The sequence below is a fragment of the Guyparkeria sp. TX1 genome (assembly GCF_046523965.1).
GTDB lineage: Bacteria > Pseudomonadota > Gammaproteobacteria > Halothiobacillales > Halothiobacillaceae > Guyparkeria.
Genome location: NZ_CP144142.1, coordinates 821809 through 1049302 on the forward strand (window position 1 = coordinate 821809; position 227494 = coordinate 1049302).

Here is a 227494-nt window from a genome sequence, read left to right on the forward strand (position 1 = left end):
CAAAGCAGGCGGGGCAGTTGTCGTTGATCACCGGCAGCTCGAAGCGGCGAGCGAAGTCGACCAGGGCGGATTCGCGCACGTCCACCAGCGGGCGGATGATGCGCACGTCGCCGGCATCGTTGAGGTAATGCGCCTTCATGGTGTTGAGCTTGCCGCCGTGAAACGCGCTCATCATGAAGCTCTCGGCCAGATCGTCGAGGTGCTGGGCCAGTGCAAGCACGTTGAAGCCTTCCTCGCGGGCGAGCCGATAGATCAGCCCGCGCTTGAGTCGTGAGCAGAACGAGCAGTAGGAATCTCCGCTCATGTGGTCGTCGGCCAGCGCGACGATGTCTTCCTGCACCCGGTAGTGGCGTATGCCGAGGGTTTCGAGATAACCGCTGAGCGGTCCGGGGTCGAAACCGGGCACCATCGGGTCGACGGTGATCGCGGCGATCTCGAAATCGATCGGCGCACGCCGCTGGATATGCCGCAGGATGTGCAACAGCGAGAGCGAGTCCTTGCCCCCGGACAGCCCCAGCAGGACCCGGTCGCCGTGATGCAGCATCTGATAGTGCATCACGGCGCGGGCCACCTGTTTCTGCAGACCGCGGCCGGGTGTTGCCCAGCGCGCCTTGGGCGTGTCGGCGATATCGACGGGATCGTTCTTCAGGGTGACGGGCATGCGACGGCTCGACGGAGTCGTTGGTGACGGACGGCCATCTTACCAGTCGTGATCCGGTCGCGACGTGGTCGGGTCGCGCGGGGTTAGTCGTCGTAGATAGGGCGGCCTCGGTAGTAGCCGCGGATACGAGGGCCGGCTTCGCCGTATTCGGCCGGTTCGGCGGCAGTCGGGGGGTGGTCGAGCGAGGCGACGAGGCCCTGAACCGCCGGATCTTCGCTCGGCCGGGAGAGGCGCAGCAGGCGTTGCTCGACGCCGTAGCGAGACATGTCGACGGTGATCCCCATGTCCTTTTCCAGGGCGCGCTTGAGTTCGACCAGGCGTTGCATTCGCTCGCGTTGTGACATGAGGCTCTCCGGTGACGCATTCGTCTCGAGATAGCAATATCCACACCATGGGGGCGGCAGCCCGCGCGGGCGCGTCCCATCACCGATTTCCCCGTCGGCACGCACCGGCTTGGGGCGACCCCCATCTTGGGTGCGCGTTGATGAGGCGTTGCCGATTTGAACCGAGGTTCTCTAGACTGAACTCTCGCCATGTGGTCTGTTCGTCCACCGCAGCCAATCGAGGTCCGCCTGCATGCGTGCGCTCTATCCCCCGATCGAACCCCTGGTCAATCACAGCCTGCCGGTCGGCGACGGGCACGTCCTGCATGTAGAGGAATGCGGTCGACTGACCGGCCTGCCGGTGCTGTTCCTGCATGGCGGGCCGGGGGCGGGTTGCACCCCGATGCACCGGCGGTTCTTCGACCCCGACCGCTACCGCATCATCCTGCCGGACCAGCGCGGTGCGGGCCGCTCGACGCCGCATGCCGGGCTGGAGGCCAACACGACCGCCCACCTGATCGCGGATCTGGAAGTTCTGCGCGAAACGCTGGGCATCGACCGCTGGCTGGTCTTCGGTGGTTCCTGGGGCTCGACCCTGGCGCTGGCCTATGCCCAGGCCTACCCCGAGCGGGTGAGCGGGTTGATCCTGCGGGGCGTGTTTCTCTGTCGCCGGCAGGACATCCGCTGGTTCTACCAGGATGGAGCCTCGCATGTGTTCCCCGATTACTGGCGCGATTACCTCGAGCCGATCCCCGTCGACGAGCGGGATGACCTGGTCGCTGCCTATCACCGTCGACTCAATGGCGATGACCAGATCGCCCAATACCACGCAGCAAAGGCCTGGTCGGTGTGGGAAGGACGCTGCGCCACGCTGCGGCCCGAATCCGAGGTGGTGGACTACTTCGCCGATGCCCATCACGCCCTGTCGATCGCCCGGATCGAGAACCACTATTTCATGAACGATTCGTTCCTCGAGACGCCGCTGCTCGATGGCATGGATCGCCTTGCCGATATTCCGGGGCACATCGTCCACGGGCGCTACGACATGGTCTGTCCCGTCGATCAGGCCTTCGCGCTGCACGAGCGCTGGCCGAACGCCACGTTCGAGGTGATCGATGACGCCGGTCATGCCGCAAGCGAGGCGGGGATCGTCGATTCGCTGGTGCGTGCCACCGACCGGTTCGCCGACGAGGCGCGTTCATGATCGGCCTGATCCAGCGCGCGCGGCGGGGTGCCGTACGGGTGGATGACGAGGTGGTCGGCGAAATCGGGGTCGGGCTGGTCTGCCTGGTGGGGGTCGAGCAGGGCGATGGGCCGGCCCAGGCCGAGCGACTGGCCGAGCGGGTGCTCAACTACCGCGTGTTTCCTGACGAGGCCGGCCGGATGAACCTGTCCGTGCAGCAGGCCGTGGGCGGGGTGCTGGCCGTGCCGCAATTCACGCTGGCGGCGGACACCCGTCGCGGCAATCGACCCAGTTTCACCCCGGCCGCCGACCCCGATGTGGCGGAAGGGCTGTTCGGCGTCTTCGTCGACTCGCTGAGCCGCCGGCACCCCGGGGCGGTGGCGACCGGGCGTTTTGGTGCCGACATGCAGGTGGAGCTGGTTAATGACGGACCGGTGACCTTCTGGCTACAAGTGCCGCCGTCCGCTTGAGCGTGCCGGAAGCGGGCGCTGCGTCCCGCCGAGATAAAAACGTCAGGCACAAAAAAGGCCCGCCAATTGGCGGGCCTTGTCCTTCGGGCGGTTCAGTCTGCCTTAGGCAGCCTGGGTAGCCTCGTCGGTGTCACCGGTGTTGGAGGACCAAGAGATCTTGACCTCGTCACCCTTCTTACCCGGAACCTTGATGTTCAGGTAGGGGTTCTTGGAAACGGCTTCCGACAGGTTACCGTCCATGACTTCTTCGCCGTTGACTTCAACAACCAGCTTCTGGATGTAGTCAGCCGGGATCTTCTCGCCGGTGGACTTGTCTTCGCGGTTGCCAGACTCCATCGGGTGACGGATCAGGGCCTTCACGTCCAGGACGTCGCCGGCCGGAGAAATGCGCATGCGGATAGTAGACATAATCTATACCTCTTGGGTGTTATCTGTCTTTAATCAATGACTTCGGGTTCAGAGGCTGATTAGCCGCCGCAGCCACCGATGGTTACCTTGACTTCCTTGGACGCCTTGTACAGCTTGCCGCCAGCGTGAACTACGCCGGTTACGTCGTCGGTTTCGCCCATACGGATACGGGTGGAAACGAACGGGTTGGCGCCGGACAGGTCGAAGGAAGCGACCAGCGGGGTCGGGTTCTTCGATACGAAGATGGCGACCTTGTCGGAGTCGGCGATGCTGGACTCGACGGTGACCGGAACAACGGCGCCGTTCTCGGCGATGTCCGGGGCCTTGACGGTGATGTCGCCGGAATCGGCAACGTCAGAGGAACCGAACAGCTCGTTCAGGCCGTTGTCCATGCTCTCGGAATCGAAAGCCGCTTCCGGCCACTCGGCGGCCAGTACGGCACGCGGGGAAAGCAGGCCGGCACCAACGGCCAGACCAGCAGCACTGGCAGCGAGGCTGCCCTTCAGAAATACGCGACGCTTGGTTTGCATATCTTAACTCCTCGTTAATGTGTGGGTGTCCACGCCCCTAGTGAAGCATGGCCTGTGCCAGGTTTGTAACTGGTTGATTGGAAAAGAAAAGGGTGGATATTGGTCGATCGTTGCAAGTTGCAATCTGCAATTTTGATGCGCCGGGGATTGCAATGATTCCGGCTGTGATCGGCCGAATCCGGCGTGTTGATCACTTCTTGTCGTAGTTCTGCAGCTTGCGCCAGAGAGTCGATTTGTTGATGCCGAGGATGTTGGCGGTTTTTTCGCGGTTGCCCTCGGTGTGCTCCAGCGTTTTTTCGATGTAGCGACGCTCGAGTTCCTCGAGGGTCGGGAGGTCGGCGTCGATGCTGCTCGCCCCGGTATTGGCCGACGCCGGGGCCGTGTCTTCGCCGACCAGTTCCAGGTCGATCTCCTCGCTGTCGGACAGGGCTACGGCTCGCTCGATGGCGTTCTTGAGTTCGCGGACGTTGCCGGGCCAGGGATAATCGAGGATCGCGCGCTCGGCACGCTCGGTCAGGCGCTTGGCCGGTCGGCGGAATCGGCTGGCGAACTCGTCGATGAAGTGCTGCGCCAGGGCCGGGATGTCATCGCGTCGTTCGCGCAGCGGCGGCATCAGCAGACGCACCACGTTCAATCGGTGGTAGAGGTCGTGGCGGAACGTGCCTTCGCGCACCATGTCGGCGAGGTTGCGATTGCTCGCGACGATGAAGCGCACGTCGATGGGAATGGTCTGCACCCCGCCGACCCGGGTGATTTCCTGTTCCTGCACCACGCGCAGTAGCTTTGTCTGCATGGCATCCGAGATGTTGCCGATCTCGTCGAGAAAGACCGTGCCGCCACTGGCGACTTCCAGCAGGCCCGGCTTGGCCGTGTTCGCGCCGGTGAAGGCGCCCTTCTCGTGGCCGAAGAGTTCGTTTTCCAGCAGGGTGTCGGTGAGCGCGCCGCAGTCGATCACGATGTACGGCGTGCCGGCGAAGTCCGAGCGCTCGTGCGTGGCGCGCGCGGCCAGCTCCTTGCCCGAGCCGGATTCGCCCTCGATCATCACGTTGATGCGCACGTCGCGGATCTTGTCGATGATGTGATAGACCGCCTCGATGGCCTTCGATTGACCCAGCATCGCGCGTTCACCCGGTTCGGCCGCGGAGGGTGGTTGGACCGGCCCTTCGTCGAGCAGCCGGCGCACCAGGTCGATCAACTCTTCCGGGTCATAGGGCTTCTTGACGAAATCGCTGGCGCCGAGCCGCAGCGCCTGGATCGCGTTGTCGATGGTGGAGTAGCCGGTGATCAGGATCACTGGCAGTTCCGGCCATTCACCGCGCAGCCATTCCAGGAACTCCAGGCCGTTCATGCCCGGCATCTTGAGATCCGAGATCACCAGGTCGACCGGGTTTTCGGTCAGCCACGACTGGGCGGCCTCGACCGACTGAAAGCCGTGAACCGTCAGTCCCTCCGTGTGCGCGTAGCGCGTGAACAGGTCCGAGGTGCGTTCGTCGTCGTCGACGAAGGCGATGACCGGCGGGTTGTCGTTTTGCCTGGCTGTCGTCATGGCGTCGGTGTCGGTGGCGTGGGTTTCGAGGGGGTGGATGTCTCGGGCGGACGAATGACGCGTGGCCGTGCCTTGTGGCGCGGCAGCACGACGCGGGCAAGTACGCCGGTGGCGTCCTCGCCCAAATCACGCCGGTTTTCCAGCGTCAGTTCGCCGCCGTGGTACTGCACGATGCCCAGGCTGATCGACAGCCCGAGCCCCGTGCCGCGGTCGACCGCCTTGGTGGTAAAGAACGGGTCGAAGATCTGCTCGATCACCTCGGTCGGCAGGCCGCTTCCCTCGTCGCGGATCTCGATCCGGACGATTTCGTCGAGGCATTCGGCCTGGATCAGTATATGTCCACCGGTGGGGCTGGCGTGGATGGCGTTGCGCACCAGGTTGGCGACCACCTGTTCCATCTGGCCCGGATCGAATTCCGCCTCGCAGCGCGCGGTGGCACTCAGCAGGGCCAGGTGGACGTCGGCTTCCATGGCCTCCGGCTCCATGCGGTCGATCACTTCTTCTAGCCACTCTGCCAGCGCGACGGTCTCGTGTTCGGGGGGCAGTTGGCGGGCGAAGTTCATCACGCCGCGCACGATCCGGCTGGCGCGAAGCGCCTCGGCGCGCAGATCGCTCATGTCCTCGCGGATCCCGGGCTGGTCGGGCGGGAGCTGGCGCTCGACCAGCCGGGTGAGCGTGAGGATGTTGTTGAGCGGGTTGTTGATCTCGTGGCCGATGCCGGCAGCCATCTCGCCGATCGAGGCAAGCTTGGCCTGTTGCAGGGCCTTTCTCTCCGCACGGTCACGTCGACGAGCCTCTTCGGCGAGTTGGGTGGTCAGGTAGCGGAACGAGGCCTGAAGTTCGTGGACCTCGGTGGTGCGCGAGTCCACCGGGATCGGGCCGCCGCGGTCGCCATCGGCGAATCGCTTGAGGCTCTCGGACAGCCGGATGATTGGCCGGGAGAAGAAGCGTGCCCCAAGCCCGGCGAACAGCAGGCTCATCACCAGGGCCAGGAGGCCGAAGCCGAACAGGCTCAACCGGATGTCGCGAAACGGGGCGGTGGTGATGTCGGCCGGCAGCTTGAATGCCACGAACCATGAAGCAAGGCTGTGCGGGTAGGGGTGGTACTCCTGGTAGTAATAGCGGGTATCGCCATCCTCGCTGAGGTAGGAGCCGTTCGATTGCGCCACGGCCGTATCCCAGAACCTGCCGTCGTCGATCTGTCGGGCACCGGGGTAGTCTGCGTTGCCGCCGTTTTCGAACGGGCTGATGAAGCTGATGTCGCGTTGGTCGTCAAACAGCAGCAAGCCGTCGCGCGCCGGCGCACCCGGATTGTGTTCGATGATCATCACTTTGCCGTCCCGGGGGCGGGGTGAGAACGACAGGATCTGGTCGAGTTGCTCGCCGAAGGTGTTGACCACCACGTAGCCCGCGGTGCGGTCGTCGACGTTGCGCAGCGGGCGCACGGCATACAGGGTGCTCGGTTCGCGGCCGGGCAGGGCATCGCCGAAGGCCAGCGGCAGGGTCATGTAACTGATCTGGTCGGAGGACAGGGACTCCAACCGCCGGAGAAAGCGATCGTTGTCGAATTCCTCCTCGACGTAGTTGACCTGGCCGAGGCTGTCGAAGGAGGGTGAGGCGACCCGCCCGAGGGTCACCTTGATTACCGTGTTGCCGGCCGCGTCGAGAATGCGGATACTCCCCAGCCCCGGCACGGTGCGCTGCAGTCCGGCCAGAAAGCGGTTGGCATTGATGCGCATCGAGGTCAGCTCGGGGTGACGAATGCCCATGGACGACGCCATCAGGGCATTGAGCATCGTCTGGATTTCCTGCGACTGACCGATGCCCTCGACCACTTCGCGCTCGTAGCGCATCCGGTTGCTCATTTCGCTGATCAACGAATCGATGTTCTCGTCGATTTCGCGGCTGAATTCCTTCTGGAAACGCTGTTCGCTGTAGCTGGTCACGCCCCATACCAGGAGCACGAGCGGTACCAGGGTGGCGGTAAAGGTCCACAGGAAGATGTTGACCGGCAGACGCATGCGGGCGAGCCTCGGGTGCGTCCGGCCCGCGGGCCGGCGCATGGATTACGGTGAAGGTGACGCTATCACAAAGCATGATTGGACACAGTGGCTGGGCGAGCGCGCCGCGGCGGGGCTGACCCGCCGGTTGAGGGTTGCCGGCTCCCCGCAGGGGCCGCGCATGCGGATCGACGGGCGCGAGTATCTGGCCTTCTGCAGCAACGACTACCTCGGGCTGGCCAACGATCCGCGGCTGGCCGAGGCCATGCGCGAGGGTATCGACCGTTATGGGGTGGGTGCCGGTTCGGCACACCTGATCAACGGGCACTTCGAGCCTCATCAGCGGCTTGAGGATGAGCTGGCGAGCTGGCTCGACGTGGATGCCGCACGGCTCTTTTCCACCGGCTACATGGCGAACCTCGGCGTGGTCGGGGCCCTGATGGGGCGTGGCGACACCGTGATCGCCGACCGGCTCAATCACGCCTCGCTGGTCGACGCCGTGCAGCTCTCCGGTGCCCGCCTGTCCCGCTATCGCCACAACGATCTCGACGATCTCGAGGCCCGCCTCGCACGCGCCCGTGGCGAACGCATGATCCTCACCGACGGCGTGTTCTCCATGGACGGTGACGTAGCGCCGCTGGCCGAACTGGTCGAGTTGGCCGAGCGTTTCGATGCCTGGCTGGTGGTCGACGAGGCGCATGCCTTTGGCGTGCTCGGCCCGATGGGGCGGGGCAGTTTCGAGGCAGCGGGCCTGGTCCCCGGCGAACGGGTGCTGCGCGTGGGCACACTGGGCAAGGCCTTCGGCACGTCCGGGGCCTTCGTCGCCGGTGCCGCCGAGCCGCTGGTGGTGCTGCTGCAACGGGCGCGCACCTACCTGTTCACCACGGCGCAACCACCGGCCGTGGCCGAGGCCTCGCGCGCCGCGCTGGCGATCGTGCGCAACGAGGGCTGGCGCCGTGATCACCTGGCCGAGCTGGTGTGTCGGTTTCGCGCGGGCGTGGCTGATATCCATGGTCTTGAGCCGATGCCCTCAACCACCCCGATCCAGCCGTTGACGGTGGGTGAGGCGGACCGGGCGCTGGCCATCGCCGATCGGCTCGAATCGGCGGGGCTGCTGGTGCCGGCAATCCGCCCCCCGACCGTCCCGGTGGGCGGATCGCGTCTGCGGGTCACCTTGAGTGCCGCACACGAGCGGGCCGATCTGGAAGAACTTCTGTCGGCCTTGCGTGCATGCACTACTATCCCGTGACGGACCAGGGCATTTCTGCCCGGAGGTCGGGTGGGAACCAACCGGGTTTGTAGAGGTCACAGCGGGCGCCTGAAGCCCGCCAAGCGGCCGTTGCTGGCCGTCTGGTAAATTCAACCGGATCGCGAGCGGATCGAAAGCCGCCCGATTCCGGCGACCATCCAAGGAGAGATGAAGATGAAACACATGACGTTGATCGCCGCTGCCGCGAGCGTGTTGCTCGTTGCCGGCTGTGCGCAAAACCCTTATACCAGTGAGCAGGACAAGACGGCCAAGGGTGCGACCGTTGGCGCTGGCGCCGGCGCTATTCTCGGTAACGTGATTGCCGGCTCGGGCAACAAGACCGGCGGCACCCTGATCGGTGCTGCGGTGGGTGCCACCGTCGGTGGCTTGGTCGGCCGCCAGATGGACCAGCAGGAGCGCGAGTTGCGCCAGGAGATGGAGGGCACTGGTATCGATGTCCAGCGCCAGGGTGACACCATCCGCCTGCAGGCACCCGAGTCGATCACCTTCGACACCAACAGTGCCGACATCAAGCCGCAGTTCCGCTCCACGCTCGATCAGCTGGCCAACTCGCTGCAGCAGTACCCGAACACCGTGGTGCGCGTCGAGGGCCACACCGACTCGACCGGTTCGGCGAGCTACAACCAGGACCTGTCGCTCAACCGTGCCCAGAGCGTGACGAGCTACCTCTCTCGCTCCGGTGTTTCTGCCAGCCGCCTGCAGCCGGTCGGTTACGGCTTTAGTCGCCCGATCGCGACCAACGACACCGCTGAGGGTCGTGCGCAGAACCGGCGGGTCGAGATCCTGATCCTCCCTGCAGAGCAGCAGTAACCCGCAACGCCGATTTCGATGACGAAGGCCCCGGTCAGTCCGGGGCCTTTTTCTTGGGCGCATCAACGGGGACGGGTGGGTCGATCTGCGTGCCCCGCTCCAGTGACAGTCGGCTTGCCGTGCCGGCGGACAGCTCCAGCACATAACGCGCCGCTGCGTCGCTCGGGTAACCGGGGCAGGGATCGCGTCGGCAGGGCGGCACGGACTCGTGACGTTGCACCAGGCGCCAGTCGGCATCGAGATAGAGGATGTCGATGGCAAACGAGACGTTCTTCATCCAGAACGAGCGCGGTGCCTCGTCGGGGTAGATGAACAGCATGCCCTGGTTATCTGCCAGCGGGGGGCGGTGCATCAGTCCCCGCCGGCGGCTCGTCGGGGTGGTCGCCAGTTCGACCTGGAATCGCTCGCCGCCCAGCCACATTACCCGCTGGGTGCCGTCGTCGGACGACGGGCTGCCCCATGCCAGCCACGCGACCAGCAGCAACGCACCCAGCAGCAGGGTGGTCGTAAACGGGCGAGAGGTCAGTGTGCGCAGTGGCGTGGGCATGCGCGCATCATAGCGCCGAAAGGAGAACTGATCGCCCTGACGCGCCCGGCGGGCGCTGATAAGATATGCGGCCCGTATCTACACTGCCCAGGCCCCCATGACCCAACGTCCCGATGCCGAACAACGGCGCGCCGAAGCGCTCGATTACCACGCCAAGCCGCAGCCGGGGAAGATTGCCACGGCGATCACCAAGCCCACCGAGACGGCGCGCGACCTGGCGCTGGCCTATTCGCCGGGCGTGGCCGAGCCGGTGCGCGCGATTGCCGCCGATCCGGATGCCGCCTGGCAGTACACCGCCCGCGGCAATCTGGTGGCCGTGATCTCCGATGGCTCGGCGATCCTGGGGCTGGGCGATCTCGGGCCACTGGCATCCAAGCCGGTGATGGAGGGCAAGGGCGTGCTGTTCAAGCGATTTGCCGACATCGACGTGGTCGACCTGGAGGTCGAGGCAGAGAACCCTCAGGCCTTCATCGACACGGTGCGCCGGCTCGAGCCCTCCTTCGGTGGCATCAACCTCGAGGATATCTGCGCGCCGCGCTGCTTCGAGATCGAGGCCGCGCTGAGCGAGACGATGGACATCCCGGTCTTCCACGACGACCAGCACGGCACGGCGATCATCATCGCCGCCGGGCTGACCAACGCCCTGCGTCTGCAGGGCAAGCGCCTCGAGGAGGCGAAGCTCGTGCTGGTCGGGGCGGGCGCGGCCGGCACGGCCACCCTCAACCTGCTGCTCGACATGGGCCTCAAGCGCGAGAACCTGCTGGTCGTCGATCGCGTCGGCGTGCTGCACGAGGGGCTCGATGACCTGCCCGAGCATCATCGCCGTTTTGCCGCCAAGACCGAGGCGCGCACGCTCGCCGAGGCGCTGGTGGGCGCCGATGCCTTCGTCGGCCTGTCGGCCCCCAACCTGCTCAGCGAGGAGATGCTCGCCAGCATGGCGGACAAGCCGGTGGTCTTCGCGCTGGCCAACCCCGACCCGGAGATCCTGCCCGAATTGGCCCACCAGGTGCGCGATGACCTGATCATGGCCACGGGGCGCAGCGATTACCCCAACCAGGTCAACAACGTGCTGGCCTTCCCGTTCATCTTCCGCGGTGCGCTCGATTGCCGTGCCCGCCGGATCACGCCCAACATGAAGATCGCTTGCGTCGAGGCGCTGGCGGCACTCGCCCGCGAGGCCGTGCCCGAGTCGGTGCTCAAGGCCTACGATCTCGACATGATGGCCTTCGGGCCGGAGTACATCCTGCCCAAGCCGTTCGACCCGCGCCTGATCGAGCGTCTGCCGGCGGCGGTTGCCAAGGCCGCCGAGGCCGACGGCGTGGCGCGAACCCCTTACCGCCCGCATCCGATGCCGGGGGCCTGATGACCCAATCCCGAGCCTGGTTGATCGATGCCCACGCCCAGATCTGGCGGGCGTGGCACGTCTACGACAAGGGACGCACCGATCAAGCCGGTCGCCCGGTCAATGCGGTGCTCGGTTTTGCCGATTACCTGCTGGCGCTGCTGGAATCGACCTGGCTGCCCAACCAGCCGGCGCCGATCATCGCCGCGATTTTCGATGCCCCCTGTGGTCGTGGCCATCGCCAGGCGATCTATCCCGACTACAAGGGGCACCGCCCGCCCACGCCGGTCGATCTCAAGGAGCAATTCCCGCGTTGCCGCGAGCTGGCGGAGGCGGCGGGTTTCGGCGCGCTCGATCACGCCGGCTTCGAGGCCGACGACGTCATCGGCACCCTGGTCGGGCGGCTGCGCAGCCGCGAACGGGCCGTGACCATCGTCACCGGCGACAAGGATCTCGCCCAGCTGCTCGGTCCGGACGATCGCTGGTACAACCCGATGCGCGGCTCGGTGATGGCCTACGGTGACGTCGAGCGGCGCTTCGGCGTGCGCCCGGCGCAGATCGCCGACTGGCTGGCGCTCTCCGGCGACGTGGCCGACAACATTCCGGGCGTGCCCGGCATCGGTCCGCGCACCGCCGCCCGCCTGCTCAGGAAGCACGGCTGCATCGATGGTATCTACGAGAACCTGTCCGCCGTCTACGGCATGAAATTCCGCGGTGCGCCGCGCGCCCAGCGGCTGCTCCAGGAGAACGAGGCGCAGGTGCGCCTGTCGCGGCGGTTGACCGAGATTGTCTGCGACCTGCCGTTGGCCGAGACCCCGTCGCCGTGGCAGGGCATTGATCGCTCCGCGCTGGTTAGCCTTCTCGAGCAGGCCGGCGCCGACCCCGCCCAGATCGAGCGCTGGGAGGCCTGGGACGCCCCGCTCGTGCGTTCCGCCTGAGGCTCACCGCTATGGCCCTGCTCGCCTTCAACAAGCCGTTCGATTGCCTGTCCCAGTTCACGGCCGAGGCCAACAGCCCGGCGGCGACCCTCGCCGACTGGATCGACTTTCCCGGCGTCTATCCGGCCGGTCGCCTCGACCGAGACAGCGAGGGGCTGTTGCTGCTCACCGACGACGGACGCCTGCAGAACTGGCTGGCCGACCCACGCCACAAGCTCGCCAAGGTGTATCTCGCCCAGGTCGAGGGCGAGATCGACGAGGCGGCATTAATCGCCCTGCGCGCAGGCGTGACCCTCAAGGACGGCCCCACGCGCCCGGCGGGTGCCGAGCGAGTCGCCGAGCCCGACTGGCTCTGGCCGCGCGATCCGCCGGTGCGTTACCGCAAGAGCGTGCCGACGAGCTGGGTGCAGATCACCCTGCGCGAAGGGCGCAACCGTCAGGTGCGGCGCATGACCGCCCACGTCGGCTTTCCCACCCTGCGCCTGATCCGGGTAGCGATTGGTCCTTATCGGCTCGATGGTCTCGCCCCGGGCGAATGGCGTGAGCTGACCGCCTGACAGGCCGTAGCCCGGCGGTTGTGTCGCGATTACCCCGCCCCGCGAGTTTCCGAGCCGATTTGTCGGGTAAAACCCGTGTTTCTGCAATGGCTTACCCCGAATTGGCGGTCGGTTTCCGGCCCCTGTTTTGCGCCCGGGTCGATTATCCGGTAGATTGCGCGCTCCGCTCGGCGCGGCGGAGTGTCCGGAGTCGCTGGTTTGGTGTTTCAGAACAGTGACTTGCGGGATGACAGGTGAGCAAGAATACGGGGCGTGCCATGAATATCATGAAGCAGTTTGTGCTGGGTCGTCGGCTGGTGGGCGGCTGGGCGTTGGATCAGGGCGTCACGCTCGACGATGCGGCTGCCATCCGTCTGGCCGAGGCCTTGGCCGAACGTGACTGGCAGGCCCCGCGGGGCGCCGACGACCTCGACCTGTCCCTGCTCTCCTTCCTGGTCCTGGAGACGGCTCACCGCTACTACGTCCAGGCCGACAAGGCACTCAAGACCTGTCAGTCCGAGGAAGGGCGCACGCTCTTTCCCGCCGCAATGCTCCCCGAGCGGCTGGCCGATCTCGCCGCCACGCTGCGCTTCTACAACGAGGCGCCGGTGTTGGCCGAGTCCTTGCCGGTCAACGGGCTGGCGAGCCTGCAGAGCCTGACCAACACCCTGTTCGCGGTGATCGCCGCGCAGTTCCCCGAGCACATGGCCGAGGTGCACCCGCAGGCGATGCGCGCCGAGGTGGCCGAGGTGGTTCGCGCGGGTTTTGCGCGCACGGCCGCTCACGTGCCGGTCTACTCGCCCACGCATCTCGAGTTCATGGGCGCGGTCGACAAGACCCGCTGTATCTTTGCCCCGTCGGGCAAGTACTGGGGGGCGCGTGATTACGACCCGGCACGTGGCTTCGACGCCAACGTGCGCCAGTTCGGCGAGGACCTGTTCCGGTTCATGACGGTCGCGCACAAGGAAAAGTTCAAGGGATTGGCCTTCCGTCTGCCCGCCTCGTTCAGCAGCTCGATCGAGCGACTGGCCGAGACCACCGCGACATTGCTCGAAGGGCTCAACCGCATCGACCCGGCCGGGTCGGACTGCCTGCGCCGCGTGGATGACAAGGCTGGTTGGAAATTCGTGTGGGCGGGCGAGAGCATGTTCCTCACCGCCTTCGGCGTCTGCTATCCCGACGATCACCCGCGCAACCCCTACGGTTTCGATTACACCTACTTCTTCTTCCAGCCGGACTTCGTGCTGCGCAATCACCCCGGGCTGATCGATGGCAAGGAAGAGATCTCGCGTCAGCGCATCCTCGCCTCGTTCCGCAAGGACGGCATGGACTACGACAATGCCGGCAAGGAAGCGGAGCACGCCCGCTATCTCCGCCCGATGGCACCTGACGACCCGGCCGTGGCCTGGTGGGAATACCTGCCTGCACGGCAGGTGATCGAGGAGCCGTTGCCGGCGGCGGTCTAACCCGCAAACGACTCCCCTCCTACGGTTGGGTTTCGCCTTAGTCCACTCGCGACAGCAGGGCGGCGCGCAGCTTGTCCGACAGCGGCGGTTCGGCCAGCCAGATACCAAAGTAGGCCCGTGCCAGTTCGCGGTCGTTCGATTCGAAGCGGGTCTCGTCGTTGAGGCTCAGGGTCAGGCGTTGTGCCTCGGGGTCCCAGTCGAGTCGGTAGCGATCGTCGTCGGTCACGTCGATCATCGCGTTCTGGATCGCGTCGATCTTCGGCCGCAGCCGCTCGCGTTCCCCGCCCGCGTACTGCTCGTCCAGCGCCACCCAGGTTGCCTTGCGGATATCCTCGACGCCCACGTCACGGTGGTACTCGAGGATCAGGCTCATGGGCACCTCGGCGTTGACGATGGCGTTCTCGTTGGCCTCGGCCGGTGCGTAGAGCGCCGCGTCGTAGACATCCCAGATCATGTAGCTCGCCGTGCCCGAGCCCTGCAGCACCAGCGCGGTGCCGGCGAGTTCGCTCTGTGGGGTGAAGGCGTCGGCCCATGCCGTTGCATTGCCCGTCGCTCCACCAAGCATTAATGCCAGGCCCGCACCCAGCAGGGCCGTGCGGCGGCTCACGATGCGCCTCCGTCCGGATCGCTCTTGGTGAAGAACAGCGTGACCTCGCCGACGCGGATGCCGAATTTCTTCACCGTCGCGCGGTTGATCACCACGTTCTCGCTGCGACGGATCATCCAGTCGTCGAAGGCCACGTCGATGCTCGAGTCGCCGTAGGGCAGGCGCAGCACGTAGCGCCAGTTGAGCGCCTGGCCCACCTCGTGGCCCTCGGCGGTACCGACGATGTCGCCGGCCCGCCCCACATAGCGGCCCTCGCCGGTGGGCGTGATGCGCCAGGTGCGCTGGTCGGTCTCGCCGTCGTCGTAGACGAAATCCTCGTCGAGCACGAATTCCTCGTCTTCCCAGTAGCCGTCGATCTCGACGCGGAACTGGCGCTTGATCTCGCCGCCGCGGCTCTCGAAGATGCCGTGCGCCCAGGTCTGGCCCTCGAAGTACTCGGTAAGGTCGAAGGCGGGCGTGGTGCCCTGGAATTGCTCGAGTTTCATGCTGCTGCATCCCGTGAGTAGCAGGGTGAGGGCGAGCGCGCTCGCCACGGTGAAGCGTCGGATCATGGGGTGGTTCCTCGCAGGGTGGTTTCCGGCAGATGCGATTCGGTGTCGGTCAGCTGGCGGAAGACCAGCCAGGCGGCAGCGAGCTTGAAGATGACCGGCAGCGCGCCGTAGGTGACGGCCAGGGCGGTGGTGTCGCTGTCGCCGGCCTCGAAGCCGGCTAGTGCCAGCACGCCGTAGCCCACGCCGACGGCCACCGCCAGCGCAAGCTTGGTGGCCAGCCCCAGCAGGCCGAAGAACAGCCCGGCGCGATCGCCGCCGCCATCGTCGCTGTCGATCCCGGCGATGTCGGCCTGGATCGAGGCCGGCAGCGCCATGTCGGCACCGAGGCTCAGGCCCGAGACCGCGCAGATCAGGGCAAACCAGACCACATCCCCGCTGCCCAGCCACGGGGCGAACGAGAAGCTGATCGCGGCGAGCAGGATCGAGGCACCCCAGGCGCGGCGCTTGCCGATCCGCCGGGCGACGGCAGTCCAGACCGGCAGCGCGGCGATGCCGGCACCGAAGTACAGCAACAGCAGCCAGCCGAGCCGGTCCTGGGCGCCGAGCCGGTCGGCGACGAACATGAGAAATAGCGCGGCGGGGATGCCATTGGCCAGGTTGTTGAGGAAATAGCCGCCCAACAGGCCGCGCAGGCGGCGGTTGTGTTTCAACAGCGGCCAGCCGTGACGCCAGTCGACCAGCGGGCGATGCACGGCTGGCTCGGGAGTGGTCGCCGCCATCAAGAGGAAGCCTGCCGGCAGCAGGATCGCCATCAGCCAGAACACGGCGGCGAGCACGTCCGCCGGGGCCTCGCTGCCCAGCAGGATCGGCAGGGCGGCGGCGAGCACGGTGCCCACCAGGGCCAGCCCCTCGCGGCCGGCTGCCAGGCGGGTGCGCCCGTGCGGGGTCGGGTCGGCCTCCGCGCCCAGGCTGGTGTAGGGCAGCTGGATCATCGTCCAGCCGAGAAACGCCGCCAGGCCCCACAGGTAGAGATACCAGAGCCCGACGTCGTCGCCCGGGCGCAGCAGGAACCACAGCGAGGCGATCAGCAGCGGCATCCCGGCGCCCATCAGCCACTTGCGCCGATGGCGGCCGGGGATGCGGTCGGACAGGTAGCCGACCACCGGGTCGGTGATCACGTCCCACAGTCGGGTGAGCATCAGCGCTGTGCCGACGGCGGCCAATCCCAGCCCCAGTTCGTTGGCGTAGAACGGCGGCAGGTAGACGTACAGCGGGATGCCCATCAACGCCAGCGGCAGGCCGGGCGTGCCGTAGGCGAGCACCTGCCACAGGGTCAGTCGTGGCGTTGTGCTCGCGGCCGGGTTCATGGGCGTTCCAGGATGACCTGGGCGACGTTGATCCGGCCGGCGAGAAAGCCCGCCTCGCAATAGGCGAGATAGTAGCGCCAGGTCTGGCGGAAACGGTGGTCGAAGCCCAGGGTTTCCAGTTCGTCCTCGACCGCGTCGAAGCGTTCGCGCCATCGGGCGAGCGTGCGGGCGTAATCGTGACCAAACAGGGCAGTCTCGCGCACGGTCAGCCCGGCGGCCGTCGCCCCGGCCTCGAAGCGCTCGACCGAGGGCAGCATCCCGCCGGGGAAGATGTAGAGCTGGATGAAGTCGGGCTCGCGGCGGTAGCCCTCGAACGCGTCCTCGTCGATGGTGATGACCTGGATGGCGGCGCGGCCGCCGGGCTTGAGCCGGTCATGCACGGTCTGGAAGAACGTCGGCCAGTAGCGCTCGCCGACAGCCTCGAACATCTCGATCGAGACGATGTGATCGAACTGGCCGCCCTGGTCGCGGTAATCGGTCAGGTGCAGGCGGGCGCGGTCATCGAGGTCGGCGGCGGCGAGCCGGTCGCGGCCGTAGGCGAGCTGTTCGGTGGACAGGGTCAGCCCGTCGAGGCGCAGCCCACGATGGGCAGCGGTCTCGGCCAGCCCGCCCCAGCCGCAACCGATCTCCAGCAGCCGGTCTCCCGGACGGGCGTCAAGCCGATCGATCAGCCGGTCGTACTTGCGTTGCTGGGCGGTGGCCAGCGACTCGTCGGGCTCGGCGAACAGGGCCGCGGAGTAGGTCATCGACTCGTCGAGCCATAGCCGATAGAAGTCGTTGCCCAGATCGTAGTGCGCGGCGATATTGCGCCGGCTGCCGCGGCGATGATTGGCCCGCAGCGCATGCTGGATGCGATGACCGAGCCGGGCCCAAAAGCCGGGGCGCAGCTCGTGGCCGATCGCCTCGAAGTTGCGCGCGCCGATCTCGAGCAGGCCGGTCAGGTCATCAGTGGTGAAGTCCCCCTCGATGAAGCCCTCGGCGATTCCGATGTCACCCAGGCGGGCGATCCGGGACAGCAGCCGCGTGGGGTGATGCAGATGCACGCTTGCCGACAGCTCGGGCTGCTCGGCACCGATGCACTCGGCAACTCCACCGTCGTCGGTGGTCACCCGGAGTCGGCCGATGCGGATATTGGAGAGGAAGTGACCGACCCAGCGGGCGCCCAGCGGCAGGGCGTGTTCGGCCGGCCGCTCGCGGGCGGTCGAGTCCGAGACCGGGCTCAGGTTTCGTGTCTGGACGATGGGCATGAGCTGACCTCCGATGCCGGTGGTGGTGGGCTCTTGTGGAAACGCCCACCCTTGAGCCAGATTTTCAGGGCCTGCCAGTGGATCAGGCCGATCACCTTGACGGTGAGAAACGGGATGCGCAGGGCCTCGAGCATCAGTCGACGATCGGTGAGCTCGCGACGTTGCGCGTTGTGGGTGGCGACCAGCGTCAGGGTTTCCTCGCCATCCGGGTCGAGTTCGGTCTCGCGGATCGAGACCCCCAGCCGCTTGCCGGGGCGCGAGAGCCGGAAGTGGTAGCGCATGTTCATGGGCAGGAACGGCGAGACGTGGAACACCTTGTCGGCCTGCGCGCGGAAGGGGCTTTCCAGCGGGCGGCCGTGATCGTGCAGAAAATAGTGGTGGTGCCCGCCGAAGGTGTTGCTGACCTCGCAGTCGATCGCGACCAGCTCGCCGGCCCGGTCGTGGCAATACCAGACGGTCAGCGGGTTGAACTGGTAGCCGAGCACCCGCGGGTAGGCCGAGACTAGGATCTTGCCGCCCTCGATATCGATGCCCTGGGCGCGGGCGGTGGCCGCGATCCAGTCGCGCAGCCGCATGTCGCGGCGCGGGCCGTGATCGCGGTCGTGGATCGAGAACAGGTTGAAACGGTTATGCGACAGCAGGCGCTGACCGGGGAAGCCGGCCTCGAGGTCATCGAGATCGACCAGCAGCGAGAACACGCGATAGCGGAAGCGATAGCGGGCCCGCGTGAACCGCTGGTGCATCACCCAACCCTGGTAGAGCGCCGAGGTCACGCCGCCTCCATTCCAAGGTCGTTGGGGGGAATGTCTTCCCAGGGAATCGCCGTGCCGAACTGCCGGGCGACGGCCACGGCCGAGGCCAGACCGTCTTCGTGGAACCCATACCCCGTCCAGGCGCCGGCATAGAAGGTGCGTCGATGGCCCTGCAGGGCAGGTAGTCCGGCCTGGGCGGCCACGGCCCGGGCGTCGAAGACCGGGTGGTGGTAGGTGATCTCGCGCTCGACGAGTGACTCGCGGGGCGGCTCGAAGGGGTTGAGGGTCACCAGCCAGTCGTGGGCCGCGTCCAGTTGCTGCAGGTGGTTCATCCAGTAGGTCACGGCCACGGCCCGTTCACCGTCGGCATCACGTCGGCCCAGGTAGTTCCAGCTCGACCAGACCTGGCGTCGGCGGGGCATCAGGCTCGTGTCGCGATGCAGGAAGGCGCGGTTTTCCTGAAAGCGGAACGCGCCAAGCACGCCGGCCTCTGCTGCATCCGGTCGGTCGAGCGTGGCGAGCGTCTCGTCGGCATGGCCTGCCATCACCACCGCATCGAAGCGTCGATCGTACTCGGGCAGCGTGACGCCGGTTTCGTCGCGCTCGATGCGATTGACCGGGTGCGAGGTCAGTGCCTCGAAGCGCCGTTCGGCCAGCATCCGGTCGACGTAGCGTCGCGAGCCGCCCGGTACCGTTTCCCATTGCGGGCGATCCTGCACGTTCATCAGGCCGTGGTTGTCGAAAAACTGCAGGAAACTTCGTGCCGGGAACGCACGCATCTGCCGGGTCGGGCAGGACCAGATTGCCGCGGCCATGGGTAGGAGGTAATCCTCGGCCAGTCGTGGCGAGAAGCGATGCTGCTCGAGGAACTGGCCCAGGGAGAGCGTACCGAGCGAATTGCCGGCAAGCGCGGCCTTGCCCAGCCGGTTGAAGCGCAGGATCTCGGCGACCATGCGCAGGAAGCTGGGTCGCAGCAGGTTGCGGCGTTGGGCAAACAGGGTATTGAGGTTGTCGCCGCTGTACTCCAGCCGGCCGCCGTCCATGCTCATGCCGAACGACATGTCGGTGGGCTGGGTTTCGATATCGAGTGACTCGAACAGGCCGAACAGGTGCGGGTAGTTGGGTCGATTGCAGACGATGAAGCCGCTGTCGACCGCGATGCCCCCACCTCGGCCGTCGTCGACCAGGTGGGTGTGGGTATGCCCGCCGATGTAGTCGTTCTTCTCGAGCAGCGTGACGCGATGCTGCTGGCCCAGCAGCCAGGCAGTACCCAACCCGGCGATGCCCGAGCCGATCACGGCGATCTCGAGCGGTCGGTCGGCTGGCTGTGAAAACGGCAGGGTCTGGGTCACTCGCGGCTCCGGGGTTCGGCAGAATACCCGTTGAGTGTATAACCGCTGTACAGGTTTTGCATAAAAATTTGCGCCGCCATGTTTCGACTCGTTTTCCGGTTTCAACACGAACGGTGTTCTGCCCCCGATCCCGGGTCGGATGCGGGTGTTCCCCGTCGTGATCGGAGCGCCTTGCGCGATCGTCTGCGGCAGGCGGCGGCATCGCCGTGCGAGGAAATTGCAGGACTGACTCCCCGCTCGTCCCCTGCTGGTCGTGCTCGGCGATCAGCGCAATACCGACAGCGCCCTGTTCGACGACGCTGATCCGGCACGTGATGTCATCGGGATGGCGGAGGTGCTCGGCGAGGTGACCGATGTCTGGTCACACCAGTCGCCCACGACCCCGAAAAATCCCTGCATTTTTCATGGACTTGTGCGCGTCGCCACGCCCGATTTAGGTAGCCTTTGTATCGGCTTTCTGGGATAATGGCGCGTTGGAACGCGACATAATTTGTGCGCTTTTCCCGCCGCCTAACCGAGCCGCCCCATTCCCGGAGCGGCTTGATCTCGACCGGAGCCCCCGGCCCATGCCCGAGCTCAACGCCATTCGACTGATTCGCCGCAAGGCGATGCTGCTTGCGGTGCTGGGTATCCTCGTCAGCGGTGTTCTCGTGGCGTTGGTCACCGCGGTGCCCATCTACCAGTCCGCGCGCGAGGGGCTGGAGCGCAGCACGTTGATGGGCATCCAGGCACAGGGCGCGGCACTCAACAACCTAGTGCAGCGTTACGAAGGCATTGCCCGCCAGGTCACCAGTCGCACCGAGATCCGCCATCGGCTCGAGTCCTACGTCCAGGGGGAGATGTCGATCGAGTCCCTGACGGCTTACACCGCGCCGCGACTGGCCGATGCGCTGGGGACGTCGCCGGCGCTGGTCGGCATCAAGCGGCTTGGCCCGTTCGGCGAGGTAATCGTCGACGAGGGCGTGACGGCCGAGGTGCCCGGGCACTCGATTTTCGATGAGCTGGATGGCGTGCAGAGCCGGCTGGTGCAGTTCGAGGATCGCATTATCTGGCGGACCGCGGCGCCCATCCTCGGAAATGCCGGTGAGCGACTGGGCACCGACGTGCTGTTCTTCGAGGTGGGCGGCCTGGTCGAGTTGCTCGAGCGGGCACGCACCCTGGAACCTTCGGCGCGGGGCTTTCTGCTCGATCACCGCGAGAAACGCCTGGTGGGCGTGAACGCCGACGCCACCGGGCTGGAGATGGAACAACCGCGCGAGACGATCGCCGGGGACCTGGCGCGTATCGACCCGACTGGTCCCGGTGTGGTCTGGCCCGAACTCGATGGCGAGACGCGGGTGCTGTTCTACACGCCGGTTGGCGGTGGGCGCTGCCTGCTGCTGATCGACGCGGGTTTCTGGAGCTTCTATCAGCCGGTAGTCACCCGATTGCTCTGGCCGTTGGGTCTGGTCTTCCTGTTGTTGCCGATCGTCGCCCTGCTGGCGGCGCGGGCGTTGCGCCCCGTGTTGCGGCGTTTGTCGAATCAGGCCGAGGAGTTGGAGCGCTCGGCCGGGGAATTGCGCCTGGCGGCCAGCGTGTTCGAAGGCACTGGCGAGGCGATCATGATCACCTCGCCCAATCACCGCATCCTGCGCGTCAATCCCGCGTTCACCCGCATCACCGGTTTTGCCGCCGACGAGGTGATGGGCCGTCCGATGTCGGACCTGTTTCAGTTGGATGAAAAGGAAAGAGAGCAGTTGGACCGGATCTGCCAGCGCTTGAATCTCGAGCATGGTTGGCAGGGCGAGCTCGACTATCGCAACCGCCGGGGCGAGCGCCTGACCGCGTTACAGACGATCAGCAAGGTCACCGACGAGCATGGCCGCGTCAGCCATTTCATCCATATCTTCAACGACATCACCGAGACCAAGGCGGCCGAGCTCCAGATTCGTCACCAGGCCCATCACGACTCGCTCACCGATCTTCCCAACCGCGCCTCGCTCAAGTACCGGATCGGCGAGGCGGTGGCCCGGGCACGGCAGGACGAGACGCGCCTGGCGGTGCTGTTCCTCGACCTCGACTACTTCAAGGAGGTCAACGACCGTCTGGGTCATGCGGTCGGTGACCAATTACTGCGCGAGGTATCCGAACGACTGCAGCGTCTGCTGCGCCACGAGGACACCGTGGGGCGCCTGGGCGGGGACGAGTTCCTGATCTTGCTGGAGGGGTTGCCCGCGCCACGGTTTGCCGGCCAGGTGGCGGCCAAGGTGATCGAGGTGCTGACCCAGCCGTTCGACCTCGATGGCGAGGAGGTCTCGATCGGGGTGTCGATCGGGATCGCGGTCTTTCCCGAGCTGGGTGGGGACGTCGAGGCGTTGGTCAACCACGCCGATGCGGCCATGTACGAGGCCAAGGCCGCCGGGCGGGACACATTCCGCTACTTCGACGGGGCGATGGGCGAGGTGGCGCCGCGGGAAGGAGGGCGCCGCCCGTCCTGATCTACCTTCCCCGGCGCGGTGCGATCCGGTCCAGCCCGGGGCGGCCAAGAAAAAGCCCCCGCGGCAACGTGCCGGCGGGGGCTTTTTTCGTTCGGGTGTCCGGGAACGCTTACGCGTCGCGTTCCTGGATCAGGCGATGGATGCGCGGGGTCAGGATCAGGTCCATCGCGTAGCTCATCTTGCCGCCCGGCACCACGATGGTGTTGTAGCGGGACATGAACGAGTTCGGGATCATCTGCAGCAGGTACGGGAAGTCGACACCGAACTCGTCCGGATCACGGAAGCGGATCACGACCACGCTCTCGTCCGGCGTCGGGATGTCGCGCGCGATGAACGGGTTGGAGGTGTCGACGGTCGGCACGCGCTGGAAGTTGACGTCGGTCTGCGAGAACTGCGGGGTGATGTAGTTCACGTAGTCCGGCATGCGGCGCAGGATGGTGTCGACGATCTTCTCGGCGGAATAGCCGCGCTCGGCGTTGTCGCGGAAGATCTTCTGGATCCACTCGAGGTTAACGATCGGCACGACGCCGACGCCCAGATCGACGTGCTGGGCGACGTCGACGTCATCGGTCTTCACCAGGCCGTGCAGGCCTTCGTAGAACAGCAGGTCGGAACCGGCCGGGATGTCTTCCCAGGGGGTGAACTCGCCCGGACCCAGGTTTGTGTTCAGGCGCGCATTGTGCTCGGCGGCTTCCTCGTCGCTGTGCAGGTAGTAGCGCTTCTTGCCGGAGCCAGACTCGCCGTAGCTCTTGAACAGCTCGCCCAGCTTGTCGAAGTGGTTGGCGTTCGGGCCGAAGTGCGAGAAGAAGTTATTGCCCTTCTCGGCCTCGGCGGCCATGCGCTCGCGCATGTCCTTGCGGTTGAGTGCGTGGAAGCTGTCGCCCTCGATCACGACCGGCGAGATGCTCTCGCGGCGAAAGATATGGTTGAAGGCACTCTTGACGGTGGACGTGCCGGCGCCGGACGAGCCGGTAACCGCGACAACGGGATGCTTCTTGGACATGGTCCCTCCTGTTGGAAAGCAATAAAAACGAAACGTGGAAAAGCGGCGGAATCGGGTCGTTTCGACCGGGGAGGAGCGCGTTTCTGGTGCGCGCGACTCGACTCACTCGGCAAACGAAAGCCCACGATAATAGGGGTTTAGCCGGTCGGGAACAAGTTGGCAGGCTACCGGGGCTGGCCTGCTGCGCCGGCGTGCCGGCCGGTTTCCAGCCCCGGTAAGGGGTTGTGTCTGCCGCGTTCAGCGGCGGCGATAGAGCAGATCGAAGACCTGGTGGCCACGTTCCTCGCCGCGTCGCTCGAACTTGGTGCGCGGGCGCCAGTCGGGCCGGGCATTCTCGCCGCTGCCCTCGTGTTCGGCCACGAACGCCGGGTGGGCATCGAGCACCTCGCGCATGTGCTCGGCGTATTCGGCCCAGTCGGTCGCCAGGTGCCACAGTCCATCGGGCTTGAGGCGAGTGGCGACCAGGTCGGCGAACGCCGTCTGCACGATGCGGCGCTTGTGGTGGCGCTTCTTGTGCCAGGGGTCCGGGAAGTAGAGCAGCAGCCGGTCGAGGCTTTCCTCGGGCACTCGCTGCTCGACGAACGGCACGGCATCGCCGCAGACGGCCTTGAGGTTGGTCAGGCCGAAGTGCTCGATGCCGTTGAGCAGGTGGCCCACGCCCGGGCGGTGGACCTCGATGCCGATGAAGTCGCCGTCGGGGTCCTTGGCGGCCATCTCGACCAGGCTGTCGCCGTTGCCGAAACCGATCTCCAGGGTCAACGGTGCCTGTCGGCCGAACAATTCGGCCGGGTCGATCCGCGGGCCTTCCGGCTCGATCAGGTATTTCGGTCCCAGCTCGTTGAGTGCCCGCTGCTGGCCCGGCGTGAGTCGGCCCTCGCGGCGGATGAACGAGCGGATGCGCCGCCGGATGCCGTCACTCTTTTCGGTCGTTTCACTCATGGGATCAGAAGAACAGGCCGTCGACGGGCGAGGAGGCGCTCGCAAAGCGCTTTCGGGGCATGCGCCCGGCGAGGAATGCCTCGCGTCCGGCCTCGATGGCCTTCTTCATCGCCGAGGCCATCAGCACCGGGTTCTTCGCGTGGGCGATGGCGCTGTTCATCAGCACGCCGTCGCAGCCGAGCTCCATCGCCACGGCCGCATCCGAGGCGGTGCCGACGCCGGCATCGACGATGATCGGTACCTCGGCGTTCTCGATGATGGTCATCAGGTTGTACTTGTTCTGGATGCCGAGCCCTGAGCCGATCGGGGCGGCCAGCGGCATGACCGCCACGCAGCCGATCTCCTCGAGCCGTTTGGCGACGATCGGGTCGTCGGAGGTGTAGACCATCACCTCGAAGCCGTCCTCGACCAGGGTCTCGGCGGCGAGCAGGGTATTGGTGATGTCCGGGTAGAGGGTCTTCTCGTCGCCGAGCACCTCGAGCTTGACCAGGTTGTGGCCGTCGAGGAGTTCGCGCGCCAGGCGGCAGGTGCGCACTGCCTCGGTGGCGGTGTAGCAGCCGGCGGTGTTGGGCAGGATGGTGAAGCGCTCCGGCGGCAGGACGTCGAGCAGGTTGGGCTCGTCCGGATTCTGGCCGATGTTGCTGCGACGGATCGCCACGGTGACGACTTCGGCCCCGGCGGCCTCGGTGGCCTCGCGGGTCTCGGTCATGTCCTTGTACTTGCCGGTACCAGTCAGCAGGCGCGAGGAGAAGCGGCGGCTGCCGACGATCAGCGGCTGGTCGGCCGTCAGGCTGGATTCGGGACGGTTGTCAGTCATGGGCTTGGTTTCGATTGCGTGTGATGTAGGGGTGGCGGTCAATGCCGGGCGCCGGCCCGGTGGCTGCCGCCCTCGATGGTGTCGTGCGGGTCGAGGCTCAAGGCCAGGCCGTCGATCGTCAGCGGATCGTGCAGGTGCTTGAGCTTGATTACGGTGAGCACCAGGCTGCCCGAGTCGTCCGGCAGCGGGGCGCTGCGCACCACTTCGCCGGCGGTCTCGTCCTTGTCGTTGTGGATCGGCGTGCCGGGTGCCGGCGGGGCGAGCCCGAGCACGTGGCCTGCAAACAGGCGCCGATTGGGCTTGCCCAGGTAATGCATCCGGGCAATGACTTCCTGACCCGGATAACAGCCCTTCTTCAGGCTGAATGCCTCGAGCTCGTCGAGGTTGATCCATTGCGGCACGAAGTGCTCGGCAGTCTCGCTGGTGACCTCGGGGAGGCGGTCCTCGATTTCGGCGCGCTCCCAGTGATCGGTCGAGACGATCGCCGTGGCGTCGGTCGCGGAGCGCACCATGGCTTCCAGATCGCTGGCCGGGCCATGGACGGCGATGCGCACGCCGTTGTTCGCGTGCTGCTCTTCGCGCAGGAACAGCCGGCCCTGTGCATCGACGACGGCGGGCCAGCGGCCGGGAGCCGGCTGGGTCTTGCTCAGGCGTTCGATCGCCTCGCAGGCAGCGGCATCATCGAACGGGCAACTCATCGACTTGGCGTCTCCTGGCCAGATCAGCCCGAGTGCGGTCTGGTCCTCGGCCAGCGACAACTGCACGTCGCGTCGCAGGACGTACATCTGCAGGCGCTTGAGCAGGCCAGGAGCGAGTTCGGCGCGCGTGACCAGACGGAATCCGTCCTCGTGCGCGGCGATGCGCATCAAGCCCAGAGCCCGGCCCTTCGCGCTGCAAAACGCGGAGAAGGAGGCCGCCTCGTCGCTCAGTGCGTTGATGTCCTGCGTGAGTATCGCGTGCAGGAACGCCTGTGCCTCCGAGCCGGCGACCTCGATCACTCGACGTTCGGGCAGGTCGGTCAGCAGGATCGCACCGGCGGCCGGGCTGTCGCTCGGCTGCATCAGGTCGTGCCAGGTTGTGTCGGTCGCGTCGGACATTGGCGAGTTCGGGGTCATAATGATCGGGGGGCAAGGATAGCATCACCCCCCGCGGCTTGGCTTGGATGGAAGGGCGCCCATGGAACGGGTATCGGAAGGATTGAGTGAATCGCTTGTTGCCGACCGCTGGTTGCTGGCGGCCTGGGTTGGGTTGGTGCTGGCCGCCTGGCTGGCGGCGAGCCTGGTCGTCTGGCAGGCACCCCGGCCGGTCGGGGTGCACACGCCGCCATTGGAATGGCTGTGGCGTTCGGCGGCCTGGCTGGTGGTCTCGGGCTGGTTGTGGCGTTGGCTTCGTCATCGCCCCCCGGGCTTTGCCATCGAGGGGCGACTGGCCTGGTCAGCCGGTCGTGCGGAGGTGCTGCTGCCCGACGGGGAGTCGATACGCGGGGAGACGCGCGTGCTGTGGCAAGGCCCGTTGTTGGTCGGGGTAACTCTCGATGATTCCGCTGCCGGGCGGTTCACCCTCTGGCTCACGCCGTGGCGGCTGGGGCGGCGCGGCTGGTGGCGGTTGCAGCGCTTTTTGACGTTGGGGTCGCCGTGATCAGTCGCTCGAGTCGGGTTGCCGCAGGCGGCCGTCCAGTTCGAGGATCTGCTCGCGCAGGGCCTCGGGCGAGCGATCGTTGACCAGCTCGAAATCGGCGATCGCCCGGCGGGCGCGGTCATCGACCTGGGCGGCGATCAGTTGCTCGGCTTGCCCGGCATCGATCCCCGGGCGGGCGGCCAGTCGCTCGCGCCGCAGCGCAGGCGGGGCGGTCAGGGTGATCACGGCGTCGAGCCAGTCGCGGTAGGCCGGCCAGACCGAGGCCTCGGCGAGCAGCGGCACGACCACCAGCACGTAGGGCGCGTGATGGGCCGCGGCCGTCGCGCGTTCGCGGGCCCTTACCCGGATGGCCGGATGCAGGATCGCCTCCAGCGCGGCGCGCTCCGCCGGCTGATCGAGGATCAGCCGGCGGAGCCGGTCGCGATCCAACCGGCCATCCTCGAGCAGGATCTCGTCGCCGAATCGAGCCTGGATTTCATCGAGGCAGGGGCTGCCCGGCTCGACCAGCTCGCGGCTGATCGCATCGGTGTCGACGATCGGGATGCCCAGCTCGGCAAAGATCGATGTCGCCAGGCTCTTGCCGCTGGCGATGCCGCCGGTCAGGCCGACGATGCGCCCGCAAGTCTCGGGCGGTTCCGACGGGTTTTCCGACGGGTTTGGGGCCTGAGTCCTCATGCCACGATCAGAACGGACCGCCCAGATAGGCCGTCATGATCGGCTCGCCCAGATACAGGGCGACCAGCCCTGCGATCGCCAGATAGGGGCCGAAGGGGATGGGGATGCGCCGGTCGTGGCGCAGCAGCAGGATCATGGCGATGCCGATCAAGCTGCCGGCCAGGGCCGAGAACAGGATTACCAGCGGCAGCATCTGCCAGCCCAGCCAGGCCCCCAGCGCGGCGAGCAACTTGAAGTCGCCGAAGCCCATGCCTTCCTTGCCGGTGAGCAGCCGGAACAACCAGTACACCGACCATAACGCGAGGTAGCCGAACACGGCGCCCAGCACTGCCTCGTCGAGCGTGAGATGGTAGTCCGGTAGCAGGATCGGCAGGAGCAGGCCCAGCCACAGCAGCGGCAGGGTGAACACGTCGGGCAGCAGCTGGGTCTTGAGGTCGATGACCGATGCGGCGAGCAGGGCCCAGCTCAACAGGAACACGGCCAGGGCGAGCGCGGTCGGGCCGAATTGCCAGGCGGCCAGGCCGACGAGGGCGGCACTGGCGAGTTCCACCAGCGGGTACTGCCAGGAGATGGGCTGACCGCAGTTGGCGCAGCGCCCGCGTAGCAGCAACCAGCTGAGCACCGGGATGTTCTGCCAGGCGCGAATGGAGCTGCCGCATCGGGGGCAGGTCGAGCGCGGGCGGACCAGGTTGAAGGGCTCGTCGTCGGCCGTGGCGGGCGCGTCCTCGCCGGCCAACAGGGCACGGCATTCGCGCTTCCATTCGCGTTCCATTATTACCGGCAGCCGGTTGATGACGACATTGAGAAAGCTGCCTACCAGCAGGCCGAACAGGCTGGCCACAGTGATCCAGATGGCCGGATGTTGCTGGAAGATGGCTTGGATTTCGGACATGGGTTGCTCGGACCTGGGACGGGGGCCTGACATGGAAACGGCCCGATGAATGACACGGGCCGTCGGAAGGGCGAGCCGGAAACCTGGTGATCAGACCACGGCGCCCAGCTTGAAGATCGGCAGGTACATGGCGATGACCAGGCCGCCGACCACGATGCCGAGGAAGGCCATGATCATCGGCTCGAGCAGGCTCGACATCGCATCGACCATGTTGTCGACCTCCTCCTCGTACATGTCGGCCACCTTGGCGAGCATGCTGTCGAGCGCACCGGTCTCCTCGCCGATGGCGACCATCTGGATCACCATCACCGGGAACAGGTTGGATTGCTGCATGCCGATGCGCAGTGGCGAGCCGGCGGAGACCAGATCGCGCATGCTCATGACCGCGTCGCGGAACACGGCATTGCCGGTCGCCCCGGCCGTCGGCGGCAGGGCCTCGACCAGTGGCACACCGGCGGAGAACATGGTGGCGAGCGTACGGGCGAATCGGGCGATCGCGGACTTTTCCATCAAGGGGCCGAAGATCGGCAGCTTGAGGACTATCCGGTCGAGGAAGTGGTTGAACCGGTCCGAACGGCGCTTGACGAACACGAACAGGAAGATCACCGCGGCGATGCCGCCGAAGATAAAGTGCCAGTAGGCTCGGAACAGGTCGGACAGGCCGATGACGAACTGGGTGAAGGCAGGCAGGTCGGCGCCGAATCCCTGGAACAGTGATTCGAACTGCGGGATGACGAAGATCAGCAGGATCGCGGTGACGATGAAAGCGACCACCAAAACCGCGGTCGGATAGAACAGCGCCTTCTTGATTTTGCCCTTGAGGCTCTCGGTCTTTTCCTTGTAGGTCGCGATGCGATCGAGCACTACTTCCAGCGCACCGGACTGCTCGCCGGCGCGGACCAAGTTGACGAACAGCTCGTCGAAGTACTTGCGGTGCCGGTCGAGGGCATCGGCCAGGTTGGTGCCACTCTCGACGTCGTTCTTCACCTCGTTGATGAGGTCCTTCATCGTCTTCTTTTCGGCGCTCTGGGCGATGATGTCCAGGGCCTGCACGATCGGCAGACCGGCGGTCATCATGGTCGCCAGCTGCCGGGCGAAGGTGGCGATGTCGCGCGGCTGGACCGGCTTGGAGCTGGAGAACAGCGGCTTGGCTTTGCGCTTGACCCGGATCAGGGTCATGCCCAGGCGGCGGATCTCGGCGCGCACGGCGGTGTCGTTGAACGCCGCCATCTCGCCCTTGATTACCCGGCCTTCCTTGGTGCGCGCCTCGTAGCTGAAGACGGGTTTTTCGGTTGTCTTGTTCTTGCGTGCCGCAATGGCCATCTTGTCTCTCCCTTGATCCCGGCCGCCTTCAGTCCTTGGTGACGCGGTTGATTTCCTCGAGGCTGGTCACGCCGGCAAGCACCTTTTTCAGACCCGAGCGCCGCAGGTCGGGGATGCCTTCCTTGTGTGCCTGATCGGCGATGTCGATCGCGTTGCCGCCTTCCATGATGATCCGCCCCATCGCCTCGGAGACCGGCATCACCTGGTAGATGCCGACCCGGCCCTTGTAGCCGTTGGTGCACTGGTCGCAGCCGACGGCCTTGAATATCTTCGGCGAGCCGGCGAGGTCCTCGGCGGTGAACCCCTCCCGGCGAAGTTCCTCGTCGGGGACGCTCTCCTTGGTGCGGCAATTATTGCACAGGCGCCGCGCCAGTCGCTGGGCGATGATCAGGCTCACCGACGAGGCGATGTTGTAGGCCGGCACCCCCATGTTCACCATCCGGGTGAGCGTCTGCGGTGCATCGTTCGTGTGCAGGGTCGAGAGCACCAGGTGGCCGGTCTGGGCGGCCTTGATTGCGATCTCGGCCGTTTCCAGGTCCCGGATCTCGCCCACCATGATGACGTCCGGATCCTGACGCAGGAAGGCGCGCAGGGCGTTGGCGAAGGTCAGCCCCACCTTGGGGTTGACGTTGACCTGGTTGATGCCCGGCACCACGATTTCCGCCGGGTCCTCGGCGGTCGAGATGTTGCGATCGCCGGTGTTGAGGATGTTCAGGCCGGTATACAGCGAGACCGTCTTGCCCGAGCCGGTGGGGCCGGTGACCAGGATCATGCCGTAGGGCTTGTCGAGCGCATCCATGTAGAGCGCTTTCTGCTCGGGCTCGTAGCCGAGCTGATCGATGCCCAGTTGCGCGCTGGTCGGGTCGAGGATACGCAGCACGACCTTCTCGCCGAACAGGGTCGGGCAGGTGTTCACACGGAAGTCGATCGAGCGGTTCTTGGACAGCTTGAGCTTGATGCGCCCGTCCTGCGGGATGCGCCGCTCGGAGATATCCATCCGGCTCATCACCTTGACGCGCGCGATGATGCGATCGGCCAGGTTGGCCGGCGGCTTGGCGCTCTCGGTGAGCATGCCGTCGACGCGGAACCGCACGCGGAACTGTTTCTCGTAGGGCTCGATGTGGATGTCGGAGGCGCCCTTGCGGATGGCGTCGGTCAGGAGCTTGGTGACGAACTTGACCACCACGTCGTCCTGGATAGAGGCATCCTCGACGTCGTGGGCGTCGTCGTCCTCGCGTTCGAACTCGACGTTCGACAGGTCGTCGTCGAGTTCGTCGCCCAGGGCGTCCATGCTGTCGCTTAGGGCCTCCTCGAGCAGGCGCGCGATCTTCGGCGCCTCGGCGACCACTGCCTCGATCGCCATGTTGGTCGAGAAACGAAAGCCGTCGATGGCACCGGTGTCGGACGGGTCGGCCACGGCCACCGTCAGGCGCCGACCGCGCTTGAACAGCGGCAGCGCCATGTTGGCCTGCAGGACCTTCTCGGGGACGAGTTTCAGTGGCAGGTCGCTGGTGTCGATGGCATCGAGGTCCACCAGCGGCAGGCCGAAGCGCTTGGAGGCGACGGCGGCAATGGTCGCCGCCGACACGCCCTCGGCGATTATGGTGTTGAGCAGCGAGTCCTCGCTGCTGTCAGCCTTGGTTTGAAGGGCCTTCGCCTGGTCGGAGGACAGGGCGTCCTCCCTGACCAGGGCGCTGAGCAGTCCATTGACGGGGGGTGCGCTCATCGATCCGCCTGTGCGTTGTCGCGTCCGTGTTCTCTGCCCCGGGAGCGGGGCGGCATGCGCAAAGCATGCCCGCTTGGCTGGTTTCTGACAAGGTTCCTTGAGGAAACTCTGCACGATTCGATGGCGCCGCTGGCTAACAGGTTTGTTCGCAATCAAGGCGCCGTGCCGAAGGCGGGCTCACTGCCCGGCGAGGGGCGGAAACGCCGAGTACGGGCAAATCTGTCAGCCCCATTCGGGCGGGCCGCCAAGGCCCCATTTGCCGCGTTGCAGTCCTTGTGAAGGACCCCGCCATTCACTTCGGACCGCGCCTTGCAACTGGGCCCTTTGCGGTCCCGCAGAGGCACTATCGAATCGTGCAGCGTTTCCTTAGACGCGCTGCGGTGTTCGGCTCAGTCGGCCGCGCCCGACTCCTGGCGGGATTCGAGCTCGGCGACCCGGGCGCGCAGGCGCTCGTTCTCCTCGCGCATGCGGACCAGTTCGGTCACGTCGCGCTGGATGCCGATGAAGTAGGTCAGGTGGTCGTCGTCGTTGAAGACCGGGGTGATCGACAGCTCGTTCCAGAACAGGCTGCCGTCCTTGCGGTAGTTGCGCAGCACCACGCGGGTGGCCTCGCCGCGACGGATGGCCTCGCGGATTTCCGCCAGAGGGCTCTGTTCACGATCACCGGCCTGCAGGAAGCGGCAGTCCTGATAGAGGATCTCCTCCTCGGAGTAGCCGGTTAGCTCCTCGAAGGCCTGGTTCGCATAGATCAGGATGTTGTCCGAGCCTTCCTGCTCAGCAATCACGATCCCGTCCGTGGAGGCGTTGACCGCCTTCTTCAGCAGATTCGCATCCAGCATCAAGGTCCTGGATCTCCTGTTGCGCGTTGAGCCACGCATTGTGACACAGACGAAACGATGTCCACAGGTAGGGTCAGTGACGGGTCAGGCGGACCGGGGCCGGCTCGGGGCGCCCGAGTGCCTCGGCCACCTGTTCGCGACAATGCTGGATGTCCTTTTCCACCAGTTCGCGCCAGCGTTGCATGAAATCGACCGCCTCGTTGCCGTTCTCGGGCTCGCGCAGGGGCAGCTCGCACCGGAAGACCCGCGCCCCGGCCGCGCTCCGGACCGGATGCTCGGGGCGGGTCGTGTCGAGGCGAATCCAGGCGCGTGCGCCCCAACGACGCGCCATTTGCGTGCGTTGGGCCTCGGTGAGGCCGGTCGGCAGCAGCCGGACATGGAACTGGTCGTCGTGCAGGGCGGTGAACAGTCGCAGGCCGCCGGCGGAGAACGGTCGGCCCGGCACCAGGTTGTCGATCACGACCACCGGGCCGGGGGGGCGACCCGGGGCATCGGCCACCCATTCCGCGCGCCCCTTGATGTACTCGGCCAGCCACACCAGGCCCAGATCCCGGTCCGGCCAAGCGGTGCGCGCCTCGAGTTGGGCGAGTGCCTCGATCAGCACCTCGCGCAGGTAGTCCTCGGGGGTGAGCCACATCAGGGCGGTGGCTTCGGCCGTGCGTAATTCGGATGGGTCGAGATCGATTGCCGCGCGCATCACCCGGTCGAGCAGCGAGCGGGGTGGCGAGACGTGGGGCTGGGTCGCTAAAGGCGGGGCCGACTCGCTCGCCGAGCCCCCGGTGTCGGGCCCTTCCTGCTCGAGCAACGAGGCGATCTGGGCGAAACCCATGCCGCTCTCGGCCAGTTCCTGGATGCGCTGGATGGTGCGGATGTCTGCCTGGCTGTAGAGCCGGTGTCCGGCCGGGGTGCGCGTTGGGCGTATGAGGTCGTAGCGACGCTCCCAGGCGCGCAGGGTGATCGGGTTGACCCCGGTGATCTGCGATACCGATCGGATCGGCAGCAAGGCCTGGCTTTCGGTTTCGGCTGGGCTGGATTCGGTCGTGGACAAGGCGCCACCTGCGACGTATCGAGTGATGTATAACTTCTGCATCGATATTGTAGCAGCCCTCGACTACGCTCGTGGCGTGATTTCCGACACGATCCTGGACGGGCGCCGGGTGGCGTCCGGTGCTCGATCAGAGGCAATGCGAGGCCCAAATGCATGACTGACTCAAAAGCGAAAGCGAATGCCCGTTCGGCGCGGATCTGCTGGTTGGTCGGCGCGAGCAGCGGCATCGGTGCGGCCCTCACCGATCGGCTGGTGGCGCGGGGATATCGGGTCGCGATCTCGGCGCGTCACCAGGAGCGCCTGGAAGAGCGTGCCGCGCGCGACCCCGATCGTGTCCTGCCGCTGGTCGCCGACGTGACCGATCCGCAGTCGATGGCGACTGCGTACCGGGAACTGGTCGAGCGATGGGGGATGCCGGACTCGGTGATCCTCAACGCCGGTGATTACGAGCCGATGGGGCTGGCGGACTTCGATCCGGCGTTGTTCGAGCGGCTGATCCGGGTCAATTTCCTCGGGGCGGTCAACGGCATCGACACCGTGCGCGAGGATTTCATCGCCCGGGGGGCGGGCGAGATCGTGCTAACGGCGAGTGTGGCCGGCTACCGCGGCTTGCCCTACGCCGCACCCTACGGCGCGAGCAAGGCGGCGATGATCAATCTCGCCGAGTCGTTGCGCCCCGAGTTCGAGCGGGCGGGGGTGGCGATCCGCGTGATCAATCCGGGCTTCGTGCGCACCCGCCTGACCGACAAGAACGACTTCGCCATGCCGGGGCGCATCGAGCCGGAGGATGCCGCCGATCTGATCGCCCGCGGCCTGGAGGGACGGGGCTTCGAGATCTTGGCGCCGCGCGGCTTTGGCTGGGTGATGAAGGGCCTGCGCTTGCTGCCCTACGCCCTGTATTTCCGGGTGACGCGGCGCATGCTCAGGGAGCCGGGGGCGTGACGGTGCCCGGGCGTGACCTGAATCGGGCAGCCGCCCTCGAGCGCTACGTGGCCGTGATGGAGGGGCTGCGGGTCGATCACCTCGAGACGCTGGCGACGGTGTACGCCGAACAGTCGCGCTTCGTCGACCCGTTCAACGATGTGCGCGGGATCGAGGCAATCGAAGCGGTGTTCGCCCACGGCTTTGCCCAGTGTCCGGGGATGCGCTTCGTGGTGCAGGCCCGGGCCGTGGATGGCGATCGTGCCCTGCTGCGCTGGCGGATGCACTGCGACGCCTCGGCGCACGGCCTGTCGATCGAGGGCATGTCCGAGCTCGTGCTGGGGCGCGACGGGCGGGTGGTCGAGCACGTCGACTACTGGGACCCGGCTGCCCAACTCTACGAGCGGGTGCCGGTGCTCGGCTGGTTGATGCGCTGCATCAGGCGTCGCCTGGCCGTCCCGGGCTCCGCAAGTCGCTGAGGCGACTCGTATTGTCGGGGTCGTCGATCGCTCCCGGAGGCCCTTCGTAGTCTTCCCAGGCCGGGTCGGTCTCGTAGATGGGCGGCGCGGCGTCGCTGACGTGCTCGTTGGTCGGCGGCGACTCGCTCTCCTCGTCGGTGGTGCGCGGATCGAGCTCCAGGCCCGCCGCCGAGGTGCGGTGGGTGAAGACGTAGTCGCCCCGCTCGTCGTCCGGTACCGGCGCGTCGATCAGGATGCGCCAGAAGACCAGCAGGATCATGGTGCCGAGCGCGGCGAGTACGAACAGCGGGAAACCGGCCGCGCCGAACCAGCCCATGGCGAGACCACTGACCATCGGCCCAACGGCCGAGCCGGCGCCGTTGACCATCAACAGCCCGCGCGTGCCCTCAAGCACCTGGTCGCTCGACAGCCGGTCGTTGGTCTGCGCGACACTGATCGCGTAGAGCGAGAAGGAGAACCCGCCGAAGACCAGCGCCAGGGCGAACAGGGTCCAGCCCGGGAACCAGTCCTGCAGGGCGAGCAGCACGGAAAACGCGCCGCCGATCGCCGAGATCACGATCAGCACGTAGCGGCGGTCGCGCCCGTCGGACAGGCGCCCGATCGGCCATTGCAGCAACCCGCCGCCGACGATGATCGCGGCGACGAAGGTGGCCACCTGGGTGTCGGGCAGGCCGATGCGGTTGGCGTAGACCGCCGCCATGCCGTAGACGGTGCCGGTGATCACCCCGGACATCGCCGCGCCGATCACGCCGGTGGGGGCCAGGCGGAACAGCTCGGTCAGCGGCAGCCGGGTGGTTTCCATCGGCGGCGGCTGGCTCACCCGCGTGAGCGCGATGGGCACCAGCCCCAGCGAGAACAGCAGGCCGACGATCGCGAAGGTCGAGACCTCCATGGGGCCGTAGATGCCGATCAGGAACTGGCCGGCGCCGTAGGCGAACAGGCTGACCATCATATAGATGCCGAACACCTGTCCGCGGTGCGTGGTCACCTTCTCGTTGATCCAGCTCTCGATCACCATGTAGAGACCCAGCAGGGTCACGCCGTTGATCAGTCGCAGGAGCATCCAGAACCAGGGCTCGACCCACAGGCCGTGCAGGATGGCGGCCGCCGAGGAAATCGCGGCCAGGGCGGCGAAGGTGCGGATGTGACCCACGCGCCGAATGATCGCCGGGATGGTGAGCGTGCCCAGCACGTAGCCGACGTAGAAGGCCGACATGACCAGGCCGATGGTGCCGTCGGAGAACCCCTCCTCGGCAGCGCGCAGGCCGAGCAGGGTGGCGAGCAGGCCGGAGCCGGCGAGCAGCACGCCCATGCCGGCGAGCAGCGACTGGACCGAGAACACCGTGCTAAGCATCGCGCGTCTCCGCGGCCTGTCCGGTGACAACCAAGATCATTTGCCGGCCTTGGGCTTCTGCGCACCCGGGCACTCGATAGCGAACAAGGCCTCGTCCTCCAGGCGCAGGGCGGTCAGTTGATGCCCCCAGAGGCAGCCCTGGTCGATGCCCCAGGCATTGGCACGCCCCTTTGCCGGGCCCAGGGTCGACCAGTGGCCGAAGACGATCCGTCGGTCGGCCATCGCCCGGTCGGGCACGGCGAACCAGGGCGTCAGCGCCGGGTCGGCATCGGCCGGCGGGCGCTTCTCGGCGAAGTCGAGCCGGCCGTCGGGGTGGCAGTAGCGCATGCGGGTGAACACGTTGATGGCGAAGCGCTGGCGGTCGATCGGCGTAGTGTTACCTGCCGGGTGGTCGCTCTGGTTGCCGAAGATCTCGCCGAAGAAGGGCAGCGGTTGTTTGGTCTGCATGGCCGTCTCCGTTTCCCGGGCGGTCGCTTGTGCCGTCTCCAGGTCCCAGGCGGGGTGGATGCCGGCATGCACCAGGGTCCAGTCGAGGTCCGGGTCGTGATGCAGCAGCGGTTGCCGGCGTAGCCAGTCGACCAGCTCGTCGCCGTCCTCGGCGGACAGGATCGGTGCGAGCGTGTCGCGACCGCGGGCGACCCGGGTGCCGAAATAACAGCCCAGCAGGTGGATGTCGTGGTTGCCCAGCACGGTAACGGCGCGATCCCCCAGCTCGCGAACGAACCGCAGCGCCTCGAGCGACTGCGGGCCCCGGTTGACCAGATCGCCGACAAACCAGAGACGGTCGGTCGCCGGGTCGAAACGGATCTGTTCGAGCAATGCCTCAAGCGGGTCGAGGCAGCCCTGCAGGTCGCCGATTGCGTAGGTGGCCATGAAGCGGGGAGGTTCCGTCGCGTGCAGTGGAAAAGGGGGAATGCTAGCACCCGAGCAGCCTCCCGGGGCGTATGCCGAGCCGGTCGGCCGAGTCGCCGGCGCGGCGAGAGACTACTGGATACTGCGGAAGGCCGCCGGGGCAACCAGGTCGAAGGTCGGGATACTCACCCGGAGCACGTCGCCCTGGTCGCTGACAAAGCCATAGTCGCCCCACATACGGCCGGCGGGTGACTCGATCACCGCGCCGGAGCGGTAGGAGAACTTCTCGCCGGGGAGAATGCGGGGCTGTTCGCCGACCACGCCCTCGCCGCGCACCTCCTTCAGACAGCCGTTGCCATGATCGATGACCCAGTGGCGGTCGGTCAGGGTGACCGGCTCGTCACTGCCGTTCTCGATCACGATCTCGTAACCGAAAGCGAATCGCTGCGCGCTCGTCTCACTGTGCTCCGGCACGAACACGGCGCGCGGGCGGATGTGGATCGATTCGGCAAGGGGGGAAGTGGTCAGCATCATGGGGCACCTGCCGCGGCGCGATCGACGAACCAGTGGGTGGGGCGTTTGGCGGCCAGCCGCTCGGCCGGCAGCTCGGCAAGCCCGTCGCGGATGCGGGCGAGCGACGGGCGCTTGTCGTTGCCCAGTACCAGGAAGACCACGTCGCGGGCGGCCTCGAATACCGGGAAGGTCAGCGTCAGCCGATGACCGTGGAGCTTGGCTACCGGGTTGACCGCCACCAGGCGCTCTCGTTCGGCCAGTGCCGGTGTGTCCGGGAACAAGGATGCGAAGTGACCGTCGCTGCCCAGTCCCAGCAGGGTGATGTCGAAGCGGGGTACCTTGCCCGCCGTCCAGCGTCGCAGGGCCATCTCGTAGGCATCCGCATCCTGCTCGGGGTCGCGTTGCTGATCCGAGATCATCGGAAAGGTGCGGTGCGGCTGGATGCCCAGCGGTTCGAACAGCGACAGTCGCGCCATGCGGAAATTGCTGTCGGGGTGGTCCAACGGCACATTGCGCTCGTCACCGAAATAGAACTCCACCGCCTGCCAGTCGAGTGCGTTGCGGTAGCGGTGGGCGAGCAGCTGGTAGAGCCGCCGCGGTGTGCCCCCGCCGGCCAGCGCGATCCGGGCGACACCGCGGTCTCGCACGGCCGCGGTCAGCCGCTCGACCAGGAACTCGGCGCAGGCGGCAAAGACATCTTCGGCCTTGGGATAGGCATGTATGTCGGCGGTGGCGGACATGGCCGTGTTGTTCCTGCGATAAAGGGAGAAGGCGATGGTGCTGGCGGACACCACCCTGACCACAAGTCGACCGGAGGCCGATCAGTTGCTGGGGTCGAGCCGCCGGGTGAGCGCCAGGAACGCGGGAATGTCGAGTGCCTGGGCGCGTAGCGACGGGTCGATACCCGACGCCTCAATTGTTGACGCTGGCATGAGGGGTTTCAAGTTGTTGCGCAGGGTCTTGCGTCGCTGGGCGAAGGCGGCGGTGACCAAGCGCTCGAAATGGGCCTGTTCGGCGGGCGGCACCAGCGGCTCGGCGCGAGGCGTGATGCGGATGACGCTGGAGTCGACCTTCGGCGGCGGGTTGAAGGCCTCGGGCGGGACATCGAACAGGTGCTCGACCTCGGCGTGCATGGCGGTGAGCACGCTCAACCGCCCATAGGCCGAGTCGTTGGGCGAGGCGGCCAGCCGGTTGCCGACCTCGCGCTGCACCATGAACACCATCTCACCGATCCGTTCGCGCTGGGCCAGCAGGCGGGTGATCAGGGCCGTGGCGATGTTGTAGGGCAGGTTGCCGACCAGCGTCAGAGGCGGGGTGAGCCCGTGGGCCTCGGCCAGTGCGGTCAGGTCTAGTTGCAGGGCATCCTGGGGGACCAGCTCGACCTGTCGGCCGACGCGCTCGGCGTCGAGCTTGACGCGCAGATGCCGGATCACGTCGCGGTCGAGTTCGATCGCGATCACGCGGTTGCCCCGCTGGGCCAGTGGGACGGTGAGCGCCCCCAACCCCGGCCCGATCTCGATAACGGGGCCGTCGCCCGGGATCGCGCCGAGGATGCGGTCGATCACGCCGTAGTCGACCAGGAAGTTCTGCCCGAAGCGCTTGCGCGCCCGATGACCGTCCTGGATGCCCTTGGTCTGGTTGCCCTGTGCCGCCATGATCAGGCCGCTGACCGCTGGGTGATCTCGGCGGCCAGCGCGATCGCCGCGGCCAGCGAGCCGTGCTCGGCTCGTCCGGTGCCGGCCAGGTCCAGGGCCGTGCCATGGTCGACCGAGGTGCGAACGATCGGCAGGCCGAGGGTGACGTTCACCGCGCGGCCGAAGCCGGCGTACTTGAGCACCGGCAGGCCCTGATCGTGGTACATCGCCAGCACGGCATCGGCGCCGTCGAGGTGGCGGGGTGTGAACAGGGTGTCGGCCGGCAGCGGGCCGATCGCCTGGATGCCGCGCTCGCGCATGGCCTCGAGTGTCGGGCCGATCACGCGGATTTCCTCGTCGCCCAGGTGCCCCGATTCGCCGGCATGCGGGTTCAAGCCCGCGACCAGAATGCGCGGTTGCGGCTTGCCCAGCCAGTCGACCATCGCGGCGTGCAGCGTCTCGAGCACCGTGGTGAGGCCCTCGCCGGTGATCGCCTCCGGCACCTTTGCCAGCGGCAGGTGGGTGGTGGCCAGCGCCACGCGCAGGGTGTCGGCCACCAGCATCATCACCGGGGTGCCGCCGACACGTTCGGCGAGATATTCGGTGTGGCCGGTAAAGGGGATGCCGGCATCGTTGATCACGCCCTTGTGCAGGGGCGCGGTGACCATCGCGGCGTAGCGGCCGTCACGGCAACCGTCGGCGGCATGATCGAGCATGTCCAGCACGTGGCGGGCATTGCCCGGGTCGAGCCGGCCGGGCGTGACCGGGTTCGGCGTGGGCAGGTGATGGAAGCGAAAGCCGGGCTTGGCTGATGCCGACTGGCCGGCTTGTGGCCAGTCAAAGGGCAGGCCCAGGGCGTCGGCGCGGGCCGCGAACACGTCCCGGTCGCCGAGGACGACCAGTTCGCCGGGCGGTTCGAAGGCCGGGTCGGCGGCCAGCGCGAGCAGCAGGTCCGGGCCGATGCCGGCCGGTTCGCCGCTACTAACGACCAAGCGCACGCTGGCCACTGGCGTCGTTGACGGTGCCGGTCAGGCGGTTCTCGATGTAGGCCTCGGAGCGCAGGCGGCGGATGTACTTGGTCAGCTCCTCGTCGGCGCGACGCTCGCCGATGGCGCTCCGCGCCTGCTCGCGCAGATCCTCGCCGGAGACCTCCTGGCGGCGCTGGTCGTTGACCCGCAGGAAGTGGAAACCGAACTGGCTTTCGAACACCGGGCTCAATTGCCCGGTCTGGACCGATTCCAGCGCGTCGGCGAAGGCCGGCACCATGTCCTCGGGATTCACCCAGCCGAGATCCCCGCCGCGCTGGCCCGAGCCCGGATCGTCCGAGAATTCGCGCGCGATCGAGGCGAGCGTGGCATCGCCGCTGGCCACCTGCTCGCGCAGCTGTTCGGCCAGCTCGCGGGTTGCGGTCGGGTCGCGATCCTCGCGGGGGCGCAGCAGCACGTGCTCGGCGCGATATTGCGTCACGGCCGCGGTGCCGGTGGTGGTGCGGGTGTCGTTGACCTTGACGATGTGAAAGCCGTTCGGGCTGCGGATGATGTCGCTCACCTCGCCGGCCTCCATGCCCTGGACGACGGGCAGGAACAATGACGGGATGCGCGCCGGCTCGCGCCAGCCGAGATCGCCGCCCTCGTCGGCGTTCAGGGCATCCGAGCGTTCGGCCGATACGCGGGCGAAATCGGCGCCATCGACCAGTTCGTCGCGAATCTCGCGGGCGCGGGCCTCGGCCTGTTCAATGGCCTCGGGCGAGGCGTTCTCCGGCACGGAGACGAGGATCTGGGCGAGGCGGTATTCGGTCTGCTCGGCCGAACTGCCGGTGCGCTGCTCGATGTAGGCGTCGATGTCGCGATCGGAGACGTTGATCTGGCTGTAGACCTCGCGCTTCTGCAGTTCCTCGAGAAGCATCTGATCGCGGATGCCGTTGCGGAAGTCGGCCCAGTTCTGTCCCTGGCCGACGACGGCGTCGCGCAGTTGGGAGAGGTTCATGCCGTTGCGCTGAGCGATGCCGTTCAGGGCCTGATTGAGGCGGGTGTCGTCGATCTGGATGCCGATCTTGTCGGCACGCTCGAGCATGGTCGCTTCGGTGATCATGCGGTCGAGCACCCGCTCGCCGAGTCGCTGCTCGTCGGCCGGGCTCATGTTGGCAAGATCGACCTGGCCGCCCAATTGGGCCACTTCGGCTTGCAGCTCCTGCTGGGTGATGACCCGGTCATCGACGACCGCCACGATGCGATCCAGCGGCTGGAACCCGCTCATGCCGGGGTTCTGCTCGCCGTTCGCGCCGGCGGCCTGGGCGGCGACTTGACTGAGGGGCGTGGCGATCAGCAACAGGGTGGCCAGCACGGCCAGCGGTCGACGCGCGTGGCGGGGTGTCGGAGCGTGCAAAACAGGCATGGATCTACTCGCGGTTGCGGCGTTGAAATTCAGTAATGCCCCGGGGTGACGCCCCCGGGCTCGGGCGATCATAACGCATCCGGCCGGGTGGGGCCGATGGGGTGCCCGACTCCCGCGGGCACCGGCTCGTGCAGGCCTTCCTTAGGGGTCGAAGCCGAGGATGTCATCGCGGAACTGGTTGCCGCCGATGCCGCCCAGCCCCTTGAGTTCGATCTGGAAGACCACGGCGTTGGAGTATTCCGCATCGTCTCCTGTCAAGTCACCCACGTCCGGGCGGACGATATAGCGCTTGAAGGCCAGTCGCGCCGACCAGCAGCAGGACTCGTACCCGACGCCGAGCAGGGACTGGACCACCTGCTCGGATTCAAAGTCGTAACCGACGCGGCCGAGCATCGACCAGCGTCTCGAGAGTGGCCAGGCGAAGGAGACGTCACCCTGACGATAATCATTGTCATAGGGGTTGTCTTCAATGCCCTTGCGGGTGAACCAGGAGAAATTCAGGACGCGATTGTCCTCACCGCGATAGCCGAGACGGGTCTGCGAGCGGGCAATCAGTTCCCGGTCGGTATCGTATTCGGCGGTGAACGAACCGTTCCAGTTCTGGGTGACGTCGCTGTAGACCTCGGCGAGCACGGCCGACCCACCGGCTTCACGGTACGTCGGGTGGGTCTCCGGTGTAGCGAGATTGGGCGGCAGGACCGTCTCGGAATCCTGGAAGCGATAACGCTGGGCCACGCGCAGCGACAGTGGCACGGTGCCCTGCTGCGTGTCGATCAGCGACCAGGACAGGCCGTAGGTCAGGGCGTTCTCGTCGGCCACCCGGTCGCCACCGGAATAGCGGTTGGGGCGGAACAGCTGGCTATAGCTAAGGGTGGGCTCCCCGCTGTCGAACAACGGGATATCGCTCTGGTCGCGATACGGCACGTGGAGGTAGTAGAGCCGCGGTTCGAGCAGGGCGCGGTAGCGGCCGGTCTCGCCGTAGGCCCGCTCGAGGAACACGCTGCCGTCGATGCTCGAGATAGGCACGGTTCGCGTCGCGCTGGTATCGAAATCCCGGCTGCCGTCAATCGTGTTGGGGTCGGCGTCATCCAGGTGATAGCTGGTGGTGTCGAGTGTGATCTGTGGGCGCAGCCGGTACCAGGTGTCCTCGAAGGTCTGGCCGACGCCGACGGCGGCATGCGCCCGATCACCGGCAATGCGTTCGCTCGACGGGTGGGCAAAGCGGGTGACGTCCGCGCGTACGCTCAGGCTGGGCGCGACGTGCTCGCCCCATTGCCCCAGGCCGAAGCTGTTGCTGGCGGTCAGCCGCGGCATGATCCGGTACGGGTACTGGTATTCGGTCAGATCCGGGTTGATGGTCTGAAAGCGCTGGGCCTGCAGGCCGAGGTTCCAGCCGCCACCGGGGCGGGCGTTAAGCCTCACGTCGCTGCGCAGGTGGCTGGCCGTCGATTGTTCCAGGTTGGTGGAGAAGTCCTGGAAGAACCGGTCGTCCGAGACGCGGTTGATGTCGACGCGGTAGTCGAGGTCCGGGTTGATCCGCCCGTTGCTGTCCAGTCCCAGCGACCAGCGCGAGCCGCCTTCGACGCGATCATCCGGCAGGTAGAAGAAATCGAGCTGGTCGCGGCCGAGGTCCTGGGTGCCGAACTGGTGGAGCCAACGGACCTGCCCACCCAGGCCCAGGCCCCGCTTGGTCAGCAGGGTGGGGGTGAAGGTCGCGTCGAGATTAGGCGCGATGTTCCAGTAGTAGGGCTGGGCATACTCGAATCCGCCCTCGGAGCTGCTGCCAAAGGTCGGATAGAGAAAGCCGGACTGACGACGATCGTCGATCGGGAAGTTGAGATACGGCGTGTAGAACACCGGTACGCCGCCGGCGCGCAGGGTGGTGTGCCAGGCCTCGCCCCGGCCCGTCTCGCGGTTGAGGTCGATCTCGCGGGCCTGAAATTCCCAGTCGCGCTTTTCGGTCGGGCAGGTCGAGAAGGTGGCTTGGCCGAGGCGGTAGTGCTGCCGATCGTCCTGGACGATGGTCTCGGCCACGCCGGAGAGATGCTGGCTCTCCAGCCAGTAGTGCGCGCGCTCCAGGCGCCCGGCGTCGGTGTCGAGGTTGAGCTCGCCGCGTTCGGCCTGCACGGCGATGTCGTCGGTCTGCAGCCAGAGATTGCCTTCGGCGGAGACGCGGTCCTCGGGGCCCTGCCGATAGATCAGCCGTTCGCCGCGTACGCGTCGTCCCGGCTCGTCAACAATGGCATCGCCGATCAGGGTGACGACGCCGTCCGTGCCGTACTCGGCCCGGTCGGCCGAGGCCTTGCCCGGCTCGCCCTCGGCCAGTGGCTGGTAGGCGGGGCGCTCCGGGCCGAAGGTCGGGCACAGGCCGTACTCACCCCTGTCGGCAACGTCGGCCGAAAGCAGCGCTTGGCTGCCGGCCAGCCCACCGGCCCCGAGGGCGGCGGCGATGGCGATGGCCAACGGTTTGCGCGTCTTCCCTGACTTCATGCCTAAGGCTCAGCTGTCGGACGACGGGGCGATGGGATCGAGGATCTTGCGGAAGTCCGCCGCGATCTGCTCGATTTCCCGCTCACCGTCGACGCGGGCGAGGCGCCCGTCGCGCTCGTAGTACTCGACCAGCGGCGCGGTCTGCTCCTGGAAGACCTCCAGGCGACGACGCACGGTGTCCTCGTTGTCGTCGTTGCGCTGAACCAGTTCGTGCTCGCAGTGGTCGCACTGGTGGTCGGAATCCGGCGGATTGGTGAAGCGGTTGAACACCGCGCCGCATTCCTTGCAGGTCATCCGGCCGGTCAGGCGCTTCATCAGCTTGTCGAGCGGCACATCCAGGAGGATGCCGAGCTCCAGCGGGCGCTCGAGGCCTTCGAGCATCTCGTCGAGTGCCTCGGCCTGGGCGATATTGCGCGGGAAGCCGTCGAGGATGAAACCGCGCTGGGTGTCCGGCTGCGCGAGGCGCTCGCGGATCATGCCGAGCACGATGTCATCGCTGACCAGCTGGCCCTCGTCCATCGCGGCCTTGGCCTTGAGGCCGAGCTCGGTGCCCTCCGCCACGGCGGCGCGCAGCAGGTCGCCGGTTGAGATCTGCGGGACCTTGTAGTGTTCCACTAGGCGTGCTGCCTGTGTGCCCTTGCCCGACCCCGGGGCGCCCAAAAGTACGATTCGCATGGTTTTCCAGATCTTGATAGCCGTGGATTTTGCCGACCGAATTCGAGACCGGGGCTCCGGTCGACCGGCGAAAAACGGTATCATAACGAAAACGCCGCGACTTGCGGCGAGACAGCTTTATCTTCCCTTCACAATCGAGGCTGATCCTTATGGACCTGTCGAAGATCTCCGCCGGCAAGAATCCGCCGGAAGACATCAATGTCGTTATCGAAATCCCGGTACAGGGCGTTCCGGTCAAGTACGAGCTGGACAAGGATTCCGGCGCGCTGCTGGTCGACCGCTTCATGGCGACTTCGATGTACTACCCGACCAACTACGGTTTCATCCCGCAGACGCTCTCCGACGATGGCGATCCGGTTGACGTGATGCTGGTCGCGCCGCTGCCGCTGCAGCCGGGTTCGGTGATCCGCGCGCGTCCGGTGGGCATGCTGGAGATGACCGACGAGTCGGGCATCGATGCCAAGATCATCGCCGTGCCGCACGACAAGCTCACCCCGCACTACCACGACGTCAAGAAGGTCGAGGACCTGCCGGGCTTCCTGCTCGAGCAGATCCAGCACTTCTTCGAGCAGTACAAGGCGCTCGAGCCGGGCAAGTGGGTCGAGTGCAAGGGCTTTGCCGACAAGGCCGCGGCCTGCAAGGAGATCGAGGACTCGATCGCCCGCCACGAGCAGCAGTAATTCGGTGCGAGTCGGGTCACACCGTGTGTCCGGCATCACCGATTGACGCGGCCGGCGGGAACACGACCCGTCGGCCGCGCTTGTTTCCCCCGATGGCGCCGATGCGATGGCGCCTGTCTAACGGCGAGCCCCGAGCGAATCGATGCTAGATCGTCTCCATGACCATGGCCGGGCCCGGCGGGTATTCCGCCTGCGGATCCTGTTCGCGGCCCTGATCTCGCTCGTCGTCGTCCTTACCTTGCTGGGGCGAGCCGCCTGGCTGCAGATCGCCCAGCACGATCATTACCTCGCCAAGTCGGAAGAGAACCGCACCCGCCTGGTGGTCGTGCCGCCCGAACGCGGGCGGATCTTCGATGCCCAGGGCGAGGTGGTGGCCGACAACGTCGCCACCTACCAGGTGCAGATCACCCCGGAGCACAGCCAGGACGTGGGTGCCGAGCTGGCCATGCTGGCGGACGTGCTGGGGCTGGATGCACCCGCCGTCGAGGCGCTCGAGGAGCGCATCCGGGTGAGTCGTCGCTTCGACCCGGTGCTGGTCAAGACCGGTCTCGACGAGGTCGAACGGGCACGGATCGCGCGCCTCAAGCCCTGGCTGTTGGGCACCGAAATCGTCTCCAGCCTCAAGCGCGTCTACCCCTACCGCGAACTGCTGGCACACGTGGTCGGCTACGTCGGGCGGATCAACGCCGAGGACGTCAAGCGCCTCGATCCGGATGCCTACCAGGGCACGCAGTACATCGGCAAGACCGGCATCGAGCGCCAGTACGAGGACCGCCTGCACGGCGAGCCGGGTTACCGGATCGTCGAGGTCGACGCGCTCGGCCGCGAGGTCAAGGTGCTCGACACGCAACGCCCGGTGCCGGGCGAGGACATCGCCCTGACCATCGATGTCGGCCTGCAGGGCGTGGCGGCGGCCGCCTTGGGCGAGTACGCCGGTGCCGTGGTCGCCCAGGACCCGCGTGACGGAGCGATCCGTGCCATGGCGTCCCGGCCGTCGTTCGACCCCAACCTGTTCGTCGACGGCATCAGTCACAAGGCCTATCGCGAGCTGCTCGAGGATCCGGATCGGCCGCTCTACAACCGCGCGACCCGGGCCACCTATCCGCCGGGTTCGACCATCAAACCGGTGATGGGGCTGGCGGGCATGGAGTACGGGCTGATCGATCCGGACGAACGCTTCTTTGCCGGGCCGTATTACCAGATCCCCGGCAACGACCACCGCTACCGGGACTGGCGCAAGTGGGGTCACGGCTGGGTCGACTTCGAGGAATCGGTGTTTCGCTCGGTCGATGTCTACTACTACGACCTGGCGTTTCGGATGGGCATCGATCGCATGCACGCGTTCCTGACCGAGTTCGGCATCGGGCAGAAGACCGGTATCGACCTGCCCGGCGAGTCGGCCGGTCTGATGCCTTCACGCGACTGGAAGCAGCGGGCCAAGCAGCAAGTGTGGTTCCCCGGTGAGACGGTGATCGCCGGGATCGGTCAGGGCTACATGCTCTCCACGATGCTGCAGATGGCCAACATGACCTCCACCCTCGCGTCGTCCGGTGTGCGCCACGTTCCATGGCTGGTCGCCGACGATCGCTCGCCGCAGTCGCGCCTGAAGCTCTCGAGCGACGATTACTGGCAGCGGGCGCGCGAGGCGATGCGCTCCGTGGTCGGCCACGAGCGTGGCACGGCGCACAAGATCGAGGCACCCTATCCGATCGCGGGCAAGACGGGCACGGCCCAGGTGTTCTCGGTGGCCCAGGACGACGAGTACGATGCCGAGGAGCTCGAGCGCCGCCTGCACGACCACGCCCTGTTCGTCGGATTCGCCCCCTATGACGACCCCAAGCTGTCGGTGGCCGTGATTGCCGAGCACGGGGGCAGCGGGTCGGGGACCGCCGCACCGATTGCCCGACAGGTGATGGACTTCTGGTTCGATGTCGAGCCGGACGCCGACGTTCAGCCCGAATTTTCCGAGCGCGGGGATTGATCCATGGCCAGTGATCGTCTGAAACCCATGCGTTTGGGCGACCGACTCGGCGCCACGCTGCGCTCGGTATTCAAGCTCGACCCCGTCCTGCTGTTCTTCGTTGCCCTGATCGCCATGATCGGGGTGGTGGCCGGCTACTCGGCCGCCGAGCAGAGCGAGGCCTGGGTCGAGCGCAGTATCGTGCGCCTCGGGCTGGGGTTCGGCTTGATGCTGCTCATCGCCCAGATCCCGCAGCGCTGGTTCTTCGTCGTCGCGCCATGGCTGTTTGCCGTTGTGGTGCTGATGCTGGTGGCCGTCTGGCTGGTGGGCGACATGGGCGGTGGTGCCAAACGCTGGCTCGATCTCGGCGTGATCCGCTTCCAGCCGGCCGAGCTGATGAAGGTGGCCATGCCGATGACGATCGCCTGGTTTCTCGCCCGCCGCCCCCTGCCGCCCAGGCCGCTGGACGTGCTGGCGGCGATGCTCGCGGTGGGCATTCCCACCGTCCTGATCGCCGGCCAGCCGGATCTGGGCTCGTCCCTGCTGATCATGGCGTCGGGCCTGTTCGTACTGTTCTTCGCCGGCCTGTCCTGGTGGTACATCGGCGGTTTCGTCGCGTTGGTGACCGCCGCGATGCCGGTGATGTGGTTCTTCGTCATGCATGCCTACCAGAAGCAGCGTGTGCTGACCTTGTTCGACCCGACCAGCGACCCGCTGGGCGCCGGCTATCACACCATCCAGTCGATGATTGCGATCGGCTCGGGGGGTGTCTGGGGCAAGGGCTGGCTGCAGGGCACGCAGTCGCACCTGAACTTCCTACCCGAGGGCACCACGGACTTCATCCTGGCGGTCTATGCCGAGGAATTCGGTCTGGTTGGCTTGCTGGTGCTGTTCCTCTTGTACCTCGCCGTCATCTGGCGCGGGCTGTGGATCGCCGAGCACGCCGAGTCGGTCGAAGGGCGCCTGCTGGCGGCCTCGATCTCGATGACCTTCATGGTCTACGTGCTGGTCAATGCCGGCATGGTGCTGGGGCTCCTGCCGGTGGTCGGCGCCCCGCTGCCGTTGATGAGCTACGGCGGCACCGCGCTGGTGACCATCATGGTGGGTTTGGGTATGCTGATGAGCATCCGCACGCAACGCAGTTTCCTGGGGCACGATCGCTGATGACACAAGCTTGGGCACAGTCTTTTTACAGCGCGCTTCTCGGCGCTTCCCTTGTTGCCGGCTCCCTTGTTGTCGGGGGCGCGCAGGCTGGCGACTACCTCGAACGCGAAGATGTGCAGGCCTTCGTCGATCAGGCGGTCGACGAGACGGGGGTGTCGCGTACGCAGGTCGAGGCCTGGCTGGGCTCGGCCGAATACAAGCAGAAGATCATCGACGCGATCACCCGCCCGGCCGAATCCAAGACCTGGGGCGAATACCGCCCCATCTTCCTCACCGACAAGCGCATCGAACGCGGCGCCGAATTCATGCAGGAGCACGGTGAACTGCTCGACCAGGTCGCGGGGGCTTACGGCGTCTCACCCTACGTGATCACCGCCATTATCGGCGTGGAAACCTACTACGGACGCATCACCGGCGGTTATCGGGTGATCGACGCGCTGGCGACGCTGGGTTTCGATTACCCGCGCCGTGGGGAATTCTTCCGCGGCCAGCTGGTCGACTTCATCCGCTTGGCCGGTGAGGAAGGGCTCTCCATGGACAAGGCCGAGGGCAGCTATGCCGGTGCCATGGGCTTGCCCCAGTTCATTCCGTCGAGTTACCGGCATTACGCGGTCGACGGCGACGGCGATGGCCGCCGCGACCTGTGGGACAGCCACCACGACGTCTTCGCCAGCGTGGCCAACTATTTCGTCGAGCATGGTTGGGGGCAGGGCGAGCCGGTGATGTTCGAGGTCGACATCAACGATGCCGATGTCGAGGACCTGCTCAATCAGGCGCGGGATCTCGCACCGAAGACCACGCTGGGCGAACTGCGCGAGCGGGGCGTTTCCGTGCCGGATGACGCGCCGGTGCCCGACGACTTCGAGGTGATGCTGTTCACCCTCACCGACGGCGATGACGTGGCCTATCAGGTGGGGCTGAACAATTTCTATGTCATCACCCGGTACAATCACAGTGTGCTCTACGCCACGGCCGTCTGGCAGTTGGCCCAGGCCATCGAAGAGGCGGTCGACCATCGCGACGAGTGAGGTAGCGCGTATGTCGGGTCAGCAATTCTCGATGACAGGATTTTCCTGGTCGGCGATTGCCGTGCTGTTGTTCGCCCTGCTGCTGGCCGGCTGCGCCAGCGGGCCCTCGGCGGACCGCGCGGCTACCCGCGATGCGGTGCCACGCGACGAGCCTTATTCGACCCGCGGCAACCCCGACGACTACAGCGTACTGGGCAAGCGCTACACGGTCCTGGCGAGTAACTCCGGATTTCGTGAGCGCGGGCTGGCGTCGTGGTACGGAAAGAAATTCCACGGGCGACCGACCTCGTCGGGCGAGCCCTATGACATGTACAAGATGACCGCGGCGCACAAGTCACTGCGGCTGCCGACCTACGTTCGTGTGACCAATCTCGACAATGGCAAGAGCGTGGTGGTGCGGGTCAACGATCGCGGCCCGTTCGTCGACGGCCGTATCATCGACCTGTCGTATGCCGCGGCGCACAAGATCGAGATGACCGGCAAGGGCACCGTGCCGGTCGAGATCGAGGTGGTCGGGTCGGAGGACACGCGTACCGCCGCCCGGAACTCCTCGTCGGCCCGGAACCCGGGCAGATCACGGAACCTCGGACCTCGCTCGATGCCCAATGCCCGCTGGGGCGAGAACGTCTTCGTCCAGATTGGCGCGTTCCGCGACGCGGACAACGCCGAGGAGATCGGTGCGCGGTTGCGCCGTGCTGGCCTGTCCACGGTGAGTCAGTCGGATGGCGGCTGGACCCGGGTGCAGGTCGGGCCGCTGGCCTCGGCCGACGAGTTCGATTCGGTGCGCGAGCGGCTACATGAGCTCGGCTTTCAAGAAACAACGATGGTGGTTAACAAATGATCAATGCCTTGTCCGCGACATGGCGACGTGGCTGGCTTGCCGGCCTGCTGGCGACGACCCTGCTTTCCCTGCTGGCGACGGCGACTCATGCCGCCCTACCCACGCCGGGGGCGCCCGACCTGTCGGCCCGTTCCTACGTGTTGCTGGACTACGGCACCGAACAGGTGATCATCGATCGCGATGCCGACCGGCCGGTGCCGCCGGCGAGCATCACCAAGCTGATGACCGCCTACCTCGCTTTCGAAGCGATCAAGAGCGGCGATGTCGCGATGGACGACCAGGTGACCATCAGCGAAAAGGCCTGGCGGATGGGCGGTTCGCGCATGTTCATCGAGGTGGGCAAGCAGGCGTCCGTCGAGGAGCTGCTGCAGGGCATGATCGTGCAGTCGGGCAATGACGCCGCCACGGCCCTGGCCGAGCACATCGGCGGTAACGAGGAATCGTTCGTCGCGCAGATGAATGCCACCGCCGAGCGTCTTGGCATGACCGAGACGCACTTCGAGAACCCCACCGGCTGGCCGGCCGAGGGTCATTTGATGTCCGCGCGCGACATCGCGACCTTGCTCTCGCAGCTGATCCACGAGTACCCGGATCTCTACAAGGTCTTCCGCCAGAAGTCCTACACCTACAACGGCATCAAGCAGTACAACCGCGAGAAGCTGCTGTTCCGCAACGAATGGGTCGATGGCGGCAAGACCGGTCACACCGAGGAGGCGGGGTATTGCCTGGCCACGTCCGGTGCGCGCGAGGGCATGCGCTTGATCGCGGTCGTGCTGGGTACCGACAGTGACGAGGCGCGCAACAACCAGGCCGAGGCGTTGCTCAACTACGGCTTTAGGCACTTCGAGACCGTCGACGTGCGCTCGGGCGGCGAGACGTTGGCCAGTCCGCGAGTCTACAAAGGCGAGACGGACGAGACCCCGGTGGGTCTGCGCCAGGATCTTTCCGTGCTGGTGCCGAAGAAACAACGCGACGAGCTGTCCGTCAGCCTCAAGCTCGATGGCGAGCTGATCGCCCCGCTGAACGAGGGCGATGCCGTTGGGTCGCTGGTGGTGCGCCTCGGCGAGCAGTCCATCGCCGAGCGTCCGGTGGTTGCCCTGTCGGACAACCCCGAAGGCGGTCTGGTCAAGCAGGCCACCGACAGTTTCTGGCTGTGGTGGGACGATTGATGTCGCAGCAGCCGCGGCCGGTTTATCTCAACGGCGAGTGGTGCGATACCGAGACGGCGCAGGTGTCGGTGTTTGATCGAGGCTACCTGTTCGGTGACGGCGTCTACGAGGTGATTCCCGCCTTCGCCGGTCGGCTGTTCGGGGTGGACGAACACATGGCCCGCCTGTCGCGCAGCCTTGAGGCAATTGGGATCCCCGAGCCGCTGGGGCGAGATGAATGGCAGGCGATCTTCGACCGATTGCTTGCCGGGATCGACGCCCCCGACGCGGCCGTCTACCTGCAGGTCACCCGTGGCGCGCCGGCAAAGCGCGACCACGCCTGGCCGCGGGATGACGTGCCCGCGGGCGTGATGGCCACCGTTTCGCCGATCGGGTCGATTGCCGGTGGCGCGCGCGTGATCACGCTGCCCGATGCGCGCTGGGCGCGCTGCGACATCAAGAGCATCAACCTCCTGCCCAACACCATGGCTCGCCAACAGGCCCTCGAACAGAACTGTGACGAGGCGTTGCTGGTGCGCGATGGGCTGGTCATGGAGGGGGCGGCCACCAACCTGTTTGCCGTGATTGGTGGTCGGCTGGTGACCGCGCCTACGGGGGCGCGCATCCTCGCCGGCATCACCCGCGGGTTGCTGCTCGACCTGGTTCGCGACGAGCAGCTGATCGAGGTCGATGAGTCGTTTATTACCATCAGCGCCCTGCGCGATGCCGACGAGGTGTTTCTCACCAGCTCGACCAAGGACCTCTGGCCGGTGGTCGAGATCGACGGTCGGCCGGTCGGGTCGGGCGCGCACGCTGGCCGAGCCGGTCCGGTCACCCGGCAGCTCGATCATCACTTTCAGGCACTCAAACATCCGCAACGGAGCTCGCGATGATCGACGATTCTTCCCCGAACGGGAAAGGCAATGGGCAACTCGATGGGCAGTTGACCTCCTGCGACCCCAACGCCAAGCCCACCTCGGCCGAGGACGAGGCGGCGCTCGAGCGCGGGACCCTGATCGACTTTCCCAGCGAGTTTCCGATCAAGATCATGGGGCCGGCCACCGACGCCTTCATCAAAGACATCAAGCAGGCCGTCGATGGCGTCGTCCCCGGCCTGCCGGAATCGGCCTGGAAAGAGCGGGCCAGCGGTAAGGGCAATTTCGTTGGTCTGACCGTCACCTTTACCGCCACCTCCCGGCAGCAGATCGACGACGTCTACCGCGCGATCACCGCGCACCCGGACGTGAAGATGTGTTTGTGAACAAAGCTGACAGGTGGAAGACGGCGTAGGAGCGGCTTTAGCCGCGAATCGCGACGTAAGGGCGCGAGCCCCGGGTGGTTCTCTGCCATGCAGCGATCAAGACAGCCGCCAAGCCGGTTTGCGCGAACAGGGCCCGCTTCCACCGTATCCTGAATGTCTGATCTCTCCGGCATCCTTCGTTCGCTCTATGCCCCAGTCGCACTGATTAGTCTCGTCATTCCCGCGAAAGCGGGAATCCAGTGCGTCCGCTCGTTGAGCTTCCACCCAGTGCAACTCCATGCCGCAACATGACAATTTCCACTGGCTCGGTGAGCGCCGCGACTACCGCGCCACTTGGGCGGCCATGCGGCGCTACACGGCGCGACGCACCAGCGAGACCCCTGATGCCTACTGGGCGTTGACGCATCCGCCCGTGTTTACCCAGGGGCTGGCCGGTCGGCCGGAGCACCTGCTGAACCCCGGACACATCCCGGTGATTCCGACCGACCGTGGTGGCCAGGTGACCTACCACGGCCCCGGTCAGTTGATGCTCTACACCCTGGTCGACCTCAAGCGCGCGGGCCTGGGTCCTCGCGACTGGGTGAATCGCCTTGAACAGGCGGTCATCGACTGGATGGGCGAGCGGGGTGTCGCAGCGGAGCGTCGTCCGGATGCCCCTGGTGTCTATGTCGACGGCGCCAAGATCGCCGCCCTGGGTCTGAAAATCCGCCAGGGGCGCTGTTATCATGGCCTGTCGTTCAATATCGACATGGACCTGACGCCGTTTGCCCGGATCAATCCCTGTGGCTACGAGGGGTTGGCCGTCACCGACGCCAGGCGGCTGCTCGGCGACACGCCGTCGCTGCCGAGTATTGCGCGCGAGCTCACCGCGGTGCTTGCATCTTAGGAGCGCCTTCAGGCGCGAATCCTCGCGGCGCCTCTTTGAAGCGTTATGTGGTGGCCGGTGGGCGTGGTCTCGAGTGGGCTGGGAGCTGGATTCCCGCTTGCGCGGGAATGACGGCAATTGTAGGCCGCGTGGGAAAAGTACTGGCGTCGTTCCCGCGAAAGCGGGAACCCAGCGCAACAAACTTCCGGCAATCAACCCAGGTCCACGTGCGCAGGCCGCCGTGCCGACCACCGAACTACGAACTAGCACCGAGGCTTCGCCCCGACCTCGTTCATCAAGGTAAACGCATTACATGAGCCAATCCCCGGACAACGTCACCGCCCGCCCCGACGGCCCGACGCGCGCGATGCGCTCCTCCGACAAGGTCTCGCGTATCCCGGTCAAGATCGAGCCATCGGCCCCGATGCGCAAACCCAGCTGGATTCGCGCCCGCCCGCAGGGCGGGGCGGAGGTCCAGCGCCTCAAGCGCGTCGTGCGCGAGCAGGGGCTCAACACCGTCTGCGAGGAAGCCAACTGCCCCAATCTGGGCGAATGCTTCGACAACGGCACGGCCACCTTCATGATCCTCGGCGATATCTGCACCCGGCGCTGCCCGTTCTGCGACGTCGCCCACGGCAAGCCGCGCCCGGTCGATCCCGAGGAGCCCACTCGTCTGGCCGAGACCGTCCGCGCCATGGGGCTGAAGTATGTGGTGATCACTTCGGTCGACCGCGACGACCTGCGTGACGGCGGCGCGCAACACTTCGCCGACGTCATCCGTGCCCTGCGCGATGCCAACCCCGATCTGATCGTCGAGATCCTCACCCCCGATTTCCGTGGCCGGGTGGAAAAGGCCATCGACATTCTGGCCGCCGAGCCGCCGGACGTGTTCAACCACAATCTCGAGACCGTGCCTGAGCTCTACCGCGCCGCCCGACCGGGCGCGAGCTACCAGGGCTCGCTCGACCTGCTGGCCGAGATGAAGCGCCGCTGCCCCGACGTGCCGACCAAATCCGGCCTGATGCTCGGCTTGGGCGAGACCGACGAGCAGTTGCTGAGTGAACTGCAGGACATGCGCGACCACGGCGTCGACATGCTCACCCTCGGGCAGTACCTGCAGCCGTCCGTCCATCATTTGCCGGTCAAGCGCTTCGTCTCCCCTGAGCACTTCGCCGAGCTCGGCCGCCAGGCCGAGGCACTGGGCTTCACCCACGTCGCCGCCGGTCCGATGGTGCGCTCGTCGTACCACGCGGACCAGGGCGGGTTCGATGTGTTGAAGAAAGCGGGAAACTGACAGCTGGAAAAGGGCGTAGGAGCGGCTTTAGCCGCGATACCCAAACAAGAAGGGAGAGATCAAAGCCCGGCGGGTGCGCGCTCAGGCCTACAAACTGTCAGCTTCCAGCTCGCCCTTTGACCTCTGAACGCTGATCTCTCCCCTCCCGCGCCGCAAGGCGCCTTGTTGCACCCATGCAACAAAAAAGCCCCGGTTTGTTGCAAACCGGCCCCCAAGGGGTTGTCAGTGCAGCGCATCTGACTAGTATTGGCGGCGTACCTGGCCAAACGCACCGCTTCATGCCGGGGAAATTTGGAAATCTCACAACCACATTGGAGATGGAACCGATGAAAAAGAACATCATTGCAATGGCAGTCGCTGCTGCAGTTGCCGCTCCGGCAGCCGCCATGGCCGACACCACCCTGTATGGCAAGATCCACTCGTCTTACGACCTCATGGGTGGCGACACCGCTGACAACCAGGACTACAGCCTGTCCTCCAACTCTTCTCGCTTGGGCGTCAAGGGCAAGGAAGACATTTCCGACAACCTGTCGCTGATCTACCAGTGGGAAACCACTCTCGATTTCGGTGACACCGGCGACGGCGTTGGCTACGGCCCGCGTAACACCTTCGTTGGCTTTACCGGCGACAGCTGGGGTACCCTCATCGCAGGCCGCCATGACACCCCGATGAAGGGCGTCAGCCGTAAGTACGACCTGTTCGGCGACACCGTCGGCGATTCCCGTGCCATCCTCCGCGGCAAGGCGTTTGGTAACGACTGGGATATGCGTACCGACAACACCGTTGCCTACGCGACTCCGGACCTCGGTGGCTTCAGCGCGATGGCCGCCTACGTCTCCGATTGGGAAAAAGACGCTGACGGCGACTACACCGGCAACAACGAGTTCGACGCATGGAGTGTCAGTGCTGGTTACGAAATCGCTGGCTTCTCCATCGACGGCGCGTGGGAGCAGCACAACACTGATACTAGCGATCAAGAAGCCTACCGCGTAGGTGCTGGCTACAAGATCGGCGGTTTCAAGGTTGTTGGTCTGTACCAGAACGCCGACATCGGCTTTGACGGTAACGACTACGACGCTTGGGGCCTGGGCGCTGCCTACAGCTTCGGCAAGAGCACCGTCAAGGCTCAGTACTACATGGCTGACGACCTCTCCGGTGCCGGTAACGAAGACACTGGCGCTGAGCTGTGGGCCGTTGGTTACGACTACAAGCTGAGCAAGCAGACTAGCGTCTACGCTGCATACGGCTCCATGGATGCCGATTCCAGTGGCAACTACGTCCTGGCGAAGGGCACTGGTCACGGTGAACAGCCGGTCCTCGAGGCTGATGGCACTGACAGCAACGCCTTCTCCGTGGGCCTCGTCCACAAGTTCTAATCAATCCTGAGATTGATCGGAACGACAAAGGCGCCTTCGGGCGCCTTTTTTCGTTGCTGTCGCCGTGTTCGGTGGCAACGAAACAAGCACGAGTAACGGGGCATGCTTGGCTCCAGTTATCGTGGTTTGCCCCAGGAGTGTTCGGCTTTTCCGGTCTGGGTCCGTTGGCGACCATGCACGTGTCTTACGTGCCGATGGCGGAAAAGGGGTCAGAACCCTTTTCTGATTTGTTTCCCCGCATCCTGGTTCGCTAGTCTTTAGCGACCAATCGATTTATTCATGCAACGACAAGGACGTCGTCATGCCCAGAAAGCCCCGGCTGTTCGTGCCCGGTGTGCCACAGCATGTGGTTCAGCGCGGTAACAATCGGCAGCAGACCTTCTTCGATGAGTCCGATTTCCAGCTCTACCTCGAGTGCCTTCGTCTGGCGGGCGAGGAGTTCGGTGTGTCGGTTCATGCCTACGTTTTGATGACCAACCACGTTCATCTGCTGGTCACGCCGGATTCGGTGGAGGCGTTATCCCGAACCATGCAGTCCGTGGGACGTCAGTATGTGCTGAGGATCAATCGCAAGTACCGCCGGAGCGGGACGTTGTGGGAAGGCAGATTCAGGGCGGGGTTGGTGGGATCGGAGCGGTATCTGTTGACGTGTTATCGCTATATCGAGCTCAACCCGGTACGCGCACACATGGTGGTGGCACCCGGCGAATACCCATGGTCAAGCTACGCCAGCAACGCCCTTGGCGACTTTGATGATCTGATTGTGCCGCACGACCGTTACCTGAGCCTGGCGCCAACGCCGGAGAGGCGGCAAGAGAGATATCGTGAATTGTTCTCCGCTGCCATTCCCGGCGGCGACTTGAACCTGCTCCGTCGGGCGACTGAGCAGTCAGCCGTCGCTGGCACCGAGGATTTCCAGTGTCGGCTGGCACAGAAGTTCGGGCGGGACGTGTCTCCCCGGCCGCCGGGCCGTCCTGTCAGAAAATAGTTCTGACCCCTTTAGGAAAGATCGCGCGGGCAATCCGCCAGCGCCGCGGCCAGCGTGGGGTAGCGGGGTTGCCACTCGAGCGCGCGCTGAATGGCGCTGGCATCGACGCGGCGGGATTCGCTCAGGAATTCGCGGGCCATGGGGCTCGCCTGCTCGAGGATGCTCGCCAACGAGGCCTCCGGCGGTTGTGGCAGGCCGAAGTGCGCCGCGATCTGGCGATAGGTGACGTTGACCGGGGTGGGGTGGTTGTCGGAGATATTGAAGGTGCCGGCGACGGGGTGACCCCTCTCGCTGCGGTCGATCAGGAGCCGCAGGATATCGGACAGGTCATCGGCGTGGATGCGGTTGGACCAGGGCGCCTCAGTGCCGGCGGGCACGGGTGTGCCCCGGCGCACCTTCTCCACGGGCAGGCGATCGCAGGCGTAGATGCCGGTCACGCGCAGCGTGCAGGCGGGGATCTGGTGAGCCTGCGCGTACCGCTGGCACTGGGCCTCGGCATCCAGCCGCCGCCGACCCCGGTCATGGGCCGGTGCGGGGGATGTCGCCTCGTTCACCCAATTTCCGCCATGGTCGCCGTAGACGCCGGTGGTGCTGATATACACAAGGCCCGCGGGCGGATGCGTGGCCCCGGTCAGCCAGCGCGCGAGGCGCGGGTCGCTCTGTCCCTCGCGGGGTGGCGGGGCGAGGTAGACCCATATCGCGTTTTTAGGCGCGGCCTCGGGCGGGATGACGGTCACGTCGTCCAGGTCGATCGGAAAGGCGCGCCAATGGCCGCGGTGCCCCCGGGGTCGTTCGGGTGGCTCGATCTGGTGCCGCGCAATGGCGACGAGATCGTGATCCGTCAGTCGGTTGGCGAGCCGTTGGGCGATATCGCCGTAGCCGATCAGGACAATGGGGTGGCGATTGGGTTGAGGGTCGGATTGCATGCGGTGGGTCGTCGAGGTTGTGGCGAGGGCGTTAAGCCTAGCCGTTGCTCCACGCGCCTGCACGCGCGCTTCACGGATTGAGTGGCACGCCAGTGAATCGAGACCGTCATGAAAAGACCCGCCATGAGGCGGGTCTCTGCGTTTCGGGTCTAGCGTTGGCGGTGCTTACAGCTTGAAGCCGGCCAGCCGCGCCTGCAGTTCTTCGGCGAGGCGGGCGAGTTCGGCCGAGGCCGTCTTGGTCTGGGTGGCTCCCTGTGCCGATTCCTCGCTGATCTGCGCAATGGTCTGTACGTTGCGGTTGACCTCTTCGGCCACGGCGCTCTGCTGTTCGGCGGCACTGGCGATCTGGAAGTTCAGGTCGTTGATGCCGTTTACACCGTTGGCGATTTCGCCCAGGGCCGCCTCGGTTTCCGACATGGCCTGGGTGCTGTGATCGACCTGGTTGTGGGCGCGCTGCATTGCGGCCACGGCGGCATTCGAGCGTGATTGCAGCCGGTCGATCATGCCGTGGATTTCCTCGGTGGAGCCCTGGGTGCGTGAGGCCAGCGCGCGGACTTCCTCGGCGACCACCGCGAAGCCTCGGCCATGCTCGCCGGCGCGGGCCGCCTCGATCGCAGCATTCAGGGCCAGCAGGTTGGTCTGGTCGGCGATCGCGCCGATCACGTCGAGCACCTTGCCGATCTCCTCGGATTCCGCCTTGAGCGAATCGATGGTGTCCGAGGACTGGCGGATCTCGTCGGAGAGGATGCCGACCGCGTTCACGGCATTGCCGAGGATGGTCTGGCCGTGCTTGGCCGAGTCGTTGGCCGCCTGGGCGCTGCTGGAGGCGTCCGATGCATTGCGGGCGACGTCCTCAACGGTGGCGGTCATCTCGTTCATGGCCGCGGCAACCTGCTCGATCTCCTGCATCTGGCGGGCCACGCCGCGATCGGTCTGCTCGGAGACCGCCGAGGTCTCTTCGGCGGCCGACGCGAGTTGCTCGGAGGCTTCGCCGATGCGCTTGAGGGTGTCGCGCAGGGATTCGCGCGCGGTGTTCATGTGCGTGATGATCTCGGCAATCTCGTCACGGCTGTCAAGCGTCACCGGCTCGTTGAGGTTGCCCTCGGCGAAGTTGGTGGCAAAGCGATCGGCCGCCTTCAGGCCACGGGTCACCCCATGGATGATCCAGGCGGCGATGGCGATGATGATCAGCACGTTGAGCAGCGTGATGCCGATCGAGATCAACACGTCCTGCTCGACCCGCTCGCTGGTGCGCTCAAGCTCTTCCTCCATGTTGCCGCGCAGGATGCCCTCGTAATGGCTCGCTGCCTGCTCGAAACTCGGCAGCACCTCGGTGAGCGTGAGGATGAGCAGGGCCTGGGCGCCGACGAAGTTGCCTTCCTCGAGCTTTTCGATCAACGGCACGAAGGCGACGTTGACCAGTTCTTCCTGCGTGGCGAACAGTGCCTGCTGAGCCTCGTTGGATTCGGTCTGGCGATGCTTGATGGCGGCGATCTTGGCGTTGACGTCTTCCAGCGCGGCGAGGTTGTCGCGGATGATATCCATGTGCTGGTCGATGCCGTGGGCGTGCATGGCGGCAGTGCGCCCCTGCGGGTCGTGTTGCAGCGCCAGCAGCGACTGGGTGGTCATCTGGTTGAGCAATTGCACTGACGTGCCGACATGGTCGATCGGCATGATGCGCAACTCGTGGTTCTTCTCGGCGAGTTCATGGCCCTTGAGCTCGGCATAAATGCCGAAAAGGCTGGTGCCGACGGTGGCCGCGCCGGCAAGGACCACGAGGAGGATGAGTTTGGCCTTGATCGTCATGGTGGTGGCAATGCTCCTGTAGTGGCTCGAGTCGCCCTGTGGTCACTCTGGCAACAGCGCGCCGTTCTATGAGTGGCGCGTCGGTGAGGGGGCTCTCGCTCGTCTTATTGGTTCTATCGGTCGACCGGCGCCCGACTTTAGCGACGCGCGTGACTTTTCGTCCGCGTCGCGGTGAGTGGCTGCAGTGCTAGCCAGAATCGTGCCGAAGGGGGAAGCGCTGATCTGATGCGGTTTCTTTCGAAAGCGACGTCGCCAGCGCAGGCTGAGGGTCAATGGTTTGACGTACGCTCGCGGATTCGTTGACGTCCGAAACAAAAAGCCCCACGCCGAGTGGCGCGGGGCTTGCCGTCGTCGAACGGGGCGATTGATTAGCCGCCGCTTTGCTCGATTGCCTGCAGCATGACGTTTGCCGGACGATAGCCAGGCATGGCCGCGCCGTTGGGCAGGATGGTGTACGGGGTGCCGCTCATGCCGAGACGGTTGGAGAGGGCCATGTTCTCTTTGATCATGTCGTTGTGGCATGCCTCGGCATCAACCGAGTCGCCCTTCATGGCGCGATCGAGCGCCTCTTTCGGGTCATCCGCACACGCTACCTTCGAGGAGAGCTCGAAGCCTTTCGAGCCCGGCCCTTGCCGCGGCGTGAGGATGTAGGTCACCTCGACACCGGCCTCACGCAGTTTCGGCAGTTCCTTGTGGAGCTTGTCGCAGAATGGGCAGGTGGGGTCGGTCAGAATGGTGATCGAGTGCTTGGTCTCGCCTTCGGCCGGGTAGACCAGCTTGCGCTCATCGGAGATGTCCTCAAGGGTCGTCAGGCGCTGGGAATCCTGCTTGCCCTGGGTCAGGTTCTGTCGGCTCTCGACGTCGATCAGGTCACCGGCGATCAGGTACTTGCCGTCGGCCGTGACGTAGGCGATCTGCCCGTTGGAGGTCAGCTCGTAGATGCCCTTGGCGGGCGTCTCCTCGATCGAGTCGATCGGCACGCCCGGCATGTGCTCTTGAATGCTGGCGGTAATCGAGTCCTTGTCATCCGCGAGGACCGCGGTGGTCGGCAGGGCTAGGGCGAAGGCCAGCGGCAGGGCGGTCAGTCCGCGGCGGGAGGCAAGCGGAAAGCGTGTGTTTCGCATCGTGTAGTCAACCTGGGTTTGTATGGCTATGTCCGGATATTTGACCGGCGGCTCGGTTGGAGTACCGAGCGCCGTCGGGGTTCCATTGTGTCATCTGTGGGTCGTCCGGCGAATTCCAACCTTTCCTGGCGCGTCCTGCACAAGCGGATTTGACGGAACGTTGCCCTTGGAGATGCCTGGGGGGGTGCCCGCGGGGCGGCCTCAGCCGCGCGGGTGGTGCTCGGCGTGCAGGGCCTGCAGGCGAGCGGTGGCGACGTGGGTGTAGATCTGGGTGGTCGACAGATCGGCGTGACCGAGCAGCATCTGCAGGGCGCGCAGATCCGCCCCGTGGTTGAGCAGGTGCGTGGCGAAGGCATGTCGCAGGGTATGGGGCGAGGGTAGGCGCGCCAGCCCTGCGTGGCGGGCGTGATGCTTGAGCCGATACCAGAACGCCTGACGGGTCAGGGGAGCGGCCCGGCTGGTGACGAATACCGCGGCGGTCTGTCGCTCGCCCAGCATGGCCGGGCGGCCTTCGTCGAGGTAGCGGCGCAGCCAGTCGATCGCCTCGTCGCCGATCGGCACCAGGCGTTCGCGTCCCCCCTTGCCCGTGATGCGTGCCAGGCCGTGGGCGAGGTGGATCTCGTTGAGGGTCAGGTTGACCAATTCGGAAACCCGCAGCCCGGTGGCGTAGAGCGTTTCGAGCATCGCGCGGTCGCGCAGGCCCAGCGGAGAGCCGGTGTCGGGGGCATTCAGCAGGCCCTCGACGTCGGCCTCGCTCAGATCGGTCGGCAGGGCGCGCGGACGGCGCGGTGCCGGCAGGTCGGTGGCCGGGTTGGGCTGGATCAGGCCTTCGCGATTGGCCCAGGCATAGAACCGGCGCAGCGCGGAACGCATGCGGCCCACGGAGCGCGGGGCCGCTCCCTCGGCCAGTCGCTCGCCGAGCAGGCGGTTCAGGGCATTGCCGTCGGCATCGGCGAGAGCATGGCTTTCGTCCAGGGCGGCGGTACCCGACAGGCGGCGCGCGGTCAGCTCCAGGTCGCGTCGATAGGCCGCACGACTGTTATCGGCCAGGTTTTCCTCCAGCCAAAGGGCCTCGATGAAGGCCGTGATCAATTCGTCGTCCCGCATCAGGCGAGCCCTCGGTGGATCGTGTTCGTCGGCAGACAGTATGACGTGTCGGATCGGAACCATGGCAGCGAAACGCTTGATCTGGCAATGGATCGGCGAGGATTCCCCACCTTTTCAGACCGGTTGTCCACTCTTTTATCCACAATCAGGCCGCCTTTTGTGCCGACTTACCACAGCCGGCGCGAGGGTGCCAAGCCCTGCGGGGCCGATAGCCGGTCAGCGGCGATTTTAAATCTTAAGTCTTATACATAACAACATGTTATGAATTTACATGCGGTGAGTCGATTGTGCTGGCCAAAAAATGCGCAATCCGTGCAACTGCCTGATCGGGCTTTGTCCGACGTGGTTGTTGGCGTGTTTTCCACTAGGTTGTCCACAGCTTCTGTGCATAAGTGAAATCCGCTTGGGGCAATCCCTTTTCCAGCAACCGGTTAGCGACGGTTTCTGTGGTTCTGTTCGGGGTGTTGTTGCTAAGTCGGGCGCGGGTTCCCAAGGTGTTTCCCAGCCTCGCGGCGAATTTTGCTAATCTTGCGCGGTGCGATTGCCCCGAGATCAAGCCGGGGCAGCGCCTGTTTCAACAGGCGCGACAAAACCGATTCACGATTACCGATGGAGTCTTTATGGATAACCTCGAGTCCATTCTGAGCGAGAACCGTGTCTTCTCGCCGGCGCCGGAATTTTCGGACCGCGCGAGAATCGGGTCGCGAGCGGCCTTCGATGCGCTGGTCGCCGAGGCCGAGCGTGATTTCGAGGGCTTCTGGGCGCGATTAGCGCGCGAGTTCGTCACCTGGGATACGCCATTCACCCAGACGCTGGACGACTCGAACGCGCCGTTCTTCAAGTGGTTTGCCGACGGCAAACTCAACGTCTCGGTCAACTGCATCGACCGCCATCTGCCGGCCAAGGCCGACAAGACCGCCATCATCGGCGAGTCGGACGACGGCACCGTCACCCACATCTCCTACCAGGAATTGCACGACCGCGTCGCGCAGTTCGCCAACGCGCTCAAGGCGCAGGGCATCGAGAAGGGCGATCGTGTCGTCATTTACCTGCCGATGATCCCCGACGCGACCGTGGCCATGTTGGCTTGCGCCCGGATCGGCGCAATCCACTCGGTGGTCTTCGGCGGCTTCTCCGCCGAGGCCCTGCGCGATCGGATCAACGACACCGAGGCCAAGCTGGTGATCACCGCCGACGGCAACATGCGCGGCGGCAAGAAGGTCACCCTCAAGGGCCAGGTGGACAAGGCCCTCGCGCACGGCTGTCCGTCGGTCGAGACCGTCATCATGCTCGAGCACATCGGTGGCGTGGCCACCGGCACCTCCAGCGCGAAGGAGCTGACCTGGGCCGAGGCCATCGACGGCCAGCCGGCCGAGTGCGAGCCGGTCATGGTCGAGGCCGAGCACCCGCTGTTCATCCTCTACACCTCCGGTTCGACCGGCAAGCCCAAGGGCATCGTGCATTCCTCGGGCGGTTATCTCGTCAACGCGGCGATGACCTGTTCCTGGGTCTTCGATCTCAACGATGACGACGTCTACTGGTGCACGGCAGACGTCGGCTGGATCACCGGCCACACCTACGTCACCTACGGCCCGCTGGCGCTGGGCGTGACCCAGGTGGTCTTCGAGGGCGTGCCGACCTACCCGGACGGTGGCCGCTTCTGGGACATGGTCGAGCGTCACAAGGTGAGCGTGTTCTACACCGCGCCGACCGCCATCCGCGCGCTGATGAAGCTTGGCGACGAGGTGCCGAACAAGTACGACCTCTCGAGCCTGCGCCTGCTGGGTACGGTCGGCGAGCCGATCAACCCCGAGGCCTGGGTCTGGTACCACCAGGTCATCGGCGGCGGTCGTTGCCCGATCACCGACACCTGGTGGCAGACCGAGACCGGCGCCCACGCCATCGCGCCGATTCCGGGCGCGATCGACCTGGTGCCGGGCTCCTGCACCCTGCCGCTGCCGGGCATCATCGCCGACGTGGTCGACGATCACGGCAAGAAGGTGCCGACCGAGAGCGGTGGCAACCTGGTGATCAAGAAGCCGTGGCCGTCGATGTTGCGCACCATCTGGGGCGACGACGAGCGCTTCCAGCGCACCTACTTCCCGGACAACCTGCCGGGTTACTACCTGGCGGGGGATTCCGCGCGTCGTGACCAGGACGGCTACATCTGGATCATGGGTCGCATCGACGACGTCATCAACGTCTCCGGTCACCGCCTGGGCACCATGGAAGTGGAGTCCGCGCTGGTGGCGCACCCGGACGTGGCCGAGGCCGCCGTGGTGGGCCGTCCGCATGACGTGAAGGGCGAGTCGATCGTCGCCTTCGTCGTGGTCAAGGGCGACCGCCCGCAAGGCGAGGCCGCCGAGGCCATGGTCAAGACCCTGCGCGATTGGGTCACCGAGCAGATCGGGCCGATCGCCAAGCCGGACGACATTCGCTTTGGTGACAACCTGCCCAAGACCCGCTCGGGCAAGATCATGCGGCGGCTGCTGCGCGGGATCGCCAAGGGCGAGCCGCCGGAAGGTGATACCTCCACCCTGGAGAACCCGGCCATCCTCGAGCAGCTGCTGGGCAACGACTGACCTATCCGCTCCCGCGGAACCAAAAAACCCCCGTGGCCAATGACTGCGGGGGTTTTTGTTTGCGCGGCTGGAAAGCCGATCGATTTACAGATTCGTCAGCGACGCAGGGCGGCGAAAAGAAAGCTGGCAGCACCCACGAGTTCCGCCCAGCCGATCCACGACAAGGCCGTGATGCCCTCCTGCTCGATGCGTCCACCCTGCGTGGCGAGGAACACCACCAGCAACAGCGCACCGATGAGCGTCAGGCGGTTGCGGGCCCGATCACGATGGGCCTCGTGGCGGAGCGATACCAGCTCGCGGCGTTGCCCTTCGAGGATCTCCGACTGGCGATGGACCTGCTGCATGGCCTGGATGGACAGGCGCGGAAGTTCGGACAGGTGCTGGTTGAGATAGGGCAGTTCGTCTTTGAAGCGCTCGAGAAAGGCCTTGGGGCCGATGCGCTCGCGCATCCAGCGTTCGATGAACGGCTTGGCGGTCTGCCAGAGGTCGAGGTCCGGGTAGAGCTCCCGGCCCAGTCCCTCGATGGCCAGCAGTGTCTTCTGCAGCAGGACCAGCTGCGGCTGGACTTCCATGTCGAACTGGCGCGCGACCTGGAACAGTCGCAGCAGGAAGTGGCCGAAGGAGATCTCGCGCAGCGGCTTCTGGAAGATCGGCTCGCAGACCGTGCGGATCGCCGCCTCGAATTCCTCGACCCGCGTGGTGTTCGGCACCCAGCCCGATTCGACGTGCAGCTCGGCCACGCGGCGATAGTCGCGGTTGAAGAAGGCGTGAAAGTTCTCGGCGAGATAGCGCTGATCCTCGGGCATCAACGAACCGACGATGCCGAAATCCACCGCCATGTAGCGCGGCTGCTCCGGGTCGCTCGCGTCAACGAAGATGTTGCCCGGGTGCATGTCGGCGTGGAAAAAGTTGTGCTTGAACACCTGGGTGAAGAACACCTCCACGCCGCGTTCGGCCAGCCGCTGCATGTTGACGTTCGCCGCGCGTAGCAGGTCCGTGCGCGCGATCGGAATGCCGTGGATACGCTCCTGGACCAGCACGTCGGTGCGACACCAGTCCCAGTAGACCGCCGGCACGTAGAGCATCGGCGAGCCCTCGAACTGGCGCTTGAGTTCGGCGGCGTTGGCCGCCTCGCGCTGCAGGTCGAGCTCGTTCATCAGGGTCTTGTCGAACTCGGTGACCACTTCCACCGGGTGCAGGCGCGGGCCTTCCGACCAGTAGCGTTCGGCCAGTCGCGCCACGGTGTAGAGGATCTCGAGATCGCTGCGGATGCGGCGATGAATGCCCGGCCGGGTGATCTTGACGATCACCTCCTGGCCGTCGTCCAGCGTGGCGGCATGCACCTGGGCGATCGACGCCGAGGCCAGCGGCTCGGCCTCGAAGCAGGCGAAGTGTTCGGTGACCGAGGCGCCGAGTGCCGCCTCGATGCGCGCTCGGGCAACCTCGGCGGGGAAGGGGCGGACTCGATCCTGCAGTGCGGACAAGGCCTCGGCCAGATCCGGTGGCAGCAGGTCGCGCCGGGTGGAGAGCATCTGACCGAACTTGACGAAGATCGGCCCGAGGTCTTCGAGTGCCGCGACCAGCCGTTCGCCGCGCGTGCGCTGGCGGTTGTTCGAGAACCAGTACCAGGGCGACGCGAACTTGAGGAAGCGGATTGGGCGGAAGATCTTGAGCGCCAGCACGATCTCGTCGAGGCCGTGGCGCAGCAGCACGAACTGGATCACCACCAGGCGCCAGAGCAGTCGGGGTCGCATCAGGCCTCCTCGGGGTTGTTGCGGGGCGCGTTGCCAGCGGCTGCCTCGAGGCGCTCGATGCGACGCTCGAGCCGCTCGACGGCCGCGCGTGTCTCGTCCACGCCCTCGAGAAAGTCCGGCAGGTCGAAGTCATCGGCAATGATCCGGGCCTCGTGCACCAGGTAGTCATGCTGTTCGATGCGGCGGGTTTCGCGCCATTCAGCCGCGTTTCGTTGGGCTTGCTGTGCCGCCTGTTCGACCACCCCGGCGGCTGAGACGCCGACTTTTTCGGCCAGCCAGTCGGCCCAGTCAATATCGAGCTCGCTCAAGGCGCGTAGGAAGCGGGTGGCCGCCTGCTCGTCGCCCTCGATGGTGAGGTCGCCGGTAAACAGCGAGTCCGAGGCGTGCTCGCGCTGCAGGACGGCCAGCAACGCCGGGCCGCTGGTATGAATGCGGGCATCGGGTGGCAGGTCATCGGCGGCTCGCCACATCAGCCCGTTGGTGGTAGGCGTGACGGTGATCGTGAGATGGGGGTGTTCGATCTCGACGGCGATCACCAGGCCGGACAGGTCTGCCAGTCGGGCGCGCGCGTTCGTGTCGCGCTGAATTAGTCGATTGATGACGGTTTCGGCGCTGAAACGCAGGGCGGTGGAAATCATGGGGGCACGGGCAGTGACGAATGGATCAGAGCCAGTCGGTCAGGGCGATGCCCAAGCCGATACGGCTGACCGAGCGATTGTAGTCGATCAGGCTTTCCCCGTAGCCATTGAAGTATTGCACATAGCCCTTGACGCGTTTCGACAGCGGGAAGCTGTAGTCCACCTGGACGGCGCCTTTGTTGTTGGCGAAGTCGAGGTTGTTGCGCAGGGTGGCCGCGATGGTCTGGTCTTTCCACTTGTAGGCCAGCATCAGGTCGCCGTATCCCATGTAGTCGGTGATGTCCGGGTTTTGCTCCTCACCCGCCTCGGGCAGGTGATACCAGCCGCGGAGGCGACCGGCGAAATGGCCGCGACCGAAGGAGGTGCTCGCGGCGAGCCGGTTCCAGCTGCGCGAACGCTCACCACCCTGGCCGTTGGAGGTGTGGATCAGCGATAGCCGGGAGCGCTTGAAGGTCAGGCCGGCCAGCGAGAAATCCGTGTTGAAGCTCACGCCCACCTCGGGCTCGTAGTTGGTCTCGCGAAACGGGGAGGAGGCGTCCTCGTCGGAGCCGAGAAACTCGGTGTTGTAGGTCTGCCAGAGCGAGAGCTGGGTGTAGCCGAAATACAGCGCGGTGTTGGGGCCGAATGGATCCTCGAACCAGTCGAACTGGAACGACAGCTGGAACTTGGTCTCGGCGTGCTGGGGCTCGAAGTCGTAGACGTCGCGTGACAGGTCGGTCGGTGTATAGGTCGCCGGCATGATGTAGTTCGGCTTGTAGCTGCGCATCACGAACGGATTGCGCTCACCCGACTGCTCCGACTTGAGTCGACGCTCCAGGGCCACCGGCTGGGATTCGTTGATCATCGGGGTGGACTCATCCTCTTCCGCTTGCGACGCGGCGACCGGTCCAGTACTGGTGTTGCTTGTCGTCTGCCCCTGCTCTTCGGCCTGCGTGGCATCGTCCTCGAGTGCTGCCGGGCCGCTGGAGGCCAGTCGATCGAAGCAGGCCAACCGCTTTGCGTCGGCATCGATCGCGGCACATGCCGACCAGTCGGGCGTGTCGGTCTGGGCGGTGGCCGGACTCAGAACGCCCAGCAGCGCGAGTCCGGACAGCGCTGCGGACAGGTGGCGGTGGTTGGGACGGAACAAGAAATGGGACATGGCGGCAAGTCTTTGATGGATGGCGGCCGGTGGGCCATGATAGACGGTACCGAATGGAACGCCGAACCGGCATGTCGAATCCGTGCCGGGAAAGGCCCGTCGGCGACTCATTCAGAGTTGCCGGATGGACGGGAGTTCCCCCGCGGACCCCGGAGGGCAGCATGGGACAGGCCAAGACGCACGCTCGGCAACTGGACGCCGATTTCCTCACCCAGCCGGCCGGCGAGATCGCAGCCGTGCTCATTCGCGCCCAGCAGGCCGTCTTCCGTCGTGCCTGGGCCCATTACCTCGAGGCGGCCGACGACCCCGAGGCCCTGCACGACCTGCGGGTCGAGTTGCGGCGCCTGCGCGTCTGGTTGCGTTTGTCGCGTGACGTCGTGCGCACGCGCAAGTCAACGCGGCGGCGACTCAAGGCGCTGGCCCGTTCGAGCAGTCCGATGCGCGATCACGAGGTGATGCTCGAACTGCTCGACCGGGTCGCCAAGGATGCCGACTGTGCCGATGTGGCGGCGCGGATACGTCGCCTAGCCGATGAACGTCAGCCGGTGGTCGGCGATCTGGCGTTCGACGTCAAGCCCGGCCTCAAGCCGCGGGCACGCAAGGGCACCGTTCCGTTCGGTCGCTGGTTCGCGAGCCAGGTCTCCATGATGACCGAACACATCGAGCGTGACCTTTCGGCGGGTCGCTCGGGGTTTCATGCCGCGCGCATCCAGGTCAAGCATCTGCGCTACCTGATCGAACCCATGGACGAGCCCTTTGCCGTGGTCGAGCCCATGCTCGCCGATCTCAAGACCATCCAGGACTGGCTGGGCGACCTGCACGATCTGGTGGTCTTCCGTGCGCACTTGGCCGATTACGCCGGCTGGTTGCTGACTGACGCGCTGCCCGCGCCTCTCGCCCGCCCGGGTAAGCAGGCGAGACCCTTGAGCCAGACCTTCACTGGCGTGCGCGACGACACCATCCGGCTGTCGGCCTGGCAGGACGCCCAGTTCGAGGTGATGTGGCGTGACTGGGAAGCACGCCGTCCGGCGTCCGAGAAACGGCTGTATACCGCCCGTAACCGCCTGATCGGCGAGCTCGAAAAGGCCGCTCCGGCGGCGAATTGACAAGCCAGGGGAAAACGACAAAAATGCCCGGTCCCGCGCCGGAGTAGCTCAGTTGGTAGAGCAGGGCATTCGTAATGCCAAGGTCGTAGGTTCGACTCCTATCTCCGGCACCAGTTTCCTCGCCTGGAATCAGGGCGGCAGCAATCAACGCTGCTCCTGATTGCTTCCTCAACGTACACCCTCGGGCCCCGCAAGGCGGGTTGTCCGGCCGTTAACGCTTCCCGACTTTTTATGACCGTCTCCGATTCGGAGGCATGACCGGGCGTGTGGAAGGCATTCTCGACCACGGGGGACACGTAACCCCCGTGGAGGGGCTGCTAGAGCCTTTTCACATACCAGGTGACGCCCGAACCGCCGACACGATTGAACAGCAGCCGGATCGGACTCGGGTCTTCGCAAGCGATGAAGCCATGCCGCCGGTAGAACCGCTGAACGTGCTTTTCGCTGGCCCAGGCATCGAGCGTGACTTGTCGCACACCTTGCTCGCGCAAATGATCGATCGCCGCTTCGAGCAGGACGCTGCCGAACCCCCTGCCGCGGTACTCCGGGCGAATGATGAGCCGACTGATATAAGGCCCTTGGGCCGCCATCCAGCGCATGACGGCCTCTGCCCCCAGCGCACGTGGTGCGCCGTGGGGGCAGCCGAACTCGCGCCGCACGCGTGACCAGATCACTCGCTGCGGCCCCTTGCCATCGAGGTAGAACTGCAGGTGGCCGACCAGCGAATCGTCGGCACGCAGAAAGAGAATGCGCGAGTAGTCGACTGTCTCGGCGAAAATACGACGCTGGGTAACGGCCTCGCCGAGCAGCGGACGGAATACCGTGGGTCCGACCGCCGCCATCTGTTGTTCCTCGATCGTGGGGTGACGATCCCTGACCTGGTAGACCTCGACCCGTGTCGATAGCGCGTCCGCTGGTTGCATGACGACCCGTTCGGGCAGCTCGCTCAATGCCGCGCTCATGTCGGTCATCATCAGTTTTCCTTCGCGGTTGATGGTTTGTGCGGCCGCCGCCCTCACGGCGGGCCACGATGGCCTCTCCCCGGATCGGACGCAAACTGCTTTCCCCGAAGGTTCGGGTGTGCCCACGTGGATCCGCGGCGTTCACCTCAAGTCGGACGAGCAGGTCCGCCGACAGCGTTGAAACCCGGCCTTAATCTTCCGGGAAGGAGCTGTTGAACAGGTTCGAGCAATGACTGCTTAGTGCCCCCTGTCTCCGTCATGGTTCCCCTGAGCCCAAAAATACGGGCGTCGCGATACTTTCGATCGCATTTTCGACAGACGGTGAGGCATCCGATCGTCGGGTTGAGTGAGGGGCGGTGCGCGCCATTGGTTTTGTGCCCGGCGCGGTAATGACCTAGACTGCGATGTCCGGAGCATGGGCCGCGCCGACGGTCGTCGATGCGGAACTTCCCGCCCGTGCTCGGGTCTGATTCATCAGAAGATCCTGAACCCGGTTTGACGTCCTCGGACGGTTGCCGGGGACTTGAAATCTCGAGTGACGACCCAATACATGTAGCAAGCCGGGGGTGATACGGCTTCGACGTGGGTCACGAAACTCAAGGTGCATGCCGAGGTGTAGTCTCCTCGTTAAACAACTGCAAAACCAATAGTTGCCAACGACGACAACTACGCACTCGCAGCTTAAAACCCTGTAGGGTGCCGTCTGGCCGGAGCCGTGCTTGTGCGTCCGGAACCCAGGCGTCGACTCTCACAAGCTCGTGGTGAAGCGCGTCCGGCGTGGATCCACTAAAACTCTAGCCGGACTCGCCGAGTATCTTCCCTGCCTGTCGGGTAGTACTCGGTTAAAGCAATAGACAGGACAAGCATGTAGGACCGAGAGCGTAGGGCTTGCGGACGCGGGTTCGACTCCCGCCACCTCCACCAAACTCCGCCGAGAAGGGCCAGCCAGCGATGGTTGGCCCTTTTTTTGTCTCCCCCAGTCGTCGCCCAGTCGTCGCCGATTGACGAACGCCCCGCCGGCCATGCAGGCCGAGCCGTCGATTCAGTCGTTCCGCAATGCGGTAGGACATGCCATTATCCGGTTATGGAATTAACCGACTGTTTTGCGAAGGCTTAGGCCGGGCCATGCGGAGATTGGCCTGGGCACTGGCGTTGTCGTTGCTGGCCACCACGGCGTCGGCCCGCGAGGTGACGGTCGGGCTTTATGAGAACGACCCGAAGGTATTCCGTGATGCCGAGGGCCACCCTTCGGGCATTTTCGTCGAGCTCATCGAACGCATTGCGACGGAGGAAGGGTGGGTCCTGTCGTTCGAGGAATGCGCCTGGTCCGAGTGCCTGGACCGAACCCAACGCGGCGAAATCGACTTGATGCCCGATGTGGCCATAAGCGATGAGCGCGAGGCTCGACTCGACTTTCACACCCTGCCTGCCCTGCACAGTTGGTCGCAGGTCTATCGGCACCCGGACCTCGAGGTGAACTCGATCTTCGATCTGGCCGGGCGGCGCATCGCGTTGCTGGAGGGATCGATCCAGCAGGCGCGGATCGATGCCTTGTTCGACGAGTTCGGCATCGCCTTCGAGCCGCTGCTCGTCGAGGACTTTCATGCCGCCTTCGAGGCCGTCTCCGCCGAACGAGCCGATGTGGCACTCGTCAATCACCTGTTCGGCAGTCGCTATCACGCCGACTATGGCCTCAAGCGCACGCCGGTGGTCATGGAGCCGGCCCGGCTGTTCTTTGCGACCGGGCAGGGGCTCAATCCCGAGTTGCTGGACGCGATCGATCAGCATCTCGCGCGTTGGCAGGGCGATGGTGACTCGGTCTATTTCGACATCCTCGAGCATTGGTTGGGGGAGCGTCCGCGGGTGGCTGCGCCCGGCTGGGTGGGGTGGCTGATTGCCATCGGTGGGCTCCTGCTACTTGCGGCCCTCGGTGTGGTGTGGCGACTGCGTCGGGTGTCGGCGATCCGTGGTCGGCGGCTTGCCGAAACCCGTCGTGCCCTGGAGACGGCCCACGAGGTGATCGAGGCGAGCCCGGTGGTGCTGTTCCGTTGGTTGCCAAGGCCTGGCTGGCCGGTGGCGTTCGTCTCCGGCAACGTCTCGCGCTGGGGGTACACGGCCGAGGAGTTCCTCGACGGCAGCCGTCACTTCGCCGACATCGTCCACCCGGACGACATGGAACGGGTGGACGCGGAGGTCGAAGAGCGCCTCGCCGCCGGGGCGACCGCCTACCGCCAGGAGTACCGCATCCTGCATGCCGATGGCACCCCGCGCTGGGTTGGTGATCTCACCCACGTCTTCCGCGACGAGCACGGACAGGTCGAGCGGATCGAGGGGGTGGTCACCGACATCACCGAGCAGCGCGAGGGCGAGCGTCGCCAGCGCGAGGCGGCCGCGGTACTGGAAAACACGCTCGAGGGCGTGATCATCACCGATGCCGACGAGCGGATCGTGATGGTCAACCGGGCGTTCCAGTCCTTGACCGGCTACACCGAGGACGAGGTGCTGGGTCGGCCGGTTACCCTGCTGGACGCCGAGCACGCGACGAGTCCCTGGTCAGCGATTCGAGACGAACTGGCGGCGAGCGGGCACTGGCAGGGCGAGTTGACCAGTCGGCGCAAGAACGGCGAGATCTTCCCCGAGTTGCGCGCGATCAGCCGGGTGGTCGGGCCGGCCGGCGAGGGCGATCACGTGGTCCACCTGTTCACCGACATGTCGCGGCTGCGGGCCACCGAGGCGCGGCTGGATTTCCTCGCCCGCCACGATGCGCTCACCGACCTGCCCAACCGCGCGCTGCTCCTGTCGCATCTGCGTGATCGCGTCGCTTCGGCCGAGGTGGCGGCGCTGGGGCTGCTGCTGATCGATCTCGATCGTTTCCGCGACGTCAACGACAGTTATGGTCACCACGTGGGTGACACCCTGTTGCGCCAGGCCGCCCAACGGTTGGAATCGCTGCTCGAGGGGCGTTGTCTCGCCCGGCTGGGCGGTGACGAGTTCGCGGTGCTGGCGGAAAATGTCAGCCGAACCGATCTTGCGGGCCTGGCCGAGACGATCATCGAGGTGCTCAGCCGACCGTGGCGACTGGACAACGGCAGCGAGGTTCGCCTGGGCGCAAGTGTCGGCATCACCTGCTATCCGGATTTCGGCGGTAGCCCCGAGGCACTGCTGCAACAGGCCGATGCGGCGGTCTACCGCGCCAAGGCCGAGGGGCGCGGGGGGTTCCGCTTCTTCGACGACAGCCTGACGGCCAGTGCCCGCCACCGCATCGAGATGGAAACCCGCCTGCGCCGAGCGATCGAGGCCGGTGAGCTCGAGTTGCATTATCAACCCCAGATTGAGATCGCCAGTGGTCGCATCATCGGTGCCGAGGCGCTGGTGCGCTGGCGTGACGGCGAGCGCGGACTGGTGCCGCCGGATGCCTTCATTCCGGTGGCCGAACAGACCGGGATGATCGCCACCCTGGGTGAATGGGTCCTGCGCGAGGCCTGTCGCCAGGGGCAGGGGTGGCGCGATGCCGGCTTGCCGGTCCCCAGGTTGGCGGTGAACCTCTCGGCGCGGCAGCTGCACGATGAGTCGTTGGTCGACCGGGTCCGTGCGGTACTCGACGAGACCGGTTACCCACCCGATCAGCTCGAGCTCGAGCTGACCGAGAGCGCGCTGATGCACCAGCAGGAGCGTTCCGTCCGATTGCTGCGTGCCCTGCGTCGGCTGGGGTTGCACCTGGCCATCGACGATTTCGGCACCGGGTACTCCTCGCTGGCCTACCTGCGCCAGTTCCCCATCGATGTCCTGAAGATCGACAAGCGCTTCATCGATGACCTGGCCGACAACAACGATGATCGCGAGATTGCCGGTGCCATCCTCGCCATGGGGCACGCGCTGCGTCTGTCGGTGATCGCCGAGGGTGTCGAAACCGAGGCGCAACTGGGCTTCCTCCGCGCCAATGGTTGCGACAGCTACCAGGGTTATCTCTTCAGCCCGCCGCTGCCGCCTGCCGCCTTCGCCCGCCTCTTGGCCGAGTAACGCTGCTACGCTCAGAGCGAAGGCCCCTCGGCGAAGGCCGGCGGGAACAGCCGCGTGACGATGGAGGAACGATCATGACGAAGACCGGTGGACTGCTGGCCGATGCGCTGGTGCACCTCAAGCCGTTGATGGACGACGAACGCATCTCGGAAGACGCCCGGCGGCGGTTGTCTCAACCCAATCGGGTGGTCGAGGTGGAGATTCCATTGCGCATGGACGACGGCTCGCTCAAGGTCTTCACCGGCTGGCGTTCGCTCTACGACAACACCCGTGGGCCCGGCAAGGGCGGCATCCGTTTCCATCCCAACGTCACCGGCGACGAGGTCGCCGCGTTGAGCTTCTGGATGGCCGTCAAGTGCGCGGTGGTCGACCTGCCGTTCGGCGGGGCCAAAGGGGGTATCTGCGTCGACCCGAAGCAGCTCTCGCGCCTGGAGCTCGAGCGCCTCTCGCGCGGCTACATCCGGGCGCTGCTCGACGTGATCGGCCCGGATCGGGACATCCCCGCGCCGGATGTGAACACCAACGAAACCATCATGGGCTGGATGGCCGACGAGTACCGTCAGGCCGCCGGTCAGCATCGCCGTGGCGTGATCACCGGCAAGCCGCCCGGCCACGGTGGTTCGCTGGGGCGCACGGCGGCAACCGGTCGCGGCGCACTGCAGGTGCTCAATATCTGGGAGCGCCGGCGCGGCCGTGCCGACCAGCGCCCGCGTGTCGCGGTGCAGGGCTTCGGCAACGCGGGCTTTCACTTTGCCCGCCTGGCGCACGATGCCGGCTACCGGGTCGTCGCCATTGGCGATTCGCGCGGCGCGATCTACCGGGAGGAGGGTCTGGACCCGCTGCCGATCTGGGAGCGCAAGCACCAGTCCTCCGAGCTTTCGGGGCAGGTCTACTGCGAGGCGTCCGTCTGTGCGGAGGTCGAGGTGGAAAAGCTCACCAACGAGCAACTGCTGGCGCTCGACGTCGATGTGCTCGTGCTCGCGGCCCTGGAGAACGCCATCACCGAGAAGAACGTCGATTCCATTCGCGCGCCGACGATCCTGGAAATCGCCAACGGCCCGATCAACAACGCCGCCGACGTCAAGTTGGCCGAGCGGGACGTGACGGTCATTCCCGACGTGCTCGCCAACAGTGGCGGGGTGATCGTCAGCCACATGGAATGGGTACAGAACCGGATGGGCGACTACTGGACCGAAGACGAGATCGAGCGGCGGCTGTCCGAGCGTCTTGCCGAACAGGCCGATCTGGTTTTCGAACGGGCGGTCACCGAGGAGGAATCCCTGCGTTCGGCGGCCTACCGGCAGGGGATCGAACGCATCGCCATCGCCATGGACGGGTTGGGTACCGAGCGGTATTTCTGCGGTGATACCGGACCGTAGAGCGGTCGTTGGCGCGCGGGTTGGACAACCCATTCGGGCGGTCGGTTTGCGGGTCGGTTCCGGTACAATGTGGCGATGTTTCAAGATCCGATTCTCGACCCCCTCAACGCCGCCCAGCGCGAGGCGGTGACCAGCCCGTCATTGGCCACCCTGGTGCTGGCCGGTGCCGGTTCGGGCAAGACGCGCGTGCTTACCCACCGCATGGCGTGGCTGGTCTCCGAGCAGGGCATCTCGCCGTATTCGCTGCTGGCGGTGACCTTCACCAACAAGGCCGCCGGCGAGATGCGCGGGCGGTTGGGCGCGCTGCTCGACGGGCAGGAGCTGGGCCCGCGCGGCGTCGACGGCATGTGGGTGGGCACCTTCCATGGCCTGTCGCACCGCCTGCTGCGTCAGCACGCCCGCGAGGCGGGCCTGCCCGAGGGCTTCCAGATCATCGATTCGGACGACCAGCTGCGACTGGTCAAGCGCCTGATCCGCGAGGCGGAGCTCGACGAGAATCGCTTCCCGCCGCGGCTGGTCGCCTCGATGATCAACGGCTTCAAGGAAGAGGGTCTGCGCGCCCGCCACGTGGTGCCGGGTGACGACCCCATCCGCGACCAGGTGATCGTGATCTACAAGGCCTACGAACGCGTCTGCGAACGCAGTGGCCTGGTCGATTTCACCGAGCTTCTGCTGCGTGCCACCGAGCTGCTGCGCGGCAACGATGCGCTGCGCGCGCACTACCAGCGGCGCTTTCGCCAGGTGCTGATCGACGAGTTCCAGGACACCAACGCCCTGCAGTACGCCTGGGCGCGGCTGCTGGTGGGCGAGGACAACGGCATCTTCGCCGTGGGTGACGACGACCAGTCCATCTACGGCTGGCGGGGCGCGAAGGTCGAGCACATCCAGCACTTCTCGCGCGACTTTCCCAACACGCACCTGATTCGCCTCGAGCAGAACTACCGCTCGACGCGCACCATCCTCGAGGCGGCCAACAGCGTCATCGCGAGAAACGCCGGAAGGCTGGGCAAGAACCTCTGGACCGAGGGTGACCACGGCGCGCCGATCCGCTTCTACCGCGCCTTCAACGACCAGGACGAGGCCAACTTCGTGGTCGAGCAGATCGCCACCGCGGTGCGCGAGGGCCACGACCGCGCCGACTGCGCGGTGCTGTATCGCTCGAATGCCCAGTCGCGCCTGCTCGAGGAGGCGTTGATCCGCGAGGGCATGCCGTATCGCATATACGGCGGGCTGCGCTTTTTCGAACGTGCCGAGATCCGCGATGCGCTCGCCTACTTGAAGCTGGTTGCCAATCGCCACGATGACACCTCCTTCGACCGGATCGTCAACCGGCCCACCCGCGGCATCGGCGACAAGACACTCAACGAAATCCGCCAGGCGGCGCGCGAGCAGGGCGCCTCGCTGTGGGACGCCGCGCTGATCCTGCTGGCGGAGAACCAGCTTTCTCCCCGTGCGGCCGGCGCCCTGCGCCAGTTCATGACGCTGATCGAGGCGATCGACCAGCAGACACTCAGCGACGAGCTGGGCGAGCGCATCGAGAAGACCATCGACAAGAGCGGCCTGCGCGCGCTGTTCGAGAAGGACCGTGACCGCGAGCGCGGCGAGGCGAAGATCGAGAACCTCGACGAGCTGGTCAACGCCGGGCGTGGCTTTGTCATGGATCGCGACACGGCTGAAGAGATGGGCGAGCTCGAGGCCTTCCTTGCCCACGCGAGCCTCGAGGCCGGCGAGGCGCAGGGTGCGGCGTGGGAGGACTGCGTGCAGATGATGACCCTGCACGCAGCCAAGGGACTCGAGTTCCCGCAGGTGTTCCTGGTCGGCGTCGAGGAAGGGCTGTTTCCGCACCAGATGTCCATTGACGAGCCGGGGCGCCTCGAGGAGGAGCGCCGGCTCTGCTACGTCGGCATCACCCGCGCCGAGCAGCAGTTGACCATCACCTGCGCCGAGTCGCGTCGCCTGCACGGCAAGCAGATATTCCCCATGCCGTCGCGCTTTCTCGGCGAGCTGCCGCCGGACCTGGTCGAGGAGGTTCGGCCGCGCGCGGCCCGCGCGGCGCAGGCCTTCGGTGCCCGACGACCTGAGGGCGAGCCAGGTCCACGCACCCACAAGCAGAACGAGACCGGCTTCGAGATCGGCCAGAACGTGCGTCACGCGAAATTCGGCGAGGGCACCATCCTCGATTGCGAGGGCACCGGCGCCTCGGCGCGGGTACAGGTCAACTTCGGCCAGCACGGCGCGAAGTGGCTGATCCTGTCGTATGCGAACCTGCAACCGGCCTAGGAAGCTAGAAGCGGGGAGCTCGAAACGTCTATTCTTCCAGCTTCAGGTCTCGAGCTTCCGGCTCATGCCCCCGTTTTCCGCACACACCGAACAATTTGAAACCTTCAAGGAGTCCTGCCATGAAACGGCGCGAGTTTCTCACCTGGGCCGGTGCCGCCGGCATTGCCGCCACTGCCCTGACCGGCTGCAACAGCGAGACCGGCGAACAGGCCGGTGCGGTTACCGCCAACGGCCCGACGCCGGCCGACCCGATCCGCTGGAAGATGGTCACCACCTGGCCGAAGAACTTCCCCGGCCTGGGCACCGGTGCGAACAACATCGCCAAGTACATCACCGATATGTCGGGAGGCCGGCTGGTGGTCGACGTCTACGGGGCCGGCGAGATCGTCCCGGCGTTGGAGGTGTTCGACGCGGTCAAGGCGGGCACCGCCCAGATGGGTCACGGCGCGGCCTACTACTGGCAGGGAAAGATGCCGGCGGCGGCCTTTTTCGCGGCCTTCCCGTTCGGTCTGACGGCCGACGAGATGAACGGTTGGCTTTACCACGGCGAGGGCATCGAGCTGTGGGAAGAGCTCTACGCCCCGCACGGCATCATCCCGCGTCCGGGCGGCAACACCGGTCCGCAGATGGGCGGCTGGTTTAGAAAGCCGATCGACTCGGTCGAGGACTTCAAGGGGCTGAAGATGCGCCTGCCGGGTATCGGTGGCGAGGTGCTGCGCCGGCTGGACGTGTCGGTCGTCAACACCCCGGGCGGCGAGCTGTTCCAGGCGCTCAACGACGGCACCATCGATGCCGCCGAATGGGTCGGGCCGTTCAACGATCTCGCCTTCGGCTTCCACCGAGCGGCCAAGTACTACTACGCCCCGGGCTGGCAGGAGCCGTCGGCGACCATGGAAGCCCTGATCAACCAGGAGGCCTTCGAGGCATTGCCCGCGGACCTGCAGGCGATCGTCGAGGGCGCGATCAAGAGCGCGGCGCTGGACATGCTGTCCGAGTTCACCGCGCGCAACAACCGGGCGCTCAAGACGCTCACCCAGGAGCACGGCGTCGAGCTGCGCTACTTCAGTGACGAGATCATGGAGGCGCTGTTCGAGAAGTCTAACGAGGTGCTCGCCGAGATCACCGAGGGTGACGAGTTCGCCAAGCGCGTGTACAAGTCGCTGACCGACTATCGCAGTGACGTGGCCGGCTGGACCGAGGGTTCGGAGTACACCTTCCTCACCTCGCGCCAGCGCTTCCTCGACTGAGTCAGTCGCTGGCCGAGCGGATGGTCCAGACCCGTTCGGCCAGCGTAGCTGCGAGCGGGCGCTCGTGGCGACCGATGGTGACCACCACGTCGGCCGAACCCGGCTGGCTGGCGCGACGACGCACGAACTGGCCGGGCAGGATCCCCAGCTGGGTCAGGCGACGCAGGTCGGCGGCGTTCTCGGCGGCCAGCCGGACAACCGTCGCGCCTTCGTCGATGGCGAGATCCCCCAGGGCCACCATCTGGCGACGTTCGACCGGCGCCTCGTCGGGGCGCGGGATCGGCGCGCCGTGCGGGTCGAACTCCGGCTGGCCGAGGTGGTCCCACAACCGATCGATCAGGCGGCTGGAAAAGGCATGCTCGAGGATTTCCGCCTCGGCATCGACCTCGGCCAGCGGCAGCTTGAGATCCTGGGCGAGAAAGGTCTCGATCACCCGGTGGCGGCGGATCATGTCGACGGCGATGGTCCAGCCGGCATCGGTGAGCGCCGCGCCCTGGTAGCGGGCGTAGTGGATCAGCCCATCGGCGTGCAGACGCTTGAGCATGGCGGTGACCGAGGCGCGGGCGATGCCCAGCCGGTCGGCAATCGCCGAGGTGGATACCGCCGGCTCCGGCGACTGCTCGGCCAGCTTGAAGATTGCTTTCAGGTAGTCCTCGTACGCGGTGCTCGCCATGGTTACGCCTCAGTTCGGAGGCCTTACGTTAGCATGGTCGTATCGAGCCGTCCTTGCGGAGACTGGCCCGGCTTTCTACCATCCGCAGCCCCCGATACATGACTCATATTGACCCACGCTTCACTCACGCGAGGCCCGTTGTGCAGATATTTACCCGTTGGCTTTCCCGTGTCGCGACCCTGTCGCTGGCCGTCGTTTTCCTGGTCCCCGGCGTCCAGGCGCAGGACGAGGTGCTGCAATATGGCGGCGGTGACCGGGACGTCGAACCCCTCCGAGTGGTGGTTGATACGTCGTTCACCGCCGAGCTGGTCGATAACATCGCCGGTTCGTTCGTCGAGGTCGAGGCGGTGGTCGACGGCGAAGAATCGCCGCTGGCGTACTCGCTCGACGAGGACGATCGGGAGCGGATCGAGTCGGCCGATCTCGTCGTCTACCAGGGCCTGGGGTTGATGCCGGAATTCATCCAGGCGGCCGAGGCCCGCGAGAAGACCGACCGGGTCGTGCTCACCGATCGCATTCCCGACTTCCGCCTGATCGAGACCGAGGATGGCGTCAACCCGCACACCTACCATGACCCCTCGCTGCTGCAGTACTCGGTGGATCACCTGACGATCCGGTTGAAGGAGCGTCTCGAGACGGTGGCCGGCGAGATCGAGGGCAACCGCCTGCGGATCAATATCGAGCTCCAGTCCCTGATGCGGGAGACGGAGGGGCTGATGGAAGACGTGCCGCGTTCCGAACGGGTACTGGTCACCGACAACGACGTGTTCGCCTATTTTGCCAAGGCGTATCACTTCGAACTGCTGGACGTTACCGACGAGGATCAGAGCGAGAAGGCCATCGAGTTGATCGAGCGCAACGAGACGCCGAACGTCTTCACGGTTGCCGGGGCCGGCGAGGAGGCGATCGAGGAATGGCTCGAGGCCAAGCGCGGTTCGGCGATTCCCGAGTCCGTCGGAATGGCGCCGGAATTGACCGGCCTGTGGCTGGGCGATAGCAACCTGCCCACCGGCACCTATATCGGCCTGTTCCGTGAGAATGTCAGCGAGATTATCCTGGGGCTCAAGCCGCTGCCGGAGGCGGGGAGCGAGGCGCCGGCCGAGTAGGTTGGGGCCGGTCGGCGGTCGACAACCTGTCGGTACCGAGGGGCGATCAGCCGCTGGCGCGATGATCCTGCGCCAATTCCCGGTAGAAGCGGGCCGATTCGGCTAGGTGCTCGCGTTCCTCGTCGGTCAGCGGCCGGACCTTGCGTGCCGGGGCGCCGACGTAGAGGTGGCCGCTTTCCAGCACCTTGCCGGGCGAGACCACGCTGCCCGCGGCGATAATCACCTCGTCCTCGACCACCACGTCATCCATCACGATCGCGCCCATGCCGACCAGCACCCGGTTGCCGACGGTGCAGGCGTGCAGGATGGCGCGATGACCCACGGTCACTTCCTCGCCGATGCGGCAGGGCATGCCCTGTGGATGAGCGGCCGACGGCTGGTTGACGTGCACGATGACGCCGTCCTGCAGGTTGGTCAGGCGACCGGCCCGGATCTGCTGGACGTCGCCGCGCAGCACCGCGTTCGGCCAGATGGAGACGCCTTCTTCCAGCACCACGTCACCGATCACCACGGCGGTCGGATCGACCCAGCAGTCCTCGGCCACGGTCGGGAGCTTTGCCTGGAAATTGCGGATCATGCGGAAACCTCGGGTTCGATCGGGCGATGGCTTGCTGGTGTTCTGGCGCGCATTCTAGCGCAGGCAGAGCGGGAAACCCGAAGTGGGCATCGCCGGGTCTGATATCGTTTCTGCCCACGACTGACGATATTCAGCAGAACCTCCACAGCCGCCACAGGTAATACCGTGTCCGTGATCGCCGAGAAAACCCGCGCCTATCTTGCCCTGACCCGGCTGGATCGACCGGTGGGTATCTTCCTGCTGCTCTGGCCCACCTACTGGGCCCTGTGGGTTGCCGGGGAGGGTCGCCCGGACCTGTTCATCTTCCTGATCTTCACCCTGGGCGTGATCGCCATGCGTTCGGCGGGCTGCGCGATCAACGACTTTGCCGACCGGCACGTCGACGGCCACGTGACGCGCACCAAGGGACGGCCGCTGGCAACCGGGCGGATCACTGCACGCGAGGCGCTGGGCGTGTTCGCCGTGCTGGTGGGCATCTCCTTCCTGCTGGTCCTGCAGCTCAATACCACCACCATTGCCCTGTCGGTGGTGGCGGTGATCCTCGCGGCGACCTATCCCTTCGGCAAGCGCTTTCACCATTTGCCGCAGGTGCACCTGGGACTGGCCTTCGGCTGGGCGATCCCGATGGCCTTCGCTGCCCACCACGGCGAGGTGGCGCCGGTTGCCTGGCTACTCCTGCTGGCGAACATCGGCTGGACGCTCGCCTACGACACCCTATATGCCATGGCCGACCGGCCGGACGACCTAAAGATCGGGGTCAAGTCCTCGGCGATCCTGTTCGGCCGGTTCGACCTGGTGGCCGTGGCCTTGGCCTACTTGTGGACGCTGGCCTGGCTTGTGGCCGTGGGCGCGATGGTCGATCTCGCCGCCGGCTATTTCGTCGGCCTGGCCGTCGCCGCGGTGTCGGCCGTCTGGATCCTGCGCACCGCCCGGTCGCGCCAGCTGGACGACTGCGTGCTCGCCTTCCGGCGCAACAACGTCTTCGGTGCGATCGTCATGCTGGCGCTAATCGCGGGATTCCTCTGATTCAAGCAACACCGGTACGGCCCGGTTACACTCCGATAGCTGGCTATCTAAACACCCGTTGGCGCGTCACGGGCCAGCCGGCGTTCCCATTCAGGCGAAACGGAGTGTTCCCATGATCAAGCGCACGATCCAATCCTTCATGGCCGCCGTGGTGCTGGCCATCGCGATGCCCCTGTCGGCCCATGCCGCCGAGCCCATCGATGACATGGCGGCCCTGGCCGGGGTGGAGGAGGCCAAGGGCGTCTTCCAGATCGACTTCACTGAGGCCGAGAAAACCGCGTTCTACCTGGAAATAATCCGCGGCACGCACGCCAATTTCGTTCGCCAGGGCCTGGAGCCGGACCTGGTGATCGTATTCATCGGCCCGACGGTCCAGTTCCTGACCACCGAAGCGGACGAGGATGTCGCCGACCCGGCGACCCTGATGCGCATCGAGTCCGAGGTCGCGCGCCTGGCCGAGCTCGGCGTGCGTCTGGAAGTGTGCGCGGTGGCCACCGAGGTGTTCGGGGTCGACAACGACACGCTGTTCGAGGGGCTGGATCTGACCGGCGACGGTTTCGTGTCGATGATCGGCTGGCAGGCGCAGGGTTACCACCCCGTCACGATGTTCTGAACGGAGACGCACACCCCAATAAAAGGCCCCGCCCGCAGAGGCGGGGCCTTTTCGTTTCATCGGGCGTGTCTAACTGCGCTTGAGACCTGAATCTCGTGCGCCCCATCCCCGGTGGTTCCCTTGCCCCTCGGGTGAGGCCGGCACATCGGTGGCCTGGGCGGGCGAAGAGGCGGGTATGTTTCAGAAGGAAGCCATTGATGCATCGTAAAGCGACCCGGGCGGTTTCATGCGTTCACCGGCATGCGTTACAGTCGACTCAACATCGGGATGTTTTCCCGGCACGAGGAGTTGCCGATGTTGTACCTACCGCGAACCGCCCGCGCCGAGCCGGGCGAGCTGGAGCCGACCTTCAAGGCCGAGATCGCTGCCTTGTCCCCGGACGACCTGCCTTTGCAGCAGGGCATGGCTCACGGCAACGTCGCCAAGGGTGATGCCCTCTCGGCGATGGTGATCAGCACCGAGATCACTCCCGGACAGGTGCGCATTCACGCGGGCCTGTTCTTCGCCAGCGTGGTTGCCGGCTGCGCCTGCACCAACGACCCCACCCCGATGAATGACGAGCCGGAGTATTGCGAGGTGGAATTCGCAATCGACCGTCCCGGCGGGGCGGCGCAGGTGCGGCTGCTGGAATCCGATGGATGAGCACATCGTCAACGTCCTGCGGTGATGCCGTCGCGCCGTCATCGACGGACGTCCCTTCACGTCAAGCCGCGTGGCCTGCGCATCGGATCGGCTTGCTGCTGTTGGCGATCTGGGTGCTGATCCTCTCGGTTCTGGCCTGGTCGAGCCTGCAGGCCATCGAGCGCTACGAACGTCATGCCAATGAACAGGTCGAGCAGCGCACGCGGCTCGTGGCACTGATGCAGTCCACCCTGATCGAGAGCGAGCTCGATGCCATCGATCGGGACCTGCGGGTGATTGGCGAACGCCTCGTCCAGCGACTGGGCGAGCCCGTCTCGCAGCAGGCCCGGACGATCGAATCCTCCCTCGATGCCAACGCCCTGGTGCGTGACCTGTGGTGGCTGGACAAGGCGGGTGAGCCGCTGGCCACACGCCGCGGGAACGATGTCATGATCGATCCGGTCCAGGCATCTTTTTTTCGCGCCCACCTCCAAGCGCCCAGTCGGCAAGCCGGTGACGAGGTGTTTCTCTCGCAGCCGATCGGCGTCGGCGACACCCGCCTGATGGCGATAAGTCGCGCACTTCGTGACGAGGCCGGGGCCTTCCACGGCGTGCTGGTGGCGTATGTCGATCTCGCCGCGCTCGCCGCCCTGCTCGATCGGGTGACCGCCGGCGAGCGCCTCGTGTCGCTGGTCGCCCATCGGCAGGGGCAGTTGCTGCTCAACCTGGCAGAACACGGCCTGTCGGCGGAGTCGCTGGCCCACTGGCTGCAGGCGGGCGATGCCTTGCCGTCTCAAGCAGGGCGGTTTGCCGGACAACCGGACGGCCATGATTATCAGTATTCCCTCGCCCGGCCCGAAGGCTGGCCGCTGAACGTGGTCGCCGCCGAGGACCTCACGGTGCTGGAGACCCGGCTGGCCGACAACGCCAGCGATCATTACTGGCGCCTGCTGATCTGGGCGGTAGTCTCGGGCCTGTTGCTGCTGCTTGTCGGCTGGCTGTTCGCCCGTCGCGCCACGGCACTGAGTCAGGTCGCCGAGAGCGAGCGGCGGCTGGCCGAGAGCCATCGCCGAAATGCCGCGATCATTGAGGCGATGCCCGACCTGCTGTTCACCATGGATGCCGAGGGACTCATCCTCGATTTCGAGCCGGGTGATGGCATTCCCTTGCTGGTCGAGCCCGAGGTGTTTCTGGGGCAGACGGTCAGGGAGGTCATGCCTCCAGCGCTGGCCGATCTGACCCAGTCGGTGATCGATCGCACCTTGTCGAGCGGCAAGGTACAGACCTACCAGTATCACCTTGATTTTGACGGCATCCGCCATTACTACGAGGGCCGCTGCTCGCCACTGTCGGAGAACAGCGTGCTGATACTGATCATCGACATCACGGCACGCAAGCAGGCGGAGAATGCGCTCGAGTGGGCGGCCACCCACGATGCCCTGACCCAGTTGCCCAACCGTCGGTTGTTCCTCGACCGGCTGGCGTTGGCGTCCAGCGAGTTTCACCGGTACGGCGGGATCGGATTCTGCCTGCTGTATCTCGATCTCAACGGCTTCAAGGCGGTCAACGACACCCTCGGTCACGCCGCCGGCGATCAACTCCTGCGGCAGGTGGCCGAGCGTTTGGGGCAACAGGTGCGCGGTGCCGACAGCGTGGCGCGCCTGTCCGGTGACGAATTCGTGGTGATGATCAGTCACGCCAGCCGGCCCGAGGCGCGCGTGGTGGTCGACAAGCTGCGCGAAGAGATCGGGCGGCCTTACGCGTTGGACGAGGGCGAGGCCCGGATCAGCGTATCGATCGGTATGGCCTGCTGCCCCGAGGACGGCCGCGCGGCGGAGGCCCTGATGCGCGCGGCCGATGCCGATATGTACCGGCAGAAACCCGTCAGGTAGTCGGTTCGCTGACTGATGGGCATCCACCGGATGGCCGCGACATGCGTCTGACCTAGGCGCGGGTCAGCGTGAGGCGAGGTAACGCTGGACGAACTCGTCGGCCGGTAGCGGGTGGCTCTCGAGGTAGCCCTGGTAGATGTCGCAGTGGTACTGGCGCAGAAAGTCGAGCTGGCCCTCGCGCTCGACGCCTTCGGCCAGCACCTTGAGCCCAAGCGTGTGGCCCAGATCGATGATCACCCGCGCGATCTGGCCGCGATCACTGGGCTCCTCGATCAGGTCGATGAAGCGCTTGTCGATCTTGAGCACATCGATGGCGAACTCGCGCAGCTGGCCCAGCGAGGAATAGCCGGTGCCGAAGTCATCGAGTGCGACGTGCACACCCATGGCCCGCAGCCGGTCGAGCAGATCGCGGGCCTCGGACTCGCGGCGCACGATCGCGCTTTCGGTGAGCTCCAGCTCCAGTCGGTCGGCCGGGAAGCCGGTCTCGTCGAGCACCCGTTGGACCAGCCGATCGACTTCGCCGTGGCGCAGTTGATGGGGGGAGAGGTTGACCGCCAGTCGGCCAAAATTGCACCCGACGTCAAGCCAGGCCTTGCCCTGACGGCAGGCCTCCCGCAGCACCCATTCGCCCAGCGGCCAGATCAGGCCCGTGGTCTCGGCCACCGGAATGAATCGATCGGGCGAGATCAGCCCCTCGGTCGGGTGCTGCCAGCGCACCAGCACTTCGGCGCCGTGCAGGCCGTTGTCGTCCAGCCGTTTTTGCGGCTGGAACACCAGCCGTAGCTCGTCGTTGTCAATCGCCTGGCGCAATTGCAGTTCGAGCGCGACTCGATCACGGGCGGCCTCGGTCATCTCGTCGGAGAAGAAGCGGAACGTGCCGCGACCCTCGTCCTTGGCCCGGTAGAGGGCCGTGTCGGCCTGTTGCAGCAGCCCCAGCGGAGAGGAGGCATTTTCCGGGTGCAGCGAGATGCCCACGGAGGCAAGCACCCGCACCTGCTGGCCCTTGGCCAGTTCCCAGGGCTCGCCCAGTGCATTGATGACCTGGTCGGCCAGTTCGCCCACGTCGGTGGCATTCTCGATACCGGTCAGGGCCATGGCGAATTCGTCACCACCCAGCCGGGCGATGGTGTCGGCCTGGCCGAAGCGGTCGCGCAGGCGCTCGCTGACCTTGATCAGCAACTGGTCTCCAACGGCATGACCGAGGGAATCGTTGACGTCCTTGAAGCGATCGAGGTCGATCATCAGCACGGCGACACTGCGGCCCTCACGCCGGGCCACGTCGATCAGCTGTTCGAGGCGCGCCATCATCAGCAGGCGGTTGGGCAGACCGGTGAGCGGGTCGTGATGGGCGAGGAAGTCGAGCTTGGACTCGTTTTCCTTTTGCCGGCTGATATCGACGAACAGACCCACGTAGTGGCTGATGTTGCCGTCACGATCGGTGACCGTGCTGATACTGAGGATTTCCGGGAAGGTCTCGCCGTTGCGCCGACGGTTCCAGACTTCGCCTTGCCAATGGCCATCCTGCTCCAGTGCCTGCCACATGCGGTCGTAGAAGCTCCGGTCGTGCTGGCCCGAGGCGAGCAGGTCGGGTGTCTTGCCGATCACTTCGTCGGCGCTGTAGCCCGTCAGGTCGGTAAAGGCGGGGTTGACCTCCAGGATCACCTGGTTGTGATCGGTGATGAGCACCCCTTCGCGGGTGTTCTCGATCACCTTGGCCATCAGGCGTTCGTGCTGCTCGATCTCGTGGCGGTCGTGAATGTCGGTGACCACGCCGTCGAGCCATAGCGGCGTGCCCTGCGCGTCACGCCGCACGAGGGTGACTTCCTCGACCCAACGATACTCGCCATCGGCCATGCGCAGGCGGTACTCCTGGTGGTATTGCGTCTCGCCGCTGGCGACCTGTTCGGTAAAGCCCTCGGCGACCATGGCCAGGTCGTCGGGGTGGATGATGTCGGCGAACGGGAACCGCTGGTCTTGCCATTGCTCGGCCGAGTATCCCCAGCGATCGATATTGCTTGAAACGAATGTCGTCGGCCAACCGTCCTCCGGCAGCCAGCGGAACAGCACCGCCGGACTGGCCTGAACGGCCTCGCGGGCGCGCTCGAGGTCCTCGAGGCGCTCGAAGTAATCCAGCGCGAACGAGATGTCGGTGGCCAGTTCCTCCACCGTGCGGCAGATGGCGTCGTCGAAGAAGTCACTGACCGCGGCGTACAGGGCCATCGCGCCGATGATCTCGCCGCCCCGGTGGATCGGGAACGACACCACGGCATCGACGCCGGCTTCGACGGCCTGCTGGTGCCAGACCCCGGTCGACAAGGCGGTCTGGAAGTGATTTACCACGATCAGTTCGTCGTCGCGGATCGCCCGGCCCACCGGACCCTGACCGGCCGGCTCGTGCGGGTGGATGCTGACCTCGAGCTGGTCGATGTAGCCGGTCTGGTCGCCGAATTGTGCCACCGGGTCGACCGAGCCGGTTTCCGGGTCGATCAGCCCGATCCAGGCAAAGGCCAGGTGCCCGTGCTCGACGGCCACGCGGCAGGCCGTCTCGAACAGTTCGTCGGCCGTACGGCAGCGGGTGATCGCCTGGTTGGTCTGCGAGAGCAGGTCGTAGAGGTCCTTCTGGTGTTCCAGGGCGTGGTAGGCCTCGCGCTCGCGGGTGACATCCTCGGCGATCGAGACCAGCCGTTCGGCCCGGCCATCCTCCGAGCGCGTCAGGCGGGTGTCGAAACGCAGGTGGGCGGTCGTGCCGTCCGGGCGCTTTAGGCTGAATTCCTGGGCGCAGTGATCGACCTGACCGTCGATGAGGTCCTGCATGGCGCGCTGTTCGTCACCGTGCAGGGCATCGCCCAGCAATTCGTCCCACTTCTTGCCCACCAGAGATTCGCCCGGGCGCCCCAGCATCTCGGCCAGCCGTGGGTTGGCATCGGTAATGCGACGGTTGGCCGGGGAGCTGATCGCCATGCCGAAGAACGGCATGTCGTAGAACACGCGCAACAGTCGGTCCTGCTCCGCGCTGCGCGCCGTCCAGCGCAGGGTGTCGCTCTCGCGCGTGCGGTGCCACAGCAGGGCGAGGATCACGGCCATGATCGCCAGCAGGAAGAAGGCGACTACCGCGAGTAGCCACAGCGTCTGGTGCAGTGGCTGCAGTACGTTGGAGCGTGTCTGGGTGGCCACGACCGCCCATTCTCGTCCCGGGATCGGGTGAACGGCACCGACCACGGGTTCTCCGTCGACATTGCTGCCGTCGATCGCGCGGGGCGGGGCATCGGCGGTGAAATCCCTTGGCCGCAGGCCGCTTTGCTCCCAGGGCAGGTTGGGCCAGGGGTCGTCGGCGGACCGCCGGGCGGTATCGTCGAGCAGCAGCACGGTCTCGTCCTGGGCGCGTGCCAGGTGCGTGGTCGTGGCGTTATGTGCCATCCCGACGGGAATGGCTGGCACATCGGCGCGCAGCAGCACCTGCGCGATCGTTTCGTCGCCGCCGATCGGCACCAGCCAGTCGATATGGGCGTGTCGGTCGGTATGCAGGTTGGGTGAGAGTTCGACGATCCGGCCGTCATTGGTGAGATCCACGGCCTGGACCAGTTTGTCCGGCCAGCGAGTCACGCCGCGGTTGATCAGCGGGGTGGTGCCGCTCGCATCGAGCAGGGCGGCACCCTCGTAGTCGTAGGCGGCGCGCAGGGCCTCGAAGCGGCCAATGACCTGTTGGCGGGCCATCTCGGTTTCGGGGCCATCGGTCGGTGACTCGGCCAGCAGGCGGATTGCCTCTTGCAATGTCCCCGATGATTGTAGAACCAGTGCATCACTGGCGCGTTCCTCGAGCCAGGCATCGATGAAATCCGCGCGCAGCGCGGCGATATCGGCCAGCCGGGATTGGGCCGATTCGATCGCCACGGGCGCGCGGTAGAGATAGGTGCCCGCTGTCACGATGGCGACAATCAGCAGGTTGGCGACAAAGACGATCAGTGGCCCGCTGCGACTGCGTCGCGGGATCTGCGTGACCGTGTCACTCGTTGGGGACGCAGGTCGAGCCGGCATCAGCCAGCGCAGCAGCAAGTAGAGAATCAGGCCGGTGACGGCGACGAAGGCCAGTCCCTTGAGCAATCCCACCCGCGCAAGCTGCTCGGCTGGCACGAACAGCCCCAGCAGCCAGTCGGAGGCCAGGATCCACAGGCCGGCATAGACGACGTAGGAGATCGCCAGCGCCAAGGGCGAGAACCACCGGCGGCGTCGAGGGGTGTCGGACTGATGATCTCGCGACGTCATGTCGTCGGGGATGTCCCTGGCGTGGTTCGCGGTGGGTGGTCGTTGCAATCAACGCGGCGGCCCACACGGGCCGCCGATTGCGCCAGTTCAAGAATGGGCCAACCCGGTGGGTAAGTCCAGTGCGCCAGGGTGCCCTGGACCGCTTCGGTCCAGCCTTACGGGTTGCCCAACAGCAGCGGGTCGAGCAGCAGTTCGCGGGCGTTCTCGCGGGCCAGTCGCCGGGCGACCGAGTCGGGCAACTGGTCCAGCCATTGGCGGATGGTCTCGGCGGCCTCGTCGAAGCGCTGCCAGCGCGCCAGGCTGTAGGTATCCACCCCGACGACGAAGCGGTTGGGGTGGTCGACGAACAGGGCGCGCCATTCGGGCAACAACTGGCCGTCGTTATCCAGGAAGCGCTCGTCGCGTACTGAGGTGTCGATGAACAGGTGTTCGGGGTGACGAGAGAGGGCGGCGCGCAGGATGGTCGGGTCGGGCGTCTCGCCCAGGTGCGCCCAGAGCACGTCGACGTGCGGGTCGATCTCGAAGACGCGGTCGATGATGGCCAGATCACCGTGGATCATCAGCACCAGTTCGCGCTCGGCGGCGATCTCCACCAGGCGCTTGAGTGTCGGGCTGTTGCGGTCCTCGCCGAAGATGTGCAACTCGCCGATGCCCCGGTAGTCGCCCTCGTCCAGCCAGGTCTCTACCCGGGCGGGAAGATCCGGGCGATGCATCCAGTTTTCCTTGTCGGCCTTGGCGCGATAGACGCCCAGGAACGGCACGATGCGATCGGGGGCCAGTTCGGCGAGCAGGCGGGCATTCTCGGGTGGTCGGCTGGTGACCACGGCGTGTTCGATGCCGCTGGCCTCGAGTGTCTTGAGGATGGTCTGCGGGTCGATGGCGGCCCGCTGTTCGGCGTTGTAGTGCAGGTGGGCGTCGAATAACGGCGTTTCCGCCATCCCGGGAGCGGCCCAGAGACCGGCAAGCCAGGTCAGGCCGGCCAGTGCCGGGCCGGTCTTAGTCCTCATCCGAATCGGCATGGCGGGAGGCGCCTCCACGCGGAAACAGCACCAGGTGGGTGAACGCCGGGCGCAGGTTGACGCGCACGCCCGGGGCGTAGTGATCGTGACTGGGGGCCAGGCTCAGCAGTCGGGTCCCGCCCGGCAGGGCGAGGGTGTAGAGGAAATTCGCGCCGCGAAAGACGCGTTCCTCGATCTCGGCCACCCCGGCGCCGTCGGCATCGATGATGACGTCATCGGGGCGCACCAGCACGTCGACCTCGGTGCCCGGCGGGTATTCGTGCGAGACCTGGCCCTCGAGCAGGCCCAGTTCGGTCTTGACGCGCCCCGGCCCGACCATGGTGCCGGCGATGCGCGTCCCCTGACCGATGAAATCGGCGACGAACGGCGTCTCGGGACGGTGATAAAGATTGTAGGCCGTGTCCCACTGGTGCAGCCGGCCGGCCTGCATGACGCCGACGATATCGGCCATGGCGAAGGCCTCCGCCTGGTCGTGGGTAACCAGCAGGGCGGTGGTCTCCGCCTCGCGCAGGATGTCGCGCAATTCGCGCGGCAGGGTGTCGCGCAGCTCCACGTCCAGGCTGGAGAACGGCTCGTCGAGCAACAGTATTTCCGGGCGGGGCGCGAGTGCACGAGCGATCGCCACGCGCTGCTGTTGCCCGCCTGACATGTGGTGCGGGTAGCGCTTGCCCATGCCCGGCAGGCCGACGAGGTCCAGCAGTTCGTCGATGCGTTTCTGCCGGTTCTCGGCCGGTTTTTTCGGCAGGCCGAAGCCGATGTTGTCGGCCACGGTCAGGTGCGGGAACAGCGCCAGGTCCTGGAAGATCATGCCCACCCGGCGTTGCTCGGGCGGGTGGCCCCAGCCGGCGCCGGCCACCGTGTCGCCGTGCAGGCGGACCACGCCGGCGCTGGGCGATTCGAAGCCGGCTACCGTGCGCAGGATCGAGGTCTTGCCGCAGCCGGACGGCCCCAGCAGGCAGCCAATCACGCCGGTCGGCAGCTTGAGGTTGACGCCCTCGACGGCCGTGGTGCGACCAAAACGGACGGTCAGGTCCACCAGGCTAAGCCGTTCACTCATGAGTGAGCTCCACGGGAGGCCGCCGGCTTATTCATCGATCGGGTCACGGCTGGAAATGTTGCCTTCATGTCCTCTCGCGCGGGTGATCGAGCGACTCACCAGGATCACCGGGATCAGGCCCGCGGCCACGATGGCCAGGGCCGGCAGCGCGGCATCGCGCAGTCGCTCGTCGGAGGCCAGTTCGAACGCCCTGACCGCCAGCGTGTTGAAGTCGAATGGTCGCAGGACCAGTGTCGCCGGCAGCTCCTTGAGCACGTCGACGAACACCAGTAACGCGGCGGTGAGAAGACTGCCACGAATCAGCGGGATATGCACCCGCCAGAGCGTGCGCCCGGCGTTCGCGCCCATCGAGCGGGCGGCATCGTCCATGCTCGGGCGGATGCGCCCGAGGCCCGCTTCCACCGTGTTGAGGCTCACGGCGAGAAAGCGCACCAGGTAGGCGAACACCAGTGCGGCGACCGTGCCCGAGAGCAGCAGCCCGCTGGAGACGCCGAACTGCTCGCGCAGCCAGGCATCGAGGGTGTTGTCGAAGGCGGCGAACGGGATGATCACGCCCACGGCGATCACCGTGCCGGGCAGGGCATAGCCCATGCCGGCGATGCGGTTGATGGTAAAGGTCAGCCGCCCGGGCATCAGTCGGTGGCCGTAGGCGAGGAACAGCGCCAGCAGCAACGCCAGGATGGCGGTCAGCCCGGCCAGGCCCACCGAGCGGGACACCAGCACCGCGAACTCGCCCAGGTCCCGGGTGGGGGCCACTTCCAGGCTCCAGGCCAGCAACTGGGCCGACGGCACCAGAAAGCCCAGGGCCAGCGGCAGGGCGCAGGCGATGAACGCCAGTGTTGCCGGCCCACGGCGCAGCTTGAACGACGGCCGGGCCTGCCAGTTGCCGTGATGGTGGTAGCGGGCCTGTCGCCGCGAAAGCCGCTCGATGATGATCACCGTGAAGATGAACGTCAGCAGCAAGGCCGAGAGCTGCGCCGCGGCGATGGCATCGTCCAGGCCGAACCAGGTGCGGAAGATGCCGGTGGTCAGCGTCGGGATGCCGAAGTACTGCACCGTGCCGTAGTCGGCCAGCGTCTCCATGATCGCCAACGACAGGCCGGCGACGATCGATGGGCGCGCCAGCGGCAGGGCGACCCGCCGGAACATTGCCCACGGCCCCAGCCCCAGCGAGCGGGCGACGTTCAGCGCGCTGGAGGACTGCTCGAGAAAGGCCGCCCGGGTGAGCATGTAGACGTAGGGGTAGAGCACCAGCGTGAGCATCACGATGGCCCCGCCCAGCGAGCGGATTTCCGGGAACGGGTAGTCGCCCACCGACCAGCCGGTCAGCGCCCGCAGGCCCGATTGCACCGGCCCGGCGACGTCGAGCAGGCCGGTGTAGGTATAGGCGATGATGTAGGCCGGCATCGCGAGCGGCAGCAGCAGCGCCCACTCGAAGAAGCGCCGGCCCGGGAATTCGCACACCGACAGCAGCCAGGCCGTGCCGGTGCCGAGGATGAAGGTGCCGAACCCGACACCAATCGCCAGCAGGGCGGAATTGATGACGTAGTCGGCAAGCACCGTGTCGGCCAGGTGCGACCAGGTCGCCTTGTCCGGCCAGAACACGGACGCGACGATCACCGCGAGCGGCAGGGCCAGCAGCGCGGTGATCAGAATCATGCCCCCCTTCCACGCAGACAAGCCGCCCGCCCCTGTCGGGACGGCCGGCTTGTCGATCAGGACGTGGGGCTGTGCGTCCTGGCTTACTGCCATCCAGCCCGGTCCATGAGTTTTACGGCGGCCGGGTTGAGCTCACCCAGGGTGGACAGGTTGAGCTCGTCGGCCTTGAACTCGCCCCACTGGGCCAGTGTCTCGGCGGCCGGCACGCCCGGCCGGACCGGGAACTCGTTGTTCACCTGGGCATACCACTCCTGTGATTCGTTGGTGGTCAGGAACTCGAGCAGCTGCGTGACCGCTTGCGCCTTGTCGCTCGCCGCGACCATGCCGGCGCCGGATACATTCACGTGTGCGCCACGATCGCCCTGGTTCGGCCAGACGAGTCGCACGGCGTCGGCGGCGTCGCGGTCGGTGTCGCTGCCATTCTGCATGGCACCGTAGTAGTAGGTATTCGCCACGGCGATGTCGCATTCGCCGGCGGCCACGGCGCGGATCTGGTCACGATCGCCGCCCTGCGGCTTGCGCGCCATGTTCTCGACCAGGCCCTTGGCCCATTCCTCGGTCCACTCTTCACCGTGCTCGGCGATCATCGAGGCGACCAGCGACTGGTTGTAGACGTTGTCCGACGAGCGGATGCAGATCTTGCCCTTGAACTTCGGATCGGCGAGATCGGCGTAGCTGGTGATCGCGCCTTCCTCGACGTTCTCCTTGTGGGTGAAGATCACGCGGGCGCGCTGCGACAGACCGAACCACTGGTTGTCGACGTCACGCAGGTTGGACGGGATGCGGTCGGCCAGCGAGTCGGACTCGATTGCCTGGAACACGCCGGCTTCCTTGGCGCGCTGCAGGTTGCCGGCATCGACGGTGATCAGCACGTCGGCCGGGGTGTTGCGGCCTTCGCTTTCCAGTCGGGAGAGCAGGGCGCCGGCATCGGCGGTCAACAACTGCACTTCGATGCCGGTCTCGTCGGTGAAACGATCCAGCAGCGGCGCGATCAGGTCTTCCTTGCGCGCGGAGTAGACGTTCAGGGTGGTCGCGCCCTGGTCGGCGGTGGTGTCGCCGTTTTGCTCGGCGTTGTCACTGCAGCCGGCAAGGCCGAGGCCGGCAGTGGCGAGGGCCAGGGCGGCCAACGGGAAAAGTCGGGACATGATCGAGACCTCTTGGCTCTTGAAATAAGGCGAATTTGGTGGTGTTTTTCGATCGAAAGCCGGGCCACGATAGCCAAGCTTTTTTTGGCTGTCAAATGAGAATCATTCCTAGTCCAACTTCGATTGGTATCTGAGTTTGGCTCTCGGGAATGGCGCGGGAGTTGTGGCCCGCTTCGGCGGGCATCGCCCGGCATGGGCGGCTTGCCGCCGATGGGATCAGGGTGCGGCCGGCCCCTTGCCCGCGATCGGCAGGTGGTGATCCCAGTAGGGTTCACCGGCGAACCGCTGGGCCAGAAAGTCGATGAACGCCCGTACCCGCGCCGACAGGTGACGGGTCTGCGGGTAGACCGCGTAGGCGCCGATCTCCGGCCAGGGCACGTCGGTGAGGATGGGCACCAGCCGGCCCTCGGCGACCGCGCGATGCAGCAGGAAGGTCGGTTCGATCACGATGCCCGCGCCACGGATCGCTGCCTCGCGCAGGAAATCGCCGTTGTTCACCCGCAGGCGCCGCCGGCCATGCACGGGCTGCCAGCGCCCCTGGCTGTCGGTGTAGCCCCAGACGCGTGTTTCCGGGACGTTGCTGTAGATCAGGCAGTCGTGATCGGCGAGATCCGCGGGATGGTGCGGCGTGCCGAAACGAGCGAGGTAGTCCGGGCTGGCGACGGCGAGGTTACGGATCGGGGCGAGCCGGCGGGCCATCAGGGTGGAGTCCGGCAGGCTCGCCAGCCGCACACCTAGGTCGTAGCCGTCGGCGATCAGGTCGACCTCGTCGTCGTCCAGGTTGAGGTCGAAGTTCACCCCGGGATGGATGTTCATGAAGGCGGTAATCGCCGGCTGCAGGTGCATCAGCCCGAACGAGAGCGGTGCGGCGATGCGCAGCACGCCGGAGAGCTCGCCATGTTCGCGGGTGACCGCCTCCTCGGCCTCGTCGAGATCGGCGAGCAGGCGGGTGGCGCGGTGGTAGAAGTCCTCGCCCGAGGGGGTCAGCGCCAGGTGTCGGGTGGTGCGATGCACCAGCTCCACGCCGAGATGGTTTTCCAGCTCCCGCAATCGCCGACTGACTGCAGACTTGGCGACGCCCAGCCGATCGGCCGCCGCGCTGATCGAGCCGGTATCCGCCACGCAGACGAAAGTGGCCAGGGCCGTGAATCGGTCCATATCGTTCTCTTTTCGGCAACAGTGTTTTTCGAGATTAGTGATTTAAAAACACCCGCGCAACGGCCATGCTCTCTCTGGAATCGAAGGCCGCCGCGAGATGGCCGGCGACGTAACAGGGGAGGGCATCGATGCAGTGGCGCAATACGCGATCGGGGTATGGCTGGCTAGCCATCGGCTTTCACTGGCTGGTGGCCGTGGCCGTGATCGGCATGTTCGCGCTGGGCTGGTGGATGGTGGAGCTGACCTATTACGACCCCTGGTATCGCCAGGCGCCGGCGATCCACAAGGCGACCGGCGTGCTGCTGTTCCTGGTGATGACCGCGCGCTTGCTCTGGCGGTGGCTCAACCCGTCCCCGTGTCCGCTCGGCCGACCGTGGGAGCGGCGGCTGGCGGCCTTGGTTCATGGCCTGTTCTACCTGCTGCTGTTCGCGCTGATGATCGCCGGCTATCTGATCTCCACCGCCGACGGCAGCGCGATCGACGTGTTCGGGCTGTTCTCGGTGCCCGCCACCATCAGCGACCTGCCCGACCAGGAAGACATCGCCGGCGACGTGCACCGCTGGCTGGCCTGGACCGTGATCGGCCTGGCCGGGTTGCACGCGCTGGCGGCCTTCAAACACCACTTGTTCGACCGGGACGACACCCTGCGCCGGATGCTCCGGCCCACCACGTCCCGGCGCTGAAACCACCTGACCTACTAGATAGAAGGAGACGACCCATGCTGACCCGACGCCTTTCCGCCGCCCTGCTGGCCGGCGCCATCGCCGCGCCCCTCTCGGCGCTCCCCGTCACCGCCCAGGCGGCCGAGTACGTCATCGACACCGAAGGGCAGCACGCCTTTATCGAGTGGCGCATCAACCACCTCGGCTTTTCCTGGCTGTACGGCCGCTTCAACGACTTCGAGGGCCACTTTGAGTACGAGGACGGCGCCATCGAGGACGCCAGCGTCGACGTGACCATCGACATGGCGAGCCTCGACTCCAACCACGCCGAGCGCGACAAGCACTTGCGCGAGGCCGATTTCTTCCACGTGAAGGAATACCCGGAAGCGACGTTCAAGAGCACCGGCATTGAGTCGACCGACGACGGCTTTGTCATCACCGGCGATCTGACCATGCGCGGCGTGACCAAGGAGATCGAGATCGAGGCCGAGAAGGTTGGCGAAGGCGAGGACCCCTGGGGCGGCTACCGTGCCGGTTTCCACGGCACCACCACGCTGACGCTCAAGGATTTCGGCATCGACTACGACCTGGGACCGGCGGCGACCACGGCCGAGGTGACGTTGTCGGTGGAGGGTGTTCGGCAGTAGGTCGATGCCCGTTCCGTAACGACCAAACGCCCCGGCAGATTCTGTCGGGGCGTTTTCCTTTAGAGCTGGCCACCGTGCATTCCGCTACCTATATGCGATAACCTGCAAATTGGACACCCGAATGGCGGGGCGCCGGGGCAACGCCAGAGCCCCGCCCCGCCGGCAGAAAAGGAACGCCTTGAATGGCATGGATGCACACCAACCGGATCATGAGGGGGCCATCAAGCGTCCCGAACGCCCAGCCGCCCGAGCGCTCTCCTTTCACGTCACTGATCCGCCAAGGGCCGGGGAGGGTTATGCGGCACAACTGCCGTATAAAGCGTTACATGGCGAAACTGCGGCATAACACCCCTCGGCAGGCCCTGGGTGCTGGCCGTATGGTCTTGATGGCGTAGAAAAATCACGCTTTATTAGTATTGAGATCGATGTCTTCTTCGGCGTTTCTGTCGTTCAATTCTAGATATAGAAATATTAGGGAGCAATCTATGACTGTGAACTCGCACCTTGTCAATTTGGCGAGTGATCTAGTGTTGTCTAGCACGGAAAAAACAAATATCACAACATCTATCAATACACTATCGTCGCGGCTTGAAGCATATTTTGGCGTAGGTATAAATGAAAAGTTTCAATTTGGCTCAAGTTGTCGAGGTACGATTCTGCCGAGAAGAGCTGATAAAAAATCGGATATAGATTACATGGTTATTTTTGACACCTCTGCCGGTCAAAAAAAGCCACAAACGTACCTGGATAGGCTCAGGCGGTTTGCTGAGAATAAGTACTCACGATCAGAAATATCGCAATCTAGCCCGACCATAGTGTTATCACTAAACCATATAAGGTTTGAGCTTGTGCCCGCTGTGTATAGCTATGGTTATCTAATCCCATCGCCAAGATCCTCATGGGAGGAATGGATGTCAACAGACCCTATTTCTTCGAATAGGGATATATCGGATAAAAACACCGCCGAGAACAATAAAATTAAACCTTTGGTTAGGTTGGTAAAATATTGGAATTCTACGCAAGGGTACCCGTTCGCTTCTTATGATTTGGAAAAATATATCGTCAACCAGAGTTACTGGTTTTGCGCATCTTTAAAAGACTATTTTTACGCTTTCTGGCAAGGGTTTGGCTGCACCTACGATACTCCGCAATATATCAAGGATAAAGTGGAGCGTGCGAAAAGTTATGCGGCGAAAGCAAAGCAATATGAAACCGACAACATGCCGGCATCGGCTGAGGTCGAAATAAAAAAGATTGTTCCAGTGCTATGACTGACGAAAAAAACAAGAGAATTGATGAGGTATCTCGCTACTATCGTTCGGCGGCTAGATTGGAGTTTCTTGTAGCAGGTCTTTTCTGGGTTAATGCGCTGCTTTCTTTGATTATTCTTTTCTCTGAGGGTTTGCCTGTCCTATGGCGGGAATCATTGCCGATATTGTTTATTTTGACAGTTTTAGTTCAGTTTGTCGCCTCGCAAGTAAACAGATTTTATTTAATACCGAGGGCGGAGCAGCTGAGAAGAAAGCAAATGCTTTCAGATTCTTTTGGCGCTCCGTTATCTCATGATAAAACCGAGTTGTATTATAATAACAGTTATTCTCCTTCTATAAAGCGGCTAGGTGCAAACACTATGGAAAATGCGTTTTTTAGCTCTGAAGTGGCTGGAGAAATGCTTATAAGTAAACGGGCGATGGTGGTTTTGTATATGGTTTTGTGGGTTTTTCTGTTTTCGTTTCGAGATACAGGTTTGGGTGTTATGATTTGGATAACACAAATTGTTTTTTCGGGCGAGATAATTGCTCAGTGGCTTAGCCTTGAGATTCTTAGATCTCGCCAAGAACGAACATATGAGAGGCTGCATACCTGTTTTTTGCACAAGATTGGTAGCGACTCTGCGAAAGGGATTGCCACAATTCTGGATTCTTTTGTGTCTTATGAAACAGCCAAGTCATCATCTTCCTGCCTTCTTTCATCTAAAGTATTCCACAAACTAAATCCATCACTGACAAGAAAATGGGAGCAAATCCGCAAGGATCTGGGGATGGACTTCTGACAATCGCAGTCACGGCGACGCTCATTACATTGTGCGCCTCCCGGCGGGGATGGACCAGTCCAACCATCTGATATTGCTTGCGTAAGTGTTCTTAGTTGGCCGAAAAAAGGAGTCAGTACCATTTAAGACACTTCTATGATTTCGAGAAATGGGGTCCGAACCCTTTAAGACGCTTCTATGATTTCGCACGCTTTCAACGCAAGTGCTGATTACCAAACCGCTTTGGTAGGCGCGCGTGTCGGTTTTCTTGCTTGTCCAAGAAAACCGACGAAAAGAAGGACACCCCGACGCCTTGGCCCTTCGGGCCTGATCGCTGCGCGATCAGCCTCGCGAACGGGCAACCGTGGACGGGTCGGTTCGACGCGACGTCCTGTCGCGGCGAACCTCGGGCCGCCGTCCCTGGCGGCCCGACCCTGCGATTCCCCGCTCGCGAGGCAAGGCGCAAGGGGACTCCCCCTGCGATCCACGTAATTCACGGACTTCAGCGGCGTACATGCCTTGGGGTTCTGGTGGAATGAACACTCGATTGGCCGCACGGCCGCGAACGAAGGGCTCTGCCCCCCTGACGGCTTGCCTCACGGCCGGCGGGTGGCCGGGGTCGGAGCGACAGGGACGTCGCTCCGAGTCTCAGCGCGACACGACGTCGCGTCGAGCCGACCCCGAGGCAGCCGTCGGTCGTGAGGCTTCGAGGTCGGACTTGGTCCGGCCTCGAAGGCCCGAAAGGGCCAAGCCGTGGGGTGTCCTTCTTTTCGCCCCCACAGCCATAACTTGGCTTGGACAAGCAAGAAAAGGGGCTCGCACGCCAGGCACGGCGGTAGTTATCGTCCACCCTGCGCAACAGGCGTGCGAAACGACCCTCACCCGGTGATGGATGCCTGCCCGAGTGACGACTACGCTTGTAAGCAATAACCGGAGACGTCTTCACCGAACCACCGTCGGAGGCCCCATGACCAATCGCGACGATATCCAAGATCGGGCCGCCGGCGCGATCATGGGGGCCTTCATCGGCGATGCCCTGGGGCTGGGCCCGCACTGGTACTACAACCTGGAAGAGTTGCGTCGGGACTACGGCGACTGGATCGACGGTTACACCGACCCCAAGCCCGGTCGATACCACGAGGGCCTCAAGGCGGGCCAGCTCTCCCAGGCGGGGGTCATCCTCGATTTGACGCTGCGTTCACTGGTGGCGGCGAACGGTTACGACGAAGCCGATTTCTGTCGGCGTCTGGATGACGACCTCTTTCCAATGCTCGACGGCACCCCGGCCTCTGGTCCCGGCGGTTACACCAGCCAATCCATCCGCGATGCCTGGCGAAAACGTGTCGAGCAGGGCTTGCCCTGGGGTGAGGTCGGTGGCCACGCCGACACCACGGAGGCCATTGAGCGCACGCTTGCCATTGCCGTGCGCTACGCATTTGAGCCCCAAAAACTGGCTGGCGCCATTACGGACAACACCGTACTGACTCAGGTGGACGAGACGGTGGTCTCCATGACCGTGGCGTACGGTGCGCTGCTGGCCATGCTGGTTCAGGGGCACCGCCTGGATGCGGAAATCTCCGATAGGCTCATGGCCTTGGTGAAAAGTGGTGATTTGCCGTTTCATGCCGTCACCAGCGATGACCTTCAGCCGCCGCAGCCGGGGAAGCCGGACCCGCCCCGGGCCGGCGGTTTTGCCTCGCCCGATGCCCTGTTGACCCCTTCCTGCATCGCAGCAGCGGTTGCCGATCCCGGTGTGCGCATTGAGCCACCCTGGAAAGTCTCCCTGGTATACGGCATGCCCTGCGCCATCTATCACCAGCTTCCGGCGGCCTACTACCTCTCGGCAAAATTCGCAGACGATTTCGAGGCGGCGGTATTGCACGCGGTCAATGGCGGTGGCCAGAACATGGCCCGGGCGATGTTGACCGGTGCGCTGACGGGGGCACAGGTGGGCTTGAGCGGAATCCCCCAGCGGTTTATCGACGGATTGGAGAACGCCGGCGAGTTGCAGCAGCGGGCCGAGCAAGTGGCCTCAGCGGTGGCAGCCGACGCTTGTCCATGATGGCTTTTCTCACAGACGTGCGATGAACCTGGACAAGGGGGCAGAGGCGTCTAGACGCTTCTGTGATTTCGTGCGCCTCAACACAAGTGCTGATTACCAACCCGCATTGGCTGGCGCGCGAGGCACTTTCTTTTGCTTGCCCAAGAGAAAGTGCCCAAAGAGAAGGGCGCCCGTCGTCTTAGCCCTACGGGCTTCCCTCCCGTTCGGGGTGCCGCGGATCGGTTTGACGGTCGCAGAAAAAGGGGTCTGACCCAATTTTATTGCACTGGGCAGCAGAGCTGCGCCTTCTGGTTCGGTAAGTAATGCCGCCCTCGCTGGACACTCGTGACCACTTCGATTCGTTCCAACTTGGATGCTCCTTTGCGCCAGGGCTATGCCTATGCCCTGAGGTCGGTACAAGGCGTCCGGTCGAAATGGCGGCTAGTAGCAAGCGGTAAGGCGAGTGCTTAGCGCAAAGTTTCACAGTTGTGATGGTCTGGCGACCCTTGGGTGTCGAAGGCTAGACCTTGCACGAGGGCTAATACTCCATCGTCCTAGCTGTCGCCAAGGTTTTTTTTGACGGCCTCGCACTCTTCCTTGAGCTTGCGATTTCCGGTCGATTGGCAACGCTTGACGATTTTTTCGGCTTCCGCATTCCGGCCGAGCATGCCATTCATCTGGGCAGCGAACGGAAGGAAAACATCATCATCGTCGTAGGCATTGCGGCCTTCCTCGATCGCACCCAACGCTCGTTCGTATTCGCCCTGTTGCCAATACACCTGTGCCAGCGATTGATAGACATCAGGCGGGCCCTTGCGTTGGATGGCCAGCTCGTAATTCTCGACGGCATCGTTGATGCGACGCTGGTCGTGCCGAACTTCGGCAAGCACCATCCAGGGGTAGGGTGAGTGTCGGGCAGGGGTCCTAATGGCGTTGTAAGCCAAGCGGCTTGCCTGGTTCGTTTCTCCGGCCTTGAGCAGGTTCAAAGCGAGCTCGGCATCCTTGTGAGCATCAAACACGCCATTGAACCCCGATCTTGCCTTGGCGCTCTTGAACGAACTCACTCGGGTGGCAGGAGGAAGGCTTCGGGAGTAGTGGGTGCGCAGGTAGGCGCGAGCTCGCTGGCTACGGTAGTCGGGGTCGAAATGGGTGCGTCGACGTTCTGCCAGCCAAGCTTGGGCTCGGCCAATGGCCTGGTCCGTCGCGATTTCCGTGATACCCCCAATGGCAGCCCCCATGCCGGCCGAAAAATTACCTTGAGCCATTAAACCGTCGACTTGTTCTTGCAGCTTGCCCTGAGCCTCCTCGTGCTTTTTCTCGAGCTTGGCCACGCGATCTTCGACATCCGCACGGTAGTTGGCGAGTCGCTGCATCACGTCTAGGAACGCGTTGCGGTTGTATCCCGCCTGGTCGAGGAGATCTACCGCCAGGAAGTCGGCTTGCTCTTCCTGAGTGCGCGAGATATCAGGGTCGATTAGGGACCGCTTGATCTCGTAAATGGCGGTGCCGGCCGCCATGACGGCGAACATTCGCTTGGCTGTCTCATCCTGGTCCGCGATCGCGAGATTGAATTGCCCACCGTTCATGCCTCCCCTCATGCCGCTGAGTACCGTGAGCGTGGTTGCCCATTCGCCAGCGTCTTGAAGGAAGTGTTGGCCTTGCTTGCGCCCCTCAAGAGTGTAGGGGTGTCGCAAGATGATGTGGGCCAACTCGTGGGCGAGGATCGCGGCGAGCTCGTCCTCGCTTTCCACCGTGTGGATCCAGCCGGTGGGCAAAAAGATGTTCTGATGCGAGGTGACATGGGCGTTGAGCTCGTCACCGTAGACAACCGTGACGGCGTACTCCGGTTTTTCCCCTTCCCAGCTATCAAGTAGTCGGTCACCGATCGATTGCAGGTAGCCGTTGATCTCGTTGGAGTTGACGACGTAACGGTTGTCGTAATCGACAGAGGAAAACCGGCGTACACCTGCGCCAGGGTCATTGTCGGCATTGGCTTCGCGAATCTCGCTTGCCTGCGCCAACATCGTCTTCTCCGGGATGGGCTGCTCCGCTCCGGGGATGGCGGACGTGAGCGATTTGGGCATCGTCGCATTGCAGCCTGCCAGCGCCAGCGGAATCACGAGCGCAGGAAGCACCTTGAGTTGCTTGCGGATACTGATCATATGCAGTCACCAAACCCCATGGATGTCGCGTACTGGTTGTCTTTTTCCCTGTTCACCTCGGCACACTTGATAAGCGCTTTTTTCGTATACGACTCCTTTAGCTTGATAAAGGCGGGATCGATAACGGCAGGGCTTCCTTTGTGTTCGATCAGGGCGAAGCCTCGTTTGTCAAAGCCCAAGACCGCCACTTTCTGGGGGGCTCCAAGGGATTCGGTGCTCACTTCTTCTATAAAAGAACCCTCTGGGCTGTAAAGCGGTATGGTCTCTGATTCGAAGGCTTCGATCGGGAAGAATTTTGATTCTGTATGCGCAGTGCTGAGCAATGCGCTGGCTGCAATTATAAGCACAGATATGAGAGCGGTTTTCATTTTTGACTCCTCAGGCGTTGCGCGGTCAACGCAAACCACGCGATTATTATTTCAAGGAAGACGCCTGCCAGCGCAAAAGCCGGCAGGTCCATGCTTAGAATGCCCATGACATTTCCGGGGTCGGATCGCATGACGCCGTTGATCACCCAAAAAGCAATGGCTAGCACCACCGCGCTAGCGATCGTTGCGATACCCAAATCCCTGAACAACAAGAGGCGTTGTTTCTGCAAGCTGGTTACCGTGCTTCGCCTTGTTTTGGAAGAGCAGTTGACCCATTGCCACATGACGATCAATGAAACGATGGCCCCTAGCTCGACGAGTAATGGGCCGGAGATGGAAGATGGCCCGATTTTGTCTCCATCGCGGAAATAGTCCGTCCCGAACTTCAACAAATTATCCAATGCCATCGCATGCAGGAATACACCAGGTGCCTGTCCATCGACGGCATTGGTCACGTAGTCCTCGATCCCGTCGATGCTGGTCCCTACCAGGACGTGTTTTCCCGAAACCAGTTGTCGCAGTTCTTCCCGGTCGTTCGTCGAGAAAAATTCTTGATATGTCACGGAAGGGATGTAGGGGCGAGGCTGGGTTTCTTGGGAAAAAAAGATGTCCCATGACTTCGATGTCTTTTCCCAGAACCCGGACAGGTTTCGTGCTTCTCGCGCGCCCCAGTACACGAACATGTTGGGCCATTGCGAGAGATCAACTTGATTGTCTACGTTTTGGCGGTATATCTCGAACGCGGGCGTCGACATGCCTTGGTGCGTTGGAGGATAGAACACACCGTGGTTATCCCACTGCGTAATGACTTGTCGAGACACGTCGCCAATCTCATTGATCGCAACGTCATTTACGTCTTTGGGATAGTAGAAGGGTATTTGTTTTTGCTCGAGCCGATTTATCGCTGAGACAAGCGGGGTGACGTCGTGGTTGCCGCTTCTTTTACCAAAGATGATGTCGTAGAACACCGACTCGGGGTTCAGTGATGAAAGTCGGTTGACAAGATGGGCGTGTGAGGTGAACGAAGCGGGCCAGGTCCCGCCTTCGCGGAGGAAGCTGTTGTCAAACAGGATGACAAGAACATCGCTCTGGTCAGACGGATAGAAGGGAGCCATGACTTGCGCCGTGAAGCTCTGGCTCATTTTCCGGGTCTCGGCCTCTATGTTGAAAACATCGACCACGACGAGGAAGTAGAAAGCGCCGATCGCGACGATAATTTTTGCCGCGGTGGCTGGGGTGAGTCGTTCGCACCCAACTCTGGCCTTAACCCCCTCGCGAAGCTCATTCACTCGCTTTACCGCAGTGGGTCGCGCGATGATTCGTCCTAGTTTTTGTAGGTTACGCCACATGCTGCGCTCGCTTGGTACTTAGTGGATTAAACAGGTGGTGCTCCAGCGATGGCATCAAGTTTGCCGCTGTCGTACCGGGCGCATGGGTGGGCTGATCGAAGGTGAGGTTTTGAGCTCGTCGTTTCGACCCGACCTCTGCATTCTGCAATGTGGAGGTGTCAGTCTCTTCGCCGAAGAGATGAAGTAAGGCTCCGAATGCCTTGACGGAGCGGTGGCCTCTTTCCCTGTGTGTCGATCCTTGCGCTGGCATTTTCCGTGTCCGTGGCTCTTCGGCTGTCAGTGGGTGAGCTGTGGTGATTCAATTTCGGTCGATCCTATCAACACCACATGCGCTTCGATCCGCCAATTAATGGGCAGGGTGTGGAGGAAATTTTGACGGTTAATGGTTCTTTTCTGTAAGTCTTTGATGTGGCACCTGGCTTAATTCAGGGCATGAATGCCATATAAGAAAATAAAATGAAAAATTAAGGAACTAAGCTCTTTTCGGCCACCTGCTCCGCTTGTGTTGGGTGCGCATTCACGGAAAATGCTCTGGGAACTACGGCTGTGCAGCCGGGTGCCGGCGCCCTTCTCAACGGCGTCGGTAATGAGAAACGGTAGACTTCCTACGGGCATCGGAGCCGCGACTCTTATGTTGCGGGGCCTGGTCAACGGCTCACTACTCGTCATTTGGGGGTTGCGCCCGCCCGCGGTAAACCAAAGCGTGCCGCGGAAAATCGAACCCGGTAGACCGCTAAATGGTGTCCGAAATGAACACCGTGAGTCGCGTTGTGATCTGCGGCCAATAGTGAACATCACGGGCGAATCGCGCACGTGGGTAATAGGAGCGGCCACGGAAGTGGCCTGAAACATTAGAAGGAGTGGAAAATGGAAGAAGCAGGCAACGGCGTCCGGGTTTATGAAGGCAAGCTCGACAGCATCAGTCCCGGACAGGTGGCTAATGGAATGGTCACGAATTACGCCCTTATTGAAATCGGTGACGATGCCCCATCCAACATCAAGGTCGTCAATGGCCTCGACGGAAAGTTGGGGTCATCGGTTGGAGAGAACGTAAAGCTCTGGGTGGCGAAGGGCGGCATGTTGGTCGGCCTTGAGAATGAGGACGGCAAGGCGTATGTCATCGGTGAAAAAGCGGCCACAAAAGGTGCATGGGGCGCTCATTTCGTCGTGTGGTTTGTTGTCGGTGCGTGGGTCCTGACGCTTATTTCCTTCGGTGCCAACCCCTTTATCGGCATGATGCTAGGCTTTTTCGCCTTCTTGTTCTCGTTTCTTGCAATCCCGATGGTTACGGTATTGAAGGCGGTCAGTCGGGCCAAGAACGGGATTGCCGTGGCAATGAAACAGGCCAAGGGCCGGGTGGTCGAGGTCGAAGGCTAGTCGGCCATGCGCTACTAGGCCGCCATCGGCTCTGGTGCCCCGCTGCGATGCTCAAGACCATGCGGGCGGCAGCGTCCGACGAGACGCCGGAGCGTACCTGATGGAGTACTACGCCCCGATCCGGCCGCACCAGTATCTAAAAAAGGGGTCCGAACACTCTTCTGAGTGTCGGCGCGGCGGCAAACGAGGATTTCCGTCCCCTGACGGCTTGTCTCAGGGCGGGCGGTTGGCCGGGGTCGGAGCGACATGGACGTCGCTCCGAGGCTCAGCGCGACACGATGTCGCGTCGAGCCGGCGCCAAGACATTCGCCGGTCGTGAGGCTTCGAGGTCGGACACACGTCCGGCCTCGAAGGCCCGAAGGGCCAAGCCGTGGGGTGTCCTTCTTTTCGGGTCTTTTCTTGGACAAGCAAGAAAAGGCCCTCGCGCGCCGGGCACGGCGGTAGCCCAAGACCACTCCGCGCCACAGGCGTGCGAAACCCTCCGCCTCGGTTCGAGAGGACCGGTAAGTCGGCTCGCGCCCGATGTTGGACTGAAGCCTAATCGATAAAGAAACGCCGCTTCCAAAAGACAAAACCCCCGGCAAGGTCACCCTTGCCGGGGGTTTTTGGTCTTGAGTCGGTCGCGCCGTTCGATCAGAAGTCGAACTGCGCCCCGACCATGACGGTGCGCGGCTTGCCGACCCGGAAGCCGGCCGGGCGGATGCCGGCGACGTAGGTCTCGTCGGTGAGGTTCTCCACCTCGGCGAACAGCTTGGCGTGCTTGGTCAGGCGGTAGTTGGCCGACAGGTCGACGATGGTGCGGGCATCGACCTTCTCGTCCGCCGGGATCGAGCCGCTGCCGGCCACGGCGCGGGTTTCGCCGACGTAGTTGGCGGTGGCGTGCACACCAAAGCGCTCACCCACCACGCCCGCGGACACGGAGAGCTGGTGCTCGGGGGTGTTGGGCAGCTCGTCGCCTTGCTGCACGTCGCCCCAGGCGCCGTAGTTCGAGTCGAAGCTGGTCTGGAACTCGGTGTCGGTCCAGGTGTAGGCCGCTCGTACCGGTACGTTGACGGCCCAGTCGCGACCGGCGGACAGGTCGTAGAGGGCGCCGGCTTCGATACCGCGGACCTCGACCTCGCCACCGTCGAAGCTGTCGCCGACGTTGCAGTCGCCGCCGGTCGAGGCAGTGCAGACCCCCACCAGGTTCTCGTAGTCGTTCAAGAAACCGATCACCTCGGACTGGAACGCGCCGTTCTGGTAGCGCACACCGGCCTCCCAGTTGATCGCCTCTTCCTCGTCGGCACCGCCCACGCCGGTCGGCGCGAAGCCCTTGTAGACGCCGCCGAGCAGCTGCCAGTTTTCGTTGACGTCGAAGGTCGCGCCCAGGCCCGGGATCAGGACGTTGTAGTCGGCGGACTCGTCGTCGCGTGAGATCGTGCTGCGATCGGCATCGGCGTAACGGGTACGGTCGATCGAAATCGATTCGTAGCGCAGCCCCGGGGTGACGGCCAGTCGGCCGAAGCCCATGCGGTCCTGGACGAAGGCGGCGATGGTCTTCGCCTCGGTGACGCGGTTGCCGGCATCGCCCAGCGCGCCCCGGTCGGTCAGCACCAGCGAGCCGTCGACCATGTCGTACTCGTCCTGCCACTGGAAGCGGTCGATCTCGTCCTCGTGGTAGCGCAGGCCGAATTTCAGGTGATGGTCGATGTCGCCGGTTGTGGTCCGCCAGTTGGCGCGCGACTCAATGCCCTGCGAGACGTACTCGCGGTTGTTGGCCTTGATGGTGCCGCGCAGGTCGTCGCTGTTCGCGCCGGTGATCCAGCTCATCTCGCCCTGGTTGGCGTCAGGGTCGGCCAGGATGGACGAGATGCCGGTACCGTCGACGCTGGCGAGCTTGTACCAGTTGCGGTGGAACTCGTTGCGGTACAGCGTGGTGGTCACATCCAGATCCGGGTTGACCTCGATGAAGTGGCGCAGCTGGTATTGCGTGTGCTCGGTGTTCATCTCGTCGATCGCCGATCCGGCGTAGCGACGGTACGGCGTGGCCTCGTAGTCCTCGCGGGTCAGGCCCAGGTAGGTCTCGTCGATGGTCTTCTCGTCGCGGGCGAGCTTGAGTTCCAGTTCCTGATAGCGCTCGGCGCTGGCCGGGGTGTTGAGGCGGAACTTGCCCAGGTAGTTCTGGATCTCGTAGCCGGGGTTGTCGCTGCCGTTCTGTGGCGTGTCGAGATCACGGAAGCCGTCGGCGGTGTCCTGGTAGGTCTCGAGCAGGTAGCCGAAGGTCTCCTCGCTGTCGCCGTACCAGGCATGTAGGCGCTTGGCGTCACGCTCGCCGGCGGAGAGACGCACGCGTCCCTGCGCTTCGCCCGGGATCGGGGTGGAGGTCATGTTGAGCGCGCCGCCGATGGTGTAGGGGCCGTACTCGATCGACGACGAGCCCTTGCGCACCTCGACCGAGTCCATGCGCGCGATGTTGGGGAAGTAGTACCCGGCCGGGGCGGCGTAGGGTGCCGGGGCGATCATCACGCCGTCCTCCATCACCGTGATGCGGGTGTTGCGGTCCTGGTTCGCGCCGCGGATGGAGATGTTGGGGAACAGGCCGTGGCCTTCCTCCTCGGTGACGTAAACGCCGGGGATCTGGCGCAGCACCTTCATCGGGTCGTTGCCGGGAATGGTCTCCAGGGTCTCGTGATCGAGCACGTGCGCCGAGCCGGCGACGTCGCGGATCGCCTCGGAACCGCCGACGATCGAGATGCGGTCGAGCACGGGGCTTGCCGTGACCGGCACGGCCTGGGTGGAATCCTGGTTCGAGTCCTGGGTGCCCTGTTGGGCGAAGGCGGGCGCGCTCAGTGCGGTGGCGATGGCGGCAGCCAGTGCCCCGCAGGCGGGTCGGAAGATCATGTCAGCTCTCCTGTCGTTTCGTTGTTATGCCGGTCGAGACCGGCCGATTGGCAGTGCTGGCTGGCTTGACCTCCCGACCGGGTGGGGCAGGGGTCTGGCTGGCTTGCGGTTACTTGGTGAGAATCAGCTTGTTGGCGGCGGTGATCCGTAGCTGGTAGCGCTGGCCGTCGTGGCAGATCCAGCATTGGCCGTCGCGCGAGATCAGCTCGCGGCTTTCGATGCAGTGGCCTTGTTCCTCGATCCGTTCTCCGCCTGGCGCTTTGGGTTTGTCGTGTTTGCTGAGTTCGTTCATGGCGTCTCCGGCTCCGAGACGAAACCCAGGCGCTCGATGCCGGCGGTCTTGACCGTGGCCATGGCGCGGGCGACTAGCCGGTAGGGCACGGATTCATCGGCGCGCAGGTAGACAACCAGTTGATCGTTGTCGCGTCGCGACTGGACGAGCACGCTTTCCAGTCGCTGTTCCGAGACCGGCTTGTCGTCCAGATAGAGCTGGCCCTCGCTGTCGAGCGAGAGGGTCACCGATTCGGAGTCCTCGGCCTGTCGATCGCTGCTCGCCTTGGGCAGGTCGAGCGTGACCGAGTGGGTGATCACCGGCGCGGCGACGATGAAGACCACCAGCAGGACCAGCATCACGTCGACCAGCGGGATGACGTTCATCTCCGCCATCGGCTCGTCGTGATCGTCGAGTCGACCGAATGCCATGCTCAGGCCTCCGCCGGACGGTTGGTGGACGACGCGGATGTCGGTTGCGTGACCGCCTTGCCACGGCGTTGCGCCCACTCGGCCAGGTCCGCGTCGTGCATCAGCAGGGAGTGCACGTCATGCGCGGCGGCGTCGAGCGTCTGGCGGTAGAGCCGATGGCTGCGGTTGAACAGGTTGAAGAACAGCACGGCCGGGATCGCGGCGGCGAGGCCCGCGGCGGTGGCGACCAGCGCCTCGCCCAGCGGGCCGGCGACCAGGCCCATCGACACGCTTGTCGCCGAGGACAGGTCGATCAACGCGCCGTAGATGCCCCAGACCGTGCCGAACAGGCCGACGAAGGGCGCGAGCGAGCCGACCGTGGCGAACAGCAGCTGACCGGCCTGCAGCCGGGTTTCCTGCCGGTCGAGGGCCTGCCGGATGCCACGGATCAGCGCGTCGTCCAGTCGCTGGCGGACCTGGGCGTCGCCGTCGAGCGGGCCGCGGTAGTCCCGTACCGCTTGCAGTCCGGCCCGGGCGAGGGCGGCGGGCGGATCGTTGCGGTCGGCCACGCGGCTTTCCAATTCGGCCGCCTGATTGCTGTGGGCGATGGCGGTCATGCTGTGACGGGTCGCGCGCCGGCGCTGAATCAGGGCGAACAGCTTGGTGGCGGCGACCGCCCAGGTGGCCAGCGACATGATCAGCAGCGTGACGAACACGCCGACGAGAACGCCGTCGCCGTGGTCAAAGACAAGAAAGATATCCATCGCGTGAGCCCCTGGCTGGTGTCGTGAGGTGGCGGGTTGGCCGGCATGATAATCAAGACGAAGGTAAATGCAAACCGTTCGCAATCGTGTTTAGTGGATCTAGCGTAGCTGAAAGCGCATCGGCACGATGACCTCGCCGTCGACGGCCTTGCCGCCGCGCGTCGCCGGTTCGAAACGCCACTGGGCCACCGCCTCCATCGCGGCGCGATCCAACTGTTCGTGTCCACTGGATTGGGATACCGACCAATCCACTGGTTTGCCATTGGCGTCTACCGCCACGCGCAGGCGCACCTCGCCTTCCTGGCGAAGCCGCTGGGCCGCCCGTGGGTAGGCCGGCGGCGGATTGTCCAGATAGCCTGCCGAGAAGCTCGGATCGCTGGTCGGTGTGTCGTCGTCCGCCCCCGCCTCGGTCTGGGCGTTGCTGGTTTCCTTGTCGGTGCTCGATTCCGATGGCTCGGATTCGCGCTCGTCGTGATCCGTCTTTCCTTCCCGTGATGACGATTCGGGTGCCGGTTCGCTCTTCGGCTTCGGCTTCGGCTCCGGCTCTGGCTCTGGCTCTGGCTCTGGCTCTGGCTCTGGCTCTGGCTCTAGCTCTAGCTCTGGCTCTGGCTCCGGCTCTGGCTCTGGCTCTGGCTCTGGCTCTGGCTCTGGCTCTGGCTCTGGCTCTGGCTCTGGCTCTAGCTCTAGCTCTAGCTCTAGCTCTGGCTCTGGCTCTGGCTCTGGCTCTGGCTCTGGCTCTGGCTCTGGCTCTGGCTCTGGCTCTGGCTCTGGCTCTGGCTCTGGCTCTGGCTCTGGCTCTGGCTCCGGCTCCGGCTCTGGCTCTGGCTCTGGCTCTGGCTCTGGCTCTGGCTCCGGCTCCGGCTCCGGCTCCGGAACGGGGACGTGCCTGGGCGGTGCCGGGTCCGCCGGCGCGGGCTCCGGGGTGCTCTCCCCGGCAGGGGAGTTGATCTCGGTCTCGCTGAGGTCGACCCATTGCGCCTCGACCGGCTGCCCGCCTCCCCGGTTCGTGGCGCTCAGGGTCTCTTCGGGCCGCGTCCATGCCAGCAGCGCCCAGACGATGGCGGCATGCAGGACCAGGCTCGTCACCGCGCCGGCCAACCAGATGAGGCCGCGCGATCGAGAGGGGCGTTGAGAGGGCGTATGAGCGGGCATGGTGACTCGGCAACCGGATTGGCCGAGCAGGATAGGGAATCACTAAAACGGATGCAAACCGTAATGATTCGCAACACCGATCATGCATAGTGTCGGTCGGTTGCCACGCTGAAGGAAGCAGCCGTTCTGCAGTAAAGTGGCGCCGGAAACAATCATTGATGGACTCGATGCCGAGTTCGATGCGAGGAGTTTGAGATGTTGATGCCTGTGTTGGCGGTGCTGGCGGGTCTGGTGCTGTTGGTCTGGAGTGCCGATCGGTTCGTGGACGGCGCGGCCGCCACGGCGAAGCATCTGGGCATGTCGCCGTTGTTGATCGGCATGGTGATCATGGGCTTCGGCACCTCGGCACCCGAGCTGGTGGTCTCGGTGATGGCGTCGCTGGATGGCAATCCCGGGATCGCGTTGGGGAATGCCTATGGCTCGAACATCGCCAATATTGCACTGATCCTCGGTCTCACGGCGGTGATCGCGCCGATCGCGGTGCATTCGCAGGTGATCCGTCGCGAGATGCCGATCCTGCTGGCGGTCACGGCCGTGGCCGCCTTGCAGGTCTACGACGGCGAGGTGACCCGCATCGAGGGCATCGTCCTGCTGGTGCTGCTGGTGGCGCTATTGGGCTGGAACATCTACCAGGGTCGCCGCGGGCAGGTGGATGCGCTGGGTGGCGAGGTCGAGCAGGAGCTGATTGCGCATCCCATGCCGATGAAGAAGGCCCTGATCTGGGTGGCGATCGGCCTGTTGTTGCTGGTGGCCAGCTCGCGGCTGCTTGTGTGGGGCGCGGTGGACATCGCGCAGCTCTTCGGCGTCTCGGATCTGGTCATCGGCCTGACGGTGGTGGCGATCGGCACCTCCCTGCCCGAGCTGGCCTCCTCGATCGCCGCGATCCGCAAGAACGAGCACGACATGGCGTTGGGCAACGTCATCGGTTCGAACCTGTTCAACACCCTGGGCGTGGTCGGCCTGGCCGGCGTGATCCACCCGATGGTTGCCGAGCCCGAGGTGTTCACGCGCGACATGCTGGTGATGGGCGTGCTCACCCTGGCGTTGTTCTTCTTCGCCTACGGCTTTCGCGGCCCGGGCCGGATCAACCGGCTGGAGGGCAGCGTGTTGCTGGTCGCCTTCGTCGCCTATACCGCCTACCTGCTGAGCACGACCTTCGCCGCCTGACATGCGCGAGCTCTGCCCGCTCTGTGAGGGTTCGTTATCGACCTTCGTGACCGTGGCGACGGGCAGGAAGGGGGCCGAGCGGCCACTGGCCTTCCTCGAGTGCCCCCGTTGCGAGCTGGTGGTGCGTGACCCGAGTGCCTGGCCCGACCGGGCGGCCGAGGATGCGTATTACCAGCTGCACGAGAATCGCGCCGATGACCCGGGCTACCGGCGCTTCCTTGCACCGAGCATCGACCGGATGGCCGCCCGACTTGGCCCGGGCGTGGCGGCGCTGGATTTCGGCTGCGGCCCGGATTCGGCGCTGATCTCGGTGGCGCGGGAGGCGGGCGCGGCGATGATGGGCTACGATCCCTTGTTCGCCCCGGACGAGGCCCTGCTGCGCGCGTCGGCCTACGACCTGGTCACCTGTACCGAAACGGTCGAGCACCTGCATCGACCACGGGCGGTATTCGACCGGATCGCCCGCTTGCTGCGACCGGGCGGCTGGCTGATCGTCCAGACGGGGTTTGCCCCGGAGGCCGCACGCTTTTCGAACTGGCACTACTGGCGCGACCCCACCCACGTGATCTTCTTTCGCGCCCGGACCTTCGAGTGGCTAGCAGCAACCTACGGCTGGCGGGTGGTGGAAATCGCCGCACCGGTGGCGGTGTTCGAGAAGCCCGGTTGACCCACTGACACCGTGAAGGAGAGAGCGTGATGAAGGCGATCGGATTCAACCGGCACCTGCCCATCGACCACGAGCAGGCGTTCGAGGCATACGAGCTGGCCGTGCCCGAACCGGGACCGACGGACCTGCGGGTGGCGGTCGAGGCCGTGTCGGTCAACCCGGTGGACACCAAGGTGCGCGGACCGCGCCACCCCGATCCGGATCACCCCGACAACCGGGCCGATCCGGCCCCGCGCGTGCTGGGTTTCGATGCCTGCGGCGTGGTCGACGCGGTGGGTGCCAAGGTCACGCGCTTTCGCCCCGGCGACGTGGTGTTCTACGCCGGCGATATCGGCCGGCCGGGCAGCAACGCCGAATTCCAGCTGGTCGATGAGGCGATCGTCGGTCACGCCCCGCGTGGCATCGAGCCGGCCGACGCCGCGGCCCTGCCGCTGACCGCACTCACCGCCTGGGAAACCCTGTTCGACCGGCTCGGGTTGTCGTCCGAAGGCGAGGATGCCGGCACCCCGGTGCTGCTGATCAACGGTGCCGGCGGGGTCGGCTCGATGGCGATCCAGCTGGCCCGCGTCGCCGGGCTCAAGGTGATCGCGACCGCCTCGCGGCCCGAGTCGCGCCAGTGGTGCCTCGATCTCGGCGCCGACGAGGTGGTCGATCATTTCGGCGATCTCCCGGCGCAGCTGGCCGAGCGGGGGATCGAGTCGATCCCGGCGATCGCCTGCTTCAACGACCTCGACCGACATTACCCCGCGATGGCGAAACTGGTCGCCCCGCAGGGCCGGCTGGCCAGCATCATCGGCAACAAGACGCCGCTGCCGTTCCACGAACTGCGCGACAAGAGCGTCGGGTTCTTCTGGGAGTACATGTTCACCCGTCCGCGGTTCGACACCCCGGACAAGGGGCGGCAGGGCGAGATCCTCGACACGGTGGCGCGCCTGCTCGAGGAGGGACGCCTGCGGACCACGCGGCACGAGGTGTTGGGAGCGATCAACGTCGACAACCTGCGTGCCGCGCACCGGGCGCTGGAGGGTGGGCACGTGATCGGCAAGCTCACCCTGGCCGGGTTCGACGGCTAGCGTGGCGCAGCCGGGGCGTTCCCGGTCGATCGTGAGGCACAAAAAAATCCCCCGGCTGGCCGGAGGATTTGTCGTCTGGGTTGTCCTCTTGACCGGCGCTTGCGCCGCTTACCCGGTGCGCGCGAGGTAATCCTGCATCAGGGCCTGCGTACGGGCGGTGATCAGGCGGGCCGGTTCGGCCATGGCCTGCTCCAGCGTGGTCGAACCGTCGCAGAGCGCCCGGGCGTCTGCCAAGCCGAAGGCGGTCAGTTCCACCTCGCTGCAGGCGATGCTGCCGGCGATCGCCATCACGGGCACGTCCAGTCGTCCGGCACGGCGCACCACCTCGGCGACCACCTTGCCGCGCGATGTCTGGCCGTCGATCTGCCCCTCGCCGGTGATGACCAGGTTGGACTCGGTGATGGCCGCGTCCAGGCCGATCAGCTCGGCGATGTAGGCGGCACCCATGCGGGCGGTGCCGCCCAGCACGCAATCCAGCGCGAAACCGAGCCCGCCGGCGGCCCCGGCGCCCGGGGTGTCCACCGGGCGCTCGAGGTGACCGGCGGTCTCGATGCAGCCGGCGAGCCGCTCGAGGTGACGATCCATCGCCTCGATCTCCGACTCGGCCAGACCCTTCTGCGGACCGAACACGGGGCTGGCCCCGTGCGGGCCGGTCAGCGGGTTGTCGACATCGTTGAGCACCGTGATCTCGACCTCCGCCAGGCGCGCGTCCAGCGCGGAGAAATCGACCCGTGCCAGGGCACGCAGCGCCGAGGGGTGCGCATCCAGTGCCTGTCCGTCGGCATCGAGAAAGCGCACACCCAGGGCGGCGAGCATGCCCGCGCCGCCGTCGACCGTGCCACTGCCGCCCAGGCCGATCAGCAGGTGACGCGCGCCGGCATCCATTGCCGAGCGCATCAGTTCACCCACGCCACGGCTGTCGAGCTGCCACGGATCGCGACGATCCGCGGGAACCAGGTCGAGCCCGCAGGCCGAGGCCACGTCGATCACCGCCCGCCGGTTGGCGGGATCGAAACCCCAGCCGGCGGTCAGGTGCGTGCCGGTCGGCCCATGGACGTCGGACAGGTGCCACTCCCAGCCCAGCGTGTGCGTGATCAGATCCGCGGTGCCCTCGCCGCCGTCGGCCATGGGCAGGGCGCGGATCTGCGCCCTAGGGCGGGCCGCGTGAACGCCGCGCGCCATGGCGGCTGCCACGGCGTCGGCTTCCAGGCTGCCCTTGAAGCTGTCCGGGCAGAGGACAACGTGCAGGTCGTCAGACAAGGATCAGCCCCAGGATGTAGATCGTGATCATGGCGCTGATGCCTTGCAGCAGGGTCGCCGTGGTGAAGGTCTTGTAGGCCGTGGAAACCTTCATGCGGCTGAACTGCGAGACCACCCAGAAGAAGCTGTCGTTGGCGTGCGAGACGGTCATCGCGCCGGCGCCGACGGCCATCACGGCCAGGACCATACCCATGTCCGAATCCAAGCCGAGGTCCGGCAGCAGCGGGGCGACCAGGGTGGAGGCGGTGACCAGCGCCACGGTCGACGAGCCCTGGGCGGACTTGAGCGCCGCGGCGATGATGAACGGCACGAACAGCCCCAGACCGAGGCCGGTCAGCATCGCACCGAGCTGGTCGCCCAGCGGGGTGGAGCGCAGCACGTTGCCAAAGGCCCCGCCGGCACCGGTGATCAGGATGATCGGTGCCGCAAGCAGGATGCCGTCGACGGTCATCTGGTGGAAGCGGTCCTTCTTCTCGCCGCCCTTGATCAGGCCGAGTGCGAACAGCACGCCCACAGCCAGCGCCACGACCGGCAGGCCGAGAAAGATGAAGGTGTTGGCGATAAGGCCCGGCTCGGCATCACGGGTGGCCAGGCTGGCGACCGAGCCCAGGCAGATCAGCGCGATCGGGGCGATGATCGGCATGAACGAGGCCAGGGTCGACGGCCGATGAGCCATGTCCGGTTCCGGCTCCTTGATTTCTTCGCCGACCGCTTCGCTGATCGGATCCGGCTCGAGCATCTCGGCTTCGTTGGCGGGGTCGGAGAAGCGGCTGGCCCACAGCGCGCCGACGATGGCGGTGACCGCGGCGACGAACAGGCCGACCAGGATTACCAGGCCGAGAGAATCGGCAATGCCGAGGTTGGCGGCCGCGGCGATCGGCCCCGGGGTCGGCGGCACAAAGTTATGGGTGGCGAACAGGCCGGTGGCCAGTGCCACACTCATGGCGACCACCGAGATGCCGGTCTTCTTCGCCATCGCGTTCTTGAGCGAGTTGAGGATCACGTAACCCGAGTCGCAGAACACCGGAATCGAGACGATGTAGCCGATCAGCGAGACGGTGAAGTTGGGGAAGCGATCGGACAGCAGGCGGATGATCGCCTCGGCCATCACGATGGCGGCCCCGGTGCGCTCCAGGATCACGCCGATGATCGTGCCCAGCGCGATGACGATGCCGATGTAACCCAGCGTGCTGCCAAAGCCGTCGTTGATGATGCCGATGGCCTCTTTCGGCGCGATACCGCCGGCCAGGGCCATGGCGAAGGCGGCCAGCAACAGGGCCAGGAAGGGGTGCATGCGCAGTTTCGCTGTCGCGAACACCAGCGCGATCACCACGATGATCAGGCTTGCGATAAGCATGGCGCTCAGTCTCCTTGATGGTTGATCCGTTCTTGTTTTCGGTCGTCGATCGACTCGTTTTTCTGCCGCACACCCCGCCGATGAGGTGTGACGACAAGGGCCGAGTGTAGACAGGCTTTTCGAGCGCCGCGATGACAGTTTGCCTATCGGGGGATTAAATACATTACATCGCTAACAGAGACGTGATGCATCGATCCGCATTTTGCATGAAAACGGCTGACTCGGCGACCAACCGAAAATCGCTATTCCGGATGACACAGTCGGGCGCGTGCGTCACGGAACGTGGGCTTGACACGGCGGAACGCACGCCTCGTGTTGCTTGCGGTGCCGGCCTCCACGTCACCCGATGCTGGCGGGAACTAATCCGGCTGGCCTGCGTCAGGTTGTGGGTGAGGGTATATCCGAGCCTTGTGGTTGGTTCTAGGCTCATGACTCTCTGACCGGCCATCTCCGGTCGCCGTCCTGTCGTGTCGATGGCCAACCCGATGTCGCAATTGCCCGGCCTGCCCGGAAAGAGGACGAATTGTCAGTGTTGACCAGATTCAGCATGTACCCCGATGCGCGCCGTCAAGTGGACAGGTGCTCGTGGCGCCGGCATCTATGTGCCGCGCTCTGCGTGGTGCTGGGCCTGCTGGCGGCGCCGAACGTGTTCGCGTTCAGCCTGGAGCAGGTCGACGCCGTCGCCCAAGCGCTTGCCGAGCGCGAACACGAGCCGGCTCCACCGATTCCTGAGGCACTGGGCAAGATCGATGCCGACACCTTCGGCCAGATCCGCTACAAGCGAGGTTCACGGCTGGACTGGACCGGCGCCCGGTTTTCCATTCAGCCGGTCTCGGCCGGGCATGTCTATCGACACCCGGTCGAGTTGTTCGAGGTTGTCGATGCTGAGGTGCAGCAGGTTGCGTTCACCAAATCGGACTTCGACTGGCCGAACGAGTCGTTTGCCCGCAAGGTGCCGGCCGATCTGGGTTTCGCGGGATTCGAGATCCGTTATCCCCTGCAACGCCCGGATGCGCCGGAGACGGTCGTTCGCTTCCTGGGCGGCGCGCTGTTCCGTGCGGTGGCCCATGACCAGGTGATGGGGGCTCATGCCCGGGGCCTGGCGATCGACACGGGCCTGCCTGCCGGCGAGGAATTCCCGGCATTCCGGCGATTCTGGCTGGTTCGTCCGGAGCCGGGCGCGCGCCGCATGACCCTGTACGCGTTGATGGACAGCAAGTCGCTGACCGGGGCGTACCGCTTCGTCATCGAGCCCGGAGCCGACCAGACGATCATCCGGGTAAAGGCTCGGCTGCATGCTCGACGGCCCGTCGACCGACTGGGCCTGGCGCCGATCTCGTCGATGTACTTCTACGGTCAGAACGAACGGCCGGACGATTCGCACTGGCGGCCGGCCGTGTTCAGTTCCAGCGGGCTGCTGATCCACGAGGGAGAGGGGGGCTGGTTGTACCGGCCGCTGCGAAACCCGCGCGAGTTGCGTTTGGACCAGTTTCCGGCCGACGGGGTGCGTGGCTTCGGTCTGATGCAGCGTGATACCCGCTTTGGCACGTTCGAGGACCCCGTGGGCCGTTTCGAGAAGCGTCCGTCCGTGTGGGTGACGCCTCAGGCGGGTTTCGGTGGCGGCACCCTCGACCTGGTGCAGCTGCCGGTAAACAGTGAACGGCACGAGAACCAGGTGGTCTTCTTCGAGCCGCATGAACCGCTGAAGCCGGGCGATCCGATCGGCGTCGCCTACGACGTGAGTTTCGGCCAGCGTGACGCGGTGGCCGAGGAGGTGGCCCAGGTGCGGGGTGTGCTCATTGGTGTCGAGGGCGCCGAGGAGCAGGGAGGGGAGCAGTCGGCTCCCGCGTATCGCGTCAACGTGGATTACACCGGCGGTGCGCTGTCGTCCCTGTCCGACAGTGCACCGGTGGTCGCCTCGATTTCCCGTGAACAGTCGGTTCGCGTGCTCGAGCAGTCCGTGGCGCCGTTGCCAGCCGGAGGCTGGCGCTTGTCGATGCTGCTGCAGCCGACGGGCGAGCAGCCGTTGAGGGTGCGTGCGTCCCTGGCGCTCGAGGGCAAGACCATTTCCGAAAGCTGGCAGGACACGCTGCCCGGCCAGGTCGGCCGCTATCTGGAGGAAGGAAAATGACCGAGGCTCGAGGTCCGCACGACGATACCCCCGTCATTGTTTGTCATGACGTGTGCGGGGCACTGCGTCGCTACGGACGCGCCGTGGCGCACGAGATCTCGCTGACCGGCCGGCCGGTAGAGGCCGGGGCGCTCGTCCCGACCCGCGCGGCGGCCGATGCGCGTTTGGACGACTCGCTTCGCCGGCTGGTCGAGGCGCCGCGTCGCAGCGGTCGACCGATCCATCGGGCCTCGCTCGGCTACGCCAGCACGGCTACCTCCGACAAAGGCCGGGACGAGTCGTGATCGACGCCTGGCGCCGGACGCTCTTTCTTCTGATGGTGCTTGCCCAGACGGCGGCGGGCACCTGGGGCATGATCTGGGTGCTGCCCTACCATGGCACGCGTCCCCTGGAAATCGCCATCCTCGCGACCTTCATTCCCCTGTACGCCTTCATCACGGCCGGCAGCTGGATGGCGATCTTCGGCTTCGTCATGCGTCGGGTCTCGGGTCGGGGGGACCGTCACGGTCTGATGCGTCGCTATGCGGATCGCTGGCCGCAGGCCCCGCTTGCACCGACCGCGGTGATCATGCCGGTCTACCACGAGGACGTCGACCGGGTATACCAGGGGCTGCGGGCCACCCTGGTCTCGCTGCTCGAGACCGGCGAGAGCGACCCGTTCGAGTTCTTCCTGCTCTCCGACAGTCGTGACCCGGAGATCTGGCTTGCCGAACAGGCGGCCTGGCGTTCGCTGGTGGCTGAGTTCGGGTTGGAGGGGCGGCTTCACTACCGCCGGCGACGCGTCAATCTCAAGGCGAAGACCGGCAATGTCTCCGATTTCCTGCGCCGGTGGGGGAGCGATTTCCGCTACTTCGTGGTGCTGGATGCCGACAGCGTCATGTCGGGAGAGGCCCTGACGACACTGGTCCGGCTGATGGAGTGCGACAGCCGCGTCGGCATGATCCAGACGGTGCCGCGACTGTTCAACGCCCGCTCGGCCTTCGCCCGGATGCAGCAGTTCGTCACCCACCTGTACGGGCCGCTGTTCACCGACGGTCTGGCGGCGCTCCAGCGATCGGAGGCGGTCTTCTGGGGGCACAACGCCATCATCCGCACCGAGCCGTTCATGCGGCACTGCGGTCTGCCCCGCATGCGCGGCGTGGGTCTCTGGCGCGGCGCGGTGTTGAGCCACGACTTCCTCGAGGCCTCCCTTATGCGCCGCGCCGGCTACCAGGTCTGGCTCGAGACCGGCATCCCGGGCAGCTTCGAGGAGTCGCCACCCTCGCTGGACGACGAGCTGATCCGGGACCGTCGCTGGTCCAAGGGCAATCTGCAGCATCTGCGTCATCTCCTGGCCGAGCCGGGGCTGCGGGTGGCCCATCGTTTCGCCCTGCTCAACGGGATTTTCGCTTATGTCGCCTCGCCGGTGTGGTTCCTGTTCCTGGTGTTCACCACGCTGGAGGTGGCCCGCTTCAAGCTTGGTGACATCGACTATTTCCCCGACCCGGACGCCTTGTATCCCGCCTGGCCGCAGTGGCATCCCGAATGGGCGTTGCTGCTGGTCACGAGCACGCTGGTGACGTTGTTCCTGCCCAAGGTCCTGGCGCTGCTGGAAGTGCTCGTCTTCGACCGGGAACGGCTGCGGGGATTCGGCAGCGCGCCGCGACTGCTGCAGGGATTCTTTCTGGAAAACCTCTTTTCGGTCCTGCTAGCGCCGGTGCGGATGCTGGCCCACAGTGTCTTCGTCGTCACCGCACTGTTGAACGTGACGGTGAGTTGGGCAGGGCAGAACCGGGGCAACGAGCTTTCCTGGCGCACGGCGATGGCCCGCCACGTGCCGGGAGCGGTGCTGTCGCTCGCCTGGACGGGAGGGGCGTATCTCATCGATCCCTACTTCTTCTACTGGACCCTGCCCATAACCGTGCCGCTGGTGCTGGCCGTGCCGGTCACGGTCGGCTTGTCCCGTTTCACGCTTGGCCAACGCTGGCGCCGCAAGGGGATCTGGTTGACGCCGCCGGAGGCGGGCCGTGACGACCCGGTACTGGAGCGTTTCCAGCCGGATGCCGTTTCGCCACGGCCGGGCGGGGAATCCGGCTGGCTGCTGTGGACGCTGCTCGACCCGACGCAATGGCGCCTGGCGGCGGCGCATGCGCCACGTCGCAGCGGGCTTGCACGACGGGCCACCCTGCGGGTGGCAGAAGACTGGATCGCCGCTGGCCCCCAGGGCGTGCCGAGCAAGCGTGCTGCCCGCGTGCTGGATGACGTCGAGGCAATGCGGCGCGTGCACGAACACGCCTGGCGCAGCGAGGTCACGGACCCGTGGGGTCGTCTGGCCGAGCGCTATGCCCGGCATGTCTGTACCGGGGCGGAGGCCGCAGTCGGAAGACCGGCGGTATCAACTGACAAATCAGGAGGGTATGCATCATGAGTGATCACTCGATCCATCGGCCGGGGCGACGGGCCTGGCTGCGCGGCCTGCTCGCCATGGGCGTGGCGGCTGGCAGCGCCCGGTCGCTTAGCGCCATGGCCTCGGAGGCCGTCGATGCCGAGACGGGGCTGGAGTTGGGAACGGCCGAGCCATTCTCTTTCGAGACGCTCATTCAGCGGGCGGAACAACTTGCCGCCGAGCCGTACGACCCGCCACCGCGCCCGGCTTCCGAGGCGATCCAGTCGATCAACTACGATGCCGCCGGGAAGATCCATTACCGCCGCGACATGGCGCTATGGCGTGACGGCCCATCGGTCTACCCGATCACGTTCCGGCCGCTGGGCGAGTACTTCCCCAAGCCGGTGGCCATGCACGTGGTCGCCGGCGACCAGGCGCGCCCGGTGCGCTACCGCCCCGATTATTTCGACATGCCATCCGACAGCCCGCTGCGAGCCGTGCCCGAGGGAACCTCGGGTATCGCGGGGTTCTGGGTGCACCGTTCCCGGCGGACACACGACTGGTTCGAGGAGGAGCCCTGGGCGACCTTCCAGGGGGCGTCCTACTTCCGTGCCGTCTCCGAGACGGGGCAGGTGGGGATGTCCGCTCGCGGTATCGCGGTCAACACGGCCGGCGAACAGGAAGAAGAATTCCCCGACTTCCGCGCTTTCTGGTTCGAGCCGGCGGCAAGCGAAGGGGAGCCGGTGGTGGTCCACGCGCTTCTCGACGGGCCGTCGGTAACCGGCGCGTACCGTATCGCCCTGCGCTCGCGTGGTGATACCGAGATAGAAGTCGAAAAGCACCTGTTCGTACGCAAGACCATCGACCAGCTCGGCATCGCGCCGCTGACATCGATGTACTGGTACACCGAGACGCCCAATGTGCACCTGCGGGGCTGGCGTCCCGAGGTGCATGATTCGGACACGCTTGCAATCTGGAATGGCGCCGGCGAGCGTCTGGCCCGTCCGCTGGTCAACCCGCCCTCCCATGGTTATTCGGCTTTCGCCGACCAAAATCCGCGTGGCTTCGGCCTGTTGCAGCGCGACCGGGACTTTAGTCATTACCTCGACGGTGTGGGCTACGAGAAACGCCCCTCCGTGTGGGTGGAGCCACTCGGTGACTGGGGTGAGGGTCAGGTGGCGCTGGTCGAACTGCCCACGAACGACGAGACCTTCGACAACATCGTCGCCTTCTGGCAACCGGCAGGGTCGCAATTGGCCGGCTCGGCGCTGACGTACCGCTACCGCCTCTACTGGAGTGAGGACGAGCCGTTCGACCCGGATCTTGCCCGAGCCGTCAGCTTGCGTGCTGGCCCGGGGGGCGATTTCGGCAAGCCCCGCATCGCGGACACGGTTCGGTTGGTGATTGGCTGGCAAGGGGCGCGGCTGGAGTCTGTCGATCCGGAGGAGGCCGAGTTTCGTGTCGAGGCGAGCCCGGTGGGTGAGATCAGCAACGTTAGGGTCCGGCAGGTGGCGGGGCACCCGGATCGCTGGCAGACGGAATTCGATCTGCACGTCACCGAGGATGCGCCGGTGGAACTGCGTGGCGAGTTGCGCGTTGACGACGAGCCGGTTGCCGAGTCCTGGCTGTACCAGTATCACCGACAGGCGTTTCGTGAGGTGATGCCGTAACGCTCGAGGTGTGCCGGGATGGTCCGCTGAAATTCAGCGCGACCGGGGGAGTGGTGGGCCCAACAGGACTCGAACCTGTGACCAAGCGATTATGAGTCGCCTGCTCTAACCAACTGAGCTATGGGCCCGTACGGCCGTGGTGGAAACCACGAAGGCCGGCAAAAAGCCGGCCTGGAAGGGGATTATTCCAACTTCGCGTCGATGAAGCTGCGCAGCTTTTCCGAACGGGACGGGTGGCGCAGCTTGCGTAGGGCCTTGGCCTCGATCTGACGGATACGCTCGCGGGTGACATCGAACTGCTTGCCGACTTCCTCGAGGGTGTGGTCGGTGTTCATGCCGATACCAAAGCGCATCATTAGCACCTTGGCCTCGCGCGGAGTCAGCGTCGAGAGGATCTCGCGCACGATCTCGGAGAGCGAGGCGTTGGTCGCCGAGTCCAGCGGCGATACCGCGCCCTGATCCTCGATGAAGTCGCCCAGGCTCGAATCGTCGTCCTCGCCGATCGGCGTCTCCATGGAGATCGGCTCCTTGGAGATCTTCATCACCCGGCGGACCTTGTCCTCGGGCAGGTCCATGCGCTCGGCCAGCTCCTCGGGGGTGGCCTCGCGGCCCATCTCCTGGAGCATCTGCCGGGAGATGCGGTTCAACTTGTTGATCGTCTCGATCATGTGCACCGGGATGCGGATCGTGCGTGCCTGGTCGGCGATCGAGCGGGTGATCGCCTGGCGAATCCACCAGGTGGCGTAGGTCGAGAACTTGTAGCCGCGGCGGTATTCGAACTTGTCGACCGCCTTCATCAGGCCGATGTTGCCTTCCTGGATCAGGTCGAGGAACTGCAGGCCACGGTTGGTGTACTTCTTGGCGATCGAGATGACCAGGCGCAGGTTGGCCTCGATCATCTCCTTCTTCGCGCGGCGGGCCTTGGCCTCGCCGAGGGTCACCTGGCGGTTGACCTCGCGGATGCCGGAAACGGGCAGCTGGCTGTCGCGTTCGACCGTTGCCAGACGCTTGGCCAGGCGCTCGATTTCCGGCTGCACGGCGGCGAACTTCGCCGTCGGCTTGCCCTTGGTGACCTCGGCGATCCAGTCATTGCTGGTCTCGTGGCCGCGGAAGGCGTGGATGAAGGTCTCGCGCTTGATGCCGCCCTTCTCGACGGCCTGCTGCATGATCTGCTTTTCCAACAGGCGTACGCGGGCGATGGCGTCACGGACCTGCTTGACCAGCTTCTCGTTGAAGTTCGGGTTGAGCTTCAGGGTGATCAGCTGGTCGGCGATCTGGTCGGTCAGCGCCTTGATCTTGGCCGCGTCGGTCTTGGCCTTGCGGCTCTTGGTGGCGACGGCGTGACGCTGCTCGTGCAGGTCCTTGAGCTCCATGATCACCGTGCGCACGGCCTCGACGTCGATGCCGGTGTCCTTTTCCTCTTCGTCGTCGTCCGAGTCGTCGTTCTTGTTGCCGCCCGGCGTCGGGATCTCGTCGGTGAGCACGTGGAAGCCCACCACCACGTCGGCGAGCTTGATCTCCTCGGCCTCGACGCGAGCGTACTGGGCGAGCAGGGTGTCCAGGGTCGGCGGGAAGGCAGCCATCGCGATGGTGACTTCGCGCAGGCCTTCCTCGATGCGCTTGGCGATCTCGATCTCGCCTTCGCGGTTGAGCAGGTCGACCGTGCCCATTTCGCGCATGTACATCCGCACCGGATCGGTGGTGCGACCGAATTCGGCGTCCACCTGCGAGGCGAGGACGGCGACGGCTTCTTCGGTGGCCTCGTCATCGTTCGATACGCGCTGTTCGTCCGACAGGCCCAGGTCGTCCTTGTCCGGCGGCGCCTCGGAAACCTGAATGCCCATGTCCTGGATCATGCCGATGATCACTTCGATCTGTTCGGCATCGACCAGCGACTCGGGCAGATGGTCATTGATCTCGGCGTACGTCAGGTAACCCTGCTCGTTGCCCAGGGCGATCAACTGCTTGATGCTGGTTTGTTGGTCTTGCTGCATCGGCGTGGAACCTGCTCCGGCAATTCGATGAAAACGTCTGAAAGTCGCGCCGCGGGAGTGCAGGCGCCGAGCGCGCCGCGCACGGTTGTCGAGCGGGCCGCGTCAGTGGATTGTTGCGGCGCGAGGAGACGTTTGGGCCTCGCGCGGGATGACCCGAAGAGCCGGTCGATTGGACGGGCTGACGATTCGGGCGTTCCCGATGGGGAACACGAAATTATACCGCTTTTCGGGCATTTCGTCCATGTCGCGGTCAGTCCCTCGGGGGGCGGCCGCCGGCCAGATTGGCTCGCTGCTGCCGCTTCTTCTCCGCGAGTGCCTCGCGTTGACGTCGCTTCTCCAGGATGTCACCCAACATGTTGGCGGCGATTTCGGCGTTTTCAATGCCGACGAGGTTCTGCGCCTCGGCGGCCTGACGATCCTCTGCGGTCAGGCTGTCGTCGAGCAGACGCTGGATCACGGCCGGCGGTTGGCCTCCATGCCAGACCTCCGCGGGGCGCAGGCGGTCGGTCAGGCGGGGGTGGGTCAATGCCAGACGGAGAATGGCGAGGTCCTCCGAGCGCGCCGGCGGCGGGCGCTTGGCGGCGGTCGGCCCCGTGGCCTGGTTCTCTTCCCGGAAGGGACGGCCGAACAGGCCGTGGTGGCGGTCGACCTGGCGCGCGGTCAGTCGCTTGAGGCTGCCCTGCGGCATGCGCTCGATCAGTTGGTGCGCCTGCTTGTTCTTGCGCGCCCGCGCGGCGGTGTCATCACCGGGGGTGGCTTCGTCGAGGTGCAGGGTCAAAAAGCGGTCGAAGCCCATCGATTCCTGCTCGATGAAGCGATTGAAGCCCGGCTGGCCATGGGTGCGCACGAAGCTGTCGGGGTCCTCTCCCTCGGGCAGGAAGGCGAAACGCAGATCGCGGCCGTCCTGCATCAGGGGCAGGGCGACCGAGAGCGCCTTGACCGCGGCGCGCCGACCGGCGGCATCGCCGTCGAAGCAGAACACGATCCGCTCGGTCTGCCGATAGAGCAGATCGAGCTGCTCGGCGGTTGTCGCCGTGCCGAGCGTGGCGACCGCATGATGGACGCCGTTCTGCGCCAGCAGGATCACGTCCATGTAGCCCTCGACCACGATCAGCTGGTCGGGGCGCTGGTCGACCTGGCGCGATTCGTACAGCCCGTAGACGCCGAAGCCCTTGTGGAACAGCTCGGTCTCGGGCGAGTTGAGGTACTTGGGCTCGCCCGCCCCGATCACCCGACCGCCGAAACCGATCACGTGCCCGCGCGGGTCACGGATCGGGAAGATCACCCGGTCGCGGAACCGGTCGTAGCGGTCGCCGTTGTCGCGCTGTATGAGGAGGCCCGTGGCCACCAGCTCGTCGGGCCGTGCCCGTCCGCCCAGTGCCAACTCAAGGTGGTTGCCGGGCGGGGCGAAGCCCAGCGCGAAGCGGGCAGCCGTCTCGCCGGTCAGGCCGCGCAGCTTGAGGAAGTCGATCGCCTCGCTCGATGAGCGCAGGTTGCCGCGAAACCAGTCGCTGGCCATGGCCGTGACCTGACGCAGCCGGCCGATCCGGTCGAGTTTCTCCTGGTCGCCCTTCTCGCGCGGGATCTCGAGGCCCAGCCGGCCGGCGAGGTGCTCGATCGCGGTGGGGAAGTCGAGGTGGTCGAATTCCATCAGGAAGCCCACTACGTTGCCGTGCGCCCCGCAGCCGAAGCAGTGATAGAACTGCTTGTCCGGCGTGACGTAGAACGACGGCGTCTTTTCCTGGTGGAACGGGCAGCAGGCGGCGAACTCCTTGCCCTTCTTCTTCAGCGGCACGCGCGCGCCGATTACCTCGACGATATCCGAGCGACCGACCACTTCCTCGACGAATGCCTCCGGGATCCGACTCATCGATGCCTCCGGGGGTGCTCCATCTCGCCGTGAACGCCGGATTCGGTGCCGATGATTTTGCGGCACGCCGACACGACAAGACCGGTCACCCCGGGGAGGGTGACCGGTCCCGGTTTGGCGACGGTTCGAGCATTGCCCGATCCGTGCATGGCCTTACGCCGCGTTGTCGAGCAGGTCGAGCAGGTCGCCGATTTCCATCGCCTTCGGCTTGACCAGCCAGAACTTCTGCAGGTAGGCGTCGAAGTCCGCGAGGATCTCGTGGGCACGCGCGCTGTCGGTGCGGCGGGCGTGCTCTTCGAGGATCGAGCGCAGGTGCTGGCGATGCGGCTCGAGTTCGGCGGCCTGCAGGCGGTGGATGTCGACCAGCTCGTGGTTGTAGCGATCGACGAAATCCTTGGCCTCGTCGAGCACGTAGGCGAAGCCGCCGGTCATGCCCGCGCCGAAGTTGATGCCGGTCGAGCCGAGGATGGTCACCACGCCACCGGTCATGTACTCGCAGCCGTGGTCGCCACAGCCCTCGATCACCGCCTGGGCACCCGAGTTGCGCACGGCGAAGCGCTCACCAGCCTGGCCGGCGGCGTACAGCTTGCCGTTGGTCGCGCCGTACAGGCAGGTGTTGCCGATGATCGGGGTTTCCGAAGAGTCGAAGGTGCTGCCCTTGGGCGGGTAGATGACGATCTCGCCTCCGGCCATGCCCTTGCCGACGTAGTCGTTGGCATCGCCCTCGAGCTCGAGGTGCAGGCCGCCGGCGTTGAACACGCCGAAGCTCTGCCCGGCAATGCCGGTGAAGCGCAGCTTGATCGGGTGGTCGGCCATGCCCTGGTTGCCATGGCGGCGGGCGATCTCGCCCGAGACCCGCGCAGCGATCGAGCGATCGGTGTTGCGGATCGGGTAGCTGTACTCACCGCCGGTCATGCCCTCGATCGCGGGCATGACGTCCTTGACGATCTTCTCGGCCAGCAGGCCCTTGTCGTGCGGGTCGTTGTGCGGCGCGACGCAGCAGTTGGGCGCATCCGAGACCATCCCGGCATCCGAGAGGATCTTGGAGAGATCCAGGTGGCGTTGCTTGTCGGTGGCCGGCTCGCGCGGTTCGAACAGGTCGGTCCGCCCGATCAGCTCCTCGATCGAGCGCACGCCCACGCTCGCCATCAGGTGGCGCGCCTCTTCGGCGATAAAGCGGAAGTAGTTGACCAGCTTGTCGACCTCCCCCTTGAAGTGCTCCAGGCGCAGCACCTTGTTCTGGGTGGCGACGCCGGTGGCGCAGTTGTTCAGGTGACAGATGCGCAGGAACTTGCAGCCGATGGCAATCATCGGGCCGGTGCCGAAGCCGAAGCTTTCCGCGCCCAGGATGGCGGCCTTGACCACGTCCAGACCGGTCTTGAGGCCACCGTCGGTCTGCAGGCGGACCTTGTCGCGCAGGTCGTTGGCGCGCAGGGTCTGGTGCGCCTCGGTCAGGCCGAGCTCCCAGGGACTGCCGGCGTACTTGACGGAAGTCAGTGGGCTCGCGCCGGTGCCGCCGTCGTAGCCGGAGATGGTGATGAGATCGGCGTAGGCCTTGGCCACGCCGGCGGCGACGGTGCCCACGCCCGGCTCGGAGACCAGCTTGACCGAGACCAGCGCCTGCGGGTTGGTCTGCTTGAGGTCGAAGATCAGCTGCGCGAGATCCTCGATCGAGTAGATGTCGTGGTGCGGCGGCGGCGAGATCAGCGCCACGCCGGGACGGGCATAACGCAGCTTGCCGATGAACTCGTCGACCTTGTGGCCCGGCAACTGGCCGCCTTCGCCGGGCTTGGCGCCCTGGGCGATCTTGATCTGCAGCACCTCGGCGTTGACCAGGTAGTGCGGAGTGACGCCGAAGCGTCCTGAGGCGATCTGCTTGATCTTGCTCATCTTCGGCGTGTTGAAACGCGCCGGGTCTTCGCCACCCTCACCGGAGTTCGAGCGTGCGCCCAGGCGGTTCATCGCCTCGGCGATGGTTTCGTGCGCCTCCGGGGAGAGCGCGCCCAGGCTCATGCCGGCCGAGTCGAAGCGCGAGACGATCGATTCGATCGGCTCGACCTCGTCCAGCGGGATCGGCGAGACATTCTCCTTGAGATGGAACATGTCGCGGAAGGCCGCCACCGGGCGCTCGTTGACGTGGGCGGCGTATTCCTCCCAGGCTTGGTAGTCGTCTTCCTTGACCGCCTTCTGCAGCGTCTGGACCACGTCCGGGTTGTAGGCGTGGTACTCGCCGCCGTCGATGTACTTCAAGAGACCGCCCTGGCGCGGCAGCTTGCGCTTGGTGAAGGCCTCCTTGATCAGGATCTTCTGGTCGGCCTCCAGATCCACGAAGCTCGCACCGGCCACGCGGCTGGTGGTGTCCTTGAAGCACAGGTCGACGACCTCGTCGGCCAGGCCGATGATCTCGAATAGCTGGGCGCCGCGATAGCTCGCGACCGAAGAGATGCCCATCTTCGACAGGATCTTCTTCAGGCCCTTGTTGATGCCCTTGACGTAGTTGCCGGCCAGCTTGTCGGCCTGCTTGACGTCGATCTGGTTGCGACGACGCATGTCGTTGATCGACTCGAAGGCGAGATACGGGAACACCGCGGTCGCGCCGTAGCCGATCAGCACAGCACTGTGGTGCGAATCACGGGCGGTGGCGGTCTCGACGACGATGTTCGCGTCGGTGCGCAGGCCCTCGCGGATCAAGCGGTGATGTACCGCGCCGGTGGCCAGCAGGGCGTGGACCGGCAGGTGGTCGGCGGCGATGTTCCGGTCGGAGAGGACCAGCACGGTGTGCTCGCCCTTGATGGCGGCAACGGCCTCGTCGGTGATGCGACGGACGGCCGCCTCCAGGCCCTCGCTTGGCTCGTAGTTGAGCTCGATGCGTTGCGAGGAGAATTCCTTGTCGGCCAGTTTGGTCAGGGCCTCGAAGCGAGCCGGTGTCAGGATCGGGCTTTCCAGCTGCACGCGATGGGCGTGCTCGGGGGTCTCCTCGAAGACGTTGCGCTCGCGGCCGATCAGGGTCTCCAGCGACATGACCACCGCCTCGCGCAGCGGGTCGATCGGTGGGTTGGTCACCTGGGCGAACTGCTGGCGGAAGTAGTCGAACAGCGAGCGCTGGGTCTGCGAGAGCACGGCCATCGGCGTGTCGTCGCCCATCGAGCCGATCGCCTCCTGGCCGTTCTCGGCCAGCACGCGGATGATCTGGTCGCGCTCCTCGAAGGAGAGCAGGAAGGCCTTCTCGTAGGTGCGTACCGTGTCGGCGTCCATCGGCTCTCGGGACAGGACTTCCTCGTCGGTGACCGAGTTCTTCAGGCGGACGGACTGCTCGCGTAGCCACTGGCGGTACGGCTTGCGGGTCTTGAGTTGGCCGTCGATGTCCGGCGGCAGCAGCAGCTTGCCCTCGGCGGTGTCGACCGCAACCATCTGGCCCGGGCGTACGCGACCCTTCTGCACCACGTCTGCCGGATCGTAGTCCCACACGCCGATTTCGGAGGCGAGCGTAATGTGGCGGTCCTTGGTGATCACCCAGCGGGCCGGGCGCAGGCCGTTTCGGTCCATGGCGCAGGCGACGAAGCGGCCGTCGGTCATGACGATGCCGGCCGGGCCGTCCCACGGCTCCATGTGCAGGGAGTTGAATTCGTAGAAGGCGCGCAGGTCTGCGTCCATGTGCTCGACGTTCTGCCAGGCCGGCGGCACGATCAGGCGCATGGCGTGGATCATGTCCAGCCCGCCGGTGATCAGCACCTCGAGCATGTTGTCCATCGATGACGAATCCGAGCCGGTGGTGTTGACCAGCGGCTGGATGCGGTTCATGTCCGGGATCAGCGGCGAGGAGAACTTGGCCGCCCGGGCCAGTGCCCAGTTGCGGTTGCCGCGGATGGTGTTGATCTCGCCGTTGTGTGCCAGGTAGCGGAACGGCTGGGCAAGCTTCCATTCGGGGAAGGTGTTGGTCGAGAAACGTTGGTGGAAGACCGCCTGCGAGGACTCGAGCGCCGGGTCGTTGAGATCCTTGTAAAAGCGCGGCAGGTCCTCGGGCATCAACAGGCCCTTGTAGGAGATGACCTGGCTGGCCAATGAGGGGATGTAGAAGTCCGGATCGTCGTGGATCAGGTTCTCGGCATCGCGGCGGGCGACGAACAGGGCGGCATTGAATTGCCGCTCGTCCATGCCCTCGGCCGGGGTGATGAACAGGTGTTCGATCTCCGGGCGTTTCTCGGCCGACATCTCACCCAGGACCGACGGGTCGGTCGGCACGGTGCGCCAGCCGGCGAGATTCAATCCCTGCTCGGCGATCGCGCCGATCAATGCCTCGCGGGCCCGCTCGCGCTTGGTCTCGTCGCGGGAGAAGAACACCACGCCGACGGCGTAGATGTCGGGCAGGTCGATGCCCTGAGCGTTTGCCGCCTTGCGGAAGAAGCCGTCGGGCTTTTTCAGCAACAGGCCGCAGCCATCGCCCGACTTGCCGTCGGCGGAAATGCCGCCGCGGTGGGTCATGCGAGCCAGCGCACCGATCGCGGTCGATACCAGGCCGTGGCTGGCTTGGTCGTCCATGTGGGCGATCAGGCCGAAGCCGCAGTTCTCTTTCTCGAAACTCGGGTGGTACAGACCTTGGGTGGGGGCTTGGCTCATGAGTTGCGCAACCTCTTGGATTCTTCCGGCTTGCCGGGCGAGCGACGCTCATCCCGCCCTCGGCTTGGCGGCCCGGCCGTCTCGTCGGCGCGCTCTGACAGCGCGCGGACAGCCCAGGTGCCGACCGTGGTTCGATGTGCGCCCGTATCCGGGGGATTTGGGCAAAATGGGCCGGAATTTTACCGGCCCGGGGGGAATCAGGCAAATCGACACACCGGCGCGTCACCGCCGTGGGGCAGGCGGATGATGTGCCGGAGTCGGGTGGGGCGCGGATTGCCTGGCGGCAGCGCCTCGAGGCCCCTTAATCCGCGGCGTCGACGAGCCGGTCCTGAATCGCGCCCACCGAGCGCGGATAGGGCTCGAGCTCGCGCAGCGCGTTCGGCAGGGAGTCGATCGCGTGCTCGGCTCGTTCGGCCGAGGCGAAGTCGCCGAAGGTTACCGTGTAGAGGAGCTTGCCGTTGATGCTCTGGGTGTAGATGCGCCACTGATCACGCGGCTGCTCGTCGGTCACGAAGCGATCGATCATCGCCTCGGCGCCGTCGAGATTACCAAAGGCGGCCAACTGGATGGCGGCCCGGGCGCGCGGTTGATCGCGGAACCAGGCGTTGTCGACGTCCGCCGGTGGCGTGGACGCGGCGGTGCCCTGGGCGTCTTCCGTGACAGGAGCCGTCGCGGCATCGGCCTCTTGTTCGGCCACCTCGGCGTTGGACGTCTGGCCGCCGTCGGTCGACTCGGCGGCATTTCTGTCGGCCGCGGTTTCATCCGAAGCCTCGGCGGTGGCAGACGCGCTGCCCTCGTCGGCGCGTTCCTCCGGGAACGGGACGTGCGGCGGCAGGCCGTGGTCGGGCAGCGCGGCGGTTTCCGTCTCGCTGTTGGCCCCTTCTTCGGTCGGGGCCTCTGCGGCACTCGGGGCCTCGCTGTCCGTCTCTTCGTTAGCCGCTTGCTCCTCGGTATTCGCGGTGTCGGACGACGTTGATTCGTCGGATTGCTCGCTCGACTCATCCAGCGCGATCGTGCTCTCGGTGGTCGATTGCGTGGGGTCGTCTGACCGGCCGAGCAGGGCGAAGACGCCAATGGCGACGACGGCGAGGCTGATGACCGCGGCGATCAGCAGGGTCGGGCTGGCCCACAGCGGGCGACTTGCCGATGCCGGCCGGGGAGACGGGTTGCCAGCCGACGGGGCCGAGGGGGGCGTCGTGGCGGCGGCCGCGGAGGTCGTGGTATCCGCGTTGCTATTGGCGGTGCCCGCGGCGGCGGTGGGCGCCGCGGCAGCCGCTTGGGTGGTGCCGAGCAACTGGGCGCAGTGCAGGTCGGCGACCAGCCCGGCCAGCGGTTGAGCGGTTTCTGCCTGTTCACAGAGACCGGCGGCACCAACCAGGAGGAAGAGGATGCGTTCGCGTGCGAGCTCGTGCGACTGGGTGATCAGGTCGAACAGGGCATCGGCAGCGCTCGATGCCAGCCAGTGATCGGCGTTTTCCACCACGATCAGGAGTCGCTCTTGCCCCTCGAGCGCGGCCGTGGCGGCGTTGATCAGCTGGTCGATCGTCTCGATGCCGGCGGACAGTTGCAGCAGGGTGCTCAACTGGTCGATCAGCGCGGCCGACCCGTTGCCGCTGTCGGCGCGCAACACCACCGGACGGACCTGGCGGGGCAGTTTCTGTCCTATCAGCTTGACGAAGGCGCGACGCTCGGCGGCCGAGTCCCCCTCAACGACCATGAACCGGTCGGAATACTTGGCGTACTGGACGATTCGTTCGGCCTGTTCCAGGGCGTGTTCCGTCGCTTCGGTCATGGCAGCATCCTTCGTTGCTTAAATCGGTGGTTAATGAGTGTTCAGTCGGTGGCCCGCATGGCCTCGATGGTGGCCCGAATGTCCTCGTCTGCCACCCGGTCCACCAGGCGTGCCTGGCCGAGCCGGCCCAGCAGGACGAGTCGCAGGCGCCCATCCTCGACCTTCTTGTCACTATCCATCAACTCGCGCAGGCGGTCGGTGGATAGGGCGGCCGGGGCCCGGGTGGGTAGACCGGCCGACTCGACCAAGGTTTCGATGCGCCGGACCGTGGGCGTATCGATCAGGCCAAGGCGGTGGGACAGGTCGGCGGCCATGCACATCCCCGCGCCGACCGCCTCGCCGTGCAACCAGCGGCCGTACCCCATGCCGGCCTCGATGGCGTGGCCGAAGGTGTGGCCCAGGTTGAGCAGGGCGCGAATGCCGCCTTCTCGCTCGTCCTGGCGCACGATCTCGGCCTTGATCAGGCACGACTGCCGGATCGCTTCGGTGAGTGCGGCGCGGTCTCGCTGGCGCAGCGCGTCGATGTTTGCCTCGATCCAGTCGAGGAAATCCTCGTCCCAGAGCAGCCCGTATTTGATCACCTCGGCCAGCCCGGCCGAGAGCTCGCGGTCGGGCAGGGTGTCGAGGCTGGCGGTGTCGGCCAGCACGCAGCGCGGCTGATAGAACGCGCCGATCATGTTCTTGCCGCGCGGGTGGTTGACCCCGGTCTTGCCGCCCACCGAGCTGTCGACCTGGGCAAGCAGGGTGGTCGGCACCTGGATGAAGGGCACGCCGCGCTGAAAACTCGCTGCGGCAAAACCGGTGATATCGCCGATCACCCCGCCGCCCAGGGCGATCAAAGTGGTCTTGCGATCCACCTGCTTTTCCATCAGGAAGTCGTAGATGCGCTCGAGCGTCTCGAGGTTCTTGTATTGCTCGCCGTCGGGCAGGGCGATCATCTCGACACGCTTGTCAGCGGCCTCCAGTGCCTGCGTCAATCGCTCGGCATATAGAGGCGCGACGGTGGTGTTGCTGACGATCACGGCCCGCGAGGAGGGCACGAACCGGGCGATCTGGTCGCCATCGATCAGTCCGGCGCCGATGAAGATCGGGTAGCTGCGCTCACCCAAATCCACGTTGACCGTGGTGGGCTGCGAGATGTGAGCGGCGGGATCGTGCATGATCGGTGCCCTGTCGGCTGCGGTTCGTCAGAAATCGACGGCCCCGTGGGGCCGCCTTCCAAAGTCTACATCAACCCGTCGGGTTGTCGTCGGCGTCGAGCCCACTCTGCCGGCTTGCGGCAAGGATGCGGTCGGCCATCGCGCGCGGGGTCTGGCCGCCGGTTTCCAGCACCAGGTGGGCCGTTTCCCGGTAGAGCGGATCGCGCTCGTCCATCAGTCGCCGCAGTGTCGCCCGTCGGTCGCTGTTTTGCAGCAGCGGTCGTTGGGTGTCGTGCTGGGTGCGTTCGAACTGGCGTTCGACCGAGGTGTATAGATAGACGACCAGGCCGTTTTCCCGCAGGAGTTTCCGGTTGTCCTCACGCAGCACCGCCCCGCCACCGGTGGCCAGCACCATGCCCTTGCCCGCGGTCAGGTTGGCGAGCATGTCGTGCTCACGCTCCCGGAAGCCCTTTTCGCCCTCGATGTCGAAGATCAGCGGGATGCTCGCGCCGGTGCGCTTCTCGATTTCGCGGTCGGAATCGTGAAACTGCCAGCCGAGGCGGTTGGCCAGGATCCGGCCGATGGTGGTCTTTCCGGCCCCCATTGGGCCGATCAGGATGATATTGCGCATGTGATCCGATTATACCGACAGGGGAAACGAAAAACCCCGCCGAAGCGGGGTTGGTCTTTCCACTGGGCGACGTGATCAGTTGTTGATCAGCACGCCGCGGTTGTGGTTCGCCAGGTTGTCGCGGTCGACGATCTTCGGTGTGACGAAGATCAGCAGCTCGAACCGTGAGTCGTCGCGCAACCGGTTCTTGAACAGGTTGCCGACACCCGGCAGGTCACCGAAGAAGGGCACCTTTTCCAGTTGGGTGACGTTCTCGAACTCGTAGATGCCACCCAGGACCACGGTCTGGCCGTTCTGCACCTGAACCTTGGTCTGCACCTCGCGGGTGTTGATCGGCGGTTCGCCATTGATCGCACGGGTGTAGTCCGGCTCTTCCTTCATCACCAGGATGTCCATGATCACGTTGTCGTTGGGCGTGATCTGCGGGGTGACTTCGGTCTTGAGCAGGGCCTCCTTGAACTCGATGTTCGAGATGGCGCCGCCACCGGAGGCGGTCTGGGACTGGTAGGGGATCTCGACGCCCTGAGAGATGGTCGCCTTGTGCCCGTTGGTGGTGATGACCTTCGGGTTCGAGACGATCTTGCCAGTGCCCTCGCTCTGCATGGCCTGGAGCTCGAGGTTCAGGAGCACGTTCGAGCCGAGGATGGCCAGACCTAGCGAACCGGTCGGGTCGCCGCTGATCGGGGTGTTGACCATCCAGCTGTCCTGGCCCTCGAAATAGGTGCCATTGAGCGTTGATGGGTTTCGTTGGTCGATCGGGAAGGCCGGGCCGTCGCTACCATCATAGGCGCCGCCGCCGAAGCCGACACGTTGCCCGCCTCGATCAAAGCCGCCCTGAAGACCCCAGCGGACACCAAGCTCGCGCGAGAAGTTGTCGGTCGCGATGACGATGCGGGTCTCGACCAGCACCTGCTTGACCGGGCGGTCGATCTGCTCGATCAGGCCGCGGACCCGGTCGAGGGCCTCGGCCGTGTCGGTGACGATCAGGTTGTTGGTGCGCGAGTCGACGGTGATCGAGCCGCGACGGCTAAGGAAGTTGCCGTCGCTCTTCTTCTCGCCCGAGCTCTCGCCCAGGCCCGAGCTCTGGCGTACGAGGGATGCGATGTCGTCGGCCTTGGCGTAGTTGATCTGGACGATGTCGGTGATCAACGGTGCCAGTTGCTGGGCCTGTTCGCGGGCGGCCAGCTCGGCCTTGTCGCGCGCGGCGACTTCGTCGGTGGGCGCAACGTAGATGACGTTGCCGTTCTCGCGCGAGGACAGGCCCTTGGTGGTCATGATCAGGTCGAGTGCCTGATCCCAGGGCACGTTTTCCAGTCGCAGGCTGATCGAGCCCTGGACGGTGTCGCTGACCACGATGTTGTTGCCGGTGAAATCGGCGATCAGTTGCAGCAGCGGACGGACCTGGATGTCCTGGAACTTAAGGGTCAGGCGCTCGCCGGTGTATTCCTTCTTGCCCAACGAGGTGCGTTGCTCTTCCTCGGGGATGGGTTGCACCTCGATGACCAGGCGGTTGCCGGTCTGGTAGGCCAGGTGCTCGCCGGCGTCCTGGGTCTTGAGGGTGACGCGGCTGCCATTGCCTTCGCGGCGAACGTCGACACGTTCGACCGGGGTGGCGAAGTCGTTGACGTTGTAGCCGCCTTCCTCGAGGCGGGTGCCCGGCAGGCGCACCACGATCTGGCTGCCCTGACGCTTGATGTCCATGGGCGCGTCGGTGCTGCCCACATCGAGCAGCAGGCGGCCGGCGCCGCTGGAGGCGCGGCGGAAGTCGATCGGCTGGCCGGCATCCATGGCGGTGGCCTCGGAGCTGCCGCGATCGGTCACGGCCATGCCGCTTGCCGTCGTCGTGGCTTGTTCTGCCTGATCAAAGGAGACGGTCAGGCGGTTGCCGTCCTGATTGATCGAATAGGGAACCGACTGGTCGAGATTGAACACCGCACGGGTCTTGCCGTTCGCCTCGGCCAGCATGACCGAATTCACCGCGCCCAGACCGATTGCGGTCTGGCGGCTGCCGGTCTGGTTGTCGACGTCGGGCAGGTCGACGGCCACCCGGGCCGGGTTGTCGATCTTGAAGCTGCCCGGCTCGCCGGCCAAGGGCTCGGAGAGGCTGAAGTGCACTTGCACCGTGCCGTCGCTGGTGCGGTCGTAGGTAATCTCGTTGAGATCGCCGGCCAGTGCCAGGCATGGAGCCAGGGCGGCTGCCATGGTGATGGCTGGGAGGCCAAGCCCTCGACGCAATCCCGTGCTCAGGCGTGAAGGTTTCTTGAGGTTGTCCATATCGCTGCTTCCCATCATTTAGCTCCGGCCGCTCTGAGACTTGACGACCGTTGTCTGTTTTCTCCAGCCACCCTGTCCATCGGGCACGATTTCCTCCAGCGTGACGCTGGTCTCGCCGATCTCCAGCACTTCGCCATAGTTGCGACCCATGTGGTCGCCGAGCATCACCTCGTGGATGACACCATTGCCGTCGCGGATCAGGGCGTAGGTGTTGCCCTGACGATTTATGATGCCGCGCATGGCCAGTGCATCCAGCGGGAACTGCTCCAGCGGTTCCTTGGGACGATCGACATCCGGTTTGAGGCCGTCCGAGTCGTTCACGTCGTCTTCCTTCGGCGGCATGAACGGTGTCCGGGCCTCTTCCGGCACGCTGTAGGCGTATTTCGGCAGGGGCTTCATTTCCGGGATCGGTTCGATCTTGCCACCCGGACGGGCCTCCAGCTCGGCGACTTCCTGCTCGAGGTCGGTCATGTCCTGGGCGCACCCGCTGACGGCGCCGATCAGAACGAGCCCCGAGCCGATCAACCCGAGTCGGGCCAGGCCGATTCGTTTTTGGTCTGATTTCATTGGCCGCCTCCTTGCTCGCCGCTTTCGAGATACCGGTAGGTCTTCGCCTGGATGCCCATGGTCAGCTCACGTTCGGCGTCATCGTCCTTGTCACTGGCGTCGCGCGGCTTCATGGCCGGGTTGTGCAGGGTAACGATCCGAGGCAGGTTCGCTGTATCGCTGACGAACTGCGTCAGTTCGCGGTAGGTGCCGCGCAGCGACAGGTGATAGGTCATCTCGGCGTAGAAGTCGTGCTTGACCTCACTGCCGGGCCGGATCTGCTCGTTCTTCAGCCCGTTGGAGAGCGAGGTCTGGGCGACGTTGTCGATCAGGTTTTCCGCCTCGCGCTTGTTCGGCAGCTGACGCAGCAGCTCGCCGAAACGGGTCTCCATTTCCTTGATCTGGGCCTGGTAGGCCTCGAGGTTGGCGGCCAGGCGCTGCTTCTGGTCGACGGTCTGCAGCAGCGATCGCTCTTCGCGCTGTTCGCGCTCAAGCAGTTCCTTCTGCGGCAGGGTGTCGAAATACACCACCCCGCCAACGATCAGCACGAAAACGAAGGCGAAGATGACCAGCCGGGTGCCGAGCGAGGTCAGACCGATCGTCTGAAAATCGAGATTTCTCAGTTCGTTGAGATCCATGGCTCAGTTCTCCTGGTCCGCGTCGTCTTCCTTGGGCGGCGTGATCTTCGCTTCGATCGAGAACACGTACTGGCCGGCGTTGGCTGTCTGGTCCGAGCCCTCGGCAAGGATGCCCGAGCCCACCAGGCTGGCACTGCCGATGTAGTCGGCACTGTTCAACCGGCGGAGATAGGCCGCGACCCGTGCCTGGGCATCGGCCTTGCCCTGGATGCTGATCTTTTCGTCATTGGTTACCGTCACGTCGGTCAGCTGGACGCCGTCCGGCAGGGTGGTGATGAAGTTTTCCACCAGATGGACGATCGTTGGCCGGCTGGACTGGAGCTTCTCGATGACCTGCATGCGGGCGGTCAGCTCGGCCTTGCGTTGTTTGAGCTCGTTGATCGTCTGGATCTGGCGGTCGAGCTTCTTGATCACGTCCTCGAGGTAGGCGTTGCGGGCCTGCTGGTTCTCGATGTGCGACTGCATGTAGCTGTGAATGCCGAAGGCGACGCCCACGGCGATCAGGGCGGCCAGTACCAGGTGGACGACAAAGTCGCGTTGCCGCTTCTGGCGCCGTTCCTCGCGCCAGGGGAGAAGGTTGATGCGTCTCATCAGTCGAAGCTCCTTAACGCAAGCCCGCAGGCAATCAGCATTGCGGTGCCGTGCCGAGCCATTTGCTCGGCGGACACGCCAGGTCCTTTGGCGAGTGCGGCGAACGGATTCGCCAGCCGGGTCGGGACCCCGGTCTCGTTGTTGATGCGCTCGACGGCGCCGGCAGTATTTGCCGCGCCGCCGCCGAGCAGGATGAGGTTGACGGTGCTGCCGCTGGATTCGGAGTAGTAGTACTGGATGAATCGCTCGATGTTCATGGCGAGCGAATCGAGGTAGGGCTGAAGCACCTTGCGGGGGTAGTCCTCGGGAAGGCTGTCGTCACGCTTGCGCTCCTCGGCCTCCTCGAGGGTCAATCCGTATTGGGCGGCGATCTCGCTGGTGAGCTGCTGGCCGCCGCCTTCGTGCTCGCGCGTGTAGACGATGTCGTCGCCGACGAAGATGCTCAGTGTCGTGGTGGTGTCGCCGAGATCGAATACCGCCACCGGCTGGGAACGTTCTTCCGGGGCAAGTGTCAGAGCCAGTATCTCGGTAAATGCGTTCTGAAGGGCAAAGGATTCGATGTCGACCACGTCCGCCGTCATGCCAGCCGCCTCGGCTACCGCCACCCGACTGTCGACATTGTCGGTACGAGTGGCGGCCATCAGGACATCGACGCCCTCGGTTTCTCCGCTGCGACGCTTCTTCTGCTTGCCGAGAATGTCGGTCTGGACCGGCTCGAAGTCGAAATTGACCTCGTCGATCGGGAAGGGGATGTACTGGTCGGCTTCCAGCCGCACCTGTTCCTCGAGCTCGAATTCGTCACCCGGGTTGTCGATATGCAACACCCGGCTGACGGCCGAGGAGGTTGGCACCGCCATGCACAGGTGCCGGCCCTTGATGCGGGCTCGGCGCACCGCCCGCGTCAGCGCGTCCGCGACGGCTTCCGTGTCGGTGATCGATTTGCCCTGCACCGCTCCCTGCGGCAGGGGTTCGATGGCGAATGCCGTGGTGCGATAACCACCACGGCGTTTTTCCAGTTGGATTAGCTTGACGGCAGTCGAGCTGATGTCGACCCCGAGTCGAGCGGGTTTAGCGCTGAATAGTGGCACGGTCATTCCCTTCCTTTTGAGCGTGCGTTAAGGTTTCGCACACACGCACCTTGTCTCCCAGATATGCATCCTATGGCATAACCGTCGCGCTTGTCGACAACGGCGCTGCTGCGTGCTCGCAACAACAGGCACTGGGCCTTTTTTCTCTCTATTCGAATGAAGCTTATCAAGATTATTTTCTATCTGGTTGGATTGGGGTTGATTTTGGCCCTTGCCGGCGTTGGTGTTCTGTATCATCTTTACAACACCCAGTTGCCCAGTGTCGACGAGTTGGGCGAGGTGCGATACCAGATGCCGATGCGGATCCACGACCGCGAGGGTGGGTTGATCGCGGAGTTCGGCGACCAACGTCGTTTCCCGGTCTCCTACGACCAACTCCCGCCCGTCCTTGTGGATGCGTTCGTTGCCGCCGAGGACGATCGTTTCTTCGAGCACATCGGGGTGGATTTCCTTGGGCTGGCACGAGCCGCCGTCGAACTGGTACGTACCGGCGAGAAGTCGCAGGGCGGCTCGACCATCACCATGCAGGTGGCACGCAACTTCTATCTCGGGCGTGAGAAGACCTATACCCGCAAGCTTTACGAGATCCTGTTGGCGGTGAAGATCGAGCGGGCCTTCAGCAAGGAAGACATCCTTGCCCTTTATCTGAACAAGATCTTCATGGGGCACCGGGCCTATGGCGTCAAGGCCGCAGCTCAGGTCTACTTTGACAAGGACCTGCCGGAGCTGACGGCCGCCGAAGCAGCCATGCTGGCGGCCCTGCCTAAGGCCCCTTCGACGACCAACCCCGTCAGTAATCCCGAACGTGCCTTGGCGCGACGCGCCTACGTGCTGGGGCGTATGTTCAAGCTGGGCTTGATCGACCAGCCGACGTTCGAACGTTCGATCGAAGAACCCTTGCCGGGGCGCTTGTATACCTCGGCCGAGGTAGTGACCCGCGCGCCTTACGCCGCGGAAATGGCACGGCGAGACCTGGTCGAGAAGTACGGGCAGGAAGCCTACGAGATGGGACTGGCCGTGCACACGAGCATCGACCCCGAGGCGCAGCAGTCCGCGACCCGTGCTTTGCGTCAGGGGCTGATCGACTACGACCGGCGCCACGGTTACCGCGGCCCGGAATCCGACTGGAGCGACTGGCTCGAGGATCGTGAGGCGCTGGAAAAACAGTTGGCGAACACCAGCCGGGTCGGTGGGCTGTTGCCGGGTGTGGTGCTGGAGGCCGGCGCGGCCGAGGCACGTGTGCTGGTGCGAGACGCCGGTGAAGTGGTTCTGGATCTCGATTCGATGAGCTGGGCCTGTGAATACCAGGACACCGATCGCTGCGGGCCGAAGCCCAAGGCGGTCGACGAGGTGCTGGGTCGGGGTGATCTGATTCGGGTCGAGTCGGTCGACTCCGACGACGGCGTGGCTTATCGGCTGGCGCAAATCCCGGAAGTGACCGGGGCGTTTGTCGCGCTCGACCCATCCAGTGGGGCGATCCGAGCCATGGTCGGGGGGTTCGATTTCTTCCACGATAGCCAGTTCAATAACGTCACCCGCGCCGAACGCCAGCCCGGCTCGGGATTCAAGCCCTATCTCTACTCCGCGGCCCTCGACCAGGGATTCACCTGGGCGAGCATGATCAACGACTCGCCGGTGGTGGTGGAGGATGGCGTGCGTCAGGGCATTGACTGGCGCCCGAGCAATTACGGCCGCAGTTTCGGGGGCATGCGTCGTATGCGTGATGCATTGACGCGTTCGGTGAACCTGGTTTCCATCCGTCTGGCGCAGGCAGTCGGCACCTCAACAGTCCTGGAATATGCCGGGCGCTTCGGCTTGCCGGTGGAGGAATGGAAGCCGACCCTGTCGATGGCGTTGGGCAGCTACACCCTGACCCCACTGGATCAGGTCGCCGGCTTTGCCGTGTTTGCCAATGGTGGCTATCGCGTCAGCCCGTTCCTGGTCACCGAGGTGGATAATCCGGACGATGGCGTGATCGATTCGCACCCGGCGGTCAGTCGCTGCGACGACTGCCCGGTTGACACGGCCGACCCGAGCCTGGCCCCGCGCGTGATTTCGGCGCAGAACGCCTTCCTGATGCGTTCAGGGCTCAGGGGCGTGGTCCGAGAGGGTACCGGGGTGCGTGCCTGGCGGGCGCTGGAGCGAGAGGACATCGGCGGGAAGACCGGCACCACCAACGACCAGCGCGACGCCTGGTTCACCGGCTTCGGGCCCGGCTGGGTGGCCACTGCCTGGGTGGGGTTTGCCGACAACAGTGAACTGGGCCGACGCGAGACCGGCGGCAAGGCGGCGCTGCCGATGTGGATCGACTTCATGCGCGACGTGCTTCCGCCGCCCGGGGATGTCGAGGAACCGCCGGAGGGGGTCGTGACCGCCTGGATCGACCCGGATACCGGCAAACGCGTGCCGGAGGGTCACCCGGGGGCGATCCGCGAGTATTTCGATTCGACCAACCCGCAGGCCGGTCTTCCGGAAAAGGATGCGGCGGCCGAATCGGGCACGTCGCGCGAGGTGATCGACAACCTGTTCTGACCTTTGAGGGCGGCGGCCTCGATCGCCGTCCCCGCGAATGAGGAGAGTGCGACATGGGTCCGGCTTCACTGGAACTGTTGCGTCGGGCGGCGCGTCATGCGGCCGAGTCGCCGGGGCAATCCCGACGTGATTCATTGCGCGTCGCCGCGGATGAGCTGGGCGAGACCCTAGATCCGCGCTTTCGCTCCGCGGACCTGGAGCGGCTCGAGCTGGAACTGGGTCAGTACCAGGCGACCTTTCGTCCCGAACAGCGAGAGCATTTGGCGACGCTCCGCCGGGCGGCGCTCGAGGCGATGACCTTTTTTGCCGAGTTCCGGCCGCGGTTGGTGGGCGACGTGCTCACTGGCACGGCCGATGACTATTCCCCCATTGTGTTGCAGCTGTTCGCCTCGACCCCCGAGCGGGTGATCGAATGCCTGCTCGGTCACGATATCCCGTTCGAGGAATCCGAGACCAGCTATCAATACCCCGACGGCCGCCACGAACGGGTGTCGGTATTCGCCTTTGGGGCCGGCGACGATCACATCGTGCTGGAGGTCTTTCCCGAGGAGCGACTCCGCGAGACGCCGCTGGTGCCCGGCGGGGCCAAGTTACGGCGTGCGTCTCGGCGACAGGTCGAGGCGCTCATGCAAGAGGGGGCGGTGGACACCCACTGAAGGTCGAGGGTCGGGCTGACGGCAATCCTGCCTATTGCATGGCGGCTGTCGACGCACTACCGAGTCAATAAAAACGCCCCCGGGTAAGCCGGGGGCGTTTCTGGTTTGGCTGGAGCGACGTCCTGGTCAGTCGCGGGCACTCAGGCGGTGGACCGCGTCGACGAGCACCTTGACCTTGTCCGGATTGACGTGCTGATGGATGCCATGACCAAGATTGAAGACATGCCCCGGGTGGGGGCCGAATTCCTTGAGGATGCGGGCCACCTCACGCTCGATCACCTCGTCGGGGGCGTAGAGCACGCTCGGATCGAGGTTGCCCTGCAGGGCGACGCGGTCACCGACGCGGTTGCGGATCGTGTCCAAGGTGACGGTCCAATCGAGGCCGATGCCATCGGCACCGGTGTCCGCGATCCAGTGCGCCCACTGGCCGCCGCCCTTGGTGAACAGCGTGACCGGGACGTAGCTGCCGTCCGGACGCTCGCGGTTCAGGCCGTCGACGATGCGTTGCATGTACTGCAGCGAGAAGTCGCGGTAGTCGTGCGGAGCGAGCACGCCGCCCCAGGTATCGAACACCATCAGCGACTGGGCGCCGGCTTCGATCTGGGCGTTGAGGTAGTCGGTCACCGCGTCGGCAAGCCGACCGAGCAGGTCGTGTGCTGCCTTCGGGTCGCTGTAGACCAGTCCCTTGACCTTGGCGAAGTCCTTGGTGCCGCCACCCTCGACCATGTAGGTCGCCAGCGTCCACGGGCTGCCGGTGAATCCAATCAGCGGCACGCGCCCGTCCAGTGCCTTGCGGATGGTCGACACGGCGTTCATCACGTAACCGAGATCCGATCCCATGTCCGGCTTCGGCAGGCGGGCGATGTCAGCCGCCGAGCGCACCGGGCGTTCGAACACCGGACCTTCGCCGGCGACGAACTTCAGCCCCAGCCCCATGGCATCGGGGATGGTCAGGATGTCGGAGAACAGGATGGCCGCGTCGAGATCATAGCGCTCCAGCGGCTGGAGGGTGACCTCGCAGGCCAGCTCCGCCGAACGGCAGAGATCCATGAAGCTGCCAGCGCGCTGACGCGTCGCGCGGTATTCCGGCAGGTAACGACCTGCCTGACGCATGATCCAGATCGGGGTGCGGTCGACGGGCTGGCGGGCCAGCGCACGTAGCAGGCGGTCGTTCTGCAGCGGAGCGGTCATGAAGCTTATACGTCCAGGTAGTCGAGAATGCCGAAGGCCGCGTTGCGCCCCTCGTAGACGGCGGTGACCACGAGATCTGCGCCACGCACCATGTCGCCGCCGGCAAAGATCTTGGGGTTGCTGGTCTGGAAGGCGGGCGCGTTCTGATCCTTGTGGACCATCACGCGACCGCTGGCATCGAGCTCGATCTTCTGCGGTTCGAACCAGTCGGCCGGGGAGGGGCGGAAGCCGAAGGCGATCAGCACGGCATCGGCCTCGATCACCTGCTCGGAGCCCTCGATGGCCACCGGCCGGCGGCGACCGCGCTCGTCCGGCTCGCCCAGGCGTGTCTCGACGAACTTCACGCCGGTCACCTGGCCACCTTCGCCGAGCACCTCGACCGGTTGCAGGTTAAAGCGGAAGTGGGCACCTTCCTCGCGGGCGTTCTTCACCTCGCGGCGCGAGCCCGGCATGTTGTCTTCGTCGCGACGGTAGACGGTGGTCACCTTGGCCGCACCCTGGCGCAGCGAGGTGCGGGTGCAGTCCATCGCCGTGTCGCCGCCGCCCAGGACAACCACGCGCTTGTCCTTGACGCTGATGTAGGGGTAGTCGCCACCAAAATCGAGCAGGTGATTGGTGTTGCCGATCAGGAAGGGTAGCGAGGCGTGTACGCCTTCGAGATCCTCGCCCGGGAAGCCGCCCTGCATGGCGTTGTAGGCGCCCATGCCCATGAACACCGCGTCGAACTCGCCGAGGATGTCATCGATGGAAATGTCCTTGCCAACCTCGGTGTTGAGGCGGAATTCGATGCCCATGCCCTCGAAGATCTCGCGACGGGTTTCCATCACGTGCTTCTCGAGCTTGAACGAGGGAATGCCGAAGGTGATCAGGCCGCCGATCTGCGGGTGGCGGTCGAAAACCACCGCCTTGACGCCGTGGCGTGCCAGGATGTCGGCGCAACCCAGGCCGGCCGGGCCGGCGCCGATCACCGCAACGCGCTTATCGGTGGGCACGACGTCGGACATGTCCGGACGCCAGCCCATCTTGAAGGCCTCGTCGGCGATGTACTTCTCCACCGAGCCGATGGTGACCGCGCCGAAGCCGTCGTTCAGGGTGCAGGCGCCCTCGCAGAGGCGGTCCTGCGGGCAGACCCGACCGCAGACTTCCGGCAGGGAATTGGTCTTGTGGGCCATCTCCGCGGCCTCGAGCAGGTTGCCCTCGGCGATCAGCTTGAGCCAGTTGGGGATGTAGTTGTGGACCGGGCACTTCCACTCGCAGTACGGATTGCCGCACTCGAGGCAGCGGTCGGACTGCTCAGCCGCGTGATCCGGGGTGAATTGCCCGTAGATTTCGTTGAACTGTTGGACGCGTTCCTCGGCAGGAGTGGTCTCCGGGTCGCGTCGCGGCACGTTCAGGAACTGGAAAGTCTCGCCCATGGCTCGTTCTCGAATTGATGGTTCGGATCAACGCGGCGCCCGGGAGGGGTCCGGCTGGGCGGACCGCGGCCCGGGGCGATCCCCGTGGCTCAGGCCGAGAGGCGGGAGCGAACGGCCTGGCTGACGGCGGCCATGTCGGCACGGCCGGCCAGGCGTTCGCGGGCCGTCTTCATCACGGCCCCCATCTGGCTCAGGTCGGTGGCCTGCTCGGCGGCGATGATCTCGGCCACCGCGGCCTCGATTTCCTCGGGGGACAGCGGCTGAGGTAGGTAGGTCTCGATGATCGCGAGTTCGGCTTCCTCGACGGCCTTCAGGTCGTCGCGGCCGGCGGACTCGTACTGGGCGATCGACTCGCGGCGCTGCTTGGCCTGCTTGGTCAGGATCGCCATGGCCTCGTCTTCCGAGACCTCCCGGCGCTCATCGATCTCCCGCTGCTTGATCGCGGCGATCAGCATGCGGATGGTGGCCAGACGCGGCTTGTCGCCGCTCTTCATGGTCGTCTTCATGTCGGCGGTCAGACGCGCCTTGATCGTGCTCATGCGGTAGTCGCCGTCACAAGTGCGATCAGTACAGGCGAACGCGACGCGCTTGTTCCTTCGAGAGGCGCTTCTGGTTGCGCTTCACGGCGGCGGCAGCCTTGCGCTTGCGGGCGGCCGTCGGCTTTTCGTAGTACTCACGCTCGCGCATCTCGCTGATGATGCCGGCTTTCTCGCAAGAGCGCTTGAAACGACGAACTGCTACCTCGAAAGGCTCATTTTCCCGAACACGTACAGAAGGCATGAATGCGTTCCACCTCGTTGATTTGAAACTGAAATGTTTGGCTTCGGACCCACGCGGCCCAAAATAAAAGGTGTTGTAGTATAAAGCGTTGCCCGAGGTGTGCAAGAGGCAAATGCCGGCGTAGGCGGCGCCCTCGGTATTACAAACAAAAGTGGTGAGGAGTTTCGCGCGTGCGCGTATTGGCAATCGAGAGTTCCTGTGACGAGACCGCCGTGGCCCTGTTCGATGGCCGCAGCGGTAAGTTGCTGGCCCACCGTGTCCATTCCCAGACGGACGTGCATGCCGAGTATGGCGGGGTGGTGCCGGAGCTCGCCGCCCGCGATCACATGCGGCGCCTGCCCAGTCTGACCCGAGCGACGCTCACGGATGCGGGTGTTGGATATGACGCCATCGATGCGGTCGCCTACACCGCCGGCCCGGGTCTGGCCGGGGCCTTGATGACGGGGGCGGCGTTTGCCAAGGGTATTGCCGCCAGTCGCCGGGTGCCAGCGCTCGGCGTCAATCACCTGGAAGGGCATATTCTGGCGCCGTTGCTGGGCGATGATCCGCCGGCATTCCCTTTTCTCGCCTTGTTGGTGTCCGGCGGTCACAGCCAGCTGATCGAGGTGCGCGAGGTGGGTGACTACCGGCTGCTGGGAGAGAGCATCGACGATGCGATCGGCGAAGCGTTCGACAAGTCGGCCAAGCTGATGGGGCTGGGCTACCCTGGTGGCGCGGCCCTGTCGCGACTGGCCGAGCAGGGTGACCCGACCGCGGTGCCGTTCACCCGGCCGATGGTCAATCGTCCCGGCCTGGACTTGAGCTTCAGTGGGCTGAAAACTGCGGTAGCCAACGCCATTGCCGCCGGTCATGCCCACGAGGACGTCGCGGCCTCGTTCGAGCGGACGGTGATCGACACCCTGGTGATCAAGCTCACGCGGGCGCTGGATCAAACCGGGCTGGATCGGCTGGTGGTCGCCGGTGGGGTGGCGGCCAATCGTCCCCTGCGTCAGCGACTGGTCGAGATGATGGCCGAGCGGGGTGGGGCGGTGCATTTCCCCGCGATCGAGTTGTGCACCGACAACGCGGCCATGATCGCGTTGGCGGGGTATCGTCGGCTCGCCGCCGGCGAGCGCGACGCCCTGCCGGGCTTTCGCGTGCGGGCCCGCTGGCCACTGGCCGAGCTCGAATTGCCCCGTATGCTCGACTCCGCGGTGCCCGTCACTCCTTGATCGACGACTCGGATTTCTCGCCGATGCGCGGCTCCTCGCCGCGCACCAACCGGCGGATATTGCCGTGGTGGCGCAGGATGAGCAGCAGGGACATCAGCGAGATCGCCAGGGCGATGAACGGTGGTGCGAGGAAGGTGGCCAGGGTCGCTGCTACCACCGCGGCAAACAAGGCGGACAACGAGGAATAGCGTGTCGCCCAGGCCGTGCTCAGCCAGCCAACGATGGCGACCAGCCCGATCAGTGGCGCCATGGCGAGGATCGCGCCAGCGGCGGTCGCCACGCCCTTGCCACCCTTGAAACCGAAGAACACCGGATAAAGATGCCCGAGGAAGGCGAACAGGCCGGCTGTGCCCATCGCCGCGTCTCGCGAGGCGTCATCGACGGCGATTCCGGCGACGATGACCGGAATCAGGCCCTTGAGGAGATCGCCGACTAACGTGACAATGGCCGCCTTCTTGCCGCCCAGGCGCAGGACGTTGGTCGCGCCCGGATTGCCCGAGCCGGCCGAGCGCGGGTCCGGCAATCCCAGCAGGCGTGCCGTGATTACCCCGGTGGACAATGAGCCGACCAGGTAGGCGGCGACGGCGATGATGAGCAGAAGGGGCCAGTCGAGGGCAGTCAATTGCTGAATCCGGGGTTTGAATGGGAGCGTCATTATCACGGTCCGCCGGCTTGCCCGCAAACCACGGCGACTCGATGGGTGGCTGAATATGCGGTGCCGGGGCGCGAGGGTGATGCATGATGCTCGATGACCTCTCCGCCAGGCCCGCCTCGGTCGGGCTGGTCGCCGGCTGGTCCTTTCCGGCAACGGTGTTTGATCCGCTGGTGCGCCAGCTGCCCGGTGATGAGGTGGTGGCCTTTGACTGGTCGACGTTTTCGTCCGACTGGCTTGGCCGGGGTCAAGAAGAACGCGCGGTGCCGGGCTTGGGCCCGGCGGTCTGGGTCGGCTGGTCGTTGGGTGGCTCGTTGCTGCTCGAGGCCGTGCGTCGGGGCCGTATTCGGCCCGCGCGGCTGGTGTTGATCCAGGCCACGCCGCGTTTCCTGGCGGAGGATGGCTGGCCCGGAGTGAGTCTCGGCGATTGGCAGGGCTTGCGGCGAGCGGCGGGGCGGCAGCCTGTCGCGGCCGCCGCCGCCTTTCGGCGTCGTTTTGATCTCCCGAACGAGCCTGCCCCGAGCGCGCAGCTGGCCGCCACTGAGGGGCTCGACTGGCTGGCCCGACTGGACCTTCGGAGCCAGCTTGTCTCCATCGAAGTGCCCGTCGACATCTGGCTGGCGCCCGACGACCCGCTGGTGCCCGTCGACTGGCCGAAGCATCTCGAGCTGCCGGCTCATGTGCATGTGCATCGGTTCGAGCAGGGTGGGCACGCCGAGTGGCTCGACCATGCGGCCTCCCTGGCGCGCTCATTGGTTCGCCCGCTCGCCGATGATCCGGGTGCCCGTTCAGCGCGTTGAGCGACGCGCTTTCCCAAGCATCCCTTCCGATCCGCTGCGCTCCATACACAAGTCAACCGTGAGTGACTCTCTACTAGATATGTCTGCCTTGCCCTCCTTCGACCTGCGCCGCGTCCGTGATCGTTTCAACCGCGCGGCGGCCGACTACGACCGGCATGCGGCCGTCCAGCACGAGATCGGACGCCGCCTTGATGAGCGGTTCGGTTGGTTGAAGCTCGATCCGCAACGGATTCTCGACCTGGGATCGGGGACAGGGCAGATGGTGCGCGCCATGCGCGAGCGCTACCCGCATGCGGACGTGGTGGGGCTCGACCTGGCCGACCGTATGCTGCACCACCTGCCCCGACGCCGCTGGTGGTCGCCGCACCGGGCGGCGGTCGCCGCCGACATGCATGCCTTGCCGTTCGCCGGCGGCAGCATGGACGTGGTGGTCTCCAATTTTGCCGTGCAGTGGAGCGATCGGCCCGCAGCCCTGTTCGGCGAAGTGGCCCGGGTGAGCGCCTCGGGCGCCCCTTTTGTCTTCACCACGCTGGGGCCGGACAGTCTTCAGGAAATCCGGCGCGCCTGGGCGGAGGTCGACCCGACTCCCCATGTGCACCAGTTTCTCGACATGCACGACCTCGGTGACGCGCTGGTCTCGGCGATGCTGGCCGATCCGGTGATGGACCGCGAGACGGTCACGGTTACTTACCCCACGGTCGATGCCCTGCTGGCCGATCTGCGGGGGGTCGGGGTCGGTAATACCCAGGCTGGGCGGGCCGCCGGGATGACCGGCCCCAAGGCCTGGCGGCGGTTCCGGGAGGCACTGGCTGCCCAGGCGGTCGACGGTTGCATCCCCCTGAGTTACGAGATCGTCTACGGCCTGGCGTGGGGGACGGGGGTCTCGCCGATGGCCGATGGGGCGCATGGCATCGTGGCGGCCGGCTGAGAGCGCGCCATGCCGCCTGTGGCGTTTTTGCAACAGATAAAACTTACGCGTTGAGCAATCAGCTTTGCTTATAGGCGGGCGAAATGGCCGCTAACTGCTTGAAAGCGCGTTCTGCGGGCGCGTTTCGGCCGAGTAAGTTAGTAAATTCATAGGTTTTTGTCGGCAGGGGATTCGATTATGATTGCCGCCCGAGAAAAAGGGTCTGGCCGCCGCGGCCGGGATGAACCTAAAAGTCTGGAGGGGTCACGATGTCCACCAATGCAGTGCCGGTAGCTACCGAGCAGTACAATTACGGCATCGTCAAGAAATTCGCCATCATGGCCATGATTTGGGGCGTGTTGGGGATGCTTGCCGGTGTCTATATTGCCAGTGAGCTGGCATGGCCGTTTTTGAACTTCAATATCGCCGAGATCACCTTTGGTCGTCTGCGCCCCGTGCACACGACGCTGGTGATCTTCGGCTTTGGTGGCAGTGCGTTGTTCGCGACGTCCTACTACATCGTGCAGCGCACCTGTCAGGCGCGCCTCTGGGGTGGCAAGCTGCTGCCCGAGCTGACCTTCTGGGGCTGGCAGCTGGCACTGGTTCTGGGCGTGATCACCTACATGGCCGGCTACACGCAGGGCCGTGAGTACGCCGAGTTCGTCTGGCCGATCGATCTGCTGATCACCGTGGTCTGGGTAATCTACTTTGCCGTCTACGCCATGACCCTGGTCAAGCGCAGCCAGCCGCACATCTACGTGGCCAACTGGTTCTTCATGGCGTTCATCCTCGCCACCGCGCTGCTGCACATCTTCAACAACCTGGCCGTGCCGGTTTCCCTGTTCAGCCTGGAGTCCTACTCGCTGTTTGCCGGCGTACAGGACGCGATGACGCAGTGGTGGTACGGCCACAACGCCGTCGGCTTCTTCCTGACAGCCGCCTTCCTCGGCATGATGTACTACTTCGTGCCCAAGCAGGCCGGTCGCCCGATCTACTCCTACCGTCTGTCGATCGTGCACTTCTGGGCGCTGTCGTTCCTCTACATGTGGGTCGGCGCCCACCACCTGCACTGGACCGCGCTGCCGGACTGGGTTTCCACCCTGGCCGCGACCTTCTCCATCCTGCTGCTCCTCCCCTCCTGGGGCGGCATGATCAACGGCATCATGACCCTCTCGGGTGCCTGGGAGAAGCTGCGCACGGATCCGATCATGCTGTTCTTGATCACCGCGCTGGCCTTCTACGGCATGTCGACCTTCGAAGGTCCGATGATGTCGCTCAAGTCGGTTAACGCCCTGTCGCACTACACCGACTGGACCGTCGGCCACGTTCACTCCGGTGCGCTGGGCTGGGTCGCGATGATCACCATCGGCTCGTTCTATCACCTGATCCCGCGGCTCTGGGGTACGACGCTGTACTCGACCAAGCTGGTGTTCGTCCACTTCTGGCTGGCCACCATCGGCGTGGTGCTCTACATCGTCGCCCTGTGGGTCGCCGGTATCGGTCAAGGCCTGATGCTGCGTGCCTTCGACCAGTACGGCAACCTGGCCTACACCTTCATCGAGACCGTCTCGTTCCTGCACATCCCGTATGTGGTACGTGCCATCGGTGGTGCCTTCTTCCTGACGGGCATGCTGCTGATGTCGTACAACATCTACAAGACGATCTCGGGTGCCCGTCAGCCGGCATCCGATGAAGCCCGCGACGCCGCCGTGGCTGCCGCCGCACGCTAAAGGATTGAGGTTAGGTGAATGAAACACGAAAGCATTGAAATCAACTCCGGCCTGCTGATCGTCCTTACCCTGGCGGTCATCAGCATCGGGGGGCTGGTCGAAATCGTCCCGTTGTTCCACATCGAGGAGACGGTCGAGGAAGTGGACGGTGTCCGTCCCTACACCCCGCTGGAACTGCGTGGTCGGGACATCTACGTCCGTGAGGGGTGCTACACCTGTCACTCGCAAATGATCCGTCCGTTCCGTGACGAGCAGCTGCGCTACGGTCACTACTCGCTGGCCGCCGAGTCGCAGTACGACCATCCGTTCCAGTGGGGCTCCAAGCGCACCGGTCCGGACCTGGCTCGCGTCGGTGGCAAGTACTCCAACGAGTGGCAGACCCAGCACCTGGTCGATCCGAAGTCGCTGGTGCCGGAGTCCATCATGCCGGGCTACCCGTGGCTGCTGGAGGATGACTTGGACTACAGCCAGATCGAGAACCGCATGGTCGCACTCAAGCGTGTCGGCGTGCCGTACTCGCAGAGCCAGGAAGAGTACGACGCCAACGTCGAGCAGTTCGGTGCCGAGATGGCCGAGAAGCTCCACGTCTCCAACGCCACCGAGGTTCTGGAAAGCCAGGCCGGTGCGGAGAACTGGGACGGCAATCCGGACCGCATCACCGAAATGGACGCCCTCGTGGCCTACCTGCAGATGCTGGGCACGATGGTCGACTTCTCCAAGTATGAAGACGGCCACTTCAACCAGTTCCGTTGATACTTGAAACCGCCACCTTCGAGGTGATCTCTTGATTGGCGATATCTTTGCGTGGTTGGGCGACATGGAGAACAGCAAGCCGTTGGCGCTGATTCTGTTCTTCAGTACGTTCGTCGGCATCATCCTGTACGTCTACACCGGCAAGAAGCGCAAGCAGCGGCTTGAGTCGTACAAGGACATCCCCTTCATGGACGACGACGAGCTCGACCCTACGCGGCAAAAGAAACAACAGGTGAAGAAAGATGAGTCAGCAAACGGAAAATAAGCAGGGGCAGGTCGAGACCACCGGGCACGTCTGGGACGGCGATCTGCGCGAATACAACAACCCCTTGCCTCGCTGGTGGCTGTGGGCGTTCTACATCACCATCGTTTTCTCGGTGGTCTACTGGATCCTCTATCCGGCGTGGCCCTATGGCGACAGCTACACCAAGGGCATCAACACGGTCGAGTACACCGTGGAAAATGAGCAAGGTGAAGAGGAGACCGTGAGCGAGCACTGGAACACCCGTGCCCTCTTTACCCGCGACATGCAGTCCAGCCCGTCGGCCCTCGCCCAGGAAGAGTGGGTCGGCAAGGTTCAGGACATGAGCTTCGAGGAAATCGAACAGGATCCGGATACCCTGCAGTTCGCCATGTCGATGGGTAACTACACCTTCGGTGACTACTGTGCCGCCTGTCATGGCGCCGGCGGTCAGGGCAAGATCGGCCTGTTCCCGAACCTGGCTGACAACGCCTGGTTGTACGGCAACTCCTACGAGACCATCGTCGACAAGATCAACAACGGTATCCAGGGCAACATGCCGGCCCAGAACGTCGCCGACGACAAGATCGACGACCTGGCCAAGTACGTCCTGAGCCTGTCCGGCCATGCCGAGATCAGCGGCGAGGCGGCCAGCCGCGGCAAAGAGGCCTTTGCCAGCTGTGCCGGTTGCCACGGCGCCGAAGGCAAGGGCAACGAGGCCATGGGCGCGCCGAACCTGACCGACGCCATCTGGGGCGTTGCCGACGTGCCGGGCTGTGGCGATGACACCGCCTGCAAGGTCGACGAAATCAAGCATGTGGTCAACAACGGCATCCAGCGCGAAATGCCGGCCTTCGGTGATCGTCTGACCGAGACCCAGGCACGCATGCTTGCCATCTACGTCCGTCAGATGGGTGGCAACTGATCGCTCACCGCGACTGAAGCTGACCATCACATTGAAAAGCACCGGCCGTTGGCCGGTGCTTTTTTTGTTTTGGGGGCGTTCTATGGGGGCGTGCCCGCGTCGGGCGGACGGCGATGCAGGGTGATTGGTCGCCCACCGAAACGCCCATACCACCGCCAATTGCTCATCGGCTCGTCGGGTGGCTGATTGTCGGCGCCGCCAACGTAGGTCGACTCCCTCTGGACGGGCTCGGGGCAGGGAGTGCCGTCGATTTGGGGTCGGATGTCCGGGTGTTTATCTTGGGTTTAGAGAAAAACCCTATGGGGGATAAGATATTCCCCCGCGCATCCATTCGGAGACCGACAGATGGCTCAGCACGACGACCCGAGCTACCCGGCTGACACCCTGTATCAGGCCCGCGAGCCGATCCACCCCAAGGCGATTCACGGCCGGTTCCGCCGGTTCAAGGACATCGTCCTGTTGGTGGCCTACGGGGTGTTCTTCCTGTTGCCGTGGGTGCGCTGGGAGCGGGGTGTCGGGCCGGATCAGGCCGTCATGTTCGATATTCCATCGCGTCGCTATTACCTGTTCGACCTGGTCATTCATCCGCAGGACATGTTCCTGCTGGCAGGTTTCCTGATCCTGGCGGCGTGGCTGCTGTTCTTCGTGACCGGCCTGGTTGGCCGGGCATTCTGTGGGTATTTCTGTTTCCAGACCCTGTGGACCGACGTGTTCATGAAGGTCGAGGCGCTGGTGCAGGGTGATCGCAACAAGCGCATGCGACTCGAAAAGCAGTCCTGGAACGGGGAGAAGATCGCCAAGAAGGGGCTGACGGTGGTCATTTGGACGCTGATCGCGTTCTGGACCGGCTTTACCTTTACCTCCTACTGGGCCGACGCGCCGCAGCTGTTCGTCAACTTCTTTACGCTCGATGCGGCGAGCGCGGCCTACATCACCACCGGGATCCTCACCGGCACGACGCTAATCTTCGCCGGCTTCGCGCGTGAGCAGGTGTGCATCTACATGTGCCCCTATGCCCGCTTTCAGAGCGTGATGTTCGACAAGGAAACTCTGGTGGTTTCCTACGACGTCAAGCGCGGTGAGGGCGAGGCCGGCCGTGCACCGCTCAAGCAGGGCCTGATGACGCTCGAGGAGCGGCATGCCCAGGGTGTCGGCGACTGCATCGACTGCAAGCTCTGTGTGCAAGTCTGCCCCACGGGGATCGACATTCGTGACGGGCTCCAGCTCGAGTGCATTTCCTGCGGGCTGTGCATCGATGCCTGTGACCAGATCATGAGCAGGCGTGGCTGGCCGACCGGCCTGATCCGCTACGCTTCGGAGATGGAGCTCGACACCGGTGAGAAGCCCAACCTGCTCAAGTTCCGCACCATCGGTTACGGCATCGCCACCTTGGCGGCCACTGTCCTGTTGCTCTACGGTATATTCGCCCGGGCGCCAGCCGACCTGAGTGTCCAGCAGGTGCGCCAGCCGCTGTTCACCGTGCTTTCCAGCGGCGATATCCAGAACAACTACAACGTCAAGATCAACAACAAGCTGCAGGAACCGCTCGATTTCAAGCTGGCCGTCGAGGGACTGCCCGAGGCTCGCGTGAGCGTGGTGGGGGATTTCGGCTCGCTGGATGTGCCCGCCGACGAGTCACGCAAGTACCTGGTGCATGTTCGTGCCCCGCGGGATGTCCAGTGGGAGCGTCGCGAGATACAATTCATCCTGACCGAACAGAACGGACGCATCGAGCCACTGGAGCACGATGCCAGCTTCGTTTACCGCTGATCGTCACCGCCCTTTGCCCGCGTCGTTCCGGACGGCGGGCGGGGCCAACACCCAACCGGATTCCTGACCATGGCTGTATTGCTGCCTGCCGGGCTCGGCATGACCATCATTCCGATCCTTTTCTTCCTGCTGCGCTGGCGTTTTCCCTCGGCCGGTCGCCAGATCGCCTTCATCCTGGGCGTGCTGGCGCTGGCCGCCTATGCCCCCTACGCCATCATCAACTGGCCGGGGCTGGATGTCGTGGCAATGGTGGCGGCGATCCTGGTGATGACCGCATTCATCCTCGGCCTGATCTCGCCGCCGAAGCATGCCGACTCGCACAAGATGGCCTTTCACGGCGGTCCGGCGACCATCATTGCCTTCTTCGCCGTGATCATCCTGCTCGACTCGATCTTCCTGACCATCGCGACCACCGGCCTGAGTGAAAACGTGGCGCGCCAGATTCTTCCCGAGCCGCAGGGCGGTCCGGTGGCCACCTCCTATTTCCCTGGCACGGTCGCCCACGACTACCAGGAAAAGGTACGGGCCTTCGAGGCCTATGACGCGGCCCGCGAGGAGCAGTCCGAACGCGGCTGGCAGATTCGCCGCGGCTGGGTTGGCGAGCCGGTGGTCGATCAGTCGACTCCGTTCCGTGTCCAGGTGCTCGACCGCAACGGCGAGCCGGTCACTGGGGCGTCGGTCGAGACGCACTTCCTGCGTCCGTCGAGCCAGGGGCTGGATTTCGTCGAGGGCATGAGCGAGGTCGAGCCGGGGGTATACGAGGCCTCGGCGACACCGACCCGGCCCGGGCGCTGGGAGGTCATTGTCGAGATTCGTCGCGGCGAGGATCGCCACCAGCTGCGGGGCTCAACCGACGTGGCTGGCTCCTGATCCCCGGTGACCGCCTGATGCGCCTGTTCGCACGATGACGGCCGATCCAATGAACGAGACGCGCCCCGAGGCCGCGACGCCGGACAGCGCCGCGGCCTGTTTCCATTGTGGCCTGCCCGTGCCCACCGGGGCGGACTACCGCACGCGCGTGCTCGGCGAGCAGCGCGACATGTGCTGCCCGGGTTGCCAGGCGGTCGCCCAGGCGATCGTCGAGGCCGACATGGAGGAGTACTACCGCCACCGCACCGAGGCCTCGCCGCGTCCTGACGACGACCTCGAGCGCGTGCTCGAGGAGCTGGCGATCTACGACCGCCCCGAGATGCAGAAATCGTTCGTCGCCAACCGCGACGGCGATCGGCGCGAGGCATCGCTGATCCTCGAGGGCATTGTCTGCGCGGCCTGCATCTGGCTCTCCGAGCGTCACGTGCGCCAGCTGCCCGGGGTGGAATCCTTCTCGGTGAACTTCACCACCCATCGTGCCCAGGTGGTCTGGGATAACACCCGGGTACAGCTGTCCGAGATCCTGCGGGCGATCGCCGCGATCGGTTATCGCGCCTATCCCTACGATCCCGATCGCCAGGATCGCGTCTACCGGCGCGAACGCCACGACATGATGCGTCGCCTGGCGGTCGCCGGGCTGGTCTACCTGCAGGTGATGATGATCTCGCTGTCGCTGTATTTCGGCGACTTTCTCGATCTGTCCGAGGACCTGCGGTACTTCTTCTGGTGGGTCAGCCTGGTGCTATCGACCCCCATCGTGCTCTATTCGGGGCAGGCATTCTTCCGGCCGGCGTGGCGAGACTTGAAGCAGCGACGCGTGAGCATGGACCTGCCCGTGTCGATCAGCATCCTGCTGGCCTATAGCGGCAGCGTCTACGCGGTGCTGACCCACAGCGGCGAGGTCTACTTCGACTCGGTCACCATGTTCATCTTCCTGCTGCTCGCCGGGCGGTTCCTGGAGCAGGGCGCGCGCCACAAGGCCGGCGAGCTGGCCGAATCACTGAACAAGCTGGTGCCGCAGGTTGCCAATCGCTTCGAGGCCGACGGCTCGGTGGCGGTGATCCCGGCCTTCGATCTGGTGCCCGGTGACCGCATCCTGGTCCGGCCCGGCGGACCGGTACCGGCCGATGGGGTGGTGATCGAGGGCGAGAGTGGCGTCAACGCCTCGATGCTCACCGGCGAGAGCCTGCCCGAGTTCAAGCGCGCCGGGGACCGAGTCTCCGCCGGTACCGTCAATACCGAAAGCCCGCTGGTAGTCGAGGTCGACAAGGTTGGCCAGGACACCATGGTTTCCTCGATCGTCCGCCTGATCGACCGGGCCCAGTCGCAGAAGCCAAAGATCGCCGAGACGGCCGATCGCTTCGCGCGCAAGTTCGTCATTGGTCTACTGATTACCACGGCGCTCGTGACGGCCGCCTGGCTGGTGATCGACCCGTCACGGGCGTTCTGGATCGCGGTGGCGATTCTCGCCATCACCTGTCCCTGCTCGCTGTCACTGGCCACGCCCGCGGCGATCGCCGTGGCGGTGGGGCGCCTGACCCGTTCGGGCCTCCTGGTCACCCGGGGGAGGGCGCTGGAGGGGCTGGCGCGGGTCACCCACGTGGTGTTCGACAAGACCGGCACCCTGACCACCGGCGAGCTGATGGTGCGCGACATGGAGCCACTTGCCGATGTCGACTCGGCGCGCCTGGCGGACATGGTCGCAGCCCTCGAGCAGTACGCGGACCACCCGGTCGGTCGGGCGCTCGCCGCCTGGGGCAACGAGCACGCGCACGGGGGCGTGCCGGCGGTCACGGAGGTCGAGAGCGCCAGCGGGCGAGGCGTGAGCGGGTATGTCGACGGTGAGCGCGTCGCCGTCGGCAACGCCCGCCTGATGGATGAGCTGGGGGTCGCCCTCCCCGAGCGAGAGGCTGCCGTCGACGAGCTGGTGGTCTGGGTGGCGCGCGGCCCGACGCTGATTGCCCGCGCGGTGCTGACCGACCGGTTGCGCGACGATGCCGCCGAGGTAGTCGAGCGGCTCAAGGGGCAGGGGGTCTCGGTGTGGCTGCTATCCGGCGACCAGCCGGACCGGGCGGCCATGATCGGGCAGTACCTGGGCGTGGACCACGCCGAGGGTGGCCTGTTGCCCGAAGACAAGATGGAACGCGTCGCCTCGCTGCAGGCCGGCGGCGGGCGGGTGCTGATGGTCGGTGACGGGGTCAACGACGCGCCGGTGCTCGCCTGCGCGGACGTCTCCATGGCGATGGGCGGCGGCACGGCGGTCGCCAAGCACAGCGCGGACATGGTGCTGCTCAACGACCGGGTGGCCGAGACGGCTTTCGCGGTGGGTTATGCCCGGCGGACCATGGGCGTGATCCACCAGAACCTGACCTGGTCTGTCTGGTACAACGCGATCGCCATCCCGATCGCCGCGCTGGGCTTAGTTCAGCCCTGGCTTGCGGCGATCGGCATGTCGGTCAGCTCGATTGCCGTGATTGGCAATGCCCTGCGCCTGCGACGAGGCTAGGGCGGAGTAGCTACTCGAGTTGGGGACTTAACCCCCCATGCTGTGGATGTATTGGTTGAGCTGGGCAACGTCGGTGCTGGTGCGTCGGTAAAGATGATCGAGGCTGACGATCGCGTACTCGAGCAGCAGCACGGTGAACACCGGGTGCTCGAGGCGCAGGCGGTTGTACTTCTCGCGCGGCAGGCGGAGCAGTCGCACCGACGAGCGGGCCCGCATGCGCACATTGCGTGGCTGGCGATCGAAGAAGCTCATTTCGCCGAGCATCTCGCCGGCGTGGATCTGGCCGACCGGCACCTCGTTGGTGGTCGGGCCGACGATCAGCTCGGCCGTGCCGTCGAGCAGGAAGTAGAGCGACTCGCCCACTTCACCGATGTCGGCGATGATCCGGCCGCGCTCGATGATCTCGAAATCGCAGAAGTCGAGAAACGCGCTGACCTCGGCGTGGGTCAGGATCTGCGTGTCGACGTGGCGGGCGAGAAAGTCGACCAGGGCGTCGCGGTCGTTGTCGGTCATCATCACGTGAGTGCTCCCATGCCGGTTGCGGGAAATTGAATGCCTCCATTGTCGCGAGCCGGCGGGGTTTTGTCGATCCTCTGGCCGCAGCGGGTTGCCATGACGCGGATTCATGCCGTTGTTCAATACCGCTCCCATGCACCGGGCAGGCGACCGGCCGCAACATGCTAGAATTCGCGGCATTGTTCGGTCGCCCGCGCACGCGCTGGGGCGGCCGCTTGTGTTTCGCGGCCTCGAGGCGTCGAGGTCGTCCCGGATTTGATTTTCACCTTTGTCAGGAGCCGACTCCATGTTTGCCAAGTCCATGACCATCGCGGGCTACGACCCGGAACTTGCTGATGCGATCAACGCCGAGGTGCGCCGCCAGGAAGATCATGTCGAGCTGATCGCCTCGGAGAACTACGCCAGCCCGCGCGTCATGGAGGCCCAAGGCTCCGTGCTGACCAACAAGTACGCCGAAGGCTACCCGGGCAAGCGCTACTACGGCGGCTGCGAGTTCGTCGACGTGGCCGAGCAGCTGGCGATCGATCGGGTGAAGGAACTCTTCGGCGCCGACTACGCCAATGTCCAGCCGCATTCGGGCTCGCAGGCCAACGCCGCGGTGTTCCAGGCACTGGTCGAGCCGGGCGATACCGTGCTGGGCATGAGCCTGGATGCCGGCGGTCACCTCACCCACGGTGCCAAGCCCAACTTCTCCGGGCGCATCTACCACGCCGTTCAGTACGGTATCGATGCCGAGGGCTACGTCGACTACGACGAGGTCGAGCGCCTGGCCAAGGAGCACAAGCCGAAGATGATCATCGCCGGCTTCTCCGCCTACTCGCGCGTGCTGGACTGGGCGCGTTTCCGGGAGATCGCCGATGCGGTGGGCGCCTACCTGATGGTCGACATGGCCCATGTCTCGGGGCTGGTGGCCGCCGGTCTCTACCCGAACCCGGTGCCGCACGCCCACGTGGTCACCTCGACCACGCACAAGACCCTGCGCGGCCCGCGCGGCGGCATCATCATCGCCAAGGCCAGCCCGGACCTGGAGAAGAAATTCCAGTCGCGGATCTTCCCGGGCACCCAGGGTGGTCCGTTGATGCACGCGATCGCCGGCAAGGCGGTGGCCTTCAAGGAGGCGCTGGAGCCGGACTTCAAGACCTACCAGCAGCAGGTGATCGACAACGCGCGCACCATGGCGCAGGTGTTCGTCGATCGCGGCATCGATGTCGTCTCCGGCGGCACCGACAACCACCTGTTCCTGGTCAGCTTCGTCAAGCGCGGCCTGACCGGCAAGGCGGTCGACGAGGCGCTGGGTCGGGCCCACATCACGGTCAACAAGAACGCCGTGCCCAACGACCCGCAGTCGCCGTTCGTCACCTCGGGCATCCGGGTGGGCACCGCGGCGATCACTACCCGCGGCTTCGGCGTCGACGAGTCCCGCGATCTGGCCGGTTGGATGTGCGACATCATCGACGACATCGAGAACGATGCGGTGATCGAGCAAGTGCGCGAGAAGGTCACCACGCTCTGCCGTCGCCTGCCGGTCTACGAAGCCAACCAGGCCTGATCGGCCGATTCGGGGCACGGCATGCGCTGCGCGATCTGTGGCAATGACGACACCCGCGTGATCGACTCGCGGGCGATCGACGCCGGCGAGGGTATCCGTCGCCGGCGCGAGTGTGCCGCCTGCGGCCAGCGATTCACCACCTACGAACGGGCCGATCGGCAGATGCCGCGGGTGGTCAAGTCCAACGGCGCGCGTCAGAACTTCGACGATCGCAAGCTGCGCGACGGCCTGATGCGCGCGCTGGAAAAACGTCCCGTGCCGACCCGCCGGATCGAGGAGGCGATCGAGCAGATCGAACGCCAGCTCAGGAGTCGCGGCGAGCGCGAGATCCCCGCTCGCGAGATCGGCGACATGGTGATGGCGCAACTGCGCCGGCTCGACCACGTCGCCTACATCCGCTTTGCCTCGGTGTACCTGAGCTTCGACAGCGTCGAGGCCTTCCGCGACGCGATCGAATCGCTGGCCAACGACGTCATCAGCGACCCGGATCACCAACTGCCCCTGATCGGCGATGCCAACTGAGGTCGCCGACCGGCGCGCGTCCCACGAGGATCGGCCCGTGTCCCACCAGGATCGACAATGGATGAACCACGCCCTGGCGTTGGCCGAGCGTGGGCGCTACACCACCTCGCCCAACCCGCGTGTGGGCTGCGTGCTGGTCCGTGACGGCAAGATCGTCGGCGAGGGCTTCCACGCCCGCGCCGGCGAGCCACATGCCGAGGTGCACGCGCTGCGTGCTGCCGGGGAGAAGGCACACGGGTCGACGGCTTACGTGACGCTCGAGCCCTGCAGCCATGTGGGTCGTACGCCGGCCTGCGCGCCGCAACTGGTCCAGGCCGGTGTGGCCCGTGTGGTCACGGCCATGAACGATCCCAACCCGCAGGTGGCCGGCCGCGGGCACGCCATCCTGCGCGAGGCGGGGGTCGAGGTGGTCGAGGCGATCGCCCCGGCGGCGGCCCGCGCGCTCAACCCGGGATTCGTCTCGCGCATGGAGCGCGGGCGGCCCTGGGTGACGGTCAAGGTGGCCCAGTCGCTCGACGGGCGCAGTGCGCTGGCCAGCGGCGAGAGTCAGTGGATCACCGGCGAGGCGGCGCGGCATGACGTGCAGTTCCTGCGCGCGCGCCAGTGCGCGGTCCTGAGCGGCATCGACACCGTGCTGACCGACAGCGCGCGGCTGAACGTGCGCCTGTCGGCCGAGGAATTGGGTATCGAGGGCGAGGTGCGCCAGCCGGTGCGCGTGGTGCTCGACTCGGGTTTGCGCCTGCCGCCCTTTGCCGCGATCTTCGATGCACCGGGGCCGGTGTGGATCTACACCGGCGATGCCAATGATGGCGTCCACCACGAGGCCCTGCTCAAGCGTGAGGCGACCCTGATCGAGGCACCGACTGCCCGCCGGCTGGGCCTTGACCTGGATTTCATTCTGGCCGACCTGGCGCGGCGGGAAATCAACGAGGTGCTGGTCGAGGCGGGCGCCAAACTGGCTGGTGCGTTCGTCGCCGCCGGGCTGTGCGACGAGCTGGTCGTCTACCAGGCGCCGGTGCTGCTCGGCCACCAGGCCCGGCCGGCACTGGCGCTGCCCGAGCCGAGCGCACTGGCCGATGCGACCCGCTGGACGCTGGTCGACGAGACGCGCCTGGCCGACGACCTGCGCCTGACCCTGCGGCCGGTCCGCTAAGGAAACTCTGCACGAATGCCAAGCTCCGCAGAGCGGTATGGCATTCGTGCAGAGTTTCTAACGTTCGCGACCGACCCCTACCTGCGGAGAAACCCATGTTCACTGGCATCATCCAGACCGTCGGCACCCTGGTCGAGCAGACCCCCACGGGCGGCGACGCGCGCCTGACCATCGAGGCCCCGGGGCTTGATCTGGCGAACACCGCCATCGGCGACAGTATCGCCGTCAACGGCGTCTGCCTGACGGTCACCGATCTCGAGGGCGATCGCTTTTCGGTTGATTGCTCGGCCGAGACCCTGCGCCTGACCACGGTTGGGCAATTGGCCCCCGGTTCGCGCGTCAATCTCGAGCCGGCGCTCACCTTGGCCACCCCGCTGGGCGGGCACCTGGTCAGTGGCCACGTCGATGGGCTGGCGATCATCGATGCGCGACGCAACGAGGCGCGGGCCACCGAGTTCTGGTTGCGCGTGCCGCCGGAGCTGGCGCGTTACGTCGCCAAGAAGGGCTCGGTCGCCATCGACGGCGTGAGCCTGACGGTCAACGAGGTCAGCGGGACGCGCTGTCGCCTGACCATCATCCCGCACACGCTCGACGTGACCATCATGGGTGAGTACCGGCCCGGGCGGCAGGTCAACCTGGAGGTGGACCTGATGGCCCGATACCTCGAGCGCCTGCTGCAGGCGGGCGAGGGGACGGCCGGTACCGGCGGACAGAGCCCCTATCAGGCGTTGACCTGAGCCGCACGGGCCGGCTTGGAGGCCGGATGGTCTACAGTCGGGCCCGCGATGATACAATCACCGATTGCCTTCGACGGCGCTGAGAGACCCTATGAGCTTTAGTTCCATTGACGAGATCCTCGACGACCTGCGCGCCGGGCGCATGGTCATCATTGTCGATGACGAGGATCGCGAGAACGAGGGCGATCTGGTCATGCTCGCCGAGCAGGTGCGCCCCGAAGACATCAACTTCATGGCGCGCTACGGACGCGGGTTGATCTGCCTGACGCTGTCGCAGCCGCGTTGCGAGCAACTGGAACTGCCGCTGATGGTCAGCCGCACCCGCGAGGCCTTCCAGACGGCGTTCACCGTCTCGATCGAGGCCGCGCGCGGCGTGACCACCGGCATCTCGGCCGCCGACCGCGCCACCACCATTCGCACGGCGGTGGCCCCCGAGGCCAAGCCGTCCGACCTGGTCCAGCCGGGACACGTCTTTCCGCTGATGGCGCGACCCGGTGGCGTGCTGGCGCGTGCCGGCCACACCGAGGCGGGCGTGGACCTGGCGCGATTGGCCGAGGCGCGCGAGCCGTCGGCGGTGATCGTCGAGATCCTCAACGAGGACGGCTCGATGGCGCGCCGCCCGGACCTGGAGCGCTTCGCCGCCGAGCACGACATCAAGATCGGCTCGATCGAGGACTTGATCCGCTACCGCATGCGCCACGAGCGCTCGGTCGAGCACCAGTTCGCCACCGAGATCGACACGCGTCACGGCCGATTCACACTGCATGCCTACAAGGACTTCACCAGCGGGCAGTTGCAGTTTGCCGCGGTGCGCGGCACGCCGGATGCCGAGACGCCCACCCCGGTACGGGTGCACGTGCATCATGCGGTCTGCGACCTGTTCGAGCCGCAGGGCCGCGATTGCGGCTGGCCGTTCTCCGACGTGCTGGCCCGGCTGGGTGAGATGGAAACGGGCGTGGCCGTGGTGCTGCGCTCGACCCCCAACGAGGACGAGATGCTGCGCCAGCTGCAAGGGTGGGAGCAGCCCTCGTCACCGCCGGCCGGGGGCGAGGTCGAAGAATTGCGAAACTACGGGGTGGGTGCCCAGATCCTCAAGGATCTCGGCGTTCGCCAGATGCGCGTGATGAGCGCGCCCAAACGCTTCCATGCCCTGGCCGGCTTCGGTCTGGAAGTGGTTGACTACATTCACGACGAGGCGGAATGACCGCCGCTCACGGGACAGACAGGCATGAATGAAGTTCAGGTGATCGAAGGCGGGCTGACGGCCCGCCCGGGACGTTACGCCATCGTGGCGACGCGCTGGAACGCGCAGGTGGTCGACCGGTTGCGCGACGGCGCGATCGACACCCTGCGTCGGCACGGCATCGATCCGGCCCAGATCACGGTGGTGATGGCGCCGGGCTCCTTCGAGCTGCCGCTGGTGGCCCAGCGGGTCGCCGCGAGCGAGAAGTTCGACGCGATCATCTGCCTGGGTGCCGTCATCCGTGGCGCGACGCCGCACTTCGACTACGTCGCGGGCGAGGCGGCCAAGGGCATCGCCGGCGTGGCGACCGATTTCGACATGCCGGTGATCTTCGGTGTGCTGACCACCGACACGGTCGACCAGGCGATGGAACGCGCCGGCAGCAAGGCCGGCAACAAGGGCGCGGAAGCCGCCGCCACCGCCATCGAGATGGTCAACCTTCTCGATCAGATCGACCAGATTGCCTAAGCACCCATGATCAAGCAGTTTCCCCAGGATGAGTCCCACGGCGGCGAAGAGGGCCCGCGCGGTACCGAGGAACGCTCCTCGGGCCGTGGCGGCAAGTCCTCGTCGGCGCGTAAACAACGGCGCTGGGCGCGTGAGCGGGCCGCACAGGGGCTCTACCAGCAGTTGATGAACCCGATTCCGCTCGATCAGCTCGAGGCGCAGTTCATGGAGGATGCCTTCATGCTGCGTATTGATCTCGAGTTGTTCCGGCGCATCCTGCGTGGTGTCGAGCAGCATGCCGCCGAACTCGATTCGGCCATCGAGCCGCACCTGGATCGCCCGGTGCACGAGCTCGACCCGATCGAGCATGCCATCCTCCGTCTGGGCGCCTTCGAGCTGACGCACATGCTCGAGACCCCGCGCGCGATCGTGATCAACGAGGCGGTCGAGCTGGCCAAGCGATTTGGCGCGACCGACGGGCATCGCTACGTCAACGGCGTGCTCGATCGGCTCGCCGACCACGCCCGCCCCACCGAACCCCGCCGCCGGGACTGACGGGCTCCGCCCCGTCGGGTCGTCCGGAAGGAGACTGGTCGACATGCAGGAATTCGACCTGATCCATCGGTATTTCGACTGGGCCCCGACGAACCCCGAGGTGGTGCTCGCCGGCGGTGACGATGCTGCGATCCTGGCCCCGCCACCGGGCCGGCAGGTGGTGATCGCCACCGACATGCTGATCGCCGGTCGGCATTTCCCCGAATCGACCGCCCCCGACGCCATTGCCCACAAGGCGCTGGCGGTGAATCTCTCCGATCTGGCCGCGATGGGCGCGACCCCGCTCGGCTTCACCTTGTCGCTGGGCCTGCCCGAGACCGACGAAGCCTGGCTGGAACGCTTCTCTGGCGGCCTGCGTGCGGCCGCGGATCGCTGGGGCTGCAATCTCGTCGGCGGCGACACCGTGCGCTCCCCGCAGCTGACCCTGTCGATCACCGCCTTCGGTTCGGTTGCCAGCGGCACCGCGATCCGGCGAGACGGTGCGCGCGCCGGCGACCGGTTGGCGGTCACCGGCACCGTCGGCGATGCCGCGCTGGGCCTGATCGTGGCTCTGCAACCGGACCAGGTGCCTGCCGAACTGCCCGAGGCCGATCGTGCCTATCTCCTCGATCGACTCGACCGCCCGGAGCCGCGATTGGCCACCGGGCAGGCGCTATGCGGGCAGGCAGCCGGTCTGGATATCTCCGATGGACTGCTCCAGGACCTCGGTCACATGCTGGATGCCAGCGGACTTTCGGCGGAAATCGACCTCGACGCCATCCCCCTGTCATCGGCGGCAAGACACTGGCTCGATGCCCAGCCCGCGGCTATCGACCAGATGCTGGGTGGGGGTGATGACTACGAGTTGCTGCTTGCCCTGCCGCCCGGGTTAGCACTCGATCCGGCCTGGGGGCTGACGGTGATCGGTCGGCTGGACGATGCCGGACCGGTGGGCGCGATCCGGGAACGATCCGGTCGGCCCTTGACGGCGCAACGCGGCTACGACCATTTCGGCGAGGAGGGCGCATGATCGGCACCAAAACTTCGCGGCGGGTACGGGTGGCGGATCTCGGGAGCAGCCCGGTGATGTGGCTCGCCTTCGGTGGTGGCACGGGGTTGGCGCCGCGGGCCCCCGGCACCGTCGGCACGCTACCGGGCCTTCTGCTGGGCTGGTTGTTGATGACGCTCGTGGCACCTTGGGGCGAGGCGGCAGTGATCAGCGTGATCCTTGCCGCCACCCTGGTGCTGTCCGTCGTCGGGGTCTATCTGTGCGGCGAGGCGAGCCGACGCCTGGGCGTGCACGACCATGGCGGCATCGTCTTCGATGAGATTGTCGGGGTGTTGCTGGTGTTCGTGGCGTTGCCGGAGACCTGGTGGCAGGCGGCCCTGATCTTTCTCTGGTTCCGGGTGTTCGACGTGATCAAGCCGTGGCCGATCAGCTGGCTGGATCGGCGGGTGCACGGCGGGCTGGGCATCATGCTCGACGACTTGCTGGCGGGCGTCTATGCCCTGGTAGCTGTCTGGCTGAGCCTGTGGGGAATCGGCGTGTTTGCTGGCTGACTTATCGCTCGGTCAGTCGCGGCATCAGTTCGACCAGGTTGCAGGGACGCTTGCGGTAATCGAGCTGCGATTCGATCAGGTTGTCCCAGGCATCCTTGCAGGCACCGGTCGAGCCGGGCAGGACGAACAGGTAGGTGCGATTGGCGACCCCGGCGGTTGCGCGCGACTGCAGGGTCGAGCTGCCGATGGTCTGGAACGACAGGGCGCGGAACATCTCGCCGAACCCGTCGATGGTCTTGTCGAACAGTACCGAGACGGCGTCCGGGGTGCCGTCGCGGCCCGTCAGGCCGGTGCCCCCGGTGGTGATCACCACGTCGCACTCGGGCGCGGCGATCCACTGCGAGACGGTCGCGCGGATCTGGTAGATGTCGTCCGGGCGCAACTGGCGTTCGTAGAGCCGGTGACCGACGCTCTCAAGGCGCTCGACCAGCAGGTCGCCAGAGCGATCCTCCGCCAGGCTGCGGCTGTCGGAGACGGTCAACACGGCAATGTTCAGCGGCTTGAAGTGACGTTCTTCGCTCATGGTCGATTTCCCTCCGAGGGTGCCGGTTGCGGCAGCGGGTCAGGTTCGGCCCCGTCGGCGCATTTGCGGCATGGCAGCGTCGTGCCCAGCATGGCAATGCGCCCCAGACTCTGTTCCACCCAGGGGCGGTTGATCCAGGGCGGATCGTGACGGGTGTGCTGGTGATGGCCGCATTCGAGACGCGCGAACCAGTGACCCTCGGCATCGCGATGGAACGAGCGGATCGCTCGCGGCGGTGCCTCGACCGAGATCATCAGGGAACGGGAACGCCCCACAGGTCGTGCTCGTCCGCCTCGATGATCTCCACCTCGAGGAAATCGCCGGGTGCGACATCGGTGACTTCCGGCAGGTAGACCACGCCATCGATCTCCGGTGCATCGGCCATGCTGCGTGCCACCGCACCGGAATCGTCCACGGCATCCACCAGCACCGGCATGCGCTGACCCACCTTCTGGGCCAGCTTGGCCGCGCTGATGGCCGCTTGCTTTTCCATGAAACGCGCCAGTCGCTCCTGCTTGACCTCTTCGGGGACCGGGTCGGGCAGCTCGTTGGCGGTCGCCCCGTCGACCGGCGAGTAGGCGAAGGCGCCCACGCGGTCGAGTTGCGCCTCGTCGAGGAAGTCGAGTAGTTCCTGGAATTCCGCTTCCGTCTCGCCGGGAAAGCCGACGATGAAGGTGGAACGGATGGTGATTTCCGGGCAGATCTCACGCCACTTGGCGATCCGCTTGAGGACGTTCTCGCTGGAGGCCGGGCGCTTCATCAGCTTGAGGATGCGGTGGCTGGCGTGCTGGAAGGGGATGTCCAGGTACGGCAGGATCAGCCCCTCGGCCATCAGCTCGACCGAGTCATCGACGTGCGGGTAGGGGTAGACGTAGTGCAGCCGTATCCACGCATCCAGCGAGCCCAGGGCCGCCGCGAGTTCGCGGAAACGGGTCTTGAGCGGGCGGCCGCCCCAGAAGTCGAGCCGATAGCGGGTGTCGATGCCGTAGGCGCTGGTGTCCTGGGAGACGACCAGCAGCTCGCGTACGCCGGCGTTGACCAGGTTCTCGGCCTCGGTCATCACCTCGCCGATCGGGCGGCTGACGAGATCGCCCCGCAGGCTGGGGATGATGCAGAAGCTGCAGCGATGGTTGCAGCCTTCGGAAATCTTGAGGTAAGCGTAATGGCGCGGGGTGAGCTTGACGCCCACGGCGTCTTCCAGTGACAGAGTATCGGTATCCACCTGGCCATGGGTGGCCGAGTCGCGGTTCTTGTCCTTCGCCTGGCTGCCCGGTTCGGGCATCACGTCGACAAAGGGGTCGAATCGCGGCGGCAGGTGTTGATGGACGGCGTCCATCACCTCGCGGTATGCCTGCGGACCGGTCACGGCGAGCACGTTCGGGTGCGTCTGGCGCACCAGCTCACCTTCGTCACGGCCACCCAGGCAACCGGTGACGATGACGCGACCGTTCTCGTCCAGGGCCTCGCCGATGGTGTCGAGCGATTCCTGCACCGCCGAGTCGATGAACCCGCAGGTATTGATGATCACCAGCTCCGCGCCCTCGTAGCTGTCGGACAGGGCATAGCCCTCCGCGCGCAGCTGCGTGAGGATGCGTTCCGAGTCGACCAGCGCCTTCGGGCAGCCGAGGCTGACGAAGCCGATACGCGGCGGGTTGTGGGTCATGAGGGCGCGGCGTCCGGGGACGTGGGGGCATTGTCGCCGGTGTATTCCTCGAGATGGCCGTCCGGATACTGGACGTGCATCTTGAGGTTGTTGCGCTCGATGAACTGCATCACCGAGTCGAACATCTGCCGGTTGCCGGTCTTGAGGCCGGGCTCGATGGCGAGGACCTTTTGTCCGTTGAGCATCACCGGGTGCAGCCGTTGCGAGTAGACCAGGCGGTGCTGGGCAAACGTCGCATCCCAGCTCGAGATGCGATCGATCCAGTCACTCGGGCGGAATCGGGCGCCGGCCTTGGTCACTGACTCGACGATGTAGCGTTTCGGCTGGTTGTCCATGAAGTCGTGGCTTGCTCGGCCTGCACCGAATGTGGATGGGGCGTGTCGAAGGCGTCGTGCGGCCGGTTGGCCTCGCGTGCCGTAGGCGGCCGTCGCGATAAGCTTGGGCTCGGTCGTTACCCGCCCGGATGAGTCACCGTGGCGGTCACTCCTGGCCGGGGAATACCGGGACGCTCGACGCTTCCTTTAGAATCAATCGGCCATTTTACTTCACTTGGCCGGCAAACGCATCCGGCCAGATAAAACGAGGCAAGGAAAGGATATGGAAACACGCGCAGCGGATGGTCAAGAGCACCGGGACGGCTCACTGCCGATTATCCTGGTGGACACCGGTGGCACGTTCAACAAGTGCTATCGGCAGACTGACGGCGAGTTGGTCGTCCAGCCGGGCGCGTGGGCTGCGCGCGAGATACTCCGTTCGGCCGAAGTAAACCTGGATATCGACTGGCTTGAGCCCGTGTGCAAAGACAGTCTGGAGATGATGGAGACCGACCGCGCGTCCATCGTCGCCGCGCTGTTCGAGGCGGTGGCGCGACGGCCCGATGTGCCGATCGTGGTCGTCCATGGTACCGACACCATGGTGCGCACGGGCGAGGTGCTTGCCAGCGCGTTCCCGGGCCATTGCGTGGCCCTCACCGGTGCGATGCGGCCCTACGAGATTGATCCGGTCGAGCCGGCTCTGAATCTCGGGCTGGCTCTGGGGTTCGTGCAGGGCTGTCCCGGCCCCGGCGTCTACCTCGCGATGAGCGGGCTGGTGCGTCCGCTCGGCGAGTTGGAGAAGGACCGGGTGCGGGGCTGCTTCCGGCCGGTTACTCCGGCGTCGGCCTAAAAAACGACCCGCATTAAAAAAGCCCCGCCAAATGGCGGGGCCTTGATGGTTCAGGCATCCCCCGGGAGGGATCTTGGTATCAGCACTTGGTGGTGATGCCCGGGTTGCCTTCCACACCCTTGAGGACCGGCTCGTTGAGCTCGACCGGCTTGATGTGCTTCTGGTCACGCAGCCAGGTCTCGATCTGGTCCCAGATCATCTCGCCGGTATCGCCCGGGATGTTGCCCGGCTCGGCAACCGATGCCCAGCCAGCGACCTTGTAGGACTTCTTCGGGTCGATGGGCTCGCCGCCGAGCTCCATGTCCAGGATGCGCTTGCCCTTCTCGGCATTCGGCGCACAGGCGTACTTCAGGCCACCGACGCGAACCATGTCGCCGCCCTGCTGGTAGTAGGGGTCGGTGTTGAAGATGTTGTCGCAGACGTCCTCGAGGATGCCCTTGATCTGCTCGCCGGTGAACTCGTTGACGGTGACGTTCGGGTAGGTCAGCGCCACGTGAGTCATCATGTCGTCGTAGGTGATCGGCTCGCCCGGGATCAGTGAGGTGCCCCAACGAACGCCCGGCGAGAACGAGATCTGCGCGTCGTTGACGTCGATCAGCGCGTCGCAGAGCAGCTGGTCCCAGGTACCGGTGAAGTTGCCGCGACGGTAGAGCAGGGCGTCGTTGGTCGCCAAGACCTCGCCGGTGCGCTCGCCCACATTAAACTTCTTGCCTTCGAACTCGATGTCCTGGCTGTAGAGCTTGTCGATGTACTCCTGCATCTCCTTGTCCGGCTCGATGAAGTCGGAGAAGACCGGCAGCAGGTGGTACTTGTAGTCTTGGACCTTGCCGTTGCGCACGTCGAAGTCCAGCACGCCGAGGTACTTGGCGTTGGAGCCGGCGTTGGTGACCAGGGTCTGGCCACTGCGGTTCTTGACCACGGTCGGGGTCGGGACCGCGTCGTGGGTGTGACCGCCCATGATCGCGTCGATGCCCGTAACGCGGCTGGCCATCTTGAGGTCGACGTCCATGCCGTTGTGCGACAGGACCACGACTACCTCGGCGCCTTCGCCGCGGGCGGCGTCAACGGCATCCTGCATCTCGTCGTCACGGATGCCGAAGGTCCAGCCTTCGGTCATCCAGCGCGGGTTGGCGATCGGGGTGTACGGGAACGCCTGGCCGACGACCGCCACCTTGACGCCGTTCTGCTCACGGATGACGTACGGCTTAAAGACGCGCTCCATGAAGTCGGAGTCGCGGATGTTCTGGGCGACGAAGTTACAGTCGGTCGCGCCTTCCAGATCGGCGATGCCCTCGAGCATGCGATCGGCGGTGTAGGTCGCCTCCCAGTGCGAGGTGAAGAAGTCCGGCTTGGCGATCTTCATCGCGTCGATCTGACTCTGGGCGTCGGTCCACAGGGCCAGGGCGTTGCCCTGCCAGTTGTCGCCGCCGTCCAGCAGGAAGGCGCCCGGACGCTGCTCGCGCATGTGCTTGATCAGGGTGAGCAGGTGCGCGAAACCGCCGACCTTGCCGTACTTCTTGGCCGCTTCGGCGAAGTCGATGCAGGTGAAGGCGTGAGCGGCCGGGGTGTTCGGCTCGAGGCCGAAGTGCTTGAGGAACTTGTCGCCGACCAAGTGCGGGGCGTTGCCTTCCATAGAGCCAACGCCGAGGTTGATCGACGGCTCGCGGAAATAGACCGGCTTGAGCTGGGCGTGCATGTCGGTCATGTGCAGGATCGACACGTTGCCGAACTTGGGCACTTCGTACATGTTGCTCGAGGCGTTGTTCGCCTTCACGGAGCTCGCTACACGCTGGGTGCCGGTGCCGGCCTGGGCGGTCTCGAGGTTGATGCCGGCAGCCGAGGCCACGGCGAGCATCTGCAGAAATTCGCGACGAGAAAGACTCATTGAAAACTCCCCTTTACGTTTTCAGTTAGGGTCAGCTCCCGACCCGGCGTGCAGCGGGGGACGGGATCCTTGGGATCTTTAGTGGTTCCCTGACCCGGCCCAAGCCTGGTGGGCACTTCGGGGCAGTGCCAGGAAACTGAACCGGGCCATTTAACCATACTGACCTGCCCGACGATAGAAAAAATACTTATGCCGGACCGTGAGAACGTCGGCTTGACGGCCCTTGTCGGCCAGTCCGATCCTAATGCGCGTTTTCGTCGGGCACAAAAAAAGCAGGCCGAAGCCTGCTTTTTCGGTTCCCGATAATCCCGGAGGATTACTTGCGGATGCCCGGACCGTTGAGTTCCATTTCGTTGTCGTTGTAGGACATGAAGAACTCGAGATCGCGGTAGTACGGGGAGTACTGCTCGAACGGCACCGTGCCGGTGTCGCGGAAGCAGCCAGCGATCCGCTTCTGGATCGTGAACATGCTGCCCTTGCTGTAACGGAACAGTGGGAAGTGGGTGGTGTTACCCAGGTTCATGTGCAGGTGCTCGGCACGGACGTACTTACCGCCGTGGTACTGGTGGCAGTCGGCGCAGGAGTTGTCCAGGCGACCGGTGCGACGGAACCACGCTTCCTTGCCACGGTTGTAGGCATCCTTGGCGCCTTCACTGTCGATCTGGACGTTGTTGGTCATGCCTGCCGACTCGCTGGCGAGGTAGGCAAGGACGTTGGCCAACTTCTTGTAGTTGTTCTTCGGATCCCAGACCTTGTCGGCTTCTTCGCCGGCATTCTTCTGGCAGTTGATGATGTCCAGACCCAGGCTGTGCACTTCGCCGTCTTTCTCGTTGAAGTACGGGTACTTGGCGCGCAGGCCCTTGGCCTCGCCCAGGCAGGAAGACAGCGGCTTGCCGTTCGGCAGGCGGTACTCGTTCCAGAGCTCTTCACCGGCAGCGATGTACTGGTCGGTCTCCGGGAACACCATCATGCCTTCCCACTGGGAGCGGGCATCTTCATCAATGGCGTAGACGCCATTGTTGTATTCCTCGAACGGGACGTCCGGGTAACGCTCCTGGTAGAACTCAACCATCATCTGGCGGAACTCTTCCGGATCGGACGGGTTGGCCGGCTCGGCCATCGCGCCGCCGGTAGCCAGAACGCTGGCGGCGATCATGCTGGAAAACAGGCGTTTCATTATGGATATCTCCTTGTGATTCGGGTCTTAGCTTTTATTGATCCCTGAGACCTGTGCTTACAGGGTGTAGAGGTAGTCAACGATGTTGCTGATTTCCTCTTCGCTCAGGATCTTGTTGGCCCCGAACGGCGGCATGATGGTCTGATCGCCGAACTTGTCGCGCGGGTCATGGAGGACTGCTTCAAGGTCCTCACGCTCCGGATAGCGGGCCTTCATGGCAATCAGTGCCGGGCCGATGTTGCCGGCCAGGTTGCCGCCCTTCATCTGGTGGCATGCCAAGCAGTTGCCCGCACCACGGCCGAAGGCGATTTCCTTGCCCTTCTGGGCGGAATCGGACAGGCCTTCATCATTCTGTGCGGTAGCGGCGCCAGAGAAACTCAAGCCGGCCGCAAGCAGTGCGGCAGCGCCTGCCGTGGTGATCACGGATGTGAACTTCTTCATTGTTATCCTCCTCTGCGGTCGCTGTGTCAGCGCCGAGATTCCTTGGTGAGTTGTCTCATTCATCGAATCGACGTGTACCACTTTAGTGGCCTGAACACTCGAGACAATAAAAAATAATTTATGGCGACATGATGGAATGATTATTAGCATTTGTTGAAATTCCATCGTCTCGCCACCCCCGCCATGAGGCGGTTTGCGCGTTCATTAATACCACATCGCCGTGGCTTTTGCCGAGTTGGCGCGTCGGGGAGGGTTTGGGTTCACTGGGCATGCTGCCCGGCCCATGCTGGCAGGCTTGATCCATCGATTTTCCTGCAAAAACCGCAGGTTCACTCTTCCGTCTGGCCGGCGAGTCGCTCGATTTCCTGCAGGGTTGATTCGATCCGGGCCTGGGCGCGCGGGTTGTCCGCGGTGTGGGTGTAGGCGGTCTCCAGTTCCTGGTGGGCAGCGACCAGGTTGTCCTTGAGCAGGAAGTAACGGCCCAGTTGTTCGTGGTGTTCGAGCGGGCGATCGGCGGCGCTGGCCGCTCGCGAGAGTGTCAGGGCCGCTTCGGCATCCTTGGGGCGATCTTCGACCGCCTGGCGCGCGGTCTGGTAGGCCGTCTTGGCATCGCCTCGGTCGAGCATCCAGTCGACCTCGACCCGCAACAAGGTGCTGTCGCCGGGATAGAGCGAGATCAGATCGGCGAGGACGCGGTCGGCCTCCTGCGTTTGGCCGGTGTCGTTCAGTGCCCGCGCCAGTGGCAGGGCGTACCAGCGGTTGCCCGGGTTGTCGCGGTAGAGCGGACGCAGTTTTTCGACGGCCTGGTCGTGGTTGCCCTGTCGTTGGGCGGCGACGGCCTGGCGATAGGTCTCTTCAGGTTCGTCTAGGGAGAGTCCGCTGCGGCCGGTGAGCGCCGCCAAACGGGCCCGGGCCAGCCGGAACGATTCGCTGTCGTTGGCGCCGAAACGGTCATTGTTCAGGCCGGCGAGACGGTCGCGGATGGCGCTGATGCGCTCGCTGTTCATGGGGTGGGTGCGCAGGAACTCGAACTGCCGCCCGGGGCTGGCGCCGGCCCGTCTCTGTAGTGTCTCGAAGAAACTGGCCATGCCGCGCGGGTCCATATCCGCGCGACGCAGGGTGTCGATCGCGATCCGATCGGCTTCGCGCTCGTGCATGCGGGTGTAGTTGATCGCGTTCTGTGCCGCCCCGGCAATGCCGGCCGTTGCAACCGCGGCACCGAGCTGGGGGTCGACGGCGCCCAGCAGGATGCCGGCGATGAAACCGGCCACGGCGGTCATGCTGTTGCCGGCCTGGGCAGCGACCATCTGGGCGATGTGCCGCTGGGTGGCATGCGCGATTTCGTGGGCGACCACGCCGGCCAGTTCGCTTTCGTTCTCCGCGGTGAGCATCAAGCCCGAAAATACGGCGATGTATCCCCCGGGCACGGTGAAGGCGTTGATCATGGGGTTGTCGACGATGATCAGCTGGGGGGCGAAGCGCGTGCCGGAGGCCGATGACATCAGGCGGATGCCCAGATCATTGAGATAGGAGTCGAGCAGGGGGTCCTCGATCACGCCGCCGCGGGCACGCAGTTGCGAAAACACCTCCGCGCCGATCTGGCGCTCTTCGTCAGGCGAGAGCACGGTGTCGACCGGGTTGCCCAGCTCCGGCAGCTGGGCCTGGGCGCGGCCGGGCAGGCTGGTGAGCAGCACGACGGCCAGCAGCAGGGTGAAGAGGTGTCGCATCATGGGTTTCGTGTGGTGCTTCCCGTGGTTCATGCTTTTTCGCTTGCGCTTGGACCGCTTGGCCAGGCGCGGGTTTCCGGAGTGTATAAGTATAAAAGGGGTCGCTGCCCGGCGGGTCATTCCGGCTCGGCCCGAGCCGGGGCGATGCACTACCTTTGCGTGCCATTTGGCGAATGGCGGCGCCTCGTCGAAAGATAGTGTCGTCGAGGCCCGGTTCAACTGGCCTTGGCGAGGCGTACCCGGATTGGCGTTCGATTCCGATCTGGGCAAGGGGGTCTGGATGGACGCGATGCGGCGCTCGCCGCTAAACTGCCGCGATTGATAGGGAAACTCTGTACGAATGCCATGCCACTCTGGCTTGGCGAGCCGTTCGTGATCAAGCCACGCAGAGCGGTACGGCATTCGTACAGAGTTTCCCTAGTGAACCAGTCTGGAGACGATTATGGCAGCCTACGAAAGCATCAGTGCCGATGAATTGAACGCGCGCCTCGGCGAGGTCGCCCTGTTCGACGTGCGCGGCCCCGCCGAGACGGATCGCGGCGTGATCGAGGGGGCCACCCTGGTGCCGTTGCATCTGGTGCCCATGAACGTGGATCGTTTTCGCGGCGATCGTGACGTGGTCATCTATTGCCACAGCGGAGCGCGTTCGGCGCAGGCCTGCCAGTTCCTGGCAGGTCAGGGCATCGATCGACTCTTCAACCTCGAGGGCGGGGTCATGTATTGGGCCGGCTCGGGGTTGCCGTTGGTGGCGCCGACGCAATAAGCGTTGCCCTTGACCGCCCGGGCTTGAGGGTTGCCCGGTCCCGTTTTGTCATTGCCGGAACGAATGTCGATGACTGAAGAAGCGCCGATCGAGGTGGATGCCCGGGGGCTGTCCTGCCCCATGCCGTTACTCAAGGCGCGCAAGGCGCTGGCAACGGCCGCGACGGGGCAGCGGATCGTGGTGCTGGCCACGGACCGAGGGGCGGAGAGTGATTTTCGCGCCTACTGCGAGCGCGCCGGCCACGAGCTGGTGGCGCTCGAGTGGCAGGGAGACGAGTTGCGGGTCGAGTTGATTCGCGGCGAGTAGTGCCGCCGTAATGATTCGGCGGCTATCGATGGCCCCAGGGATGGGGTTCATGTCGTTGTGTTGTTGAGTGAGTGCCGTTGCTCCAGTGAGACAGCCGGGCGGATGATGCCGGCTGGGGTAGGCGTTCGCGGGGGTTCTGGCGTATTGTCGGAATCGTCAATGACAACAACAACGACAGAACGAATTTGACACAAGGGAGTGATGAGCCATGGGGAATGCCCACCCGAATCGCCTGCTGCTGGCAGGCATCTTCATGTTTGGCCTGCTGTTTTCCGGACTGGTCCGGGCCGAATTTCAACCGTTTATCGAAGGCGCGGCGTTGCCGGGCGATGTCACAGCGTCTGCCGAGACCGCAAGGGAGAAGCTGGTCGCCGAGGGCTTCGAGGTGGTCGGTGACTACGTGCCCACCGAGGGCGTGCGTGTCCTGGTAGTGACCAATGACACCTTGCTCGACACGGCGGCGCGCAGTTCGCGAGGCGGCTACGGCGCGGTCCTGAGCGTGGCGCTCGAACAAACCGAGAACGATACGCGCGTCTCCTACCAGCATCCGCAGTACGTTGCGCACGGCTACCGTCTGGAGTCGGACAACGAGCCCGTGTTCCAGGCCATGGCGCGCGCACTCGGCGCGACCGGCTATTTCGGTGCCGAACCGATATCCAGCACCAATCTGCGCACCTATCAATACGCCTTTGGTCTCGAGACCTTCGAGGACCCGGTTGATCTCGGCGGATTTGATTCTTTCAATGCCGCCGATCGGCAGATCGCCAGTCGGGCCGATAACGGCGAGCTAGGCACGGAACTCGTCTACCGCGTGCGCATTCCGGGTCGGGACCAGGTGGTCTACGGTGTCGGCATGCACACCGACGATCCGAACGCGAACGGCGCGGCGCTGGTGGAAGCGGTCGATGTTGACGCGCCGCGCGGCTACGCTTTCCTGCCGCACCCGGTGCTGCTGGATGGCAGCGAGGCCGAGACCCTGAGCCTGCGTTTTCGCATGGCGCTGTTCTTCCCGGACCTGCCCATGATGGGCGGCGATGCCTCGTTCTTTAAACTGCGCAAGGCGCCCGATGCCATCAACAAGTTGATGCTTGAAGTGGTCGATGGCGAGATCGAGCAGGAAGAGCAGAGTTCGGGTGGAGGCTTCGGTACCTTCTGAACTCGGACGGCGATCGGCCGATGCCGCCCGTCGCGCGCGTCTGCGTTGCGCCCAAAGTGGTGAAATCTGTCCAATAACACGTTATATTGGCAGGTCTACGATTGAGACCGCCGGGCCCTAACGGGCGCATCCGCGGTTGATGGCAGCCTGCTCGGCCGGCGATGATCTCGCCGCCCGGGCGGGCTGCCGTCGTCATGGGCTGCGTTGATCGCGTTGCACTCTTTGCTTTCGAGCAAACTCAATGAGAAGTGGATGACCATCCGGGGCGTGCCCCGGATGCGGGGACGGTTACCCCGAAATCGGACGCTCGCTCCGGTGGTTCGTCCACCGTCGAGTCGATCGTCAAGTCATTTATTTAGTGAAACGCGCAAGTTTCGAGGTGAGTACTCTCGTGGAATTATCCGGCGGTCAAATCCTGGTCGAGTGCCTCAAGTCGGAAGGGGTCGATACGGTCTTCGGCTACCCCGGTGGGGCGGTCCTTCATATATACGATGCCCTGTACCAGCAGGAGCATGTGAATCACGTGCTCGTGCGCCACGAGCAGGGCGCGGTCCACATGGCCGACGGCTATGCCCGCGCCACCGGCAAGCCGGGCGTGGTGCTGGTTACCTCCGGTCCGGGGGCGACCAACGCCGTCACCGGTATTGCCACCGCGCACATGGATTCGATCCCGCTGGTGGTCTTCACCGGCCAGGTGCATAGCGCACTGATCGGCAACGACGCCTTCCAGGAAGTCGACAACGTCGGCATCACCCGTCCCTGCGTGAAGCACAACTTCATGGTCAAGGACGTGCGTGACATGGCCGAGACCATCAAGAAGGCCTTCTACGTGGCGACCACCGGTCGCCCGGGCCCGGTCGTGGTCGACATCCCCAAGGATGTCACCGATCCCAAGGTCAAGGTGCCGTTCGAGTACCCGGAAAAGGTCGCGATGCGCTCCTACCAGCCCACCGAAAAGGGGCATTCCGGGCAGATCCGCAAGGCGGTCGACCTGATCGTCAACGCCGAGCGCCCGATGATCTACACCGGTGGCGGCGTCATTCTGGGTCGTGCGGCAGACGAGTTGACGCACTTCACGCGCAAGCTCGGCTATCCGATCACGCAGACGCTGATGGGCCTGGGTGCCTACCCGGCGAACGACAAGCAGTTCCTGGGCATGCTCGGTATGCACGGCACCTACGAGGCGAACATGGGCATGCATCATTGCGATGTCCTGATCGCCATCGGCGCGCGCTTCGATGACCGTGTCACGGGGGATCTGTCCAAGTTCTGCCCGCACGCGAAGATCGTTCATGTCGACATCGACCCGTCGTCGATCTCCAAGAACGTGATCGTCGACGTGCCGATCGTCGGCGCGGTCAAGTCGGTGCTCACCGAGATGATCGAACTGGTCAACCAGGCCGGCGGCGCGAAAAAGACCAAGGAGCTCGAGTCCTGGTGGGACCAGATCGAGCAGTGGCGCGGCATGAAGTGCCTCGAGTACAAGTGGTCCGACGAGATCATCAAGCCGCAGTACGTGGTGCAGAAGCTGTGGGAGGTCACCGGCGGGGATGCCTTCGTCACCTCCGATGTCGGCCAGCACCAGATGTGGGCCGCGCAGTACTACGGCTTCAACAAGCCGCATCGCTGGATCAACTCCGGTGGTCTGGGCACGATGGGTTTCGGCCTGCCTGCCGCGCTGGGTGCCAAGTGGGCGTTTCCCGACGAGGAGGTTGCCTGCGTGACCGGCGAGGGCAGCATCCAGATGTGCAGCCAGGAGCTGTCCACGGCGCTGCAGTACCAGCTGCCGATCAAGATCGTCAGCCTCAACAACGGCTATCTGGGCATGGTCCGTCAGTGGCAGGAGTTCTTCTACTCCGGTCGCTACGCGATGAGCTACATGGAATCCCTGCCGGATTTCGTCAAGCTGGCCGAGTCCTACGGTCACGTCGGCATGCGCATCGAGAAGCCGTCCGACGTCGAGGGCGCGCTCCGGGAGGCGTTTGCCATGAAGGACCGGCTGGTCTTCATGGACTTCCAGACCGATCCGGAAGAGAACGTCTACCCGATGGTTCCCGCCGGTGCGGGCCTCAACGAAATGATCCTGCTGTGAGGGCGGCCTGACATGCGACACATCATCTCGATCCTGATGGAAAACGAGGCCGGCGCGCTCTCGCGGGTGGCCGGCCTGTTCTCGGCACGTGGCTACAACATCGAATCACTGTGCGTGGCGCCGACCCACGACGAGTCACTGTCGCGCCTGACGCTGGTCACCAGCGGTGACGAGCAGGTGATCGAACAGATCGTCAAGCAGCTCAACAAGCTGATCGACGTGGTCAAGGTCCAGGACATGGCCGACACCGCGCACATCGAGCGCGAGCTGATGCTGGTCAAGCTGCAGGCCTTCGATGCCGTGCGCGAGGAGGTCTACCGTCTGGCCGACATCTTCCGCGGGCAGATCATCGATGTGACCGAGTCCAGCTACACCGTTCAGCTGGTCGGCCCGGGCAGCAAGCTCGATGCCTTCATCGACGCGCTGGGCTCGATCCCGGTGGTCGAGATCGTGCGCTCGGGCGCGCTGGGCATCTCGCGCGGGCCACGCGGCATGCTGGTTCCCGAGGTCTGAGCCTCGCCGATTTTTTTCCTTATTCCAATACCACTCGACTGGAGACACATCTCATGCAGGTTTATTACGACAAGGATTGCGACATCTCCCTGATCCAGGGCAAGAAGGTCGCCATCATCGGCTACGGTTCGCAGGGCCACGCCCACGCGCTGAACCTCAAGGAATCGGGTGTCGAGGTCGTGATCGGCCTGCGCGCCGGTTCCGGCTCGCAGAAGAAGGCCGAGGGCGAGGGCCTGACGGTCAAGACCATCGAGGAGGCTTCCGCCTGGGCCGACGTGGTCATGATGCTGGCCCCGGACGAGAATCACGCCGAGATCTACGCCAACCAGATCGAGCCGAACCTGCGTGAAGGCGCGACGCTGGCCTTCGCCCACGGCTTCTCGGTCCTGTACAACCAGGTCACCCCGCGCAAGGACCTCGACGTGATCATGATCGCGCCGAAGGCCCCGGGCCATACCGTGCGCTCCGAGTTCGCCCGTGGCGGCGGCATTCCGGACCTGATCGCGATCCACCAGGACGCCTCCGGCAAGGCCAAGGACATTGCGCTGTCCTACGCCTCCGGCGTCGGTGGTGGTCGTACCGGCATCATCGAGACCACCTTCAAGGACGAGACCGAGACCGATCTGTTCGGTGAGCAGGCCGTGCTGTGCGGCGGTACCGTCGAGCTGGTCCGCGCCGGCTTCGAGACCCTGACCGAGGCGGGCTACCCGGCCGAGATGGCGTACTTCGAGTGCCTGCACGAGCTCAAGCTGATCGTCGACCTCATGTACGAGGGCGGCATCGCCAACATGAACTACTCGATCTCCAACAACGCCGAGTACGGTGAGTACGTCACCGGCCCGAAGGTGATCAACGAGGAGTCCCGCCAGGCGATGCGCGAGGCGCTGGCCAACATCCAGAACGGCGAGTACGCCAAGCGCTTTATCAACGAGGGGGCACTGAACTACCCTTCAATGACGGCACGTCGTCGCCAGGACGCCGAGCACCCGATCGAGCAGGTCGGTGAGCGTCTGCGTGGCATGATGCCGTGGATCAGCGCGAACAAGATCGTCGACAAGTCCCGCAACTGATCGCGGGACCGTCGCACGAGGTAATCCCGGGAGGGGCAGAACATGGATCACGAGACGCAGACCGAGCAGCAACCGGCCGACCGGCAGGATGACCATCGGCGGCGCAAGGCGATCTACCTTCTGCCCAACCTGATCACGACCGGCGCCCTGTTCGCCGGTTTTTTCGCGATTGTGATGGCCGTCCAGGACAACTTCGTCCCGGCGGCCATCGCCGTTTTCGTTGCCATGCTGCTCGACGGCATGGATGGGCGCGTGGCGCGGATGACCGGCACCGAGTCGGAGTTCGGTATCCAGTACGACTCGCTGTCCGACGTGGTCTCCTTCGGCATCGCGCCCGCACTGATCGTCTACCTCTGGAGCCTGCAGGGCATGGGCGATCGCTGGGGCATGCTCGGCGCGTTCGTGTTTGCCGCGGCGGCCGCCATTCGCCTGGCGCGCTTCAACGTGCAGGTGGAGACGGTCGACAAGGGCTACTTCGTGGGGTTGGCCTCGCCGGCGGCCGCGGCGGTACTGATGGGCATGGTGTGGTTCTTCGAGGCGCACGGCATTCCCTTCGAGGCCCAGCAGGGCTGGGTCTGGGTGATCACCATCACCACCGGGCTGTTGATGGTCTCGAGCTTCCCGTACTTCAGCGGCAAGCGGCTCTCACCACGTCTGCGCGTTTCTTTCCTCAGCCTGCCAATCGCGATCATCGTGTTCGTGCTGCTCTTGAAGGATTTCGCCCTGACACTGTGGGTGCTGGCGAGTGCCTACGCGCTCTCGGCGCCGCTGTGGACGCTCTCGCGGGGATTGCGTCGGCGCATCAAACGCCTGGTCTCTTGAATCGCGCCGCCCGCGTCGTTACCTTGCAGCCATGAGCCGTCATTTGCGCACAGCCTGTTTCTCCCTCCCGGCCACCGTTCCGGTGGTGGGGCTGTGCGTCGTCGGCTCGTCGCTGCTGCTGCGACTGCCCCGCTGGGGCTATTGACGAAGGCCTGGCGAGGCGACTCACGCGACCACCGACTAGATAAAGAACGTCCGACGGGAGGACCCGGCGGCGACACCTGAGGTTTTTGCCATGAGCAGCAGTGACTCCTTGATCATCTTCGACACCACGCTTCGCGACGGCGAGCAGAGTCCGGGCGCGTCCATGACGCGTGACGAGAAGCTGCGTATCGCCCGTCAGCTGGAGCGACTGGGCGTGGACGTGATCGAGGCCGGTTTTGCCGCGGCCAGCGAAGGCGATTTCAACGCCATTCGCACCATCGCCGAACATGTCGAGCACTCCACGATCTGCTCGCTGGCACGCGCCGGCGAAAAGGACGTGCGTCGGGCCGGCGAAGCGGTGTCCCCGGCACCACGGCGGCGTATCCACACCTTCATCGCCACCAGCCCGATCCACATGGAGAAAAAGCTCCGCATGACGCCGGACGAGGTGGTCGGCCACGCGGTGAACGCGGTCAAGATCGCGCGCGAGTACACCGACGACGTCGAGTTCTCGGCCGAGGACGCGGTGCGTTCGGACATGGATTTCCTGGTGCGGGTGTTCGAGGCGGTCATCGAGGCCGGCGCGACCACGCTCAACGTCCCCGACACGGTCGGCTACGCCACGCCGGGCCAATGGGGCGAGCAGATGGCGACCCTGATCGAGCGGGTCAAGGGCTCGGAGAAGGTGGTCTGGTCGACGCACTGCCACAACGACCTCGGCCTGGCCGTGGCCAATTCGCTGGCCGCGGTGCGCTCGGGGTTCCGGCAGGTCGAGTGCACCATCAACGGTCTCGGCGAGCGGGCCGGTAACGCCGCGCTCGAGGAGGTCGTCATGGCCACCCGCACCCGGCCGGACATCTACGGCGTGTCGACCCGCATCGACGCCACCCAGATCGTGCCGACCTCCAAGCTGGTCTCCACCATCACCGGCTACCCGGTACAGCCGAACAAGGCGATCGTCGGCGCCAACGCCTTCGCCCACGAATCCGGCATCCACCAGGACGGCGTGCTCAAGCACCGCGAGACCTACGAGATCATGCGCGCCGAGGACGTCGGCTGGTCGACCAACCGGCTGTCGCTCGGCAAGCTTTCCGGGCGCAACGCCTTCAAGAGCCGCCTCAAGGATCTGGGCGTCGAGCTCGAGAGCGAAGAGGCGCTCAACGATGCCTTCCGTCGATTCAAGGAATTGGCCGACAAGAAACGCGAGATCTTCGACGAGGACATCCAGGCACTGGTCTCGGAGGTTTATGACGAGCAGGAAGAGGCCTTCCGCCTGGTCGCACTGCACGTCTGCTCGGAGACCGGCGAGACGCCGGAGGCGACCATCACCGCCTCGATCCGTGGCGAGGAAATGACCGCCACGGCCACCGGTGCCGGCCCGGTCGACGCCGCGCTGGCCGCGATCGAGAAGATCGTCGCCTCGGGCGCGAACCTGCAGCTCTATTCGGTGAACAACATCACCAGTGGCACCGACGCCCAGGGCGAGGTCAACGTGCGCCTCGAGCGCGCCGGCCGCATCGTCACGGGGCAGGGCGCGGACACGGATATCGTGATCGCCTCGGCGAAGGCCTATCTCAATGCCATCGAGCGCCTCGAGCATCCCCCGAAGCGCGCTCACCCGCAGATGGGTGACGTGTGACGCGGGGGCCGGTCTGAGCATGGCCTTGCGGGTCGATCGGGAGGCTGCCCTGGGGTGGCTGGGTATCGAGGGCTTTCGCCCCAGTGGACGCGTGCGCCCGGCCCGTTTGCAGTCGCCCGTCGACGACGAAGAGCCGATCAGCGATGCGCCCGTCGAGTTCCGGGATGAGGCTCGGGATGAGCCACAGCCTGACCCGATCGAAACCCCGATGGATACCTCGGCGGATGTCCCGACCCCGGGGCCTGACGGGACAGATGATGAGCGGCCTCGGCAAGAGCCCGTTGCCGCTGCCGAGGCGGCCCCGACCCCGGCTCAGGCCGAGCCGGCCGACGAGGTGCTGACCGACCGGTTGTGTCTCGCGGCCGACTCCCCCTACCGGGCACTGGCCGAGGCGATTGCCCAGATTGCGGGTCTGGCCTGCGAAAGCGGCGAGGGTGGCGATACCGTGACCGTTAGGGGAGAAACCTGGGAGTTGGCGTCCCTGGCCGGCGACGGGTCAGCCAAGCGTCGGCTGTGGCGGGCCCTGGTGGCCCGTGGCCGGCGGGCGCGCGGATGAGGGCCGAGTCCGCGGTCATGCCGGCTTGGGACTGGGCCGCGCTGGCCGGCGAAGACCTGCCGGAGATCGTGGCGATCGAGGAGGCGGCCCATCCATACCCCTGGAGCGAGGCGATCTTCGAGGACTGCCTGCGGGCCGGTTATCGGCTCGACGGGGCCTTTTCGCGCGGGCAACTGATTGGCTACTCGGTGGTCATGACCGTGCTCGACGAGTGGCACCTGCTTAACCTGTGCGTCGATCCGGCCGTCCAGCGGCGCGGGGCGGGGCGGTTTTTGCTCGAGCGGTTGCTCGAGTCGGCGGGCGCCGGCGATGCCGGCTGCGTGATCCTCGAGGTGCGTGCCGGCAACACCGCGGCCATCGCCCTCTACGAGTCCGCCGGGTTTACGGATATCGGTCACCGAAAGGCGTATTATCCGGCCCCCGACGGCCGGGAGGACGCACGCGTGATGCGCTGCCTGCTGTAGCCCCAATCATTGTTCCATCGGCCCGGCGTGACGACGGGCCCTGTCATTGCAGACCCGAGAGTCCATGAGCACTACCCCCGAAAACGATTACTCCAGCCGCCGGACCTTCGCGATCATCTCGCACCCGGACGCGGGCAAGACCACCATGACCGAAAAGCTGCTGCTGTTCGGCGGTGCGATCCAGCTCGCCGGCACGGTCAAGGGCAAGAAGTCCGGTCGTCACGCCACTTCCGACTGGATGGCGATGGAGAAGGAGCGGGGCATCTCGGTGACCTCTTCGGTGATGCAGTTCCCCTACCGTGAACGCATCGTCAATCTGCTCGACACCCCCGGCCACGAGGACTTCTCGGAGGACACCTACCGCGTGTTGACGGCGGTGGATTCGGCGTTGATGGTCATCGATGCCGCCAAGGGCGTCGAGGCGCGCACCATCAAGCTGATGGAGGTCTGCCGTCTGCGCACCACGCCGATCATGACCTTTGTCAACAAGCTCGACCGCGAGGGCCGCGATCCGCTCGAGTTGCTCGACGAGGTCGAGACCGTTCTGAACATCCGCTGCGCGCCGGTGACCTGGCCGATCGGCAGCGGCAAGCGTTTTCGCGGCATCTATCACATTGCCCAGAACACCACCTATCTCTTCGGCTCCGCCGATGGCACCCGCGATCAGGCCGTCGAGGCGATCAAGGGGCTCGACAACCCGCTGCTCGACGAGCGTCTCGGCACCCAGGCCGACGAGTTGCGCGAGGAGATGGAACTGGTGGAGGGCGCGGCCGACGAGTTCGATCTCGACGCCTACCTCAGGGGCGAACAGACGCCGGTGTACTTCGGTTCGGCGATGAACAACTTCGGTGTGCAATCGTTGCTCGACGACTTCGTCGAGTACGCCCCGCCACCGCAGCCGCGCGAGGCGACGGGTCGCACGGTCGAGCCCTCGGAGAACAAGTTCACCGGTTTCGTCTTCAAGATCCAGGCGAACATGGACCCGCAGCACCGCGACCGGATCGCCTTCCTGCGCATCTGTTCCGGCGAGTTCCGCCGCGGCATGAAGTCCCACCACGTGCGCCTGGGGCGCGACGTGAAGATCCCGGACGCGCTGACCTTCATGTCCTCCGACCGCGTGCGGCTGGAAACCGCCCAGGCCGGCGACATCATCGGCATCCACAACCACGGCACGGTACGCATCGGGGATACCTTCACCGAGGGCGAGAAGCTCGCCTTCACCGGCATCCCAAACTTCGCCCCGGAGCTGTTCCGTCGTGCGCAGCTCAAGGATCCGCTCAAGTCCAAGCAGCTGCTCAAGGGCCTGTCACAGTTGTGTGAGGAAGGGGCGACCCAGCTCTATCGGCCGATGACCAACAACGACCTGATCCTGGGTGCGGTGGGCGTGCTGCAGTTCGACGTGGTGGCCCAGCGCCTGAAGGACGAGTACAACGTCGACTGCCGCTTCGAGGCGGTCAACGTCAATACCGCCCGCTGGGTGGAATGCGACGATCCCAAGCGCTTCGAGGAATTCAAGAACAAGAATCAGGCGAACCTGGCCATCGACCACGCCGGCGAGCTGGTCTATATCGCGCCGACACGCGTCAACCTGCAGATGACCCAGGAGCGTTGGCCCGAGGTGCGTTTCCTCGCTACCCGAGAGCACGGCGACTACCGCACCGAGTAAGCCAGCTGGCTTCTGGTCGCGGGGTCGCTATGGACCCGTGGCGGATCAGTGATCCTGCGGATCTCCCTCGGGATTGCCGCCGAGTGTGTGCTCGACCAACTCGTCGAAGTGTTCCGGGTTGATGTACTGGAACAATTCCTTGTCGTCCGGTTCGACCGTGATGGCCAGTCCCTTTTCCGGGTAAAGCCACAGCATCGCCGGTGGCTCGCCCTCGTCGCCCTCGTCGCCCTCGCCGCGTGGGATCGGGCGCTTGTCGGTCGGTTCGCCGAAACGGCGGCTGATCAGTTCTTCCTCGTAGTCCGCACTGGGCGCGTAGCTGATCGAGCGGATCGGCTTGTCCTGCGCCTCCACCAGGGCCTCGTCGGACATGGAGAGCTTGCGTGCCCCGCTCGGCGTCGGGTCGGCGATGCGCGATTCCCCCGCCCAACGCTCCAGCGTTTCCGGATCCACCTCGGCCACCAGGACCACCCTGGCCGTCAGCGGGCCGACGTTCATGCGCCCGAAGAATGCCTCCATCGACAGCGGCTCGCCGCGCTGGGCGAAGATCGCCAGATCCGCCTTCTGGTCATAGCGTCGCTTGAAGTCCAGCAGGGTCGACTCACCCAGCGTCACACCGAACACCGCTACCTGCCCGCGATCGTTGACCTCGACGTCCCATGGCAGGAACGGGTGCTCGGGCGGGGTGGGCTCGCAGCCGGCCAGCAGGCCGGCCAGGAGGGTTGCGCCGAGGGCGACGGATCGGGGGGCGGTAACAAGGCGGCGCATGGGCATTCCAGAAGACTCGAGGGATGGGGGCGTTCGATCGGATAGGTGACCGACAGTCGCGACACGAGCCCGGATTTAATCAGCCCGGCGCGCAACGGGCAAGTCGCTGCTCATGAAGGAGATCGTCTCTTTATTGCGTCGATCGAGTACAAGGGGGTATGTTGCCTGCATTCGGTTTGTCACATGAGGAGGGACGCGCATGCCGATCGCAGGGAGTTCGAAGGGAATCGTTGGGCGAGTGGAATCGTTAAAGGGGCTGCCGGCTGCCTTGGTGCTCGGCGTGGCGTTGCTGCTTGCCGGCCCGGCCGTCGCGGAAGATTTCCCGCTGCGCGACAAGTACGCCTCGGTCGGCGTGCCGCCGGTGGAAACCGAGGAGTTGGCGGGCTCGCTGGATGCCGTGACCGTGGTCGATGCGCGCTCGCCCTACGAGTACGAAACCCTGCATATCCAAGATGCCGTCTCGATCCCGCTTGCCTCGCGTGATTTCAACGAATCCGTACGGGCCCTGGCCGAGGAATCGGGGCAGCCCCTGGTGTTCTACTGCAATGGCGTGACCTGCGCGGTCTCCTACAAGGCGGCGCTGAAGGCCAAGGAGGCCGGGGTGGCGGACGCGCGCGTCTATGACGCCGGTGTATTCGCCTGGGCGCAGGCCCACCCGGAGCAAACGGTCCTGCTGGGCGAGCCGCTGCAAAGTGCCGACCAGCTGATCGCCGACGAGGCCTTCAAGGGCCGCGTGCTCGACGAGGACGCCTTCTATGCGCGCATCCAGTCGAGTATCGATCCCGTGATCATCGATATCCGCAGCAAGGATCAGCGCCAGGGAGTGTCGCTGTTCCAGATGCGGGACCGTCACGTTCCCCTGACCAACGATAACCAGGAGCTCGGCTGGCTGGTGCAGGCGGCAATGACGGATCAGCGGCCAATGTTCTTTGTCGATGCCACCGGCAAGCAGGTGCGCTGGCTGCAGTATTACCTCGAGGAGCAGGGCGTCGCGCAGTACTGGTTCCTCGAAGGCGGCGCCAGCAAGATCTACGAAGGCATGGGGCTGCAATAACGGCGCCAATCGCCGGCTGCGCGACCCGGTCAGGTCGATCCACTCATCCTGCGGGGTGTGTCGTTGCTGGTTGGCGATCCGCGGGGGCGCGATCGCGCCATTCGCTAATCCAGCGTTCCAGCAAGCCGGCCACCGTCTCCCAGTCGGTCATGGTGGTGTCCAGCCCCAATACGCCCGCCGCTTGGCGAAGGTTCTCCATGGCCCGCTGGTTATCCAGCGGGGTGGCATGGTTGGTCTTGCTCAGCTTGCGCCCGTCCGGGCCATTGACCAGTGGCAGGTGCAGGTAACCCGGCACGCGTAGCTCGAGCGCCTCGGCGAGTTCCACGTGCAGCGGCGTGAGGTTGGCCAGGTCTTCACCGCGCACCACCTGCGTGATGCCCATCTCGTCGTCATCGACTACGTTGGCCAGGTGGTAGGCAATCGGCCCGTCGGCTCGTCGCAGGACCGGGTCGCCCACCTCGGTGGCCAGGCGCTGGGTGATTTCGCCCAGACGTCGGTCGGCCACCGTGCGCCGGTGCTCGCCCACTCGGAATCGCCACGCATGACGCTCGTGAGCCGCGGCAGGCTGTTCGCGGCAAAAGCCGGGGTAGAGCGGACCGATCGCCCCGATCGCCTGCCCGTGTTGTTCCGCCCAGTCGCGCAGCCGAGCGCGTGTGCAGTTGCAGCGATAGACCCGTCCGGCCGATTCCAACCGCGCCAGGGCGGCTTCGTAGCGCGCAGTGCGTTCGCTCTGGAAGATCACTTCGCCATCGACGGCCAGCCCGTGGGCCTGCAATTGCTCGAGGATCGCCTCGATCGCGTCACGACGGCTGCGCGCCTGGTCGGTATCGTCGATGCGCAGCGACCAGCGCCCGCTGTGGGCTCGGGCATCCAGAAAGCTCCCCAACGCCGCGACCAGCGAGCCAGCATGCAGCGGCCCCGAGGGCGTTGGCGCGAAACGGCCATGGTAGGTCGTGCTGGTGGTCATGTTTGTGCCTGCATTGGGTGCTGCATTCCGATGTAATGCTCGATGGCGGCGAACTCAAGGCCGATTGGCGCATCCTATGGGGGCAGTCCACGTCCTGACGTGATCTGAGTCGGGCCGTGCCCGTCCCGAAGCCTGGTTGTCTGTCCGTCGCCCCCGATGTCGTAGAGTATCGATATGTTCCGATTCCGTGTTCCCGCTTCCGCTCGCGTTTTCGCCCATGGCTTCACCAAGGGGTCCGCCCTGCTGTTGACGCTCGCGCTGCCCCTTGTTCCCGCGCTGGGCGGCGCCAACGAACCCAGCGATGCCATGGGCTCTGCGCTGGATGACAAGCTGGAAACCGCCCTCGAGGCGATCGAGCGTGGCGATCGCAACGGCCTGGATCAGGCGCTGGCGGGTCTTGAAGGTGCCCGTCACGGCGAACAGGTGACAACGTACCTGGAAGTGCAGTGGCTGCACGAGCGGGTTGAGCAGGAACCGTCGGCCGTGGCCGCCCGGTTGCGAGAGCATCCCGAGATCCCGTTGATGCCGCGACTCAAGCGCCGATACCTGGATCACCTGGCCGAAACCGAGGCCTGGGGCGAGTACCGGCTTGTCTTCGATCGCGCCCCAGAAATCGATCCCGGCACCCGGCGCCAGTGCGCCTACTGGCAGGCCGAGCTGACGCTCGACGACGTCTTGAGCGACGAGCAGGCCGACGCTGCCTTGGCGGTGTGGGAGCGCGGGCGCAGCCAGCCGGAGGCCTGTGATCCGGCATTCGACTGGCTTGATGCCAATGGCTATCTCGACGAATCGGCCTACCGGGCGCGCGTGCGTGCCGCCGTCGAAGCGGGTCAGGATGGTCTGGCGCGCTACCTCGTCCGCCAGGGGCCGACCGGGCTTGCGGCCTATCGCGACCGCTGGATGGACCTGCGTGATCGTCCCGCCACGGCCGTGCCGGCGCTGATCGAGGCCGAGGGGGATGCAGAGGAGATTACTCAAGGACTGCTCTGGCTGGCCAAGCGCGAACCGGCGCGTGCCCGTGAGTCGCTTTCCCGGGCTCGTTCCCAGGAACTGATCGATGCCGAGCAGGCCGGCAGCGTGGCAAGACTGGCCGCGCTCAAGGCCGCTTATCTATACGAGCCGCAGGCGCATGAATGGCTGACCGAGGTGCCACTGGCGGCTCGTGACGAGGAGGTCTGGACCTGGACCGTGCGCTCGGCCTTGCGGCATCTGGACTGGTCACGGGTCAAGGCGTCGATCGATGCCATGCCCGAGGAATTGCGCCAGCGGCGCGAGTGGCGTTACTGGCGGGCCGTCGCCGACGATCACCTGGGGCAGTCGACGGCCGCGCGCACGGTCTGGCGCGAGCTGGCCGGCACCCCCGATTATCACGGCTTTTTGGCTGCGGACCGGCTTGGCATCGGCTATCCCTTGCCCGAGGCCCAAGGCGAGCCGCCGACACCGTCGGACGAGGCCGTCGCGACGCTGGCCGACAATCCCTGGCTGTCGCTCGCCTTTGCCCTGCATCGCCTCGATCGTCCCGAAGACGCCCGTCGCCTGTTCAATCACGAGATCGACGGGCTGGGCGACGACGTCCTGCCGGCGCTTGCCTACCTCGCCGACCAGGCCCACTGGCACGACCGGGCCTCGGTGGTGATTGCCCGCATGGACAAGCTGCACGATCCGGCGTGGTACGCCACCCGCTTTGCCATGCCGCACCGGGCACTCGTGGAGGCACAGGCCGAGCGACAAGGCGTGCCGGCCGAATGGGTCTACTCGATCATGCGCCGCGAAAGCCTGTTCATGCGCGACATCGGCTCCGGTGCCGGCGCGCAGGGCCTGATGCAACTGATGCCGGCCACCGCACGCTGGACCAATCGGCAGGCGGGGTTGGGGGTCTCGCCGAGTCAGTTGGCGGATCCCGGCACCAATATCGCGCTGGGCACGGCCTACATCGGGCACATGGCCGAACGGTTCGAAGGCCGCTACCCGCTGGCCACCGCCGCCTACAATGCCGGGCCGGGTCGCATCAAGGGGTGGTTGCCAGAGGTCCCGTTGCCCGGTGATGTCTGGGTCGACACGATCCTGTTCGACGAGACCCGCGCCTATGCGCAGGCGGTGCTCGCGGGCATGGTGACCTACCGCTGGCGGCTGACCGGCGAGCCGCGACGCCTGGGCGAGTTGTTGTCGGTGGTTAGGCCCGGCGATGATCAGGAATGACCCGGAATCACTCGGACTGATTCACTTAATTCATTGATGCCATGGAGTCGGGCCCTTGTCTGTTGCCACCACGCCACCGAGCTTCCTGTTTTTCGACCTGGAGACCACCGGGGCCGACCCGGTCTTTGACCGCCCCCTGCAGTTCGCGGCCATCCGTACCGACATGTCGCTCGAGCCGATCGGCGAGTCGGTGGTCTGGTACGCGCGTCCCCCAGAGGACTGCCTGGCGCACCCGGCGGCGGTAATGACCACCGGCCTGCTGCCGGATGCCCCGGTGCTGGCCGAGGCCGATAGCGAGGCGAATCTGGCCAACCGTATCCATCGGCTGGTGAGCCAACCGAACACCTGCGTGGTGGGGTTCAACAACCTGCGCTTCGATGCCCCGATGTTGCGCTTTCTGTTCTGGCGCAATTTGCTCGACCCCTATCGTCACGAATGGGCCGATGGCAACAGCCGTTTCGATGTCCTGGACGCGGCACGCGCCTATCGCCTGCTGGCACCCGATGCGCTCAATTGGCCGGTCGGTAGTGACGGTCGGCCGACGCTGCGGCTGTCCGAGCTGTCGGCGGCCAACGGGCTGACGCACGAGAACGCCCACGACGCGCTCAGTGATGTCGAGGCCACCATCGACCTGGCACGGGCCCTGCGCGATGCCGACCCGGCGCTGTGGGAGCGTCTGCTCGCGGCAAGGGACAAGCGCGAGGTGGCGCGGGTGGTCGATCAGCCCGATCACGGCGCCTTCCTGCACGTCTCGCCACGTCTGCCGGCGCGGGTGGCTTCGGCATCGATTTTCTCCTCCTTCGGTCAGGTCGACAACAACCGCAATCGGCGCGAATGCTGGGACCTTCGCTTCGACCCGCTGCCCTGGCTGGATCTGGATGCCGAGCAGTGGGCCGAGCGTCGCTTCCTGAAGAACCCGCCAATCGATGCCGAACGCGACTGGGACGATCTGCGCCTGCCGATCAAGTCGATTCACCTCAACCGGGTGCCGGTCGTCCTGTCGGCCGAGACGCTCGAGCGCGACGGGGTGGCCCAGCGCATGGTGATCGATCGCAGGCGGATCGACGAGCATGCCGAGTCTTTCCGGAGTCACTTCGATGCCCTGCGCGAACGCCTGTTGGGGGCGTTGGCGCAGACCGAGGGCGAGTTCCCACCCCGGCCGGCCGAACAGTCGCTTTACGCGGGCTTCGTGCCCAATGCCGACCGGCGCCACCTCGAGGACTGGTGGGGGCGCGCACGGAGCCTGCGGTCGCGGCACGACGCGATCGCTCATGCACGAGACCTGCTTGCCTGGTCGTTCGAGGACCCGCGCCTGCCGGACCTGGTGGAGGGCTTTGTCGCCCGCAATCTGCCCGAGGCGCTGGATGCGGCCACCGCGGAACGATGGAGGAGCCGGCTGGTCGATCAATTGCGACCCGGGCAGCGGGCCGAGCAAGTCGAAGGGGCGGACATCGGCACGGCGCGTGACTTCCCCTCGCTCTTCGCGGAGGTCGAGCGCCTGGCCACCGATGCTCACTGGTCGCCTGAACAGCGCGCGCTGCTCGGTCCATATCGGCGATGGCTCGAGGAACGCGAGCGGGCGGTGGCCAACGGCGCCGGCAGGTGATTCCGAACTTCCCGGACGGCAGCCAAGGGACGGCAATTCAGTCACTTGCACTCAAGTGAACGGGCGGCAGGCCGATAACCGGACAGGGAACACGAGGAATCCAGCATGAGCTTTACGGTCTTTGGTCGCGGGGTCAGCGACGGGGTGACGATCGACGAGGCGACGTCACCCGGCCTGCTGCGCCCGCCGATGATGGTCGAGCCGCCGCCGGCGGTCCGCGAGGACCAGGCCGGTACGCCGTTCGCGCTGGATCGTGAGGCTCGCAGCCCCCGGGGTGACTCGCTGCGTGCCTATCGAGAGGCCGCCGGGCAGGTCAACCGGGAGCCGGCGCCGGTCTCGGTGGCCGAGCAGATCATGTCGCGCCCGGCGCTGACCATTGGCATCAACGACACGGTGGGGCGCGCGCGTGACCTCATGGCCGAGCGTCGCATCGGCCTGTTGCCGGTGATGGGGGAGGACGGGCGCATCGAGGCGGTCATCACCCGGGGGGATATCACGCGCCAGCGGATTCGTTACTCGGATCTGGCCAAGATGCCGGTCGGGGCGATCGCCCGCTTCGAGGTGTTGACGGCCGGCCCCCAGACCAACGTCCGCGAACTGGCCCGCGTGCTGCTTGAACAGGACATTCGTGGCATGCCGATCGTCGACCAGGCCGAAGACCCGCCCCGGGTCATCGGCGTGGTGACGCGTAGCGACATCCTGCGTACCTTGATCAACTACGCGCCGCTCGAACTCTGGCTCTAGTACCGTTCCGGTAGGGGTTCAGATGGCCGGCGTCGTGCCTTGGCGTTGCGCCAGTGCACAACTGTCGCTGTAGGCATCGCGCATCAGGTTGAAGCAGGTGGCCAGGAACAGACTCTGCAGTTCCACGAACTCATCAAAGGATTCCCGCTCGGCCTGTTGGCCACCTTCGGCGCTGGTGAGCAGCGTGTCGGCGGACTTGTGCATCTGCACGTGCAGTTGGTGGACCTTGTTGAATTCGCCCTGACGTCCCGGCGGGGCGCCGTGGCTTTCCAGAAAGCGGCCGAAACGGCATTCATGCTCGCTCAGTGCCGGCCGCGGCGTGCCATACAACAGCACCGCCATGATTCGTGAGTACCAGTCGAAATGCCAGTAGGTGACTTCCTCGAAGCCGTCGATGAAGGCCTGGTAGTCGAACGGTTCCGGCAGGTTCGGGGACGATGCACTCATGAGTGATTTCACTTGCGGTGTGGGGCGTGGGGTCAGTTTAGGGAAGGGCTGCACGAATAGCCAACGCCTCTGCGGGTCGCCAGGCGTCCAGATGCAAGGCGCAGTGCGCCGCCCAATGGCCGTCGCCATTGGCAAGCGCTGCAACACCGCAGATGGGCGCCTGGCGGCCCGCCCGAAGGGGCTTGCCGGCTTGCCCGCCCTCGGTGTTGCCGATTCTCGCCGGGCAATGAGCCCGACTTCGAATCGGCGCCTTGATGGCGAACAAGCCGGTAAGCCAGAGGCATTGGCTATTCGTGCAGACCTTCCCTAAGCGATTTCATTTCGCCCTGACAGGCTGATTCGAACATTCGGCCATGACGACTTGATGTCGCCAGGGCGGTATCGAATGCGGACTAGCCGTCCAGCAGCCCGGCCAGATAATGCAGATCGACCACGCCGTTGTCGGGGGCGGGGCCGGCAAGCGTTTCGGCGGGGGCGCCCGGTTCGCCCAACTGCGAAAGCACGGCAATCGCCCCGTCGAAATCGTCCCCGGCGGTGTAGTCGTTGATCGTGACCAGTACCGGGATGTTGGCGGCGCAGGCCGAGCGCACCCCGTTGGCCGAGTCCTCGAGGGCGATGGTCTCACCGGGAGCGAGGTTCATCTTCTCGAGTGTCCAGGTGTAGATGTCCGGCGCGGGCTTTTTCTTTGGCACGATGTCGCCGGCGGCGATCACCTCGAACCAGTCAGGGCTGTCATCGCCCAGCGTGGCGCGCAACAGGCCGGTCACGTTCTCCGGGGTGGTGGTCGTGGTGATGGCCAGGCGCATGCCGGCATCACGGGCCTCGTCGATCAGTCGCTTTACCCCGGGGCGCAGCGGGATCTCGCCACGCTGCAAGAGCTCGAGGTAATGCGCCGTCTTGGCCTTGTGCAGCCCGGCGATCCAGCCCGCGAGGTCATCGACGGCGGGCAGCGTGGGGGCGTGGGTGTCGATGAAGTGCCGGATGCGCTCCTTACCGCCGGTGACGGTCAAGAGCTCGCCGTAGGTGGGAATGTCCCAGTGCCAGTCCAGCCCGGCCTCGCGGAAGGCGAGGTTGAAGGCGACGCGGTGGCCGTCGCGTTCGGTGTCGGCCAGGGTGCCGTCGACGTCGAAAAGGATCGCTTGCAGCATGCGGGGTCCGTGCGTTTGTGGTTACCATTGGGCCCGTCCGTCGGCAGACGGGTCGAGAATCGAAACGAACGAGAGTCTACTCAATGCGCAAACGACCGGCCAGTTCCGGTGCCCGCTGGATTGCGGGTGGCTGGCAGCTTTTGAAGACCCGCCCGGGTCTCGTGATCGGCAGCGTGCTGCTGATGTACCTGTTGGTGTTCCTGACCAGTTTCGTGCCGTTGATCGGCATGGGGGCCGGCTATTTGATCGCACCGATCCTCGGCGGTGGCGTGATCGTGATCTTTGCCCGCATCGCCGAGATCCTCGAGCGGGCCGAAGAGGAGCCGCTGGCCCGCGAGCAGCCGATCGGTTTCGATCTGCTGTTCTCGCAGTTCTCCGGGCGGGCGCCGTGGCGCCCCTTGCTGGGGCTGGGTGGCGTGACGATCCTGGTGAACCTCGCCATCCTGCTTCTGCTGGCGGCTTTTCTCACCGCGGCAATGCCGGAGGGTGGCATGGCCGCCCTGAACGACCCCGAGACCACCGACAGCGAACGCCTGTCGCAATTGCTGCCCATCCTGACCTCGGGGTCGGCCATGGGCATCTGGCTAGCGGTCATCGTGATCTACGTGCTCTATCTCTCGGCGATGCTGTTCGCCATCCCGCGGGTGGTGCTCGCCCAGGCGAGTCTGACCGCGGCGCTGGTGACCAGCTTTCGCGCCGTCTGGATCAACTGGTTGCCGATGCTGATTTTCGGCCTGATCTGGCTTGCCCTGTTCATGACCATACCCCTGACCGCGGGGTTGAGCGCGATCCTGCTGGTGCCCTGGGCATGGGCGGCACTGTATGCCGCCTACGTCTCCATCTTTCCGGCCGAGGAGCCGCACGTCGAGGTGGACTGAGGTTGCGCGGGCCGCGCCGGGCCCGTCCAGCTGATCTTCAGGCAAACAAAAAAGGCAGCGTGCCAGCACGCTGCCTTTTTTCTTGGTCGTTCCGGACCGCGTCCGGATCGCCGCGCTCGATCAGTGCTCGTGACCGCCCGGGCCATGGACGTGACCGTGCTCGATCTCCTCCTCGGAGGCCGGACGCACGTCCTTGATCTCGACGTCGAAGTGCAGGGTCTCGCCGGCGAGCTCGTGGTTGCCGTCGAGGGTGATCTCGTCGCCGTTGACGTCCTTGATGGTCACCACGGTGACGCCGCCTTCGGTCTGGGCCTGGAAGCGCATGCCCGGCTCGATCTCGTCGACGCCCTGGAACATGGAGCGCGGCACGGTCTGGATCATTTCCTCGTTGCGCTCGCCATAGGCATCGGCAGGCTCGATCGAGACGGACAGGGTGTCACCGACCGCCTTGTCGTCCAGCGCCTTCTCCAGGCCCGGGATGATGTTCTGGTGGCCGTGCAGGTAGGCCAGCGGGCCGGTCTGCTCGGAGCTGTCCATGACTTCTCCGGCATCGTTTTTCAGGGTGTAGTCGATGGAAACGACGTGGTCGTTTTGAACTTGCATTGATTTGCCTCGCGTGGACGGCTGTGAATGTCGGGGGTGCTCCCGAATCCTTCTGCGACGTCAGGATCGATGAGAGGTTCCCCGGACGCGCGGGCTGGCGCCCTAGCGCGTGCTGAGGTGATAGAAGTGGTTAGTGGCGGCGACGAAGCCCGATGGGCTGCCGCAGTCGAAACGCCGTCCCTTGAACCGATACGCGATCACCTTGCCTTGTTCAGCCTGCTCGCGCAAGGCGTCGGTGATCTGTATCTCGCCGCCGGTCCCCGGCGGCGTGTCACGCAGGATGTCGAAGATGTCCGGGGTCAGGATGTAGCGGCCGATGATGGCGAGATTGCCCGGCGCATCCTCCGCGCTGGGCTTTTCCACCATGTCGGTGACTTGGATGACGTCGTCGTCGATCGGGGTGCCGCCGATGATGCCGTACTTGTGGATGTCCTGTTCGGGGACCTCTTCGACGGCGATCACCGAGCACTGGTGGCGCTCGTAGATGGTGGCCATCTGCGCCATGATTCCGATCGGCGAGCCGACACACAGGTCGTCGGCCAGGACCACCCCGAACGGTTCATGGCCGATCAGACGCTCGCCGGTCAGGATCGCGTGCCCCAGGCCGAGCATTTCCAGCTGGCGGGTGTAGGAGAAGGTGCAGTTGTCGATCAGGCGGTCGATCGAGGCGAGCAGAGACTCCTTCTTGGTGCCGCGGATCTGATGCTCGAGTTCGTAGTTGACGTCGAAATGATCCTCCAGCGCCCGCTTGCCGCGCCCGGTCACCATGGCCATCTGGGTCATGCCGGCCTCAAAGGCCTCCTCGACACCGTACTGGATCAGCGGGCGGTCGAGGATCGGCAGCATTTCCTTGGGCATAACCTTGGTGGCGGGCAGGAACCGGGTGCCATACCCGGCGGCAGGAAACAGGCACTTGTCGATCATCGTCAGTCCTCTGATTTGAAGTTTGTTTGTTCGGGGCGGCTACGGGCCACCGTGTTTCGGGCCTTCAAGTGCCGCCGGCGCTTGATGCTGTGCCACCAGGCGGCCAGGAAGGCGAGCGTCGAAGCGGCCGCGATCAACAGGTGCCAGCCGCGATCGGCCGCCACGGCCCAGGCATCGGTGGCCGAGATCAGCAGGTAAAACAGGGCGACCAACGCCGCCCAGATCATGGTCTTGTAATGCCCGAGCCACAGGCCGGGTAAAACGACGATCGCCGGCAGCAGCATCAGAACGGTGGTCAGGCCCGTCGGGCGGATCTCGGCGCGACCCGCGAACCACAGACCGAGATACCCCGCGATCACGGCGAGCAGCCCGAGCACCATTACCCGCACTGGCCAGATCGGCAATCCTTCGCTGGTGTGACCGGCAAACATCAGATCAGTTGCATGGCAATCGTGGCGACCCGGGCGCCCAGCGCCCGAGTGAGTTCGCGCTCGTCGCGACTGAGCCGGGGATGGTCGTTGGCGGTATGGCTGGCACCGTAGGGGGTGCCGCCGGTCTGGGTGTGCGCCAGTTCCGGCTGCTGGTAGGGAATGCCGGTAATCAGCATGCCGTGGTGGATCAGCGGCACGATCATCGACAGCAGGGTGGTTTCCTGGCCACCGTGCATCGACCCCGTGGAGGTGAACACGCCGGCCGGCCGACCGGCCAGCTCGCCGCGGAACCACAGCCCGCTGGTGTCCTCGAGAAAGCGCTTGACCGCCGAGGCCATGCCGCCGAAATAGGTCGGACTGCCCAGGAGCAGCCCGCGGCATTCGCGCAGATCCTCGAGGCTCACCTCGGGGTCGCCGTCGGTCGGTTGGTGGCCATCGGGGCAGGGGATGCGTCGCAGTCGGGCCTGGGCGCCCTCGACCTGTTCGACACCGCGAGCGGCCTGGCGGGCGAGCGATTCGGTGTTGCCGGTACGGCTGTAGTAGAGAATCAGGATGTCCACGGGAATTTCCGGCAGGGGTGGTAACGCGATTGCGCCTCGCGCCAGTCTAGCAATAACCTCCACGGGGAGGGAGCCGCGGTCGGTTCTCGGCGCGCCGAGCCGATTGGTCATGACGTCAGTGCTGGTGCCATCGAGCCAAGATGTATTGACAAATCCGCGATCCGGTTTGATTGTTAGCCCACTATCTGTCTTGCTGCATCTGTGCGCAGGACACGGTGACATCGAGAGGATACGGCGATGACTGCAAGCCAAGTGACAAGCCTTCGAATGGGACACATGGAGCATCAACCGATGAACGCCGCGCGTTCGGTCACCGGTCGACTGATCGCGCTGGGCGGAGCACTGGTAGTGGCCGTCGGGTTGGCGTTTGCGCCCACCGGTCATGCGCAGGAGCTCGAGGGCTTCTGGGACGATCCGTTCAAGGACTTGCAGGCCGACGTCGAGCAGGCCCGCGACGAGGGCAAGGCCGGGGTGTTTGCCTTCTTCGAAATGGACGAGTGCCCCTTCTGCCATCGGATGAAGACCCAGGTGTTTACCGACCCCGAGGTGCAGGAGTACATCACGGAGCACTTCGTCACGGTCAGCATCGACATCGAGGGTGACGTGATGATGACCGCCCCCGACGGCGAGCAGATGAAGGAGAAGGATTTTGCCTTCAAGAAATACCGTGTACGCGCCACGCCTGTGATGATCTTCTTCGACACCGAAGGCGAGCCGGCGCTGCGCTATACCGGCCCAACCCAATCGCCCGAGGAATTCCGGCAATTGATGGCGTTCTTCGCCTCCGGTACCTACAAGGAGCCGGGCATGAACTTCTTTAAGTACAAGAAGCAGCAGTGACCGTCTGCGCCGCGCAGGGCGGCGTGGCGATCCGGCAGGGAGGCAACGAGCATGGTGGAACGGCGACTTTTCGGCGCGAGCCGGTCGGCTGGTCGGGCGCGGTTGACCGGCCTGGGGCCAATAGTGGCATGCCTGTTCGTCGGCGCGTCGCTTGCGCCGGCGGGGGCGGCGGATAATCTGCCGCCGCCCCCGTCGGTTGGTGAAGAGGGGCGGATCAACGCCGAGGCACTGCCGGAAGCCCTGACGTTCGAGCAGGTGCTGGCCCTGCCGTTGGACAACCAGTACGGCGTGGTGGCGGCGCGGGCACGTTATGAACGTCGGCGCGCCGAACAGCAGATGATCCGCTCGTCCAATCGACCGCAGGTGATGGTCGATGGACGACTGCGCTACGTCGAACCGGGGGATCTCGCGGTCGAGAACGACCAGCACGACGACCACCGGGCGGGGCTCTCCCTGCGGCAGAAGTTGTTCGACTTCGGTCGGCAGCAGGACCGCGAGGATGCTGCTGAGGCCCGCCTGGTCGGCGAACGGCTTTCCCTGATGGATGAACAGAAACGCCAGCGCCTGGCACTGCTACGGGCCTACTTCGATGTCCTGCTCGCCGACCAGCGCTACCAGGCACTCAACGAGCGCATGGCGATCCTGTTCATTCGCTACGACCGGGCCCGCGACCGGCGCGAGCTGGGCCAGACATCCGACTACGACATCGCGGTGTTCGAGCGCGATTACCAGGAGGTGATGCTCCAGCGCGCCCGGGCGGATGCCGACCGGCGGCTGACCCGCCGCCACCTGGCCGAGATTGCCGGCCGCCCGGGGCAGTTGCCACGCGAGCTTGAAGCGCCGTCGCTGGGGACGCTGTTCGAACGTGACGTGCCGGCGGTGGGCGACCTGATCGAGACGGCCCTCGACGAAGACCTGGCGCTCAATGCGTTGCGCCGCCAGCATGACGGCAGCAAATCGGACCTGGCCGCGGCGCGCGCGGGCAACCTGCCCAGCGTTCACGGCGAGATCAACGCGGACCACTACACCCGCGAAGGGGCCACCCGCGACCCGTTCCGCGCCGGCGTCTACCTGGAATTCCCGCTGTTCCGTGGTGGTGCCCGCAACGCCGAGATCGCCGCCGCGCAGGCCGAGCGCATGGACGTGGTCGCCCGCATGGCCGAGCGCGAGGCCGACATTCGCCGTTACGCGACCGAACTCGTGGAGATGATCCGCGTGCACCAGTCGATTGGACAGCAGCGCATCGATGCGTTGGACACCTACGCCGAGCTCAATTTCATGCGTAACCAGACCCTTTACCAGATGGAAAAGGCCGCCGATCTGGGGGATGCCATGGCGGAGATGTCGATGGCCAAGTTCGAACGCATGCAGACCACCTACGCTCTGGCCATGCGCTGGGCCGAGCTTGCCTTGTTGACCAATCAACCGCTGGACGCGGTATTGATGGGCGAATCCGGGGACAACCTCGAGGAAGCCGACGGCGAGATCACCACGGAGGAAGCATCATGAAACATATCGATTCGGGGTGGGCGCGTCGTCTCACCGTGCCCGTGGCCCTGTTGGCCATCGGTCTGGGAGGGCCGGTCTGGGCCGTCGAGGTCGAGGGGCAGCTGAATTTCGCCGACCGGGTGGCGCTGTCGACGCCGGTTGCCGGGGTGGTGGAATCGGTGCCGGTTCGTGCCGGCGAACGGGTCGAGGCAGGCGCATTGCTGTTGGCGTTGGATGCCACGCCGTTCGATCAGCGCCACCGCATGGCCGCCGCACAGATCGAGGGGTTGAGCCTGGCCGCCGACGAGGCGGCCCTGGACGCCGAGCGTGTGCAGGCGCTTTATGATCGGACGGTCGGATCGGATTCCGAGCGCGCCCTGGCGGTGATTGCCCGTGAGCAGGCCGAGGGCGAGCGCGACCGGGTGCGCGCGCAGGCCGCACTCCGGGCCTGGGAGCGTGACCAGGCCCGCCTAGAGGCGCCGTTCGACGCGCAGATCCTGTCAGTGGACGCCGCGGTAGGCGAGGTGGTCTCGCCGCAATTGACGCCGCCGACCCTGATCGAGATCGCGCGGGCCGACCAGTTGCTGGCCACGGCACGCGTAAGCGCCGACCAGCTGGGTTCGCTGGCGCTGGGCGATGAGGTCACGGTAGTCCGGGGCGATGAACGTCGGACCGGATCGGTCGACGCCATTCGCGTGCGTAGCGATGGCGACGGGCCGGTGCAGTACGAGTTGGGGGTACGTGTGGAACGGGGTGACGGCTGGCGGGCCGGCCAGTCGGTCACGCTGGAGCTGCCCGACGACTGAACCCCAATGGTGGTTGGACGATTAAAGAGACGGGGCGGGATGAATCATCCCGCCCCGTTTCGTTTGCTGTCGGCGTTGGTCACTCAGGCTAGTTGCGCATCCAGCCAGTCGAACAGGCCGTCGGCGGCGATGTCCTCGTTGGCCTCGGCATCGCGGCGGCGCACTTCGAGCTGACCGGCGGCGAGCCCCCGTGGGCTGACCACCACGCGCAACGGGATGCCGATCAGTTCCCAGTCGGCAAAGGCCGCGCCGGGACGCATGCCGCGGTCGTCGAGGATGGTCTCGATGCCGCGTGCGCGCAGATCCGCGTAGATGGACTCCGCTCGTTCCATCACGCTGGCATCCTTGTTGGCACCGATGGGCACGATGACGACCGTGAAGGGCGCGATCGGCTGGGGCCAGCGGATGCCGCGCTCATCGAAGTTCTGCTCGATCGCGGCGGCGACGATGCGCGAAACCCCGATGCCGTAGCAGCCCATCAGCGGGGTGATCGGCTTGCCGTCCTCGCCCAGCACCTCGCAGTTCATCGCCCGGCTGTACTTGTCGCCGAGCTGGAAGACGTGACCCACCTCGATGCCGCGGCAGATATCGAGCTTGCCTTGGTTGTCCGGAGCCGGGTCGCCGGCAACCGCGTCACGCAGGTCGGCGGTCTCCGGCTCGGGCAGGTCGCGCGCCCAGTTCACGCCGGTGAGGTGATAGCCGTTCTTGTTCGCCCCGCAGGCGAAATCGCTCAGGGCGGCCGCGGCGTGGTCGGCGATCACCGGGATGTCGAGACCGACCGGGCCGATCGAACCCACCGCGGCACCGGTCAGCTTGGGCGCCTCGGCCTCGTCGACGAAGGTCAGCGGCTCGGCGATGGCCGGGTGCTTGGTCGCCTTGATCTCGTTGAGGGAGTGGTCGCCGCGCAGGACCAGCGCGACTGCCGTTGACTCGGTGCCGGTGACCAGCAGGGTCTTGACCGTGCGCGAGGCCGGCAGGGTGAGTGCGCTTGTCACGTCCTCGATGGTTCGCGCACCCGGCGTGGCCACCTCGGTCATGGTCTCGGCCGGCTCCGGGCGCGGCTGCTTGGCCGGGAAGGTCGGGGCCATCTCGACGTTCGCGGCGTAGTCGCCATCCACCGCGTAGGCGATGGCATCCTCGCCGGAGTCGGCCAGCACGTGGAACTCGTGCGAGGCATTGCCGCCGATCGAGCCGGTATCCGCGACCACCGCGCGCCAGGCAAGTCCCAGGCGATCGAGAATGCGGCTGTAGGCGGTGTACATCAGCTGGTAGGTCTGCTCCAGCGACTCGGCATCGGCGTGGAAGGAGTAGGCATCCTTCATGACGAACTCCCGGGCACGCATGACGCCGAAACGCGGGCGAATCTCGTCGCGGAATTTCGTTTGGATCTGGTAGAAGTTGACCGGCAGCTGGCGGTAGCTCTTGAGCTCGCGGCGGGCGTAGTCGGTGATCACTTCCTCGTGGGTCGGTCCGAAGCAGAAATCCCGCCCGTGCCGGTCGGTCAGGCGGAGTAGTTCGGGACCGTACTGCTGCCAGCGGCCCGATTCCTCCCACAGCTCGGCCGGTTGCACCGCCGGCATCAGCAGCTCCAGCGCCCCGGCGGCATCCATTTCCTCGCGCACGATCGTCTCGACGCGGCGCAGCACCTTCAGACCCAGCGGCGACCAGGTGTATAGCCCCGAGGCCAGCTTTTTGAGCATGCCGGCACGCAGCATCAGCTGGTGGCTGACGATCTCCGCTTCGGCCGGGGTTTCCTTCATGGTGTTGATGGCGAAGTGGCTGGCGCGCATGGGGGTCTCGTTCGTGTTGGAAAGCGGGGAGGCCGGTGTGTTGTGTCAATGTCACCGGTTCATGGCAGGCCGGGATTGTACCGAGCCGGGCGCCGGGGCGTCGAGAGAATCAAGCACAAGGGATCTGGGAACGAGAACGGCCGCTCGCGGCGGCCGTTACCTGTGACGATCGGCAGGGAATTATTCCTCGGCGGCGCTGCAAGCCTCTTCGATGATTGCATCGAGTCGCTCGAGTCGCTCGGTACGTTGCGCTTCGCTCATCGGCTGATACTTGCCGTCTTCGTCCTGGACCATCAGTCGGTTGCCGCTGTTGGCCACCGCCTCGCGCTGTTCCCGCGCCTGACGGCAGGTCTCCCGCGCCTTTTCCCGATCGACCACCTTGACCTCGGTGGCCGGGTCGCTGGCCTTGTCGCCGTCCACTACCGGCGTCTCTTCGTCCTTGGTTTCGTTCGCCGACGCGCTGGGGGCAGGGTCCGCGCCGCCTGCCTCGAGGGCCTGGGAGGGGCGATCCTTGGGCGGAGTCTGCGAGAACTGCACATTGCCATGCTCGTCGACGGACTTGTAGATCGTGGACGCCTCGCTGGGACTAGGCGTAACGGCCAGCATGACGGCGACGGCCAGGGCAACCGTCAACGTGACGATGGCGCGACCGACCCTTTTGCCCTGGTGGGCCGGGGGAGTGGGATGTGCTGCGATTCCTTGCATGATGTCGGGTCCCGATGTGATGAACGATCCAGTGACGAGTCTGCCCCTGCGCGAACAGGCGCATTGCCTGTTGGAGCATAAACCGCCTGATCGGCCCTGAAAAGCCCTCGACGAGGCGTTTGTGTGGTGCTTGCTGCGCGCGGGTGTTGGTCGCAAAGCACAAGGTGGCTTGATACACTCTCTGCTCAGTTTATCGCGCCCCTTTATCGTTTACCGGAACAGAGACTGAACCAATGGCCGATCGTCGCCTCAAGGTTTTCAATACCGTTGCCCGCCTGCTGAGCTTTACCAAGGCAGCCGAGGCGCTGCACATGACGCAGCCGGCGGTGACGTTTCAGGTTCGCCAGCTCGAAGAGCATTTCGACACCCGCCTGTTCGACCGAACGCACAACCGCGTGACGCTAACCGACGTCGGGCACACGGTCTACGAGATCTCCGAACGGATATTCGAGCTCTATGACGAGATGGACCGACGGGTCAAGGAGATGACCGGGGAGATCGGCGGGGCGCTCAATATCGGTGCGAGCATGACGGTGGCCGAGAACATGCTGCCCGCGTTGCTGGGCAATTTCCGCCAGGAGCATCCCGATCTGTCCGTGCGCCTGAAGGTGGGCAACACCGAATCGGTGGTCTCGATGGTCGAGCACAACGTGGTCGATCTGGCCCTGGTCGAGGGCAGTGTCACCAACAAGAATTTGCTGGTCGAAACCTGTCGCCGCGACGAGCTGGTGGTAATCATGCCGCCGGAGCACGAACTCGCCGGGTACGGTGATGAGGGCGTGCCGGTGGAGAAACTGGCCAAATACCCGTTCATCTGCCGCGAAGAAGGCTCGGGCACCCGCGAGGTGGTCCTCTCCTACATGGACGAGCAGGGTCAGGCCGAGGGTTGGGACGTCTGCATGGAGTTGGGCAGCCCCGAGGCGATCAAGGGCGCCGTCGAGGCCGGCATGGGCCTGTCCATCATGTCCTCCGCGGGCATCAGTAAGGAACTCAAGCTTGGCTTGTTGACGGCCGTGCCACTCAAGCCGCGGCTGTACCGTGACTTCTCCTTCGTGCGTCAGCGTCACAAGTTCCGCCTGCCGGCGATGGAGCAGTTGCTGGAATTCTCTCGCCATTACTGCCGTGAAAGCACGCCGATGCACGACCTGGAAGTGATTCAGCACACGGCCAACGGCGAAGAGGCCTGATTCGGCGGGCTTCTCTCCATTCAGCCGCATCGTGAAAACGCCCGGAGGGTCGCCTCCGGGCGTTTTTTGTTGTGTGAGTCCCCGGGGAGGGGCGGGGTATCCGGGGGGGGGCGCTGCCCGAGAAACGGGGATGAGCGCGCTGTTAGATGAGGCATGAACAGAGGGCGTGATGGAGCAATGCGGCTTAAGCCGTTCGCTCTCGCCTTGCTGGGCCAAGTAGATCGGTCCATTGCCTGTGGTGTCATCTGTATTTTGCACACACGAAAAAACCCGGCGCGGGCGGACCCGGCCGGGCTGGATGGCATCGCCCCGAAGGGCGATCAACCGGACGGGGCTTAGAAGCCGCCGCTGGCGCCTGCCTCCATCATCTTCCAGATGGTGTCGCGAACGTGCATGGCGTCTTTCTTGAATTCCGGATCCATTTCCTTGCCGCCGTGAACAAACATGTCCATGTTCAGGCTGTAGAGATGGAAGCGGCCCTCTTCGTCTTCGACCACGCTGATGCGGCACGGCAGGTAGGCCGAGAAGTACGGGCTGAAGTTGACGGCCTTGCGGGCGATCTGCGGGCTGCAGTACTGGTAGATCATCAGGTAGCGCTGTTCTTCGCCCGTCTCGAGCTCGATCTGCTTGGACAGCGGCATCTCCCCAACATTCGCCAAGCCACTGCCGACGGCGGCCGACTCGATGCTGGTCTTGATGTCGTCCGGACCCAGGCCCTCGTCGACCTCCATATGCCAGACGGTGGCCGCGCCCAGGTCACCCTCGCTTTCGACGAACTTGTCGTACATCTCGCTGTAGATGTCCATCGCCTTCGGATCGAGGTTGTCCTTGACGGACATGAAGCCGCAGCCGGACAGCGTCAGGATGGCGGCGCCGAGGATCGATACCTTGAGAAAATTGTGCATGTGAGACTCTCCCTGTGTGCTTTTTCGTCTTGAAGCCAAATGGCTTCGACGGAATCGATTATCTGCGCATTAGAACATGCTTACAAACTTGATTAATTTACTCCTGATAAAGGGGCTTAATTTGGCTATCCAGCCCTGTCATGTCGCGGTTTGATGGAGCGAAAAGCGCCCGCAATGGCACGGGCGACGGGTCTTTTTCGGCCGATTTGTGGCCTTTTCGAGGCTTTCTTAGAGCACCTCGGCGGCAAACTCGGCCAGACGCGAGCGTTCGCCACGGGTCAGCGTCACATGCGCCCCATGAGGCCATCCGCGGAAGCGGTCGACCACGAAGGTCAACCCCGAGCTGGTCTCGGTGAGATAGGGGGTGTCGATCTGGGCGATGTTGCCCAGGCAGACCATCTTGGTGCCCGGTCCGGCGCGCGTGATCAGGGTGCGCATTTGCTTGGCGGTGAGGTTCTGTGCCTCGTCGATGATGACGAACTTGTTCTGGAATGTCCGGCCGCGCATGAAGTTGAGCGAGCGGATCTTGATGCGCGACTGCAGCAGGTCATTGGTGGCCGCGCGTTCCCAGGAGCCCCCACCACCATCGGTCTTGGCGAGCACCTCGAGGTTGTCCATCAACGCGCCCATCCACGGCGTCATCTTCTCCTCCTCGGTGCCGGGCAGAAAGCCGATGTCCTCGCCGACCGGGATGGTCACGCGGGTCATCACGATCTCGCTGAACAGCTTCTGTTCCAGTACCTGGGTCAGGGCGGCAGCCAGCGTCAGCAGGGTCTTGCCGGTGCCGGCCTGGCCGAGCAGGCTGACGAAATCGACTTCGGGGTCCATCAGGGCGTTGAGGGCGAAGCTCTGTTCCGGATTGCGGGCGGTGATGCCCCAGACCGAGTGTCGCTCCTGCTGGTAATTGGTGACGCTCTCCAGCACGGCGGTGCCGTCGGCCTCGACCTCGCGCACCACGGCGGTGAACGGCGAGGGTGCCTCCAGTCGCAGGTAGAGGTTCGGGTACCACTCCGCGGTGTCGGCACCGTGGATGCGATAGAAGACGCGGCCCTCGTCCTGCCAGGATTCGAGCGCCTCGCCATGCGCCTCCCAGAAGTCCGGCCCGAGGCTCTCGTGGCCGGTATGCAATAGCGAAACGTCATCGAGGACCTGGTCGTTGTGGTAGTCCTCGGCCTTCAACCCGACGGCAGTCGCCTTGATACGGAGGTTGATGTCCTTGGAGACCAGAATCACCTCGCGGTCGGTGACTCGCTCCTGCAGGGCCAGCGTGATGCCGAGGATTTGATTGTCAGCACGGCTGCCCGGCAGGCTCACGGGCAGGTCGTTGCTCTCCTCGCGCGTCTGCAGGAAAAGCCGCCCGGTCGGTTTCAATGTGCTTTCCGACTGCGCGTGCAGGGCGGTGTGGATGGGCAAGCCATCGTTGATCGTGGCGATGTCGACGTCGGTGAGCATGTCGTCGAGGAACCGACTGACCTGCCGGACGTTACGGGCCGTCTCGGACTGGCCCTTCTTGCCGGCGTCGAGCTCCTCGAGCACGATCATCGGCAGGTAGATGTCGTGCTCCATGAAGCGGTAAAGTGCGGTGGGGTCGTGCATCAGCACGTTGGTGTCGAGGATGAACAGGCAGCGGTTCTTGCGGGTGGTGTTGATCATCGCGTGGGTCTTGCTCCCTGCTGGTGGTTAAAGGCGGGCTGTCGGCCTTCTTAAAGGGCCTTGACCGCGTCGAGTACCGCCTCGACGTGGCCCGGCACCTTGACCTTGCGCCAAGCCTGTCGGATCACGCCGTCGGCGTCGATGAGAAAGGTGCTGCGCTCGATACCCTCGAAGCGCTTGCCGAACATGTTCTTCATGCGCAGGACGTTGAAGGCCTGGCTGACCGAGCGGTCTGTATCGGCGATCAACGGGAAGTCGATGCCCTGCTTGTAGCAGAACTTGCGATGGCTGGTCGCGTCGTCGTTCGACACGCCGACGACCCGGGCGCCGGCCGCCGTGAAGGCGGGCAGGGCCGCCTGGAAGTCCCGTGCCTCGGTGGTGCAACCGGGCGTGTTGTCGCGCGGGTAGAAATAGAGTACCAGCGGGGTGCCGCGAAAGTCCGCCAATCCCAGCGTTTCGCCGTCGGTGGTCTGGCCGGTGAAGTCCGGGGCGGGTTGGTCCGGGCGCGGTTCGGGGGAGGGCGTGGCGCTGCTCTGGCTACTCATTGGGCTCGATGGAACTCCTCGGTTATGACGATGGGATGAAACCGGCTATCCGGCGGTTGGTTCCTGTGATCAATATAGCAGTCGTCCGACGGCCCGTGCGGGCTGTGACGATGCGGCGTGGAGCCACCATTGCCCCGGCTTGTCACTGGCGGATAACTGCCGGTACTATGCGAGTTTGGCCCCGCCCTTTAGAGGACCTCCCGCAAGGCTCTCAACGGGGCAGGACGGCCGCGATCCACTGATCCGTAGGCGACTACAAACACGCGAGGCGACATGGCGGCGAAAACGATTACCGGCAGCATGGTGGCCCTGGTCACCCCATTGCACGAAGACGGCGCAGTGGATTATGTCGGTCTCAAACGCCTGATCGAGTGGCACGTTGCCGCCGGGACCCACGCGATCGTCGCGGTTGGCACCACGGGCGAGTCGGCGACCCTCGACTACGAGGAGCACATCGCCGTGATCCGTGCCACGGTGGACCTCACCGCCGGCCGCGTGCCGGTGATTGCCGGCACCGGCGCGAACTCCACCCGCGAGGCGCTCGCCCTTGCGCGTGGTGCGCGATCCGCCGGTGCCGACGCGCATCTGTCGGTCACCCCGTACTACAACAAGCCCACCCAGGAAGGCCTCAAGCAGCACTTCCGAGCGATCGCCGACGCGGTCGATCTGCCGATGATTCTCTATAACGTCCCCGGCCGCACGGCAGTGGACATGGCGCCGGACACGACCTTGTCGCTGGCCGAGCACCGGAATATCGTCGGCATCAAGGAGGCTACCGGCTCGATCGAGCGCATGCGCGACATCATCCAGCGTGGTCCGGACGACTTCGCCGTTTACAGTGGCGAGGACAATCTGGGGGCGGCCTGTATGCTCGGAGGCGGCCAGGGCAGCATCTCGGTGACCGCCAACGTCGCGCCGGCCTTGATGGCGCAGATGGCCGAGTCCGCACTCGCGGGTGACGAGGGGGCGACCGAGTCGCTGGACGCCCGCCTGGCACCATTGCATCGCGAGCTTTTCTGCCAGACCAATCCGATTCCGGTCAAATGGGCCCTGCACCGCATGGGCCTGATCGGACCGACGTTGCGCCTGCCGCTTACCCCGCTGGATGGCTACTGCCATGCGGGTCTCGAGCAGGCGCTGAACGAGGCGGGCTGCCTCGAGTCCGATTGACCAGACCCGCTCTCATATTTCAGACACCCGACACTCAAACAAGACACTGGAACCGAACAGGCATGCGATACCCCACCCCCTCCCGGATGTTGACCTTCGCCGCACTGGCGGCCACGGGCCTGATTAGCGGTTGCTCCAGCATTCCGTTCATCGGCGGCGACGATGACCGCGAGGCCGACCGTGCCGCGCAACTGGAAGTGCCGCCGGCGTTTTCCGCCCCGGCCGCCGGTGGATCGGTTGCCCTGCCGGAGATCGCCTCGGCCCGGGCCGAGCAGATGTCGCGCAACCAGGATGGTGGCGTCCTGGCAACGGGCACCGACATCCGGGTGGCCGGCGAGCCGGGTAGCCGCTATCTGGTCGTGGGCACCAATCCCGACTCCGTCTGGCCGAAGCTGCAGGGCTTTCTGCGCGACGAGGGTTATTCCATTCGTCGGCTGGAGCCGGGCGTCGGTCTGATCGAGACGGACTGGACTGGCGTGGCCAGCAACGATGGGGGCGGTTTCAACATCATGAGCTTCCTCAAGATCGCCCGGGATACGCTGTTCAAGCCGGACTCTATCGAGAAGGTGCGTCTGCGTATCGAACGGGGCGAGGGCGACAGCGAGACCCTGGTATTCGTCACCGGGCAGAAGCGTGAGCTAACCGGCGACGAGCCGCTGGTTCCGGGTGACGAAAGCACTACCTTCGAGTACAGCAACGCCGTCGATTCCTCGGCCATGACCGCCGAGACCATGTCGCGCCTGGCGGCGTATCTCTCGGGCAACGATGCCGAGGAGGCTCGTGCCCTGGTGGGTCAGAAATTCTCCTCCCGCTCCAAGGTGATCACCGGCGACGAGCCCGAGGATCGCTACATCGAGGTCAGCCAATCCTTCCCGCGAGCCTGGAATCGTGTCGGCCTGGCGCTGGATCGCCTCGGCTTCGATCCGGTCTCGCGCAATCAGGACGAGGGCGAGATCGAGGTCAAGCACAGCTACCCGCAGGGCCTTTACGAAGGCATCGTGATGCGCGGCGTAACCATCGACAAGGACGCCGACATGACCCTGCACCTGACCCTCGAGGTCGAGCCGCGGCGTGATGGCGGTACCGACGTGCGCATCGAGCGGATCAATATCGCCGGCGGCACCCTGCCGCAGGATCGGGCGGTGATCCTCTCCAAGATCAACGCGGAACTCGAGTAATCTCGGCGGGCCCGCCGAGGGCCCGACCGCGATTCACAAAAAAGCCCCGTCTCGCCGAGACGGGGCTTTTTCGGTTGCCGAGACGGTGCGAGGAGTGTGCCGTCGGGCTCAGTGCCGGTTCGTCACCCGCGTTATTGCTGGGTGATCGGTCCGGTTATCGACCCGGCCGATGGATCACGGCCCAGGCCGAGTGGTTGTGGATCGACTCGAAGTTCTCGACGCTGATCGAAAAGCCGTTGATCCCCGGGTAGCCTTCCAGCGCATTGGCGACGTCGCGCACCATGTCCTCGACGAACTTCGGGTTGTCGAAGGCGTACTCGGTGATCCACTTTTCGTCCGGGCGCTTGAGCAGCCCCCACAGCGGGCAGGAGCCTTGGTCTTCCACCGCGGTGATCAGGTCGCGCAACGAAAGGGCCGGATCGCTGATCTCGGTCTCCACCGTGATGTGCGAGCGCTGGTTGTGCGCGCCGTAGGCCGAGATTTCCTTCGAGCAGGGGCAGAGGCTGGTGACGGGGATCACGAGCTTCAGGCCGACGTGTGCCCGGCCGTGTTCGACGCGTCCTATCAGGGTGACGTCGTAATCCATCATCGCCCCCTGGCCACTGACGGGGGCGTCCTTGGCGATGAAGTAGGGGAACGCGAAGTGCGCCTCGCCCGAGTGTGCCTCCAGTCGTTCGATCATGGCCTCGGTCCATTCGGCCAGGCTCTCGACAGAGAGCCGCAGTGGCCCCTCGTTGAGCAGCGCCACGAAGCGCGACATGTGGGTGCCCTTCTTGTCGGCCGGCAGCCCGACGGTCAGCTGGCACTCGGCGACGGTCGAGTGTTCCTGTCCTTGGTCGAGGAACGTCATGGGATGACGAATCGCCTTGATGCCTACCTGGTCGATCGCGATATCACGCGCATCGTGGCTGGACTGGACATCGGGCATGTCGTGGCTGTTCATGGGCAGTTCAAACGCTGTGTGAGTGGGTGGGGGAGTGGCATTTCGGGGCCCGACTCTAGCACGCCGTTGCACGCTTCGCCGGGCGGCGGACGCTCAGGGGCGGAAGGTCACCGCCGAGCGCGCGTTTTCCCAGACCGTGACGGCCGAGACCCGGTAGGCGTCCGTGTCGAAGGTCGTGGCCAGGGCCTGGTGGAAGTAGGCGGCGATGTGTTCGGCGGTGGGATTGACCGAATCGAAGGGTGGCACCTCGTTGAGGTAGGCGTGATCGAGCTCTTTGGCGATCTCGCGGGCGTGGCTCCGGATCACCTTGAAGTCGACCACCATGCCGACATCGTCGAGCCGTTGGCCGGTGACCTCGATCACCACGCGCCAGTTGTGGCCGTGCAGCCGGGCACAGTTGCCGTCGTAGCCATGCAACCGGTGGGCGGCGGCGAACTCGACCTCGGTGGTCAGGGTGTAGCTGCCCCCTGAGGGCAGGGAAGAAGGGGTGCTCATGTGGCGCTCACCTTGTCTTGGGAACCTCTGCATGAATCGATGGTGCCTCTGGCTCGCGGGTTCGTTCGCAATCGAGGCGCCGGGCCGAAGGCGGGCTTGCTGCCCGTCGAGGGCCGGTAACGACGAGTGCGGGCGAACCCGCGAGCCCCGTCAGGGCGGGCCGCCAAGGGCCCATCTCCGGCGTTGCGGCGCTTGCGAATGGCGACGGCCATTCACGGCGCACCGCGCCTTGCATCTGGACCCTTGGCGGTCCCGCAGAGGCACTATCGATTCGTGCAGAGGTTCCCTATAAATGCGGCGATACTAGCGGCGATCGATCCAGAATCAAGCCCGGTGTCGGCAAGGCATTCCTCGCGGCTGCCATGTTCGATGAAGCGGTCCTCGATTCCCAGGCGCAGGCCGGGGCGATCCACGCCGTACTCTGCCAGCGCAAGCAGCAATTCACTGCCCACCCCGCCGATGCGGCTGCCTTCCTCGACGGTCACCACCGCGTCGTGTTCTGCGGCAAGTTCGGCCAGTGGCCCGATCTCCAGCGGCCGGGCCCAGCGCAGGTTGATCAGCGTGGCATCCAGCGCCTCGCTGATCGGGATCAGTCGTTCGACCATCGCGCCGATACCGATCATCAAGACGCGCCGAGGCGCGTTCGCCGCGCTGTGGCGCAGCAGCGTCGGGGCAGTGATACCCTCGGCCAACGGTCGGCCGCCCAGGTGGTCCGGGCATTTATCGCGGGGGTAGCGCACGAGACAGGGGCCGTCGTGTGCCAGGGCCCAGTCGATCGCCGCGTCGAGATCCTGGGCATCGGCCGGGACGGCGATGGCGAGATTCGGCACGCTCATCCCGAGGGCCAGGTCAAAGCTGCCGGCGTGGGTGGGCCCATCTGGTCCTACCAGGCCGGCGCGATCGACCAGGAAGGTGACGGGCAGGTCCTGCAGGGCGATGTCGTGGATCACCTGGTCCCAGGCGCGTTGCAGGAAGGTCGAGTAGATGGCGACCACCGGGCGCATGCCCTCGGTGGCCAGCCCGCCGGCCAGCGTCACGGCGTGCTGCTCGGCGATCCCGACGTCAAAGAGGCGCTCCGGGAAGCGGGCGGCAATCCCCTTGAGCCCGGAGCCCTCGATCATCGCCGGGGTGATCGCGACCACCCGTTCGTCGTTGGCGGCGTGGTGCTCCAGCCGGGCGGCGGCGACCTCGGTCCAGGTCGGCGGGCCGGCGGGCTTGGCCGGCTTGTCAGCCGACGGAGCCATCGCCCGGCTGACACCGTTGCGTCCCACGCCGTGAAAACCGACCGGGTCGCGTTCGGCCGGGACCAGGCCGCGCCCCTTCTGCGTGACGACATGCAGCAGGCGCGGCCCGCGCTGTTCACGTAGGTTGGTAAGGGTGTCGAGCAGGGTGTCAAGATCGTGACCGTCGATCGGGCCGAAATAGCGAAAGCCCAGTTCCTCGAACAGGCTCGAGGTGCCCAGCAGGTGACGCATGCCGTCGCGCAGCCCGGCGCGGGTCGAGCCGAGCAGTTCGCCGAGCGGCCCGGCCTGGGCGAGGATTTCCTCGCCAGAATGGCGAAATCGCTCGATCACCGGATTGCTGCGCAGCCGAGTCAGGTGCTGGTTCAGCGCGCCGACATTCGCCGAGATGCTCATCTCGTTGTCGTTGAGAATGACCAGCAGGTTGGCCTGGCGGTCGCCGGCATGGTTGAGCGCCTCGAAGGCCTGCCCGGCGGTCATGGCGCCATCGCCGATGATCGCCACCGCCTGGCGGTCCTCGCCCTTGCGCTCGGCGGCCAGGGCCATGCCGAGCGCCGCGCTGATCGAGGTGCTCGAGTGACCGGCGCCGAAGGGGTCGTATTCGCTCTCCGCACGCCGGGTGAAGCCGGCCGGGCCGCCGTGCTGGCGAAGTTTGCTCATCCAGTCGCGACGGCCAGTGAGCATCTTGTGCAGGTAGGTCTGGTGGCCGACATCCCAGACCAGCCGGTCGTAGGGGGTGTCGAAGACCCGGTGGAGTGCCAGCGTGAGTTCCACCACGCCAAGATTGGCGGCCAGGTGCCCGCCGGTCGCCTCGACCTGCTCGAGCAGCGCATGGCGCATTTCCTCGGCGAGTGCGGCGAGCGAGCCACGCGAGAGGGCGCGAAGATCGGCCGGCCGCTCGATCAGGTCGAGCAGGTGCGTCTGGCGGGGGGAGAGCGGCATCAGTAGCGCCGCCGGGTGACGAAATCGAGGCAGGCGCTCAGGGCCTGCCCGTCGGCTCCGAGGCTGGCCAGTTCCCATAGCGCGGCATGGGCGTGACGCACGGTATTGTCGAGCTCGCCGCGCGCCCCGTCGAGCCCTGCGACGGTGACGTAGGAGCACTTGTCCGCCGCCGCATCTTTGCCCGGGGTCTTGCCCAGGTCCTCGGCCGAACCGGTGACATCGAGGATATCGTCCTGGATCTGGAAAGCCCGCCCCAGCAGGCGGCCGAAGCGGTCGACCAGACGCAGTTGGCGTTCCGGCAGGCCTGCCCAGCGAGCGCCCATGATCAGCGAGGCGCGGATCAGTGCACCGGTCTTGCGATCGTGCAGGTCGGCCAGTTGGGCGAGGTCCGGGGCGTCGCCGTCACCCGCCTGACCGGCAAGGGCCAAGTCGATCGCCTGACCGCCGACCATGCCCGCCGGGCCGATCGCCGCGGCGAGCTGGCGCGTCCAGTCGAGCCGGATCGACACATCGGCCGGTGCCTCGGCCAATGTTGTGAAGGCTAGGGTCTGCAGGGCGTCACCGGCGAGGATGGCGGTGGCCTCGTCGAAGGCGCGGTGCAGGGTGGCGCGCCCGCGACGCAGATCGTCGTCATCCATGCTGGGCAGGTCATCGTGGACCAGCGAGTAGACGTGCACGAGTTCGACGGCGATCGCCGCGGGCCAAAGACTGTCGAAGCGCGCCTGGGCCGTCTCGGGCCACGGGCGGCCGGTGAGGCTGCCGAGAAAGACCAGGGCCGGGCGAAAGCGCTTGCCCCCGTCGAGGCTAGCGTGACGCAGGGCACGGGCTAGTCGAGGCGGGGTGTCGACAAGTTGGCGGTCGAGCGCATCCGTCAGGCGCCCCTCGACCTGGTCGCGGAACGCGGTCAACCAGTGGTCGAAACCATCCGGTGCGGCCAGGGTGCTGTGTGGGGCGTGGGGCGTGGCGTGTGTCACGGGCGTCAGGACGAGCGCTCGTCGCGTCCGGACTCGCTGGCCGTCGGGTCGTTGATTGCCGCCACCCGACGCTCGGCCTCGTCGAGGGCCCGCTGGCACTGGCGTTCGAGTTCGACGCCGCGTTCGTAGTCCTTGAGTGACTGCTCGAGGCTCTGCTCGCCGCTCTCCAGGCGCGCGACGATCTGCTCGAGCTCGGCCAGGGCCTGCTCGTAGCGCGTAATCGCGGAGGGGTCGCCGTTCTCGACGATCTGCGGATTGATGGTCTTGGACGCGGGGGAAGAATCCATGGGAAGCCTCTCGGATAGAGGCCCCGATTATATCGTTGCGGGGTGGGGCGGCCAAAGGCCGTGGCCGGAAAGACCGAGACTCAGAAGGTGTCGACGGCCTCAATGGCCTGGTCGAGGTGCGCCACGGCGATGACCTCCAACCCTTCGATCGGCTTGGGCGGCTTGTTGCCGCGCGGCACGATCGCGCGGGTAAAGCCGTGTTTGGCCGCCTCGGTCAGTCGTTCCGGGCCGCCGGGGACCGGGCGGATTTCGCCGGCCAGCCCGACCTCGCCGAAGATCACCAGCCCCTGGGGCAGGGGGCGATCGCGGAAGCTCGAGAGCATGGCGATCAGGCTGGCCAAATCAGCGGCGGTCTCGGCCACTCGTACCCCGCCGACCACGTTGAGAAACACGTCCTGGTCGAACAGGGCCACCTGGCCGTGACGATGCAGCACGGCGAGCAGCATCGCCAGCCGGTTCTGGTCGAGTCCCACGGTCAGCCGACGCGAGCCGCCGCCGGGGTGGTCGGCCACCAACGCCTGGACCTCGACCAACATGGGCCGGGTGCCCTCGCGGGTGACCATCACCACGCTGCCCGGTACGGGCTTCTCGTGGCGGGAGAGGAAGATCGCCGAGGGGTTTGAGACGGGCTTGAGGCCGTGATCGGTCATGCCGAACACGCCCACCTCATTGGCCGCACCGAAGCGGTTCTTGACCGCGCGGATGACGCGAAAGCGCGCGCCGGGATCGCCCTCGAAGTAGAGCACGGTGTCGACCATGTGCTCGAGCACCCGCGGGCCGGCCAGCGCCCCTTCCTTGGTCACATGCCCGACGATCAAAACGATCACGTCGTGGCGCTTGGCGAAACGCACCAGCTGGGCGGTGGCCTCGCGCAGCTGCGAGACCGATCCCGGTGCGGCCGAGAGCTCTTCGGTGTAGAGCGTCTGGATCGAGTCGACCACCATCAGCCCGGGCAGCGATTTCGAGCAGGCCGCGAGGATCGACTCGATGCGGGTCTCGGAGAGCAGGGTCAGTTCACCGGCCCGCCCGGCGAGATCGTTGCCCAGTCGACGGCCACGCAGGGCCACCTGCTGCAGGGATTCCTCGCCGGTGACGTACAGGCACTCGATGCGGTCCTGCAGGCCGAGTACCGTCTGCAGCAACAGGGTGGACTTGCCGATGCCCGGATCGCCGCCGAGCAGCACCACCGAGCCGGGCACCAGTCCGCCGCCCAGCACGCGGTCGAGCTCGCCCAGGCCGCTCGACTCACGTGGGGTGTCGGAGACCTCGACCTCGCCGATGGCGGTGATCCGCGCGGCCTCGCCAGCGTAGCCGGCCATCTCGCGCGTGGGCGACTTTCCGCCCGGCAGGCGCATCTCGGCGAGGCTGTTCCAGGCGCCGCATTCCGTGCAGCGGCCGGCCCACTTGGGGTGGTCGGCACCGCACTCGCGGCAGACGAAGGCGGTCTGGCTCTTCTTCGCCATGGGGCCTTATATCCCGCTGTCGTCGCGTTTGAAGGTGGTGATCAGGGCGGTGTCCACTGCACGCTTCCTGACCGTGCGCACCTCGATATGGGCATCGGGCAGTTCCACGGCCGCGCCCACGGTGGGCAGGGATTCAAGTTGCTCGATCACCAGGCCGTTGAGCGTGCTGGCCTCGTCGGTGGGCAGCTCGACCTCGAGCTCGCGGTTGATCTCGCGGATGGGCAGATTGCCGCGCACGATATAGCGACCGTCGTCCTGCAAGGTGATCCCCTCGTGATCCGAATCAGGCGAGGTGGTGAACTCGCCGACGATCTCTTCGAGGATGTCCTCGAGCGTGACCAGGCCCTGGATATCGCCGTATTCGTCGACCACCAGCGCCGAGCGGCGTTCCTGTCGCTGGAAGTTCAACAGCTGGGTGGTCAGCGGCGTGCCTTCGGGGACGTAGTAAGGCTCGGCCAGCCGGCGCTTGAGACGCGAGAGCGTCAGGCTCTGGTCGATCAACGGGCCGATCAGGCGGCGGACGTTGATGATGCCGATGGTGTGCTCGACCGACCCCTCGAACACCGGCAGTCGCGAGTACTGGGCGTGGATCAGCTGGTCGAGGATGTGGTCCCAGTCCTGGGTGATGTCGATGCCGACGATCTCGGCGCGCGGGATCATGATGTCCTCGACGCTGGCCTGGCCGAGTTCGAGCACCGACAAGAGCATGGTCTGGTCGAGATCCGGCAGGCGCTGTCCCGACTCGCGCACGATCGTATGCAGCTCGGCACGGGTCAGGGCGTTCGATCCGGCGCCGCTCGGGTGGAGGCCGAAGATCGACAGCAGGCCGTTGGCCATCCAGTTGATCATCCAGATCACCGGGCGCAGCGGACGGATCAGGATCGAGTAGACGAACGAGGCGGGGAAGGCGAACCGCTCCGGGAAGACCGCGGCCGCGGTCTTGGGCGCGACCTCGCCGAAGATCAGCAAAAGGAAGGTCATCGCGCCGGTAGCGATGGCGATCCCCGAGTCACCGAACAGCCGCAGGCCGATCACGGTGGCGATCGAGGAGGCGAGAATGTTGATGAAGTTGTTGCCCAGCAGGATCAGGCCGATCAGCCGGTCAGGCTGTTCGAGCAGCCGGGAGGCCCGCAGGGCACCCCGATGGCCCTGCTTGGCCAGGTGGCGCAACCGGTAGCGGTTGAGCGCCATCAGGGCGGTCTCCGAACTGGAGAAAAAAGCGGACAGGACGATGAGCACGGCCAGGGCCGCGAACAGATAACCTAAAGGGATTTCGTTCAAGAGTGGTGACGCTTGTGATTGAACCAGCGGGAAGTGTACGGCGAAGCACCCGGCATTTCGAGCCGGCTCGACATGGTGGGGTCACCAACCGTAAGCGTGTTCGATCCGAGGGCTGGCCAATCGCGTGTCGAGGACCGTGTCGAGCGGGTCATCGAGTCACGGATCGGCTCACTCGAGATTGAGGATCCACTCGAGCACGATCTTCGTGCCGAAATAGGCCAGACCCATCAGGATGAAACCGGCCAGGGTCCACTGCACCGCGGTGCGACCACGCCAGCCGGCGATGTGCCGACCAGCCAGAAGCACGGCGAAGACCACCCAGGCGATCACCGAGAGCACGGTCTTGTGCACCAGGTGCTGGGCAAGGATGTTCTCGAGGAACAGAAAGCCGGTGACCAGTGCCAGGGTGAGCAGCAGAAAGCCGATCACGATGAAGCGGAACATCAACTGCTCGACCGACTCCATCGGCGGCAGTCGGCGGACCCAGCCGGCCGGGTGATGGCCGTGCAGGGCCTGGTGCTGGATCAGCAGCATCACGCCTTGCAGGGCGGCGAGCGTCAGCAGGGCGTAGGCCGACAATGAGATCAGGATATGGGCATCCAGGGCGATCTCGCCGGTGCGAATCGGCACGTTCGACTCCGGCACGAACACGGTGAGAAAGACCGTCAGGGCCGTGACCGGCAGCAGCACCACCGCGATCCCCTCGAGCCGTTCGCGGAAGGCGCTGATCACCGTGATGGCGCTCGCCAGGCCGAATACGGTGGCCAGCGCATTGAGCACGCTCAGGTTGAGAGCGGTCGGTGCCGACTGAAACACCAACTGGTAGAGCAGGGCACCCTGGCCCACCAGCGCCGCCACCGCGATCAGCAGGCCGGGCAGTCGAAAGGAAACCCGCTCGAGCCGTTGCCATTGGTCCACCAGCAGGAGGACGGTGGCAAGGACAAAGCCGGTGATGGTTGCGATGGCGAGAAAGGTCACGCTATGGTCCACGTGGGACGCTCCTCCTGGAATCGGGTCCCCGGATCGGCCGGGTCGGGGTTCGTGTCGATCGACGACACAGTCTGCCACAGAGTCAGTGCGGCAACGCCTCGCCGGGTCGGTCGGGCAGTTTCTTGTGCGGGTTGAGAATCCCGGCCGGGTCGAAGACGGCCTTGATGCCCCGCATCAGGTCGAGCGAATCCGGCGGGATCTCGCGGGCGACGAATGCGCGCTTGACCAGCCCGATGCCGTGCTCGCCCGAGAGCGTGCCGTCCAGGCGCAGGACCGCGTCGAATACCTCGTCCAGGGCCTGCTCCGCGCCGGCCATCTGCGCCGGGTCGTCCGGGTCGACCAGCAGGTTGACGTGGATGTTGCCGTTACCGGCATGGCCGAAGCTGACGATGGTGATCGCGTGGCGGGTAGCGATGTCATCCAGGGTCTCGATCAGCCGCGGGATGCGCGAGACCGGCACGACCACGTCCTCGTTGATCTTCTTCGGTGCGACCTGGCGCAGGGTGGGCGAGAGTGCCTTGCGAGCGGCCCACAGTCGCGCCTGTTCCTCGGCGGTCTGCGCGACGGCGATATCGGCATCGGCGGAGTTTGCCGCCGAGACCACCCGCTCGACGGTCGCGTCGATGCCGCTCTCGTCGCCGTCGACCTCGATCATCAGCATGGCCCCGGCGGTCGTCGGGATCTCGACAGCCGAGTTCTTGCGCAGCAGGTCGAGGGCATTGCCGTCGATGAATTCGATCGCCGCCGGGGTGGCCGGCTGGGCCATCACGCGGGAGACTGCCGCCGAGGCGGCATGCATGTCCGGGTAGAAGGCACGCAGCAGGCGTCGGGTTTCCGGCAGCGGCGTGAGCTTGAGCGTCGCCTCGGTGATCACGCCCAGCGTGCCCTCGCAGCCGATCAGCAGCCGGGTGAGGTCGTGCCCGACCACCCCCTTGGTGGTCTGCGAGCCGGCCTTGATCGTCCGCCCCCGACCGTCGACCGCCCGCAGGCCGAGCACGTTCTCGCGCGTCGTGCCGTACTTGACCGCGTGCGGGCCGGCGGCATTGCAGCCCAGGTTGCCGCCAATGGTGCACAGGGCATTGCTGGTCGGGTCGGGTGGCCAGAAGAAGCCCTTCTCGCCGACGATCCGCTGCAGGTCGGCATTGATCAGCCCGGTCTGGACCACGATCAGTCGATCCTCGGGGCGAAAGTCCAGCACCCGGGTCATGCGGTCGGTGACCAGCACCACCCCGCCGAGCACCGGTACCGAGCCGCCGGCCGTGCCCGTGCCGCGTCCGCGGGTCGTCACCGGTACGCGGTGGGCATAGGCCAGGCGCATCACCTCGGCCACCTCGTCATGGGTCTCGGGAAAGACCACCACCGCCGGGGCGTGATGGACCCGGCTGTTGTCCATGCCGTAGGCCCAGGTCGAGCCGGCGTCCGCGAGGAGGCGCTCGGCGGGCAGGGTGGCCGCGAGCTGGTCGAGGAAGGCGTCGAGTCCGCTCATGGGAATCAGTCGGTCAGGCCGAGCAGCTGGCGGTCGACCAGGTCGACCAGCGCGTGGATGCACTTGATCTGCGTCTCGTAGGCGATGCCCGGGCGCTCGGTGGGGATGCAGATCAGTCGATCCTGGCTATGCAGGTGGGGGGCGATCACCTCCTCGGAACCGGCCGAGAGCAGCACGACCTGCATGTCGCGTTCGTGGGCCGCCCGCAGGGCCGGCAGGATGCCGTCGACCGCGTTGCAGCTGATCGCGAACAGCACGTCGTTCTGGGCCCCCAGTGCCCGAATGGAGCGGACGAACGGCTCCTTGCCGCCGGGGTATTCGGACAGGGCCATGACGGGCAGGCCCGGTCGCGGGTGCTCCAGTTGCCCGGTCATCAGGCGGGCGAAATAGTGCGCCATGTCGCTGCGCTCGCGTGAGCCGCAGGCATAGACGCGCTGGCCGTTGAGCACCGCGGTGAGAATGACGCCAGCGGCCTCCAGTGCCTGGGGGGCGCCGGCCTCCAGCAGCTGGCCGATCTCGGCCAGATCATTGTCGATGCGTCGTTTCAGGCCGTCGAGGATGTCGCTCATGGGCGTCGGGTCCGTGGAGTGGGGGCTTTAATCGTGCATTGCTGTCGTGGGGATGCCTTTTCAGGGTGTCCCTGCAAGACATCAGAAGGCATCGGGCAGCCAGTCGATGTGATTGTGCGCGCCTCGCGCCGTGATCGCCACCACGTCGAAGCGGCAGTAGAGACCCTGCCACGCCGGTTGGCTGGCGATCAGGCGTTCGGCCGTCTCGCGGACCTTGGCGCACTTGCGTGCCGACAGGCTTTCGGCGGCGGCGACCAGCGCCCCGTCTTCGCGGGCGCGGACCTCGACGAAGACCAGGGTGTCGCCATCGCGCAGGATCAAGTCGATCTCGCCGCGCCCGGCCCGTGCGTTGCGGCGCAGCAGCTTGAGGCCGGTCCGTTCCAGGTGGCGCAGGGCCAATGTCTCGGCCTGCTGACCGAGTCGTTGCCGGTGGGCCTGACCGTCGCCGTTGTCACTGTCCCGTGTTCCGGGGTGATCGTCGTTACGCCACCAGCGCCGTAGGGCATCCATGCCGCGGCCTTTCATGAGCTCAGGGCATCGACGTCGGCTGGCCGGAGCCGTCGGTGTTCTGACCGGCCGGTGGCGTGGTCCCCGGCAGTCGAGCCGGGCTGGTCAGCGAACCGGGCAGGGCCGCGTCCGATGTCGGGTCGAGCGGCCGGATCAGGCCCTGGCGGAACTGGCCCCAGCGCGGCTGGCGCTCGACCAACCCGGTGGCCGTGACCGACAGCTCGCCGGTCAGCCCGTCCAGCGTGCCGCCTTGCAGGAGCATCTCCATGCGTCCGGCCAGGGCCGCCGCGTCCGCGCCGAAGGCAAACAGGCGGGGCAGTGGGCCGGCCAGTTGAGCCCGCTCATAGGTGATGCGCAGCGGGTTCTCGGGCCCGGCCGTGCCGGCGAGCAATAGCGGAGCGATCGGGATGATCACGCCGTTCTTGTCGGCATCCCCGCGCCGGTCCCGGTTGCCGTTGTAGGCCAGGCCCAGTCCGTAACGCGGCAGGTCGTCGGCGCCGAAGTAGTCGAGTTGGGGGACCACCAGGGCCAGCTCGTCGCCGCTGGCGGCGAGGAAGATGGCGTCAAGGTCGCCGCGGATAATCGGCTGGAACGGCCCGTCATTGGATTTCGTGCGAACCCGCAGCAAGCTGCGCAGTTCGCTGGAGAAATCCGTCTGGCCGGAGGCGAAGCGGGCGCGATCGACCACCTCACCGCCGAGCAGTTCGAACTCGTTGGCGAATGCCTGGCGGGTGCGCTCGCCCAGGTGGTGGTCGGCCGAGAAGATGGCCGCGCGCCGATGACCGTCGGTCCACATGCGCTGGGCGACCGCGGCGGCATCCTGTTCCGGTGACAGCGAGAAACTGACCACGCCGCCGGGCAGGGATTCGCCGGACGGCGGCGAATTGAGGGCGATTGCCAGCGGCCCACCGGCCGGCAGACTGGCCAGGGCGCCCAGTTGTTCCTTGAGCAGCGGGCCGATGATCAGTGCCACGCCTGCCCGCTGGGCCTCCTCGATCGCGGCACTGGCGCCGATTCGATCGCTGCCCGAGTCAAAGAAGAGCACCTCCCGGCCACCGAGCGCGCCATTCTCGCGGGCGAACTCGATACCGGCGCGGATCTCGCGGGTGATGCCGGCATAGCGTTCGCCCTCCGGCAGAATGACCGCGACCGGGCCCGTCTTGGCGGGTGCCGTCAGTTGACCCATGAGTTCGGTGGCGCCGAGCATTTCCATAAGCCCGCTCTCGATGGCCGGGTGCCCCGGGTAGTTGGCGGCCCAGCGATCAATCTGTCCGGGTTGCTGGCGGTAGGTCAATGCCAGTTCCAGCCAGCCGGCAAACTGGCGACTGCCGGTCTGTTCGGCCTCGCGGCGCAGTTGGTCAGCCGGTACCTCGGTCAGGAGGTTCCACAGGCGGGCGTGGTTCGTTTCACGCGCCTTGTCATCGAGTTGGTCGTCGACGGCGTCGTAGTAGCGGGCGGCGGTTAGCGGATTGCCAAGCTCGGCCTCGAGCGCACCCAGGAGAATCAGTCGACGGCGTTCACTGTCGGGGTCCAGTGGGAGCGGGATGCGGTGGATGGTGCGTCGGGCCTGTTCGGGATTACCGCTGCTCCATTCGCCCAGTCCGCGTGCGATGCTCGCCCGGCGGGAATTGATGGCATCCCAGCGCGCTTGGGTGTCGGCCTGCTGATAGAGTTCGCGGGCCAGTTCCAGTTCATGGGCATCGATCGCCGTCTCCAGCGCGTTGAGCTGCTGCTCGGCGCGGGCGGCCCCGGAGAGGGTCTGCGACAGTGCCATCCGTGCCCGGGCGAGCGCCGCCGGGTCCTCGGCGCTGATGGCCTGGTCGACCTCGACCTGGGCGGTCTGGCGTTGGTCGTCCTGCGGCGAGGTGGTCATCTGGGCGCACCCGCCCACGGTTAGCAGGGTGGCCAACAGGGCCAGCCGCGTGGCGGAATGGGCGAGCGGGCTTGGGCGTGTCGGCATGCGGTCCGTCTCCGGTAACGTGACCCGGATCAAGTCCGGGGTGTTCGGTTCTGACTTCCGGTCGAGGTGGACCACCGGGGCGGCGGTTCGTTCGGTCGAGCCGGGTCGAGGAAAACGAAAAATCGTGAGTGAGTATAACCAAATGTCCAGTCCGAATGCGGGGTCGCGGCCAGCGAGTGAAACAGGTGGTCGTTGGGTCGAACCCGGTCATCTCTACGTGGTCGCCACGCCGATCGGCAATCTCGCCGATATCAGCGAACGGGCGATATCGGTGCTCAAGGGGGTGGATTTCATTGCCTGTGAGGACACCCGGCACGCGCGGGTCCTGCTGGATCACCTCGGCGTGCGCAAGGAGTTGGTTGCCTTGCACGAGCACAACGAACGCAGCGCGAGCGAGGCCATCAGCCGCCGGCTGGGCGAAGGGCAATCCGCGGCCCTGATCAGCGATGCGGGCACCCCGGCAATCAGCGATCCGGGCGAGGTGCTGGTCCGTGTGTTGGTCGAGGCGGGGGTGCCGGTGGTGCCGGTGCCCGGGGCGTCGGCGGTGATCGCGGCGCTGTCGGCCGCCGGTCTGCCGGCCCGTCCCTTCTGGTTCGAAGGTTTTCTGCCGTCCCAGGACAAGGCGCGTCGGGATCGGCTCGAACGCCTGGCCGATGTCGAGGCCACCCTGGTGTTCTACGAGGCGCCTCATCGAATCGTCAAGAGCGTGGCCGCGGCGGCCGACCGCCTGGGTGGGGCGCGCTCGGCCGTGCTGGCCCGTGAGGTGACCAAGCGCTTCGAGCAGTTTGCCCACGGCTCGCTCAACGATCTTGCCGACCGACTGTCCGGTGGCGAGATCCCCGCCCGGGGTGAATTCGTGTTCCTGGTGGCCCCGGCCGCCGAGCAGGCAGACGCCCCGGCCGCCGAGGCCGAGGCCTTGATCTCAGCGCTGATCGAGGAAGGTGTCGCGCCCAAGACCATCGCCCGGGTCGTCTCGAAGACGACCTCGTTGGCGCGGAACGCGATCTACGCCGAGGTGCTGGCGCGGCGCAAGGAGTCCTGAACACCATTTGGCAGGCGGTATGCCCGACCCGGCCAGGGCGAGAAATCCTTGAATTGGCACACATGCTGCATTACCCCGTGATCATCGACGCGGCGAGCGGTTATCGCCGTCGCGACGGTCCAAATCGATGGTCCATATGGGCGGCCATCCTCAGGGGTTTAACCGCATGGCCTACTACCTCACCAGCGACGATTCAGTTTGCGGTCGATCGCCGTCTCGCCGGATGTCTGCCGCTGCCGACCGGACGCCATTTGCGCGTCAGGCTGCCGGCGAACGGGGCCAGGCGCTTCTCGAGTCGTTGTTGCGCTGCGTCAATGTTGGTGCGGCGCTCGACACGATCCGCATGCATGTCGAGGGGCTGCTGGCGGTGACGTCAATTTCCTGGCAGGTGGACGACGAGCGATATTGCGGCACGGTCTGTGAGCCGGCCGAGCACACCATTCCCGTTGCCTTGTCGCTAGATGACCGCGCCTTCGGCCGGCTGCGGCTGTACAGCCGCCGTCCGGTTGCCGAGGACGAACTGGCACAGCTGCGCGAGATGCTGTCCGTGGTCGCCTATCCGCTGCGCAACCTGCGCATGCTCGAACACGCCCTGATCGCCGCCGAACACGATGCCCTGACCGGTCTCAAGAACCGCCGGGCCTTCGACCTGGAGCTCAAGGCGGTCCATGCCCGAGTGGCGCGATATGGCGGCCAGGCGAGTCTGCTAATGCTGGACATGACGCGCTTCAAGGCGATCAACGA

At 65.3% G+C, this 227494-nt stretch carries 203 protein-coding genes, 2 tRNA genes and 1 other RNA gene (2 of these 206 running past the window's edge); 97 read left to right on the plus strand and 109 right to left on the minus strand.

Annotated features, from left to right (window positions below):
* A protein-coding gene (locus VWP12_RS03895; RefSeq protein ID WP_410474940.1) for a tRNA 2-thiocytidine biosynthesis TtcA family protein crosses the window boundary here: on the minus strand, window positions 1-556 show its 5' portion. 236 nt of this gene lie to the left of the window's left edge; 556 of the gene's 792 nt are visible here — the first part of the coding sequence; the start codon lies at window positions 554-556; the stop codon falls past the left edge of the window.
* Between the two features lie 188 nt (window positions 557-744).
* The gene (locus tag VWP12_RS03900) at window positions 745-1005 is read right to left on the minus strand and encodes a hypothetical protein (protein ID WP_410474693.1); all 261 of its coding nucleotides are present in this window, start codon (window positions 1003-1005) and stop codon (window positions 745-747) included.
* Between the two features lie 232 nt (window positions 1006-1237).
* Here VWP12_RS03900 and pip point away from each other — a divergent pair, with 232 nt between their 5' ends.
* Together pip and dtd are read left to right on the plus strand one after the other, a co-directional pair.
* Window positions 1238-2188, plus strand: a complete 951-nt coding sequence (gene pip, locus VWP12_RS03905) for a prolyl aminopeptidase (RefSeq protein ID WP_410474694.1) — start codon at window positions 1238-1240, stop codon at window positions 2186-2188.
* Window positions 2185-2637 carry a D-aminoacyl-tRNA deacylase gene (gene dtd, locus VWP12_RS03910; RefSeq protein ID WP_410474695.1) on the plus strand — a complete coding sequence of 151 codons (453 nt, stop codon included), beginning with the start codon at window positions 2185-2187 and terminating at the stop codon, window positions 2635-2637. The genes pip and dtd overlap by 4 nt, the downstream gene beginning before the upstream one ends.
* Before the next feature lie 102 nt (window positions 2638-2739).
* Here the strand turns inward: dtd and soxZ are convergent, their stop codons facing one another.
* The 4 genes from soxZ to VWP12_RS03930 form a co-directional block, all read right to left on the minus strand.
* Window positions 2740-3045, minus strand: coding sequence for a thiosulfate oxidation carrier complex protein SoxZ (gene soxZ / locus VWP12_RS03915; RefSeq protein WP_410474696.1), 306 nt, complete (start codon window positions 3043-3045; stop codon window positions 2740-2742).
* A 59-nt stretch (window positions 3046-3104) separates the two neighbouring features.
* Window positions 3105-3575: a thiosulfate oxidation carrier protein SoxY gene (gene soxY / locus VWP12_RS03920; protein ID WP_410474697.1), complete on the minus strand. Its 471-nt coding sequence runs from the start codon at window positions 3573-3575 to the stop codon at window positions 3105-3107.
* Between the two features lie 190 nt (window positions 3576-3765).
* A complete protein-coding gene (locus tag VWP12_RS03925) occupies window positions 3766-5121 on the minus strand; it encodes a sigma-54-dependent transcriptional regulator (RefSeq protein WP_410474698.1) in 1356 nt (451 codons plus the stop codon).
* A complete protein-coding gene (locus VWP12_RS03930; protein ID WP_158611711.1) occupies window positions 5118-7142 on the minus strand; it encodes a sensor histidine kinase in 2025 nt (674 codons plus the stop codon). The genes VWP12_RS03925 and VWP12_RS03930 overlap by 4 nt, the downstream gene beginning before the upstream one ends.
* Window positions 7143-7182: 40 nt before the next feature.
* On the opposite strand from VWP12_RS03930, the gene bioF reads away from it, so the two are divergent.
* Both bioF and VWP12_RS03940 read left to right on the plus strand, forming a co-directional pair.
* Complete coding sequence (gene bioF, locus VWP12_RS03935) at window positions 7183-8370, plus strand: 8-amino-7-oxononanoate synthase (RefSeq protein ID WP_410474699.1); 1188 nt, start codon at window positions 7183-7185, stop codon at window positions 8368-8370.
* Window positions 8371-8544: 174 nt separating this feature from the next.
* The gene (locus VWP12_RS03940) at window positions 8545-9201 is read left to right on the plus strand and encodes an OmpA family protein (RefSeq protein ID WP_125198036.1); all 657 of its coding nucleotides are present in this window, start codon (window positions 8545-8547) and stop codon (window positions 9199-9201) included.
* Window positions 9202-9235: 34 nt separating this feature from the next.
* On the opposite strand, the gene VWP12_RS03945 is transcribed toward VWP12_RS03940, so the two are convergent.
* On the minus strand, window positions 9236-9748 hold the full coding sequence (locus tag VWP12_RS03945; RefSeq protein ID WP_410474700.1) for a DUF192 domain-containing protein: 513 nt from the start codon (window positions 9746-9748) through the stop codon (window positions 9236-9238).
* Between the two features lie 97 nt (window positions 9749-9845).
* Here VWP12_RS03945 and VWP12_RS03950 point away from each other — a divergent pair, with 97 nt between their 5' ends.
* The 4 genes from VWP12_RS03950 to VWP12_RS03965 all read left to right on the plus strand — a co-directional run bounded on the left by VWP12_RS03950 (window position 9846) and on the right by VWP12_RS03965 (window position 14030).
* Window positions 9846-11111 carry a malic enzyme-like NAD(P)-binding protein gene (locus VWP12_RS03950; protein ID WP_410474701.1) on the plus strand — a complete coding sequence of 422 codons (1266 nt, stop codon included), beginning with the start codon at window positions 9846-9848 and terminating at the stop codon, window positions 11109-11111.
* Window positions 11111-12028, plus strand: a complete 918-nt coding sequence (locus VWP12_RS03955; RefSeq protein ID WP_410474702.1) for a 5'-3' exonuclease H3TH domain-containing protein — start codon at window positions 11111-11113, stop codon at window positions 12026-12028. The genes VWP12_RS03950 and VWP12_RS03955 overlap by 1 nt, the downstream gene beginning before the upstream one ends.
* Window positions 12029-12039: 11 nt before the next feature.
* Window positions 12040-12585 (plus strand): pseudouridine synthase, encoded by a 546-nt coding sequence (locus VWP12_RS03960; RefSeq protein WP_410474703.1) that lies wholly within the window; start codon window positions 12040-12042, stop codon window positions 12583-12585.
* Window positions 12586-12818: 233 nt separating this feature from the next.
* The gene (locus VWP12_RS03965) at window positions 12819-14030 is read left to right on the plus strand and encodes a hypothetical protein (RefSeq protein WP_410474704.1); all 1212 of its coding nucleotides are present in this window, start codon (window positions 12819-12821) and stop codon (window positions 14028-14030) included.
* Window positions 14031-14067: 37 nt separating this feature from the next.
* On the opposite strand, the gene VWP12_RS03970 is transcribed toward VWP12_RS03965, so the two are convergent.
* The 6 genes from VWP12_RS03970 to VWP12_RS03995 are packed head-to-tail and all read right to left on the minus strand — an operon-like array spanning window position 14068 to window position 19846.
* The gene (locus VWP12_RS03970) at window positions 14068-14637 is read right to left on the minus strand and encodes a chalcone isomerase family protein (RefSeq protein WP_410474705.1); all 570 of its coding nucleotides are present in this window, start codon (window positions 14635-14637) and stop codon (window positions 14068-14070) included.
* Complete coding sequence (locus tag VWP12_RS03975) at window positions 14634-15188, minus strand: DUF3833 domain-containing protein (protein ID WP_410474706.1); 555 nt, start codon at window positions 15186-15188, stop codon at window positions 14634-14636. The genes VWP12_RS03970 and VWP12_RS03975 overlap by 4 nt, the downstream gene beginning before the upstream one ends.
* The gene (locus VWP12_RS03980) at window positions 15185-16495 is read right to left on the minus strand and encodes an MFS transporter (RefSeq protein WP_410474707.1); all 1311 of its coding nucleotides are present in this window, start codon (window positions 16493-16495) and stop codon (window positions 15185-15187) included. The genes VWP12_RS03975 and VWP12_RS03980 overlap by 4 nt, the downstream gene beginning before the upstream one ends.
* Entirely contained in the window at window positions 16492-17742 is a 1251-nt protein-coding gene (locus VWP12_RS03985) for a class I SAM-dependent methyltransferase (RefSeq protein ID WP_410474708.1), read from the minus strand. Before VWP12_RS03985 ends, VWP12_RS03980 begins: the two co-directional genes overlap by 4 nt.
* Complete coding sequence (locus VWP12_RS03990; protein ID WP_410474709.1) at window positions 17715-18515, minus strand: DUF1365 domain-containing protein; 801 nt, start codon at window positions 18513-18515, stop codon at window positions 17715-17717. The genes VWP12_RS03985 and VWP12_RS03990 overlap by 28 nt, the downstream gene beginning before the upstream one ends.
* Window positions 18512-19846 carry an NAD(P)/FAD-dependent oxidoreductase gene (locus VWP12_RS03995; RefSeq protein WP_410474710.1) on the minus strand — a complete coding sequence of 445 codons (1335 nt, stop codon included), beginning with the start codon at window positions 19844-19846 and terminating at the stop codon, window positions 18512-18514. The genes VWP12_RS03990 and VWP12_RS03995 overlap by 4 nt, the downstream gene beginning before the upstream one ends.
* A 253-nt stretch (window positions 19847-20099) precedes the next feature.
* On the opposite strand from VWP12_RS03995, the gene VWP12_RS04000 reads away from it, so the two are divergent.
* Both VWP12_RS04000 and VWP12_RS04005 read left to right on the plus strand, forming a co-directional pair.
* Window positions 20100-20312: a hypothetical protein gene (locus VWP12_RS04000; RefSeq protein WP_410474711.1), complete on the plus strand. Its 213-nt coding sequence runs from the start codon at window positions 20100-20102 to the stop codon at window positions 20310-20312.
* Between the two features lie 100 nt (window positions 20313-20412).
* Window positions 20413-22323: a diguanylate cyclase domain-containing protein gene (locus tag VWP12_RS04005; protein ID WP_410474712.1), complete on the plus strand. Its 1911-nt coding sequence runs from the start codon at window positions 20413-20415 to the stop codon at window positions 22321-22323.
* Window positions 22324-22432: 109 nt separating this feature from the next.
* Here the strand turns inward: VWP12_RS04005 and VWP12_RS04010 are convergent, their stop codons facing one another.
* The 4 genes from VWP12_RS04010 to VWP12_RS04025 all read right to left on the minus strand — a co-directional run bounded on the left by VWP12_RS04010 (window position 22433) and on the right by VWP12_RS04025 (window position 26179).
* Window positions 22433-23326: a phosphoribulokinase gene (locus VWP12_RS04010; RefSeq protein ID WP_410474713.1), complete on the minus strand. Its 894-nt coding sequence runs from the start codon at window positions 23324-23326 to the stop codon at window positions 22433-22435.
* 237 nt (window positions 23327-23563) lie between these two features.
* Window positions 23564-24265, minus strand: coding sequence for a tRNA (guanosine(46)-N7)-methyltransferase TrmB (gene trmB, locus VWP12_RS04015; RefSeq protein WP_410474714.1), 702 nt, complete (start codon window positions 24263-24265; stop codon window positions 23564-23566).
* A gap of 4 nt (window positions 24266-24269) precedes the next feature.
* Complete coding sequence (locus VWP12_RS04020) at window positions 24270-25082, minus strand: thiazole synthase (RefSeq protein ID WP_125198023.1); 813 nt, start codon at window positions 25080-25082, stop codon at window positions 24270-24272.
* Window positions 25083-25120: 38 nt separating this feature from the next.
* Window positions 25121-26179, minus strand: a complete 1059-nt coding sequence (locus VWP12_RS04025; protein WP_410474715.1) for a YgfZ/GcvT domain-containing protein — start codon at window positions 26177-26179, stop codon at window positions 25121-25123.
* A 79-nt stretch (window positions 26180-26258) separates the two neighbouring features.
* On the opposite strand from VWP12_RS04025, the gene VWP12_RS04030 reads away from it, so the two are divergent.
* Window positions 26259-26720: a hypothetical protein gene (locus VWP12_RS04030; protein WP_410474716.1), complete on the plus strand. Its 462-nt coding sequence runs from the start codon at window positions 26259-26261 to the stop codon at window positions 26718-26720.
* On the opposite strand, the gene coaE is transcribed toward VWP12_RS04030, so the two are convergent.
* From coaE to VWP12_RS04060, 6 genes are all read right to left on the minus strand, one after another.
* Window positions 26721-27395 (minus strand): dephospho-CoA kinase, encoded by a 675-nt coding sequence (gene coaE / locus VWP12_RS04035; RefSeq protein ID WP_410474717.1) that lies wholly within the window; start codon window positions 27393-27395, stop codon window positions 26721-26723.
* A 7-nt stretch (window positions 27396-27402) separates the two neighbouring features.
* Entirely contained in the window at window positions 27403-28287 is an 885-nt protein-coding gene (locus tag VWP12_RS04040; RefSeq protein WP_125198019.1) for a prepilin peptidase, read from the minus strand.
* Between the two features lie 90 nt (window positions 28288-28377).
* Window positions 28378-29610, minus strand: coding sequence for a type II secretion system F family protein (locus VWP12_RS04045; protein ID WP_125198018.1), 1233 nt, complete (start codon window positions 29608-29610; stop codon window positions 28378-28380).
* A gap of 28 nt (window positions 29611-29638) precedes the next feature.
* Window positions 29639-31336 carry a type IV-A pilus assembly ATPase PilB gene (gene pilB, locus VWP12_RS04050; protein ID WP_410474718.1) on the minus strand — a complete coding sequence of 566 codons (1698 nt, stop codon included), beginning with the start codon at window positions 31334-31336 and terminating at the stop codon, window positions 29639-29641.
* 389 nt (window positions 31337-31725) lie between these two features.
* Entirely contained in the window at window positions 31726-32175 is a 450-nt protein-coding gene (locus VWP12_RS04055; protein ID WP_410474719.1) for a PAS domain-containing protein, read from the minus strand.
* A 73-nt stretch (window positions 32176-32248) separates the two neighbouring features.
* Entirely contained in the window at window positions 32249-33223 is a 975-nt protein-coding gene (locus VWP12_RS04060) for a MerR family transcriptional regulator (protein ID WP_410474720.1), read from the minus strand.
* A gap of 153 nt (window positions 33224-33376) precedes the next feature.
* On the opposite strand from VWP12_RS04060, the gene VWP12_RS04065 reads away from it, so the two are divergent.
* Both VWP12_RS04065 and VWP12_RS04070 read left to right on the plus strand, forming a co-directional pair.
* The gene (locus VWP12_RS04065; protein WP_410474722.1) at window positions 33377-34165 is read left to right on the plus strand and encodes an SDR family NAD(P)-dependent oxidoreductase; all 789 of its coding nucleotides are present in this window, start codon (window positions 33377-33379) and stop codon (window positions 34163-34165) included.
* Window positions 34162-34623 (plus strand): nuclear transport factor 2 family protein, encoded by a 462-nt coding sequence (locus tag VWP12_RS04070; RefSeq protein WP_410474723.1) that lies wholly within the window; start codon window positions 34162-34164, stop codon window positions 34621-34623. The genes VWP12_RS04065 and VWP12_RS04070 overlap by 4 nt, the downstream gene beginning before the upstream one ends.
* On the opposite strand, the gene VWP12_RS04075 is transcribed toward VWP12_RS04070, so the two are convergent.
* The 9 genes from VWP12_RS04075 to VWP12_RS04115 all read right to left on the minus strand — a co-directional run bounded on the left by VWP12_RS04075 (window position 34583) and on the right by VWP12_RS04115 (window position 44535).
* Window positions 34583-35977: an MFS transporter gene (locus VWP12_RS04075; protein ID WP_410474724.1), complete on the minus strand. Its 1395-nt coding sequence runs from the start codon at window positions 35975-35977 to the stop codon at window positions 34583-34585. The genes VWP12_RS04070 and VWP12_RS04075 overlap by 41 nt on opposite strands.
* A gap of 36 nt (window positions 35978-36013) precedes the next feature.
* Window positions 36014-36850 (minus strand): symmetrical bis(5'-nucleosyl)-tetraphosphatase, encoded by an 837-nt coding sequence (locus tag VWP12_RS04080; RefSeq protein WP_410474725.1) that lies wholly within the window; start codon window positions 36848-36850, stop codon window positions 36014-36016.
* A 111-nt stretch (window positions 36851-36961) separates the two neighbouring features.
* A complete protein-coding gene (gene apaG, locus VWP12_RS04085; protein WP_410474726.1) occupies window positions 36962-37363 on the minus strand; it encodes a Co2+/Mg2+ efflux protein ApaG in 402 nt (133 codons plus the stop codon).
* The gene (gene pgl / locus VWP12_RS04090; RefSeq protein ID WP_410474727.1) at window positions 37360-38082 is read right to left on the minus strand and encodes a 6-phosphogluconolactonase; all 723 of its coding nucleotides are present in this window, start codon (window positions 38080-38082) and stop codon (window positions 37360-37362) included. The genes apaG and pgl overlap by 4 nt, the downstream gene beginning before the upstream one ends.
* An 81-nt stretch (window positions 38083-38163) precedes the next feature.
* Window positions 38164-38997 carry a 16S rRNA (adenine(1518)-N(6)/adenine(1519)-N(6))-dimethyltransferase RsmA gene (gene rsmA, locus VWP12_RS04095; protein WP_410474728.1) on the minus strand — a complete coding sequence of 278 codons (834 nt, stop codon included), beginning with the start codon at window positions 38995-38997 and terminating at the stop codon, window positions 38164-38166.
* Window positions 38998-38999: 2 nt separating this feature from the next.
* Window positions 39000-39983, minus strand: a complete 984-nt coding sequence (gene pdxA, locus VWP12_RS04100; RefSeq protein ID WP_410474729.1) for a 4-hydroxythreonine-4-phosphate dehydrogenase PdxA — start codon at window positions 39981-39983, stop codon at window positions 39000-39002.
* A complete protein-coding gene (locus VWP12_RS04105) occupies window positions 39958-41370 on the minus strand; it encodes a peptidylprolyl isomerase (RefSeq protein ID WP_410474730.1) in 1413 nt (470 codons plus the stop codon). Before VWP12_RS04105 ends, pdxA begins: the two co-directional genes overlap by 26 nt.
* Window positions 41371-41511: 141 nt before the next feature.
* Window positions 41512-43860: an LPS-assembly protein LptD gene (locus tag VWP12_RS04110; protein WP_410474731.1), complete on the minus strand. Its 2349-nt coding sequence runs from the start codon at window positions 43858-43860 to the stop codon at window positions 41512-41514.
* Between the two features lie 9 nt (window positions 43861-43869).
* On the minus strand, window positions 43870-44535 hold the full coding sequence (locus VWP12_RS04115; protein ID WP_410474732.1) for an adenylate kinase: 666 nt from the start codon (window positions 44533-44535) through the stop codon (window positions 43870-43872).
* Between the two features lie 149 nt (window positions 44536-44684).
* Here VWP12_RS04115 and ppa point away from each other — a divergent pair, with 149 nt between their 5' ends.
* The 12 genes from ppa to VWP12_RS04175 all read left to right on the plus strand — a co-directional run bounded on the left by ppa (window position 44685) and on the right by VWP12_RS04175 (window position 57140).
* On the plus strand, window positions 44685-45215 hold the full coding sequence (ppa, locus tag VWP12_RS04120; protein ID WP_125198003.1) for an inorganic diphosphatase: 531 nt from the start codon (window positions 44685-44687) through the stop codon (window positions 45213-45215).
* 142 nt (window positions 45216-45357) lie between these two features.
* Complete coding sequence (gene mrdA, locus VWP12_RS04125; RefSeq protein WP_410474733.1) at window positions 45358-47196, plus strand: penicillin-binding protein 2; 1839 nt, start codon at window positions 45358-45360, stop codon at window positions 47194-47196.
* A gap of 3 nt (window positions 47197-47199) precedes the next feature.
* On the plus strand, window positions 47200-48339 hold the full coding sequence (gene rodA / locus VWP12_RS04130) for a rod shape-determining protein RodA (protein WP_410474734.1): 1140 nt from the start codon (window positions 47200-47202) through the stop codon (window positions 48337-48339).
* On the plus strand, window positions 48339-49367 hold the full coding sequence (mltB, locus tag VWP12_RS04135; protein ID WP_410474735.1) for a lytic murein transglycosylase B: 1029 nt from the start codon (window positions 48339-48341) through the stop codon (window positions 49365-49367). Before rodA ends, mltB begins: the two co-directional genes overlap by 1 nt.
* Before the next feature lie 10 nt (window positions 49368-49377).
* Window positions 49378-50208, plus strand: a complete 831-nt coding sequence (locus VWP12_RS04140) for a septal ring lytic transglycosylase RlpA family protein (RefSeq protein ID WP_192894145.1) — start codon at window positions 49378-49380, stop codon at window positions 50206-50208.
* Window positions 50205-51377 (plus strand): D-alanyl-D-alanine carboxypeptidase family protein, encoded by a 1173-nt coding sequence (locus VWP12_RS04145; RefSeq protein ID WP_410474736.1) that lies wholly within the window; start codon window positions 50205-50207, stop codon window positions 51375-51377. Before VWP12_RS04140 ends, VWP12_RS04145 begins: the two co-directional genes overlap by 4 nt.
* Window positions 51377-52249, plus strand: a complete 873-nt coding sequence (locus VWP12_RS04150; protein ID WP_410474737.1) for an aminotransferase class IV — start codon at window positions 51377-51379, stop codon at window positions 52247-52249. The genes VWP12_RS04145 and VWP12_RS04150 overlap by 1 nt, the downstream gene beginning before the upstream one ends.
* The gene (locus VWP12_RS04155; RefSeq protein ID WP_410474738.1) at window positions 52246-52617 is read left to right on the plus strand and encodes a YbeD family protein; all 372 of its coding nucleotides are present in this window, start codon (window positions 52246-52248) and stop codon (window positions 52615-52617) included. The genes VWP12_RS04150 and VWP12_RS04155 overlap by 4 nt, the downstream gene beginning before the upstream one ends.
* Window positions 52618-52894: 277 nt before the next feature.
* Window positions 52895-53503, plus strand: coding sequence for a lipoyl(octanoyl) transferase LipB (lipB, locus tag VWP12_RS04160; RefSeq protein WP_410474739.1), 609 nt, complete (start codon window positions 52895-52897; stop codon window positions 53501-53503).
* A gap of 292 nt (window positions 53504-53795) precedes the next feature.
* On the plus strand, window positions 53796-54776 hold the full coding sequence (lipA, locus tag VWP12_RS04165; RefSeq protein WP_410474740.1) for a lipoyl synthase: 981 nt from the start codon (window positions 53796-53798) through the stop codon (window positions 54774-54776).
* Between the two features lie 326 nt (window positions 54777-55102).
* The gene (locus tag VWP12_RS04170; protein WP_410474741.1) at window positions 55103-56152 is read left to right on the plus strand and encodes a porin; all 1050 of its coding nucleotides are present in this window, start codon (window positions 55103-55105) and stop codon (window positions 56150-56152) included.
* 301 nt (window positions 56153-56453) lie between these two features.
* Complete coding sequence (locus VWP12_RS04175) at window positions 56454-57140, plus strand: transposase (RefSeq protein WP_410474742.1); 687 nt, start codon at window positions 56454-56456, stop codon at window positions 57138-57140.
* A gap of 11 nt (window positions 57141-57151) precedes the next feature.
* Here the strand turns inward: VWP12_RS04175 and VWP12_RS04180 are convergent, their stop codons facing one another.
* The 4 genes from VWP12_RS04180 to xerD all read right to left on the minus strand — a co-directional run bounded on the left by VWP12_RS04180 (window position 57152) and on the right by xerD (window position 62103).
* Entirely contained in the window at window positions 57152-58066 is a 915-nt protein-coding gene (locus VWP12_RS04180; RefSeq protein WP_410474743.1) for an NAD-dependent epimerase/dehydratase family protein, read from the minus strand.
* Window positions 58067-58231: 165 nt separating this feature from the next.
* On the minus strand, window positions 58232-59872 hold the full coding sequence (locus tag VWP12_RS04185; protein ID WP_125197991.1) for a methyl-accepting chemotaxis protein: 1641 nt from the start codon (window positions 59870-59872) through the stop codon (window positions 58232-58234).
* Window positions 59873-60240: 368 nt separating this feature from the next.
* Window positions 60241-60996 carry a DsbC family protein gene (locus VWP12_RS04190; RefSeq protein ID WP_125197990.1) on the minus strand — a complete coding sequence of 252 codons (756 nt, stop codon included), beginning with the start codon at window positions 60994-60996 and terminating at the stop codon, window positions 60241-60243.
* Between the two features lie 201 nt (window positions 60997-61197).
* Window positions 61198-62103, minus strand: a complete 906-nt coding sequence (xerD, locus tag VWP12_RS04195) for a site-specific tyrosine recombinase XerD (protein ID WP_240031384.1) — start codon at window positions 62101-62103, stop codon at window positions 61198-61200.
* A 620-nt stretch (window positions 62104-62723) separates the two neighbouring features.
* Between xerD and acs the strand changes: the two genes are divergently transcribed.
* A complete protein-coding gene (acs, locus tag VWP12_RS04200) occupies window positions 62724-64685 on the plus strand; it encodes an acetate--CoA ligase (RefSeq protein ID WP_410474744.1) in 1962 nt (653 codons plus the stop codon).
* A 95-nt stretch (window positions 64686-64780) separates the two neighbouring features.
* On the opposite strand, the gene ubiB is transcribed toward acs, so the two are convergent.
* From ubiB to VWP12_RS04215, 3 genes are read right to left on the minus strand one after another with little or no spacing between them, the layout of a single operon-like run.
* Window positions 64781-66439: a ubiquinone biosynthesis regulatory protein kinase UbiB gene (gene ubiB, locus VWP12_RS04205; protein WP_125199450.1), complete on the minus strand. Its 1659-nt coding sequence runs from the start codon at window positions 66437-66439 to the stop codon at window positions 64781-64783.
* Window positions 66439-67077, minus strand: a complete 639-nt coding sequence (locus VWP12_RS04210) for an SCP2 domain-containing protein (protein ID WP_125199449.1) — start codon at window positions 67075-67077, stop codon at window positions 66439-66441. Before VWP12_RS04210 ends, ubiB begins: the two co-directional genes overlap by 1 nt.
* Before the next feature lie 25 nt (window positions 67078-67102).
* Window positions 67103-68218, minus strand: a complete 1116-nt coding sequence (locus tag VWP12_RS04215) for a phospholipase A (protein WP_410474745.1) — start codon at window positions 68216-68218, stop codon at window positions 67103-67105.
* A gap of 161 nt (window positions 68219-68379) precedes the next feature.
* On the opposite strand from VWP12_RS04215, the gene VWP12_RS04220 reads away from it, so the two are divergent.
* Both VWP12_RS04220 and VWP12_RS04225 read left to right on the plus strand, forming a co-directional pair.
* Entirely contained in the window at window positions 68380-69324 is a 945-nt protein-coding gene (locus VWP12_RS04220; protein ID WP_410474746.1) for a CHAD domain-containing protein, read from the plus strand.
* Window positions 69325-69361: 37 nt separating this feature from the next.
* Window positions 69362-69437 (plus strand) — tRNA-Thr (locus VWP12_RS04225).
* A gap of 204 nt (window positions 69438-69641) precedes the next feature.
* Here VWP12_RS04225 and VWP12_RS04230 read toward each other — a convergent pair.
* Window positions 69642-70298 (minus strand): GNAT family N-acetyltransferase, encoded by a 657-nt coding sequence (locus VWP12_RS04230; RefSeq protein ID WP_410474747.1) that lies wholly within the window; start codon window positions 70296-70298, stop codon window positions 69642-69644.
* A gap of 550 nt (window positions 70299-70848) precedes the next feature.
* Between VWP12_RS04230 and ssrA the strand changes: the two genes are divergently transcribed.
* From ssrA to VWP12_RS04255, 5 genes are all read left to right on the plus strand, one after another.
* Window positions 70849-71210, plus strand: a transfer-messenger RNA (tmRNA) gene (ssrA, locus tag VWP12_RS04235).
* A 201-nt stretch (window positions 71211-71411) separates the two neighbouring features.
* A complete protein-coding gene (locus tag VWP12_RS04240) occupies window positions 71412-74306 on the plus strand; it encodes an EAL domain-containing protein (protein WP_410474748.1) in 2895 nt (964 codons plus the stop codon).
* Window positions 74307-74380: 74 nt separating this feature from the next.
* Entirely contained in the window at window positions 74381-75685 is a 1305-nt protein-coding gene (locus tag VWP12_RS04245) for a Glu/Leu/Phe/Val family dehydrogenase (protein WP_410474749.1), read from the plus strand.
* A gap of 75 nt (window positions 75686-75760) precedes the next feature.
* Window positions 75761-77965 carry a DNA helicase II gene (gene uvrD, locus VWP12_RS04250; RefSeq protein ID WP_410474750.1) on the plus strand — a complete coding sequence of 735 codons (2205 nt, stop codon included), beginning with the start codon at window positions 75761-75763 and terminating at the stop codon, window positions 77963-77965.
* A gap of 119 nt (window positions 77966-78084) precedes the next feature.
* A complete protein-coding gene (locus VWP12_RS04255; protein WP_410474751.1) occupies window positions 78085-79212 on the plus strand; it encodes a TRAP transporter substrate-binding protein in 1128 nt (375 codons plus the stop codon).
* Window position 79213: 1 nt separating this feature from the next.
* Here the strand turns inward: VWP12_RS04255 and VWP12_RS04260 are convergent, their stop codons facing one another.
* Entirely contained in the window at window positions 79214-79885 is a 672-nt protein-coding gene (locus tag VWP12_RS04260; protein WP_125199441.1) for a metal-dependent transcriptional regulator, read from the minus strand.
* Window positions 79886-80025: 140 nt separating this feature from the next.
* Here VWP12_RS04260 and VWP12_RS04265 point away from each other — a divergent pair, with 140 nt between their 5' ends.
* Window positions 80026-80991, plus strand: a complete 966-nt coding sequence (locus VWP12_RS04265) for a metal ABC transporter solute-binding protein, Zn/Mn family (protein ID WP_410474752.1) — start codon at window positions 80026-80028, stop codon at window positions 80989-80991.
* A gap of 46 nt (window positions 80992-81037) precedes the next feature.
* Here VWP12_RS04265 and VWP12_RS04270 read toward each other — a convergent pair whose 3' ends face one another.
* Window positions 81038-81568: a gamma carbonic anhydrase family protein gene (locus tag VWP12_RS04270; RefSeq protein WP_125199439.1), complete on the minus strand. Its 531-nt coding sequence runs from the start codon at window positions 81566-81568 to the stop codon at window positions 81038-81040.
* A 165-nt stretch (window positions 81569-81733) separates the two neighbouring features.
* Between VWP12_RS04270 and ubiA the strand changes: the two genes are divergently transcribed.
* The 4 genes from ubiA (at window position 81734) to VWP12_RS04290 (ending at window position 85720) form a co-directional block, all read left to right on the plus strand.
* Complete coding sequence (ubiA, locus tag VWP12_RS04275; RefSeq protein WP_410474753.1) at window positions 81734-82594, plus strand: 4-hydroxybenzoate octaprenyltransferase; 861 nt, start codon at window positions 81734-81736, stop codon at window positions 82592-82594.
* Window positions 82595-82706: 112 nt separating this feature from the next.
* Window positions 82707-83207, plus strand: a complete 501-nt coding sequence (locus VWP12_RS04280; RefSeq protein WP_410474754.1) for a DsrE family protein — start codon at window positions 82707-82709, stop codon at window positions 83205-83207.
* A gap of 240 nt (window positions 83208-83447) precedes the next feature.
* Window positions 83448-83849: a hypothetical protein gene (locus VWP12_RS04285; RefSeq protein WP_410474755.1), complete on the plus strand. Its 402-nt coding sequence runs from the start codon at window positions 83448-83450 to the stop codon at window positions 83847-83849.
* Window positions 83846-85720, plus strand: a complete 1875-nt coding sequence (locus VWP12_RS04290; RefSeq protein ID WP_410474756.1) for a diguanylate cyclase domain-containing protein — start codon at window positions 83846-83848, stop codon at window positions 85718-85720. Before VWP12_RS04285 ends, VWP12_RS04290 begins: the two co-directional genes overlap by 4 nt.
* Window positions 85721-85783: 63 nt before the next feature.
* On the opposite strand, the gene VWP12_RS04295 is transcribed toward VWP12_RS04290, so the two are convergent.
* From VWP12_RS04295 to VWP12_RS04320, 6 genes are all read right to left on the minus strand, one after another.
* Window positions 85784-89983, minus strand: coding sequence for an EAL domain-containing protein (locus tag VWP12_RS04295; protein ID WP_410474757.1), 4200 nt, complete (start codon window positions 89981-89983; stop codon window positions 85784-85786).
* 155 nt (window positions 89984-90138) lie between these two features.
* On the minus strand, window positions 90139-90990 hold the full coding sequence (locus tag VWP12_RS04300; protein ID WP_410474758.1) for an amidohydrolase family protein: 852 nt from the start codon (window positions 90988-90990) through the stop codon (window positions 90139-90141).
* Window positions 90980-92059: an ABC transporter ATP-binding protein gene (locus tag VWP12_RS04305; protein ID WP_410474759.1), complete on the minus strand. Its 1080-nt coding sequence runs from the start codon at window positions 92057-92059 to the stop codon at window positions 90980-90982. The genes VWP12_RS04300 and VWP12_RS04305 overlap by 11 nt, the downstream gene beginning before the upstream one ends.
* A gap of 27 nt (window positions 92060-92086) precedes the next feature.
* The gene (locus VWP12_RS04310) at window positions 92087-93718 is read right to left on the minus strand and encodes an ABC transporter permease (protein WP_410474760.1); all 1632 of its coding nucleotides are present in this window, start codon (window positions 93716-93718) and stop codon (window positions 92087-92089) included.
* Window positions 93719-93801: 83 nt separating this feature from the next.
* Window positions 93802-94863: a Fe(3+) ABC transporter substrate-binding protein gene (locus VWP12_RS04315; protein WP_410474761.1), complete on the minus strand. Its 1062-nt coding sequence runs from the start codon at window positions 94861-94863 to the stop codon at window positions 93802-93804.
* Window positions 94864-95079: 216 nt separating this feature from the next.
* The gene (locus VWP12_RS04320; RefSeq protein ID WP_410474762.1) at window positions 95080-96021 is read right to left on the minus strand and encodes a LysR family transcriptional regulator; all 942 of its coding nucleotides are present in this window, start codon (window positions 96019-96021) and stop codon (window positions 95080-95082) included.
* A 128-nt stretch (window positions 96022-96149) separates the two neighbouring features.
* Here VWP12_RS04320 and VWP12_RS04325 point away from each other — a divergent pair, with 128 nt between their 5' ends.
* The 5 genes from VWP12_RS04325 to VWP12_RS04345 all read left to right on the plus strand — a co-directional run bounded on the left by VWP12_RS04325 (window position 96150) and on the right by VWP12_RS04345 (window position 101424).
* A complete protein-coding gene (locus VWP12_RS04325; RefSeq protein WP_410474763.1) occupies window positions 96150-96704 on the plus strand; it encodes a cytochrome b in 555 nt (184 codons plus the stop codon).
* Between the two features lie 35 nt (window positions 96705-96739).
* Window positions 96740-97330 carry a YceI family protein gene (locus VWP12_RS04330; protein WP_410474764.1) on the plus strand — a complete coding sequence of 197 codons (591 nt, stop codon included), beginning with the start codon at window positions 96740-96742 and terminating at the stop codon, window positions 97328-97330.
* Between the two features lie 485 nt (window positions 97331-97815).
* Entirely contained in the window at window positions 97816-98601 is a 786-nt protein-coding gene (locus VWP12_RS04335; RefSeq protein ID WP_410474765.1) for an SMODS domain-containing nucleotidyltransferase, read from the plus strand.
* Window positions 98598-99383 (plus strand): hypothetical protein, encoded by a 786-nt coding sequence (locus VWP12_RS04340; protein ID WP_410474766.1) that lies wholly within the window; start codon window positions 98598-98600, stop codon window positions 99381-99383. Before VWP12_RS04335 ends, VWP12_RS04340 begins: the two co-directional genes overlap by 4 nt.
* 946 nt (window positions 99384-100329) lie before the next feature.
* Entirely contained in the window at window positions 100330-101424 is a 1095-nt protein-coding gene (locus VWP12_RS04345; protein ID WP_410474767.1) for an ADP-ribosylglycohydrolase family protein, read from the plus strand.
* 533 nt (window positions 101425-101957) lie between these two features.
* Here VWP12_RS04345 and VWP12_RS04350 read toward each other — a convergent pair.
* The 3 genes from VWP12_RS04350 to VWP12_RS04360 are packed head-to-tail and all read right to left on the minus strand — an operon-like array spanning window position 101958 to window position 105222.
* Window positions 101958-103565: a M48 family metalloprotease gene (locus VWP12_RS04350; protein ID WP_410474768.1), complete on the minus strand. Its 1608-nt coding sequence runs from the start codon at window positions 103563-103565 to the stop codon at window positions 101958-101960.
* Window positions 103562-103933: a hypothetical protein gene (locus VWP12_RS04355; protein WP_410474769.1), complete on the minus strand. Its 372-nt coding sequence runs from the start codon at window positions 103931-103933 to the stop codon at window positions 103562-103564. The genes VWP12_RS04350 and VWP12_RS04355 overlap by 4 nt, the downstream gene beginning before the upstream one ends.
* Window positions 103930-105222, minus strand: coding sequence for a CHASE2 domain-containing protein (locus VWP12_RS04360; protein WP_410474770.1), 1293 nt, complete (start codon window positions 105220-105222; stop codon window positions 103930-103932). The genes VWP12_RS04355 and VWP12_RS04360 overlap by 4 nt, the downstream gene beginning before the upstream one ends.
* Window positions 105223-106149: 927 nt before the next feature.
* Between VWP12_RS04360 and VWP12_RS04365 the strand changes: the two genes are divergently transcribed.
* On the plus strand, window positions 106150-106659 hold the full coding sequence (locus VWP12_RS04365; RefSeq protein ID WP_410474771.1) for a hypothetical protein: 510 nt from the start codon (window positions 106150-106152) through the stop codon (window positions 106657-106659).
* Window positions 106660-107292: 633 nt separating this feature from the next.
* Here VWP12_RS04365 and VWP12_RS04370 read toward each other — a convergent pair.
* The 5 genes from VWP12_RS04370 to VWP12_RS04390 form a co-directional block, all read right to left on the minus strand.
* Window positions 107293-109539, minus strand: coding sequence for a TonB-dependent receptor family protein (locus VWP12_RS04370; protein WP_410474772.1), 2247 nt, complete (start codon window positions 109537-109539; stop codon window positions 107293-107295).
* Window positions 109540-109648: 109 nt separating this feature from the next.
* On the minus strand, window positions 109649-109831 hold the full coding sequence (gene hemP, locus VWP12_RS04375) for a hemin uptake protein HemP (RefSeq protein ID WP_410474773.1): 183 nt from the start codon (window positions 109829-109831) through the stop codon (window positions 109649-109651).
* A complete protein-coding gene (locus VWP12_RS04380; RefSeq protein WP_410474774.1) occupies window positions 109828-110241 on the minus strand; it encodes an ExbD/TolR family protein in 414 nt (137 codons plus the stop codon). Before VWP12_RS04380 ends, hemP begins: the two co-directional genes overlap by 4 nt.
* A gap of 2 nt (window positions 110242-110243) precedes the next feature.
* Window positions 110244-110984, minus strand: a complete 741-nt coding sequence (locus VWP12_RS04385; RefSeq protein WP_410474775.1) for a MotA/TolQ/ExbB proton channel family protein — start codon at window positions 110982-110984, stop codon at window positions 110244-110246.
* Window positions 110985-111083: 99 nt separating this feature from the next.
* Window positions 111084-112070, minus strand: coding sequence for a TonB family protein (locus tag VWP12_RS04390; protein ID WP_410474776.1), 987 nt, complete (start codon window positions 112068-112070; stop codon window positions 111084-111086).
* A gap of 261 nt (window positions 112071-112331) precedes the next feature.
* Here VWP12_RS04390 and VWP12_RS04395 point away from each other — a divergent pair, with 261 nt between their 5' ends.
* Genes VWP12_RS04395 through VWP12_RS04405 form a run of 3 tightly spaced genes read left to right on the plus strand, consistent with a single transcriptional unit; the run spans window position 112332 to window position 115043 of the window.
* The gene (locus tag VWP12_RS04395; protein ID WP_410474777.1) at window positions 112332-113303 is read left to right on the plus strand and encodes a calcium/sodium antiporter; all 972 of its coding nucleotides are present in this window, start codon (window positions 112332-112334) and stop codon (window positions 113301-113303) included.
* A gap of 1 nt (window position 113304) precedes the next feature.
* Window positions 113305-113970 (plus strand): class I SAM-dependent methyltransferase, encoded by a 666-nt coding sequence (locus VWP12_RS04400; RefSeq protein ID WP_410474778.1) that lies wholly within the window; start codon window positions 113305-113307, stop codon window positions 113968-113970.
* A gap of 29 nt (window positions 113971-113999) precedes the next feature.
* Complete coding sequence (locus VWP12_RS04405; protein ID WP_410474779.1) at window positions 114000-115043, plus strand: zinc-binding alcohol dehydrogenase family protein; 1044 nt, start codon at window positions 114000-114002, stop codon at window positions 115041-115043.
* A gap of 108 nt (window positions 115044-115151) precedes the next feature.
* Here VWP12_RS04405 and VWP12_RS04410 read toward each other — a convergent pair whose 3' ends face one another.
* Complete coding sequence (locus VWP12_RS04410; protein ID WP_410474941.1) at window positions 115152-116291, minus strand: glycerate kinase; 1140 nt, start codon at window positions 116289-116291, stop codon at window positions 115152-115154.
* 4 nt (window positions 116292-116295) lie between these two features.
* A complete protein-coding gene (locus tag VWP12_RS04415) occupies window positions 116296-117660 on the minus strand; it encodes a GntP family permease (protein WP_410474780.1) in 1365 nt (454 codons plus the stop codon).
* A 532-nt stretch (window positions 117661-118192) separates the two neighbouring features.
* Here VWP12_RS04415 and VWP12_RS04420 point away from each other — a divergent pair.
* The 4 genes from VWP12_RS04420 to VWP12_RS04435 are packed head-to-tail and all read left to right on the plus strand — an operon-like array spanning window position 118193 to window position 123826.
* On the plus strand, window positions 118193-119791 hold the full coding sequence (locus VWP12_RS04420; RefSeq protein ID WP_410474781.1) for a glucan biosynthesis protein: 1599 nt from the start codon (window positions 118193-118195) through the stop codon (window positions 119789-119791).
* The gene (locus VWP12_RS04425; protein ID WP_125199529.1) at window positions 119788-120075 is read left to right on the plus strand and encodes a hypothetical protein; all 288 of its coding nucleotides are present in this window, start codon (window positions 119788-119790) and stop codon (window positions 120073-120075) included. Before VWP12_RS04420 ends, VWP12_RS04425 begins: the two co-directional genes overlap by 4 nt.
* The gene (gene mdoH, locus VWP12_RS04430) at window positions 120072-122198 is read left to right on the plus strand and encodes a glucans biosynthesis glucosyltransferase MdoH (RefSeq protein WP_410474782.1); all 2127 of its coding nucleotides are present in this window, start codon (window positions 120072-120074) and stop codon (window positions 122196-122198) included. Before VWP12_RS04425 ends, mdoH begins: the two co-directional genes overlap by 4 nt.
* On the plus strand, window positions 122195-123826 hold the full coding sequence (locus VWP12_RS04435) for a glucan biosynthesis protein (RefSeq protein WP_410474783.1): 1632 nt from the start codon (window positions 122195-122197) through the stop codon (window positions 123824-123826). Before mdoH ends, VWP12_RS04435 begins: the two co-directional genes overlap by 4 nt.
* A gap of 51 nt (window positions 123827-123877) precedes the next feature.
* Here the strand turns inward: VWP12_RS04435 and VWP12_RS04440 are convergent.
* From VWP12_RS04440 to pilM, 12 genes are all read right to left on the minus strand, one after another.
* Window positions 123878-123954 (minus strand) — tRNA-Ile (locus VWP12_RS04440).
* Between the two features lie 54 nt (window positions 123955-124008).
* The gene (gene rpoD / locus VWP12_RS04445) at window positions 124009-125820 is read right to left on the minus strand and encodes an RNA polymerase sigma factor RpoD (RefSeq protein ID WP_410474784.1); all 1812 of its coding nucleotides are present in this window, start codon (window positions 125818-125820) and stop codon (window positions 124009-124011) included.
* Window positions 125821-126070: 250 nt separating this feature from the next.
* Entirely contained in the window at window positions 126071-127690 is a 1620-nt protein-coding gene (dnaG, locus tag VWP12_RS04450; protein ID WP_410474785.1) for a DNA primase, read from the minus strand.
* Window positions 127691-127843: 153 nt separating this feature from the next.
* Entirely contained in the window at window positions 127844-132307 is a 4464-nt protein-coding gene (gene gltB, locus VWP12_RS04455) for a glutamate synthase large subunit (RefSeq protein WP_410474786.1), read from the minus strand.
* 301 nt (window positions 132308-132608) lie between these two features.
* Window positions 132609-134099, minus strand: a complete 1491-nt coding sequence (locus tag VWP12_RS04460; protein ID WP_410474787.1) for an SPOR domain-containing protein — start codon at window positions 134097-134099, stop codon at window positions 132609-132611.
* Between the two features lie 41 nt (window positions 134100-134140).
* The gene (aroB, locus tag VWP12_RS04465; RefSeq protein ID WP_125199549.1) at window positions 134141-135259 is read right to left on the minus strand and encodes a 3-dehydroquinate synthase; all 1119 of its coding nucleotides are present in this window, start codon (window positions 135257-135259) and stop codon (window positions 134141-134143) included.
* Between the two features lie 70 nt (window positions 135260-135329).
* Complete coding sequence (aroK, locus tag VWP12_RS04470) at window positions 135330-135869, minus strand: shikimate kinase AroK (RefSeq protein WP_125199550.1); 540 nt, start codon at window positions 135867-135869, stop codon at window positions 135330-135332.
* A gap of 75 nt (window positions 135870-135944) precedes the next feature.
* A complete protein-coding gene (gene pilQ / locus VWP12_RS04475) occupies window positions 135945-138071 on the minus strand; it encodes a type IV pilus secretin PilQ (protein ID WP_410474788.1) in 2127 nt (708 codons plus the stop codon).
* Window positions 138072-138161: 90 nt separating this feature from the next.
* Window positions 138162-138710 carry a pilus assembly protein PilP gene (locus tag VWP12_RS04480; RefSeq protein ID WP_410474789.1) on the minus strand — a complete coding sequence of 183 codons (549 nt, stop codon included), beginning with the start codon at window positions 138708-138710 and terminating at the stop codon, window positions 138162-138164.
* On the minus strand, window positions 138707-139327 hold the full coding sequence (locus VWP12_RS04485; RefSeq protein WP_410474790.1) for a type 4a pilus biogenesis protein PilO: 621 nt from the start codon (window positions 139325-139327) through the stop codon (window positions 138707-138709). The genes VWP12_RS04480 and VWP12_RS04485 overlap by 4 nt, the downstream gene beginning before the upstream one ends.
* 3 nt (window positions 139328-139330) lie before the next feature.
* Window positions 139331-139918, minus strand: coding sequence for a PilN domain-containing protein (locus VWP12_RS04490; protein ID WP_410474791.1), 588 nt, complete (start codon window positions 139916-139918; stop codon window positions 139331-139333).
* Window positions 139918-141006, minus strand: a complete 1089-nt coding sequence (pilM, locus tag VWP12_RS04495) for a type IV pilus assembly protein PilM (RefSeq protein ID WP_158611849.1) — start codon at window positions 141004-141006, stop codon at window positions 139918-139920. The genes VWP12_RS04490 and pilM overlap by 1 nt, the downstream gene beginning before the upstream one ends.
* 198 nt (window positions 141007-141204) lie before the next feature.
* Here pilM and VWP12_RS04500 point away from each other — a divergent pair, with 198 nt between their 5' ends.
* Together VWP12_RS04500 and VWP12_RS04505 are read left to right on the plus strand one after the other, a co-directional pair.
* Window positions 141205-143538, plus strand: coding sequence for a penicillin-binding protein 1A (locus VWP12_RS04500; RefSeq protein WP_410474792.1), 2334 nt, complete (start codon window positions 141205-141207; stop codon window positions 143536-143538).
* Between the two features lie 53 nt (window positions 143539-143591).
* A complete protein-coding gene (locus tag VWP12_RS04505) occupies window positions 143592-144194 on the plus strand; it encodes a hypothetical protein (protein WP_410474793.1) in 603 nt (200 codons plus the stop codon).
* A 126-nt stretch (window positions 144195-144320) separates the two neighbouring features.
* On the opposite strand, the gene hemE is transcribed toward VWP12_RS04505, so the two are convergent.
* The 4 genes from hemE to rpsU all read right to left on the minus strand — a co-directional run bounded on the left by hemE (window position 144321) and on the right by rpsU (window position 147580).
* Window positions 144321-145385 (minus strand): uroporphyrinogen decarboxylase, encoded by a 1065-nt coding sequence (hemE, locus tag VWP12_RS04510; RefSeq protein WP_410474794.1) that lies wholly within the window; start codon window positions 145383-145385, stop codon window positions 144321-144323.
* Window positions 145386-145390: 5 nt separating this feature from the next.
* Window positions 145391-146800, minus strand: coding sequence for an FAD-dependent oxidoreductase (locus tag VWP12_RS04515; protein ID WP_410474795.1), 1410 nt, complete (start codon window positions 146798-146800; stop codon window positions 145391-145393).
* A gap of 89 nt (window positions 146801-146889) precedes the next feature.
* Complete coding sequence (locus VWP12_RS04520; protein WP_410474796.1) at window positions 146890-147339, minus strand: GatB/YqeY domain-containing protein; 450 nt, start codon at window positions 147337-147339, stop codon at window positions 146890-146892.
* A gap of 25 nt (window positions 147340-147364) precedes the next feature.
* A complete protein-coding gene (gene rpsU / locus VWP12_RS04525) occupies window positions 147365-147580 on the minus strand; it encodes a 30S ribosomal protein S21 (RefSeq protein ID WP_125199564.1) in 216 nt (71 codons plus the stop codon).
* A 170-nt stretch (window positions 147581-147750) separates the two neighbouring features.
* Here rpsU and tsaD point away from each other — a divergent pair, with 170 nt between their 5' ends.
* Complete coding sequence (gene tsaD, locus VWP12_RS04530; RefSeq protein WP_125199565.1) at window positions 147751-148791, plus strand: tRNA (adenosine(37)-N6)-threonylcarbamoyltransferase complex transferase subunit TsaD; 1041 nt, start codon at window positions 147751-147753, stop codon at window positions 148789-148791.
* Here the strand turns inward: tsaD and plsY are convergent.
* Window positions 148781-149446 carry a glycerol-3-phosphate 1-O-acyltransferase PlsY gene (plsY, locus tag VWP12_RS04535; RefSeq protein WP_410474797.1) on the minus strand — a complete coding sequence of 222 codons (666 nt, stop codon included), beginning with the start codon at window positions 149444-149446 and terminating at the stop codon, window positions 148781-148783. The genes tsaD and plsY overlap by 11 nt on opposite strands.
* 83 nt (window positions 149447-149529) lie before the next feature.
* Here plsY and VWP12_RS04540 point away from each other — a divergent pair, with 83 nt between their 5' ends.
* From VWP12_RS04540 to VWP12_RS04580, 9 genes are all read left to right on the plus strand, one after another.
* On the plus strand, window positions 149530-150243 hold the full coding sequence (locus VWP12_RS04540; RefSeq protein WP_410474798.1) for an alpha/beta fold hydrolase: 714 nt from the start codon (window positions 149530-149532) through the stop codon (window positions 150241-150243).
* Window positions 150244-150322: 79 nt separating this feature from the next.
* Window positions 150323-151171, plus strand: a complete 849-nt coding sequence (gene bioC / locus VWP12_RS04545; RefSeq protein ID WP_410474799.1) for a malonyl-ACP O-methyltransferase BioC — start codon at window positions 150323-150325, stop codon at window positions 151169-151171.
* A 248-nt stretch (window positions 151172-151419) separates the two neighbouring features.
* The gene (gene ccoN / locus VWP12_RS04550; RefSeq protein WP_410474800.1) at window positions 151420-152880 is read left to right on the plus strand and encodes a cytochrome-c oxidase, cbb3-type subunit I; all 1461 of its coding nucleotides are present in this window, start codon (window positions 151420-151422) and stop codon (window positions 152878-152880) included.
* 18 nt (window positions 152881-152898) lie between these two features.
* Complete coding sequence (ccoO, locus tag VWP12_RS04555) at window positions 152899-153633, plus strand: cytochrome-c oxidase, cbb3-type subunit II (protein ID WP_410474801.1); 735 nt, start codon at window positions 152899-152901, stop codon at window positions 153631-153633.
* Between the two features lie 31 nt (window positions 153634-153664).
* Entirely contained in the window at window positions 153665-153898 is a 234-nt protein-coding gene (locus tag VWP12_RS04560; RefSeq protein ID WP_410474802.1) for a cbb3-type cytochrome oxidase subunit 3, read from the plus strand.
* Window positions 153876-154799, plus strand: coding sequence for a cytochrome-c oxidase, cbb3-type subunit III (gene ccoP / locus VWP12_RS04565; RefSeq protein WP_410474803.1), 924 nt, complete (start codon window positions 153876-153878; stop codon window positions 154797-154799). Before VWP12_RS04560 ends, ccoP begins: the two co-directional genes overlap by 23 nt.
* Before the next feature lie 345 nt (window positions 154800-155144).
* A complete protein-coding gene (gene ccoG / locus VWP12_RS04570) occupies window positions 155145-156569 on the plus strand; it encodes a cytochrome c oxidase accessory protein CcoG (RefSeq protein WP_410474804.1) in 1425 nt (474 codons plus the stop codon).
* 69 nt (window positions 156570-156638) lie between these two features.
* A complete protein-coding gene (locus VWP12_RS04575; protein ID WP_410474805.1) occupies window positions 156639-157439 on the plus strand; it encodes a FixH family protein in 801 nt (266 codons plus the stop codon).
* A gap of 49 nt (window positions 157440-157488) precedes the next feature.
* On the plus strand, window positions 157489-159945 hold the full coding sequence (locus VWP12_RS04580; protein WP_410474806.1) for a heavy metal translocating P-type ATPase: 2457 nt from the start codon (window positions 157489-157491) through the stop codon (window positions 159943-159945).
* A 27-nt stretch (window positions 159946-159972) separates the two neighbouring features.
* On the opposite strand, the gene VWP12_RS04585 is transcribed toward VWP12_RS04580, so the two are convergent.
* A complete protein-coding gene (locus VWP12_RS04585) occupies window positions 159973-160461 on the minus strand; it encodes a Crp/Fnr family transcriptional regulator (RefSeq protein WP_125199575.1) in 489 nt (162 codons plus the stop codon).
* 286 nt (window positions 160462-160747) lie between these two features.
* Here VWP12_RS04585 and glyA point away from each other — a divergent pair, with 286 nt between their 5' ends.
* The 9 genes from glyA (at window position 160748) to VWP12_RS04630 (ending at window position 168206) form a co-directional block, all read left to right on the plus strand.
* Window positions 160748-162010, plus strand: coding sequence for a serine hydroxymethyltransferase (glyA, locus tag VWP12_RS04590; protein WP_410474807.1), 1263 nt, complete (start codon window positions 160748-160750; stop codon window positions 162008-162010).
* A 21-nt stretch (window positions 162011-162031) separates the two neighbouring features.
* Window positions 162032-162532: a transcriptional regulator NrdR gene (nrdR, locus tag VWP12_RS04595; RefSeq protein ID WP_410474808.1), complete on the plus strand. Its 501-nt coding sequence runs from the start codon at window positions 162032-162034 to the stop codon at window positions 162530-162532.
* 61 nt (window positions 162533-162593) lie between these two features.
* The gene (gene ribD / locus VWP12_RS04600) at window positions 162594-163685 is read left to right on the plus strand and encodes a bifunctional diaminohydroxyphosphoribosylaminopyrimidine deaminase/5-amino-6-(5-phosphoribosylamino)uracil reductase RibD (protein WP_410474809.1); all 1092 of its coding nucleotides are present in this window, start codon (window positions 162594-162596) and stop codon (window positions 163683-163685) included.
* A 95-nt stretch (window positions 163686-163780) separates the two neighbouring features.
* On the plus strand, window positions 163781-164422 hold the full coding sequence (locus VWP12_RS04605; protein ID WP_410474810.1) for a riboflavin synthase: 642 nt from the start codon (window positions 163781-163783) through the stop codon (window positions 164420-164422).
* Window positions 164423-164513: 91 nt separating this feature from the next.
* Window positions 164514-165626: a 3,4-dihydroxy-2-butanone-4-phosphate synthase gene (gene ribB, locus VWP12_RS04610; protein ID WP_125199580.1), complete on the plus strand. Its 1113-nt coding sequence runs from the start codon at window positions 164514-164516 to the stop codon at window positions 165624-165626.
* A gap of 24 nt (window positions 165627-165650) precedes the next feature.
* Window positions 165651-166133, plus strand: coding sequence for a 6,7-dimethyl-8-ribityllumazine synthase (gene ribE, locus VWP12_RS04615; protein WP_410474811.1), 483 nt, complete (start codon window positions 165651-165653; stop codon window positions 166131-166133).
* A gap of 6 nt (window positions 166134-166139) precedes the next feature.
* Entirely contained in the window at window positions 166140-166667 is a 528-nt protein-coding gene (gene nusB, locus VWP12_RS04620; RefSeq protein ID WP_410474812.1) for a transcription antitermination factor NusB, read from the plus strand.
* A gap of 43 nt (window positions 166668-166710) precedes the next feature.
* Window positions 166711-167676, plus strand: a complete 966-nt coding sequence (gene thiL, locus VWP12_RS04625; protein ID WP_410474813.1) for a thiamine-phosphate kinase — start codon at window positions 166711-166713, stop codon at window positions 167674-167676.
* On the plus strand, window positions 167673-168206 hold the full coding sequence (locus VWP12_RS04630; RefSeq protein ID WP_410474814.1) for a phosphatidylglycerophosphatase A: 534 nt from the start codon (window positions 167673-167675) through the stop codon (window positions 168204-168206). The genes thiL and VWP12_RS04630 overlap by 4 nt, the downstream gene beginning before the upstream one ends.
* Window position 168207: 1 nt before the next feature.
* Here the strand turns inward: VWP12_RS04630 and moaB are convergent, their stop codons facing one another.
* The 4 genes from moaB to VWP12_RS04650 are packed head-to-tail and all read right to left on the minus strand — an operon-like array spanning window position 168208 to window position 170727.
* Window positions 168208-168729, minus strand: coding sequence for a molybdenum cofactor biosynthesis protein B (gene moaB / locus VWP12_RS04635; protein WP_410474815.1), 522 nt, complete (start codon window positions 168727-168729; stop codon window positions 168208-168210).
* Window positions 168726-169004, minus strand: coding sequence for a DUF3565 domain-containing protein (locus VWP12_RS04640; protein WP_255410311.1), 279 nt, complete (start codon window positions 169002-169004; stop codon window positions 168726-168728). The genes moaB and VWP12_RS04640 overlap by 4 nt, the downstream gene beginning before the upstream one ends.
* Window positions 168983-170392 carry a 30S ribosomal protein S12 methylthiotransferase RimO gene (gene rimO, locus VWP12_RS04645; RefSeq protein WP_410474816.1) on the minus strand — a complete coding sequence of 470 codons (1410 nt, stop codon included), beginning with the start codon at window positions 170390-170392 and terminating at the stop codon, window positions 168983-168985. Before rimO ends, VWP12_RS04640 begins: the two co-directional genes overlap by 22 nt.
* The gene (locus VWP12_RS04650) at window positions 170389-170727 is read right to left on the minus strand and encodes a DUF3579 domain-containing protein (RefSeq protein ID WP_125199587.1); all 339 of its coding nucleotides are present in this window, start codon (window positions 170725-170727) and stop codon (window positions 170389-170391) included. Before VWP12_RS04650 ends, rimO begins: the two co-directional genes overlap by 4 nt.
* 262 nt (window positions 170728-170989) lie before the next feature.
* Between VWP12_RS04650 and VWP12_RS04655 the strand changes: the two genes are divergently transcribed.
* Window positions 170990-171556 carry an asparaginase domain-containing protein gene (locus VWP12_RS04655; RefSeq protein WP_410474817.1) on the plus strand — a complete coding sequence of 189 codons (567 nt, stop codon included), beginning with the start codon at window positions 170990-170992 and terminating at the stop codon, window positions 171554-171556.
* A gap of 79 nt (window positions 171557-171635) precedes the next feature.
* On the opposite strand, the gene soxB is transcribed toward VWP12_RS04655, so the two are convergent.
* The 4 genes from soxB to VWP12_RS04675 form a co-directional block, all read right to left on the minus strand.
* Window positions 171636-173441 (minus strand): thiosulfohydrolase SoxB, encoded by a 1806-nt coding sequence (gene soxB / locus VWP12_RS04660; protein WP_410474818.1) that lies wholly within the window; start codon window positions 173439-173441, stop codon window positions 171636-171638.
* A 316-nt stretch (window positions 173442-173757) separates the two neighbouring features.
* A complete protein-coding gene (gene soxA, locus VWP12_RS04665; RefSeq protein WP_410474819.1) occupies window positions 173758-174618 on the minus strand; it encodes a sulfur oxidation c-type cytochrome SoxA in 861 nt (286 codons plus the stop codon).
* 57 nt (window positions 174619-174675) lie between these two features.
* A complete protein-coding gene (gene soxX / locus VWP12_RS04670) occupies window positions 174676-175059 on the minus strand; it encodes a sulfur oxidation c-type cytochrome SoxX (RefSeq protein WP_125198750.1) in 384 nt (127 codons plus the stop codon).
* A gap of 329 nt (window positions 175060-175388) precedes the next feature.
* Window positions 175389-176789, minus strand: a complete 1401-nt coding sequence (locus VWP12_RS04675; RefSeq protein ID WP_410474820.1) for a M48 family metalloprotease — start codon at window positions 176787-176789, stop codon at window positions 175389-175391.
* Between the two features lie 439 nt (window positions 176790-177228).
* On the opposite strand from VWP12_RS04675, the gene VWP12_RS04680 reads away from it, so the two are divergent.
* The 11 genes from VWP12_RS04680 to VWP12_RS04730 all read left to right on the plus strand — a co-directional run bounded on the left by VWP12_RS04680 (window position 177229) and on the right by VWP12_RS04730 (window position 187977).
* A complete protein-coding gene (locus VWP12_RS04680; RefSeq protein ID WP_125198752.1) occupies window positions 177229-177549 on the plus strand; it encodes a rhodanese-like domain-containing protein in 321 nt (106 codons plus the stop codon).
* Between the two features lie 69 nt (window positions 177550-177618).
* Window positions 177619-177855 (plus strand): sulfurtransferase TusA family protein, encoded by a 237-nt coding sequence (locus VWP12_RS04685; protein ID WP_410474821.1) that lies wholly within the window; start codon window positions 177619-177621, stop codon window positions 177853-177855.
* A 208-nt stretch (window positions 177856-178063) separates the two neighbouring features.
* Entirely contained in the window at window positions 178064-179011 is a 948-nt protein-coding gene (locus tag VWP12_RS04690) for a hypothetical protein (RefSeq protein ID WP_410474822.1), read from the plus strand.
* A 391-nt stretch (window positions 179012-179402) separates the two neighbouring features.
* A complete protein-coding gene (locus VWP12_RS04695; protein WP_125198755.1) occupies window positions 179403-181103 on the plus strand; it encodes an acetolactate synthase 3 large subunit in 1701 nt (566 codons plus the stop codon).
* 12 nt (window positions 181104-181115) lie between these two features.
* Entirely contained in the window at window positions 181116-181616 is a 501-nt protein-coding gene (ilvN, locus tag VWP12_RS04700; RefSeq protein WP_410474823.1) for an acetolactate synthase small subunit, read from the plus strand.
* Window positions 181617-181669: 53 nt separating this feature from the next.
* Complete coding sequence (gene ilvC, locus VWP12_RS04705; RefSeq protein ID WP_125198757.1) at window positions 181670-182686, plus strand: ketol-acid reductoisomerase; 1017 nt, start codon at window positions 181670-181672, stop codon at window positions 182684-182686.
* A 42-nt stretch (window positions 182687-182728) separates the two neighbouring features.
* A complete protein-coding gene (pssA, locus tag VWP12_RS04710) occupies window positions 182729-183508 on the plus strand; it encodes a CDP-diacylglycerol--serine O-phosphatidyltransferase (protein WP_410474824.1) in 780 nt (259 codons plus the stop codon).
* 235 nt (window positions 183509-183743) lie between these two features.
* On the plus strand, window positions 183744-185291 hold the full coding sequence (locus tag VWP12_RS04715; protein WP_410474825.1) for a 2-isopropylmalate synthase: 1548 nt from the start codon (window positions 183744-183746) through the stop codon (window positions 185289-185291).
* A 19-nt stretch (window positions 185292-185310) separates the two neighbouring features.
* Complete coding sequence (locus VWP12_RS04720) at window positions 185311-185847, plus strand: hypothetical protein (RefSeq protein WP_410474826.1); 537 nt, start codon at window positions 185311-185313, stop codon at window positions 185845-185847.
* Between the two features lie 17 nt (window positions 185848-185864).
* Window positions 185865-186311: a ribosomal protein S18-alanine N-acetyltransferase gene (gene rimI, locus VWP12_RS04725; protein WP_410474827.1), complete on the plus strand. Its 447-nt coding sequence runs from the start codon at window positions 185865-185867 to the stop codon at window positions 186309-186311.
* Between the two features lie 64 nt (window positions 186312-186375).
* Complete coding sequence (locus VWP12_RS04730) at window positions 186376-187977, plus strand: peptide chain release factor 3 (protein ID WP_410474828.1); 1602 nt, start codon at window positions 186376-186378, stop codon at window positions 187975-187977.
* Window positions 187978-188022: 45 nt separating this feature from the next.
* Here VWP12_RS04730 and VWP12_RS04735 read toward each other — a convergent pair whose 3' ends face one another.
* Window positions 188023-188742, minus strand: a complete 720-nt coding sequence (locus VWP12_RS04735) for a hypothetical protein (protein WP_410474829.1) — start codon at window positions 188740-188742, stop codon at window positions 188023-188025.
* 238 nt (window positions 188743-188980) lie between these two features.
* On the opposite strand from VWP12_RS04735, the gene VWP12_RS04740 reads away from it, so the two are divergent.
* Window positions 188981-189796 carry a rhodanese-like domain-containing protein gene (locus tag VWP12_RS04740; RefSeq protein ID WP_410474830.1) on the plus strand — a complete coding sequence of 272 codons (816 nt, stop codon included), beginning with the start codon at window positions 188981-188983 and terminating at the stop codon, window positions 189794-189796.
* 43 nt (window positions 189797-189839) lie between these two features.
* On the opposite strand, the gene gluQRS is transcribed toward VWP12_RS04740, so the two are convergent.
* The gene (gluQRS, locus tag VWP12_RS04745) at window positions 189840-190763 is read right to left on the minus strand and encodes a tRNA glutamyl-Q(34) synthetase GluQRS (RefSeq protein ID WP_410474831.1); all 924 of its coding nucleotides are present in this window, start codon (window positions 190761-190763) and stop codon (window positions 189840-189842) included.
* Between the two features lie 174 nt (window positions 190764-190937).
* Between gluQRS and VWP12_RS04750 the strand changes: the two genes are divergently transcribed.
* The 3 genes from VWP12_RS04750 to VWP12_RS04760 all read left to right on the plus strand — a co-directional run bounded on the left by VWP12_RS04750 (window position 190938) and on the right by VWP12_RS04760 (window position 195312).
* The gene (locus VWP12_RS04750; protein WP_410474832.1) at window positions 190938-192962 is read left to right on the plus strand and encodes a transglycosylase SLT domain-containing protein; all 2025 of its coding nucleotides are present in this window, start codon (window positions 190938-190940) and stop codon (window positions 192960-192962) included.
* Between the two features lie 55 nt (window positions 192963-193017).
* A complete protein-coding gene (gene sbcB, locus VWP12_RS04755) occupies window positions 193018-194568 on the plus strand; it encodes an exodeoxyribonuclease I (protein ID WP_410474833.1) in 1551 nt (516 codons plus the stop codon).
* A 105-nt stretch (window positions 194569-194673) separates the two neighbouring features.
* Window positions 194674-195312, plus strand: coding sequence for an HPP family protein (locus VWP12_RS04760; RefSeq protein ID WP_125198767.1), 639 nt, complete (start codon window positions 194674-194676; stop codon window positions 195310-195312).
* Between the two features lie 18 nt (window positions 195313-195330).
* Here the strand turns inward: VWP12_RS04760 and VWP12_RS04765 are convergent, their stop codons facing one another.
* Together VWP12_RS04765 and VWP12_RS04770 are read right to left on the minus strand one after the other, a co-directional pair.
* The gene (locus tag VWP12_RS04765) at window positions 195331-195759 is read right to left on the minus strand and encodes a CZB domain-containing protein (protein ID WP_158611763.1); all 429 of its coding nucleotides are present in this window, start codon (window positions 195757-195759) and stop codon (window positions 195331-195333) included.
* A gap of 392 nt (window positions 195760-196151) precedes the next feature.
* A complete protein-coding gene (locus tag VWP12_RS04770; protein WP_410474834.1) occupies window positions 196152-196907 on the minus strand; it encodes an HAD family hydrolase in 756 nt (251 codons plus the stop codon).
* A gap of 83 nt (window positions 196908-196990) precedes the next feature.
* Here VWP12_RS04770 and VWP12_RS04775 point away from each other — a divergent pair, with 83 nt between their 5' ends.
* Entirely contained in the window at window positions 196991-197785 is a 795-nt protein-coding gene (locus VWP12_RS04775; RefSeq protein WP_410474835.1) for a BPSS1780 family membrane protein, read from the plus strand.
* A gap of 120 nt (window positions 197786-197905) precedes the next feature.
* On the opposite strand, the gene VWP12_RS04780 is transcribed toward VWP12_RS04775, so the two are convergent.
* The 4 genes from VWP12_RS04780 to wrbA form a co-directional block, all read right to left on the minus strand.
* On the minus strand, window positions 197906-198388 hold the full coding sequence (locus VWP12_RS04780; RefSeq protein ID WP_125198771.1) for a peptidylprolyl isomerase: 483 nt from the start codon (window positions 198386-198388) through the stop codon (window positions 197906-197908).
* Between the two features lie 102 nt (window positions 198389-198490).
* Window positions 198491-199312, minus strand: coding sequence for a UTP--glucose-1-phosphate uridylyltransferase GalU (galU, locus tag VWP12_RS04785; RefSeq protein ID WP_410474836.1), 822 nt, complete (start codon window positions 199310-199312; stop codon window positions 198491-198493).
* 2 nt (window positions 199313-199314) lie between these two features.
* The gene (locus tag VWP12_RS04790) at window positions 199315-199743 is read right to left on the minus strand and encodes a DUF2069 domain-containing protein (RefSeq protein ID WP_410474837.1); all 429 of its coding nucleotides are present in this window, start codon (window positions 199741-199743) and stop codon (window positions 199315-199317) included.
* Window positions 199743-200303 carry an NAD(P)H:quinone oxidoreductase gene (gene wrbA / locus VWP12_RS04795; protein ID WP_240031427.1) on the minus strand — a complete coding sequence of 187 codons (561 nt, stop codon included), beginning with the start codon at window positions 200301-200303 and terminating at the stop codon, window positions 199743-199745. Before wrbA ends, VWP12_RS04790 begins: the two co-directional genes overlap by 1 nt.
* Window positions 200304-200579: 276 nt before the next feature.
* On the opposite strand from wrbA, the gene VWP12_RS04800 reads away from it, so the two are divergent.
* Genes VWP12_RS04800 through VWP12_RS04810 form a run of 3 tightly spaced genes read left to right on the plus strand, consistent with a single transcriptional unit; the run spans window position 200580 to window position 203437 of the window.
* Window positions 200580-201143, plus strand: coding sequence for a thioredoxin family protein (locus tag VWP12_RS04800; RefSeq protein ID WP_410474838.1), 564 nt, complete (start codon window positions 200580-200582; stop codon window positions 201141-201143).
* Window positions 201144-201194: 51 nt separating this feature from the next.
* Window positions 201195-202652 carry a TolC family protein gene (locus VWP12_RS04805; RefSeq protein WP_410474839.1) on the plus strand — a complete coding sequence of 486 codons (1458 nt, stop codon included), beginning with the start codon at window positions 201195-201197 and terminating at the stop codon, window positions 202650-202652.
* Entirely contained in the window at window positions 202649-203437 is a 789-nt protein-coding gene (locus VWP12_RS04810; protein WP_125198776.1) for an efflux RND transporter periplasmic adaptor subunit, read from the plus strand. Before VWP12_RS04805 ends, VWP12_RS04810 begins: the two co-directional genes overlap by 4 nt.
* A gap of 83 nt (window positions 203438-203520) precedes the next feature.
* Here the strand turns inward: VWP12_RS04810 and VWP12_RS04815 are convergent, their stop codons facing one another.
* Together VWP12_RS04815 and VWP12_RS04820 are read right to left on the minus strand one after the other, a co-directional pair.
* Entirely contained in the window at window positions 203521-205227 is a 1707-nt protein-coding gene (locus VWP12_RS04815; protein ID WP_410474840.1) for a proline--tRNA ligase, read from the minus strand.
* Between the two features lie 180 nt (window positions 205228-205407).
* Complete coding sequence (locus VWP12_RS04820) at window positions 205408-205932, minus strand: DUF4124 domain-containing protein (RefSeq protein ID WP_410474841.1); 525 nt, start codon at window positions 205930-205932, stop codon at window positions 205408-205410.
* 233 nt (window positions 205933-206165) lie between these two features.
* Between VWP12_RS04820 and VWP12_RS04825 the strand changes: the two genes are divergently transcribed.
* Window positions 206166-207119, plus strand: a complete 954-nt coding sequence (locus VWP12_RS04825) for a LysR family transcriptional regulator (protein WP_410474842.1) — start codon at window positions 206166-206168, stop codon at window positions 207117-207119.
* Between the two features lie 335 nt (window positions 207120-207454).
* On the opposite strand, the gene VWP12_RS04830 is transcribed toward VWP12_RS04825, so the two are convergent.
* From VWP12_RS04830 to VWP12_RS04840, 3 genes are all read right to left on the minus strand, one after another.
* A complete protein-coding gene (locus VWP12_RS04830) occupies window positions 207455-208024 on the minus strand; it encodes a DUF302 domain-containing protein (RefSeq protein WP_125198780.1) in 570 nt (189 codons plus the stop codon).
* Between the two features lie 228 nt (window positions 208025-208252).
* On the minus strand, window positions 208253-209677 hold the full coding sequence (locus VWP12_RS04835) for a PhoH family protein (RefSeq protein ID WP_410474843.1): 1425 nt from the start codon (window positions 209675-209677) through the stop codon (window positions 208253-208255).
* 50 nt (window positions 209678-209727) lie between these two features.
* Window positions 209728-210222, minus strand: coding sequence for a peroxiredoxin (locus tag VWP12_RS04840; RefSeq protein WP_410474844.1), 495 nt, complete (start codon window positions 210220-210222; stop codon window positions 209728-209730).
* Between the two features lie 273 nt (window positions 210223-210495).
* On the opposite strand from VWP12_RS04840, the gene dapA reads away from it, so the two are divergent.
* Window positions 210496-211392, plus strand: coding sequence for a 4-hydroxy-tetrahydrodipicolinate synthase (gene dapA, locus VWP12_RS04845; protein WP_125198783.1), 897 nt, complete (start codon window positions 210496-210498; stop codon window positions 211390-211392).
* A 62-nt stretch (window positions 211393-211454) separates the two neighbouring features.
* On the plus strand, window positions 211455-212570 hold the full coding sequence (bamC, locus tag VWP12_RS04850) for an outer membrane protein assembly factor BamC (RefSeq protein WP_158611764.1): 1116 nt from the start codon (window positions 211455-211457) through the stop codon (window positions 212568-212570).
* Between the two features lie 154 nt (window positions 212571-212724).
* Here bamC and folE2 read toward each other — a convergent pair whose 3' ends face one another.
* The 12 genes from folE2 to VWP12_RS04910 all read right to left on the minus strand — a co-directional run bounded on the left by folE2 (window position 212725) and on the right by VWP12_RS04910 (window position 225708).
* On the minus strand, window positions 212725-213513 hold the full coding sequence (gene folE2, locus VWP12_RS04855; protein ID WP_410474845.1) for a GTP cyclohydrolase FolE2: 789 nt from the start codon (window positions 213511-213513) through the stop codon (window positions 212725-212727).
* 93 nt (window positions 213514-213606) lie between these two features.
* Complete coding sequence (gene queD / locus VWP12_RS04860; protein WP_410474846.1) at window positions 213607-214008, minus strand: 6-carboxytetrahydropterin synthase QueD; 402 nt, start codon at window positions 214006-214008, stop codon at window positions 213607-213609.
* 263 nt (window positions 214009-214271) lie between these two features.
* Window positions 214272-216191, minus strand: a complete 1920-nt coding sequence (gene dxs, locus VWP12_RS04865) for a 1-deoxy-D-xylulose-5-phosphate synthase (protein WP_410474847.1) — start codon at window positions 216189-216191, stop codon at window positions 214272-214274.
* Window positions 216191-217165: a polyprenyl synthetase family protein gene (locus VWP12_RS04870; RefSeq protein ID WP_410474848.1), complete on the minus strand. Its 975-nt coding sequence runs from the start codon at window positions 217163-217165 to the stop codon at window positions 216191-216193. The genes dxs and VWP12_RS04870 overlap by 1 nt, the downstream gene beginning before the upstream one ends.
* A gap of 5 nt (window positions 217166-217170) precedes the next feature.
* On the minus strand, window positions 217171-217452 hold the full coding sequence (locus tag VWP12_RS04875; RefSeq protein ID WP_410474849.1) for an exodeoxyribonuclease VII small subunit: 282 nt from the start codon (window positions 217450-217452) through the stop codon (window positions 217171-217173).
* Window positions 217453-217532: 80 nt separating this feature from the next.
* Complete coding sequence (radA, locus tag VWP12_RS04880) at window positions 217533-218915, minus strand: DNA repair protein RadA (protein ID WP_410474850.1); 1383 nt, start codon at window positions 218913-218915, stop codon at window positions 217533-217535.
* 6 nt (window positions 218916-218921) lie between these two features.
* The gene (locus VWP12_RS04885) at window positions 218922-220196 is read right to left on the minus strand and encodes an HlyC/CorC family transporter (protein ID WP_410474851.1); all 1275 of its coding nucleotides are present in this window, start codon (window positions 220194-220196) and stop codon (window positions 218922-218924) included.
* A gap of 168 nt (window positions 220197-220364) precedes the next feature.
* Complete coding sequence (locus VWP12_RS04890; protein WP_410474852.1) at window positions 220365-221186, minus strand: inner membrane protein YpjD; 822 nt, start codon at window positions 221184-221186, stop codon at window positions 220365-220367.
* A gap of 82 nt (window positions 221187-221268) precedes the next feature.
* A complete protein-coding gene (locus VWP12_RS04895; RefSeq protein ID WP_410474853.1) occupies window positions 221269-222672 on the minus strand; it encodes an FAD-binding oxidoreductase in 1404 nt (467 codons plus the stop codon).
* A gap of 5 nt (window positions 222673-222677) precedes the next feature.
* Entirely contained in the window at window positions 222678-223241 is a 564-nt protein-coding gene (locus VWP12_RS04900) for an SIS domain-containing protein (RefSeq protein ID WP_125198794.1), read from the minus strand.
* 81 nt (window positions 223242-223322) lie between these two features.
* Window positions 223323-223751, minus strand: coding sequence for a YraN family protein (locus VWP12_RS04905; protein WP_410474854.1), 429 nt, complete (start codon window positions 223749-223751; stop codon window positions 223323-223325).
* A gap of 19 nt (window positions 223752-223770) precedes the next feature.
* The gene (locus VWP12_RS04910; RefSeq protein ID WP_410474855.1) at window positions 223771-225708 is read right to left on the minus strand and encodes a penicillin-binding protein activator; all 1938 of its coding nucleotides are present in this window, start codon (window positions 225706-225708) and stop codon (window positions 223771-223773) included.
* 142 nt (window positions 225709-225850) lie between these two features.
* Here VWP12_RS04910 and rsmI point away from each other — a divergent pair, with 142 nt between their 5' ends.
* A complete protein-coding gene (gene rsmI / locus VWP12_RS04915; RefSeq protein ID WP_410474856.1) occupies window positions 225851-226750 on the plus strand; it encodes a 16S rRNA (cytidine(1402)-2'-O)-methyltransferase in 900 nt (299 codons plus the stop codon).
* A gap of 223 nt (window positions 226751-226973) precedes the next feature.
* Window positions 226974-227494, plus strand: the 5' portion of a protein-coding gene (locus tag VWP12_RS04920) for a GGDEF domain-containing protein (protein ID WP_410474857.1). The gene runs 355 nt beyond the window's last position; the window shows 521 of its 876 coding nt (coding positions 1-521); the start codon lies at window positions 226974-226976; its stop codon lies off the right edge, out of view.

Bases quoted from the DNA above. Each gene is read 5' to 3' on its own strand.
- VWP12_RS04685 (WP_410474821.1), top strand. From the start codon at position 177,619: ATGACTGAAGAAGCGCCGATCGAGGTGGATGCCCGGGGGCTGTCCTGC.
- VWP12_RS04295 (WP_410474757.1), bottom strand. From the start codon at position 89,983: ATGACGTCGCGAGATCATCAGTCCGACACCCCTCGACGCCGCCGGTGG.
- folE2 (WP_410474845.1), bottom strand. From the start codon at position 213,513: ATGAACAGCCACGACATGCCCGATGTCCAGTCCAGCCACGATGCGCGT.
- glyA (WP_410474807.1), top strand. From the start codon at position 160,748: ATGTTTGCCAAGTCCATGACCATCGCGGGCTACGACCCGGAACTTGCT.
- VWP12_RS04030 (WP_410474716.1), top strand. From the start codon at position 26,259: ATGGAACGGGTATCGGAAGGATTGAGTGAATCGCTTGTTGCCGACCGC.
- soxA (WP_410474819.1), bottom strand. From the start codon at position 174,618: ATGAAACGCCTGTTTTCCAGCATGATCGCCGCCAGCGTTCTGGCTACC.
- plsY (WP_410474797.1), bottom strand. From the start codon at position 149,446: ATGACGCTCCCATTCAAACCCCGGATTCAGCAATTGACTGCCCTCGAC.
- hemP (WP_410474773.1), bottom strand. From the start codon at position 109,831: ATGAACGAACTCAGCAAACACGACAAACCCAAAGCGCCAGGCGGAGAA.
- VWP12_RS04815 (WP_410474840.1), bottom strand. From the start codon at position 205,227: ATGCGCGCCAGCCACTTCGCCATCAACACCATGAAGGAAACCCCGGCC.
- VWP12_RS03945 (WP_410474700.1), bottom strand. From the start codon at position 9,748: ATGCCCACGCCACTGCGCACACTGACCTCTCGCCCGTTTACGACCACC.
- VWP12_RS04210 (WP_125199449.1), bottom strand. From the start codon at position 67,077: ATGATTTCCACCGCCCTGCGTTTCAGCGCCGAAACCGTCATCAATCGA.
- VWP12_RS04285 (WP_410474755.1), top strand. From the start codon at position 83,448: ATGCGTTACAGTCGACTCAACATCGGGATGTTTTCCCGGCACGAGGAG.
- VWP12_RS04630 (WP_410474814.1), top strand. From the start codon at position 167,673: ATGATCGGCACCAAAACTTCGCGGCGGGTACGGGTGGCGGATCTCGGG.
- lipB (WP_410474739.1), top strand. From the start codon at position 52,895: ATGCCGCAACATGACAATTTCCACTGGCTCGGTGAGCGCCGCGACTAC.
- VWP12_RS04190 (WP_125197990.1), bottom strand. From the start codon at position 60,996: ATGCGAAACACACGCTTTCCGCTTGCCTCCCGCCGCGGACTGACCGCC.
- VWP12_RS04605 (WP_410474810.1), top strand. From the start codon at position 163,781: ATGTTCACTGGCATCATCCAGACCGTCGGCACCCTGGTCGAGCAGACC.
- VWP12_RS04810 (WP_125198776.1), top strand. From the start codon at position 202,649: ATGAAACATATCGATTCGGGGTGGGCGCGTCGTCTCACCGTGCCCGTG.
- VWP12_RS04220 (WP_410474746.1), top strand. From the start codon at position 68,380: ATGGGACAGGCCAAGACGCACGCTCGGCAACTGGACGCCGATTTCCTC.
- VWP12_RS03960 (WP_410474703.1), top strand. From the start codon at position 12,040: ATGGCCCTGCTCGCCTTCAACAAGCCGTTCGATTGCCTGTCCCAGTTC.
- uvrD (WP_410474750.1), top strand. From the start codon at position 75,761: ATGTTTCAAGATCCGATTCTCGACCCCCTCAACGCCGCCCAGCGCGAG.
- VWP12_RS04240 (WP_410474748.1), top strand. From the start codon at position 71,412: ATGCGGAGATTGGCCTGGGCACTGGCGTTGTCGTTGCTGGCCACCACG.
- ribB (WP_125199580.1), top strand. From the start codon at position 164,514: ATGAGCTTTAGTTCCATTGACGAGATCCTCGACGACCTGCGCGCCGGG.
- VWP12_RS04310 (WP_410474760.1), bottom strand. From the start codon at position 93,718: ATGATTCTGATCACCGCGCTGCTGGCCCTGCCGCTCGCGGTGATCGTC.
- VWP12_RS04305 (WP_410474759.1), bottom strand. From the start codon at position 92,059: ATGAGTGAACGGCTTAGCCTGGTGGACCTGACCGTCCGTTTTGGTCGC.
- queD (WP_410474846.1), bottom strand. From the start codon at position 214,008: ATGAGCACCCCTTCTTCCCTGCCCTCAGGGGGCAGCTACACCCTGACC.
- mrdA (WP_410474733.1), top strand. From the start codon at position 45,358: ATGCTAGATCGTCTCCATGACCATGGCCGGGCCCGGCGGGTATTCCGC.
- VWP12_RS04005 (WP_410474712.1), top strand. From the start codon at position 20,413: ATGCCCGAGCTCAACGCCATTCGACTGATTCGCCGCAAGGCGATGCTG.
- VWP12_RS03900 (WP_410474693.1), bottom strand. From the start codon at position 1,005: ATGTCACAACGCGAGCGAATGCAACGCCTGGTCGAACTCAAGCGCGCC.
- VWP12_RS04715 (WP_410474825.1), top strand. From the start codon at position 183,744: ATGAGCAGCAGTGACTCCTTGATCATCTTCGACACCACGCTTCGCGAC.
- bioF (WP_410474699.1), top strand. From the start codon at position 7,183: ATGGATTACGGTGAAGGTGACGCTATCACAAAGCATGATTGGACACAG.
- VWP12_RS04145 (WP_410474736.1), top strand. From the start codon at position 50,205: ATGATCAATGCCTTGTCCGCGACATGGCGACGTGGCTGGCTTGCCGGC.
- VWP12_RS04335 (WP_410474765.1), top strand. From the start codon at position 97,816: ATGACTGTGAACTCGCACCTTGTCAATTTGGCGAGTGATCTAGTGTTG.
- ribD (WP_410474809.1), top strand. From the start codon at position 162,594: ATGAACCACGCCCTGGCGTTGGCCGAGCGTGGGCGCTACACCACCTCG.
- VWP12_RS04405 (WP_410474779.1), top strand. From the start codon at position 114,000: ATGAAGGCGATCGGATTCAACCGGCACCTGCCCATCGACCACGAGCAG.
- bioC (WP_410474799.1), top strand. From the start codon at position 150,323: ATGTCTGCCTTGCCCTCCTTCGACCTGCGCCGCGTCCGTGATCGTTTC.
- VWP12_RS03975 (WP_410474706.1), bottom strand. From the start codon at position 15,188: ATGATCCGACGCTTCACCGTGGCGAGCGCGCTCGCCCTCACCCTGCTA.
- ribE (WP_410474811.1), top strand. From the start codon at position 165,651: ATGAATGAAGTTCAGGTGATCGAAGGCGGGCTGACGGCCCGCCCGGGA.
- VWP12_RS04690 (WP_410474822.1), top strand. From the start codon at position 178,064: ATGGGGAATGCCCACCCGAATCGCCTGCTGCTGGCAGGCATCTTCATG.
- ccoG (WP_410474804.1), top strand. From the start codon at position 155,145: ATGGCTCAGCACGACGACCCGAGCTACCCGGCTGACACCCTGTATCAG.
- rimO (WP_410474816.1), bottom strand. From the start codon at position 170,392: ATGACCCACAACCCGCCGCGTATCGGCTTCGTCAGCCTCGGCTGCCCG.
- VWP12_RS04895 (WP_410474853.1), bottom strand. From the start codon at position 222,672: ATGAGCGGACTCGACGCCTTCCTCGACCAGCTCGCGGCCACCCTGCCC.
- VWP12_RS04345 (WP_410474767.1), top strand. From the start codon at position 100,330: ATGACCAATCGCGACGATATCCAAGATCGGGCCGCCGGCGCGATCATG.
- dtd (WP_410474695.1), top strand. From the start codon at position 2,185: ATGATCGGCCTGATCCAGCGCGCGCGGCGGGGTGCCGTACGGGTGGAT.
- dapA (WP_125198783.1), top strand. From the start codon at position 210,496: ATGGCGGCGAAAACGATTACCGGCAGCATGGTGGCCCTGGTCACCCCA.
- VWP12_RS04515 (WP_410474795.1), bottom strand. From the start codon at position 146,800: ATGGGCGAGACTTTCCAGTTCCTGAACGTGCCGCGACGCGACCCGGAG.
- VWP12_RS04825 (WP_410474842.1), top strand. From the start codon at position 206,166: ATGGCCGATCGTCGCCTCAAGGTTTTCAATACCGTTGCCCGCCTGCTG.
- VWP12_RS04540 (WP_410474798.1), top strand. From the start codon at position 149,530: ATGATGCTCGATGACCTCTCCGCCAGGCCCGCCTCGGTCGGGCTGGTC.
- VWP12_RS04290 (WP_410474756.1), top strand. From the start codon at position 83,846: ATGAGCACATCGTCAACGTCCTGCGGTGATGCCGTCGCGCCGTCATCG.
- VWP12_RS04315 (WP_410474761.1), bottom strand. From the start codon at position 94,863: ATGTCCCGACTTTTCCCGTTGGCCGCCCTGGCCCTCGCCACTGCCGGC.
- aroB (WP_125199549.1), bottom strand. From the start codon at position 135,259: ATGCACGATCCCGCCGCTCACATCTCGCAGCCCACCACGGTCAACGTG.
- VWP12_RS04140 (WP_192894145.1), top strand. From the start codon at position 49,378: ATGTCGGGTCAGCAATTCTCGATGACAGGATTTTCCTGGTCGGCGATT.
- soxZ (WP_410474696.1), bottom strand. From the start codon at position 3,045: ATGTCTACTATCCGCATGCGCATTTCTCCGGCCGGCGACGTCCTGGAC.
- VWP12_RS04435 (WP_410474783.1), top strand. From the start codon at position 122,195: ATGAGTGATCACTCGATCCATCGGCCGGGGCGACGGGCCTGGCTGCGC.
- dxs (WP_410474847.1), bottom strand. From the start codon at position 216,191: ATGCCGCTCTCCCCCCGCCAGACGCACCTGCTCGACCTGATCGAGCGG.
- VWP12_RS04300 (WP_410474758.1), bottom strand. From the start codon at position 90,990: ATGAGGACTAAGACCGGCCCGGCACTGGCCGGCCTGACCTGGCTTGCC.
- VWP12_RS04380 (WP_410474774.1), bottom strand. From the start codon at position 110,241: ATGGCATTCGGTCGACTCGACGATCACGACGAGCCGATGGCGGAGATG.
- VWP12_RS04905 (WP_410474854.1), bottom strand. From the start codon at position 223,751: ATGGATGCCCTACGGCGCTGGTGGCGTAACGACGATCACCCCGGAACA.
- pssA (WP_410474824.1), top strand. From the start codon at position 182,729: ATGGATCACGAGACGCAGACCGAGCAGCAACCGGCCGACCGGCAGGAT.
- VWP12_RS04075 (WP_410474724.1), bottom strand. From the start codon at position 35,977: ATGCTTAGCACGGTGTTCTCGGTCCAGTCGCTGCTCGCCGGCATGGGC.
- VWP12_RS04800 (WP_410474838.1), top strand. From the start codon at position 200,580: ATGGAGCATCAACCGATGAACGCCGCGCGTTCGGTCACCGGTCGACTG.
- gluQRS (WP_410474831.1), bottom strand. From the start codon at position 190,763: ATGACCACCAGCACGACCTACCATGGCCGTTTCGCGCCAACGCCCTCG.
- pip (WP_410474694.1), top strand. From the start codon at position 1,238: ATGCGTGCGCTCTATCCCCCGATCGAACCCCTGGTCAATCACAGCCTG.
- VWP12_RS04110 (WP_410474731.1), bottom strand. From the start codon at position 43,860: ATGAAGTCAGGGAAGACGCGCAAACCGTTGGCCATCGCCATCGCCGCC.
- VWP12_RS04490 (WP_410474791.1), bottom strand. From the start codon at position 139,918: ATGAGACGCATCAACCTTCTCCCCTGGCGCGAGGAACGGCGCCAGAAG.
- VWP12_RS04395 (WP_410474777.1), top strand. From the start codon at position 112,332: ATGTTGATGCCTGTGTTGGCGGTGCTGGCGGGTCTGGTGCTGTTGGTC.
- VWP12_RS04910 (WP_410474855.1), bottom strand. From the start codon at position 225,708: ATGCCGACACGCCCAAGCCCGCTCGCCCATTCCGCCACGCGGCTGGCC.
- ilvN (WP_410474823.1), top strand. From the start codon at position 181,116: ATGCGACACATCATCTCGATCCTGATGGAAAACGAGGCCGGCGCGCTC.
- VWP12_RS04580 (WP_410474806.1), top strand. From the start codon at position 157,489: ATGAACGAGACGCGCCCCGAGGCCGCGACGCCGGACAGCGCCGCGGCC.
- VWP12_RS04575 (WP_410474805.1), top strand. From the start codon at position 156,639: ATGGCTGTATTGCTGCCTGCCGGGCTCGGCATGACCATCATTCCGATC.
- VWP12_RS04155 (WP_410474738.1), top strand. From the start codon at position 52,246: ATGATCGACGATTCTTCCCCGAACGGGAAAGGCAATGGGCAACTCGAT.
- VWP12_RS04505 (WP_410474793.1), top strand. From the start codon at position 143,592: ATGGGTCCGGCTTCACTGGAACTGTTGCGTCGGGCGGCGCGTCATGCG.
- VWP12_RS04230 (WP_410474747.1), bottom strand. From the start codon at position 70,298: ATGATGACCGACATGAGCGCGGCATTGAGCGAGCTGCCCGAACGGGTC.
- VWP12_RS04765 (WP_158611763.1), bottom strand. From the start codon at position 195,759: ATGAGTGCATCGTCCCCGAACCTGCCGGAACCGTTCGACTACCAGGCC.
- VWP12_RS04065 (WP_410474722.1), top strand. From the start codon at position 33,377: ATGACTGACTCAAAAGCGAAAGCGAATGCCCGTTCGGCGCGGATCTGC.
- xerD (WP_240031384.1), bottom strand. From the start codon at position 62,103: ATGCGGGACGACGAATTGATCACGGCCTTCATCGAGGCCCTTTGGCTG.
- VWP12_RS04820 (WP_410474841.1), bottom strand. From the start codon at position 205,932: ATGCAAGGAATCGCAGCACATCCCACTCCCCCGGCCCACCAGGGCAAA.
- VWP12_RS04585 (WP_125199575.1), bottom strand. From the start codon at position 160,461: ATGATGACCGACAACGACCGCGACGCCCTGGTCGACTTTCTCGCCCGC.
- VWP12_RS04115 (WP_410474732.1), bottom strand. From the start codon at position 44,535: ATGCGAATCGTACTTTTGGGCGCCCCGGGGTCGGGCAAGGGCACACAG.
- VWP12_RS04425 (WP_125199529.1), top strand. From the start codon at position 119,788: ATGACCGAGGCTCGAGGTCCGCACGACGATACCCCCGTCATTGTTTGT.
- VWP12_RS04170 (WP_410474741.1), top strand. From the start codon at position 55,103: ATGAAAAAGAACATCATTGCAATGGCAGTCGCTGCTGCAGTTGCCGCT.
- VWP12_RS04735 (WP_410474829.1), bottom strand. From the start codon at position 188,742: ATGCGCCGCCTTGTTACCGCCCCCCGATCCGTCGCCCTCGGCGCAACC.
- VWP12_RS04805 (WP_410474839.1), top strand. From the start codon at position 201,195: ATGGTGGAACGGCGACTTTTCGGCGCGAGCCGGTCGGCTGGTCGGGCG.
- VWP12_RS04175 (WP_410474742.1), top strand. From the start codon at position 56,454: ATGCCCAGAAAGCCCCGGCTGTTCGTGCCCGGTGTGCCACAGCATGTG.
- VWP12_RS04365 (WP_410474771.1), top strand. From the start codon at position 106,150: ATGGAAGAAGCAGGCAACGGCGTCCGGGTTTATGAAGGCAAGCTCGAC.
- VWP12_RS03950 (WP_410474701.1), top strand. From the start codon at position 9,846: ATGACCCAACGTCCCGATGCCGAACAACGGCGCGCCGAAGCGCTCGAT.
- VWP12_RS04520 (WP_410474796.1), bottom strand. From the start codon at position 147,339: ATGAGCACGATCAAGGCGCGTCTGACCGCCGACATGAAGACGACCATG.
- ccoO (WP_410474801.1), top strand. From the start codon at position 152,899: ATGAAACACGAAAGCATTGAAATCAACTCCGGCCTGCTGATCGTCCTT.
- hemE (WP_410474794.1), bottom strand. From the start codon at position 145,385: ATGACCGCTCCGCTGCAGAACGACCGCCTGCTACGTGCGCTGGCCCGC.
- VWP12_RS03930 (WP_158611711.1), bottom strand. From the start codon at position 7,142: ATGCGTCTGCCGGTCAACATCTTCCTGTGGACCTTTACCGCCACCCTG.
- VWP12_RS04040 (WP_125198019.1), bottom strand. From the start codon at position 28,287: ATGTCCGAAATCCAAGCCATCTTCCAGCAACATCCGGCCATCTGGATC.
- dnaG (WP_410474785.1), bottom strand. From the start codon at position 127,690: ATGAGTCGGATCCCGGAGGCATTCGTCGAGGAAGTGGTCGGTCGCTCG.
- rsmA (WP_410474728.1), bottom strand. From the start codon at position 38,997: ATGGCGGCACAGGGCAACCAGACCAAGGGCATCCAGGACGGTCATCGG.
- VWP12_RS04720 (WP_410474826.1), top strand. From the start codon at position 185,311: ATGGCCTTGCGGGTCGATCGGGAGGCTGCCCTGGGGTGGCTGGGTATC.
- rodA (WP_410474734.1), top strand. From the start codon at position 47,200: ATGGCCAGTGATCGTCTGAAACCCATGCGTTTGGGCGACCGACTCGGC.
- VWP12_RS03925 (WP_410474698.1), bottom strand. From the start codon at position 5,121: ATGACGACAGCCAGGCAAAACGACAACCCGCCGGTCATCGCCTTCGTC.
- acs (WP_410474744.1), top strand. From the start codon at position 62,724: ATGGATAACCTCGAGTCCATTCTGAGCGAGAACCGTGTCTTCTCGCCG.
- VWP12_RS04370 (WP_410474772.1), bottom strand. From the start codon at position 109,539: ATGATCTTCCGACCCGCCTGCGGGGCACTGGCTGCCGCCATCGCCACC.
- VWP12_RS04835 (WP_410474843.1), bottom strand. From the start codon at position 209,677: ATGATCAACACCACCCGCAAGAACCGCTGCCTGTTCATCCTCGACACC.
- VWP12_RS04025 (WP_410474715.1), bottom strand. From the start codon at position 26,179: ATGTCCGACGCGACCGACACAACCTGGCACGACCTGATGCAGCCGAGC.
- VWP12_RS03955 (WP_410474702.1), top strand. From the start codon at position 11,111: ATGACCCAATCCCGAGCCTGGTTGATCGATGCCCACGCCCAGATCTGG.
- pilQ (WP_410474788.1), bottom strand. From the start codon at position 138,071: ATGGCAGCCGCCCTGGCTCCATGCCTGGCACTGGCCGGCGATCTCAAC.
- VWP12_RS04460 (WP_410474787.1), bottom strand. From the start codon at position 134,099: ATGACCGAAGCGACGGAACACGCCCTGGAACAGGCCGAACGAATCGTC.
- VWP12_RS04730 (WP_410474828.1), top strand. From the start codon at position 186,376: ATGAGCACTACCCCCGAAAACGATTACTCCAGCCGCCGGACCTTCGCG.
- VWP12_RS04480 (WP_410474789.1), bottom strand. From the start codon at position 138,710: ATGAAATCAGACCAAAAACGAATCGGCCTGGCCCGACTCGGGTTGATC.
- pilB (WP_410474718.1), bottom strand. From the start codon at position 31,336: ATGAGCGCACCCCCCGTCAATGGACTGCTCAGCGCCCTGGTCAGGGAG.
- bamC (WP_158611764.1), top strand. From the start codon at position 211,455: ATGCGATACCCCACCCCCTCCCGGATGTTGACCTTCGCCGCACTGGCG.
- nusB (WP_410474812.1), top strand. From the start codon at position 166,140: ATGATCAAGCAGTTTCCCCAGGATGAGTCCCACGGCGGCGAAGAGGGC.
- coaE (WP_410474717.1), bottom strand. From the start codon at position 27,395: ATGAGGACTCAGGCCCCAAACCCGTCGGAAAACCCGTCGGAACCGCCC.
- trmB (WP_410474714.1), bottom strand. From the start codon at position 24,265: ATGAGTGAAACGACCGAAAAGAGTGACGGCATCCGGCGGCGCATCCGC.
- VWP12_RS04055 (WP_410474719.1), bottom strand. From the start codon at position 32,175: ATGCTGGATGCGAATCTGCTGAAGAAGGCGGTCAACGCCTCCACGGAC.
- soxY (WP_410474697.1), bottom strand. From the start codon at position 3,575: ATGCAAACCAAGCGTCGCGTATTTCTGAAGGGCAGCCTCGCTGCCAGT.
- VWP12_RS04790 (WP_410474837.1), bottom strand. From the start codon at position 199,743: ATGTTTGCCGGTCACACCAGCGAAGGATTGCCGATCTGGCCAGTGCGG.
- VWP12_RS04780 (WP_125198771.1), bottom strand. From the start codon at position 198,388: ATGCAAGTTCAAAACGACCACGTCGTTTCCATCGACTACACCCTGAAA.
- VWP12_RS04185 (WP_125197991.1), bottom strand. From the start codon at position 59,872: ATGACGATCAAGGCCAAACTCATCCTCCTCGTGGTCCTTGCCGGCGCG.
- ccoN (WP_410474800.1), top strand. From the start codon at position 151,420: ATGTCCACCAATGCAGTGCCGGTAGCTACCGAGCAGTACAATTACGGC.
- VWP12_RS04415 (WP_410474780.1), bottom strand. From the start codon at position 117,660: ATGCTTATCGCAAGCCTGATCATCGTGGTGATCGCGCTGGTGTTCGCG.
- VWP12_RS04020 (WP_125198023.1), bottom strand. From the start codon at position 25,082: ATGACTGACAACCGTCCCGAATCCAGCCTGACGGCCGACCAGCCGCTG.
- VWP12_RS04010 (WP_410474713.1), bottom strand. From the start codon at position 23,326: ATGTCCAAGAAGCATCCCGTTGTCGCGGTTACCGGCTCGTCCGGCGCC.
- VWP12_RS04215 (WP_410474745.1), bottom strand. From the start codon at position 68,218: ATGTCCCATTTCTTGTTCCGTCCCAACCACCGCCACCTGTCCGCAGCG.
- thiL (WP_410474813.1), top strand. From the start codon at position 166,711: ATGCAGGAATTCGACCTGATCCATCGGTATTTCGACTGGGCCCCGACG.
- pgl (WP_410474727.1), bottom strand. From the start codon at position 38,082: ATGTCCGCCACCGCCGACATACATGCCTATCCCAAGGCCGAAGATGTC.
- gltB (WP_410474786.1), bottom strand. From the start codon at position 132,307: ATGAGCCAAGCCCCCACCCAAGGTCTGTACCACCCGAGTTTCGAGAAA.
- galU (WP_410474836.1), bottom strand. From the start codon at position 199,312: ATGATCGACAAGTGCCTGTTTCCTGCCGCCGGGTATGGCACCCGGTTC.
- VWP12_RS04400 (WP_410474778.1), top strand. From the start codon at position 113,305: ATGCGCGAGCTCTGCCCGCTCTGTGAGGGTTCGTTATCGACCTTCGTG.
- VWP12_RS04260 (WP_125199441.1), bottom strand. From the start codon at position 79,885: ATGGCGAGCACCGCGTACGAGGACTACCTGAAAGCAATCTTCAAGCTG.
- soxB (WP_410474818.1), bottom strand. From the start codon at position 173,441: ATGAGTCTTTCTCGTCGCGAATTTCTGCAGATGCTCGCCGTGGCCTCG.
- moaB (WP_410474815.1), bottom strand. From the start codon at position 168,729: ATGAGCGAAGAACGTCACTTCAAGCCGCTGAACATTGCCGTGTTGACC.
- ppa (WP_125198003.1), top strand. From the start codon at position 44,685: ATGGACCTGTCGAAGATCTCCGCCGGCAAGAATCCGCCGGAAGACATC.
- VWP12_RS04045 (WP_125198018.1), bottom strand. From the start codon at position 29,610: ATGGCCATTGCGGCACGCAAGAACAAGACAACCGAAAAACCCGTCTTC.
- VWP12_RS04750 (WP_410474832.1), top strand. From the start codon at position 190,938: ATGTTCCGATTCCGTGTTCCCGCTTCCGCTCGCGTTTTCGCCCATGGC.
- rsmI (WP_410474856.1), top strand. From the start codon at position 225,851: ATGTCCAGTCCGAATGCGGGGTCGCGGCCAGCGAGTGAAACAGGTGGT.
- VWP12_RS04245 (WP_410474749.1), top strand. From the start codon at position 74,381: ATGACGAAGACCGGTGGACTGCTGGCCGATGCGCTGGTGCACCTCAAG.
- VWP12_RS04760 (WP_125198767.1), top strand. From the start codon at position 194,674: ATGAGCTTTACGGTCTTTGGTCGCGGGGTCAGCGACGGGGTGACGATC.
- VWP12_RS04320 (WP_410474762.1), bottom strand. From the start codon at position 96,021: ATGGACCGATTCACGGCCCTGGCCACTTTCGTCTGCGTGGCGGATACC.
- nrdR (WP_410474808.1), top strand. From the start codon at position 162,032: ATGCGCTGCGCGATCTGTGGCAATGACGACACCCGCGTGATCGACTCG.
- VWP12_RS04840 (WP_410474844.1), bottom strand. From the start codon at position 210,222: ATGAGTAGCCAGAGCAGCGCCACGCCCTCCCCCGAACCGCGCCCGGAC.
- apaG (WP_410474726.1), bottom strand. From the start codon at position 37,363: ATGATGCTGACCACTTCCCCCCTTGCCGAATCGATCCACATCCGCCCG.
- radA (WP_410474850.1), bottom strand. From the start codon at position 218,915: ATGGCGAAGAAGAGCCAGACCGCCTTCGTCTGCCGCGAGTGCGGTGCC.
- VWP12_RS04355 (WP_410474769.1), bottom strand. From the start codon at position 103,933: ATGAAAACCGCTCTCATATCTGTGCTTATAATTGCAGCCAGCGCATTG.
- VWP12_RS04255 (WP_410474751.1), top strand. From the start codon at position 78,085: ATGAAACGGCGCGAGTTTCTCACCTGGGCCGGTGCCGCCGGCATTGCC.
- VWP12_RS04650 (WP_125199587.1), bottom strand. From the start codon at position 170,727: ATGGACAACCAGCCGAAACGCTACATCGTCGAGTCAGTGACCAAGGCC.
- VWP12_RS04330 (WP_410474764.1), top strand. From the start codon at position 96,740: ATGCTGACCCGACGCCTTTCCGCCGCCCTGCTGGCCGGCGCCATCGCC.
- VWP12_RS04875 (WP_410474849.1), bottom strand. From the start codon at position 217,452: ATGGATTCTTCCCCCGCGTCCAAGACCATCAATCCGCAGATCGTCGAG.
- ccoP (WP_410474803.1), top strand. From the start codon at position 153,876: ATGAGTCAGCAAACGGAAAATAAGCAGGGGCAGGTCGAGACCACCGGG.
- VWP12_RS04325 (WP_410474763.1), top strand. From the start codon at position 96,150: ATGCAGTGGCGCAATACGCGATCGGGGTATGGCTGGCTAGCCATCGGC.
- aroK (WP_125199550.1), bottom strand. From the start codon at position 135,869: ATGCGCAATATCATCCTGATCGGCCCAATGGGGGCCGGAAAGACCACC.
- ilvC (WP_125198757.1), top strand. From the start codon at position 181,670: ATGCAGGTTTATTACGACAAGGATTGCGACATCTCCCTGATCCAGGGC.
- VWP12_RS04830 (WP_125198780.1), bottom strand. From the start codon at position 208,024: ATGCACAATTTTCTCAAGGTATCGATCCTCGGCGCCGCCATCCTGACG.
- VWP12_RS04180 (WP_410474743.1), bottom strand. From the start codon at position 58,066: ATGCAATCCGACCCTCAACCCAATCGCCACCCCATTGTCCTGATCGGC.
- VWP12_RS04270 (WP_125199439.1), bottom strand. From the start codon at position 81,568: ATGATCCGCAATTTCCAGGCAAAGCTCCCGACCGTGGCCGAGGACTGC.
- VWP12_RS04280 (WP_410474754.1), top strand. From the start codon at position 82,707: ATGATCAAGCGCACGATCCAATCCTTCATGGCCGCCGTGGTGCTGGCC.
- VWP12_RS03980 (WP_410474707.1), bottom strand. From the start codon at position 16,495: ATGAACCCGGCCGCGAGCACAACGCCACGACTGACCCTGTGGCAGGTG.
- ubiB (WP_125199450.1), bottom strand. From the start codon at position 66,439: ATGCGACCCCGACTGCTCTGGCGCCTGGTGGTGATCCAGTTCGTGCTG.
- VWP12_RS04080 (WP_410474725.1), bottom strand. From the start codon at position 36,850: ATGGCCACCTACGCAATCGGCGACCTGCAGGGCTGCCTCGACCCGCTT.
- VWP12_RS04385 (WP_410474775.1), bottom strand. From the start codon at position 110,984: ATGGATATCTTTCTTGTCTTTGACCACGGCGACGGCGTTCTCGTCGGC.
- rpsU (WP_125199564.1), bottom strand. From the start codon at position 147,580: ATGCCTTCTGTACGTGTTCGGGAAAATGAGCCTTTCGAGGTAGCAGTT.
- VWP12_RS04105 (WP_410474730.1), bottom strand. From the start codon at position 41,370: ATGCCTGTTTTGCACGCTCCGACACCCCGCCACGCGCGTCGACCGCTG.
- VWP12_RS04340 (WP_410474766.1), top strand. From the start codon at position 98,598: ATGACTGACGAAAAAAACAAGAGAATTGATGAGGTATCTCGCTACTAT.
- VWP12_RS04900 (WP_125198794.1), bottom strand. From the start codon at position 223,241: ATGAGCGACATCCTCGACGGCCTGAAACGACGCATCGACAATGATCTG.
- lipA (WP_410474740.1), top strand. From the start codon at position 53,796: ATGAGCCAATCCCCGGACAACGTCACCGCCCGCCCCGACGGCCCGACG.
- soxX (WP_125198750.1), bottom strand. From the start codon at position 175,059: ATGAAGAAGTTCACATCCGTGATCACCACGGCAGGCGCTGCCGCACTG.
- VWP12_RS04775 (WP_410474835.1), top strand. From the start codon at position 196,991: ATGCGCAAACGACCGGCCAGTTCCGGTGCCCGCTGGATTGCGGGTGGC.
- rpoD (WP_410474784.1), bottom strand. From the start codon at position 125,820: ATGCAGCAAGACCAACAAACCAGCATCAAGCAGTTGATCGCCCTGGGC.
- VWP12_RS03940 (WP_125198036.1), top strand. From the start codon at position 8,545: ATGAAACACATGACGTTGATCGCCGCTGCCGCGAGCGTGTTGCTCGTT.
- VWP12_RS04350 (WP_410474768.1), bottom strand. From the start codon at position 103,565: ATGATCAGTATCCGCAAGCAACTCAAGGTGCTTCCTGCGCTCGTGATT.
- mltB (WP_410474735.1), top strand. From the start codon at position 48,339: ATGACACAAGCTTGGGCACAGTCTTTTTACAGCGCGCTTCTCGGCGCT.
- VWP12_RS04675 (WP_410474820.1), bottom strand. From the start codon at position 176,789: ATGATGCGACACCTCTTCACCCTGCTGCTGGCCGTCGTGCTGCTCACC.
- VWP12_RS04680 (WP_125198752.1), top strand. From the start codon at position 177,229: ATGGCAGCCTACGAAAGCATCAGTGCCGATGAATTGAACGCGCGCCTC.
- rimI (WP_410474827.1), top strand. From the start codon at position 185,865: ATGCCGGCTTGGGACTGGGCCGCGCTGGCCGGCGAAGACCTGCCGGAG.
- VWP12_RS04770 (WP_410474834.1), bottom strand. From the start codon at position 196,907: ATGCTGCAAGCGATCCTTTTCGACGTCGACGGCACCCTGGCCGACACC.
- VWP12_RS04150 (WP_410474737.1), top strand. From the start codon at position 51,377: ATGTCGCAGCAGCCGCGGCCGGTTTATCTCAACGGCGAGTGGTGCGAT.
- VWP12_RS04655 (WP_410474817.1), top strand. From the start codon at position 170,990: ATGGAAACACGCGCAGCGGATGGTCAAGAGCACCGGGACGGCTCACTG.
- VWP12_RS04485 (WP_410474790.1), bottom strand. From the start codon at position 139,327: ATGGATCTCAACGAACTGAGAAATCTCGATTTTCAGACGATCGGTCTG.
- VWP12_RS03985 (WP_410474708.1), bottom strand. From the start codon at position 17,742: ATGCCCATCGTCCAGACACGAAACCTGAGCCCGGTCTCGGACTCGACC.